Origin of the sequence: Aureimonas frigidaquae, from assembly GCF_001463905.1 — a bacterium.
Classification (GTDB): domain Bacteria; phylum Pseudomonadota; class Alphaproteobacteria; order Rhizobiales; family Rhizobiaceae; genus Aureimonas; species Aureimonas frigidaquae.
The window spans coordinates 55,956-256,739 of the sequence record NZ_BBWR01000016.1 but is presented as its reverse complement, the minus strand read 5'-3'; the positions used below and the strand labels follow the sequence as shown (position 1 = coordinate 256,739).

General features: G+C 64.4%; 190 protein-coding genes, 3 tRNA genes, 1 other RNA gene and 3 pseudogenes (1 of these 197 cut by a window edge). 87 read left to right on the top strand and 110 right to left on the bottom strand.

Annotation, left to right across the window (positions count from 1 at the left end):
* A pseudogene (locus AUL30_RS16085) lies at positions 1 to 194 on the bottom strand (outer membrane protein); the annotation flags it as partial.
* 281 nt (positions 195 to 475) lie between these two features.
* Positions 476 to 781, bottom strand: a pseudogene (locus AUL30_RS16080) (DUF6476 family protein); the annotation flags it as partial.
* A 138-nt stretch (positions 782 to 919) separates the two neighbouring features.
* On the opposite strand from AUL30_RS16080, the gene AUL30_RS16075 reads away from it, so the two are divergent.
* Both AUL30_RS16075 and rpoH read left to right on the top strand, forming a co-directional pair.
* On the top strand, positions 920 to 1,867 hold the full coding sequence (locus tag AUL30_RS16075) for an RluA family pseudouridine synthase (protein ID WP_062228929.1): 948 nt from the start codon (positions 920 to 922) through the stop codon (positions 1,865 to 1,867).
* A gap of 246 nt (positions 1,868 to 2,113) precedes the next feature.
* Positions 2,114 to 3,031, top strand: a complete 918-nt coding sequence (rpoH, locus tag AUL30_RS16070; RefSeq protein ID WP_062228894.1) for an RNA polymerase sigma factor RpoH — start codon at positions 2,114 to 2,116, stop codon at positions 3,029 to 3,031.
* A 93-nt stretch (positions 3,032 to 3,124) separates the two neighbouring features.
* Here rpoH and AUL30_RS16065 read toward each other — a convergent pair whose 3' ends face one another.
* The 19 genes from AUL30_RS16065 to ruvC all read right to left on the bottom strand — a co-directional run bounded on the left by AUL30_RS16065 (position 3,125) and on the right by ruvC (position 24,673).
* On the bottom strand, positions 3,125 to 4,108 hold the full coding sequence (locus tag AUL30_RS16065) for a hypothetical protein (RefSeq protein WP_062228893.1): 984 nt from the start codon (positions 4,106 to 4,108) through the stop codon (positions 3,125 to 3,127).
* A gap of 238 nt (positions 4,109 to 4,346) precedes the next feature.
* The gene (locus AUL30_RS16060) at positions 4,347 to 5,918 is read right to left on the bottom strand and encodes a hypothetical protein (RefSeq protein WP_062228892.1); all 1,572 of its coding nucleotides are present in this window, start codon (positions 5,916 to 5,918) and stop codon (positions 4,347 to 4,349) included.
* A 45-nt stretch (positions 5,919 to 5,963) separates the two neighbouring features.
* Positions 5,964 to 7,256 carry an adenylosuccinate synthase gene (locus tag AUL30_RS16055; protein ID WP_062228891.1) on the bottom strand — a complete coding sequence of 431 codons (1,293 nt, stop codon included), beginning with the start codon at positions 7,254 to 7,256 and terminating at the stop codon, positions 5,964 to 5,966.
* Between the two features lie 220 nt (positions 7,257 to 7,476).
* Positions 7,477 to 9,066: a phosphoglycerate dehydrogenase gene (serA, locus tag AUL30_RS16050; protein WP_062228890.1), complete on the bottom strand. Its 1,590-nt coding sequence runs from the start codon at positions 9,064 to 9,066 to the stop codon at positions 7,477 to 7,479.
* 115 nt (positions 9,067 to 9,181) lie between these two features.
* Complete coding sequence (locus tag AUL30_RS16045; RefSeq protein WP_062228889.1) at positions 9,182 to 10,357, bottom strand: phosphoserine transaminase; 1,176 nt, start codon at positions 10,355 to 10,357, stop codon at positions 9,182 to 9,184.
* A gap of 116 nt (positions 10,358 to 10,473) precedes the next feature.
* On the bottom strand, positions 10,474 to 11,220 hold the full coding sequence (locus tag AUL30_RS16040; RefSeq protein ID WP_062228888.1) for an outer membrane protein: 747 nt from the start codon (positions 11,218 to 11,220) through the stop codon (positions 10,474 to 10,476).
* A gap of 71 nt (positions 11,221 to 11,291) precedes the next feature.
* Positions 11,292 to 12,644 carry a phosphoglucosamine mutase gene (glmM, locus tag AUL30_RS16035; protein WP_062228928.1) on the bottom strand — a complete coding sequence of 451 codons (1,353 nt, stop codon included), beginning with the start codon at positions 12,642 to 12,644 and terminating at the stop codon, positions 11,292 to 11,294.
* A 234-nt stretch (positions 12,645 to 12,878) separates the two neighbouring features.
* The gene (gene ftsH / locus AUL30_RS16030) at positions 12,879 to 14,804 is read right to left on the bottom strand and encodes an ATP-dependent zinc metalloprotease FtsH (RefSeq protein WP_062228887.1); all 1,926 of its coding nucleotides are present in this window, start codon (positions 14,802 to 14,804) and stop codon (positions 12,879 to 12,881) included.
* Between the two features lie 88 nt (positions 14,805 to 14,892).
* Positions 14,893 to 16,200 carry a tRNA lysidine(34) synthetase TilS gene (gene tilS, locus AUL30_RS16025; protein WP_062228886.1) on the bottom strand — a complete coding sequence of 436 codons (1,308 nt, stop codon included), beginning with the start codon at positions 16,198 to 16,200 and terminating at the stop codon, positions 14,893 to 14,895.
* A 41-nt stretch (positions 16,201 to 16,241) separates the two neighbouring features.
* Positions 16,242 to 17,192: a tol-pal system protein YbgF gene (gene ybgF, locus AUL30_RS16020; RefSeq protein WP_062228885.1), complete on the bottom strand. Its 951-nt coding sequence runs from the start codon at positions 17,190 to 17,192 to the stop codon at positions 16,242 to 16,244.
* A gap of 214 nt (positions 17,193 to 17,406) precedes the next feature.
* On the bottom strand, positions 17,407 to 17,937 hold the full coding sequence (gene pal, locus AUL30_RS16015; RefSeq protein ID WP_062228884.1) for a peptidoglycan-associated lipoprotein Pal: 531 nt from the start codon (positions 17,935 to 17,937) through the stop codon (positions 17,407 to 17,409).
* Positions 17,938 to 18,061: 124 nt separating this feature from the next.
* On the bottom strand, positions 18,062 to 19,351 hold the full coding sequence (gene tolB / locus AUL30_RS16010; RefSeq protein WP_244490869.1) for a Tol-Pal system beta propeller repeat protein TolB: 1,290 nt from the start codon (positions 19,349 to 19,351) through the stop codon (positions 18,062 to 18,064).
* A gap of 146 nt (positions 19,352 to 19,497) precedes the next feature.
* Entirely contained in the window at positions 19,498 to 20,529 is a 1,032-nt protein-coding gene (locus tag AUL30_RS16005; protein ID WP_062228882.1) for a cell envelope integrity protein TolA, read from the bottom strand.
* 10 nt (positions 20,530 to 20,539) lie between these two features.
* On the bottom strand, positions 20,540 to 20,989 hold the full coding sequence (gene tolR / locus AUL30_RS16000) for a protein TolR (protein WP_062228881.1): 450 nt from the start codon (positions 20,987 to 20,989) through the stop codon (positions 20,540 to 20,542).
* A 25-nt stretch (positions 20,990 to 21,014) separates the two neighbouring features.
* Positions 21,015 to 21,731: a protein TolQ gene (tolQ, locus tag AUL30_RS15995; protein ID WP_062228880.1), complete on the bottom strand. Its 717-nt coding sequence runs from the start codon at positions 21,729 to 21,731 to the stop codon at positions 21,015 to 21,017.
* Positions 21,732 to 21,971: 240 nt separating this feature from the next.
* Complete coding sequence (ybgC, locus tag AUL30_RS15990; RefSeq protein WP_083507990.1) at positions 21,972 to 22,487, bottom strand: tol-pal system-associated acyl-CoA thioesterase; 516 nt, start codon at positions 22,485 to 22,487, stop codon at positions 21,972 to 21,974.
* Entirely contained in the window at positions 22,484 to 23,527 is a 1,044-nt protein-coding gene (gene ruvB, locus AUL30_RS15985) for a Holliday junction branch migration DNA helicase RuvB (protein WP_062228879.1), read from the bottom strand. Before ruvB ends, ybgC begins: the two co-directional genes overlap by 4 nt.
* Positions 23,524 to 24,144: a Holliday junction branch migration protein RuvA gene (gene ruvA, locus AUL30_RS15980; protein WP_062228878.1), complete on the bottom strand. Its 621-nt coding sequence runs from the start codon at positions 24,142 to 24,144 to the stop codon at positions 23,524 to 23,526. Before ruvA ends, ruvB begins: the two co-directional genes overlap by 4 nt.
* 13 nt (positions 24,145 to 24,157) lie before the next feature.
* Entirely contained in the window at positions 24,158 to 24,673 is a 516-nt protein-coding gene (gene ruvC, locus AUL30_RS15975) for a crossover junction endodeoxyribonuclease RuvC (RefSeq protein WP_062228877.1), read from the bottom strand.
* Between the two features lie 142 nt (positions 24,674 to 24,815).
* Between ruvC and AUL30_RS15970 the strand changes: the two genes are divergently transcribed.
* A complete protein-coding gene (locus tag AUL30_RS15970) occupies positions 24,816 to 25,919 on the top strand; it encodes a serine hydrolase domain-containing protein (protein ID WP_062228876.1) in 1,104 nt (367 codons plus the stop codon).
* Positions 25,920 to 25,942: 23 nt separating this feature from the next.
* Here the strand turns inward: AUL30_RS15970 and AUL30_RS15965 are convergent, their stop codons facing one another.
* On the bottom strand, positions 25,943 to 26,692 hold the full coding sequence (locus AUL30_RS15965) for a YebC/PmpR family DNA-binding transcriptional regulator (RefSeq protein WP_062228875.1): 750 nt from the start codon (positions 26,690 to 26,692) through the stop codon (positions 25,943 to 25,945).
* 114 nt (positions 26,693 to 26,806) lie between these two features.
* Positions 26,807 to 27,628, bottom strand: coding sequence for a TIGR00282 family metallophosphoesterase (locus tag AUL30_RS15960; protein ID WP_062228874.1), 822 nt, complete (start codon positions 27,626 to 27,628; stop codon positions 26,807 to 26,809).
* Positions 27,629 to 27,714: 86 nt separating this feature from the next.
* Here AUL30_RS15960 and AUL30_RS15955 point away from each other — a divergent pair, with 86 nt between their 5' ends.
* A complete protein-coding gene (locus AUL30_RS15955) occupies positions 27,715 to 28,311 on the top strand; it encodes a CAP domain-containing protein (protein WP_062228873.1) in 597 nt (198 codons plus the stop codon).
* Here the strand turns inward: AUL30_RS15955 and AUL30_RS15950 are convergent.
* The 4 genes from AUL30_RS15950 to AUL30_RS15935 form a co-directional block, all read right to left on the bottom strand.
* Positions 28,283 to 28,885, bottom strand: coding sequence for a 5-formyltetrahydrofolate cyclo-ligase (locus tag AUL30_RS15950; protein WP_062228872.1), 603 nt, complete (start codon positions 28,883 to 28,885; stop codon positions 28,283 to 28,285). The genes AUL30_RS15955 and AUL30_RS15950 overlap by 29 nt on opposite strands.
* 52 nt (positions 28,886 to 28,937) lie before the next feature.
* A non-coding RNA gene (ssrS, locus tag AUL30_RS15945) (6S RNA) lies at positions 28,938 to 29,095 on the bottom strand.
* A gap of 60 nt (positions 29,096 to 29,155) precedes the next feature.
* On the bottom strand, positions 29,156 to 29,515 hold the full coding sequence (locus AUL30_RS15940; RefSeq protein ID WP_062228871.1) for a cell division protein ZapA: 360 nt from the start codon (positions 29,513 to 29,515) through the stop codon (positions 29,156 to 29,158).
* Between the two features lie 36 nt (positions 29,516 to 29,551).
* Entirely contained in the window at positions 29,552 to 29,830 is a 279-nt protein-coding gene (locus AUL30_RS15935; RefSeq protein ID WP_062228870.1) for a DUF4164 family protein, read from the bottom strand.
* A 373-nt stretch (positions 29,831 to 30,203) separates the two neighbouring features.
* Here AUL30_RS15935 and gap point away from each other — a divergent pair, with 373 nt between their 5' ends.
* The 4 genes from gap (at position 30,204) to AUL30_RS15915 (ending at position 33,962) form a co-directional block, all read left to right on the top strand.
* Positions 30,204 to 31,220 (top strand): type I glyceraldehyde-3-phosphate dehydrogenase, encoded by a 1,017-nt coding sequence (gene gap / locus AUL30_RS15930; protein ID WP_062228869.1) that lies wholly within the window; start codon positions 30,204 to 30,206, stop codon positions 31,218 to 31,220.
* A 23-nt stretch (positions 31,221 to 31,243) separates the two neighbouring features.
* Positions 31,244 to 31,813 carry a putative glycolipid-binding domain-containing protein gene (locus AUL30_RS15925; RefSeq protein ID WP_062228868.1) on the top strand — a complete coding sequence of 190 codons (570 nt, stop codon included), beginning with the start codon at positions 31,244 to 31,246 and terminating at the stop codon, positions 31,811 to 31,813.
* Positions 31,814 to 31,842: 29 nt separating this feature from the next.
* Positions 31,843 to 33,036, top strand: a complete 1,194-nt coding sequence (locus AUL30_RS15920; RefSeq protein ID WP_062228867.1) for a phosphoglycerate kinase — start codon at positions 31,843 to 31,845, stop codon at positions 33,034 to 33,036.
* A 146-nt stretch (positions 33,037 to 33,182) separates the two neighbouring features.
* Positions 33,183 to 33,962 carry an SGNH/GDSL hydrolase family protein gene (locus AUL30_RS15915; protein ID WP_244490864.1) on the top strand — a complete coding sequence of 260 codons (780 nt, stop codon included), beginning with the start codon at positions 33,183 to 33,185 and terminating at the stop codon, positions 33,960 to 33,962.
* Here the strand turns inward: AUL30_RS15915 and AUL30_RS15910 are convergent.
* Complete coding sequence (locus AUL30_RS15910; RefSeq protein ID WP_062228926.1) at positions 33,941 to 34,951, bottom strand: ligase-associated DNA damage response exonuclease; 1,011 nt, start codon at positions 34,949 to 34,951, stop codon at positions 33,941 to 33,943. The genes AUL30_RS15915 and AUL30_RS15910 overlap by 22 nt on opposite strands.
* Before the next feature lie 106 nt (positions 34,952 to 35,057).
* On the opposite strand from AUL30_RS15910, the gene AUL30_RS15905 reads away from it, so the two are divergent.
* The 4 genes from AUL30_RS15905 to pdeM all read left to right on the top strand — a co-directional run bounded on the left by AUL30_RS15905 (position 35,058) and on the right by pdeM (position 40,092).
* Complete coding sequence (locus tag AUL30_RS15905; RefSeq protein ID WP_062228866.1) at positions 35,058 to 35,966, top strand: class I SAM-dependent DNA methyltransferase; 909 nt, start codon at positions 35,058 to 35,060, stop codon at positions 35,964 to 35,966.
* A gap of 73 nt (positions 35,967 to 36,039) precedes the next feature.
* Positions 36,040 to 36,714: a YitT family protein gene (locus AUL30_RS15900; protein ID WP_062228865.1), complete on the top strand. Its 675-nt coding sequence runs from the start codon at positions 36,040 to 36,042 to the stop codon at positions 36,712 to 36,714.
* A 46-nt stretch (positions 36,715 to 36,760) separates the two neighbouring features.
* Positions 36,761 to 39,283 (top strand): ligase-associated DNA damage response DEXH box helicase, encoded by a 2,523-nt coding sequence (locus AUL30_RS15895; protein WP_062228864.1) that lies wholly within the window; start codon positions 36,761 to 36,763, stop codon positions 39,281 to 39,283.
* Positions 39,284 to 39,381: 98 nt separating this feature from the next.
* Positions 39,382 to 40,092, top strand: a complete 711-nt coding sequence (gene pdeM / locus AUL30_RS15890) for a ligase-associated DNA damage response endonuclease PdeM (protein WP_062228925.1) — start codon at positions 39,382 to 39,384, stop codon at positions 40,090 to 40,092.
* Positions 40,093 to 40,096: 4 nt separating this feature from the next.
* Here the strand turns inward: pdeM and AUL30_RS15885 are convergent, their stop codons facing one another.
* The 3 genes from AUL30_RS15885 to AUL30_RS15875 form a co-directional block, all read right to left on the bottom strand.
* Positions 40,097 to 40,891 (bottom strand): TIGR02186 family protein, encoded by a 795-nt coding sequence (locus AUL30_RS15885; RefSeq protein ID WP_083507988.1) that lies wholly within the window; start codon positions 40,889 to 40,891, stop codon positions 40,097 to 40,099.
* Positions 40,888 to 41,817 (bottom strand): sulfite exporter TauE/SafE family protein, encoded by a 930-nt coding sequence (locus tag AUL30_RS15880; protein ID WP_062228862.1) that lies wholly within the window; start codon positions 41,815 to 41,817, stop codon positions 40,888 to 40,890. The genes AUL30_RS15885 and AUL30_RS15880 overlap by 4 nt, the downstream gene beginning before the upstream one ends.
* A gap of 184 nt (positions 41,818 to 42,001) precedes the next feature.
* The gene (locus AUL30_RS15875) at positions 42,002 to 44,518 is read right to left on the bottom strand and encodes a tetratricopeptide repeat protein (protein WP_062228861.1); all 2,517 of its coding nucleotides are present in this window, start codon (positions 44,516 to 44,518) and stop codon (positions 42,002 to 42,004) included.
* A gap of 183 nt (positions 44,519 to 44,701) precedes the next feature.
* On the opposite strand from AUL30_RS15875, the gene AUL30_RS15870 reads away from it, so the two are divergent.
* Genes AUL30_RS15870 through AUL30_RS15860 form a run of 3 tightly spaced genes read left to right on the top strand, consistent with a single transcriptional unit; the run spans position 44,702 to position 49,908 of the window.
* Positions 44,702 to 46,483, top strand: coding sequence for an acyl-CoA dehydrogenase (locus tag AUL30_RS15870; RefSeq protein ID WP_062228860.1), 1,782 nt, complete (start codon positions 44,702 to 44,704; stop codon positions 46,481 to 46,483).
* Between the two features lie 14 nt (positions 46,484 to 46,497).
* On the top strand, positions 46,498 to 47,706 hold the full coding sequence (locus tag AUL30_RS15865; protein ID WP_062228924.1) for an acetyl-CoA C-acetyltransferase: 1,209 nt from the start codon (positions 46,498 to 46,500) through the stop codon (positions 47,704 to 47,706).
* A 15-nt stretch (positions 47,707 to 47,721) separates the two neighbouring features.
* Positions 47,722 to 49,908: an FAD-dependent oxidoreductase gene (locus AUL30_RS15860; RefSeq protein WP_062228923.1), complete on the top strand. Its 2,187-nt coding sequence runs from the start codon at positions 47,722 to 47,724 to the stop codon at positions 49,906 to 49,908.
* A gap of 15 nt (positions 49,909 to 49,923) precedes the next feature.
* Here the strand turns inward: AUL30_RS15860 and AUL30_RS15855 are convergent, their stop codons facing one another.
* Complete coding sequence (locus AUL30_RS15855; protein WP_244490863.1) at positions 49,924 to 50,946, bottom strand: YihY/virulence factor BrkB family protein; 1,023 nt, start codon at positions 50,944 to 50,946, stop codon at positions 49,924 to 49,926.
* A gap of 245 nt (positions 50,947 to 51,191) precedes the next feature.
* Here AUL30_RS15855 and AUL30_RS15850 point away from each other — a divergent pair, with 245 nt between their 5' ends.
* Both AUL30_RS15850 and AUL30_RS15845 read left to right on the top strand, forming a co-directional pair.
* Entirely contained in the window at positions 51,192 to 51,809 is a 618-nt protein-coding gene (locus AUL30_RS15850) for a helix-turn-helix domain-containing protein (protein ID WP_062228859.1), read from the top strand.
* Between the two features lie 69 nt (positions 51,810 to 51,878).
* Positions 51,879 to 52,577, top strand: coding sequence for a thermonuclease family protein (locus AUL30_RS15845; RefSeq protein ID WP_062228858.1), 699 nt, complete (start codon positions 51,879 to 51,881; stop codon positions 52,575 to 52,577).
* Between the two features lie 7 nt (positions 52,578 to 52,584).
* Here the strand turns inward: AUL30_RS15845 and AUL30_RS15840 are convergent, their stop codons facing one another.
* The 5 genes from AUL30_RS15840 to AUL30_RS20215 form a co-directional block, all read right to left on the bottom strand.
* On the bottom strand, positions 52,585 to 54,243 hold the full coding sequence (locus AUL30_RS15840) for a lysine--tRNA ligase (protein WP_062228857.1): 1,659 nt from the start codon (positions 54,241 to 54,243) through the stop codon (positions 52,585 to 52,587).
* Between the two features lie 137 nt (positions 54,244 to 54,380).
* Positions 54,381 to 55,253 (bottom strand): transporter substrate-binding domain-containing protein, encoded by an 873-nt coding sequence (locus AUL30_RS15835; RefSeq protein ID WP_062228856.1) that lies wholly within the window; start codon positions 55,251 to 55,253, stop codon positions 54,381 to 54,383.
* Positions 55,250 to 55,510, bottom strand: coding sequence for a DUF2188 domain-containing protein (locus AUL30_RS15830; protein ID WP_062228855.1), 261 nt, complete (start codon positions 55,508 to 55,510; stop codon positions 55,250 to 55,252). The genes AUL30_RS15835 and AUL30_RS15830 overlap by 4 nt, the downstream gene beginning before the upstream one ends.
* Before the next feature lie 50 nt (positions 55,511 to 55,560).
* On the bottom strand, positions 55,561 to 56,268 hold the full coding sequence (locus tag AUL30_RS15825; protein ID WP_062228854.1) for a L,D-transpeptidase: 708 nt from the start codon (positions 56,266 to 56,268) through the stop codon (positions 55,561 to 55,563).
* Between the two features lie 168 nt (positions 56,269 to 56,436).
* On the bottom strand, positions 56,437 to 56,562 hold the full coding sequence (locus AUL30_RS20215) for a hypothetical protein (protein WP_280137398.1): 126 nt from the start codon (positions 56,560 to 56,562) through the stop codon (positions 56,437 to 56,439).
* A 125-nt stretch (positions 56,563 to 56,687) separates the two neighbouring features.
* Here AUL30_RS20215 and AUL30_RS15820 point away from each other — a divergent pair, with 125 nt between their 5' ends.
* From AUL30_RS15820 to AUL30_RS15815, 3 genes are all read left to right on the top strand, one after another.
* Positions 56,688 to 57,659 carry a DMT family transporter gene (locus tag AUL30_RS15820; protein ID WP_083507986.1) on the top strand — a complete coding sequence of 324 codons (972 nt, stop codon included), beginning with the start codon at positions 56,688 to 56,690 and terminating at the stop codon, positions 57,657 to 57,659.
* Positions 57,660 to 57,831: 172 nt separating this feature from the next.
* Positions 57,832 to 57,984 (top strand): hypothetical protein, encoded by a 153-nt coding sequence (locus tag AUL30_RS19840; protein WP_157070228.1) that lies wholly within the window; start codon positions 57,832 to 57,834, stop codon positions 57,982 to 57,984.
* A gap of 197 nt (positions 57,985 to 58,181) precedes the next feature.
* Complete coding sequence (locus AUL30_RS15815; protein WP_157070227.1) at positions 58,182 to 58,481, top strand: hypothetical protein; 300 nt, start codon at positions 58,182 to 58,184, stop codon at positions 58,479 to 58,481.
* Between the two features lie 60 nt (positions 58,482 to 58,541).
* Here the strand turns inward: AUL30_RS15815 and AUL30_RS15810 are convergent, their stop codons facing one another.
* Positions 58,542 to 58,892 (bottom strand): ArsC family reductase, encoded by a 351-nt coding sequence (locus AUL30_RS15810; RefSeq protein ID WP_062228851.1) that lies wholly within the window; start codon positions 58,890 to 58,892, stop codon positions 58,542 to 58,544.
* A gap of 63 nt (positions 58,893 to 58,955) precedes the next feature.
* On the opposite strand from AUL30_RS15810, the gene AUL30_RS15805 reads away from it, so the two are divergent.
* From AUL30_RS15805 to AUL30_RS15770, 8 genes are all read left to right on the top strand, one after another.
* Positions 58,956 to 59,801 (top strand): DUF72 domain-containing protein, encoded by an 846-nt coding sequence (locus tag AUL30_RS15805; RefSeq protein WP_062228850.1) that lies wholly within the window; start codon positions 58,956 to 58,958, stop codon positions 59,799 to 59,801.
* The gene (locus tag AUL30_RS15800) at positions 59,798 to 60,313 is read left to right on the top strand and encodes a YbaK/EbsC family protein (protein WP_062228849.1); all 516 of its coding nucleotides are present in this window, start codon (positions 59,798 to 59,800) and stop codon (positions 60,311 to 60,313) included. The genes AUL30_RS15805 and AUL30_RS15800 overlap by 4 nt, the downstream gene beginning before the upstream one ends.
* Before the next feature lie 76 nt (positions 60,314 to 60,389).
* Positions 60,390 to 60,671 (top strand): acyl carrier protein, encoded by a 282-nt coding sequence (locus AUL30_RS15795; RefSeq protein ID WP_062228848.1) that lies wholly within the window; start codon positions 60,390 to 60,392, stop codon positions 60,669 to 60,671.
* Between the two features lie 8 nt (positions 60,672 to 60,679).
* Positions 60,680 to 61,870, top strand: coding sequence for a beta-ketoacyl-ACP synthase (locus AUL30_RS15790; RefSeq protein ID WP_062228847.1), 1,191 nt, complete (start codon positions 60,680 to 60,682; stop codon positions 61,868 to 61,870).
* Between the two features lie 5 nt (positions 61,871 to 61,875).
* A complete protein-coding gene (locus AUL30_RS15785) occupies positions 61,876 to 63,162 on the top strand; it encodes a beta-ketoacyl-ACP synthase (RefSeq protein ID WP_062228846.1) in 1,287 nt (428 codons plus the stop codon).
* 29 nt (positions 63,163 to 63,191) lie between these two features.
* Positions 63,192 to 64,238 carry a zinc-binding dehydrogenase gene (locus AUL30_RS15780; protein ID WP_062228845.1) on the top strand — a complete coding sequence of 349 codons (1,047 nt, stop codon included), beginning with the start codon at positions 63,192 to 63,194 and terminating at the stop codon, positions 64,236 to 64,238.
* Positions 64,235 to 65,155: a lipid A biosynthesis lauroyl acyltransferase gene (locus tag AUL30_RS15775; RefSeq protein WP_062228844.1), complete on the top strand. Its 921-nt coding sequence runs from the start codon at positions 64,235 to 64,237 to the stop codon at positions 65,153 to 65,155. The genes AUL30_RS15780 and AUL30_RS15775 overlap by 4 nt, the downstream gene beginning before the upstream one ends.
* A 131-nt stretch (positions 65,156 to 65,286) precedes the next feature.
* Entirely contained in the window at positions 65,287 to 65,697 is a 411-nt protein-coding gene (locus tag AUL30_RS15770) for a response regulator (RefSeq protein ID WP_062228843.1), read from the top strand.
* A 128-nt stretch (positions 65,698 to 65,825) separates the two neighbouring features.
* On the opposite strand, the gene AUL30_RS19975 is transcribed toward AUL30_RS15770, so the two are convergent.
* The gene (locus tag AUL30_RS19975) at positions 65,826 to 65,975 is read right to left on the bottom strand and encodes an entericidin domain-containing protein (protein WP_192843079.1); all 150 of its coding nucleotides are present in this window, start codon (positions 65,973 to 65,975) and stop codon (positions 65,826 to 65,828) included.
* A 229-nt stretch (positions 65,976 to 66,204) separates the two neighbouring features.
* Here AUL30_RS19975 and AUL30_RS15765 point away from each other — a divergent pair, with 229 nt between their 5' ends.
* Positions 66,205 to 67,182: a lysylphosphatidylglycerol synthase transmembrane domain-containing protein gene (locus AUL30_RS15765; RefSeq protein ID WP_062228842.1), complete on the top strand. Its 978-nt coding sequence runs from the start codon at positions 66,205 to 66,207 to the stop codon at positions 67,180 to 67,182.
* A 13-nt stretch (positions 67,183 to 67,195) separates the two neighbouring features.
* Here the strand turns inward: AUL30_RS15765 and AUL30_RS15760 are convergent, their stop codons facing one another.
* On the bottom strand, positions 67,196 to 68,044 hold the full coding sequence (locus tag AUL30_RS15760) for a DUF1194 domain-containing protein (RefSeq protein ID WP_062228841.1): 849 nt from the start codon (positions 68,042 to 68,044) through the stop codon (positions 67,196 to 67,198).
* Positions 68,045 to 68,130: 86 nt separating this feature from the next.
* Positions 68,131 to 69,567, bottom strand: coding sequence for an NAD-dependent succinate-semialdehyde dehydrogenase (locus AUL30_RS15755; RefSeq protein WP_062228922.1), 1,437 nt, complete (start codon positions 69,565 to 69,567; stop codon positions 68,131 to 68,133).
* Positions 69,568 to 69,788: 221 nt separating this feature from the next.
* Between AUL30_RS15755 and AUL30_RS15750 the strand changes: the two genes are divergently transcribed.
* The 5 genes from AUL30_RS15750 (at position 69,789) to AUL30_RS15735 (ending at position 74,719) form a co-directional block, all read left to right on the top strand.
* Positions 69,789 to 69,864, top strand: a tRNA-Lys gene (locus AUL30_RS15750).
* A 637-nt stretch (positions 69,865 to 70,501) separates the two neighbouring features.
* Positions 70,502 to 71,335: an ABC transporter permease gene (locus AUL30_RS15745; RefSeq protein ID WP_244490862.1), complete on the top strand. Its 834-nt coding sequence runs from the start codon at positions 70,502 to 70,504 to the stop codon at positions 71,333 to 71,335.
* A 1-nt stretch (position 71,336) separates the two neighbouring features.
* On the top strand, positions 71,337 to 72,110 hold the full coding sequence (locus AUL30_RS15740; RefSeq protein WP_062228839.1) for an ABC transporter ATP-binding protein: 774 nt from the start codon (positions 71,337 to 71,339) through the stop codon (positions 72,108 to 72,110).
* Between the two features lie 810 nt (positions 72,111 to 72,920).
* Entirely contained in the window at positions 72,921 to 73,811 is an 891-nt protein-coding gene (locus AUL30_RS19530) for a glycosyltransferase family protein (RefSeq protein WP_083507985.1), read from the top strand.
* Positions 73,808 to 74,719 (top strand): rhamnan synthesis F family protein, encoded by a 912-nt coding sequence (locus AUL30_RS15735; RefSeq protein WP_192843078.1) that lies wholly within the window; start codon positions 73,808 to 73,810, stop codon positions 74,717 to 74,719. The genes AUL30_RS19530 and AUL30_RS15735 overlap by 4 nt, the downstream gene beginning before the upstream one ends.
* A 3-nt stretch (positions 74,720 to 74,722) precedes the next feature.
* On the opposite strand, the gene AUL30_RS15730 is transcribed toward AUL30_RS15735, so the two are convergent.
* Positions 74,723 to 75,844 carry a glycosyltransferase family 4 protein gene (locus AUL30_RS15730; protein WP_062228837.1) on the bottom strand — a complete coding sequence of 374 codons (1,122 nt, stop codon included), beginning with the start codon at positions 75,842 to 75,844 and terminating at the stop codon, positions 74,723 to 74,725.
* A 631-nt stretch (positions 75,845 to 76,475) separates the two neighbouring features.
* Here AUL30_RS15730 and AUL30_RS19525 point away from each other — a divergent pair.
* The 6 genes from AUL30_RS19525 (at position 76,476) to AUL30_RS15695 (ending at position 85,077) form a co-directional block, all read left to right on the top strand.
* Complete coding sequence (locus AUL30_RS19525; RefSeq protein WP_083507983.1) at positions 76,476 to 79,463, top strand: glycosyltransferase; 2,988 nt, start codon at positions 76,476 to 76,478, stop codon at positions 79,461 to 79,463.
* A gap of 259 nt (positions 79,464 to 79,722) precedes the next feature.
* Positions 79,723 to 80,841 (top strand): DegT/DnrJ/EryC1/StrS family aminotransferase, encoded by a 1,119-nt coding sequence (locus AUL30_RS19520; protein ID WP_083507982.1) that lies wholly within the window; start codon positions 79,723 to 79,725, stop codon positions 80,839 to 80,841.
* Positions 80,829 to 81,842 (top strand): glycosyltransferase family 2 protein, encoded by a 1,014-nt coding sequence (locus AUL30_RS15710; protein ID WP_062228834.1) that lies wholly within the window; start codon positions 80,829 to 80,831, stop codon positions 81,840 to 81,842. Before AUL30_RS19520 ends, AUL30_RS15710 begins: the two co-directional genes overlap by 13 nt.
* 2 nt (positions 81,843 to 81,844) lie before the next feature.
* Positions 81,845 to 82,822 (top strand): WxcM-like domain-containing protein, encoded by a 978-nt coding sequence (locus AUL30_RS20210; protein ID WP_157070226.1) that lies wholly within the window; start codon positions 81,845 to 81,847, stop codon positions 82,820 to 82,822.
* Positions 82,823 to 82,828: 6 nt separating this feature from the next.
* Positions 82,829 to 83,212: a GtrA family protein gene (locus AUL30_RS20320; RefSeq protein ID WP_062228833.1), complete on the top strand. Its 384-nt coding sequence runs from the start codon at positions 82,829 to 82,831 to the stop codon at positions 83,210 to 83,212.
* An 11-nt stretch (positions 83,213 to 83,223) separates the two neighbouring features.
* Positions 83,224 to 85,077 carry a hypothetical protein gene (locus AUL30_RS15695; protein ID WP_157070225.1) on the top strand — a complete coding sequence of 618 codons (1,854 nt, stop codon included), beginning with the start codon at positions 83,224 to 83,226 and terminating at the stop codon, positions 85,075 to 85,077.
* Between the two features lie 167 nt (positions 85,078 to 85,244).
* On the opposite strand, the gene AUL30_RS15690 is transcribed toward AUL30_RS15695, so the two are convergent.
* From AUL30_RS15690 to AUL30_RS15670, 5 genes are all read right to left on the bottom strand, one after another.
* A complete protein-coding gene (locus AUL30_RS15690) occupies positions 85,245 to 86,066 on the bottom strand; it encodes a ChaN family lipoprotein (protein ID WP_062228831.1) in 822 nt (273 codons plus the stop codon).
* The gene (locus AUL30_RS15685) at positions 86,063 to 86,800 is read right to left on the bottom strand and encodes a hypothetical protein (RefSeq protein WP_062228830.1); all 738 of its coding nucleotides are present in this window, start codon (positions 86,798 to 86,800) and stop codon (positions 86,063 to 86,065) included. The genes AUL30_RS15690 and AUL30_RS15685 overlap by 4 nt, the downstream gene beginning before the upstream one ends.
* A 17-nt stretch (positions 86,801 to 86,817) precedes the next feature.
* Positions 86,818 to 88,509 carry an ABC transporter ATP-binding protein/permease gene (locus tag AUL30_RS15680; RefSeq protein ID WP_062228829.1) on the bottom strand — a complete coding sequence of 564 codons (1,692 nt, stop codon included), beginning with the start codon at positions 88,507 to 88,509 and terminating at the stop codon, positions 86,818 to 86,820.
* A gap of 4 nt (positions 88,510 to 88,513) precedes the next feature.
* Complete coding sequence (locus tag AUL30_RS15675) at positions 88,514 to 90,817, bottom strand: TonB-dependent hemoglobin/transferrin/lactoferrin family receptor (RefSeq protein WP_083507981.1); 2,304 nt, start codon at positions 90,815 to 90,817, stop codon at positions 88,514 to 88,516.
* Between the two features lie 170 nt (positions 90,818 to 90,987).
* Positions 90,988 to 91,764 carry an IclR family transcriptional regulator gene (locus AUL30_RS15670; RefSeq protein ID WP_062228827.1) on the bottom strand — a complete coding sequence of 259 codons (777 nt, stop codon included), beginning with the start codon at positions 91,762 to 91,764 and terminating at the stop codon, positions 90,988 to 90,990.
* Positions 91,765 to 92,031: 267 nt separating this feature from the next.
* On the opposite strand from AUL30_RS15670, the gene AUL30_RS15665 reads away from it, so the two are divergent.
* The 5 genes from AUL30_RS15665 to AUL30_RS15645 all read left to right on the top strand — a co-directional run bounded on the left by AUL30_RS15665 (position 92,032) and on the right by AUL30_RS15645 (position 96,345).
* Entirely contained in the window at positions 92,032 to 93,264 is a 1,233-nt protein-coding gene (locus AUL30_RS15665; protein WP_244490861.1) for an aspartate aminotransferase family protein, read from the top strand.
* A 108-nt stretch (positions 93,265 to 93,372) separates the two neighbouring features.
* Positions 93,373 to 94,215, top strand: coding sequence for a transporter substrate-binding domain-containing protein (locus tag AUL30_RS15660; protein WP_062228825.1), 843 nt, complete (start codon positions 93,373 to 93,375; stop codon positions 94,213 to 94,215).
* 20 nt (positions 94,216 to 94,235) lie between these two features.
* Positions 94,236 to 94,895 (top strand): amino acid ABC transporter permease, encoded by a 660-nt coding sequence (locus AUL30_RS15655; RefSeq protein WP_062228824.1) that lies wholly within the window; start codon positions 94,236 to 94,238, stop codon positions 94,893 to 94,895.
* 14 nt (positions 94,896 to 94,909) lie between these two features.
* The gene (locus tag AUL30_RS15650; RefSeq protein WP_062228919.1) at positions 94,910 to 95,566 is read left to right on the top strand and encodes an amino acid ABC transporter permease; all 657 of its coding nucleotides are present in this window, start codon (positions 94,910 to 94,912) and stop codon (positions 95,564 to 95,566) included.
* A complete protein-coding gene (locus AUL30_RS15645) occupies positions 95,563 to 96,345 on the top strand; it encodes an amino acid ABC transporter ATP-binding protein (protein ID WP_062228823.1) in 783 nt (260 codons plus the stop codon). The genes AUL30_RS15650 and AUL30_RS15645 overlap by 4 nt, the downstream gene beginning before the upstream one ends.
* A 1,114-nt stretch (positions 96,346 to 97,459) precedes the next feature.
* On the opposite strand, the gene AUL30_RS15640 is transcribed toward AUL30_RS15645, so the two are convergent.
* Complete coding sequence (locus AUL30_RS15640) at positions 97,460 to 98,908, bottom strand: APC family permease (protein WP_062228822.1); 1,449 nt, start codon at positions 98,906 to 98,908, stop codon at positions 97,460 to 97,462.
* A gap of 206 nt (positions 98,909 to 99,114) precedes the next feature.
* Here AUL30_RS15640 and AUL30_RS15635 point away from each other — a divergent pair, with 206 nt between their 5' ends.
* From AUL30_RS15635 to AUL30_RS15620, 4 genes are all read left to right on the top strand, one after another.
* Positions 99,115 to 100,158 carry a zinc-dependent alcohol dehydrogenase family protein gene (locus AUL30_RS15635; RefSeq protein WP_062228821.1) on the top strand — a complete coding sequence of 348 codons (1,044 nt, stop codon included), beginning with the start codon at positions 99,115 to 99,117 and terminating at the stop codon, positions 100,156 to 100,158.
* A 78-nt stretch (positions 100,159 to 100,236) separates the two neighbouring features.
* A complete protein-coding gene (locus AUL30_RS15630; RefSeq protein WP_062228820.1) occupies positions 100,237 to 100,458 on the top strand; it encodes a DUF3072 domain-containing protein in 222 nt (73 codons plus the stop codon).
* A 295-nt stretch (positions 100,459 to 100,753) separates the two neighbouring features.
* Entirely contained in the window at positions 100,754 to 101,188 is a 435-nt protein-coding gene (gene rnk / locus AUL30_RS15625; RefSeq protein ID WP_062228819.1) for a nucleoside diphosphate kinase regulator, read from the top strand.
* A 108-nt stretch (positions 101,189 to 101,296) separates the two neighbouring features.
* The gene (locus tag AUL30_RS15620; protein ID WP_062228818.1) at positions 101,297 to 102,505 is read left to right on the top strand and encodes a GAF domain-containing sensor histidine kinase; all 1,209 of its coding nucleotides are present in this window, start codon (positions 101,297 to 101,299) and stop codon (positions 102,503 to 102,505) included.
* Positions 102,506 to 102,674: 169 nt separating this feature from the next.
* Here AUL30_RS15620 and ilvC read toward each other — a convergent pair whose 3' ends face one another.
* The 8 genes from ilvC to miaA all read right to left on the bottom strand — a co-directional run bounded on the left by ilvC (position 102,675) and on the right by miaA (position 110,639).
* The gene (gene ilvC / locus AUL30_RS15615) at positions 102,675 to 103,694 is read right to left on the bottom strand and encodes a ketol-acid reductoisomerase (RefSeq protein ID WP_062228817.1); all 1,020 of its coding nucleotides are present in this window, start codon (positions 103,692 to 103,694) and stop codon (positions 102,675 to 102,677) included.
* A gap of 33 nt (positions 103,695 to 103,727) precedes the next feature.
* On the bottom strand, positions 103,728 to 104,360 hold the full coding sequence (locus AUL30_RS15610; protein ID WP_244490860.1) for a TetR/AcrR family transcriptional regulator C-terminal domain-containing protein: 633 nt from the start codon (positions 104,358 to 104,360) through the stop codon (positions 103,728 to 103,730).
* Positions 104,361 to 104,476: 116 nt separating this feature from the next.
* Positions 104,477 to 105,226: a pyridoxine 5'-phosphate synthase gene (locus AUL30_RS15605; protein ID WP_157070224.1), complete on the bottom strand. Its 750-nt coding sequence runs from the start codon at positions 105,224 to 105,226 to the stop codon at positions 104,477 to 104,479.
* A gap of 19 nt (positions 105,227 to 105,245) precedes the next feature.
* Positions 105,246 to 106,373 (bottom strand): ATP-dependent DNA helicase, encoded by a 1,128-nt coding sequence (locus AUL30_RS15600; protein WP_062228815.1) that lies wholly within the window; start codon positions 106,371 to 106,373, stop codon positions 105,246 to 105,248.
* 45 nt (positions 106,374 to 106,418) lie between these two features.
* Positions 106,419 to 107,012, bottom strand: a complete 594-nt coding sequence (locus AUL30_RS15595; protein WP_062228814.1) for a LysE family translocator — start codon at positions 107,010 to 107,012, stop codon at positions 106,419 to 106,421.
* 24 nt (positions 107,013 to 107,036) lie between these two features.
* Positions 107,037 to 107,621 carry an acetolactate synthase small subunit gene (gene ilvN, locus AUL30_RS15590; RefSeq protein WP_062228813.1) on the bottom strand — a complete coding sequence of 195 codons (585 nt, stop codon included), beginning with the start codon at positions 107,619 to 107,621 and terminating at the stop codon, positions 107,037 to 107,039.
* A gap of 56 nt (positions 107,622 to 107,677) precedes the next feature.
* The gene (locus AUL30_RS15585; protein WP_062228917.1) at positions 107,678 to 109,435 is read right to left on the bottom strand and encodes an acetolactate synthase 3 large subunit; all 1,758 of its coding nucleotides are present in this window, start codon (positions 109,433 to 109,435) and stop codon (positions 107,678 to 107,680) included.
* Between the two features lie 286 nt (positions 109,436 to 109,721).
* Complete coding sequence (miaA, locus tag AUL30_RS15580) at positions 109,722 to 110,639, bottom strand: tRNA (adenosine(37)-N6)-dimethylallyltransferase MiaA (protein ID WP_306302738.1); 918 nt, start codon at positions 110,637 to 110,639, stop codon at positions 109,722 to 109,724.
* Between miaA and serB the strand changes: the two genes are divergently transcribed.
* The 3 genes from serB to recQ are packed head-to-tail and all read left to right on the top strand — an operon-like array spanning position 110,626 to position 113,910.
* The gene (serB, locus tag AUL30_RS15575) at positions 110,626 to 111,507 is read left to right on the top strand and encodes a phosphoserine phosphatase SerB (protein WP_062228812.1); all 882 of its coding nucleotides are present in this window, start codon (positions 110,626 to 110,628) and stop codon (positions 111,505 to 111,507) included. The genes miaA and serB overlap by 14 nt on opposite strands.
* The gene (locus AUL30_RS15570) at positions 111,507 to 112,070 is read left to right on the top strand and encodes a GNAT family N-acetyltransferase (RefSeq protein WP_083507980.1); all 564 of its coding nucleotides are present in this window, start codon (positions 111,507 to 111,509) and stop codon (positions 112,068 to 112,070) included. Before serB ends, AUL30_RS15570 begins: the two co-directional genes overlap by 1 nt.
* A complete protein-coding gene (gene recQ / locus AUL30_RS15565; protein ID WP_062228811.1) occupies positions 112,063 to 113,910 on the top strand; it encodes a DNA helicase RecQ in 1,848 nt (615 codons plus the stop codon). Before AUL30_RS15570 ends, recQ begins: the two co-directional genes overlap by 8 nt.
* A gap of 12 nt (positions 113,911 to 113,922) precedes the next feature.
* Here recQ and AUL30_RS15560 read toward each other — a convergent pair whose 3' ends face one another.
* The 5 genes from AUL30_RS15560 to AUL30_RS15540 form a co-directional block, all read right to left on the bottom strand.
* A complete protein-coding gene (locus AUL30_RS15560) occupies positions 113,923 to 115,521 on the bottom strand; it encodes a Do family serine endopeptidase (RefSeq protein WP_062228810.1) in 1,599 nt (532 codons plus the stop codon).
* Between the two features lie 147 nt (positions 115,522 to 115,668).
* Positions 115,669 to 116,640: a protease modulator HflC gene (hflC, locus tag AUL30_RS15555; RefSeq protein WP_062228809.1), complete on the bottom strand. Its 972-nt coding sequence runs from the start codon at positions 116,638 to 116,640 to the stop codon at positions 115,669 to 115,671.
* Positions 116,637 to 117,890 (bottom strand): FtsH protease activity modulator HflK, encoded by a 1,254-nt coding sequence (gene hflK, locus AUL30_RS15550; RefSeq protein WP_062228808.1) that lies wholly within the window; start codon positions 117,888 to 117,890, stop codon positions 116,637 to 116,639. Before hflK ends, hflC begins: the two co-directional genes overlap by 4 nt.
* A 152-nt stretch (positions 117,891 to 118,042) precedes the next feature.
* Positions 118,043 to 118,567, bottom strand: a complete 525-nt coding sequence (locus AUL30_RS15545; protein ID WP_062228807.1) for a dihydrofolate reductase — start codon at positions 118,565 to 118,567, stop codon at positions 118,043 to 118,045.
* Positions 118,568 to 118,681: 114 nt separating this feature from the next.
* Positions 118,682 to 118,756, bottom strand: a tRNA-Gln gene (locus AUL30_RS15540).
* A 139-nt stretch (positions 118,757 to 118,895) separates the two neighbouring features.
* Between AUL30_RS15540 and AUL30_RS15535 the strand changes: the two genes are divergently transcribed.
* Positions 118,896 to 118,972, top strand: a tRNA-Pro gene (locus tag AUL30_RS15535).
* 59 nt (positions 118,973 to 119,031) lie between these two features.
* On the opposite strand, the gene AUL30_RS15530 is transcribed toward AUL30_RS15535, so the two are convergent.
* Entirely contained in the window at positions 119,032 to 120,138 is a 1,107-nt protein-coding gene (locus tag AUL30_RS15530; RefSeq protein ID WP_062228806.1) for a site-specific integrase, read from the bottom strand.
* A 231-nt stretch (positions 120,139 to 120,369) separates the two neighbouring features.
* Between AUL30_RS15530 and AUL30_RS19510 the strand changes: the two genes are divergently transcribed.
* Positions 120,370 to 120,648 carry a helix-turn-helix domain-containing protein gene (locus tag AUL30_RS19510; RefSeq protein ID WP_244490859.1) on the top strand — a complete coding sequence of 93 codons (279 nt, stop codon included), beginning with the start codon at positions 120,370 to 120,372 and terminating at the stop codon, positions 120,646 to 120,648.
* A 1-nt stretch (position 120,649) separates the two neighbouring features.
* On the opposite strand, the gene AUL30_RS15525 is transcribed toward AUL30_RS19510, so the two are convergent.
* Positions 120,650 to 120,997 carry a hypothetical protein gene (locus AUL30_RS15525; RefSeq protein ID WP_062228805.1) on the bottom strand — a complete coding sequence of 116 codons (348 nt, stop codon included), beginning with the start codon at positions 120,995 to 120,997 and terminating at the stop codon, positions 120,650 to 120,652.
* Between the two features lie 842 nt (positions 120,998 to 121,839).
* Between AUL30_RS15525 and AUL30_RS15520 the strand changes: the two genes are divergently transcribed.
* Positions 121,840 to 122,781 carry a tyrosine-type recombinase/integrase gene (locus AUL30_RS15520; RefSeq protein WP_306302739.1) on the top strand — a complete coding sequence of 314 codons (942 nt, stop codon included), beginning with the start codon at positions 121,840 to 121,842 and terminating at the stop codon, positions 122,779 to 122,781.
* Here AUL30_RS15520 and AUL30_RS15515 read toward each other — a convergent pair.
* Both AUL30_RS15515 and AUL30_RS15510 read right to left on the bottom strand, forming a co-directional pair.
* The gene (locus AUL30_RS15515) at positions 122,762 to 123,049 is read right to left on the bottom strand and encodes a hypothetical protein (RefSeq protein ID WP_062228804.1); all 288 of its coding nucleotides are present in this window, start codon (positions 123,047 to 123,049) and stop codon (positions 122,762 to 122,764) included. The two genes, AUL30_RS15520 and AUL30_RS15515, sit on opposite strands and share 20 nt — an antisense overlap.
* Positions 123,050 to 123,497: 448 nt before the next feature.
* On the bottom strand, positions 123,498 to 124,358 hold the full coding sequence (locus tag AUL30_RS15510; protein ID WP_157070223.1) for a hypothetical protein: 861 nt from the start codon (positions 124,356 to 124,358) through the stop codon (positions 123,498 to 123,500).
* 797 nt (positions 124,359 to 125,155) lie between these two features.
* Here AUL30_RS15510 and AUL30_RS15505 point away from each other — a divergent pair.
* On the top strand, positions 125,156 to 127,021 hold the full coding sequence (locus tag AUL30_RS15505) for a hypothetical protein (protein WP_157070222.1): 1,866 nt from the start codon (positions 125,156 to 125,158) through the stop codon (positions 127,019 to 127,021).
* A 289-nt stretch (positions 127,022 to 127,310) separates the two neighbouring features.
* On the opposite strand, the gene AUL30_RS19830 is transcribed toward AUL30_RS15505, so the two are convergent.
* Positions 127,311 to 127,532 (bottom strand): hypothetical protein, encoded by a 222-nt coding sequence (locus AUL30_RS19830; RefSeq protein WP_157070221.1) that lies wholly within the window; start codon positions 127,530 to 127,532, stop codon positions 127,311 to 127,313.
* A gap of 49 nt (positions 127,533 to 127,581) precedes the next feature.
* Here AUL30_RS19830 and AUL30_RS19825 point away from each other — a divergent pair, with 49 nt between their 5' ends.
* From AUL30_RS19825 to AUL30_RS20315, 3 genes and pseudogenes are all read left to right on the top strand, one after another.
* Complete coding sequence (locus tag AUL30_RS19825; protein WP_157070220.1) at positions 127,582 to 127,800, top strand: hypothetical protein; 219 nt, start codon at positions 127,582 to 127,584, stop codon at positions 127,798 to 127,800.
* Between the two features lie 80 nt (positions 127,801 to 127,880).
* Positions 127,881 to 128,198: a response regulator gene (locus tag AUL30_RS15500; protein WP_157070219.1), complete on the top strand. Its 318-nt coding sequence runs from the start codon at positions 127,881 to 127,883 to the stop codon at positions 128,196 to 128,198.
* A 265-nt stretch (positions 128,199 to 128,463) separates the two neighbouring features.
* A pseudogene (locus AUL30_RS20315) lies at positions 128,464 to 128,746 on the top strand (integrase core domain-containing protein); the annotation flags it as partial.
* A 92-nt stretch (positions 128,747 to 128,838) separates the two neighbouring features.
* Here AUL30_RS20315 and AUL30_RS15495 read toward each other — a convergent pair.
* Positions 128,839 to 129,018, bottom strand: a complete 180-nt coding sequence (locus tag AUL30_RS15495; protein WP_062228801.1) for a hypothetical protein — start codon at positions 129,016 to 129,018, stop codon at positions 128,839 to 128,841.
* 1,465 nt (positions 129,019 to 130,483) lie between these two features.
* Here AUL30_RS15495 and AUL30_RS19820 point away from each other — a divergent pair.
* From AUL30_RS19820 to AUL30_RS15485, 3 genes are all read left to right on the top strand, one after another.
* Entirely contained in the window at positions 130,484 to 130,942 is a 459-nt protein-coding gene (locus tag AUL30_RS19820; protein WP_157070218.1) for a hypothetical protein, read from the top strand.
* 599 nt (positions 130,943 to 131,541) lie between these two features.
* Positions 131,542 to 131,874: a hypothetical protein gene (locus AUL30_RS19815; protein ID WP_157070217.1), complete on the top strand. Its 333-nt coding sequence runs from the start codon at positions 131,542 to 131,544 to the stop codon at positions 131,872 to 131,874.
* 206 nt (positions 131,875 to 132,080) lie between these two features.
* Positions 132,081 to 132,995: a hypothetical protein gene (locus AUL30_RS15485; protein WP_062228800.1), complete on the top strand. Its 915-nt coding sequence runs from the start codon at positions 132,081 to 132,083 to the stop codon at positions 132,993 to 132,995.
* Positions 132,996 to 133,061: 66 nt separating this feature from the next.
* Here AUL30_RS15485 and AUL30_RS15480 read toward each other — a convergent pair whose 3' ends face one another.
* The 15 genes from AUL30_RS15480 to AUL30_RS15410 form a co-directional block, all read right to left on the bottom strand.
* Positions 133,062 to 133,616 (bottom strand): hypothetical protein, encoded by a 555-nt coding sequence (locus AUL30_RS15480; protein WP_062228799.1) that lies wholly within the window; start codon positions 133,614 to 133,616, stop codon positions 133,062 to 133,064.
* Positions 133,613 to 133,855 (bottom strand): hypothetical protein, encoded by a 243-nt coding sequence (locus AUL30_RS15475; protein WP_062228798.1) that lies wholly within the window; start codon positions 133,853 to 133,855, stop codon positions 133,613 to 133,615. The genes AUL30_RS15480 and AUL30_RS15475 overlap by 4 nt, the downstream gene beginning before the upstream one ends.
* A gap of 24 nt (positions 133,856 to 133,879) precedes the next feature.
* The gene (locus tag AUL30_RS15470) at positions 133,880 to 134,071 is read right to left on the bottom strand and encodes a hypothetical protein (protein WP_062228797.1); all 192 of its coding nucleotides are present in this window, start codon (positions 134,069 to 134,071) and stop codon (positions 133,880 to 133,882) included.
* A gap of 1 nt (position 134,072) precedes the next feature.
* Entirely contained in the window at positions 134,073 to 135,188 is a 1,116-nt protein-coding gene (locus tag AUL30_RS15465; RefSeq protein WP_192843076.1) for an N-acetylmuramidase domain-containing protein, read from the bottom strand.
* Positions 135,189 to 135,824: 636 nt separating this feature from the next.
* Positions 135,825 to 136,592, bottom strand: a complete 768-nt coding sequence (locus tag AUL30_RS19810) for a hypothetical protein (protein ID WP_157070216.1) — start codon at positions 136,590 to 136,592, stop codon at positions 135,825 to 135,827.
* 4 nt (positions 136,593 to 136,596) lie between these two features.
* Positions 136,597 to 138,591 carry a sialate O-acetylesterase family protein gene (locus AUL30_RS15455; RefSeq protein ID WP_157070215.1) on the bottom strand — a complete coding sequence of 665 codons (1,995 nt, stop codon included), beginning with the start codon at positions 138,589 to 138,591 and terminating at the stop codon, positions 136,597 to 136,599.
* A 25-nt stretch (positions 138,592 to 138,616) separates the two neighbouring features.
* The gene (locus AUL30_RS15450) at positions 138,617 to 139,051 is read right to left on the bottom strand and encodes a hypothetical protein (RefSeq protein ID WP_062228793.1); all 435 of its coding nucleotides are present in this window, start codon (positions 139,049 to 139,051) and stop codon (positions 138,617 to 138,619) included.
* Complete coding sequence (locus tag AUL30_RS15445) at positions 139,051 to 140,763, bottom strand: phage tail protein (RefSeq protein WP_062228792.1); 1,713 nt, start codon at positions 140,761 to 140,763, stop codon at positions 139,051 to 139,053. The genes AUL30_RS15450 and AUL30_RS15445 overlap by 1 nt, the downstream gene beginning before the upstream one ends.
* Positions 140,764 to 140,780: 17 nt before the next feature.
* Positions 140,781 to 141,206 (bottom strand): DUF6950 family protein, encoded by a 426-nt coding sequence (locus AUL30_RS15440; protein WP_062228791.1) that lies wholly within the window; start codon positions 141,204 to 141,206, stop codon positions 140,781 to 140,783.
* Positions 141,191 to 141,757 carry a hypothetical protein gene (locus AUL30_RS15435; RefSeq protein ID WP_062228790.1) on the bottom strand — a complete coding sequence of 189 codons (567 nt, stop codon included), beginning with the start codon at positions 141,755 to 141,757 and terminating at the stop codon, positions 141,191 to 141,193. The genes AUL30_RS15440 and AUL30_RS15435 overlap by 16 nt, the downstream gene beginning before the upstream one ends.
* A complete protein-coding gene (locus AUL30_RS15430) occupies positions 141,757 to 142,425 on the bottom strand; it encodes a hypothetical protein (protein WP_157070213.1) in 669 nt (222 codons plus the stop codon). Before AUL30_RS15430 ends, AUL30_RS15435 begins: the two co-directional genes overlap by 1 nt.
* On the bottom strand, positions 142,425 to 144,878 hold the full coding sequence (locus AUL30_RS15425) for a phage tail length tape measure family protein (RefSeq protein ID WP_062228788.1): 2,454 nt from the start codon (positions 144,876 to 144,878) through the stop codon (positions 142,425 to 142,427). Before AUL30_RS15425 ends, AUL30_RS15430 begins: the two co-directional genes overlap by 1 nt.
* Positions 144,879 to 145,029: 151 nt before the next feature.
* Positions 145,030 to 146,019: an HNH endonuclease gene (locus tag AUL30_RS20010; RefSeq protein ID WP_062228787.1), complete on the bottom strand. Its 990-nt coding sequence runs from the start codon at positions 146,017 to 146,019 to the stop codon at positions 145,030 to 145,032.
* Between the two features lie 220 nt (positions 146,020 to 146,239).
* A complete protein-coding gene (locus AUL30_RS15415; RefSeq protein ID WP_157070212.1) occupies positions 146,240 to 146,815 on the bottom strand; it encodes a hypothetical protein in 576 nt (191 codons plus the stop codon).
* A 1,314-nt stretch (positions 146,816 to 148,129) separates the two neighbouring features.
* Positions 148,130 to 148,309, bottom strand: a complete 180-nt coding sequence (locus AUL30_RS15410) for a hypothetical protein (RefSeq protein ID WP_062228785.1) — start codon at positions 148,307 to 148,309, stop codon at positions 148,130 to 148,132.
* Between the two features lie 467 nt (positions 148,310 to 148,776).
* On the opposite strand from AUL30_RS15410, the gene AUL30_RS19490 reads away from it, so the two are divergent.
* The gene (locus AUL30_RS19490) at positions 148,777 to 149,034 is read left to right on the top strand and encodes a helix-turn-helix domain-containing protein (RefSeq protein ID WP_083507975.1); all 258 of its coding nucleotides are present in this window, start codon (positions 148,777 to 148,779) and stop codon (positions 149,032 to 149,034) included.
* 54 nt (positions 149,035 to 149,088) lie between these two features.
* Here AUL30_RS19490 and AUL30_RS19485 read toward each other — a convergent pair whose 3' ends face one another.
* From AUL30_RS19485 to AUL30_RS20310, 8 genes are all read right to left on the bottom strand, one after another.
* Entirely contained in the window at positions 149,089 to 150,015 is a 927-nt protein-coding gene (locus AUL30_RS19485; RefSeq protein WP_407638285.1) for a DNA cytosine methyltransferase, read from the bottom strand.
* On the bottom strand, positions 149,984 to 150,535 hold the full coding sequence (locus AUL30_RS19800) for a Com family DNA-binding transcriptional regulator (RefSeq protein WP_062228782.1): 552 nt from the start codon (positions 150,533 to 150,535) through the stop codon (positions 149,984 to 149,986). The genes AUL30_RS19485 and AUL30_RS19800 overlap by 32 nt, the downstream gene beginning before the upstream one ends.
* 2 nt (positions 150,536 to 150,537) lie before the next feature.
* Positions 150,538 to 150,795, bottom strand: a complete 258-nt coding sequence (locus tag AUL30_RS15390) for a hypothetical protein (RefSeq protein ID WP_062228781.1) — start codon at positions 150,793 to 150,795, stop codon at positions 150,538 to 150,540.
* Positions 150,796 to 150,817: 22 nt separating this feature from the next.
* The gene (locus AUL30_RS15385) at positions 150,818 to 151,366 is read right to left on the bottom strand and encodes an AAA family ATPase (protein ID WP_062228780.1); all 549 of its coding nucleotides are present in this window, start codon (positions 151,364 to 151,366) and stop codon (positions 150,818 to 150,820) included.
* Positions 151,367 to 151,392: 26 nt separating this feature from the next.
* Positions 151,393 to 153,501, bottom strand: coding sequence for a Mu transposase C-terminal domain-containing protein (locus tag AUL30_RS15380; RefSeq protein ID WP_062228779.1), 2,109 nt, complete (start codon positions 153,499 to 153,501; stop codon positions 151,393 to 151,395).
* Positions 153,501 to 153,992 (bottom strand): hypothetical protein, encoded by a 492-nt coding sequence (locus tag AUL30_RS15375; RefSeq protein ID WP_062228778.1) that lies wholly within the window; start codon positions 153,990 to 153,992, stop codon positions 153,501 to 153,503. Before AUL30_RS15375 ends, AUL30_RS15380 begins: the two co-directional genes overlap by 1 nt.
* A 3-nt stretch (positions 153,993 to 153,995) precedes the next feature.
* Positions 153,996 to 154,247, bottom strand: coding sequence for a helix-turn-helix domain-containing protein (locus tag AUL30_RS19970; protein WP_062228777.1), 252 nt, complete (start codon positions 154,245 to 154,247; stop codon positions 153,996 to 153,998).
* 109 nt (positions 154,248 to 154,356) lie between these two features.
* Positions 154,357 to 154,722 (bottom strand): helix-turn-helix domain-containing protein, encoded by a 366-nt coding sequence (locus AUL30_RS20310; protein ID WP_083507970.1) that lies wholly within the window; start codon positions 154,720 to 154,722, stop codon positions 154,357 to 154,359.
* Positions 154,723 to 154,966: 244 nt separating this feature from the next.
* Here AUL30_RS20310 and AUL30_RS15365 point away from each other — a divergent pair, with 244 nt between their 5' ends.
* Both AUL30_RS15365 and AUL30_RS15360 read left to right on the top strand, forming a co-directional pair.
* Positions 154,967 to 155,482 carry a helix-turn-helix domain-containing protein gene (locus AUL30_RS15365; RefSeq protein ID WP_062228776.1) on the top strand — a complete coding sequence of 172 codons (516 nt, stop codon included), beginning with the start codon at positions 154,967 to 154,969 and terminating at the stop codon, positions 155,480 to 155,482.
* A gap of 521 nt (positions 155,483 to 156,003) precedes the next feature.
* On the top strand, positions 156,004 to 156,642 hold the full coding sequence (locus AUL30_RS15360; protein ID WP_062228775.1) for a gp16 family protein: 639 nt from the start codon (positions 156,004 to 156,006) through the stop codon (positions 156,640 to 156,642).
* A 5-nt stretch (positions 156,643 to 156,647) separates the two neighbouring features.
* Here AUL30_RS15360 and AUL30_RS15355 read toward each other — a convergent pair whose 3' ends face one another.
* On the bottom strand, positions 156,648 to 156,989 hold the full coding sequence (locus AUL30_RS15355) for a hypothetical protein (protein WP_157070211.1): 342 nt from the start codon (positions 156,987 to 156,989) through the stop codon (positions 156,648 to 156,650).
* A 118-nt stretch (positions 156,990 to 157,107) separates the two neighbouring features.
* Here AUL30_RS15355 and AUL30_RS15350 point away from each other — a divergent pair, with 118 nt between their 5' ends.
* The 10 genes from AUL30_RS15350 (at position 157,108) to AUL30_RS15310 (ending at position 166,314) form a co-directional block, all read left to right on the top strand.
* On the top strand, positions 157,108 to 157,485 hold the full coding sequence (locus AUL30_RS15350; protein ID WP_062228773.1) for a hypothetical protein: 378 nt from the start codon (positions 157,108 to 157,110) through the stop codon (positions 157,483 to 157,485).
* A gap of 349 nt (positions 157,486 to 157,834) precedes the next feature.
* On the top strand, positions 157,835 to 158,011 hold the full coding sequence (locus AUL30_RS19795; protein ID WP_157070210.1) for a hypothetical protein: 177 nt from the start codon (positions 157,835 to 157,837) through the stop codon (positions 158,009 to 158,011).
* 371 nt (positions 158,012 to 158,382) lie between these two features.
* On the top strand, positions 158,383 to 158,940 hold the full coding sequence (msuE, locus tag AUL30_RS15345) for an FMN reductase (RefSeq protein WP_062228772.1): 558 nt from the start codon (positions 158,383 to 158,385) through the stop codon (positions 158,938 to 158,940).
* A gap of 34 nt (positions 158,941 to 158,974) precedes the next feature.
* Positions 158,975 to 159,841, top strand: coding sequence for a MetQ/NlpA family ABC transporter substrate-binding protein (locus AUL30_RS15340; protein ID WP_062228771.1), 867 nt, complete (start codon positions 158,975 to 158,977; stop codon positions 159,839 to 159,841).
* Between the two features lie 5 nt (positions 159,842 to 159,846).
* Positions 159,847 to 160,656, top strand: a complete 810-nt coding sequence (locus tag AUL30_RS15335) for a MetQ/NlpA family ABC transporter substrate-binding protein (RefSeq protein WP_062228770.1) — start codon at positions 159,847 to 159,849, stop codon at positions 160,654 to 160,656.
* A 10-nt stretch (positions 160,657 to 160,666) separates the two neighbouring features.
* Complete coding sequence (locus tag AUL30_RS15330; RefSeq protein ID WP_062228769.1) at positions 160,667 to 161,827, top strand: methionine ABC transporter ATP-binding protein; 1,161 nt, start codon at positions 160,667 to 160,669, stop codon at positions 161,825 to 161,827.
* On the top strand, positions 161,808 to 162,461 hold the full coding sequence (locus AUL30_RS15325) for a methionine ABC transporter permease (protein WP_062228768.1): 654 nt from the start codon (positions 161,808 to 161,810) through the stop codon (positions 162,459 to 162,461). The genes AUL30_RS15330 and AUL30_RS15325 overlap by 20 nt, the downstream gene beginning before the upstream one ends.
* Before the next feature lie 12 nt (positions 162,462 to 162,473).
* On the top strand, positions 162,474 to 163,691 hold the full coding sequence (locus AUL30_RS15320) for an SfnB family sulfur acquisition oxidoreductase (protein WP_062228767.1): 1,218 nt from the start codon (positions 162,474 to 162,476) through the stop codon (positions 163,689 to 163,691).
* A 4-nt stretch (positions 163,692 to 163,695) separates the two neighbouring features.
* Positions 163,696 to 164,937 carry an SfnB family sulfur acquisition oxidoreductase gene (locus AUL30_RS15315; RefSeq protein WP_062228766.1) on the top strand — a complete coding sequence of 414 codons (1,242 nt, stop codon included), beginning with the start codon at positions 163,696 to 163,698 and terminating at the stop codon, positions 164,935 to 164,937.
* Positions 164,938 to 164,946: 9 nt separating this feature from the next.
* Complete coding sequence (locus AUL30_RS15310) at positions 164,947 to 166,314, top strand: LLM class flavin-dependent oxidoreductase (RefSeq protein ID WP_062228913.1); 1,368 nt, start codon at positions 164,947 to 164,949, stop codon at positions 166,312 to 166,314.
* A gap of 219 nt (positions 166,315 to 166,533) precedes the next feature.
* On the opposite strand, the gene mazF is transcribed toward AUL30_RS15310, so the two are convergent.
* The 4 genes from mazF to AUL30_RS15290 form a co-directional block, all read right to left on the bottom strand.
* Entirely contained in the window at positions 166,534 to 166,866 is a 333-nt protein-coding gene (mazF, locus tag AUL30_RS15305; protein ID WP_062228765.1) for an endoribonuclease MazF, read from the bottom strand.
* Positions 166,866 to 167,102 carry an AbrB/MazE/SpoVT family DNA-binding domain-containing protein gene (locus tag AUL30_RS15300; RefSeq protein ID WP_244490857.1) on the bottom strand — a complete coding sequence of 79 codons (237 nt, stop codon included), beginning with the start codon at positions 167,100 to 167,102 and terminating at the stop codon, positions 166,866 to 166,868. Before AUL30_RS15300 ends, mazF begins: the two co-directional genes overlap by 1 nt.
* Before the next feature lie 164 nt (positions 167,103 to 167,266).
* Positions 167,267 to 168,442 carry an FMNH2-dependent alkanesulfonate monooxygenase gene (ssuD, locus tag AUL30_RS15295; RefSeq protein ID WP_062228763.1) on the bottom strand — a complete coding sequence of 392 codons (1,176 nt, stop codon included), beginning with the start codon at positions 168,440 to 168,442 and terminating at the stop codon, positions 167,267 to 167,269.
* Between the two features lie 125 nt (positions 168,443 to 168,567).
* Complete coding sequence (locus tag AUL30_RS15290; RefSeq protein WP_157070209.1) at positions 168,568 to 169,371, bottom strand: IclR family transcriptional regulator; 804 nt, start codon at positions 169,369 to 169,371, stop codon at positions 168,568 to 168,570.
* 133 nt (positions 169,372 to 169,504) lie between these two features.
* Here AUL30_RS15290 and AUL30_RS15285 point away from each other — a divergent pair, with 133 nt between their 5' ends.
* The 8 genes from AUL30_RS15285 (at position 169,505) to AUL30_RS15250 (ending at position 180,445) form a co-directional block, all read left to right on the top strand.
* Positions 169,505 to 170,590 carry a succinylglutamate desuccinylase/aspartoacylase family protein gene (locus AUL30_RS15285; RefSeq protein ID WP_244490856.1) on the top strand — a complete coding sequence of 362 codons (1,086 nt, stop codon included), beginning with the start codon at positions 169,505 to 169,507 and terminating at the stop codon, positions 170,588 to 170,590.
* The gene (locus tag AUL30_RS15280; RefSeq protein ID WP_062228761.1) at positions 170,587 to 171,573 is read left to right on the top strand and encodes a threonine ammonia-lyase; all 987 of its coding nucleotides are present in this window, start codon (positions 170,587 to 170,589) and stop codon (positions 171,571 to 171,573) included. Before AUL30_RS15285 ends, AUL30_RS15280 begins: the two co-directional genes overlap by 4 nt.
* Positions 171,574 to 171,648: 75 nt before the next feature.
* Complete coding sequence (locus AUL30_RS15275) at positions 171,649 to 172,668, top strand: sugar ABC transporter substrate-binding protein (RefSeq protein WP_062228760.1); 1,020 nt, start codon at positions 171,649 to 171,651, stop codon at positions 172,666 to 172,668.
* A 112-nt stretch (positions 172,669 to 172,780) separates the two neighbouring features.
* Positions 172,781 to 175,333 (top strand): ATP-binding cassette domain-containing protein, encoded by a 2,553-nt coding sequence (locus AUL30_RS15270; protein ID WP_083507966.1) that lies wholly within the window; start codon positions 172,781 to 172,783, stop codon positions 175,331 to 175,333.
* A 5-nt stretch (positions 175,334 to 175,338) separates the two neighbouring features.
* Positions 175,339 to 176,313, top strand: coding sequence for an ABC transporter permease (locus AUL30_RS15265; protein ID WP_062228759.1), 975 nt, complete (start codon positions 175,339 to 175,341; stop codon positions 176,311 to 176,313).
* Positions 176,310 to 177,107 (top strand): creatininase family protein, encoded by a 798-nt coding sequence (locus AUL30_RS15260; RefSeq protein WP_062228758.1) that lies wholly within the window; start codon positions 176,310 to 176,312, stop codon positions 177,105 to 177,107. The genes AUL30_RS15265 and AUL30_RS15260 overlap by 4 nt, the downstream gene beginning before the upstream one ends.
* On the top strand, positions 177,104 to 178,633 hold the full coding sequence (locus AUL30_RS15255) for an aldehyde dehydrogenase family protein (RefSeq protein ID WP_062228757.1): 1,530 nt from the start codon (positions 177,104 to 177,106) through the stop codon (positions 178,631 to 178,633). The genes AUL30_RS15260 and AUL30_RS15255 overlap by 4 nt, the downstream gene beginning before the upstream one ends.
* Before the next feature lie 96 nt (positions 178,634 to 178,729).
* On the top strand, positions 178,730 to 180,445 hold the full coding sequence (locus AUL30_RS15250) for a GMC family oxidoreductase (protein WP_062228756.1): 1,716 nt from the start codon (positions 178,730 to 178,732) through the stop codon (positions 180,443 to 180,445).
* A gap of 9 nt (positions 180,446 to 180,454) precedes the next feature.
* Here the strand turns inward: AUL30_RS15250 and AUL30_RS15245 are convergent, their stop codons facing one another.
* From AUL30_RS15245 to AUL30_RS15190, 12 genes are all read right to left on the bottom strand, one after another.
* Positions 180,455 to 181,555, bottom strand: coding sequence for a LacI family DNA-binding transcriptional regulator (locus AUL30_RS15245; protein WP_062228755.1), 1,101 nt, complete (start codon positions 181,553 to 181,555; stop codon positions 180,455 to 180,457).
* Entirely contained in the window at positions 181,524 to 182,552 is a 1,029-nt protein-coding gene (locus AUL30_RS15240; protein WP_062228911.1) for a M99 family carboxypeptidase catalytic domain-containing protein, read from the bottom strand. The genes AUL30_RS15245 and AUL30_RS15240 overlap by 32 nt, the downstream gene beginning before the upstream one ends.
* Positions 182,553 to 182,648: 96 nt before the next feature.
* A complete protein-coding gene (locus AUL30_RS15235) occupies positions 182,649 to 183,440 on the bottom strand; it encodes a transporter substrate-binding domain-containing protein (protein ID WP_062228754.1) in 792 nt (263 codons plus the stop codon).
* Between the two features lie 27 nt (positions 183,441 to 183,467).
* A complete protein-coding gene (locus tag AUL30_RS15230; protein WP_062228753.1) occupies positions 183,468 to 184,199 on the bottom strand; it encodes an amino acid ABC transporter ATP-binding protein in 732 nt (243 codons plus the stop codon).
* Positions 184,186 to 184,836: an amino acid ABC transporter permease gene (locus AUL30_RS15225; RefSeq protein ID WP_062228752.1), complete on the bottom strand. Its 651-nt coding sequence runs from the start codon at positions 184,834 to 184,836 to the stop codon at positions 184,186 to 184,188. The genes AUL30_RS15230 and AUL30_RS15225 overlap by 14 nt, the downstream gene beginning before the upstream one ends.
* A gap of 14 nt (positions 184,837 to 184,850) precedes the next feature.
* Positions 184,851 to 185,522, bottom strand: coding sequence for an amino acid ABC transporter permease (locus AUL30_RS15220; protein WP_244490855.1), 672 nt, complete (start codon positions 185,520 to 185,522; stop codon positions 184,851 to 184,853).
* 2 nt (positions 185,523 to 185,524) lie between these two features.
* Positions 185,525 to 186,802 (bottom strand): alanine racemase, encoded by a 1,278-nt coding sequence (locus tag AUL30_RS15215; RefSeq protein ID WP_062228751.1) that lies wholly within the window; start codon positions 186,800 to 186,802, stop codon positions 185,525 to 185,527.
* Between the two features lie 180 nt (positions 186,803 to 186,982).
* Positions 186,983 to 188,509, bottom strand: a complete 1,527-nt coding sequence (locus tag AUL30_RS15210; RefSeq protein WP_062228750.1) for a putative N-acetylmannosamine-6-phosphate 2-epimerase — start codon at positions 188,507 to 188,509, stop codon at positions 186,983 to 186,985.
* A 97-nt stretch (positions 188,510 to 188,606) separates the two neighbouring features.
* A complete protein-coding gene (locus AUL30_RS15205; protein WP_062228749.1) occupies positions 188,607 to 189,983 on the bottom strand; it encodes a diguanylate cyclase domain-containing protein in 1,377 nt (458 codons plus the stop codon).
* Between the two features lie 121 nt (positions 189,984 to 190,104).
* Complete coding sequence (locus AUL30_RS15200; protein ID WP_062228748.1) at positions 190,105 to 191,358, bottom strand: DUF5996 family protein; 1,254 nt, start codon at positions 191,356 to 191,358, stop codon at positions 190,105 to 190,107.
* A 69-nt stretch (positions 191,359 to 191,427) separates the two neighbouring features.
* On the bottom strand, positions 191,428 to 192,363 hold the full coding sequence (locus tag AUL30_RS15195) for a pirin family protein (RefSeq protein WP_062228747.1): 936 nt from the start codon (positions 192,361 to 192,363) through the stop codon (positions 191,428 to 191,430).
* Positions 192,364 to 192,474: 111 nt separating this feature from the next.
* Positions 192,475 to 193,248, bottom strand: a complete 774-nt coding sequence (locus AUL30_RS15190) for an SDR family NAD(P)-dependent oxidoreductase (RefSeq protein WP_062228746.1) — start codon at positions 193,246 to 193,248, stop codon at positions 192,475 to 192,477.
* A gap of 94 nt (positions 193,249 to 193,342) precedes the next feature.
* Between AUL30_RS15190 and AUL30_RS15185 the strand changes: the two genes are divergently transcribed.
* A complete protein-coding gene (locus tag AUL30_RS15185; protein WP_062228909.1) occupies positions 193,343 to 194,236 on the top strand; it encodes an AraC family transcriptional regulator in 894 nt (297 codons plus the stop codon).
* 11 nt (positions 194,237 to 194,247) lie between these two features.
* On the opposite strand, the gene hxlB is transcribed toward AUL30_RS15185, so the two are convergent.
* The 3 genes from hxlB to AUL30_RS15170 form a co-directional block, all read right to left on the bottom strand.
* Positions 194,248 to 194,799, bottom strand: coding sequence for a 6-phospho-3-hexuloisomerase (gene hxlB / locus AUL30_RS15180; protein WP_062228745.1), 552 nt, complete (start codon positions 194,797 to 194,799; stop codon positions 194,248 to 194,250).
* A gap of 20 nt (positions 194,800 to 194,819) precedes the next feature.
* A complete protein-coding gene (gene rhaI, locus AUL30_RS15175; RefSeq protein WP_062228908.1) occupies positions 194,820 to 196,115 on the bottom strand; it encodes an L-rhamnose catabolism isomerase in 1,296 nt (431 codons plus the stop codon).
* A gap of 89 nt (positions 196,116 to 196,204) precedes the next feature.
* Positions 196,205 to 198,286 (bottom strand): bifunctional rhamnulose-1-phosphate aldolase/short-chain dehydrogenase, encoded by a 2,082-nt coding sequence (locus AUL30_RS15170; RefSeq protein WP_062228744.1) that lies wholly within the window; start codon positions 198,284 to 198,286, stop codon positions 196,205 to 196,207.
* A 181-nt stretch (positions 198,287 to 198,467) separates the two neighbouring features.
* Between AUL30_RS15170 and AUL30_RS15165 the strand changes: the two genes are divergently transcribed.
* The 3 genes in view from AUL30_RS15165 to AUL30_RS15155 are tightly spaced (each overlapping or abutting the next) and all read left to right on the top strand, a layout consistent with a single transcriptional unit that may run on beyond the window.
* Positions 198,468 to 199,256 carry a DeoR/GlpR family DNA-binding transcription regulator gene (locus tag AUL30_RS15165; RefSeq protein WP_062228743.1) on the top strand — a complete coding sequence of 263 codons (789 nt, stop codon included), beginning with the start codon at positions 198,468 to 198,470 and terminating at the stop codon, positions 199,254 to 199,256.
* A complete protein-coding gene (locus tag AUL30_RS15160) occupies positions 199,253 to 200,716 on the top strand; it encodes an FGGY-family carbohydrate kinase (protein WP_062228742.1) in 1,464 nt (487 codons plus the stop codon). Before AUL30_RS15165 ends, AUL30_RS15160 begins: the two co-directional genes overlap by 4 nt.
* On the top strand, positions 200,706 to 200,784 hold the start of the coding sequence (locus AUL30_RS15155; RefSeq protein ID WP_062228741.1) for a sugar ABC transporter ATP-binding protein. The gene runs 1,430 nt beyond the window's last position; the window shows 79 of its 1,509 coding nt (coding positions 1-79); the start codon lies at positions 200,706 to 200,708; its stop codon lies off the right edge, out of view. Before AUL30_RS15160 ends, AUL30_RS15155 begins: the two co-directional genes overlap by 11 nt.

Here is a 200,784-nt window from a genome sequence, read left to right as displayed (position 1 = left end):
TCCGTCGAGAAGAGACCCGAGTCACGATTGAAGGCGACGCCAGCCTGGCCACCGACATAGAAGCCGGTCCAGGTGAAGGCCGGCTCGAAAGCGACGACCGGCGCCGGTGCAACCGGCTCCTCATAGATGACGTCCGCAGCAACGGCCGGCGTTACGAAAGCGGCCGAAGCCAGGAGAAGAGCAATACGGTTCATTTCTGAAACCCCTCAGTTTGCCGACCGGAGATCGTTTCTGGCCGGCCATTCCATTCACGCTTCAGTTGCGTGGTGAGGGATATGGTTGCCCGATTGGGCCGAACAATGGCCGCTTTCACGGATTGGATGCCACTGTTACCTTTCGGTCACAGGCACCAGGATGAGCCGTCAAGGCGTTGAAAATACTGGCTTCGCGCAAGGTTCCGCCGCTTTGATGCTCAGCCGGTCCGGCTGCGGCCGGCGCGACGCCTGTCTAGAAGTCGTCACAATCTCTGGGCGTGTCAGCGGCGCTGGAGCGGATAGGTGTTGACCAGCGTGCCCGACGCACGATCGAAGACCAGAAGCGATTCTCCCTCGGGCACGAAAATCCGCATCAGGATCGAGTCTCCGCTCAAGCTCGTCTCGGCGATCTCCGCCCCCGCCGGCAATTGCAGGGGGATGGCGGCGCCTTGCGCGGGTGCCGAGGAATCGGAGGTACGGTAGACAACCGCCACAAGCACGGCCATAACCCCGATGAACATGATGCCGATGGAAACGCCCAGAAGCCGAACCATCTTGCGGCGCAACCGCTCCGTTGCCGGATCGATCGTATCGGCCATCTCCCTGTCAGCATCCGTCATTGTCGAGCGTCGCGCCTTTTCCTGATGATGAACCACCGGCCCACAGGTACAGAAGAAGACGCGGCGGAGGCAAGCAGCTTCCGGGTCGATACGGCATGCGACGGCATGCGCCTCGATCAGTTCCTGACCCGCGCCCTGAACGGCGCATTGTCGCGCAGCCGCATCCAGTCCATCATCGCCGAAGGCGGCGCCGCGCTGGACGGCGGCCCGGCGTTGATCCAGCCCCGGCGCAGGATGACGGCGGGCGAAACCGTCCACCTGTCCATGCCCGAGCTGGTCGATGCCGACCCCCTGCCCGAGCCGATCGCGCTGACGATTCTGTATGAGGACGATGCGCTGATCGTCATCGACAAGCCGGCCGGAATGGTGGTTCACCCTGCTGCGGGCAACTGGGGCGGAACCCTGGTCAACGCGCTCCTTCACCATTGCGGCGACAGTCTTTCCGGCATTGGCGGCGTGCGCCGGCCGGGCATCGTCCACAGACTGGACAAGGACACGTCGGGCGTCATGGTCGTCGCCAAGACGGATGCGGCGCATCACGGCCTGGCCGAGCAGTTCGCCGCGCATGGGCGCGATGGCCGGCTCGACCGCGCCTATACGGCCCTTGCCTGGGGCGTTCCGCTGCGCCGCGAAGGCTGCGTCGATGCTGCCTTGGGCCGCTCCGGGACGGATCGGCTCAAACGCGCCGTCGTGCCGGCCGGCCGGCCGGACGCGCGCGCGGCCATCACCCACTACCGGGTCGATGCCGTGCTTGCCGAAGGGCTCGTCACACAGATCGATTGCCGCCTGGAAACCGGGCGCACGCACCAGATCCGCGTCCATCTGGCCCATATCGGCCATCCCCTGCTGGGGGACGATCTCTACGGCGCCGGCTTTCGCAGCAAGGCGGCGCGGCTCCCCGCGCCGGCCGGCGACCGGCTTGCAGCCCTTGGCCGCCAGGCGCTGCACGCGCGCCTGCTCGGCTTTCGCCACCCCATCTCCGGTGCCGCAATGCTGTTTGAATCTCCCCTGCCTGCCGATATGGCGGAACTTCTGGAAGCCCTGTCGCATTAGGATGGCAAGGTGCGGCTCTGCCGCATGCTGGGCCTGCCCGGGCGGCGAGAGAACCTTTCGCCGATTTAATGTTTTGCGTCCGTGCAAACGCCTTGAACAATCCCCATATGAAGTTTGGGCCGCCCCGGCCATGGGGTTCGTTCCGTCTGCCTGTCCGCGATCGGACCGCTCGGAACGCAATCATCCCGGAAGGCGGGCGGCAGCGCGGTTGGCCATGTTGGCGGCCGCCGGATCGGAGGGTTATCGATGGCAAGTGCCAATCTACCCAGCATTGCATCCGGAGAGGGTGGTCTCACCCGCTATCTGGAAGAGATTCGCAGGTTCCCTATGCTGGAGCCGCAGGAAGAATACATGCTGGCCAAGGCCTATGTGGAACATGGTGACCGCAAGGCCGCGCATAAGCTGGTCACCAGCCATTTGCGCCTCGTCGCCAAGATCGCCATGGGATATCGTGGTTATGGCCTGCCGATCGGCGAGGTCATTTCCGAGGGCAATGTTGGCCTGATGCAGGCGGTCAAGCGCTTCGACGCCGACCGTGGCTTCCGCCTGGCAACCTATGCCATGTGGTGGATAAAGGCATCGATCCAGGAATACATCCTGCGCTCCTGGAGCCTGGTCAAAATGGGCACGACCGCGAACCAGAAGCGGCTGTTCTTCAACCTGCGCAAGATGAAAAGCCGGATCCAGGCCCTGGACGAAGGCGATCTGAAGCCCGACCAGGTCAACCAGATCGCGACCCAGCTTGGCGTGAGCGAAGAAGAGGTCGTGTCGATGAACCGCCGCCTGTCCGGCGATGCATCGCTGAACGCACCGATCCGCGCGACGGAGGGTGAGTCGGGCGAGTGGCAGGACTGGCTGGTGGACCAGAGCGAAAGCCAGGAAGAAATCCTGGTCCGCGAGGACGAGCTCGATCAGCGCCGCGCCATGCTGGAAGATGCCATGGACGTCCTGAACGACCGTGAGAAGCGAATTTTCCAGGCACGGCGCCTGTCGGAGGAGCCGTTGACGCTGGAAGCCCTGTCGGACGAGTTCGACATCAGCCGGGAACGTGTCCGGCAGATCGAGGTGCGGGCCTTCGAAAAGGTCCAGAAGGCCGTGCGAGACAGCGCAGAGGCTGCCCAACGCGCTCTTCGCGTGACGGATCGGAGCCACGTCCCGGCCTGAGTGCCGAATTTCTCAAGTATGAAAAAGCCCGGCGTCGGTGACGCCGGGCTTTTTCGTTTACCGGCACAGGCAGCTGTGCTGGCAGGCGCCGCTCTACGACGGCGCCGCCTCAGGTGCCTTACACGACCAGGACGCTGACGCCGGTCTGGACGTATCCCGGTATCCATTGGAGGCTTCGTCGCGGTAGTCTACCTGATCGTCCGGATCGACGAGCTTGGCGACGATCACGCCACTGTAACCCTTCACGAAACTCGCCGAGAAAGAACCATCCCGCAGAACCAGGACGTTCTCGACGAGTGGGGTTCCATCTACCTTGTAGAACGACACTTTTAGGATCCGATCCACGATGATCGGTCCCGCGACCACGGTACCGCGGATGGTCACCATTTCCGTCGCAGGAACAACGCCCCCGCCGCCGCCGCCACCACCACCACCACCGGCGAAAGCGGCCGCGCCGCCGCCCGCCGCGGCAATCCCCAGCAAGGCCAAAGGCAGCTTGCTACTCATGGTCGATGCGCTGCTGGCGACTTCGGCAACGTTATGGGCGATCGGGCTGGAGCCGAACCAATGTGAAAAACTATCGGTCAGTGCCAGAACCGTGTCGGGGTCGCCGAAGCTGTAGACCAGCCCCCCGCCGTGCGTATAAGCCTGCTGAACGGGCGTCGTCGCATTGATGACAACACGACCACCCGCACTATTGGGCAGTTCGATGCCACACATGTCATCGGCGCAAACGGCATAGAATTTCTGGAATGTGATGCGCGTCTTGCCATCGAGCTGAAGAATGAGATCGCTGTCGGCCGCAGTCGAGGTGCGCAGGACGGCAGCCTGACTGACCTCTTCCACGACCTCATGTCCATCGACCATACGCCGCCGCAGGATGCGGTACCGCCGCCCTGCGATGGGCTCCATCCGGGCGGACGATCCGTTGCCTATATCATAAGCGTTCAAGCCGTCGGACAGGATATAATTTGCATCCGGCACTGGCCGATGATGCTGGGAAGGCTGCCCGACCTTGGCACCGGCGCCGCTCCGCGCGAGGCCAAGACCACTGGTGATTTTCTTGAAATCGAACATCGCAACCTTCAATATACTAAAGAAATACCTCCTATATAGTATCTCACAGGCGCACTCTCCGGTACATGTACCGGAAATTGAAATAATTTCGGCTATATTATCCTGAGTTGTCTTATGATGTCGCAGTTTACGCTGTATTGCGTCGACTAATGCGAAAACACCCCCATCGCACGGATGGAGGTGTCGATCGTGTCAAACCGTTTGCGATGGCGGCCGGGGTGCGTCGAGGGCTGGCTGTTCAGTCCCGGCCTTGCCAGGCGGTGATCGCCTCGCGGAAGACAGTCGCGCCTTCCGAACCTTTGGCAATGGACAGGAGTGCACGCTGCCCTGTCTCGTAAGCGATCGGAATATCGACCCACTGTTCATTGGCCAGAAGGCCGAGATTGTCGTCGACGGCCTGTTGCAGATCGTTCAGGGCAATCCAGAAGAAGCCGTCCGAGATTTTGCCGGCAACGCCGATCAGTGGCCGGCCGCGGTCCTGCTCGGTCGGCTTAAGCGCCAGGCGCTGCACGCTGGCGATCTCTCCGCCCGCAAAGTCCTGCGGTACGGTGAACATCATCTCGATGACATGGCTTGCCGGCAGAGTGGCGTCACCGTTACGCCGGATCGTCATCGTCATCGTCAGGTTGCGATCCGGAATCTGGACGACGCCGCGAATGGCGGGTTCCGGCGGTTGCCGCTCGGCGGGGGCCTCCTGGACGAGGCTCCACTGGACCTGCCCGGAATGCTGCGATCCCGGCGTGTTGTTGAACCGCTCCTCGTAGAACACAGCCACCTCGGCGCCCTCAGGCACGGGGGCTGCAGTGGCAGCGGATGCAGCCGGCGGGTTCGCAGTCTGCGGCGGAGCCGCCGCCGTAGCCGGCGCGACATCCGTACCTTCATCGAACACGTTGGCGCTCGACGTTCCCGGCCCCGGGTCCGACTCGGTCCCATCCGGCAGAAGCCGCTGCGTGTACTGGCGCTCGCCCGGATCCTGCGACGGCGCAGAATCCGCTCCTGGCGTGGCAGTTGCAGGAGACTCCGGCGTTGTTGCACCGTCCTGGCCTGTCGTAGCCTGCCCGGCATCGCCGGAGGCGGCAGGCTCGGCGGGGGGCGCATCCACCGTCGCCGCAACATCCGGCGTTTCACCGGCGTCTGTCCCTTCCGGCGCCTGCGCCGCAGGCTCCTGCGCTTCCTGCTCCTGCGTCGATCCGCCGAAGAAGCGGGAAACATCCACGCCTGCGACATAGGCAGCACCGGCAGCACCGGCGATGACGAGCACGGCGACACCTGCCAGAAGCGGCACGCGCGAACGCGTCTTGGCGGCCGGACGGCGGGCGCTCGGATAGCGCGGCGCGCCCATGTCGGGCGCTGGAATGGCGGTCTCGCCGCGGCCGGCATCGATGCCGGACTCGTCGTCGGCGGGGTCGTGCCGGGGTGCGGCAGGGCCGACTTCCCCGACATCGCCGGGCCGCGAACCGGCGGAATAGGAATCACGCGGCTCAGGAGCGCTCGCGGCACCAAGGGTCGCGGCCGGGCCCATGGGCGCAGCCGGCGTCATCGGCTCGGCATGGTGGGCGGGGCCGTCGACGCCGCCGTCCTGGCTGCCGGCAGCATCCAGGTCCTCGTAATGCCGCTCCGTCCGGACGATCGCATCCTCGAGCGCGGCCAGACGCGCAGCGGCGACATCATCGGCCAGAGGCGGGCTGGCCATCGAAATCTGTCGTTCGATGGCCGCGCGGGCCTTTTCATAGACCTTGGCGCGCAATTGCGGGCTTGCACCAGGCAGACCGTCGATCGTCTTTCGGAGAACGGCGCTCAGATCCGCCATGGCTATGGATTACTCTCGACTGCTTCGGTACAATGGGGCTGGAACTTAGTCCTGAAACGGATCGCGAACAAGTATCGTGTCGTCACGCTCCGGAGATGTGGAGAGAAGTGCAACCGGCGCCCCGACGAGTTCCTCGATCTCGCGCACGTATTTGACCGCCTGTGCGGGCAGATCGCTCCAGGAGCGCGCACCTGCGGTTGTATCTTTCCACCCTTCGACCGTGCGATAAATGGGTTTCACACGGCGCTGGGCCGCCAGGCTGGCCGGAAAATAATCGATTTCTTCGCCATCGAGCTCGTAACCGACGCCGATCTTGATCTCGTCCAGCCCGTCGAGAACGTCGAGCTTGGTCAGCGCAAGGCCGTGAATGCCGTTGATGGCGACGGCCTGACGCACCAGGACCGCGTCGAACCAGCCGCAGCGCCGCTTGCGCCCCGTTACCGTGCCGAACTCATGTCCCTTCTCACCGAGGAACTGGCCGATCTCGTTGTCCTGTTCGGTCGGGAAGGGCCCCTCCCCCACGCGGGTCGTATAGGCCTTGGTGATGCCGAGCACGAAGCCCGCGGCTGACGGGCCCAGGCCGGAACCGGCCGCGGCCTGGCCAGCCACCGTGTTGGAGGATGTCACAAAGGGGTAGGTCCCGTGATCGATGTCGAGCAGCGTTCCCTGCGCGCCTTCGAAGAGGATCCGGTCGCCCGCCTTGCGACGTTCGTCGAGAAGCCGCCAGACGCGGTCCATGTAGGGCGTGATCTCAGCTGCCACGCTGGTCAGCTCCTCCAGGAGCGCACCAGCATCGATCTCGGCCTCTCCAAGGCCACGCCGCAGCGGGTTGTGATGGGCGAGCAGGCGCTCGATCCGTTCCGGCAGCGCGTCCGGCTCCGCCAGGTCCATGACGCGGATGGCGCGGCGGCCGACCTTGTCCTCGTAGGCCGGGCCGATGCCCCGCTTGGTCGTACCGATCTTCGTGCCGCCTGCGGCATTCTCGCGGATGGCATCGAGTTCGCGGTGAAGCGACAGGATCAGTGCGGCGTTGTCGGCAATGCGCAGGCTTTGGGGAGAGATGGAAAGCCCCTGGCCTTCCAGCCGGCGGCGCTCGGCCACAAAGGCGTGCGGGTCGAAGACGACACCGTTGCCGATGACCGAGAGCTTACCCTTGCGGGCCACGCCGGATGGCAGCAGCGAAAGCTTGTAGCTGGTGCCGTCCACCACCAGAGTATGTCCGGCATTGTGCCCGCCCTGGAACCGCACGACCACGTCGGCCCGCTCGGAGAGCCAGTCGACGATCTTGCCCTTCCCTTCGTCTCCCCACTGGGATCCGACGACAACACAATTACCCATGCATTCTCCTGCGGGCGACCTCGGCCCTTGATCTTGGTATGGGAGCGGCCCCGTGACCCGTGGGCGCGCTGTTGGGCATGCGCGTCGCGCCAGCCCCACAAACGCGCGGGACTATAGAGAATGCCCGCCGCGTATGCGAGCACTCAATTCCGTGGACGCCCGCACATGACAAAGGGCGCCGCCGGCGCCCTTCGTGATGCCGATGGTTTTGGCAGATGCCTCAGACGTCGAAGGACAGGAGCTTCGCCTGGCCGATCGCGTTCAACTGGCGCACCTCGTTCAGGAAGGCCTCGTCCAGCGGCGCATCGAGATACAGGAGCGCGATCGCGCTGCCGCCCTCATGATCGCGGCCCAGATGGAAATTGGCGATGTTGATTCCATTGCGGCCGAAGGTCATGCCGAGCTCACCGATGACGCCGGGAATGTCCCGATTGGCGGTGTAGAGCATGTGACGGCCGACTTCGGCTTCCATGCTGATGCCCTTGATCATGATGAAGCGCGGCTTGCCGTCGGAGAAGCAGGTCCCCGCAACCGAGCGGCTCTGCTTATCGGTCTTGACCGTCAGCTGCACATAGCCGTCGAAGACGCCCGACTTGTCGCGGCGCACTTCGGAAACCGCGATCCCGCGCTCCTTGGCCATCAAGGGCGCGGAAACCATGTTAACGGTCTGCATCTGCGGCTTCAGGAGCCCCGCCAGGGCGGCGGATGTCAGAGCGCGCGTGTTCATGCCGGCGGGGGCGCCGTCGAACAGGATCTCGACCTCCAGGATGGGCTCGTCCGTCAGCTGCCCCGCGAAGCTTCCGAGGATCTCGGCAAGCTTGACATAGGGCGTCAGGATCGGAGCTTCCTCGGCGGTGATGGAAGGCATGTTCAGCGCGTTGGACACCGCCCCCTTGGTCAGGTAGTCGGCCATCTGCTCGGCGACCTGCAAGGCGACATTCTCCTGCGCCTCGGTCGTCGATGCGCCGAGATGCGGCGTGCACACGACGTTGTCCAGCCCGAAGAGCGGGCTGTCCGTCGCCGGCTCGACCTCGAAGACATCGATGCCCGCGCCAGCCACCTTACCCGAGCGGATCGCGTCCGCCAGATCCTGCTCGACGATCAGCCCGCCGCGCGCGCAATTGATGATGCGCACGCCGTCCTTCATGCTGGCGATGGACGCCGCGTCGATGATGTTGCGGGTCTTGTCGGTCAGCGGCGTGTGCAAGGTGATGAAGTCCGCGCGGCGGAACAGCTCCTCGAGCTCGACCTTCTCGATGCCCATATTCGCCGCCCGCTCCGCCGACAGGAAGGGATCGAAGGCGATGACGCGCATCTTCAGCCCCACGCCGCGCGCGGCGACGATGGCGCCGATATTGCCGCAACCGATGATGCCGAGCGTCTTGCCGGTGATCTCCACACCCATGAAGCGGTTCTTTTCCCACTTGCCGGCCTGGGTCGAGGCATCGGCGGCAGGGAGCTGGCGTGCCACGGCGAACATCATCGCCACGGCATGCTCCGCCGTGGTGATCGAGTTGCCGAAGGGCGTGTTCATCACGATGATGCCCTTGCGGCTCGCAGCCGGTATGTCGACATTGTCGACACCGATACCGGCACGCCCGATGACCTTGAGCTTGCCGGCCGCCTCGATCACCTTTTCCGTCACCTTGGTGGCGGAACGGATGGCAAGGCCGTCATACTGGCCGATCACCTCGAGGAGCTTTTCCTTGTCCTTGCCGAGGTCCGGCAGATAGTCGACCTCGACCCCGCGGTCCTTGAAAATCTGGACGGCTGTCTTGGACAGTTTGTCGGATACGAGTACGCGAGCCATGGCTATAACCTGACGTTGTGGTGACGGCCCGGGCCGCCCCTGAAAATGAAGATCGGATCATAAAGATAGCGGATGACGGGGCAGCCTTGCCGCCCCGCGCCGTTGCCGGCTGCCCTCAGGCGGCCGTTGCCAGCGTCGTCCGTTGTGCCTCATAGGCATAGGCGAGCCACGGCATGAGTGCCGCGATATCGGCGGTTTCGACCGTAGCACCGGCCCAGATGCGCAGCCCCGGAGGTGCATCGCGATAGGCGCCGATGTCGAGTGCGACGCCTTCCTTCTCCAGAAGCGCGGCGACGCCCTTGGCGAAAGCATCCTGCTGCTCTTTCGGCAGGGCCACGATTTCCGGCGCCGTGAAGGTCAGGCAGACCGATGTGTTCGATCGGATCGCCGCATCCTGCGCCAGAAAGTCGATCCAGTCGTTTGCCGCCACGAAGGCCTCGATCTCCGCCAGATTGGCGTTGGCGCGGGCCTTCAGCCCTTCCAGCCCGCCGATCGACTTGGCCCAGCCCAGCGCGTCGAGGTAATCCTCAACGCAGAGCATGGAGGGCGTGTTGATCGTCTCGCCCTTGAAGATGCCTTCGCTGAGCTTTCCGCCAGAGGTCATGCGGAACAGCTTTGGCAGCGGCCAGGCCGGCTTATAGGTCAGCAGCCGTTCGACGGCACGCGGGCTCAGGATGATGACGCCGTGCGCCGCCTCGCCGCCCAGCACCTTCTGCCAGGAGAAGGTGACGACGTCGAGCTTGTCATAGGGCAGATCCTGGGCGAAGGCCGCCGAGGTTGCGTCGCAGATGGTCAGCCCGGCGCGGTCGGCCGGTATCGCATCGCCATTGGGAACGCGAACGCCGGATGTCGTTCCATTCCAGGTGAAGACGACATCATGATCGAAATCGACATCGGCAAAATCGACGATCGATCCGTAGGGCGCTTCGAGCACGCGGGCATCGGCGAGCTTGAGCTGCTTGACCACATCGGTCACCCAGCCGGCGCCGAAGCTTTCCCAGGCTAGCATGTCCACGGGCCGCGCGCCCAGGAGGGACCACATGGCCATCTCGACGGCACCCGTATCGGATGCCGGGACGATGCCGATGCGATAGTCGGCGGGCACGCCAAGCACGGCGCGCGTATCGTCGATAGCTTGTAGAAGCTTCGCCTTGCCGAGCTTGGCGCGGTGCGAGCGGCCCAAAGCCGCATCAGACAGCGCATCCAGCGTCCAACCGGGACGCTTGGCGCAGGGGCCAGACGAGAAACGGGGATTGGCCGGGCGTGCGGCCGGTTTGGCGATCGGAGCCATAAAGCTACCCTCTCAGATAGAAGCGCCTCGTTGGGGAGGCGTGTCCCACTGACGGTGCTAAGCCCCCCGCCCGACACAGTCAAGCGGCGAAAGGTGCATCCTTCACACTTTTTGTCTTAGTCGAACCGCAGCCGCAATCCGAGCGTGACCATGTGGCGCTCCGACCCATCGTCCTTCAGCGCAAGGCTGCTGCCATCGGGCAGGCTTGCCGTCAGGAGATCGCCATCGTCCGAATAGGTGTAACGGTAGCCGAGATCGACGAGAACACGCTCCGTGATCCCATAGGCCGCCCCGGCCATGAGCGACCAGTTGGTCCGCCAGCCATCTCCGCCGGACACCGGCAGACGTTCGACGCAGCCCCCAGTGCCGCACAGGCCGGCAGCCGGTGCCTCGTAGCTGACATGGCCAAGGCCGATGCCGGCGCCGACATAGGGGGTCACGCCCATGATGGTGCCGAGATCGGCATAGAGGTTGAAGTCGAGATCGACCGTCTCGCGGCGTGCGAGCGCTTCGAGGCTGCAGCCCGCACCGCACAGGGCGGCGGCGTCCGCGCCGCCATTCACGTCGTCACTGCCGTAACGCGCCGTCACGTCGGCGCGCCAGATATCGGTGAATTTGTATCCGATGCCGACGCCTCCCATGAGCGCCGTGCCATTGTCCAGGAAGCCGGTCAGGCTGGTGCCGCCCACGAAGCCGCCCAGCCGGTCCGCATCGTCGGCAAGCGTATGGGCGGCATCGATCCGACCGTACCAACCCGTATCGGCCCCGATGCTTGCGCCGATGTCGGGCGCGGCGGAAAGGTCGCTGGCATGCGCCCCGCCCACGCAGACGAGTATGGCGAGAACTGGCAGGCTGCGCTTCATGTCCGGGCTTCACTCCGCTTCTGTTCGGAGATCAACCTATCGAGGCAGCCCTGCCCCAAGCTGAACCGCGCTCAGGCGGCCTGCTGCTCGCTCTTCAGAACGCCGACGATATCGTCCACGACGTCGTTGACGAGGCGCTCGTCGTCCCCTTCCGCCATGACCCGGATCAAGGGCTCGGTGCCCGAGGGGCGGATGACGATGCGCCCGGCGGCACCCAGGCGCGCGCGTCCGCTGTCGATCGCCTCCCGCACGTCGGTGCGCTCCAGCGGCCGGCCGCCGCCCACGCGGACATTCTTCAAGACCTGCGGCACCGGCTCGAAGCGGCGCGCCGCTTCCGAGACCGGCTGTCCCTTGCGGGCCACGACGGCCAGCAACTGCAATGCGGAGATCAGCCCGTCCCCGGTCGTGCCGAAATCCGACAGGACGATGTGACCGGATTGCTCGCCGCCGACATTGTAGCCATGCTGGCGCATATGCTCCACGACATAGCGATCGCCGACCTTGGTGCGGGCAAGCTCGATCCCGCGATCGCCAAAGAAGCGCTCGAGCCCGAGATTGGACATGATCGTGGCCACGACGCCGCCGGCAGCCAACCGCCCCTCCTCGGCCCAGGCTTCGCCGATGACGGCCATGAGCTGGTCGCCATCCACGATGGCGCCGTTTTCGTCCACGATCAGGACGCGGTCCGCATCGCCATCCAGCGCAATGCCGATATCGGCCCGCACCTCCCGCACCTTCGCCGACAGGGCGACAGGGTTGGTAGAGCCGCAATTCAGGTTGATGTTCACGCCGTTCGGCTCATCGCCGATGGCGACGACTTCGGCGCCGAGCTCCCACAGGACGGCGGGCGCCACGCGGTATGCGGCGCCGTTCGCGCAGTCGATGGCGACGCGGATGCCATCCAGCGTGAAGTCACGCGGGAGCGTGCGCTTGGCAAATTCGATGTAGCGGTCATGGACGCCATCGATACGCTTGGCACGGCCGAGTTGCCCCGCACCCGCCAGCCGGCGGCTCAGATCCTCGTCGATCAAGGATTCGATCGTCGCTTCCAGTTCGTCGGACAGCTTGTAGCCGTCCGGCCCGAAGAGCTTGATGCCGTTATCTTCGAACGGATTGTGCGAGGCGGAGATCATGACGCCGATGTCGCAGCGCAGCGAGCGGGTCAGCATGGCGACGGCCGGCGTCGGCATCGGCCCGACCAGGAAGACATCCACCCCGGCGGCAGTGAACCCTGCCACCATGGCGTTCTCGATCATGTAGCCCGACAGGCGCGTATCCTTGCCGATGACGACGCGATGGCGGTGGCTGCCCCGATGAAAGGCAAGGCCCGCCGCCATGGCGACCTTCATGGCGATTTCCGCCGTCATCGGATGCTGGTTGGCGCGGCCGCGAATGCCGTCTGTGCCGAAATAGGATTTCTTCATGTCTCGCTGCCCATCGACCGTTTCGCGCATCTATCGCCAAGCAGAATGACACCGAAAGTAAAAAAGAATGTCACCGGATAACATGCCGGCGGCATGCTCCCGCCACGCCCTTCGAGAAAGCACCATACAACCCTTGGGACGCGAGGGTAGCCCGGCTGCACATTGGAGGGACCCGTAAAACGAAGAAAGGGCGCCCAAGAGCGCCCTTCATCATCATTCCCAGTCGCCGTCCAATCAGGTCGTCGGCTGTGGTTCCAGACCGTCTTCCTTGCCGCTCGGCTTGGCCGGGCCGGCCTTGGGTACGGCTGATCCGCGCGAGGGGGGCGTATCGTCGCCCATGTCGCGGGCCAGCGGCTTGCCGGCCAGAAGGTCACGCACTTCGTCGCCCGACAGGGTCTCGTATTCGAGCAGCCCGTTCGCCAGCTTGTGCAGATCCTCGATATGCTCCCGCAGGATTGCGCGGGCGCGGTTCTCGGCCACCTCGATGATGCCGCGAACCTCCGAATCGATCAGCCGCGCCGTGTCCTCGGACATGTTCTGCTGCTGCGAGACAGAGTGGCCTAAGAAAACTTCCTCCTGGTTCTGTCGGTAGCGCAGCCGGCCGAGCTTGTCGCTCATGCCGTATTCCATCACCATGGCGCGCGCCATGTTGGTGGCCTGCTGGATATCGTTGGACGCGCCGGTCGTGACGTTGTCGAGCCCGTAGATGATCTCCTCGGCGGCACGGCCACCGAAGATCATGGACAGCCTGGCTTCCATCTCGTTCTTGCGCATGCCGTAGCGGTCACGCTCGGGAAGGTTCATCGTGACGCCCAGCGCCCGGCCACGCGGAATAATGGTCACCTTGTGCAAGGGGTCGTTGCCCGGCTCGTAGATGCCAACCAGGGCATGCCCGGCCTCGTGATAGGCGGTCAGGCGCTTCTCGTCCTCGGTCATGGCCATGGATCGGCGCTCGGCGCCCATCATCACCTTGTCCTTGGCATCCTCGAATTCGAGCATGGTGACAAGGCGCTTGGAGCGACGCGCCGCCATGAGCGCAGCCTCGTTGACGAGGTTGGACAGGTCGGCGCCGGAGAAACCGGGTGTGCCGCGCGCAATGGTCTTCAGATCGACGTTCGGCGCCAGCGGCACATTGCGCACGTGCACCTTCAGGATCTTCTCGCGGCCACCGACATCCGGATTGGGCACCATGACCTGGCGGTCGAAGCGGCCCGGACGCAGCAGTGCAGGGTCCAGCACGTCCGGTCGGTTGGTCGCGGCGATGAGGATGATGCCCTCATTGGCTTCGAAGCCATCCATCTCGACCAGGAGCTGGTTCAGCGTCTGCTCGCGCTCGTCGTTGCCGCCGCCAAGGCCCGCACCACGGTGCCGCCCAACGGCGTCGATTTCGTCGATGAAGATGATGCAGGGCGCGTTCTTCTTGGCCTGCTCGAACATGTCACGCACGCGCGAAGCACCCACGCCGACAAACATCTCGACGAAGTCGGAACCGGAAATGGTGAAGAAAGGGACGTTCGCCTCGCCCGCCACGGACCGGGCGAGAAGCGTCTTGCCGGTGCCCGGAGGGCCCACGAGGAGCACGCCGCGGGGGATCTTGCCGCCGAGGCGCTGGAACTTCTGCGGCTCGCGCAGGAACTCCACGATCTCTTCCAGATCCTGCTTGGCCTCGTCCACGCCGGCCACGTCCGCGAACGTCACGCGGCCATGCGCTTCGGTCAGGAGCTTGGCCTTGGACTTGCCGAAGCCCATGGCCTTGCCGCCTGCCCCACCCTGCATCTGCCGCATGAGGAAGATCCACACGCCGAGGATGAGGAGGATCGGCCCGAAGGACAGGAGCATCGACCAGATCGGGTTGGTGTTGTCGGCCGGCGGGCTGGCGCTGATCTGCACGCCTGCCGTTTCCAGCCGGCTGACCAGTTCGGGATCGCTCGGCGCATAGGTCTGGAACGGATTGGAGTTGTCCGTGTAGGTGCCGGTGATGCGCGGACCCTGGATGGTGACCGAACGGACACGGTTGCCCTGAACGTCCGTAAGGAACTGGGAATAGGGTATCTCGCGCGAAGCCGCGGTCTGCGATCCGTTCGAAAAGAGCTGGAACAGCGCGATCAGCAGCAGCGCGATGATCGCCCACAGGGCGAAATTCCTGAAATTCTGGTTCATTACCCGTCCTGGATTAGCGCCGCGGCCCTGCACGATCGTACCGGACCGGAAGCGACGGCCTGTCCGTCCTCGTCAAAATAGTGATCCGTCATTTGCTTGCCAACAGGCAAGGGCGCAATTCGGGCAAATTGGACGTAGGCACTTGAATTTTCGGTGTTCGCTCGGCGCAATGCCGGCCCAGCGGGTCGCCCGGAAGGTCCGCCGTCAGCCGCCAGCCGACGGTCTCCCTAACGTCCAGCTCGGACTTGGAAGCCTGGCGCAAGGCCGGATGCGCGGCGGCGATATCGCCGTCCGCACCCACCAGCACGGGCAGGGTGCGGCTGATCGCATTGCCGCGCCCCGTGGCCCCGAAGGCCGCCAGCCTGCCCGGCCCGACGGCCCGGACGATGAACCGCCGGTCGAACCAGACGCTGCCCTCCCCCATGGGCTCAAGCGAAAACTGCCCCGTTCGGCCATATTCGCGGTGGATCAACAAGGTGCTGCCGTTGCGGACGAGCCGGGCGCCGGACAGCGTCGCAGCGGATGCACCCCGGAAGATCGGAAGCGCCCGCACGGCCCGCGCAGCCGGCGGGACGGCCGATCCCGAGGCGGCGGTGACAGCCCGCGCCATCAGGGCCGCCCCGATGGCGTCCGCCTGGAGCGCCAGCGCATCGGCATCGATCTGCACGATCCCGTCCTCCAATATGTCGAGGGCGCCCCGCAGGGTCAGATCGGCGATGACCTTGCTCAGTTGCGCATCATGCTCTGCGCGCAGGGTCTGCGCTGCGCCGATGGCGCACAGAAGCTCCGCACGATTGTACAAGCCCTTGTTCAGAGCGAATCGCGCCCGCACCCGCGCATAGTCGGGGTTGCGGTTGGTCGGATCCTCCAGCCAGCCTTGGCCCTTGGCGGTCAGGGTCGCGCGCAAGCGCTCGGACGGCAGGTTGAGGAAGGGGCGGGCCAGCGCGATGCCGGGGCGAAGCGCACGCACCGGCCGCATGCCCGCCAGGAGAAGCCCGTGCCCGCCCCGGGCGGCAGCCAGAAGATGCGTCTCGATCTGGTCGTCGCGGTGATGGGCCGTGAGGATGGCAGCGGCGCCGAGGCGCGCTGCTTCCTGCGCCAAAAGACGATAGCGCGCATCCCGCGCGGCAGCGGCGAGATTGCCCCGGATCTGCGAAGGGCGCCAGCGCAGGGTTCGATGTTCAAGCCCGTGGCGGGCGCTTAAGGCAGCCACCCATTGCGCTTCCGCAGCGGCCTCCGGGCGCAATCCGTGATCGACTGTGGCGACGCTGAAGGCAATGTCCGGCAGGATCTCGCGGGCCTGCGATGCAAGGCAGAGGAGCGCAGTGGAATCAGCGCCCCCGGATACGGCCAGAAGCACGGTGGGCGCGGTCCGCAGCGGCAGGACGGCCCTCAACAGTTCAGCCGCCTCGGCGGCAGGAACCGGGTCGTCGCGCGTCAGCTGCAGCGGGACGTTCTTTCTTCGGCCTGCAGCTTGCGGCGCACATTGTCGCTCATGCTCGGATAGCGCTTCTCGACTTCCGAGTAGGTTGCACAGGCGGTGTCGCGGTTGTCGAGCGCCGCCAGGGACATGCCGAGCTTCAGGAGCATTTCGGGCCCCTTGCTGCTGTTGGCGTGCTGCTTCTGCGCCGTTAGGAAGACTTCGGCGGCATCGCGGTACTTTTTCTGGGCAAACAGGCTTTCGCCCAGCCAGTATTGCGCATCCGCGGCGTTTTCGGCGTTCGGATAGGTTTGGGTGTATTGGCGGAATGTTTCCTCCGCCATGACGTATTCCCCGGCCAGAAGGTAGTTGTAACCAAGGCCATACAGGTCGGACTCGTTGCGCGGCTGCACCGCAGCCACCGTATCGGAGCGCGTCGCCGAGGATGCAGAGCCGAAGGCCCCGCCATCGATGGCGGAGTTGAGGATCGAGCCGATCTCGTCGCCGCCGGACGAGGCGACCGTGTTTCCGCCACCGGTGCCGGTGGCAAAATCGGAATCGCCGCTGCCGCCGCTGGCGGCGGCCGGAGCCTGCGCCGTCGCCGTCGGTGCGGGCGTGGCCGGCGCAAGGCTGCCGCTGCGCTGGCCGGTCTGGCCGCCGCCGCCGCGGCCGCCTTCCAGGTCCTGGAAGCGGAGTTCGTTGTCTTCCTGCGCATTGCGCAGCTGCTCCTGCAGTTGGAGCACCATGAAGGACATTTCCTCCACCTTGCCCGTTAGCCGGCGGATTTCCTCTTCCAGCTGCGAAATGCGCACGGTGGTGTCGCCGCCGGCCTGCGCCAAGACGACAGGGGCCTGGTTGCGCTGTCCGCCGAACAGGTCGATGGCGGAAGCAGGCTGCGCCATGGCAACGCCGGCGCACAGCGCAACCAGCGTCAGGCGAAGGCTGCGGGAGCCGAAACGAAAGGTCATTCTCATTCCCCTGAAGGATTCAAAGCATCCCGGCCAGCCCCATCGGAGCCAGCCCGGCCGACATCGGTTTTACGCTTCCTTTACTCTGTGGAGAATGCCAGTTCGGCCAAATTTTGACAGTTTGGCGCAAGCCTCGGCAGAAACGACGAACGGCCCCGAAGGGCCGTTCACATTGACGCCAGACTGTTGCAGCCGCGCCATGCGCGGCCGCGGCTCAGCTTCCCGCGCCGCTGAGCACGGTGACGGCGCGGCGGTTCTGCGACCAGCAGGAAATGTCGTCGCAAACGGCCACCGGCCGCTCCTTGCCGTAGGAGATGGTGCGCATGCGGGCCGAGGATACGCCCTGGGAGGCGAGGTAGTCGCGCGCGGCGGCGGCGCGGCGGGCGCCCAGCGCCAGGTTGTATTCACGCGTGCCGCGCTCGTCGGCATGGCCTTCCACGACGATCTGGTAGTTCGGGTACTGGTTCAGCCACTGGGCCTGACGGGCCAGGGTCTGCTGCGCGTCGGCGCGGATCGAGGTCGAATCCGTATCGAAGAAGATCCGGTCTCCGACATTGACGGTGAAGTCCTGCTGCGTGCCCGGCGCCGCGCTGCCCGCAGCGCCGTAGCCGCCTGCGCCGCCGAGGCCCAACCCGCCGGCATTGTCCGGCAGGCCCTGGTTCTTCTTGGCGCAGCCGGCAAGGGCGAGCGCGGCGACAAGCGCCAAAGCAATACGGCTATGTGTGCCTAGAGCGATGCGGCGCATTGGCCGACTCCTTCGAATTTGATCGATCACGGTGAGTTTGCGTTTACCGTGGTCTGGGTTAACGCGAGGTCAACGCGCTGGCGCCGGGCCCACCTTTTTGGGCCTGTACCGGCGCCCTGCGTGACTATTCCAGAGAGGGCGACCAGGCCGGGTCCGAACCGTAGTTCGGCGTGGCGACCCGCTGCTCGTTGCGGCCGGTCAGGTCGATCGAATAGAGCGCCGGCCCGCCGCTTCCACGATCGTCGCGGAAGAACATGAGCACGCGTCCGTTCGGGGCCCAGGTCGGGCCTTCATTGTGGAAGCCCGAGGTCAGGATGCGTTCGCCCGAACCGTCGGGGCGCATCACGCCGATCTGGAACTGGCCGCCGGACTGTTTGGTGAAGGCGATCAGATCGCCGCGCGGGGACCAGACCGGGGTGGAATAGGACCCCTGCCCGAAGGAGATGCGCGTCTGGCCGCTGCCATCGGCGCCCATGACGTAGATCTGCGGCCGCCCGCCACGATCGCTCTCGAAGACCACCTTCGAGCCGTCCGGCGAATAGGAGGGCGAGGTGTCGATGGCGTTGGTGGAGGTCAGGCGCGTCGTCGCGCGGGAGCGCAGGTCCAGCGAATAGATGTTGGACGAGCCATCCTGCTGCAGGCTCATGATGACCCGCTGGCCATCGGGCGAAAAGCGCGGCGCGAAGGTCATGCCGGGGAAGTTCCCGACGATCTCGCGCTGGCCGGTCTCGAGCTGCAGCAGATAGACGCGCGGATCACCCTGCCCGAAGGACATATAGGTGATTTCCTGCCGGTTGGGCGAGAAGCGCGGCGTCAGGACGAGGTCGTTCCCCTGCGAGAGGTAGCGCACATTGGCGCCGTCCTGGTCCATGATCGCCAGGCGCTTGCGGCGCTGATCCTTGGGCCCGGTCTCGTCGACGAAGACGACGCGGGTGTCGAAGTAGCCCTTCTCGCCCGTCAGGCGCTCATAGATCAGGTCCGAGATGATATGCGCGATCCGCCGCCAATTGTCGGGATTGGCATAGAATTGCTGCCCGTCGAGCTGCTGGCCGGCATAGATATCCCAGAGCCGGAACTCGACCCGCAGCCGCCCGTCCGCCTCCGGCGTGACGCGGCCCGCCACCAGCGCCTGCGCGTTCAGGACGGTCCAGTCCTGGAAGCGCGGCGTCACGTCCGGTCCGATATCACGCTGGATGAAGGCCGCCGGCGCAATGGGCGCGAACAGGCCAGAGCGCTTCAGATCCGCCGTCACGACGTCGGTGATCTGCTGGCCGAGCTGGTTGGACGACTGGAAGGCCGGGATCGCGATGGGCAGGGGCTGGATATTGCCCTGCGTGATGTCGATCTCGACCTGCGCCCTTGCGGGCGCGGTTGCGCCAAGGCCGCACAGGACCAGGGCCAGTCCGGCCAGCATGGGCTTGAGAATGGATGTCATGGTTCGGGACCCCTTTGGTTCCGGGACGAATTCCTGTCGATCGCCCTTCCGGGCGGGGTGGCGGCCGACCCCGGCAGTCCTGGATCGATCGGCGTGTCTTGCGTAGCGCATCATCCGGTCTGCCCTCAGAACATCTGGCTGGGATCGAAGTTGATCTGGACCTGGCGCCAGCTATCGTACTTGTCGCTCGGCAGCGAATAGGGCGCGCAGCGGCGCACGGCGCGCACGGCGGCCTCCCCGGCCACGCGTTCGGCCGTCGAGCTGCCGCCACCATTGACGATCTGCGGCACGCCGATCAGCGCGCCCGACGGGTCGAGCTGCATCTGGATCGAGACGCGCAGCGTACCGGCGTCCGAAATGCCCGCCGGCGGCGACCAGCAGCGCTGCACCTGCGCACGCAGCGCATCCAGCTCGCTCTGGCTCAGCTTGGCGCCGGTGGTGCGCTGCCCGCCGAGCGAAGCCGCCTGTTCCGAACGGCGTGCGCCGCCACCGGCCGACTGCTCGCGATTGAGAAGGGCCGCGATCTCGTCGGCATCGAACTCGCGTTCGGTCTGGTCCTGCGCCGGGCGCTCCTGCGGCGTGCGCTCGGCGGTGCGGGTCGGCTGCGGCCGCGGCGTCTCGACCGGCTGCGGCGGTTGCGGCCGGACCTGCGGCGTCGGCACGTTCTGCGGAAGCTGCGGCTCGGGCTCGGGCGCCGGCTCCACGGCCGCCTGTTCGGTCGGCTGCGGCTCGGGCTCGGGCTCGGGCTCAGGCACCGGCACGGGCTCGGGCGTGGCTTCTTCCGGCGGCGCTTCCTGCGGTTGCGGTTCCGGTTCGGGTTCGGCGGCCGGCGGCGGCGCATCGGCCGTCGCGGTCTGGACCGTTTCGCGCGGGGCCTCCTGCGGCCGTGGCGGGGTGTCGAGGTCGACCTCGTTCTCGCCCACATTTTCAGCCGGCATGGGTGTGCGCTCGGGCGCCTGGGTGGGCGTGGGGGCCGGCGTCTCGGTCATCGGCGCCTCGTCGTCGCCGGCGACGACTTCGCTGTATTCCTCGATCGGCACGACGGAAACCGGCAGCGCCTCGCCCTGGGTCAGGTCCAGGGGCGCGGGCTGGAAGTGCCACAGGCCCCAGGTCAGGACCAGGGCATGAAGGACCGCTGATGTGGCGAATGGCTTCATCGCGGGCGGATCAGCTCTGGGCGTCCTGGGCCGTCACCAGCCCGATATTGGTGTAGCCGGCGGCGGAGATCCGCGCCATGACGCGCATGACGGTCCCATAATCCGCGGACTGGTCGGCGCGCACGAAGATCCGCTCCTCGTAACCGGTCTGGGAGATGGCGCGCAGCTGCTCGACGATGGCGTCGGGCTGAACCTCGGACTCCTGGATATAGACCTTGCCGTCCGCCTGTACGGAGATGGTGATGGGCTGGGTGTCGGCGTTCAGCGCCTTGGCCTGCGTCTTGGGCAGGTCGAGCGGAACGCCCACCGTCATGAGCGGCGCGGACACCATGAAGATGATCAACAGGACCAGCATGACGTCCACCATGGGCGTCATGTTGATCTCGCTCATCGGCTGACGCTTGGAACGGGAGCGCCGTCCGCCCCGTCCACCTGTCGAAAGTCCGCCGGACATGCCCATGTCGATCGTCCCCGTTTCTGGTGGCTCAGCGCGCCGTCATGCGTTCGTCGATCTGCCGCGACAGGATCGCGGAGAACTCGTCGGCAAAGGCTTCGAGCCGGCCACCGAGCTTGCCGGCATCGGCGGACAGTTTGTTGTAGGCGATCACGGCTGGGATGGCGGCCACCAGGCCGATGGCGGTGGCAAGCAGCGCCTCGGCGATGCCGGGCGCCACGACAGCGAGGCTCGTCTGCTCCGATGCCGCGATGGCCTGGAACGAGGTCATGATGCCGACGACGGTGCCGAACAGGCCGACGAAGGGCGCCGCCGAGCCGACCGTCGCCAGGAAGCCGAGCCGGGATTCCAGCCCCTCCACTTCCCGCGCGATCGTGACATCCATCGCCTTCTCGATACGGGCCTGCAGCCCGATCGGCGAACGGGCCCCCTTTTCGAAACTCTTCTTCCATTCGCGCATGGCCGCCACGAAGAGCGAGCCCATGCCCGTCGTACGGCGGTCGGCCAGGGTCTGGTACAGATCCTCCAGCGACTGGCCGGACCAGAAGGTGCTCTCGAAACTGTTGAGCTGACGGCGGAAGGCGGCGTAGCGGGTCGCCTTGTCGAAGATGATCGCCCACGACCAGACCGAGGCCACCAGAAGGCCCAGCATGACCATCTTGACGATGAAGCCCGCCTGCCAGAACAGGTCCAACAGGCCGACGCCATGAGCCTGTGCGGCAAGGCTCGTCTGGGCGACTTCGTTCATGTGCTTTGACCCTCGAATGGCCACGACGCCGTCTCGCGCCGTGGCTTTGGCTTTCCCGTGAATGCGTGGAGCGGCGGATGACGGAGCCGCCGCACGAACGGGCCGCCACTCCTCCTGGCGCCCTTTCACCCGCAGAATCAGGTAAAAGAATGGCGCATTCGGCCGACGAACCCGGTGCTCACCATGCGCTGTTAAGGTTAACGCCGCGTTACAGGGGCAGTAAGCAACCCGTTGTTGCAATTAGGAGTCGGCATCAGCACCCAGCCGTTGTGCAACGGCAGCCGGCATCCGGCGTGGCCTGCCGTCCGGCGCGATCACCGCCACCTTGACACGGGCTTTGACCAAACATTGATCGCCGCAGGCGATTGTCTGTTCCAGAACCACCCGCGCCCCGCCAAGCAGCGCCGTGCGCGTCTCGACCGTCAGGATATCGTCAATCCGCGCCGGGCGCAGGAAGTCGATCTCCATGTGCCGGACGGCGAAGGCCATGGGGTCGCCGAACCGGCCATCCATCAGTTCGCGGTGGCCGATGCCATGCCAGCGCAGGTAATCGGTACGGCCGCGCTCCAGGAAATGCAGGTAGCGGGCGTGATAGACCACGCCCGAAAAATCCGTATCCTCGAAATAGACCCGGACCTCGAGCCGGTGGCCGCCGGGTACGAGCCTGCCGGCATGCGCTGGCCCATCGCGCTCCGCGCAAGATGCTGGCCCATCGCGCTCCGCGCAAAATGCTGGCCCACCGCGCTCCGCGCTCATTGGTCGTCAGCCTCGTCGAAAAGGGTCGCCTGCGCGCCCTGCCAACCGGCCGGCGGCGCCAGGCCCAGATGGCGGAAGGCGTGTGCCGTCAGGACGCGTCCGCGCGGTGTGCGCTGGATGAAGCCCTGCTGCAAAAGATAGGGCTCCACGATATCCTCGATGGCGTCGCGCGGCTCCGACAGTGCCGCCGCGATCGTGTCGATGCCGACAGGGCCTCCCCCGAAGTTGAAGGCGATAAGCTCCAGGTAGCGTCGGTCCAGGGGGTCGAGCCCCAATCCGTCGACTTCCAGCCGGGTCAGGGCTTCGTCCGCCACGCGGCGGTCCACGGTCTGCGCTCCGGCCATGGTGGCGAAGTCGCGCACGCGGCGCAGGAGCCGGCCGGCGATGCGCGGCGTGCCGCGCGCGCGGCGGGCGATCTCACGGGCGCCGTCGTCCGCCATGGGCAGCGCCATCAGCCGCGCGCCGCGCCGCACGATGTGTTCCAGCTCCTCGACCGTATAGAAGTTCAGCCGCACCGGAATGCCGAAACGGTCGCGCAGCGGCGTCGTCAGAAGCCCGATCCGCGTCGTCGCCGCAACCAGCGTGAAGCGGGACAGATCGATCTTCACCGAGCGGGCGGCGGGCCCCTCGCCGATAATGAGGTCGAGCTGGAAATCCTCCATGGCCGGGTACAGGATTTCCTCCACCGCCGGGCTCAGCCGGTGGATTTCGTCGATGAACAGAACATCCCGCTCTTCAAGATTCGTCAGGAGCGCGGCCAGATCCCCCGCCTTGGCGATGACAGGGCCGCTGGTCGAGCGGAAATTCACGCCGAGCTCCCGCGCCATGATCTGCGCCAGCGTCGTCTTGCCGAGCCCCGGCGGCCCGACAAAGAGGACATGGTCCAGGGCCTCGCCGCGCGTCTTGGCGGCTTCGATGAAGATTTTCAGATTGGCGCGGGCAGCGGCCTGTCCGACGAAATCCTCCAGCCGCTGCGGCCGCAGCGTGTTGTCGTCCTCGCCCCGCTTGTCGGCGCTGACCAGATCGCGCGCGTCGCTCATCGGCTCAGCGCCTTCAGGCCCAAGCGGATCAGCTGCGTGGACGCGGCATCCTCACCGGCCTCCTTCACGGCCGCGGCAATGGCATTGGCGGCCTGGTCCCGCGCATAGCCGAGATTGACCAGCGCCGAGACCGCATCGGCCACGGCGCCACGTGCCACGCCCTCGCCCAGATCCCGCTTGAGCGCGAAAGCCTCCACGTCGCCGGCCGTGGCGAAGGCCGGCGCTTTGTCCTTCAGTTCGGCCACGATGCGCGCCGCCACCCGTGGCCCGACGCCGGGCGCGCGTGCGACCATGGCCTTGTCCTGCAGGGCGATCGCATTGGCGAGGTCCCCCGGGGCCAGCGTTCCGACAACCGCCATGGCGACCTTCGAGCCGACACCCTGCACCGTCTGCAGAAGGCGGAACCAGCCGCGCTCGGCCTCGCTCGCAAAACCATAGAGGCGGATCATGTCCTCGCGCACGACGGTTTCGATGAAGAGCGTCACCGCCTCGCCGGCGGCGGGCAGGCCCGCCAGCGTGCGCGCGCCGCAAAAGGCGACATAGCCGACGCCGTGCACGTCGACGATGACATGATCGTCGCCCACGCCGTCGACGCTGCCTTTCAACTTTCCGATCACGTCGCTTGTCCCGTCACTGTGCGAAAGCCAGCCGCGCCGCGGCCGACTGGCGATGATGCGTATGGCATACGGCAATGGCCAGCGCATCTGCCGCATCGTCGCTGTCGAAGCTGGCGCGCGGCATGAGCACCTTCACCATCATGTGGATCTGTGTCTTTTCGCCATGGCCGACGCCGATCACCGCCTTCTTGACGGCATTGGGCGCATATTCCGCCACGGGCAGTCCAGCCAGCGCCGGCACCAGCATGGCGATGCCGCGCGCCTGGCCGAGCTTGAGCGTCGCCGTGGCGTCCTTGTTCACGAAGGTATGTTCGACGGCCGCTTCGTCGGGCCGATACTCGTGAATGATGGCGGCCAGCCCGTCATGCAACTGCCGGAGCCGGGAGGCGAGGTCCAGCCGGCTATCGGAGGCAACCGTGCCGGAACCCACGAAACGAAGGCTGTTGCCGAGCGTTTCGACGACGCCCCAGCCCGTCCGGCGCAGACCGGGATCGATGCCGATGATGCGAATGACGCTCTCCCGCAACAAACCACTCCACCTCTCTTTTACGCCATGACACTCGATTCGTTAACGCAGAGGAGTGAACAAAAGCGAAACATGCGCGGAGCACGTCGCAGAAAGGGCACAGTGGCGGCCTAGCCAAATCAGCATTGCAATTGGAGGCACGACCATGGTCCGATCCCGGTTCGGAACTCTCCTATGCCTGTGCCTGTCGGCTCTTATGATCGCGCCCGCCGCCCTCGCGCAGGATGCGGTTCCGTCCGATGTGCGCGAAACGCCGCCTGCGCCGTCCGGGGCCGTCGCGCTGGGAGCGCTCGGGCCTGCCTTCTCGGCCATGGCACCGCTCCGCACGGTGATGATCGCGCAGGGCGGTGATACGGTGCTGGAGGCGGGATTCCGTGGCTACCGCACCGACCGCGCCGCCAACATCAAGTCGGCCTCCAAGTCGGTCATCTCCGCCCTCGTCGGCATCGCCATATCGAAGGGCATTCTGGGGGGCGCCGACCAGCGGATCGAAACCATCCTGGGCGCGTCCTTCCCGGCAGATCCCGATCCGCGCCTGTCGCAGGTTACCATCGGCCATCTTCTGTCCATGCAGGCCGGGCTGGAGCGCACCTCCGGGGCCAATTACGGCGGCTGGATCGCCAGCCGCGACTGGGTGCGCGATGCGCTCGCCCGTCCCTTCGTGGATGCACCCGGCGGTGCGATGCTCTACTCCACCGGCTCCACGCATCTTCTGTCCGCCATCCTGACCAAGGCCAGCGGCAAGCCCACCCGCCAGCTCGCGCGGGAATGGCTGGCGCCGGCCGGGGCGGTCGTGTCCGGCTGGGAGCGGGACCCGCAAGGCATCGATCTTGGCGGCAACCAGACCGCCATGACGCCCCGCGCCCTCCTGGCCTTTGGGGAGCTCTACCGGCGCGATGGCCTGTCGGCCGATGGCACGCGCGTCATTGCGGCGGACTGGATCGCGGCAAGCTGGACCCCGCGCACACGCTCGCGCTTCACGGGGGAAGCTTACGGCTATGGCTGGTTCCTGTCGCGCTTTGCCGGGCACGATGGCGCCTATGGCTGGGGCTATGGCGGCCAGATGATCTACGTGATCCCGAGCCTGGAGCTCACCGTCGCCATCACCTCGGACGACAGCCTGCCCTCCGGCCGCAGCGGCTATGTGGGCGATCTGCACCGGCTGATCGCCGAACAGGTCGTCCCGGCGGCACAGGCGGCGCTTGCCGCCCGTGCACGGAATGAAGCCGTGCCCGCCTCCGATGGTTAGGCGGCTCGGGAAGCGTCTTGCGGTCAGGCGGCCGACAGGCGCGCCATGACCTCGTCGTCCACCTCGAAATTGGCATAGACGTTCTGCACGTCGTCATCATCATCCAGATTGGCGATCAGCCGCAGCACGGACTGGGCCTTTTCCTCGTCGACCGGCGCGCCGGTCTGCGGCCGCCAGATGGCCTTGACGCTTTCCGCCTCGCCCAGCGTCTTCTCCAGTGCGGCGGCCACCTCTCCGATATCCTCGAAGGCGGTGATGATGCGGTGCCCGTCCTCGTCGGACTGCACGTCGTCGGCGCCGGCCTCGATCGCCGCCTCCATCACCGTATCGGCATCGCCCGCCTTGGCCGGGTAGAGAATTTCGCCCACGCGGTCGAACATGAAGCCGACGGAGCCCGTTTCGCCGAGCGCGCCACCGGACTTGGTGAAGTAGGAGCGGACATTGGCCGCCGTGCGGTTGCGGTTGTCGGTCAGCGCCTCGACGATCACGGCGACACCCCCGGGGCCGTAGCCTTCGTAGCGGACGGTCTCGTAATTATCGCCCTCGCCGCCTGCGGCCTTCTTGATGGCGCGCTCGATATTGTCCTTGGGCATGGATTGCGCCTTGGCGTTGTTGATCGCCAGGCGCAGACGGGGGTTCATGTCCGGGTCCGGCAGGCCGGCCTTGGCGGCCACGGTGATCTCACGCGCAAGCTTGGAGAACATCTTGGAGCGGACGGCATCCTGCCGCCCCTTGCGATGCATGATGTTCTTGAATTGTGAATGGCCGGCCATCGGGCACCTGTTCTGTTGTCCTGCGCGGCGCAGCGGTGCTGCGCGGCGCTTTACGCAATCGGTTATGGTTCGCAGGTATAAAAAATTGCACAGGCCGCGTAAAGTTGGCCCCGCCTACCAGAAATCCGGCGTGCTTTCCTGCAGCCGCGCGCCCAGCCGCACGGGGGCGACCTTTTCGGCCAGGCCCGTCCGCTCGCTGATCTCCACCGCCAGCCCGCACAGGGTGGCAGGCCCGGACGCGGCCTCGAAGCGGCCGCGCGGCACCTTCGTCAGGAACCGGTTCAGCGGCTCCTCCTTGTCCATGCCGAGGGAGGAATCATAATCGCCGCACATTCCGGCATCGCTCTGATAGGCCGTGCCATGCGCCAGGATCTGCACGTCGGCCGTCGGGACATGGGTGTGCGTTCCCACCACAACGCTGACCCGCCCGTCGAGGAAATGGCCCATGGCCTGCTTCTCGCTCGTGGCCTCGGCGTGGAAATCGATGATGACCGCATCGGCCTGCTCGCGCAGCGGGCTCGATTCCACGATGTCGGCCGCGCAGCGGAAGGGATCGTCCAGATCCGGCGACATGAAGGCCCGGCCCATGATGTTGGCCACCAGCACACGCGCCCCGTTGCGCGCCACGAACAGCCCGACGCCGCGCCCCGGCGTGCCGCGCGGATAGTTGGCCGGCCGCAGGAAGGCATCGTGCCGTTCGGCGAAGCTCAAGGCCTCGCGCTGGTCCCAGACGTGGTTGCCCGTCGTCATCACGTCGGCGCCCGCCTCGAGCGTCGCCTCCAATATGTCTTCGGTGACGCCGAAGCCACCGGCCGCATTCTCGCCATTGACGACGACGAAATCGAGCTTCCAATCCGCGATCAGGCCGGGAAGACGCTCCAGGACGATTGTCCTTCCGCTGCGCCCGACCATATCGCCCAGAAAGAGAAACCGCATCTTTCCTGCCTCCTCGCCCCGGGACCGTCAGGCCGTCGTGGCGCATCCGTCATTTCACACCTTTCCCGTCAGATAGAGAGATTGCCATGGATGGAACAGAGCGAACCCGCCGAACCGACGGGTCATCCCCAAGCCGCCGCGCCTTCCTGGCCGGAACCGCCGCCATCGGCGCCACAGCGCTTCTTGCCGGTTGCACCAGCGTGGCGCCATCGGGCCCGACCGTCCCGCTGCCGCTCGATGATTCGGCGGCGCTGCGCAGCGTCAATGCCTTTCGGGCACGCAACGGTTTGCCGCCGCTGCGGATCGACGGGCGGCTGATGCAGGCGGCCCGGGTCCAGGCGGCCGCCATGGCTGCCTCCGACAGGCTGGATCATGCCGCGGGTGGCCGGCTGACCGGGCGCGTGACGGATGCCGGCTATGCCTGGTCCACGACCGCCGAGAATATCGGGCGCGGCTATGCGACCTTCGAAGCGGCCATGCAGGGCTGGATCGGCTCGCCAGGCCACCGGCGCAATCTGTTGAACCCCAATATTACGGAAATCGGCTTTGCCGGTGCCCGCTCCGCAACGGGCGGGCGCAATTACTGGGCGCAGGTCTTCGCCGCGCCGCGGGCTGCCTCCGGCCAGGGAACGGTGTTTCGCGGCCGGGTCCTGGCTACCGGCGGTATATTGCGCTTTCCGTAACGATCATGTCGAGCGGCCGGTCGTGCGGCTCCATGGGCACGGCGTCGACGCGCTGCGCCTCGAAGGCCATTCCGATGGTGACGAGCCGATGGCGGCCGGACAGGCGGGCGATGGCGCGGTCGTAGAAGCCGCGCCCGTAGCCGCAGCGCCCGCCCTTGGCGTCGAACGCCGCCAGCGGCACGATGAGAATCTGTGGGTGCAGTTCCGGCGCCTCCGGCCCCGGCGCGACGGTGCCGAAGCCCTGTGCTTCCAGGGCACCCTCACCGGCCGGCAGCGCCCGGAACAGGAGTTCACCCCCCACGATCGCCGGAACGGCGATCTTTGCGCCCCGCGCCCGCAATCTCGCCATCGCCTGCCCTGGATCGGCCTCCGAGCGGATCGGGAGGTAGCCGCCGACCGTGTCGAAGGCGGCACCGCGCCCGACCTGCAGCGGCAGTTCTGCAATCGCGGCTGCGATGGTAAAAGACGCCTCGGCCCGCCAGTGCGGCGGCAGCGCGTCGCGGCGCGCCAGTGCCTGCCGGCGTATGAGCGCCTTGGCTTCTGCGAGTGCGGGGGATGGGTCGGAACGGGTCATCGCGGGGGTTGTCTGTGCGGAACGCTCTGTCGCCGCGCGACGGGATGAGGAGTGGCAAGCCACCTCGGCCGATGAGAAAGTCGATCCCGGGAACCTACAGAGTAGGTGGGCACCGTATACTCCGGTCCACGGACCAGAACAGGGACAGCTCCCTTCGGAATGACTAAGGCCCCGAGGAAATGTTATCCCTGTCGGACCGCGCAGCCTGCCGCCATCAGATATAGTCCTCGGCTGCGGTGAGCGCCAGTGGGTCGGCCGGGTGAATTTCGCTCACGGGCGCTCGGCAAAGCGTTCCAGCTTCAGCGCCACCTTCTCGATTGCCTCCGAAACGCCGTTCATCGTCTCGATCAGCACTTCGCGTCCATTGCGGACCTGGTCCTGGCCGCCCTGCAGCTCGGCCACCTTGCGCTCCAGCGCGCCGACACGCTGGCGCGTCTCGCTGAGTTCGTCCATCGTCATGATGGCCGCCATCACCGTCAGGCGCTGGTCGCCGATCTCTCCGAAGCTCTGCCGCAGCGTGGCCACCCGTTCGTCCAGGTCCGCGCCCAGCGCGAGCAAATGTTCTTCTTCGCCCTCGGCGCAGGCCATGCGATAGGCCTTACCGTCGATTGTGACCACGATCTGCGGCATGTTCGTCCCCCGACTGCCTGTTGCGCAATGCCGCTATCAGCCCCGGCGCTGTTCCATCACCTGGCGGATCGCCTCCATGGCGGCGACGAGACGGCGGGAAACCTCGCGGTTCGCCTCTTCCAGACGTCCAGCCTTCAGCATGCAGGCATCGAGCTCCCCCGCCAGCCGCCCCCGATCGGCGGTCATGCGCTGAATTTCCTCGTCCACGGTCACGGAGGCGCTTTTGTCGGACAGCCGGTCGCTGACCTGTTCCAGCCGCTCGAGGGCGCGCTGGAGCCTGGCCGAGGCGCCCGCGAGCGTTTTCTGTTCCTCCATGCGCGTCAACGACCCTCAATCATGCCCGCCATGCGGCGGGTTCCGTAATGCCTGGCGGAAGTCCGATCCGCAGATTTGTAGAGCACGGCGGCGGACTTGAGAAGCGCACCGGCGTATTGGCCCCGCCACCCCCGTGGGCCGGGCCGCCCTAGCGGCGGCAAAGGGCAAGGATAAGGCGGCCTTCGCTCCTGCAAGCTCCGAATCGGTTGAATATGCCGCGCCGCGAAAAATTTCCGCCGTCACCTGCAAAATGGCCGCGATTTCGGTTCCCTCCCGGCCCAACGATGCTCTAAGAAGCAACGGCCCACGGGCGGTCCGAACGCGCCCGAAGAGCTATCGATGGGTTTTGGGCAGGTTCCAAGGAGGACAGCAAATGGCAATTCGCGTCGCCATCAACGGATTTGGCCGCATCGGCCGCAATGTGCTTCGGGCGATCGTCGAATCGGGCCGGACGGATATCGAAGTCGTCGGCATCAACGATCTCGGCCCCGTGGAAACCAATGCACACCTGATCCGCTTCGATTCCGTTCATGGCCGTTTCCCCGGCACGGTGACGGTCGACGGCAATACGATCGACGTCGGAACCGGCCCCATCCGCGTGACCGCCGAGCGTGATCCCCGGAACCTTCCCTGGAAGGAACTCGGCATCGACGTGGCGATGGAATGCACCGGCATCTTCACCGATCCCGAGAAGGCCTCCGCCCATCTGGAGGCCGGGGCCGCCAAGGTGCTCATCTCCGGGCCGCTGTCGGGCAAGACCGGTGCTGAAAAGACCATCGTCTACGGCGTCAATCACCACACGCTGACGGCGGGCGACACGATCGTCTCGAACGCTTCCTGCACGACCAACTGCCTGGCGCCCGTCGCCAAGGTCCTGAACGATGCCATCGGCATCGACAAGGGCTTCATGACGACGATCCATTCCTATACCGGCGACCAGCCGACGCTCGACACCATGCACAAGGATCTCTACCGCGCCCGCGCGGCGGCCTTGTCCATGATCCCCACCTCGACTGGCGCGGCCAAGGCCGTCTCACTCGTCCTGCCCGAGCTGAAGGGCCGTCTGGACGGCGTCGCCATCCGCGTGCCGACGCCGAACGTCTCGGTCGTGGATTTCAAGTTCCTGGCCAAGCGCACCACCACGGTGGAAGAGGTCCAGGCCGCCATCCGCGCCGCCGCGGACGGCCCGCTCAAGGGCATTCTGGGCTACACCGACCAGCCCAATGTCAGCCACGACTTCAACCACGATCCGCATTCCTCGGTCTTCCACATGGACCAGACCAAGGTGATGGACGGCACGCTGGTGCGCATCCTGTCCTGGTACGACAATGAGTGGGGCTTCTCCAACCGCATGTCCGATACGGCGATCGCCCTCGCCAAGGCGGCCTGACGGTTCGGGCGGGAGCCGGCGCAATGTTTCAGCCCATCCGCGCGCGGGACATGCGCTGGCGCTCCATCGACGGGGACGGGCTGGAACATGCCAGCCTTCGCCCCCGTCCCGATGGCGGGGTCGACCTCAGCGGCGTCGTCATCGGCGCACGGGGTGGCCGACCCTATGGCGTGTCCTACGCCATTGCCTGCGATGCAGGCTGGCGGGTGCGCCACCTGCGTTTGACCGTGACGGACGGCCGTGCCCTTGCGCTCACGTCGGACGGGCACGGACACTGGGCCGATGCCGCGGGTTCCCCGCTGCCTGGCCTGTCGGGATGTGTCGATGTCGATCTGGCCGGCACGCCCCTGACGAACAGCCTGCCGATCCGGCGGCTGAACCTCGTGCCCGACCACGGCACGGCGGATCTGACCATGGTCTACATTCCCTTCGACAGTTTCGAGCCGGTGGTCGACGGTCAGCGCTATACCAGCCTGGTGGCCGGCAAGCTCTACCGCTACCAGGCCGCCGATCGCAGCTTCACGGCCGATCTGCCGGTCGATCCGGACGGGATCGTCCTCGACTACCCAACCCTCTTCAAACGGCTCGTCTGACCGGGCCGCCTCTTCCTTCGGAGGATCGAATGACGCTTTTCAAGACGCTTGACGATGTCGACCCCGCTGGCAAGCGCGTTTTGGTGCGCGTGGACCTGAACGTCCCCATGCAGGATGGCGCGATCAGCGATACGACCCGCATCGACCGCGTCCTGCCGACCATCCGGGAACTGTGCGACAAGGGCGCCAAGGTCATCCTGCTGGCCCATTTCGGGCGGCCGAAGGGCAAGGTCGATCCCTCCCAGTCGCTGGAACCGGTCGCCGCGGCCCTTGCGCAGAAGCTCGGCCGGCCTGTCGGATTTGCCGATGACTGCGTCGGCCCGGTGCCGGAAGGGATCGTCGCCAACATGACGGATGGCGATGTCCTCCTTCTGGAAAACACCCGCTTCCATGCGGAAGAGGAAAAGAACGACGACGGCTTTGCCGCCCGTCTCGCCAGCCTGGGCGATCTTTACGTCAACGATGCCTTCTCGGCCGCCCACCGGGCGCATGCATCGACGGAAGGCATCACCCACCACCTCCCCTCCTATGCCGGCCGTGCCATGCAGGCCGAACTCGAAGCCCTGGAAAAGGGCCTGGGCGATCCGTCCCGGCCGGTCGTCGCCATCGTGGGCGGCGCCAAGGTCTCGACCAAGATCGACCTTCTCTCCAACCTGGCCGGCAAGGTGAACTGCCTCGTCATCGGTGGCGGCATGGCCAACACCTTCCTGGCGGCGCTGGGCAAGGATGTCGGCAAATCGCTCTGCGAGCACGACCTGGCCGACACGGCCCTGTCCATCCTGAAATCGGCCGAAAGCTCCGGCTGCGTCATCCTGCTTCCGGTCGATGCGGTCGTGGCGCGCGAGTTCAAGGCCGATGCCGCGAACGAGGTCGTCTCCGTGGACCGCGTCCCGAGCGACGCTATGATCCTGGACCTCGGGCCGGCCAGCATCGGCCAGGTCAAGGAATGGATCTCCAAGGCCCGCACCCTCGTGTGGAACGGCCCGCTCGGCGCCTTCGAGCTCCGGCCCTTCGACGCGGCCACCGTCGCGGCCGCAAAGCATGCGGCGGCGCGCACGCGCGGCGCGCATCTCGTCTCGGTGGCCGGCGGCGGCGATACGGTGTCGGCACTCAACCATGCCGGCGTGGTGGACGAGTTCACCTATGTCTCCACGGCCGGCGGCGCCTTCCTGGAATGGATGGAAGGCAAGCCCCTGCCGGGCGTCGAGGCGCTGAAGGCCTGACGGCCTTTTGACCGAACTGGACTGATCGCGCCACACGAAGCGCGCTATACTGACGACAGCCCGGATGCGCGGCGCCCCCCGATGCGGGGCGGCAAGGCGCAGGCCGGGCTGTCCTGTTCAAACACCGTTTCGCAGGAGTCCAAGGCTTGGCGAAGGCGCTTCTGTCCTGGCTGATGTTTCCGATCTATGTCTGGCAGGGCATCGGCCTGCGCCGGCGTATCGAGCGCATGCGCCCGCCCGAAGGGCCGTCGAGCGGGTGCTTCGGGCGCGATGAAGCGCCGGCCGGCATCCGGCTCCTGGTCGTAGGCGATTCCTCGGCTGCCGGGGTCGGTGTCGAGCGCATGGATGACAGCCTAGCCGTGCGGCTGGCCGAGCGGCTGCACGCCGTGACGGGGCTGACCGTCGCCTGGCGGGCCGTCGGGGCCAACGGCGCCGTGTCGTCGGAACTGCGCGACCACGTCGTGCCCAACATCGCGCGGGAGGCCTATACCCATATCCTTCTGTCGGTCGGCACCAACGATGTGAAGAACTTCCACAGCCTGCGCCGTTTCAAGAAGGGCTTCGGCGGGCTCATCTATGCGCTGCGTGCGCGCTGGCCGGATGCGCGCATCGTCTGGTCGCCGCCCGTCGATATGCGCCGCGTGCCTGCGCTGCCGCGCGGCATCGGAGCGGTCCTCGAAATGCGGGCGCAGATGGTGCGCAGGCTCGGCACGCGCCTGTGCCTGGAGCGCGGGGCCATCCCCTCCACCACCCTGCCGCGGGTCGAGCCCGCCGGCTTCTCCCGCGATGGCTTCCACGCCTCGGCGGAGGGCGCCGCCTATTGCGCGGGCCATCTCCTGTCCTACGTCATGGGCGATCATCCGCCCCTGCAGCTCGCCTCCGGCCACGGCGCCGGAAGCGCGGTTCATTCTCCCTCGTCCTCATAGCCCACCAGATGCAGCGGGCGGGCGCGGATGCCTTCCAGCTCACACCATCGCACGAGCGCTTCCTCGCGCCCGTGGGTCACCCAGACCTCTTCGGGCCCGATCTCCCGGATCGTCTGCGTCAGCTCGTCCCAGTCGCAATGATCGGAAATGATCAGCGGCAGTTCGACGCCACGCTGGCGGGCACGCTGGCGCACCTGCATCCAGCCGCTGGCAAAGCAGGCCAGCGGATCGGGGAAGCGCCGCGCCCAGCGATCCGCAAAGGCCGAAGGCGGGCCCACCACGATGGCTCCGGCAAAGTTGCGGCTGGCGCCCCGCTCCAGCGTCGCCGGCTCCAGGCGCCCGAGCGCGATCCCCTCCTCCTCGTAGAAGCCGCACAGCCGCGTCAGCGCGCCATGGATGAAGATCGGCGCGTCATAGCCCTCATCCCGGATCATCCTGATGACGCGCTGCGCCTTGCCCAGCGCATAGGCCCCCACCACATGGGCCCGCTCCGGAAATTGCTCCAGCGAGGCGAGCAGCTTGGCGATCTCGTGGCGGCCGGGCGGATGGCGAAAGACCGGCAGGCCAAAGGTCGCCTCGGTGATGAAGACGTCGCAGGGGACGGGCTCGAAAGGCTCGGCCGTGGCATCGCGCGTACGCTTGTAATCGCCCGAGGCGACGATCCGCCGTCCGCCGACCTCGACCGCGATCTGCGCGGAGCCGAGCACATGGCCGGCCGGGTGGAAGCTGACCGTCGCATCGCCGATCCGGCGGGGGGTGCCGAACTCCACCGGATCGCGTGTGCCGGTAAAATCCTGCCCGTAGCGAAGCGCCATGATGTCGAGCGTGCGGCGGGTCGCCATGACGGCCCCGTGGCCGGGGCGGGCATGGTCGGCATGGCCATGGGTCACGAGCGCCCGCGGCACGGGAACGACGGGGTCGATGAAGAAGTCCCCGGCCGGGCAGTAGAGCCCCTCGCGGACAGGACGCAGTATCTCGTCGAAGCGCATATTCACGGTTGCTGTCATCCTATCCACGCGCGGGATTTGGTCCTTGCGGCGGTCGACCCTTCCGGGCATATGCGCATCTGCAACTCTTTTCGAAAAACCAAAGACCGTGCTCGACCAACGTCATCGCTCCGGCGATCCGCGTGCGGATCGCCGTGCCGAATATGCAGAACATTATGCCCGTTCGGGCGATGTAAAGGCCGCGGTCGAATTGATCGGGCAGGCGCTGGAACTCGCGCCCGACTGGACACTCGGCCGGCTGCGGCAGGCGGAGTATCTCGATGCCGCGGGTGACAGGCAGTCTGCGGCCGCCGCCTATGCGGCGATCGTCGACGCGGACCCGGCCGATGTCTATGGCGCGGGGCTCAAGCTTGCCGCCATGGGCTATGGGCCCGTGCCCGACGCGCCGCCGCCCGCCTTCGTGGCAAGCCTCTTCGATCAGTATGCCGAGCGCTTCGAGGCCTCGTTGGTGCACAAGCTGCACTACAGCGTGCCGGACACCTTGTCCGACATGCTCGGCCTGAAAGACGGCCCGCCGCTGGGCGCTGCGCTGGATCTGGGCTGCGGGACCGGCCTGATGGGCGAGCGGCTGCGGCCTTATGCCTTGCGCCTCGACGGCATCGATCTCTCGGACGGCATGCTCGCCAGGGCGCGCAGCAAGCGCCTGTATGACGGCCTCTACCAAGCCGATATCGTCGCGCCACCAGATGCGGTCCTGCAGCGTCGCTACGACCTCGTGACGGCAGCGGACGTCCTGATCTATCTGGGCGATCTGACCCCCGCCTTCGGCACGGCCCGTGCTCTCCTGGCAGAGGGCGGGCGTTTCGCCTTTTCGGTGGAAACCGACGAAGCCGCCCCGGCCTACCGCCTGCGCCCCAATCTGCGCTACGCCCATGCAACGGCGCATGTCGTCGACCGGCTGCGTGCATGCGGCTTTGGTTCTGTCCGCCAGCAGGCGACGATCCTGCGACAGGACGCTGGAGAGGATGTCGCGGGGATGCTGTTTATCTGCGACTGATGGTGAAACCACCTTGTATCCCGCCCGGTCCTTCCGTACCATTTCGCAGTTGCGAAACGGATGGTTCGGCAGGATGTCAGGCTGGAACGAACCCCTCGATGCCTCGGTCGATGCGGCGCGGCGCGCACACCGCTTCGGCAACTGGAGCGCCACGGCCACGCGTCACACCGTCTGGGAAGATGCCTGCGGCATCGTTGCGGGCGTCGCGCTCACCGCGCTCGGCCTGACCATGCTGGGCCATCTCGGCTTCCTGACCGGCGGAACGGCCGGCCTGACCTTTCTGGTCCACTACGCCACCGGCTGGAATTACGGCCTCGTCTTCTTCATCCTCAACCTGCCCTTCTATGCGCTGGCCGTCGGGCGGATGGGCCGCGCTTTCACGGTCAAGACCATGGTCGGCGTGGCGCTCCTGTCCCTTTTGATGGGTGTCCTGCCCGCGCATTTGCGGTTCGGCCATATCGACCCGCTGCTGGGCGCGGCGCTGGGCGGGCTTCTGGTGGGCTTCGGCCTGCTCGCTCTGTTCCGGCACCGCGCCAGCGCCGGCGGCGTCGGCATCCTGGCCGTCTATCTGCAGGATCGTTTCGGCTGGCGCACGGGCGTCACGCAGATGGTGATTGACCTGTTCGTCCTGGTGGCCTCCTTCGCCGTCGTCTCCCCCCGCGCGATCGCCTTCTCGGTCATCGGCGCCGTGGTGCTGAACGCCTTCCTGGCCATCAACCATCGGACCGATCGCTACCGTGCAAGTTGAGGCTGAGCGCCTTGGCCCCGGCGTAGCCGCTGCCTATCTAAACGGCGTGACCGAAATCCTCCCCCCGCCTGTTGCGGACGACCTCCTCCCCGACGTGTTCCGCGCCTGGTTCGCCGGCAAGGGCTGGTCGCCGCGCCGGCACCAGCTGGAGCTTTTGCAACGCGTACAGGCTGGGCGCTCCGTGCTTTTGATCGCCCCCACGGGCGCCGGCAAGACGCTGGCCGGCTTCCTGCCCGCCTTGACCGATCTCGCCCGGCGCGGCCGGCGCAAGCCGGGCACCCGGCCTCCCGGCATTCACACGCTCTATATTTCGCCGCTCAAGGCCCTGGCCACCGATATCCAGCGCAACCTCGCCACTCCGGTGGACGAGATCGGCCTGCCGATCACCATGGAAACCCGCACGGGCGATACCAGCCAGCACCGCCGCCAGAAGCAGAAGCTGCGCCCGCCGGACATTCTCCTGACGACGCCCGAGCAGCTGGCGCTCCTGATCGCCTCGAAGGACGCGGACGCCTTTTTCGCGGACTTGAAATACGTCATCTTCGACGAGCTTCACGCCCTCGTCACGTCGAAACGCGGCCATCTCCTGGCGCTCGGTCTGGCGCGGCTGCGCCACCTGCGGCCCAAGCTCCAGACGATCGGCCTGTCGGCCACCGTCTCCGAGCCGCTCGACCTGCAGGAATGGCTCGTGCCGCAGCGCGCCGATGCCGATCCGGCAGCGGACCTCGTCACCGTGGCCGGCGGCGCCCGGCCGGAGATCACCATCCTGTCGTCGCGCGAGCGGATCCCCTGGCAGGGTCACCGCGCGCGCTACGCCATCCCCGACATATACGATGCCATCAAGGCGCATCGCACCACGCTGCTCTTCGTCAACACGCGCAGCCAGGCCGAGCTTCTCTTTCAGGATCTGTGGCGGATCAACGAGGAAACCCTGCCCATCGCCCTGCACCACGGCTCGCTCGACATGCAGCAGCGCCGCCGCGTGGAACAGGCCATGGCCGCCAACGCCCTGCGCGCCGTGGTGGCAACCTCCACGCTCGACCTCGGCATTGACTGGGGGGATGTCGATCTCGTCATCCATGTCGGCGCGCCGAAGGGGGCCAGCCGGCTGGCGCAGCGGATCGGGCGCTCCAACCACCGGATGGACGAGCCCTCCCGCGCCATCCTCGTTCCCGCCAACCGCTTCGAGGTCATGGAGTGCCAGGCCGCGCTGGATGCCAACTATCTGGGGGATCAGGATACGCCGCCACTGCGCTCCGGCGCGCTGGACGTGCTGGCGCAGCACGTGCTCGGCATGGCCGTGGCAGGGCCCTTCACCGCCGACGATCTCTATGCCGAAGTCTGCACCGCCGCGCCCTACGCCGCGCTCCCGCGGGAAACCTTCGAGCGCGTCCTCAATTTCGTGGCGACCGGCGGTTACGCGCTGCAGGTCTATGAGCGCTACGCCAAGATCCGGCTGACGGAGGACGGCACCTGGCGGATCACCCATCCGCGCGTCGCGCAGGATTACCGCCTCAATGCCGGCACCATTATCGATGCGCAGAATCTGAAGGTCCGGTTGATCCGGCGGCGCACGCGCTCGGCCATTGCCCGCGGCGGGCCGGTGCTCGGCCAGATCGAAGAGAATTTCCTGGAAACCCTCTCGGCCGGCGACAGCTTCCTCTTTGCCGGCATGGTGCTGCGCTTCGAAGGCATCCACGAGATGGAATGTCTCGTCACCAAGGCGCCGGAGGGGGAGGAAGCCAAGATCCCCTATTATGGTGGCAGCAAGTTCCCCCTAACCACCTTCCTGGCGGCGCGCGTGCGCGAAATGCTGGCCGATCCCGCCCGCTGGTCCAGCCTGCCCGAACAGGTATCGAGCTGGCTGCAGATCCAGGACCGCAAATCCCTGATCCCCGGGCCGGACGATCTCCTGATCGAGACCTTTCCCAACGGCAAGCGGTACTTCCTCGTGGCCTATCCCTTCGAAGGCCGCCTGGCGCACCAGACGCTGGGCATGCTCCTGACCCGCCGGCTGGAGCGCGCACGCGCCAAGCCGCTCGGCTTCGTGGCCACCGACTATTCCCTGTCCATCTGGGGCGCGGCGGATATGGGCCAGATGATCGCTGAAGGCCGCCTGCGCCTGTCGGACCTGTTCGACGAGGATATGCTGGGCGACGATCTGGAAAGCTGGATGGCCGATTCCTGGCTGTTGAAACGCACCTTCCGTCAATGCGCGGAAATCGGCGGCCTGATCCACCGCCGGCAGACCGGCGCCGAAAAGACGGGGCGTCAGGTCACCGTGTCGGCCGATCTCATCTACGACGTCCTGCGGGAGCACGAGCCGGACCACATCCTCCTCCAGGCCACGTGGGAGGATGCGGCGACGGGCCTTCTCGACGTGCGGCGCGTGTCGGACCTTCTGGCGCGGATCAAGCACCATATCGTCCACCGCGATCTGGAACAGATCAGCCCGCTCGCCGTGCCCATCATGCTGGAAATCGGCCGCGAGCGGATCGAAGGCGAAGGGCGCGACGATGTCCTGCGCGAGGCCATGGAAGAAGACCTCATCGCCCGGGCCCTGGGCTGACCTGCCGCAGGCCGCCGCCCTCGCACCCTGTTTGCACTATGGTAAACCTTGGCTCGCGCGAATCAGTGCGCGCAGGCAGGCAGGAACGATCGATGACGATGTTGCAGCGGCGCATGCGGCAGGCTGAATGCGCCGGCGTCGAGACACAGGTGAACGGCGAGGCGCTGGTCTGCGATCCGTCCGGCGCGCTTTATGCGCCGGACCATCGGCTCCTCGTCGTATCGGACCTGCATCTGGAGAAGGGCGCCGCCTTCGCGCGCCGGGGCATGATGCTCCCGCCCTATGATACGGCCGCGACCCTTTCGCTCCTGGAAATCGTGATCGCCCGCTACGATCCGCGAACGGTCGTCTCGCTCGGGGACAGTTTCCACGACAGGATCGGCGCCGCCTTCATGCCCGCCGGCCCGCGCGAGCAGCTCGCCGGACTGATGTCTGGCCGGACATGGATCTGGATTGCCGGCAATCACGATCCCGAACCGCCGGCCATGCTCGGCGGCCATGCCACGCCGGAACACGAGATCGGCCACCTGCATTTCCGTCACGAGCCGGGGCCGCGCTGCCGGCCGGGTGAGGTCGCGGGCCATCTGCACCCTGTCGCCAAGGTCGCGGGCCGTGGGCGCAGCGTCCGGGCACCTTGTTTTGCAACCGACGGTCAGCGGCTCATCATGCCCTCCTTCGGTGTCACGACGGGCGGCATGAACGTTCTGGGACAGGCCTTTTCCGGGCTCTTCGCCGCCGAGCGCGCACGCGCCTACGTGGTCGGCCTGACGGGAATCTTCCCGCTCTCCTTCGCCATGCTGTGCCGCTAGCGCCTCAGTCCCGCCGGAACAGCACGCGGCCGAACCAGCCCGTCGCCACGGCCAGGAGAACGGCCATCAGGCCGTAGAGCGCACCGTTGCTGGCGGCAAAGACGGATATGTCGTTCTCGATCCCCGTCTTGCGCACCCACAATTCCTCGGACCGCTCCCGCAGGAACTGGCCTTCCTTGAACAGATAGGCGCGCACCGTGTGCCGCCCCACCGGCAGGTCGGACGACAGGACGAGGCTCGCCCGGAACAGGGTCTGGCTGACGAATTCGATCGTGCCGAAGGATTCCATGTACAGGTTGCTCTGCGTCTTCAGCCGCAGCATGGCCTGCGCATAATCATCGGCCTCGGCCTGCGTGTTGTCGGTGGAGCGCTGGGCGCGCAGCACTTCGTTGCGGGCGCCGATGTTGAGCTGCCGCAGCACGGAAGCCGGGGCGATGTCGCGCAAGGGGCGGCTGGCCGCCAGCGCATAGGACAGGGGCAGCGCGTCGAACTGTTCCGAACCGCGGTTGATCCAGATGCCGAAGACGCGGTCGCGCTGACGCACGACGACATTGCGCCGCGGCCCTTCCAGAACGACGACGATGTCGTAGCGCCCCTGCCGCAGCACCCGCAGATCGGCATTGTCGAGCGCACCGAAGACGACCAGCCGCGAGCCGCCGAAATTCGTGCCCACCGTGATCTCGTTGGTCGACAGGCCGATCTCGAACCCCTCGACAGGAACCTGCGCCACCGCCGCGCCGCCGCAGGCGATCCAGAGCAGGAGCGCGGCGAGCCACGCCCTCAGGCTCTCCACCCTCATGGCTGCGCACCGCTGGGCAGGCTGATGGAATAGAGCTCGTCCGGCGTGAGCACGAGGCCCACCAAAAGGCGCACCGCCACCGCAAGGACAAGGAGCGCCAGCAGCGCACGAAGCTGGTCGCCGCGCAGCTTGCGGCCGGCCTCCACGCCGAATTGCGCCCCGACGACACCGCCGATCATCAGCAGCAGGCCGAGCAATATGTCGATCGTCTGGTTGGTGGCCGCCTGCAGGACTGTCGTAACCGCCGCGGTGAACATGATCTGCACCAGCGACGTTCCGACCACCACGGCCGTCGGCACGCGCAGAAGGTAGATCATGGCCGGCACCATAATGAAGCCGCCGCCCACGCCCATGACCGAGGCGAGCACACCGATGAAGAAGCCGAGCCCCAGCACCGGAATGACCGAGACGTAGAGCTTGGAGCGCTTGAAGCGCATCTTGAAGGGCAGCTTTTGCACCCAGTTGTGGTGGCTGGAATGGCGCACCTCTCCCGAGCCGCCCTTGTGGACGCGGCGCATCGCCTGCACTGCCTCCACCAGCATCAGCCCGCCCACCGTGCCGAGCATGACGACATAGAGGAGCGATACGGCCAGATCGAGCTGGCCGAGCCGGCGCAGGATCGTAAAGAGCCAGACGCCCACGACGGAGCCGAGGGCGCCCCCCAGAAGCAGCATCAGGCCGAGCTTCAGGTCCACCGTGCCGCGCCGGTAATGGGCGAGCGCGCCCGAAAAGGACGAGGCGATGACCTGGTTGGCCCCGGTCGCCACGGCAATGGCCGGCGGAATGTTGTAGAAGATCAGGAGCGGCGTGATGAGGAAGCCGCCGCCCACGCCGAACAGCCCGGACAAAAAGCCCACGGCGGCGCCCATGCCGATCAAAATGAAGGCATTGACGGATATCTCGGCTATGGGCAGGTAAAGGTTCAAGACCGGCCCCGCATCTTCCTCTGGTGGGTCCGCGGCCAGCGTCCGTGTCCCACAGTTACCCATCGCTGCATGGCGGTGGAGCTGCCGGCGTGCAAGCCTCGTGGTGGCAGGCCCCGCCGTATCTGTCATTCCTGTCGCAGATTTGCGACAAGCCCGCCGGGCGTGCCGCGCTTCTGCGCTTGGTTCAGACCCGCCCGCCCGTGTAGCGTTCCTCGTTTGCCGCCCGCGTCGGCGGCAGCGGCCGCCATGCGGCGACATCCGCGTCGATGGCCGCACGCGCGGCTTCGTTCAGCTCCGTGGCGACACTGTCGCGGTTGCGCAAGGCCGACGCATCGCCCGAGCGGGCCGCGATGGAGAACCATTTGTAGGCTGCCGCAGGATCGCGCGGGACCCCGGCCCCACGCGCATGCAGAATGGCGAGATTGAACTGGCTGTCGGCCATGCCGCGCTCCGCCGCCGCCGCAAACCAGTGCGCCGCGCCTGCGCGGTCAGCCGCGCCGGCCAGGCCGGAAATATCGATCACCGCCAGATTGTGCATGGCCCGGACGTTTCCGCCCCGCGCCGCGACGAGGTACCAGGCCCGTGCCGTCGCCATGTCCTTGGCCACCACGGCGCCGCGCTCATACAGGCTTCCCAGCCGGTACTGCGCCGGCGCGTAACCACGCCGTGCCGCCTGGCCGAGCCAGGCGAGCCCGGCCTCCACCTCTGCCGCATCGATGAGCGTCACGCCGATGGCCGCCATGGCGGCGGCATCGCCCACCATGACGCGGGGGCCAAGATCGCCGATCCGTGGGGGCAGGTCCGGCAGCGGGCCGACCGCCTGCGCCGGCAGGCGGTCCAGCGCTACGGCGATGATATCGCCCGTCGCCTCCGGCAGGGCGCCGGCCATCCGCGCTGCCACGGATGCCGTCATTTCCATCGACACGTCGGGATCGCCATTGGCGGCCAGGCGCGGCCCGGTGGCGTCGGCGCCGTTGCTGGCGATCTCACCGGTCTGCCTGTCGCCCCCCGGCTCGAGCTCGAGCTGTGTGAACGGCAGCGCCATGAGCGCCATCATGATGGCGCCGGCGGCCATGAACATAGGCTTGCGGAAGCGCGTGCGCGCGGATGCGTCCCCGCCCTGCGCGCGGCCTGCACCCCGTTGCAGGGCATCGGCCTCCTCGGCCGCGGCCACGGCGGCGCGGCGGGCCGCGGCGATGAAATCCGCCCGGGTGGAGGGTTCGAGCCCCGCCGCCCGTTCATGGCGGCGGACGCGGTCCAGGATGCTGCCGAAATCCGGCACGTCGCGTCCGTAGCGCGTCTGCTCAGCCGGCTCGGCATGGGCCTGTGCCGGCGCACTCTCCTCCGCCTCCGGCAGGTGGCGGCCGTTCAGGTGCCGGTCGAGCGCGGCGCGCAGCCCCTCCGGCGCATCACCGGCGCCCGCCTCAGGCTGCCAGGCGCCGAAATCGGCGTCGAAGACGACGCCGCCGAAACCGTCCGAGGCGTGGATCCGCGCCTCGGCCTCAAGCTGCGACAGGCGTTCCACCACGCTCTTCAGAATGGCGCCCAGCCGTTCCTCGGTCTCGGCAAGCCGGCCGTCGCCGCTCTGCCACAAGGCCTCCAGGCGGTCGAGTTCCTGCGCGAAGGCGGTGACATGGCGGCGGTAGCGCTCGTCTTCCGCCTGTTCCAGCCGCTGCATGAAGCGGTCGAGGCGCTCTTCCAGCACCGCTTCCGGAAAGGCGCTGCGGTCGATGCGGCCGGCCAGGTCGTCGGCGCGGCGCTCCTGCGCATCGGACAGGCCGTCCAGCGCCAGGAGTATGCCGGCCAGGCGCTCTTCCAGCCAGGCCGGCACGGCCGGGGCTGCGCTGCGATCGAGCGCCAGAATGGCCCCGGAAATTTCGTCCAGCCGCTCTTCGATGCCCGCAAGGTCCGGGGCGGCGGCATTGCCTGTGCCCAGTCCGGCAAGCCGTGCTTCCAGCCGATCCAGCCCGAGCGCCGATGGCAGGCCGGAGACGATCTGTTCGACCCTGTCCAGCCGCTCGACCAGACGGGCGACGCCATCGTCGAACTGTTCGCTCGCCACCAGCGTCGCGCTCGACTGCGCCAGGCGGTCCAGCCGGTCGGTGACCGCACCCATGTGGCGGGTCAGATCGTCCTGTGTGGCGAGCCCTGCCGTTACGGCCTTCAGGCGGCGCGTATCCTCGCGCAGGGCCTCGAGGGCTTGCACATCCCCCTCGCGGCTCTCCAGAATGGCCAGCCTGGACAGGATATCGGCAAGTCCGTCGGCGATCAGCTCGGAATTGTCACGGGTGGCGAGCGTAGCCTCGAGCGTGGCGAAGGCATGCCCCATCGCCATCTGGCCGGCTCGCTGCCCCGCGGCCATGTCCTGGCGCAGATCGTGCCGGAACTGGGAAAGCTCCTTCACGACGGTACCGACGATGTCATGGCTGAAACCTTCCATGTCGCTCTTCGCCCGCATGGACGCGGCCTGCTGTGTGCTTCGATCGACGATGCGGCGCAGCCGTTCGGAGGGAGTCTGCGGCGGCGTCGCAGGCTTTGCCGGCATGTCGGGCTGCGCAGCCTCGGGCTTGCCGCCACGGCCGTCGGACAGGCGCGCCAGGCGGCGCTCCAGCTCCTCCAGCGTGTGCGTCAGCGCCGCCATACTGGCGGGGGATGTCTCCCCGCCCCGGCCGGTCACCTTCGCCTTGTCGGCTACGCCCATCTCGGTCCCCTCGAACGCATCCCCGCGGGGGATCCGGCGTCATTGCACATCCGCCTCTGCATCTTCCCGTGGAATGGTTAATCGCCCGCTAATGCCGGACGTTCCGGCGGGCGAATAGGACAGGACTTTACAGCCGACCCATATTACGTTTACGAAAACGTCAATCGAGGAGGAGCTCGGCGCATGACTGTCTACATCCCGCCTGTCGCCGACACGCAGTTTGCGCTGGAGGCTGTCGCCGGTCTCTACCGGTATAGTGGCCATACCGGCTTCGAGGATGCGACGCCCGACATGGTGGCCGCGATCCTGACGGAGGCCGGGCGCTTCGCCGCCGATGTCTTCCACCCGTTGAACGCCATCGGCGATCGTACCGGCTGCACCCGGCATGGTGATGGCAGCGTGACGACACCGCCCGGCTTCCGGGAAGCCTATGCCCGCTTCTGTTCGGCGGGCTGGGGCGGCCTGTCGGCCGATCCGCAGTTCGGCGGCCAGGGTCTGCCCCATGTCCTGGCGGTGGCGGCCAACGAATACATGTCCTCCGCCAACATGGCCCTTGCCATGTATCCGGGCCTGACGGCCGGGGCCATCGCCGCCATCGAGACGCATGGCACCCCGCAGCAGAAGGCCAACTACCTCGCGCCCATGATCGCCGGAACTTGGACCGGCACCATGAATCTGACGGAGCCGCACTGCGGCACCGATCTCGGCCTGTTGCGCTGCCGCGCAACCCCGCACGCCGACGGCTCCCATGCCATTTCCGGGCAGAAGATCTTCATCTCCGCCGGAGAGCACGACCTGTCCGACAACATCCTCCACCTGGTGCTGGCGCGGATCGACGGGGCACCGGCGGGCGTGCGGGGCATATCGCTCTTCATCGTGCCCAAGCTCTATGCCGACGGCACGCGCAACGCACTGTCCTGTGGCGCCATCGAAGAGAAGATGGGCATTCACGGCAACGCGACCTGCGTGATGAACTATGACGGGGCCACCGGCTGGCTCCTGGGCGAAGCGCATCGCGGCCTGGCGGCCATGTTCACCATGATGAACGAGGCACGGCTCGGCGTCGGCGTACAGGGCCTCGCCGTGTCCGAGATCGCCTATCAGAACGCGGTCGCCTATGCGCGGGAGCGGCTGCAGGGCCGCAGCCTGCCGTCGCCGGCCTTCCCCGACCGCCCCGCCGATCCCATCATCGTGCATCCCGACATCCGCCGCATGCTCATGACCATGCGGGCGATCAACGAAGCCGGGCGCGCGCTCGTCCTCCATACGGCCCTCTCGGCCGACCTCGCCCGCCATGCGAAGGATGCGCAGGAGCGGGCAGAAGCGCTCGACCATCTCGGGCTGATGACGCCGGTCATCAAGGGCGTGCTGACCGATCTCGGCTTCGACAATGCCGTCATGGCGCAGCAGGTCCTAGGCGGTCATGGCTACATCGCCGAATGGGGCATGGAGCAATTCGTGCGCGATGCGCGGATCGCCCAGATCTACGAAGGCGCCAACGGCATCCAGGCGCTGGATCTGGTCGGTCGCAAACTCGGCCTTGATGGCGGGCGCGCCGTGTCCCGCTACTTCGCCAGCGTCGCGGCCTTCTGCGATGAACTGGCGGGCGACCCTGCCCTGTCAGCCATCGGCAAGGGGCTGGCGCGTGGCTTCCAGGATCTGCGTCAGGCCACCGCCTGGCTCGCCGCCAAGGGGGCGGAGGATCCGAACCATGGCGCGGCCGGCGCGAGCGACTACATGCATCTTTTCGGCCTGGTCGCGCTGGGCATGTCGTCGGCGCGCATGGCCGTGGCCGCGCAGGCCCGCCTTGCCGCGGGCGCGCCGCAGGACGCGGCCTTTCTGCAGGCCAAGCTTGCAACGGCCCGTTTCTTCATGGAACGGCTGATGCCGGAAACCGCCATGCGGCTCGGGCGCATCACCGCCGGGGCCGGCAGCATCATGGCGCTCGACGCCGACGCATTCTGATGGGAGGCACGAAGATGGCCGACGCATTCATCTACGATCATGTCCGCACCCCGCGCGGACGCGGCAAGAAGGACGGTGCTTTGCACGAAGTGCCGGCCGTCCGGCTGGGCGCCCGGGTGCTGGAGGCGCTGCGTGACAGGAATGCCCTCGATACGGCCCGGATCGACGACATCATCTTCGGCTGCGTCGACCCGGTCGGGGAAGCGGGCGCCGTCATCCCCAAGGCTTCCGCCTTCGAAGCGGGGTTCGACAACCGCGCACCCGGCATGCAGATCTCGCGCTTCTGCGCGTCGGGCCTCGACGCCGTCAATCTGGCGGCGGCCAAGGTCGCGCAAGGGGCGGACGAGCTCGTCGTGGCCGGCGGGGTGGAAAGCATGTCGCGCGTCGGCATGGGCATGTCGGGCGGCGCCTGGTTCATGGATCCCTCGGTCGGCATCCCGTCCTACTTCATGCCGCAGGGCGTGTCCGCCGATCTCATCGCCACCAAATACGGCTTCACCCGGGACGATGTGGACGCCTATGCCGTGGAAAGCCAGCGTCGCGCGCATCGGGCCTGGACGGAAGGCCGTTTTCAACGCTCGGTCGTTCCCGTGCGGGACCAGAACGGTCTCGTCATCCTGGACCGGGACGAACACATGCGGCCGGGAACCGACATGCAGGCGCTGGGGAGCCTGAACCCGTCCTTTGCGCCCGTCGCGGCCATGGGCGGCTACGATGCCGTCGCCATCCAGGCGCATCCGGAGATCGAAAGCATCGATCACGTCCACCATGCCGGCAATTCCTCCGGCATCGTCGACGGCGCGGCCGCCGTCCTTGTCGGCTCCCGGCAGGCCGGCACATCCATGGGCCTGGCCCCGCGGGCGCGCATCCGCGCCTTCGCCAATATCGGATCGGACCCGGCCCTGATGCTGACGGGCCCGGTGGATGTGACCCACAAGCTCCTGGAGCGGGCGGGCATGTCGCTCGCCGATATCGACCTGTTCGAGCTGAACGAAGCCTTCGCCGCCGTCGTCCTGCGCTACCTCCAGGCCTTCGACATCGACCCCGAGCGCATGAACCCGAATGGCGGCGCCATCGCCATGGGCCATCCGCTGGGCGCGACGGGCGCCATGATCCTGGGGACGGCCCTGGACGAACTGGAGCGGCAGGGCAAACAGACCGCCCTCGTCACCCTCTGCATCGGTGCCGGAATGGGCACGGCCACGATCATCGAACGCGTCTGACGGGAGTTCATGAATATGGATCTGCGCAATTTCGACCTGACGACCGATGCCGATGGTATAGCCACCCTGACCTGGGACATGCCCGACCGATCCATGAACGTCTTCACCGAAGCGGTGATGGACGAGATCGAAACCGTGCTCGACGCCGTAACCGCCAATGCAACGATCAAGGGCGTCGTCTTCACCTCGGGCAAGGCGGGCAGCTTCACGGGCGGCGCGGACCTCAAGATGCTCGGCCGTATGCTGGAAGCGCATGATGCGCTCAAGCGCGACGACCCGGAGGCGGCGGCGCAGGCCCTGTTCGAACAATGCGGTCGAATGGGCGCCTTGTGGCGGCGGATCGAGACCTGCGGCAAACCCTTCGTGGCGGCGATCAACGGAACCTGTATGGGCGGCGGTTTCGAACTGGCCCTCGCCTGCCATGGCCGGATCGCCACGCCCAATGCGGTGATGGGCCTGCCGGAGGTGAAGGTCGGCATCTTCCCCGGGGCCGGCGGCACCCAGCGCATCGCCCGCATGCTGGACACGCAATCCGCCCTGCAAATGCTTCTGAAGGGCGAAACGATGCGCGCGGACAAGGCGCTGTCGCGCAAGCTCATCGATGCCTGTGTCGAGCCCGCCGCGCTCCTGGATGCTGCCAAGGCGATGATCGCGGCGGGCCTGCCGGCCATCAAGCCGTGGGACGAAAAGGGTTACAAACTGCCCTCGGGCCCCGTCTATTCCGCAGCCGGCGCGCAGCTCTGGCCGGCCGTATCCTCGCTCTATCGCAAGGAAACCTTCGACAACTATCCTGGTGCCCGCGCCATCGTGAAATGCGTCTATGAGGGGCTGCTCCTGCCGATCGATCAGGCGCTTCGGGTCGAGCAGCGTTACTTCGCCTCCGTCCTGCGCACCACGCAGGCCGCCATGATGATCCGCTCCCTCTTCGTCTCCATGCAGGAACTTTCGAAGGGCGCCAAACGGCCGCGCTCCGTCGCGGAGGCAACGCCGCGTCGCGTCGCCGTCATCGGTGCGGGCTTCATGGGCGCCGGCATCGCCCATGTCGCCGCCGCGGCCGGAATGGAAGTCGTGCTGATAGACCGGGACATGCCCGCCGCGCAGAAGGGCAAGGACCATTCCGCCACCCTCCTGGCCGCGCAGGTCGAAAAAGGTCGCATGGCGCGCGACAAGGCCGACGCGCAGCTCGCCCGTATCACCCCTGCCGACGACATGGCGGCGCTCGCCGCCGCCGATCTGGTGATCGAAGCGGTCTTCGAAGACCGGGGCGTCAAGGCGGATGTCATTTCCCGCGCCGCCGCCGCCATGAAGCCGGATGCGATCTTCGCGTCCAACACCTCGACCCTGCCCATCACGGGCCTTGCGGAGAGCTTTCCCGACGCGGCCCGCTTCGTTGGCATCCACTTCTTCTCCCCCGTGGACAAGATGATGCTGGTCGAGGTGATCCGGGGCGCGCAAACGGGCGAAACGGCGGTCGCGACCGCGCTGGATTTTGTGCGCGCCATTCGCAAGACCCCGATCGTCGTCAACGATACGCGCGGCTTCTTTGCCAATCGCTGCGTCCTGGCCTACATGTCCGAAGCCTACGACATGCTGATCGAGGGCATTCCCGCACCCATGATCGAGAATGCCGCACGCATGGCCGGCATGCCGGTCGGCCCCCTCGCCCTCAATGACGAGGTCGCGATCGATCTATCGGCCCGCATCCTGAAGGCGGCGATGGCCGATCTCGGGCCAGGCGCGGTCGACCAGGGCCATTACGCGCTCGTCAGCGCACTGGTGGCGGACGGTCGGCTCGGCCGCAAGGCCGGCAAGGGCTTCTACGACTACCCGGCCAAGCCGGCGCGCAAACATCTGTGGCCGGGGCTGAAGGCGATGTTCCAGCAGAAGGACCCCGACACGATCGACGTGACCGAGCTGCAGCAGCGTTTCCTGGCCATAATGGCGCTGGAAGCGGCCCGCACCATGGCGGAAGGTGTCGTCACCGACCCGCGTGAGGCCGATGTCGGCTCCATACTGGGTTTCGGCTATGCGCCCTACACGGGCGGGGCGATCTCCTACATCGACGGGATGGGGGTCGATCGCTTCGTCGCGCTGTGCGAGCGTCTTGCCGCCAGCCACGGGCCCCGCTTTGCGCCCACCCCCCAGTTGCGGGATATGGCGGCCGCCGGCGAAACCTTCTACGCGCGCTTTGCGCCCGCCTGACGGGCGGGCGTCGCGTCACCGCTGCTTGCTGCGGAACCAGCCGAAGAGGCCCGGTTTTTCCACGGGGGGCGGCCTGTCGCCGCCGGCGCGGGCGCCGATCGTATCGGCGACGCGCGCACCCCGCAGGCCGAGCGGCGTATCGCCGCTCACCGTCGTGTCCACCGCCGTCTGATGCTCCATCTCGGCGTTGATCTCCGCTCCCAGGATGAAGATGACGGACGAGATCCACACCCACATCATGAAGCCGATGATCGCGCTGAGAGAGCCGTACATCGCGCCGTAATTAGCGAAGTTGGTCAGGTACCAGGAAAAGCCGAGCGTCGCGGCCATCCAGACCGATGCGGTGACGGCGGCCCCGAACAGGACCCACGCCCATCGCGCCCGGGCGCGGCTTGGCCCGTAGCGGTAGATCAGGCCGATCGACATAACCACCAGCCCGAAGATGATCGGCCAGCGGCCGATGAAGACCAGATCGTCGGTCAGGCTCGACGCGCCGATCAGCCCCATGATCACGGGAACGAGGCCGATGCCGATGAAAAGGACGCTGATGATGAAGATCGCCCCGAGCGTGAAGCACAGCGCAACGAGATTGAGCTTGATGAAGCTGCGCTCTTCCTGCTCTCCATAGGCGACGTTCATGGCTTCGAAGAGCGTCTTGATGCCGTTATTGGCGCTCCACAGGGCAAAGAGCAAGCTCGTCACGAATCCGACCGAGAGCGATGACCGGTTCTGGCTGACGAGATATTCGAGCTGGGCATTGACCAGTTCGAGCCCGGCTTGCGGCAGGAAACGCGCCAGAAATACGATATGGCCGGCAATCGTCGCCGGATCGGCCATCAGCCCGTAAAAGTACACGAACACGGCGAGCGCCGGGAACAGGGCGAGCAACAGGTAGAAGGTCGCCCCGGCGGCGATGAGCATGATCCGGTCTTCGAAGAAGGACACCCACAGCCGCGCCGCAATGTCCTTCCACCCTTTGAAGGGAATGCCGAACGGGCCCGTCGCGCTGCGGCCCCGCCCGGGCTCGCTTGCGCGCATCTTCGTTTCCTCGGTCGTATGCGGCGCAAAACGCAAGCTCTTCACAACCATCCTATGGCCCCCTCGCCGGGAACCATCCGGCCGCCGCACCCGTTCCCCGCTGCATCATCGCGCCCCAACAACCGGGTCGCAACCCAAATGCCGTTTTTGGAACAAAGTTCCGCACCGCTTTGCATGTGCCTCATAAGTTGCGTATTGCAATTACTAGATGAGATTTGGTGCCGTATACGGGAGTCGTCCGGCGCATGTTGTCAAACGAGGACTGGTGGCTGGCGCTCGATCGTCTCGCCCATGCACATGGGCTGACGGCGTCGGCCCTGGCGCGGCAGGCGGGGCTTGACGCGACCTCGTTCAACCGGTCGAAGCGGCGTGCGCCGGATGGTCGGCCGCGCTGGCCATCGACGGAATCGATCTCCAAGGTTCTCGCCGCCACCGGCACCTCGATCGAGGATTTCATCGCCGGTGCCGGTCGGCCCCAGCGGCTGGAACTGCCGCTGCACAGTCTCGACGATATCCGCCAGCAGAGCAGGCTTGACACGGCGGGTGCTGCACGCGCCGATCAGACCGTATCCATTCCGGGAGCCGGCGATACTCCGGGCGCCTTCGCGCTCAAAGTGGAGGCAGGGTCCGTTCTCGCCCCGGCCTATGGCCCCGGCACCACACTCCTGCTCGTTCCCGTCAGCGACCCCAAGCCGCCCCGACGGGTCCTCGTCCTTCTGTCATCGGGCGATCTTCTGGCCGGCACGCTTGCCCGCGCCCTGCCGGGCCGGGTCGAAATCAAGCCATTCGGCAGCGACGCGCCTTTGCGCTTCACCCGAAATGCCATCCGCAGCATGGCGGCGATAGAATGGGCGAGCCAATAGGCTTCGGGCTTTCCAAAGGCGCATGCGGCAATATCTTACCCCCCGGGGAATGACAGCCGGGACGCGCCAATGAAGATCGTCATGCGGAACCTGAAGATCGCAGGCGCGCTTCTGGCCGCCATGCTCCTGGTTCTCCTGATCGTGCCCGATCCCGCCACCTTTCCGTCCTGGCCGCAGGAGCGCACGCAGCGCGCCCGGATCGTGGCGGAAGCGCCGCCCGCACCGCCGCAGTCCGATCCCGGCGGGTCAGGCCTGGCCCGTCGCGTGGTGGAGCCCTCCCCCGCGCCGACACCTGTTCCGGTGTCGCCTGCGCCCTCCGGCGGATCGCAAGCGGTGCAGAGCCCGCCCGCAGGCCCGGCGCAAGACACCGCGGCAGACAATGACGGCCGGACCTTCCTGCGCCCGGTGGCTGCCACGGCGACGAGCTTCGAGGCCGAGGGCATGACCGTCCGCCTGCGCGGATTGCAGCCGATCGGCGCGCAGGCGCGCTGCGCAAGCGGGGGCGCAACCGTGCCCTGCGGCGCGCAGGCGCGGACGGCCCTGCGCGGATGGCTGCGCGGACGCAGCATCCGGTGCGACGTTCCGCCGGAAAGTTCCGCCGGCCAGACGCTCGACGCGCGCTGCACCCTGGGCGGCGAGGATGTCGCCGCATGGCTGGTGCGTCAGGGCTGGGCCAAGCCGCAGCCGGGAAGCCCCTACCAGGCGGAGGCGGAAGCCGCGCAGCGTGCGCAACGCGGCCTCTGGCGCCTGGGCGAGGCTACCGACTGAACGGTCGTCAGGCGATTGTGCCATCCAGCGCAGCCGCGATCAGCGCCCGCGTCTCGGCAATGCCGTAGAGCGCCACGAAGGACCCGAAGCGCGGGCCGCGCTCCTGCCCCAGAAGGATTTGGTACAGCGCCTGGAACCACTCGACAGAGACGCCCGGGCCACCATCGGGCCCAGTCTTGCGCGGATCCTGATACCGGGCCAGGGGCCGGGCGACATCCAGGACAGCATCCTGGATGTCAGCGGCATCGGCGCCGGCCGGCAGTTCGGCAAGCCGTTTGTCGAGCGCCTTCAAAGCCTCACGTTCCTCGGGGTCCGGCGCCCGGAACGTCTTGGCCGGGCGGACGAAATCCTCAAAATAGGCGAGCGCATAGCCGACCAGTTCGTCCAGCTCCGGCGCCGTCTGCGGCGTCACGCCCGGCGCATAGCGGGAGATGAAGCCCCACAGCGTCTGCTTGTCGCCGGCATTCGATGCGGAGACGAGGTTGAGGAGCATGGCGAAGGGAACGTCGATCCCCTTGCCCGGCACATCGCCCTTGTGGATATGCCAGACCGGGTTCTGCAGCTGCTGCTTCAGATCCTGCCGGCCATAGGCGTCGACGAAGGCGTAGTAATCGTCCACGGCCTTGGGAATGACGTCGAAATGCAGCTTCTTGGCAGCACGCGGCTTGTTGAACATGTAGAAGGACAAGCTGCGCGGCGAGGCATAGGTGAGCCACTGGTCGATGGTCAGGCCGTTGCCCTTGGACTTGGAGATCTTGCCGCCGTTCTCGTCCAGGAAGAGTTCGTAGTTGAACCCGTCGGGCGGGGTCTCGCCCAGCGCCGCGCAGATCCTTGAGGACAGGGTGACGCTGTCGATCAGGTCCTTGCCGGCCATCTCGTAATCGACCTTCAGGGCCGCCCAGCGCAGCGCCCAGTCCGCCTTCCACTGGCACTTGACCGCGCCGCCCGTCACGCTCGTTTCCACGCGCTCGCCCGTATCGGGATCGATATAGGCCACCATCCCGCGTGCCACGTCGCGCTCCACCATGGGCACCTGCAGAACGTTGCCGGTCCGCGGGCTGATGGGCAGGAAGGGCGAATAGGTGGCGCGCCGGTCGGGCCCGAGGGTGGGCAGGATGATCTCCATCACCGCGTCATAGGCGGCGAGCATGCGCAGGAGCATCGCGTCGAAGCGGCCGGACGTATAGTAATCGGTGGCGGAGGCGAACTCGTATTCGAAGCCGAAGCGGTCCAGAAATGCCCGTAAACGGGCATTGTTGGCTGCGGCGAAGGACGGATAGGCGTCGGTGAACGGGTCGGGCACCCGGCTGAGTGGCTTGCCGATGTAGCCGGCCAGAACCTCGCGGTTGGGCACGTTGTCCGGCACCTTGCGCAAGCCGTCCATATCGTCCGAAAAGCAGATCAGGCGCGTGGGCACCTTGCCTTCCGTCAGCACCTCGAAGGCGTGGCGCACCATGGAGGTGCGGGCGACTTCCCCGAAGGTGCCGATATGCGGCAGGCCGGATGGCCCGTAGCCCGTCTCGAACAGGATCTCGCCCTTGAAGCCGGGTGCCTGCGTCCGCGCCAGCAGTTTTCGCGCTTCCTCAAAGGGCCAGGCGTTGGACGCCAACCCCGCATCGCGAAGTTCGTGAACTGCCGTTTGGGTCGCATGCCGCTCGTCGGCCATATCCTGCTCTTTCCTGGGTGTTTGCGTAACGCCGGCCTGCGGCCGGGCAAGCGCACCATGGGGGCCAGGCCCAGCCGGTGCCGCGCGCCCCGTCCTCTAGTGTATTTTGCCGGATCGTGAAAGCGCGAAGGCTTGCGTCAGAAGGCGCTGACGGGGAAGAAGCGCAGCATGATTTCGGAAAAGCGGCCATCGGCGACCACGCGGCGCAGCGCCTCGTCGAAGCGCGCCGCCAGCGCGGCGTTCTGCGGCAGCACCGCAAAGGCCAGCCCCTCGCCCAGATAGCGGTCCGACAGATAGGGGCCACCGGCAAAGGCGCAGCAGCCCTGCGCCGCTTCGCTCGCCAGCCAGAAGGACAGGCCGACGCCATCGCCGAAGACCGCCTCCACGCCGTCGGCGCGCAATGCCGCAAGGGCGGCGTCGCGGTCCGGGAAGGCCACGGCCTGACCCTGCGGGAAGAAGGCCTTGAACATCGCCTCATGCGCCGTGCCGGCCACGACGCCCACGCGCCGTCCGTCAAGGCCGGACGGCAGCGCCTGCGCAAAGCCCGCATCCTTCAGCGTGACGAAGCGCGCCGGGAAGTGAAGATAGGTCCGCGTGAAGGCCAGCTTGCCGCGTTGCTCGGCATCGATGGCAAGGCCGGCGATGATCGCATCGCCCTCCCCCGCCATGAGTGCCGGCACGAGCGCGTCGAAGGGGCGCGCCTCCACCTGGCAGATCTCGCTCAGCTCCATCGTGTCGCACACAGCGCGCGCCAGTTCGACGTTGAAGCCGGTCACCAGCCCACGCTGGTCCAGAAAGCTGAAGGGCGGAAAGTCGACGCTGGTCAGGAAGCGGATACGCGCCGGGCCGGGAGGGCCCGACACGGCGTTGCTGCTGCGCTGCTTCTGATCGATGAAGTTGGGCGTCGTGACGTCGCTGCCAACGGGCTCCTGCGCATGAGCGATGCCGCCGATGCACAGGAACGCCGCAAGCAGGCAGGCGAGGATGGACGCCCGAGGCATGGTGCTCATTGTCCGGACGGAACGTCCGTGTCGTCCACATCGGCATGCGGGCGGTCGTCTCCGCGCGCCACTTCCCGGTGCCATTTTCCGTCGGCCGTCTGGAAGACGATGCCTTCCGTTTCCCCGCCCAGCTCCTGGCGGGCGGCAGCGTCACGGGCGGCGGCGAGCGCGTCGTCGTGGGTCGCAAACGTCTCGGAATAGACGTCGTCGACCTTGTAGGCCCAACCACCGTCGTGCTCGACGATCCTGTAATGTATCTCGCTCACCGCGCTTCTCCTCTCGCGTTCAAGGCGCGCCGGCCAATCGCCGGCCCTCCTCAAACCGCGGCGGGGGCCGGCATGTTCCCGGAGCGGTCGGCCGAGCCGACGGGCAGGACGATGACACGGGCACCGGTCGGCACCCGGCCATAAAGGTCCATGATATCCTGATTGAAGAGCCGGATACAGCCGCTCGACACAGAGCGTCCGATGCTCCACGCCTCGTTCGTGCCGTGGATGCGGTACAGCGTGTCGACCCCGTTGCGATAGAGATACAGAGCCCGTGCGCCGAGGGGGTTTTCCGGGCCGCCCGGCACGCCGCCGGCGAAGGGGCCGTTGCGCTCCGGATCCAGGCGGATCATGTTCGGCGTCGGTGTCCAGCGCGGCCACTGGGCCTTGCGCTGGATCGTGGCATCGCCCTGGAAGCCGAAGCCCGCGCGGCCGACACCGCAGCCGTAGCGTACGGCCTGCCCGCCTTCCAGAACGTAGTAGACGAAGCGCCGCTCCGGATCGACAACCACCGTGCCCGGCCCCTCCGGGCCCTGATAGTCGATCACCCGGCGCCAATATTGCGGGTCGACGACCGTCAGATCGATGGCCGGCACGGCATGCTCGCCATCCTGCATGGCGGCATACATGGCAAGATACTGCGCCGGGATGGCCGGTCGTGCCGGCTGCACGGGAGCCTGTTGCGCGCCCGTGACGCAGCCGGTCAGGACGAGCGGCGCGCCGATCAGGAAACCACGGCGGCTGAGATGATGAGACATTCTAACCCTTGGATTTATTTGGCAATCTCGAATCTGGAGCGCCGCGGTTGACAAGGCAACGTGCCGCTTTCAAGGCGGAATGCAGGTTGCACACACCCCGTTGCACGCAAGCAACAGTTTTGCCCAGAAGGCATTGACGATTGGGTCTCTAACGACTTGGGACCGCGATCACATCTGCGTCAGGAACAGCCAGACGTAATAGATCAGCGCGGAAATCATCAGGAGGCAGGCCACGCCGAAGATCCAGAACCCCGCAAAAGCGAAGATGCGTCCGTGCCTGTCACGCCTGTTCATGCCACCTCCAGAACGATGCAGGAGTGGAACAGGGCTCCGTCGCCTCCGGTTCCGGGGAAAGGGACGGTGCCAGAGCCGAACCGATCTGATATCGCGGTAGGCCGTTCAGACCCCGGGTTCCGATCATGCCGCATACAGACTCCCCCGCACCACTCGCACCACATGGCCGCGCTGCCTTCGGCATCGTGCTCATGCTCGTCGGCGTCTTCATGTTCGCGTCCAACGACGCGCTCGGCAAGTTCCTGATCGCCACCTACTCGATCGGCCAGATCCTTCTGATCCGCAGTTTCGCCGCGCTGGCGATCCTGTCGCCCTTCATATGGCGTGAACGGCGTTCCGTGCTGAAGCCCGCGCGCCGGCATATCCACATCATGCGGGCGGTCTGCTCCACGGCCGAGGTGGCGCTCTTCTACGGTGCGCTCTTCTATCTGCCGCTCGCCGACGTGATGACATTCTACTTGGCCGGCCCCATCTACGTGACGGCCCTTTCCGCGCTGATCCTGAAGGAACAGGTCGGCTGGCGGCGCTGGTCGGCGGTCCTCGTCGGCTTTCTCGGTGTTCTCATCGCCCTCGGACCGACCTTCAACCAGGCCTCCCTCGGCGCGATCATCGCCGTCGCCGGCAGTTTCACCTACGCGCTTCTGATGATCTCGACACGTTTCCTGTCCCATGAAAGCGGCACGACGCTCATCACCTGGCAGACGGTCGCAGCGCTCATCTTCGGCCTCGTCACGGCGCCGTTCGACTGGACACCGGTCGATCTGCCGGGGTTTGCGGCGCTGGCTCTTCTGGGCGTGATCGCCATGCTGGCGCATGTCTGCGTGAACCAGTCGCTCCGCGTCGCGGAAGCGTCGGTCGTCGTCCCCTACCAGTACACGCTGATCGTCTGGGCCATCGTCTACGGCGTCCTCTTCTTCGGTGACGAGCCGCGTCTGTCGCTTCTGGCCGGCGCGGCGCTGATCGTCGGATCGGGGCTGTTCATCTTCCTGCGCGAGCAGCGCAAGGGGCGCGCAACCGCATCCATCGCACCGGAACTCGCCACCGTCATCGAGGAGCCGCAGCGCCACGAAACCGCCCCGGATCGGCCGCAATCGTAAAGGCTGCGAACGTCCACCCCTCACCGTGTCAATGCCCTGCAAAGCCGGGTGTTCCGGGTCCGTTCACGTGAGTCGCAATTGCAACGCCCTCATCCGAATTGAGGCAGGCCTATGGCAAAATTATCCACAGGCTCTACCCTGGTTATCCACATGCGAATCGGGGGATTCTCACATGCCGCTTACCGTCATCCTGGCCGATTATCTTGCCGGCATCATCTCGGCGCGCGAGGCGCTGAAGCGGTCCAAGATGCAGGCCATCGAAGATCTCGTGCGCGCGGTCCATACGGAGCCTCCGCGGCGGCAATTGCCCGAAACGCGCGTCTGACCGAACCAGCACCGGATCGGATCTTCCCCCTGACCGGTCAAGCGCCGGCGCCGCCACGGCTGCCGCGATCCATCATCAAATCGTCATTGAATGATCACGCCGAGCGCCCTTTGCCGCCACACGAAGCCGTGAGCCTCGTGTGCGTCGCAGTGCCGGACGGGTGCTGCGGCATGAAAACGCGAAACGGAGCTATGCCAGTGAAGCGTCTCATTCTTGCCGGGGCCCTCGGGGCCGCCATCACCCTTCCCGCACTCGCACAGGACGCGGCAACCGCGCCGCAGGCTGCCACACCGACATGCGCGCAGGCCCTGCCGCAGATCGACGACCTCGTCGGACAGGCCGAATCCAGCGGCCTGCAGACGGCGGATGCCAAGACCCATGTCGGCGAAGCTCAGGCAGCGCAAAGCCGAAACGACGAGGAAGGCTGCATCCGCGCGCTCGTCCTGGCCCAGAATACGATCCTGGATCAGGTGCGCGACCAGCAGCCCCCGTCCTGATCACGCGCCCAGACCCCATCATCGTCCGATGATGAACGGGCCCGCCGGTTGCGGGCCCGTTCAGCCGAACAGGGCCGCATAGCGCTCTGGGGAAAAACCGGGGACGGGAACGCCGTCAGCCTTCGTCAGGATGGGTCGCTTGATCATCGCGGGCTGCGCCTGCATGAGCGCAAGAGCGCGCCCGGCGTCGATATCCGTCCTGTCCGCCTCCGGCAGTTTGCGGAACGTCGTCCCGGCACGGTTCAGAACGGTTTCCCAGCCGAGTCGGGCCACCCACTGCCCCAACGCTTCGGCCGGGACCCCGTCCACCCTGTAATCATGGAAGCGATAGGCGACGCCATGGTCGTCGAGCCAGGCCCTGGCCTTCTTCATCGTGTCGCAGTTCTTGATTCCGTAAAGGGTAACGGTCACTGTCTCACTCCATAATCGCGGCCGGCCTGCCCGGGCCTGCCGTCCCGTACCGGTGAAACGTCAATGCCAAATCCCGTCAAGTCCAGCCAACCCATCCATGTCGGCGTCGGCGGCTGGACCTACGCCCCTTGGCGGGGCCCATTCTACGACAAGGGCGTCAAGCATGCGGACGAACTCGCCTTCATGAGCCGCCGCCTGGGCGTGGTGGAGGTGAACGGCACCTTCTATCGCAGCCAGACGCCCGCCACCTTTCGCAAATGGCATGACGAGACGCCCGACCACTTCCTTTTCGCGCTGAAGGCTCCGCGCTTTACGACAAACCGCAAGAACCTCGCCGAAGCGGGGGACTCGATCGACCGCTTCGTCGCCAGCGGCATCGCGGAGCTGGGCGACAAGCTCGGCCCGATCAACTGGCAACTTGCCCCCACCAAGCGCTTCCAGCCCGAAGAATTCGAGTCATTCCTGTCGCTCCTGCCCGACAAGGCCGGCGGCATCGGCCTGAAGCATGCCGTAGAGGCGCGGCACGAAAGCTTTCTCGATGACGCGGTCGCGCAGATCGCCCGCCGCCATGGCGTCGCCATCGTGCTCGCGGCCGATTCAGACTATCCGCGGATCGATGTCGCAACGGCGCCCTTCGCCTATCTGCGCATCATGGGCACTACTGAGTCAGAGGCCGACGGCTACGCCCCATCCGCCATGGATGGCTGGGCAAGCGCTGCGCGCGACATGGCCGCCGGACACAAGAACGCCAGCATCGCATCCGCCGCCTCCGGCCCGCGCGAGGTCTTCCTCTTCGTCATATCGGGCTTCAAGGAGCGCAATCCACAGGCCGCGCTCGGCATTGCCGGCAGGCTCGATTCATCGTCACGGCCCGGCCGGCATCCGAAGAAAGGGACAGAAAGGCCATGAGTCTGGAGACAGCCCGCGCGTTCCTGGCACGGCACGCGCCGGATATTAAGATCATCGAACTCAGCGTCAGCACCGCCACGGTGGCCGAGGCCGCGGCCGGGCACGGGGTGGAGCCCGGTCAGATCGCCAAGACGCTGTCCTTGCGCGTGGGTGAGGACGTCATTCTCGTGGTGGCGGCGGGCGATGCGCGGCTCGACAACCGCAAGATCAAGGAGCGGTTCGGCGCAAAGCCGCGCATGCTCGATGCACAAGAGGTCGAGGCACGGATCGGCCATCCGGTCGGTGGCGTCTGCCCGTTCGGCGTGCCGGACGACGTGGCGCTCTATTGCGATGTCAGCCTGAAGGCCTATCCGATGGTGGTCCCCGCCGCCGGCTCACGCAACAGTGCGGTCCACATCGCGCCGGAACGCCTGGCCGCGATCTGCGGCGCGGAATGGATCGATATCTGCAAGACGACCGAGCCGGCGCAAGCCCCGGCCACAAATCCGCACCAGCGGGCCTATATTGCCTGAGGCGGGATTTTAACCTTTCACGGCGACTTGAAAGGTTTTAGAGCACGCCAAACGATAGCTATCAGGAGACGAACCCTTGTCCAATACGTTCGACCGGGTTGCCGACATCATCGCCGATACGAGCGAGATCGACCGCGCAACGATAACCCCCGAAAGCCACACGATCGACGATCTCGGCATCGACTCGCTCGACTTCCTGGACGTGGTCTTCGCCATCGACAAGGAATTCGGGATCAAAATCCCGCTCGAGAAGTGGACGCAGCAGGTCAATGACGGCGAAGTGGACACGGAAGAGTATTTCGTCATGAAGAACCTCTGCGCGAAGATCGACGAATTGCGCGCCGCAAAGGCGGCCTGACCGTCACCATGGCCACGCACCCCGTCGTCGTCACCGGCATTGGCCTCGTCTCCTCCCTCGGAGAGGGCGTGGATGCCCATCTGCAGCGCCTGACCGCAGCGGCGGGGTACCAGCCTGTCATCGATGACACGCGCTTCGCACCTGCCCTCGTCCATCCGCTCGCGGCCATCGACTGGTCGCGTCAGATCGAGCGCAAGGGCGATCTGCGCCAGATGGAAACGTGGCAGCGGCTCGGGACCTATGCGGCTGGGCTCGCGCTCGACGATGCCGACATACCCAAGGACGAGGCCTTCCGCGCAAACCTCGACATGATCGTGGCGGCCGGCGGCGGCGAGCGGGACGAAACCGTGGACGCGCTGATCATGGCACGCGCCCGTGGCATGGCCGACCCGCGCGAGCAGATCAACGAACTCCTGATGAGCGAGTTGCGGCCGACCCTCTTCCTAGCGCAGCTTTCCAACCTTCTGGCCGGCAATATCTCGATCGTCCACAAGGTGACGCGCTCGTCCCGCACCTTCATGGGAGAGGAAAGCGCCGGCATTTCCGCCGTCCAGGTCGCGGCGGCGCGCATTGCCAGCGGTCAGAGCCGGATCTGCCTGGTCGGCGGCGCCTTCTCGGCCGAGCGTAAGGATATCCTCGTCAACTACGCGCTGGGCGGCTATCTGCAGCCCGATCCCTGGCGGCCCGTCTTTTCGCGCGGGGCGGAGGGCGGCTTTGCACCCGGTTCCATGGGCGCCTTCCTGATCCTGGAATCGCTGGAATCGGCCCAGGAGCGCAATGTGCCCGCCTATGCGCGCCTGCGTTTCGTGGCCGGCGACCGCGGCCAGCGGGACCCGCAGGCATTGGCGGCGCGCCTGGAACGGCTGATCATCGACAGCGGCGCCGACGGGCGGGATCTTCTCGTCCTGTCCGGCGCGACCGGTCTTGCCCCGGCCACCACCGTCGAGCGGGACGTCATCGGCGCCCGCTTTCCACAGGCTGCCCTGCGCGCCTATGGCGATGCCATCGGCCACGGCATGGAAGCACAGTTCAGCGCGGGCCTTGCTCTGGCGGCGGCCTCCCTGTCGCGCGGCGTGGTGCCAGTATCGGCCAGCGGTGGCGAGGAGCCCGTGGTGGACTTCACCCCGCGCAGCGCCCTGGTGACGACCGTCGGCCATGTGCGCGGCGAGGGCGTCGGCCTTCTCGAATCGATAGGATGACAGCCATGAGCGATAAGGACACGGATGCGCTCGGCCGCCCCATCGTGGCCATCACGGGAATGGGCGTCGTCACGTCTCTCGGGCGCGGCGTCGCTGAAAACTGGGCCGCACTGACCGCCGGCCGTTCGGGCATTCACCGCATCACCCGCTTCCCGACCGGCAACCTGCGCACGACCATTGCCGGCACCGTGGATTTCATGGATGTCGAACCCTGGAGCGGGATCGACCTGTCCTACGCGCTGGCCGAGGCTGCCGGCACGGAGGCGATCGAAGGCGCCGGGCTGACGCCGGGCCGCTTCGACGCCCCGCTTTTCCTGGCCGCGCCGCCGATCGAACTCGAATGGTCGCAGCGGCTCTATCTGGACAGCCTGCCCGATGAGGTCCTGGAAGAAGCCGGTTACGACCGGCTCATGCGGATCGCCGCGCATCGACGCGAGCCGTCCATCTACGATCTCACCCTGTTCGGCGGCATTTCGGAACGCCTCGCCGACAGGCTCGGGACACGCGGCCTGCCAGTCACCCTGTCCACGGCCTGCGCCTCGGGCGCCACGGCGATCCAGCTCGGCATCGAAGCCATCCGGCGGGGCGAGACGGAGCGTGCCTTGACCATCGGCACCGATGGATCGGTCGGCGCCGAAGCACTCGTCCGCTTTTCGCTCCTGTCGGCGCTCAGCACGGCGAACGACGCGCCGGAAAAGGCGTCGCGGCCCTTCTCGAAGGATCGGGGCGGCTTCGTCATGGCCGAGGGTGCCGGCGCGCTGGTCCTGGAATCCCTGTCCTCGGCCCGCGCGCGCGGGGCAGAGGTGCTCGGCGTCATGCTGGGCCATGGCGAGTCCGCGGACGATTTCCACCGCACGCGCTCCAAGCCCGACGCCTCCCCCATCGTCGCGACCATCCAGCGCGCCCTGGCCGATGCGGGCCTGACGCCGGAGGGGATCGATTATATCAACGCCCATGGCACCTCCACGCCGGAAAACGACCGTATGGAATATACGGGCATGTCCAAGGTCTTCGGCGACGCTCTCAACGCCACGCCCATTTCGTCGAACAAATCGATGATCGGCCACACGCTCACGGCAGCCGGCGCCATCGAGGCGGTCTTCTCTCTTCTTACGCTGCGCGAAGGGGTGTTGCCGCCGACGATCAACTACGACACGCCGGACCCTGCCATTCCGCTCGACGTCGTTCCCAATACGGCGCGGACGGCATCCGTCACCACGGCGCTGTCGAACTCCTTCGGCTTCGGCGGCCAGAATGCCAGCCTCGTCATCGGGCGGGAACCGCGCGCCTGACGCCCTCATCTTTCTGGGAAAACCTGCCCATGCATGCTTTGCAACTCGTCGCGGATCGCGAACTGAAGCGCGTCGAGATCGCGCCGCCGCCGCCCCCCGGCCCGGGTGAGGTCACGGTGGCCGTTCGCGTGGTGGCGCTCAACCATATCGACGTCTGGGGATGGCGCGGCATGGCCTTCGCCAAGCGCAAGCTGCCGCTCACCATCGGGGCCGAGGCGTCGGGTGTCGTGGCACGGCTGGGCGAAGGCACGTCCGGCCTCGTGCCGGGGCAGCTCGTCTCGATCTACGGTGCGCGCACCTGTGGCCTGTGCCGCCCCTGCCGCGAAGGCCGGGACAATCTCTGCGAGCATGTGTCGGGCGTTCACGGCTTCCACCTGGATGGCTTCGCACAGCAGTTCATCAACCTGCCGGCCCGCCTTCTGGTGCCCGCGCCGATCGGCTGCGACGAAGTCGGCGCGGCCCTGGCACCGGTCACCTTCGGAACGGTCGAGCACATGCTCTTCGACAATGCCCGCCTGTCGCCGGGTGAAACCATCCTCGTCCATGCGGGCGGTTCGGGCATCGGCACCGCGGCCATCCAGCTCGCCAAACGCCATGGTGCCACTGTCATCACCACTGTCGGCTCCGACGACAAGATCGACAAGGCGCGGGCGCTCGGGGCCGACCATGTCATCAATTATCGCCAGGACCGCTTCGAAGGCGTCGTGCGCAAGCTCACGCGCAAGCGCGGCGTGGACGTCGTCTTCGAGCATGTGGGCGCCGATACGTGGGCGGGCTCGATGCTGTGCATGAAGCGCGGCGGCCGGCTGGTCACCTGCGGCTCGACATCGGGCGTTTCGACGCAGATGAACCTGATGCAGCTCTTCCAGCAGCAATTGAAGCTGTTCGGTTCCTTCGGCTGCCGCATGAGCAACATGGCCGACGCCATGCGCAAGATGGCGGAAGGCCTCGTCCAGCCCGTGGTGGACACCGAGGTCCAGCTCAACGACATCGCCCCCGCTCTGGCGCGCATGGAAGGGCGTCAGGTCTTCGGCAAGATCATCCTGCGGATGCCGGAGGAGAGCCTTCCGCAATGAGCGCGACGCTCCGACGGCTCGGTGCGCGCCTTCGCCTTGCGCGGGATTTCGTGCTGGCGCAACTCGTCTTCGGCCTGCTCGCCCTTCTCAAACGGCTTCCGGCACGGCGCGCCCTGGACTTTGCCGATTGGCTCGCCCGCACTGTCGGCCCGCTGACGCCCCGCCATCGCGTGGCGGTCGATAATCTGCGCCACGCCTATCCCGGCATGAGCGCCGCGGAAATACAAAGGATCGCGCGGGCCAATTGGGGCCAGATGGGCCGCGTGGCGGCTGAATACGTCTTCCTCGATCAGATCTTCGACTATGTGCCCTACCGCCCGGAGGGCGAAGGCAATATCGATGTGGACGGGATCGCCCTGTTCGAGGATCTGCGCGCGCGCCAGGGTCCCTTCATTTTCTTCACGGCGCATATCGGCTGCTTCGAGCTTCTGCCGGTCTGCGCGGCAGCCTTCGATCTGGAGGTAACGGCCCTTTTCCGGCAGCCGAACAACCCATTCATCGCCCGCCGCGTTCTCGATGCGCGCCGCACGGATGGCGGCCATCTCGTCCCGTCCAAGGCGGGCGCGGCCCGCAATCTGGCCGCGCGGCTGGAGGAAGGCCGGGCCGTCGGCATGCTTGTCGACCAGAAGTTCCGCAAGGGCGAGCCGACCCTCTTCTTCGGCCGTCCCTGCCGGACCAACCCCCTCGTGCCGAAGCTTGCCCGCCAATATGGCGCCGAAGTCTATCCGGTGCGCTGCATAAGGCTGCCAAACGGACGCTACCGGCTCGAACTGGAGCCGAGGCTGGATCTGCCCCGCACCGTAGACGGGGATATCGACATCACCGCCAGCGCGCAGGTCCTGAACGATATCGTCGAGCGTTGGGTACGTGAGACGCCCGAGCAGTGGATGTGGTTTCACCGCCGCTGGCAGGTCTGAGCCGCGTTAAGACTTCATAGACCAGAAATGGAAACAATTCGTCGCACCGGCAACCGTCCGGCGAAAATGCCGTTGTGCTTGTGCGAAGGCGGTCCGGCAATGGCGCCGAATCGGAACAGGAGCCTGGTGCGATGCGTATCCTGATACTGGAAGACGACGCCCTGATCGCCATGGACATCGAAGATATCGTCGCGACCAACACGGGTGCGGAGATCGTCGTTGCGAACACCGTCGAGCGCGCCATGACGTTGCTGCGCTCGGGTGTCGATTTTGCACTTCTGGATCTGCATCTTGGCCATGGGGGGCAGACATCCCTGCCTGTCGCCGGGCAACTCGTGACCCGCGGCATCCCCTTCTGTTTCGTGACGGCCAGTCTGGCGGACATACCGGCCGCCTTCGAGCAGGTGCCGGCCGTCATGAAGCCGTTCCGACCGCTCGAAATCGAACGCGCACTACCCTCCGGCCAGCGCCGCAATACGCTGCCCCGGTACGCAAGACCTGAAACCGGGGCGCGGGCTTTTGCCCCGCGTCATCAGGCATAAGGGCAATTCATTACCGTTCGACTAATCAGTGGCTTGCAGCACGACGAAGCGCCGCCCGGTCAACGGACGGCGCTTATCGTTCTGATGGTCGGCATGATGGGCCGCCCCTCTGGGACGGCCCGATCCCGTTAGCGGGATGCGACGTCGTTGACGGCGCCTTCGGTCGCCGAGACCGTGTTGCCGACATCCCGGCCGACGCCGCGGACGGTGTTGGCACAGGCGGACAGGGCCATGACGGCGGCCAGGCTGAAAGCGATTGCGGCAGTGCGGCGGTGCATCCCGATACTCCAGTTAGGACAATCCCTGCGACATAAATGTGCCCTGTGGCAAGTTGTTCCATGCTCGGCGAATTATTCCTCAGAAATCGCCATGGAACCGCCGCCTACGCGGTCAAATCTGTGCGCGCGGCCTTCACGCCAGGGATTGTGGAGTCTATGGAGTGAATGCATCCGCCCGGCGGGGCCGCAAGCTCCTCCCATCGGCCGTGCCGGGCAGCAGGGAGTGGGCATGAGGCTGAAGGAATATATCTGGCCGGTCATCGGCCTTGGTGCGGTTCTGTTTTCCGGCTGGCTTCTCTACCACGAGGTGCGCGGTCTTTCGCTGGACGACATTCTGACGAGCTTCCAGGCCATCTCGGGCGTTCAATGGGCGCTCGCCTCTGGCGCAGCGATCGCCGCCTACGGCCTTCTGGCCCTGTATGACCAGCTCGCCCTGCGCCATCTGAACAAGAACATCTCCTTCCCCTTCGTCCTTGCCACCTCCTTCACAACCTACGCTCTGTCACACAATATCGGTGCCTCGGTCTTCTCGGGGGCGGTGGTGCGGTATCGCGCCTATACGTCGAAGGGACTGTCGGTTTCCAACGTCGCGCTGCTGATCGCCTTCTGCTCCTTCACCTTCGCGCTGGGCGTGGTCATCGTCACCGCCGTCTCGCTGCTTCTCTACCCGGAAGCCATACGCGGCTACTACGATGTCGGCACGACGCTGCCGCGCGTCGTGGCGGGGATCATGTTGGGCCTCGTCGCCCTTTATGTGATCGGAAGCATTGCCGGTTTCCGGCCCTTGCGCATCCGCTCCTTCGAGCTGCGCTATCCGGCGCGCGACGTGGTCCTGCGGCAGCTCATCATCGCGCCGTCGGAAATCGTCGCAGCGGCCGCCATCATCTATTTCGCGCTGCCGCCCGAGCACCATCCCGGCTTCATGATGGTCGTGGCGATTTTCGTGATCTCCTTCTCGCTGGCCCTCCTGTCGCATGCGCCGGGTGGGCTGGGCGTGCTGGAGGTCGCCTTCCTGGCCGGGTTGAAGGGCATGGCGGAAACGGACGTACTGGCAGCGCTGCTCGCCTTCCGCATCCTCTACCTTCTGATCCCCTTCGCGATCGCCATCGTCATTGTCCTCGGTTTCGAACAGCGCTCCATGTGGAAGCGTCGCCGCGCCCCTGCGCAGACCGTTCCGCAGCCCCTGCCCCCCAAGCCTGAGGCCTGAGCGCGGCAGCCCGCTAGTTCGGGACGTCCCAGCCGCGCTGCCGCTCCTGCCACATGCGCTCGCCGATCAGGCAATCCGCAGGCGTGTCGGCCGCGGCGGGAAGCACCGTGGCTTCGTCCGGCCCGGGTGGTGCTGCCGGCCATGTCCCGGCCAGTTCCATCATGAGCTTGCGCTGCACGGCCATCGGGAACTGGCTCCACTCTGCCACGGGAAGCACGAAAGACCCCGGCCCGCCGGTGACGCACTGCGCGTAGTAGCGGTCGAGATCCGGGATCGTCCCCCAGGACTGCCAGCTTCCGCCATCCGTCATCAAGGGCAGCCCGTTGATGACCAGGCCCTGCGCAACCGCATCATCCCGGGCCTGCGAAACGGGGCGACCCTGATTGTTCGGCCCGTCGCCCGAAACGTCGATGACCTGCCGCAGGCCGCGGTAGCCATTAGCGTCGAACAGCGTCGCGGAATAGTCGATGGCGGCGGAAATGGACGTCCGGCGCGCGCGCATCGGCTCTTCGGCACCGAGGCGATAGGCGAAGGCATCGGCCGCCGCACGCGTGTCGATGAGCGTCCAGGGAATGACGATGGCCTGGGTCCCGTCCCCGGCCCACTCCACATAGGTGACGGCGACACGGCCGAGCGCACCGTTCCGGATCGCGGCCTGGACCTCGGGGCTGCGGAACGCGGCGCTGTATCCCTCGCGCTGGATGCGCTGCTCGGCCAGATCCATGGACCATGATACATCCACCGCCAGCACCAGTTCGACATCCACCTCTAGATCGTCGGCCCGGGCAGGCGTCTGGGCAGGGGCACCGGCGAGCGTCAGCCCCAGACTAATTGCCGAAAGAAGGGCGTGTGCGCTCCGCATCGGGCAGCGTCCCGCCAATCCGGCGCGGGTTCAACTCACGAGCCCGTGATGGATGGCGGCGGGCCTGTCCACCCGCCGCCACTTTGTCAGTACAGGGCGTTGTGCGTCACGAACTTGGTAACGAGGTAGGCGTCCATCGATTCCGACCCGCCTTCCGAGCCGTATCCCGAATCCTTCACGCCGCCGAAGGGCGTTTCCGGCAGGGCCAAGCCCAGATGGTTGATCGTGAGCATACCGGCTTCGACCGCGTCCGACAGGGTTTCCACATTGCGCGCGGAGCGCGTGAAGGCATAGGAGGCGAGCCCGAAGGGCAGGCGGTTCGCTTCCAGCACCACCTCGTCGATCGCCCGGAAGGGCATCATCAGCGCCACCGGTCCGAACGGCTCCTCGTTCATGATGCGCATGGACGGGGTGACGTCCTTCACGACCGACGGCCTGTAGAAGGAACCCGAATTGCCGATCCGCTCGCCGCCCAGTGCCAGTTCGGCCCCGTCGCGCACCGCGTCGGCGATCAGCCCGTCCACCGCCTGCAGGCGCTTCTCGTTGACGAGCGGTCCCATGCCGACACCCTCGTCCAGCCCGTTCCCGACCTTGATCCGGCCGGCCTGTTCCACGAAGCTTTTCACGAAGCGATCATAGATCCCCTCCTGAACCAGGAAGCGCGTCGGCGACACGCAGACCTGCCCCGCATTGCGGAACTTGGAGCCGACCAGCGTCGCGGCGGCGCCATCCACATCGACATCGTCGAACACCATGACGGGCGCGTGGCCGCCGAGCTCCATCGTGGCCCGCTTCATGTGCTGTCCGGCGAGCGCCGCCAGATGCTTGCCCACCGGAACCGATCCCGTGAAGGAAACCTTGCGGATGACGGGGTGCGGCACAAGATGGCCGGAAATCTCGGCCGGATCGCCATAGACCAGTTGCACGACACCCTCGGGCAGGCCGGCATCCACGATGGCGCGGATCAATGCGGCCGGGCTGGCGGGCGTTTCCTCCGTCGCCTTGACGATGATGCTGCAGCCGGCCGCAAGCGCCGGGGCGACCTTCTTGACGACCTGGCTGACCGGAAAGTTCCAGGGCGTGAAGGCGGCCACCGGCCCGACCGGCTCGCGCGTCACCGCCTGGCGCACGCCATCGGCGCGCGGCGGGATCAGGCGCCCATAGATGCGCCGCGCCTCCTCGGCCGACCACTCCAGCACGTCGGCACAGGACAGCGTCTCCACCCGCGCCTCGGCCAAGGGCTTGCCCTGCTCCATCGTCAGCGTGCGGGCGATGTCGTCGGCACGCTCCCGCACGATCTCCGCGGCCCGGCGCAACAGGCGCGCACGTTCCACCACGGGCGTGCGACGCCAGGTCGCAAAGCCGGCCTGGGCGCTGTCGAGCGCACGATCGAGGTCGTCCACCGTCGCGCGGGAAACGGTGCCGATCTGTTCCCCGGTGGCCGGGTTCTGAACCTCGATCACCTGCTGCTGCGACCCGTCGACCCAGGAACCGGCAATCAGAAGCTGCGTATGCGAAACCATTTCAGATAACTCCTGCTCGGCCGCGAAGCCCGCCATCCTGGCGCAGTTGCGGCGTTGCACAATATAGGCCCTCCGCCCACGCCCTCACACCCCTGCCCCGTCCCGGCGCCCTGTCCGGAAGTTTTTGACGAAAAGCCAAGAGAATCTCTGGACAAGCCCAATGCCACCCACTAGAAACCCGCTCGTGGACGCGGCCAGTGTCCACGGCGCCAAACGCGCTCGGGTGATTAGCTCAGTTGGTAGAGCAGCTGACTCTTAATCAGCGGGTCGTAGGTTCGATCCCTACATCACCCACCAATTTCCTGAATAATATCGGTACCTTAAGCGCCTACTGCGAATTCTGTGCGAGGGCGTGCGAGGCGTGCGAGGTTTTGCCTCGCACGCCGATGATTTCTCATCGCCCGGGATGTTCCGGGTTGTTCATCATTTCAAACCGCTGCGCCAGGACGGCAACGCAACGGCCCAGATAAATGATGGCAGACGCCAATCGTCGCTTCGGCTTTTGTAGCAGAAGAAGCGAGTACTCCCCGCTCGGACGGCCGGCTCCGCGCCGTTTGGTGACCGCGCAGCACGTAAGCTCGGCAGCGTCATCATTAAACGCCGAAAGCCAATGCGAAGTGCTCCAACGCAGGGCGCGCGGCAGGCTCAGCGGCAAACCGTTGAATCATACGGTTCTGAATGCCGCTTTTGGTGCTTGACGAGAGACCGTCTGCCGAGTTGCAACCTTTCAATTGCCGACCGTAAGCGTTTCAGATTGCACCCAAAGCACGTCACAGCGACAGGGGAAAATTGGCGCCCGGTATCGCCGTGCCCCAGCCAAATGAGCGATACAGCACCACGCTTGTTTCAATCGTCGGCCTGACGTATTCCCTCTGTCCATTGATCTGATCGGGCCGTCGCTAACCGGCTGATACAGTTGAACCGGAGACGATCCTTGACGCAAGCCGCGCTTCTAGAGACCGACAGCAACCGATATTGGCCCTCGATGCTGCGCAAGGGCATTAGCGATATCGCGCAAGGCCTACGCCGCCACGAGTTATGGGCGTTCCTGGGCTGGCGGGAAGTCCGCAAGCAGTATCAACGATCGGTTCTAGGGCCATTCTGGCTGACGCTGAATATGGGCATCCTGGTCACCGCACTCGGTTGGTTTTACTCACATATTTTTGCGCAGAACATAACCGAGTTTCTTCCGTATCTCGCGCTTGGATTTATCATCTGGGCATTGATTTCAGGCATGATCAACGACTCTTGTACTGTATTCACGTCTGCCGCGAATTCAGTTCGACAAGCGCATCTTCCATTCAGCATCTATGCCTACCAGCTTGCTTGGCGCCACTTGGTGGTTTTCGGTCATAACATTTTTATTTATGTTGGCGTGGCAATCTTCTTTCGTATTTGGCCGGGCGCAACGGCGCTTCTTGCCATTCCTGGCATTGCCTTGATACTGACAGCGGGCTTCTTTTTGGCTTTGGTACTTGGTCCGATGGCAGCGCGATTTCGCGATATTCCGCCAATAACCGCAAGCTTTACTCAGATTCTCTTCTTCCTCACTCCAATTATCTGGACACCGCAGAGCTTGCCAGAGCGCGCTTACTTCGTAATGGCGAATCCGTTCTACCACTTCCTTGCTATCGTCAGAGAGCCACTTCTGGGGCGCATGCCAACGGCTCTGAATTGGAGCGTAAGTCTGGGCGTAACCGTCGGCCTTGCCGCGGTAGCAATTGTTTTCTTCAGCCGCCTACGCGCGCGCATCCCTTACTGGGCTTAAAATGACCTCCATCTTCCTCGACAACGTGTCAATCGACATTCCAATCTTCAATGCTGGAAGCCGGTCACTCAAAAACAACATCCTCTCGATGGCCACGGGTGGCCAGATTCGGGCCCAAGGAGGGGCCCGCGTTTCGGTCAGAGCAGTAGAAAGCCTCTCGCTTGACCTGAAGGAAGGCGCACGGCTTGCACTGATCGGACATAACGGGGCTGGCAAGACGACGCTTCTGCGCGCCATGGCAGGGATATTTGAACCGACGGCCGGCCGCATTCGTGTTACCGGAAGAGTTGCGCCGGTGTTCGACATCGGTTTCGGCATGGACCCGGACGCAACTGGCTGGGACAACATCCTGCTGCGCGGCGTCCTCCTCGGCCTCAATCTCAAAGAAATCCGTTCTCGTCAGGACGAGATTGCTGCGGCATCGGAGCTTGGTGAATTTCTGGACATGCCGCTTCGTACCTATTCGGCCGGCATGGCTACGCGTCTTGCCTTTGCCGTCTCGACATCGGTGCGGGCGGATATCCTTCTCATAGATGAAGGGGTAGGCGCTGGCGATGCAGCGTTCATCCAGAAAGCGAAGCAGCGGTTGAATGCCTTCATTGCTGAAGCAGGCATTCTTGTTCTCGCGTCCCATTCCGATGAACTGTTGCGCGAGTGGTGCAACACAGGGCTATGGATGGAACACGGCAAGGTCAGGGCTTACGGCGCGTTCGAAGACGTGCTGGAAGCGTATCATAAGGCAATTTTAGGAAGGGATGCCGCTGCCATTCAATAGGGGTTATGGCGTCGCCGACACAAGTGACCATGAAAGCGCAAAGCTTCCGATAAGGTCGTCTCAGTCTCGCTGCCGCGTCAGCCCGTGCGAAACAGGCTGCGATCGTTGGGAACGGGCTCTGTATGCCTGAATAGGGTCGTTTTACTTGGCGATCGGCGTATCCGCGCATCGGGGATATAGCATGCATGCGCCACCGCGGAACATATCCTCGATCAGGCGCCGGCGTTCAGAATTTCGTGGAGTCCATTCCGCATCGGCTTGTATGAAGTAATGCGGCACTTAATGGAGCCAGGGCTAGAACACGGAAGCGGTACTCGAGGCTGTCCGTCTCGGGGGAGCTCCCTCGCCTGTGCTGGCTTGACGCCGAACGATATGAGGTGGCCGTTTTTTGGCCAGATAACCGCGCCGGTTCGATTGGAGATATGCCAGCGGCGCCATGCTCGAACCAGGCAATCACTTGGCTATGCCATTATGACAGGACAGCCTCCGAGCTTGCGTGCACGTTCAGATTTCCCCAAACGGTGAAGTGCAGATCATCTATAAGCGAGGGATCGTTGTCGTCGGGTCGATGGGTCCAGTGTTTGCTTCTTCAAATGCCGCGGCACGGGGTTCGCTCATGCACGCGGCAAAATTCGTGCGAGCTTCAGAGCTGTGACACGGTCGGAAGGTCTACGGTACCGAAGGGACAATTATCTCAATAGATACATTGATGCCGATCAGGTCGCACAATTGCCTCGTGAACTCGGCAGCAGCGACTCAGGCAAGTATCGGCAGCGAATGGCGAAAGGCGGGGCGTGAACGCTCTCTGATATGACGACGAAGCTTCCCCACGTAGCGGCGGCCATCACCGTTTACCGCCCAGACATGATACTGTTGGAGGCGCTCATTAAGACGGCAGCATCCAGCGTCGGAAGGGTCTATCTGTTCATTGACGGCCCGACCGGAGACGCGATCAACGCTGCTGATGACGCGATGCTCAGGGCGGGTCCGGCAGGCTGTATTCATCAGTCAAAGCGCAATCTTGGTATTGCAGCGGGGCTGAATACGCTGTGCGAAGCGGCAATCCGTGATGGATTTGAGCGCATCATTATGTTCGACCAGGACAGTGAAGCCGTTCCAGATCTCATCTGTCGTCTTGACGCGACGCTTTCGCGCCTCGTAGCCGAAGGGACGCGCCCTGCCGCAGTCGGTGCGCGGCCGATTGCGGCGGAGGGGAGCGGTACGAAGGCACCGCGCTATCACGCGCGGGCAGCGGCTTCCGGCAACGCGGTTCCCGTTGATTTCGTCATCATTTCCGGTTGCCTGCTGAATCTCAATTATTGGTCGCAGATCGGCGCGTTTGACGAAGTGTTGCGGATGGACGCGGTAGACGTTGAATGGGGCTTTCGCGCTTGGTCACACAATTGTTCTGTTTGGGTCGAAGAGGTCTCCCTACTGTCTCACCGCGTCGGAACCGGAACTATTCGTCTTGGTCCGGTCGCTTTCCCACGACAGAGCGTTGATCGGATGGCGAATTATGTGCGCAGTCAAGCGCTGCTGCTTCGACAACGCCATGTTCCAATACGGTGGAAACTGCGTTCAATGATTTACGTGCCTCTCCAAATTGGCGTCTTCGTCTTGAGCGCGTCGCCAGCACTCGCGACGGCACGCAAACTAATTTCAGCTGGTCGCGACGGCTGGATCGCAGGAGGTAGATCGTGAGCTCAGTCGTTGTTTTCGTCCACGTCCACTATGCTGAAGTCTGGCCTGGCATCCGCCAGAGGCTCGAAGACACGATGGCGGTTCCGTTTCGCCTCGTAGTGACAACAACATTCGCCAATCCTGTGTTGGAAGAGCCGACGACATCACACCTGACTGGTATGCAGGTGCATCAGGTCGAGAACCGTGGTCGTGACGTGCTACCCTTCCTCAAAGCTTTGTCAGCGGCGGGGCCGTTCGAGATTGGCCTGAAACTGCACGGCAAGCGGTCCGTTCACCGCCTGGATGGGGACGCTTGGCGTGATGCGTTGCTCGATTCCCTCCTCCCCGGACGGGACAAAGTGGCCGAAATCGTAACTCGGATGCATGAGGACCCGCGCATCGCTTTGATTGCTCCGGAGAACGCGCTATGCGCAATCAACAAACACATTGCGGGCAATACCCGGGCAATGAAGGCAGTTGCGAAGAAATTGTCTTTGGACCTTGGCCAGGTGACGGAACGAACACCGTACTTTTCTGCGGGTACGATGTTCTGGTTTCGGCGGGAAGCAATCCTTCCAGCAGCAGTGGATAATATCGATCCACTCTTTGCAGCTGAGAATCGTCAGACAGACGGCACTGCCGCGCATGCTCTTGAACGACTGTTTACCGTTATTGCTGAGGAAGGTGGCAAGGTGACCTTGCCTGTTGATGCCCTGAGTGAAACGTCGGTAGCTTCGAGCTTGGATCAGCTACGGTCTGCCGCTCGCAGCCGGGTCGATCGCGACCAGACATACGTTCTGGTTCCGAACCGCGTGGTTGCCTTCGCGTTGCGGCATGCAGGCTTTGTCGTGCCTCTGTATCTCGGACTTCCGGTCCCGCTACGCCGCCTGATCAAAAGCAGCATCCGCGTGTTTGTGCGCGATCGCTAACGGTCAGCGGCCGTACATCTGAGAGACCTTGGCAATGACGGCCGCTTCGGTGAAACCGTCTTCGACACGAGCCCGAGCCGATCGCCCAAAGCGGGCAACCTTCGCGGGATCTGCGGCGAGGCTTAAGATTGCCTTGGTAAGTGCGCCAGCATCGCCAGCGGGTACGACGACACCATCGATCCCATCCCGGACAAACGAACGGCACCCCGGAACGTCTGTCGTTAGGATAGCGCGTCCACATGCGGCCGCTTCCAGCAGCGTCCGTGGCAAGCCCTCCCCCCCGCGAGAGGGCAGGCAAGCAACATGATGCTCGGCCCAAACCTCGCGCGCGTCCGCCGTGAACCCTCGCCAGGTGATGCCTTCGCGCATTGACCAGTCCTGCAGCGTTTTCGTTGAAATCGCTTTTGGGTTGGACGGATCAGGTGCGCCGAACAATGAAAGCTCGACGGCAACGCCTTTCGAGCGAACTGAAGTTACCGCATCGACGGCAAGATCAATACCTTTTGACCAAAGCATACGCGAAACAACAGCTATTTTTAGCGGAGGACAAGGCAGATTAGCAAGCGGGCGATAATGTTCGGGATCTACGCCCGCGCCGCCGACGATTGTCACCGCAGCGTCTCCAGGCTCGAAGTCAAAGCTGCGTGGATCATCCTCGTTCTCGAAAAGGAACTGCGTCCTCTTGCTTTGAAGCAGCCGGCGGACGATGAGAACGACAAGACGCGCCAAAATCCTTCCAGCCGTATCAGTACGCGCTGTCAGGAAGCCTCCGCCAGTAACGGCAAAGACCCGATCCTCGATACCCGCCAGCATTGCCGCTGCGCCGCCCACGAGAATCGAACGAAGCGCGATGAGATGCACACGCTCAACCTCCTCCTGCTTCAGCACCCTCGCCAGACGCCTCACGGCAGAAAGAATGTTCAGCGGGTTCAGACTACGTCGGTCCGCCTCCAGCGGCACGACACGCGCTCCAGCAGCCTCGATCAATGCCGCATGATCGCGAACTCGGGTGACAACGATCGGCTCGAAGCCGGAATCGCGAGCGGCTCGCAGCATCGGCAAAAAGTGCGAGGCAAAGAACCAGTCCTCGGTGACGATATAGGCAAGCTTATGCGAGCGGCTCATTGTGCCCCGAGATGACGGCAGGATTGTCGTATCGGCTCTTCACCTATTTTCGAACTGCTGTCCACCTGCCGCAACAGGTGACGCCAGCTTCCTTGCGAGACTAAGCCCATGCCTACGCGAACGATCGCTTGCGAGATAGTAGGCTATCGGCGCAACTCGGCTCAATAATGCTCCAACTCCGAAAAGGAGCGTGTATCGCACCAGGTGGGAAAATGATGCGTACCGACATGCGTGACCGAACTGCTCGTTCACCCGAACCAGCTTGTTTGCACCTTCGGTTTGCCGTAATCCGATGGAATATGCACGTAAGGACCGGCGCAGTCCGCAGTGTCGATGAAACGCCTTAGGGTTGCCGAATTCACAGCGAGAAAGGCTGCAGTTTACTATTAGACGGCGGCCGTTGGCACTCGGCATATCGCGAAAATGGATGGCAACATCACTCGAGGCTATAACTGCGAGACTGGATGCCAGCGCAATGCTGTATAGTCGTGCCTGCCTCAGCGCAAGATGCGGCATGCACGCCATGCAAGTTCAAGAATGAGACTGCTTTCCCCACCACCATAAGCGCAATCGTCAACACAATGCTAACAAAGTGCACTTGAATTCTATATCTAAGAGCGCGTGAGGTTTTATGGCGACCTGTTATTCGGGCGTGATTTCTGCCAAACTGCCAACTGGCGGTGAAATCGACTGGGAGCCGGAGCGGCTGGTATTTCCTGGCCCTTGGGCAGGCCATATCCCATTTGCGTTCTGGCTAGTGAAGGCCGCCGAACCGAGACTCATTGTCGAACTTGGCACGCACACAGGCAATTCCTATTTCGCTTTTTGTCAGGCAGTAGACAGATTAGGACTATCAACAGAGACCTTCGCGATTGATACATGGCAGGGTGACGAGCATTCAGGACATTATAGCAACGACATATATTCTGAGGTTTTTGATTACAATAAGATCCGATACTCAACCTTTTCTAGACTGCTTCGTACGACGTTCGACGATGCGCGCGCGCAGTTTGAATCACGTAAGATCGATATTCTGCATATCGACGGCATGCATACATACAAAGCAGTTCGCCATGACTTCGAGACATGGCGTGATGCCATGTCCGATCGAGGGATTATCATTTTCCATGACACCAATGTTCGAGAGCGCGACTTTGGCGTTTGGGAACTGTGGATAGAACTTTCTCGCGAACACCCCTCCTTTGAATTTCTGCATTCCAATGGGCTTGGTGTTCTGGGCGTTGGTCATAATCTGCCATACGGCATAGCTCGTCTCATCGAGGCAGGAACCGATCCAGACGCGACAGAGCATATTCGTTGCCTTTTTGCTGGCAAAGGCAAGTCTCTAACGTTACGGACGGACATCCTGGCGCTAAATCAGACATTATCGACGTTGAAAAGCGAGCTTAATAAGATTGAAGCATCTCATGCCCGCCTCTTAATTGAGTTGGAGGCAGGTCAGGCAGAGTTGAGCCGAAGGAGCGATCGGGACTCTCTTTTCTCGGACCGTGCTGCGATCGCCGCTGAACTTGAGGACCTACGCAACCAGTATCAGGCTGCGTGCGCAGAGCGCGAAACGCTGCGCGCGGATCGAGATCGCCTTCATCTTGCCTATGATAGGGTTGTCACCTCTACGAGCTGGAAGGCGTCCGCACCGCTCCGTCGGGCAATACAGGAAATCTCGCCGCAAAGACGGAAGATACTGCGGCGGATCGCTCGGGCGGGCTGGTGGACCGTCACCCCTTGGAGAATGCGCAACCGCCTGCGCGCTATGCGGGCTGCTGGCCTCCCGCAAGGTGCTGGGCTGCTGGAAATGCTCACACACGCTGAGCAAGATTTACAGCCACGTAAAATCGATGACGGATACGCGGAATGGGTCCGCCTACATGACACGCTCGACGACCATGACCGCAATCTCATTAGGCAGCACATCCAAGCGTTGACGTTTTGTCCAACGATTTCGATCGTCGTTCCGGTCTACAATACGCCGGAGACAGCACTCACGGAGATGATCGCTTCGGTGCGCAACCAGCTCTATCCTTATTGGGAGCTGTGCATTGCCGATGATGCGTCGCCGTCGCCACATGTGGCTCGCCTGCTTCAGAAGGCGGCTCAGGAGGACGATAGGATCAAGCTCGTGCGCCGGGAGAGCAACGGGCACATTGCAGCCGCAAGCAACAGCGCTTTGAAGCTGGCAACCGGGGAGTTTGTCGCCTTACTTGACCATGACGACATCCTTGCTGAACATGCCCTCTACGAAATCGTTGCGGACCTTAACGTTCACCCCAACACCGATATTTTATATTCCGACGAAGATAAGATTGACGAAGCAGGAAACCGCTACGATCCTTACTTCAAGCCAGATTTCAACATCGAACTTTTGCTTGGTCAGAATTTTGTTAGCCATCTCGGAGTCTATCGCCGTTCGTTATTGGAGCGTATCGAGGGCTTCGTACCTGGAACGGAAGGAAGCCAAGACTACGATCTCGTCCTGCGCGCGGTTACCGCTGCTGGCGTCGAGAGAGTCCGCCATATCCCGTCGGTTCTCTACCACTGGCGCCAGGAGAAAACCGGTCATTCATTTTCGCAGAAGAATATCGAGCACTGTGTTCGAATTGGCAGGGAGTCTGTCCAGCGTCTCTTGGACAGTGCGGAATTTGGCAAAGGTACGGCAGTTGCCGTACCGTCACTTTGGCAATTCAACCGCGTCGTATGGCAGCTTCCAGAACATCGCCCGCTTGTAAGCGTAATCATTCCGACACGTGACCGGTCCGAACTCGTGCGCAATTGTGTTGAAGGGCTGCTGCGGAAAACGTCTTACTCCCCCATAGAGATTATTATTGTAGACAATGAGAGCAGAGAAAGGGAAACCCAGCAACTTTTCGAAACCCTCTCACTCGATAATCGAATTTCAGTTTTACAAGTTGCCGGCTCATTCAACTACTCGAAACTGAACAATCATGCGGCCTCTCTGGCGAGAGGCGATATTTTGCTGCTCCTTAATAACGATATCGAAATGATCGAAAGTGACTGGCTCAATGAGCTAGTTGCGCAAATTTCGCGCCCCGGCGTCGGCGTTGTCGGTGCGAAACTTCTTTACGGCGATAGCCGTATTCAGCATGCCGGTGTGCGTTTAGGAGCGGGGCATTCATCCTTCGGCCTGGGGATAGCAGGTCATACAGGACAGTTCCACTCGAGGAATGATCCTGGTTATTTCGGTCAACTCCTTCTCGCAAGGGAAGTCAGTGCTGTAACTGGAGCTTGTCTTGCTATCCGGCGCGACGTGTATCAGAGCGTTGGCGGCCTCAATGAGGACGATCTCGCGGTCGCATTCAACGACGTCGACCTGTGCCTGCGCGTACGTGAAAAAGGCTATCGCATTGTATGGACCCCCTTCGCGGAGCTGTTCCATTTGGAATCTGCGTCGCGCGGTAGCGACGCGACCCCCGAAAAGGCAGCACGCTTCGAACGGGAATGTCTTTATATGATCGAGCGCTGGGGCGAAAAGCTTCCAGCAGACCCGTTCTTCTCACCATCATTCGACTTAGCATCCTCTGAACTGCAACTGGCCTTCCCTCCGCGTCGCGCGCACCCTTGGGATATTCCGCGCTCCCTGTAGCATCTGGAGCAATTTTGTACGCTTCCATGAAAGTGTCGACAGAGAGGCTTGTCATCGGCAGCTCCAGCCATAAAGCATGTTAAACGCAATGGAGTGCACTGGGCTGTCGGCTTTCGCCATAGCCTCGAAGCGTGATAATCCTGCAAATGCATTCGATGCCATTTCCTTTCTCCGCCGGTGCAAATCTTCCCGTAAGAGTGGAAGATGGCAGCCATTCGACAGGTCGGCAGGACCGAACGATTGTAACAACGGTTAGATTATGCCAATTCCATTGAATGATCTCAAACGCACTTACAGCTCAAACGCTGCGGCGTTCGAGGAAGCTGTGCTCGCTACCATGCGATCCGGTTGGTGGCTGAATGGCGGAAGAGCGCATGATTTTTGTAACGCCTTTGCGTCGTATGTTGGCGTGAAGCACTGCGTTGGCGTCGCAAATGGCACTGATGCGCTCGAGATCGCCATGCGGGCTCTTGTCGCTACGCGGTGTGCAGGGCGGGGTGAGGCTATCACAGTACCAAATGCCGGCGGCTATTCCGCGATAGCGATGCACCAACTGCATTTGACGCCTGTGTACGCAGACATCGATCCAACGTCGCAACTCGCCTCGCAGACGTCTATTCTATCGGCTCTGACGCCACAGACGGCTTTCGTAGTGATTACCCATTTGTATGGTAATGTTTTCGATGTTCCCTCGCTGCGCAAGGAGATGGACGCGCTCGGTTTCCCACATGTCGCGATTATGGAAGACTGTTCACAGGCACATGGCGCCAAACTAGGCGACCGAATGGTCGGGAGTTTCGGTGACGTAGCGACCTTCAGCTTCTACCCAACCAAGAATCTTGGCGCGTTTGGAGATGCAGGTGCAATCGTGACACGTGACGATGCCCTGGCTGAGGACTGCGAAGCGCTGCGCCAGTACGGATGGCGTAGCAAATACGAGATTGCGCGTCCAAATGGACGCAACTCGCGCCTCGATGAAATCCAAGCCGCGATCCTTTCCGTCCAGCTTCCGCATCTCGATCATGCCAATCAACGACGTGTTGCAATCCTGGATCGCTACGAGGCTGCGGTGCCAAGCTCCATTCGGATTGCCCGAGGCCCTAAAGGCAGCGTCGCTCATCTCGCAGTGCTTCTCTGCGATGATCGCGACGGATTGCGCGATCATTTAAACCAAATTGGCGTCGCAACTGATATTCACTATCCAATCCTCGACTGCGACCAGGCAGGGTGGCGCGACCATCTTATGAAGGAGGCCCCCGGTGGTTTGGCGAACGCGCGTAACAGCGTCATCCGTCTCCTGACTGTCCCATGCTTTCCCACCATGAGAGAAGAAGAGATTGATGCAGTTTGCCAAGGGCTCGCATCATGGAAAGCGTAAGGGTCGATAAAGCGGAACGCGAAACCGAGATCGGTGAAATCACCTGTTCCCTCATCATTCCGGTATATCGCAACGAAGAGAACATCGAAGATCTCCTCGCGGTGCTCGCGGCGATGAACGAGGAGATCGAGAATTTTGAGGTTGTTTTCGTTGTTGATGGGTCGCCAGATGAATCCGGCGCACTTCTTGCGCAGGCTTATTCCCAACTCCCCTTCCATGCCACAATCGCATACCACAGCCGGAACTTCGGCTCTTTCACAGCAATCCGCACGGGTCTGGAGCTTGCGCGTGGCAAGTATATTGCTGTGATGGCTGCGGACCTTCAGGAGCCGCCTGAGCTTATCACAAACTTTTTCGCCGTACTCGAAGCAAATGAAGCAGATATCGTTTTCGGCGAGCGAACCGGGCGTCACGATCATCCGGTGCGCGACTGGTTTTCCGATATGTTCTGGGCGACATATCGAAGGATGGTAATCAGGGACGTACCGAAGGGCGGCGTCGATATATTTGCCTGCAATCGAATGGCGGTCGATGCGGTCTTGCAGATTGAGGAGCCGAACAGCTCCCTTATTGCACAACTGTTCTGGGTCGGATTCCGCCGCAAATTTATTCCATATGAGCGGCAAGAGCGCTTGAAGGGAAAGAGCGCATGGAATTTTTCAAGGCGCATGCGCTACATGATGGACAGTATTTTTTCGTTTTCTGATTTGCCTATATTGTTGGTTTTGTGGTTTGGCGTGATCGGATGTCTCCTCAGCTTACTTTTTGGAATGTTCATTCTTTTATCGCGCCTTTTGGGTTTTATTACCGAGCCTGGTTATGCGAGCCTGATGCTCTTTATCGCCTTTACTTCGTCTGCTACGTTAGCAGTACAGGGAGTCATGGGATCGTACCTGTGGCGAACATTTGAAAATACGAAACGCCGGCCTTTGCGTATCGTCAGCCGAGTGATCTCGTCCGGCCCAGCACAATTAGTCATTCCCGCTGACACTCGGAGATAACATTGAACGAGTTCACCGTGACACCGCCCTATTTTCACCCGCAAAGTCTCTGCGAAAGCAAACAGATCGGTGAAGGCACGCGAGTCTGGGCCTTTGCACATATCCTGCCTGGCGCAAAGATCGGACGCGACTGCAATATTTGCGACGGCGTCTTTGTTGAGAACGACGTAATAGTCGGCGACGGTGTCACCGTGAAATGCGGCGTTCAACTTTGGGATGGACTACGCATTGGCGAGAATGTTTTCATTGGCCCAAACGCGACGTTTACCAATGATCGCTTCCCACGATCGCGCGCGTATCCTGAGAGTTTCTTATCGACGATTGTCGAAGAGCATGCCTCGATCGGCGCAAACGCGACCATACTTCCTGGCGTCCGCATCGGACGCGGTGCGATGATCGGGGCTGGAGCTGTCGTCACACGCGACGTTCCCCCCTTCGCTACGGTTGTCGGCAACCCAGCGTTCATCATAGGGTATCAAGACAATGTCGCTCCCGGCTTGCACCGACCCGAGATGGCCGATAGCGCCATTCTCGGCAATGCCATTGGCAGCCGGGTGAATCTTGGCGTCGGGGGCAGTTGGCTTGAGCGCCTTCCTAATTTCACCGACATGCGTGGGAGTCTAACACCCCTGGAAGAAGGAAAAGGTCTGCCATTCGAACCTAAGCGGACCTTTCTTGTTTATGGCGTTCCCAGCCATCACGTGCGTGGCGAACACGCCCACCATAAATGCGCTCAATTCCTCGTTGCAGCGCACGGCGGTGTATCCGTCGTAGTGGATGACGGTTCACTGCGCCGGGAAACACGGCTGGCCGACCCCTCAGTTGGGCTTTACTTGCCACCTATGGTCTGGGGTATTCAGTACAAATTCGACGCTGACAGCGTCCTTTTCGTCGCCGCATCGCATCCCTACGAGGCTGAAGACTATATGCGCGACTATGCGACGTTTCTTGACCTCGCCCGTTCGGTTGGCCGGAGCTAATCCGTGATGTCACCATTTCGCGGGTCGCGCTACTCAGCGGACGCTATCCGCTTTTTAATCGCCGGCTTAGTCAATACCGGCTTTACGTTTCTGCTCTACCAGGCGCTTCTGTTCATAACGCAGCCGACACTCGCATATGCCTGCGCGTGGCTCGCTGGAATCGCTTTCGTGGCCATTCTGTATCCGAATCGTGTGTTTGTTGAGGGGCGTACAAGCCTGCCTGATAGGCTCATCCTTGCACTGGTCTACGCTTCAGTTTTCATAGTTGGGCTCGGTGCCCTTTACTTGGTCCAGAGCGCAGGCATCGGCGCGCGCACAGCGATTCTGGGCGTCCTTATCTTCACGACCGGTCTCAACTTTTTCCTGTCCCGTACGGTGCTACGTCGGTGAGCGGATTGCATATGTCACAAACAAATTGGCGTACAGTCTTAACCCGAGCGACCGATGAACGCAATCTATCCATAATCTATCAAGCAATACCGTGGCTCGTGCTTGTTGCGATGGCCTTGTCGTGGATCCATCACAGTATCGACCTACCATTTATCGATGATTGGCGTAGCCTGGCAGATGGAACCGCCGGCTCGTTCGCGTTGGCGGACCTATTCCGACCTGCAAATGATACGATATACGCAACGGGTAAGTTTCTCGATGCGCTTTCTGTTCATTTACTAGGTGGCAACGGCGTTGTCGAGCAATTGCTCTCTCTCCTGGCTTGCCTAGGAGGACTGCTGCTCCTACAGCACAAACTCTTATTCTCCAGCTTCCGGAAGACGGGTGCGTGCCTTGGATATCTTGCGTGCATCTTCATGCTGCAGCCCAACACCTATTGGGGTCTCCAGAACCTAGCCTACCATCAGGCGCTACCATTGATAGCGCTGTTAGCCAGCATCACCGTGATTGTCTGTACAAGCCTTTCCAATCTATCGCTTATAGTGCTTGTGGCCTTGTTCAGCATCTTGGGAGGGTTCGCCTACATTTCAGGCGCCATTGTCGCACTGACATCAGCGCTCGTTCTTGCTGCGCTGTCGATATGCTTTGACGTGCTGGATGCGAGACGCCTGCGTGCGGGGGCGATTGGATTTGCTATCGGCGCGCTTATCACTCTGCCTGCCCAACTTTGGGTTATCCTTATAGTTCAGAAAGGGCACACCCACAGTGCCGACATTCCGTGGACGATGCCTTGGCAGCTTGAATTTTGGGTCTTCTTAACTGGCCTTGTCGGACGATCTATTGCCGCGCAGACATTAACGCCCATAGCCGCGATCGGCATGAGCCTTCTGCTGGCAGGAGCGATAGGCGCTTTGGTGATTGCCAGCCTGCGTGAGGTCATGCGCGGGAGCCGGTTACTTGAGCATCAGAAGCGCGCGGTTATCTTCCTGACACTGGTTTTCGGCATAGGGGCATACGCGTTGCTTGTGACAGCAAGCCGAGCCTCGCACGGTGCCAGCAGCGATGCGCCACTCTACGATTGGTTCATGAGAAGCGGCAGCCGCTTCCACTTTTTTTGGCTTACAATTCTTGTCCCCTGGATCGTAGCGGCTGCCATAGAATGGGTTCGCAAGCTATCAAGCTCAACTGGCATCGGCGTGCTGTCGGCGATTGGCCTGGTAGGCTACTCGGCAATGATTGGAACTTTCTCGCACGGCCCATACTATGAAGCGTGGGCCCAGCATCGACGCGCGGATATAGATTGCCTACAGGAAAATCTTATCATCGGTGCACCGCTCGTTTGCGGTCAGATCTGGCGGACTGATTTTACTAAGGCCGTCGATACCGCACGTGCGCTGGACATATCGTTCACGCGTCACCTGCTTTTCCCCGATGAAATGACGCTCGAAGCGCCCGAGGCATGGAAAGCGATACTCCCGGTCACGTTCGAGATCGAACAAAGTTTTGGTTTTCAGACAGAACCGTCGCGCCTTACCGGGCTGTTGGTTGCTGATCGCCCTGATTCACAGATCCTTCTCCGCGCTCAAGGCGATGATGTGGACCGTCTACGTGAGTGTCATGTTCTACGCGTAACCGGCGTAGTCGAAGGTCAAAATGATGATCTTATACAACTTTTCACAACAGATTCCGCTGATGCCGCGTACAGCGAGGGAAAGAGCGTATTCAAGCCATATAAAGGATCAACGCGTTATCCTTTCGCTTTGAATATTCGGAGCAGCGACGGTTTTATGCCGGTGATGCGACTGGATATTGGGAACAAGATTGGGCGCTACATGCTCAGTGATGTCGTCTTTAAATGTCGTTGAGTGAGCCGCGATAACGGATCATCCGACGCGTCGAACGGTCTGACATTGTGGACGTTCCGCATTCGCTTTGGTGACTGTCAGCTAGCATGCCGGACCGTTGCCGCATCCTCCTCATCAGTGATTGTCGTTCACCGCCGCATCAGCGACGAATGGAGGGAGACCGCTCATCAATCTCCAAGCCGACACAAAAGGTCGGCGATGGGTTGCGTCATGTCCGGCCCGTATGAAGCCGCGCGCGTCGGCAGCAGGATCGAACTTCCAATTCCCAGATCGTCGAGCTGGAACGGCGTTCCGTAGCCAAATTCCAGATGTCCGCGCCCGATAATACCGACGACGCGGTGGTCGGGGAACGCATCCAGTGTCTCCGCAATGCGGCAGGCAAAGGCGCGATCCCACGTCTGCTGCGCGCGCACGAACCGATCGAACTGCGGCGCGTCAGGCGTGGCGGCCCCATCGGGCCTCGTCGATTGGCCGGTAATGGCATGCAGATAGCGCCGATAGGCAGGGCTGGCGGGCCAGGCCGGGCTGATGCCTTCACGCTCCACATCCCCGATGGCGTCCCAGCCGAGCTTGCCCACATTGGTGACGAGCGGCCGTTCACAGTTCAAGGCGCGCATGGGCACGCGCATCTGTCGGCAGAAATGGAACAGGGGCCAGTACAGCTCTGCGGCAAAGCCCCAGACCTTTCCCCAGCCGACGCGATTTAGAAAGTCTTCCGCAGACAATTGCCCGTCCACGAAAGCGTCCAGGATCGGCTGCACGCGCCGCGGAAACATCTCGAAACCCATGGCGAGGGGCTGGCCCATGGCCAGGAGCCCCGCCGCCGTATGGAGCTGCCATCGATGGACCGCGGCGTCGTCATGCGTTTCACCCAGGAGTATGACCCTGTTGCGAACGGCGCTGCGCAACGCCGCCGCGTGCGGCACGACGGCCAGGGACGACGTGTCGATCCAGCCGCCGGCCGGATGGTCGATCCCGCCTGCGCTCACCAGGCTTCCCCCTGCAGGAGGGGCAGTTGCGACGCAGCGTCCACTGCAACGATGAAGAGGCCGATCGGCAGACCGTGACTGTCCAGCGCGGCCAGTCGTCCGGCGTCATTCTCCCGGCCCCATCGGGCGACGGCGCCGCCGCGCAAATGGAGGTGGAAGGTCTCCGTCATCACGTTGGAAAAGCCCATGGCGCGGCTTACCGTGCCGACCTTGCCGCGCCAGCGCTGCCGGAAGCCTCTTGCCTCCAGGATGAGTTCCACCGTCTCTTCCGACTGGCGTAGCGCGTCCAGCAAGAGGAAGCCCGGATCGTCGTCGTCCAGCGCAGCCTGCGCGGGGCGCGGTGCCGGGGCGAGCGGATCGGCGGGCCTTCCCGGCACGTCGCCAAAGGCCCGGTCGAACGCCTCCCGGCCGTCCAGCATGACGAAGCTCAAGACCGGCTCCCCGTCGGCGCCCTCGAGCGCCAGACGCGGCATCGCGCGGTCCCCCATCATGGCCGTAAAGTCCGCCGAGATGGTCCGGACGCTGGAAAGGTCGAGCTCTCCCGCATGGGCGGCCCCTTCCAGCCTGGCGCATCCATCGGCAAACACGACCTGTTCCACCGGGCCGATCCGCTCATGCGTCACGCCCTTATGCTTGCCGATCGCCATGAGGCGGCCGAGCGTGGGCAACAGGGGCAGGATCGCCTCCGGCGCACTGTCCAGCCGGCGTCGATCCGTTTGTGCGTGCAGTTCCATGGTGTTTCCTTTGCGTGTCATGCGGTCAGCGGCATCGCCGGAACGGCGCGCTGATCCAGGTCGATACGGCGCAGGCCGCCAAAGCCCGGCGGTTCGCGGTGGGCGATCATGATGAATGTCGTGTCCGGCAGTTCCTGGCGCAGGCGCTGCAGCAGCTTGCCTTCGGCCGCGGCGTCGAGCGCACTGGTCGCCTCGTCCAGTATGGCAAAGGCCGGCTTGTGCAGGAGCAGCCGCGCCATGGCGAGCCGCTGTGTCTCGCCTCCCGACAGGCAATCCACCGGCTTCAGATCGGCCCCCTCATCCATGCCGACGAGCCCCAGCGCCCGCATGATCGCCCCCTGCCCGAACCGGTCCGGCGGGCTGGGATAGGCCGCCGCCTCGATGAGGGAACCGGACGGCATGTAGGGGCGCTGCGGCAGCACCATGATACAGCCGGCAGGCCGCATGACCCGGCCGTCCCCATGCGGCCAGAAGCCGGAGATCGCTTTCAGGAGCGTCGTCTTGCCAAGGCCCGACCGACCACGGATCCAGGCATGATCGCCATGACGGAGGGTCAGGGCCGGCACGGTCAGGAGCGCGGTGCCGCTCGGGCTGCGCAGGCTGAGATCGATGAGTTCCAGCCGATCCGCCGCATCGGCCAGCGCAATCGGCTTAGGGGTGTCGTGGAAGCCTTTGGCAGCCTGCAGGAAGCTGTCGAGGCGCGTCGCGGTTGCGGCGAGCTCCGCCAGATCCCGGTAGGAGAAGATGAACCAGGACAGCGTCGTGACCACATTGGAAAAAGCCATCGCAAGCTGCATCAACCCGCCGAAATCGACGGCCCCGGCGAGGTAGCCGGGCATCGCCACAAAGAGCGGGATGCGCAGCACGCTGTGCTGGAACGGGTAGGTGAAGGATTGCAGGATCATTTCCCGACGGACGAGGTGGCGCCAGTTCTGCGCCACATCTTCGAAGCGCGCTGCGAAGCGCCGACGGTCGGCGGCCTCGCCATCGGACAGGGCGACAGCGTCGAAATGGCCGCGCCAGCGCGCAAGGGCAAAGCGAAAGCTCGCTTCACGGTGTTGCTGCTCGGCAAGGACGGGCTTCAGGCGCCGGCCGAGGGCGTGCGTCAACACGCTGCTCATCGCGGCATAGAGGAAGGCCGCCCAGACCATGTAGCGGGGAATGTCCAGGTTCAGCCCGAGCGGCGCAAGGGAGAGTGCAAAATCGGACAGAGCCCATAGGAGCGCCACATAGGAGAACAGCCCGACCACCCCCTGGATGAGATCGAGCACTTCGCCGAGCAGCCCTGCGACGAAGAACCGGCAATCGTCGGCAATGCGCTGGTCCGGATTGTCGATCGCGGAGCCTTGCCCATTGGCCAGATGCCAATAGGCCTTGTCCCGCGTCCAGGCATCCAGCGCATGGTCGGTGAGCACCCGCCGCCAGCGCAGCTCCAGGTGCTTGCGCATATATTCGGACACGATATGCCGGGCGGAGTTCAGCCCGACGATCACGGCGAAAACGCCGATCTGCCGCAGGATCTGCGGCCCGTCGACCGATTGGACGGCCGAGTAGAAGGCGCCGGTCCACTGGACCAGCCGGACGGTCGCATAGACCGCCCCGAGCTTCAGGCAGACCACCGCCAGGAAGATGGCGATGCCGATCCGCCCCGCCGGCGTGGAGACGCAGATGCGGACGAGCCGCTCGAATTGACGGAACAGATCGTGCATCGGATCAGAACTTCACCGTCGCGCCGATCTTGAAGACGCGGCCCGGGCCCGTCTGAAGCTCGAGCGGGTTGACGTTCGCGACAGCGGCCGATGCCGGCGTCAGATTGTAGTTCTGGAGCGTGTTCGGGAAGTAGCGCTTGTCGAGGATATTCTCGATGCCGAGCGTCAACTCGAAGTTCTCACGCGGGGTCCATTTGGCATAGGTGTCGAACAGGGCGTAGCTGGACGGAAGGAACAGCGCGTCGTCGCTTGCGTTCGTCTTGCCGGCTGCGAAGGTTCCGAACAGTTCGAGCTGCAGGTCGTATTGCGTGATCTGATGCGTGACGCCGACGATCGCCGTGATCGGCACCGCGCCGTCGAAGTAGGTCTTGGTCGCGTCCGCGGCGACGCGCTGGTTGCCGCGGCTCCAGCTCAGGCTGCCATGCAACTTGGTATAGTCGGCAACCTCAACCTCCCCGGCCAGTTCGACGCCATAGAGGTTCACGTCCTCGACATTGTCGAACGTATAGGCCGTAACGACATTGCCACTCGGATCCGTAATCGTGGTCGGCTGGAAGCTTCGGATGAAGTTCTTGTATTGGGAGTAGAAGACCCCGGCGCTGAAATAGGCCCGGCCGTACCGGCCCCGTATGCCGGCTTCGTAAGCATCGACCGATTCGGGCTTGAGCGAGGGGTTGGGAACGATCGCCGATCCCGTGAAAAGGTCCGTGCTCGACTGGAACAGTTGCTGGGACGTCGGCATCTTGAACCCCTGCCCGAAGGAGGCATAGGCGGAGTAGGTCTCGTCGAAACGGTAGATCGCCCCGAGCGAGGTCAGAAGCTCCGTATGGGACTGTTTCTCCGGCTCGAAGCCCGGCAGGCCGGGATAGGTGTCGTCGCCCGTCGGGTCGATCCCGTAATAGGCCAGCCGCACCCCGGGCGTCAGGGTCAGGCGACCGTCGATGAGGTCCACATCGTCCTGCAGGTAGACGTCCGCGCGGTCGGTGGTGACGCGTGGGAAACTGAAGCCCTGGTTCTCGGCGACCGTCGTTCCACCGGTCAGCGAATTGAAGGTCGTGTTGATGCCTTCGTAGTCACCCTTCGTGTGGCCGCCGTCGAAACCGTAGGTCAGCGTATGTTGACTCCCGGACAGGCCGAAGGAGGATTGCAGCTGGATGTCGGCTTCCAGGAAATCCTCGCTGTAATCGCGATACTGGTTCACCGTCAGCGTCCGGTTTGAATAGCGCCGCGTCTGGTTGCTGTCGGTCACCCGGCTCTGCGGCGCGTAGGAGACGGACCACGTCACATTGTCGAGCCAGGATTCGCCAACGATCCACTCGTGCTGGAGCGCGATGCGCTTGCGGCTCATCTCCAGATCGCGGGGGTAGGCCTCGCTCACATAGGCCGTCCGGGTCGCGATCCCGGTCGGGGAGGCCGACATGTCGTAGAGCTGGTCGACCTGCGTGTTCCGCTCGAACCACTCACCGGTCAGCTTGATCGTGTGCTCGCCGTTCGGCGTCCAGACCAGCTTGGCAAGGCCGTTATCGACCCCCGTATCGGCGGGGAACAGGCGGTCGCAGCCGATCGTCAGGCGCGAACATCCCCAGATGCCGCCATCGGCGCGCGCATTCGACAGGCGCGCTTCGTGCCCATCGCGCCGCCCATAGCTCAGGAGGATCGAAACATCGCCGAAATCGTAGGCGCCCGTGGCCTGTTCGCGGAAGGATCGGTCGAAACTGTCATACCCGCCCTTCAATTCGATCGCCCAGGGCTTGTCGGCCCCGATCAACAGATCGGACGGATCGCGCGTCTGGAACATGACCGCACCGCCCAGCGCATCGGAACCCCACAGGACCGAGTTCGGCCCCCGCACGATCTCGACGCGCTTGAAATTCGACATGTCGAAGAAGTCGCGGCTGCCGTCGGTGATCTGCTCCTGCACCCGGGAGCCGTCCACCGTCATGAGCACGCGGTTGCCGCTCATGCCCCGGATGGTAAAGCCGGACAACTGGCCCCACGGGTTGGTGATGGAGGTCGTGCGGCCGACGCTGACGCCCGGCTCGTAGCGGACCAGGTCCTGAATATCGCGCACATTGCGCTCGTCCATCTGCGCACGGTCGATCACCGACACCGTCTGCGGTACGTCCAGCAACCGCTTTTCCGTACGTGTGGACAGAACAAGCACCTCATCCAGCTGAACATCCGCGCCGCTGTCCTGCGCGCGCGCCGTCTGCGCTGCCGTCAAGGGGAGGAGGCATGCGCCAGCCATGAGAATGCGCGCAAAGGCGCGCCCCGGCGCACGCGGCGCCGGCTCCAAACCGTGGGTCATCGTTGAAAACTGCCCTGACAAACTCGAACGGGCGAGTGATCGTAAACTTGATGATTCGAGTCAAGTTTTAACGTGTCTAAATTGTGTCATTTTTGCGGAGGTTGTCGAACGCGACCCGGCTGGAGCCGACGTGACGGGCTGTGCTCCTGCTCTTATGTCTATCGCGGAGCTTAAGCCGGCACCGTATCGTAGAGGCCGGCAGAAATATCGCGCGCGGCAGCTTGCAGGCGGTCGATGATGCGCTCCCGTACAGTCCCCGTGACCCGCCGTTCGGGAGCCGACAGGCTGATGGCGGCCAGGGGGTAGCCCGCCTCATGACGGATCGGCGTGCCCACGCACATGATACCGTCTTCGTTTTCGCCGGCGTCGATCGCGATGCCGGAGGTCTCCACCGCGCGGAGCTGGCGCATGACGGCCTCATACTGCGTCATGGTGCGGAATGTCCGTTGCGGCAGGGTTTGCGAGATCAGGCGCCCTCGTTCCGGTTCCGGCAGGCTGGCGAGGATCGCCTTTCCGAGCGCGGTCGAGTGGAGCGGATCGCGGCGGCCGACCCGCGCCTGCATCCGCACGCCGCGCGTCGGCTCCAGAATGGCGATATAGACGATCTCGTTGCCGGACAGGACGCCGAGATTGACCGTCTCGTTGAACTCCCGGTTCATGTCCTCCAGGATCGGCAGCGCCCGATCCCGCAGCCGCTGGATGCCGTTATCGGCATTGGCGAGCATACGGAACCGGGTGCCAACGCTGTATCGGTCCGCCGCGGCGTCATAGGACAGGAAGCCGGCGGCGCTCAGCGTCCGCAGGTAGCGGAAGGTGCTTGTCTTCGGCAGGTCGAGTTCCGTCGAGATCACGGTGAGCGAGACGGGGTGGCCCTTCTGCGCAACCGCATCCAGAACCTTCAGGGCCTTCAGGACCGGTCCCACGATGTAACCGCTGTCGGCCGCCATGCTCACAGGACTTTCTCGCAGAGAACCCAGAAGTCGTTCAGAAGCTTAGACATTTTCCGCCCCGTGAAACAAGCCGCGCTTTACCCCAGCCGCGCCTTGTGGCCAGCTTTGACCAACAGCGAATGCGGGGGTCCCATCGTGCAATCCGAACAACGTCACAGTCAAGCCAGCCCGAATCGGGGTCGCCTCCTGACATTCCAGAAATCTGCCGAGCAAACCCAACACAGCGCACAGTGGATGTCCGGCGGCGTCAACAGCAATTTCCGAATGAACATTGCCCCAACGCCTCTCGTCTTCGATCGCGGGGAAGGCGCGTATCTTTACGATATCGATGGCAACAGGCTTATCGACTATTACCTCGGCATGGGGCCGATGATCCTGGGGCATAGCCCGGACGCGGTGACGCATGCGGTTGCCCGTCAGATGCAGTTGGGCATCCTCTTCGGCGGACAGTCCATGATTGAGGCGCAGGCGGCACGGCTCGTATGTGAACGTGTGCCCTGCGCGGAGCGCCTGCGCTTCGCATCCTCCGGGACAGAGGCGGACCAGGCGGCGTTGCGGCTGGCCCGCGCCGCGACGGGCCGGCGTACGATCATCAAGTTCGAGGGCCATTACCACGGCTGGCTCGACAATGTCCTGTGGTCCACCGCACCGGCCCTCGATGCGGCCGGCCCCGCCGATGCGCCGCATGCGGTGGCGGGCAGCCGCGGCCAGTTGCCGGAGGGCGCGACCGCACTGGAAATTCTGCCCTGGAACGACCTTGAGCGCCTTGTCGCCCGCCTCTCCGCCGGCGATGTGGCCGGCGTCATCATGGAAGCGGCCATGTGCAATGCGGGTGCAGTGCATCCGGCGCCGGGATACCTCGAAGGCGTCCGCGACGCTTGTACCCGCTTCGGCACGATCCTGATCTTCGACGAGGTCATCACCGGCTTCCGCCTCGCCCCGGGCGGCGCGCAGGAGCGCTTCGGCGTGATGCCGGACCTTGCCACCTTCGGCAAGGCCATTGCCAACGGCTTTCCGGTGGCGGCGGTGGCCGGCCGTGCCGATCTTCTGGATCTCTTCTCGACCGGCGGCGTCGTTCATGGCGGGACCTACAATGCCCAACCGCTCGCCATGGCAGCCACCGTCGCCAGCCTGACGGCGCTGACGCCGGATGTCTATGCCGGCATGGAGCGGGACGGCGAGCGCCTGATGTCGGGGATCGATGACAGGCTACGCTCGGCCGGGGTGAAGGCCGTCGTCACGGGCTTCCCGCAGATCTTCCATGTGGCCTTCGGCATCGACGAACCGGCGGTGAACTATCGCGGCCTCGCCAGGATGGACCGGGTGGCTTACCGTCACTTCACCGCTGCGCTCCTGGAACGCGGCGTGCGTGCGCTCGAGCGCGGCGCCTGGTTCATGTCGAGCTGCCACGATGCGACCGTGATCGATACGACTCTCGATGCCGTCGAGGACGCACTGACCAGCCTCAAGGCGCAGGGCATTCTGCCAAGCGCCTGAACGCCTTTTTCCGCCAGGCGGAACACGGCTCCCTTGCTTTGCCCTGCAGCGCGATGGAGCCTCATGACCGCGATGCAAGATCATCCTGCCTTCCAGAGGGGAATTCGCATGCATGAGCGCGCACTGACCACAGCCATTGGAATCGCCTCCCTGGCCCTGTCCCTGGGCATGACCGGGACGGCCTCGGCCGACAAGCTTCAGGATGTCCTGTCGCGCGGCACGCTCATCGTCGGCACCGGGAGCACCAACCCGCCCTGGCACTTTCGGGACGAGAATGGCGAACTCGTCGGCTTCGATATCGAGATGGCCAAGATCATTGCCGAAGGCCTGTTCGGCGATGCGACAAAGATCGAATTCGTCAACCAGGCTTCCGATGCCCGCATCCCCAACATCGTCACCGACAAGGTGGATATTTCCTGCCAGTTCGTCACCATCACGGCGGCGCGCGCACAGCAGGTTGCCTTCACCATCCCCTATTACCGGGAAGGCGTCAGCCTGATGATGGTGGCCGGCGGACGCTACGCGGATTACGAGGCCCTGAAGGCCGCGGGATCGGACGTCACGGTTTCGGTGCTGCAGAACGTTTTCGCCGAGGATATGGTGCATGCCGCTCTGCCGGAAGCGACCGTCGATCAGTTCGAAAGCGTGGATCTGATGTATCAGGCGCTGAACTCGGGACGCGCCGATGCTGCCGCCACCGACTCCTCTTCCCTGCGCTATTACATGACGCAGAACGAAGGCCGTTACGTGGATTCCGGCTATAGCTGGAACCCCCAATCCTATGGCTGCATCGTCAAGCAGGGAGAGGCGAACTGGCTCAACTTCGTCAATGTCGCCTTACGTGAATCCATGACGGGCACGACCTTCCCCGTCTACAAGGCGGCCTTCGAGAAGTGGTTCGGTGAGACCCCGTCCGAGCCGGCGATCGGCTTCCCCGCGGAACTCCGGTGATCTGACCCGGCGGCGGTCCCTTGGATTACACGCTGCAGTTCGGCTTCATCTGGGCGCGCTTCGATGACCTCCTGTCCGGGCTCTGGGTGGGCCTGGCCATGTCGGTGGCCGCCCTTGCCATCGGAACGGCGCTCGGCCTCCTGTCGGCCTTCGCCAGCCTCTCGCGCATACGCCTGTTGCGCTGGATCAGCGGGACCTACGTCCTGTTGATCCGCAACACGCCGCTTCTGGTCCTGGTGCTGCTCGTCTATTTCGCGCTGCCCCAGGCCGGCATACGCCTCGGCAAGTTCGAAAGCTTCATCGGCTCGCTGGCCGCCTATGCCGGCGCCTATCTGACGGAAGTCTTCCGAGGCGGCCTCCTGTCGGTGCCCAAGGGCGTGGTGGAAGCCGGCCGCGCCATCGGCCTGACGCGGCTGCAGACGAACATCTACGTCGTGGCGCCTGTCATGCTGCGCAATGCGCTGCCCTCGCTCGGCAACACCTTCATCGGCATCTTCAAGGACAGTTCCATCGCCGCGGCCATCGCCATCCCCGAACTGACCTTCGAGGCTCGCAAGCTGAACGTCGATACGTTCAGGGTCATCGAAACCTGGTCGGCGGCGAGCGGACTGTACATCCTGGCATGCCTGGTGATCGCCACGGCGCTCCGGCTGCTCGAACGGAGGTTTCCGAAGTTTTGACCGGCTGGCTCACCATGGACATCTTCCTGCGGGAATTGTGGCTTGCGCGCTGGCCGCTCCTCGAAGGATTCCGGATGACCCTCTGGATTTCCTTCGCGTCCATCGTCCTCGGCACGGCGATCGGCAGCCTCGTCGGCATCGCCCTCGTCTACGCACCGCGCATCCTCCGGCTGCCCTTCTGGATCTATGTGGACATCGTCCGGGGCACGCCGCTTCTGGTGCTGATCCTCTCTGCCTTCTACATCCCGACCGTCCTTGGAGTGGCGCTCAGCACGACGCAGGCCGGCATCCTGGCCCTCGGCCTGTTCGCCGGAGGGCATATTGGCGAGCTGACACGCGGCGCGCTCCAGGCCATTCCACCCGGCCAGGCCGAGGCTGGGCGCAGCATCGGGCTGACCTTTCCCAAGCTGATGGCCTATGTCATCCTGCCCCAGGCCGTCCGCCTTGCGCTCCCACCCTGGATCAACACCGCCGTCGAGCTCATCAAGGGGTCGAGCCTGTTGTCGATCATCGGCGTTGGCGAACTTCTCCTGAAAACGCAGGAGGTGATCGGACGCAACTTCCTGACGATCGAGTTCTACCTGTTCGCGGGCGCGGTCTATCTGATCGTCAACATCGCCCTGGACCGGCTCGGCAAGCATATGGAAAAACGTGTGGGAGCCGGCCGATGAGCCAAACCGCCACAGATCAGCCTCTCCTGCGCATACGGGGACTGACCAAAAACTTCGGCACGGTCGATGTCCTAAAAGGGATCGATCTCGACATCCGGTCGGGCGAGGTCGTCTCCATCATCGGATCGAGCGGTTCGGGCAAGACGACCCTGTTGCGCTGCGTCAACCTGTTGGAGGAATTCCAGGGCGGCGAGATCGTCCTGGACGGCGAAAGCATCGGCTATGCGTCACGCAACGGCAGCCGGCGCCGCCTCGGGGACCGCGACCTGTCGCGGCAACGCTCCATGACGGGGATGGTGTTCCAGAGCTTCAATCTGTTTCCCCACCTGTCGGCCATCGGCAACGTCATGCTTGGCCTTTTGAAGGTACGCAAGCTCCCGCGCGACCAGGCCCGGCAGATCGCCCAATCCTGGCTGGACCGCGTCGGTCTCGGCGGCCGGCTCGATCACTATCCGAGCCAGCTGTCCGGCGGGCAGCAGCAGCGCGTGGCCATTGCCCGCGCGCTGGCCATGGATCCCAAGCTCCTGCTTCTGGACGAGGTCACCTCCGCGCTCGATCCCGAGCTCGTCGGCGAGGTTCTGAACACGGTCAAGAGCATCGCGCAGGACGGCACGACGCTGCTAATCGTGACGCACGAAATGCGCTTTGCGCGCGACGTGTCCGACCGGATCGTCTTCATGGAGCGCGGGCTCGTGGCGGAGGATGGCCCTCCGTCCCTGATCTTCGACGGCCGGCGCAGCCAGCGCCTTAACGACTTCCTCGGCACCGCCCGCGCCTGAGGGCGCTGCCTGTGCCGTATCGCTCCCGCCGTGTGCTGTGATCCACGCTGCCAGCAGGCCTGCTGGCCGCTCCGAAAAAGATGGGTTGATCCAACTTTGGTTCGGGCCTACCTTGTTGGAGAGGGACCGGGTGCTGCAAACACCCGGTCCCTTTTCGACTACTGCGCTAAGAAGATGACCCGGAGTTTGGCCCGCCAGCCACTCCGGGTTTTCCTTACGGTAATCGTGATCGTCAACGGTATCACCATTGCGGTCACTCCTATCCGAGGGCAAGCCTGTTGCCACAGCTGCGGTGGCTCATCCTCCGCAGTTAGCGCCGGGCTGGCTCGACGCTTGCTGCTTCGCCCTCGAAGCTCATCTATAGGATTGCCTGGTTAACGGGTTCTTTGAATTGCCGCAGCGTCCGGTCCGTATGGGCAACCGTACGCAGGCTCACGCAAAGAGCTATGGACATGTTTGCCCGGGCCATTGGAATAGTGGCGCTCCAGGTCGGGCCGCTTCATTCTGGACCCTCTAAATACATGTGGTCGCTTCCACCTCTGTCCGTTTCCCACCGGATGGATAGCCCATCCGCTTTTGCTTGCTGCAAGAACGGTGTCAGGCACTCGTCTCGAAGGCCTGCGCCTTGGTCTCAGTCATGTTGATCTCCTCGCGAACGGTGTCTATCTTGCAGTGAGAAGTGGACGCCAGGTGCTAGCACCCGACCCCGTTTCGCTAGCTGATCTAGAATACCCGGGGCCCGCCAGCCGCCCCGACACGAGATGGGTTGATCCGACATAGGTTCGGGCCTACCTTATAGGAGTGGTCCCAGGTGCGCTAACACCTGGGACCCTTTCGATCAGAGGCTAAGAAGTAATACCCGGAGTTCGGCGCGCCAGCCGCTCCGGGTTTTCTTTACCCTAATCGTGATCGTCACTGGCAAAAGCCACATGAGTCTCACTCCTTTCGAGGGCAAGCCTGTTGCCACAGCTGCGGCGGCTCATCCTCCGCAGTTAGCGCCGGGCTGGCTCGACGCTTGCTGCTTCGCCCTCCAAACTCATCTATAGGACCTCCTGGTTAACGGGTTCTTGGGGTCGCCCTGGCGTCCGGTCCATATGGGCAACCGCGCGCAGGCTCACGCAGAGGGCAGAGCCGGCGCCGGCTCGACCGCGAGCACAGCGCGGTTGAACCTGAGGATCCAGACGAAATAGAACCCGCCCAGCGCCAGCAGCCCGGCGACGATCAGGACGGGAACGAAGGCTGCCGGCGGCGTGACCAGCACGAAGAGCGCGATGGCGAGCCACAGGAGCGCCGCCACGGCAACAGGCAGTTCCGCGCGGCCGAGGTCGAAGGCGCCGGCCTGGCGGTCCAGCTTGTGGCGCACGGCAAGGTACAGGATGACGGTCACCCCGTAGCTGAGCACTGGCAGGATGGTGGATGCCGTGATGAGCTGGAGCAAGGCCTCCCCCGGCAGCGACAGCATCAGGAGAATGCCGCCGACAAGGATCAGAACCGTTGCGGGGATGGGCGTGTGCGTGCGCGGATGCACGCGCGCCATGATGCGCGAGGCCGGAAAGCGCCCGTCCCGCGCCATGGCGAAGACGAGCCGCGCCGCCGTTGCCATGACCACCATTCCGCAGGCGAAGAAGGCGAATGTCACCGCCAGCATCAGGCATGCTTCCATGGTCGGGCCGAGCCGGTCCCGCAGGATGTCCGCCACCGGTGATGCGCTTGCCGAGATGGTGCCGATGTCGGGTATGGCGACGGTCAGCGCAATCAGGAACACCATGCCGAGAAGGCCTGCCGCAATGACCGATCCGACGATGGCGCGCGGCACGGTGCGGAACGGATCGCGCGCTTCCTCTGCCAGGTTGGCCGAGGCGTCGAACCCGACCAGTGTCGACAGCCCCATCAGCATGGCCAGCATCAATCCGCCGCCGACGCTGAAATAGGTCATGTCCGACGCCGCGACGCCCCGTGACACGAGATGATCGAAGCCTCCCGCCCCGGACAGGAACACAGCGGCCGACAGAAGCAGCACGAGAAGGAGAACGATGACGACCTCGATCCCCACCGCCGCCGCATTGATCATCGCCACGAGCCGCGTCGAGAAGATGGTCAGCCCCGCCTGCACCACGAGGATGGCGAGCGTCAGCATCCGGCCCATACTCTCGTCCGCCGACATCTTTAGAAGGGGCATCAAGGCCTGCGTGGCGAGCGCGTTATCCACCGCGACGACGGCAATGCCGAGATACAGGAAGCTGAGAAGCCCGAACCACCAGCCGATGGCCGGACTGGCCAGCCGTGACGCCCATTGGTAGGACGATCCAGTCAACGGAATCCTTGCCGCGAACTGCGCGATGACCAGCGCCACGAGGGTCTGGCCGACGGCGACGATCGCCCAGAGCCAGATGCCGACCGGCCCGGCGGTGCGCAGGACGTCGTCATAGGTGCCGAAAATGCCGACCGCGACAGAGATGAAGGCGAAGGATACCGCGAAGACCTGGAACTGGCCCAGGCTGCGCTTCAGTTGGGGCTCGTAGCCGCCCCCTTCGCCTGCGGGCCTGCGCGCCTGTCCATTCATACGACACCTCGATCCGATGCCGTACCGACCCTGTCGTCGACGGTCCTGACAGGCGTAACCTGTCTTTGGAATGCCGACAAGCGGTTGCGACGCCCCGGACAATGGGACGCACCCCACCAGGGTGCCGGTACGTTCGCAACGCGCCTCTTGCGCCCTTTCAGGCAGCAGGATAGGCCGGCAGGCAAAGGCCTTTGCGGGGAGACGATATGAAAGCCGTCCTGTATACCGAGTTCAATCGGCGGCCCGAGCTCGTCACCCTGCCCGATCCGACCCCCGCGCCGCATGGCGTCGTCATCAAGGTCGAAGCCACCGGCGTCTGCCGCAGCGACTGGCATGGCTGGGTCGGACACGATGGGGATATACGGCTGCCGCATGTGCCCGGGCATGAGCTTGCGGGCGTGATTGCGGCAGTCGGCCGCGACGTCACACGATGGAAGGGCGGAGAGCGCGTCACCGTGCCCTTCGTCGGCGGCTGCGGATCCTGCCCGGAATGCCACGCCGGCCACCAGCAGGTGTGCCACAACCAGTTCCAGCCCGGCTTCACCCATTGGGGGTCCTTTGCCCAATATGTCGCCATCGACCAGGCCGACCTGAACCTCGTGGCCCTGCCCGAGACGGTTGACTATGCCACGGCGGCAAGTCTTGGATGCCGCTTCGTCACCTCCTTCCGGGCGGTGGTGGATCAGGGCAGGGTCGCGGGTGGTCAGTGGGTGGCCGTACACGGCTGCGGTGGCGTCGGCCTGTCGGCCATCATGATCGCCGATGCCCTTGGCGCCAATGTCGTGGCGGTGGACATCGCCGAGGACAAGCTGGCGCTGGCGCGTCAGCTTGGCGCAGCGGTCACGATCGATGCCAGCGTAACGCCGGATGTTCCTGCGGCGGTCCGCGATGCGACGGGCGGAGGAGTCCATGTTTCGCTGGACGCGCTCGGCCATCCGCAGACATGCCTGAACTCGATCCTGAACCTGCGCCGCCGCGGCCGGCACGTACAGGTCGGCCTGATGCTGGGGGATCATAGCCGACCCCCTGTCCCCATGGATCGCATCATCGCCCACGAGCTGGAAATCCTCGGCAGCCATGGCATGCAGGCTCATCGTTACGATGTGATGATGCCGATGATCCTGTCCGGCAAGCTGAAGCCTGAGCGCCTGGTCGGACGGCGCATCGATCTGGCGGAATCGATCGATGCGCTCATGGCCATGGACCGGTTCCAGGGAACGGGCACGACCGTAGTCACACGCTTCGACTGACGCACTTTCCGCCCCGCCCGGAACCCGAACGTGGCCGGAACGTTTCGGGAACAGTCAACATCTGGATGGAACCGGGCCATGAGTGAAAAGGGACAGGAAGCAGGCGCTTCCAACACGGAAAAAGACCCAGATACCTGGACGACGGGCGACGAGCCGATGACCGGCGCGCAATCGTCCTACCTGTCGACCCTGTGTCAGGAAACCGGACACAGCTTCGACGAGAGCCTGACCAAGGCCGACGCGTCCAAGCTGATCGATGAATTGCAGGCCGAAAGCGGCCGGTTGAAGAAGAACGGCTAGAACCTCCGTCTCTTTCCCTTGGACATCGCCTGCCGACCGGAGGCTCCCGCAACGGGAGCCTCTTGACCTTGGCACCGCCAACCACCATCCTTGGTGGATGAGCCACCGCCTTGATCACCGCAAAGCGCTAACGCCCCGGGTCACCCCGGCCGCGCCGCACTAACCCGCAAGGCAGGCTGCCGCGCTTCGCTTTGCGGGAGTGCCTCGTCTCTACAACATGACTGGCGCATCCCCGCCCGAACCTTGAAGGTCCGGGCGGCTTTCCCGCGCCGTATTGCCTGCAAGGAGCCAGAACATGGCCGATACGACATTGAAGAGCCGCAAGCCGCGCATCGCGGTCCTGGAGAAGGACTTCGAAAGCCTGACGCTCCTGGCCAACCAGATGCTCGACCGGATGCCCGACGTCGCGGAAGACCTCCTGGCGGAGCTTGACCGCGCGCGCATCGTGGATCAGCGCAACCTGAAGTCCGACACGGTCGCCATGGGCCGGCAGGTGACCTTTCGCCGCGACGCCGAGCCGGAGCGGACGATCCAGCTCGTCTACCCGGCGGAGGCCGACATCAATGCCGGGCGCATCTCGATCCTGACGCCGGTCGGGACGGCGCTTCTGGGGCTGAAGGAAGGCCAGTCGATCACCTGGAATGCGCGCGACGGCCGCCAGCACATCTTCACCGTTCTGGCTGTATCGACCCCTGCACCCCAGGCCGTCGAACCGGACGCGGTCGCCTGACGCGAGCAGCATCCTATTTTAGACGCGGCAGGCTCGTAAGGCCCGCAGCTTGACCGGTTTTGTATCCGTTCCCGAATGGGCCGGAGCAGTGTATGCGAGGCGGAACGGATGGCTGACACGATCGACGTCTCCCCGGAATGGGTTGGGGATATTCCGGCGCTGCCCGCCATCCTGGACGCCGCCTGCGAAGCCACTGGAATGGGCTTTGCGGCCATTGCCCGCGTGACGCCGGACCGCTGGGTCGCCTGCGCGGTGCGGGACGATAGCGGCTTCGGACTGGCGGCCGGCGGCGAACTGCCCATCCGCACCACCCTGTGCGACGAGATCCGCAACCACCGCCAGCCGGTCGTCATCCCGGATGTCGCCTGCGATCCGGTCTATGCGGACCATCACGTGCCGCAGATCTACAAGCTGCGCAGCTACATTTCCGTGCCGATCGTTCTGGAGAATGGGCAGTTCTTCGGCACGCTCTGTGCCATCGATGCCGACCCGCGCCCCGTGGGCGACAAGCGGACATTGCGGCTCTTCACGCTTCTGGCCGAACTGATCGGGCTGAACATCGACGCGCGCCTGCGGCTGGCGGCCACCACCGAGCATCTGGAGGCGGAACGCAGGGTCGCCACGCTGCGCGATCAGTTCATCGGTATTCTCGGTCACGATCTGCGCAACCCGCTGGCGTCGATCAATTCCGGCGTACGCCTTCTGTCCCGTGGGCAGCTCGACGCGCGCGGGCGCGAGGTGCTGGTGCTGATTCAGGGCAGCATCCAGCGGATGACCGGCCTCATCGACAATGTGGTGGACTATGCCCGCACCGCCCTTGGCGACGGCATCGGGCCGCTGCAGACCGAGCCGGTGGATGCCGCATCGCTCATCATGCAGATCGTTGCCGAACTGCAGGCCACCCATCCCGGCCGCTCCATCACCATCGGGATCGAGGCCGCCGGCCAGATCATGGCGGACAGGATCCGGCTCGGCCAGGTCTTCTCCAATCTCCTCGACAATGCGCTTCTGCACGGCGAAGCCGGCGGGCCGGTGGAGGCTTTCCTGCGCACCGTGCCGAACGAGCCTGCCACGGATGGCCACGGCACAAGCCTCGTTCTGGAGGTGCGCAACCGTGCGCCGCGGCTGGACGATGCCCTCGTGGAGCGGCTGTTCAAACCCTTTGCGCGCGCGCAGAGCGAGGGACGCAAGGGTCTCGGCCTTGGCCTGTCCATCGCCTCCGAGATCGCCCAGGCCCATGGCGGGACCTTGTCGCTCCATCAGGGCGATGATGGCTGGATCACCTTCCGGCTGGTCCTGCCGGGCCAGCCGGCCTGACACGAAGACTTCGCCCATTCTTCACATTTGTTAATTTCCGGGCCGCGTCCATGGCTTAAGGAGGGGTCGCCGCCGGCCGGTGGCAGGCGGCAAAAGGGCCGCGCCCGACGCCATGGGAGGCTCCGGGCGCGGCCCTCATTCGTTCAGGCGCTGGTTTTGAGCGCCGATCCTAGTTGCGGGTCTTGTCGACCAGCGCGTTGGACTTGATCCAGGGCATCATGCCGCGCAGCTTGGCGCCGACTTCCTCGATCTGATGGCTGTCGTTCACCCGCCGGATGCCCTTGAAGCGGGCGCCGCCCGAACGGTATTCCTGCATCCACTCCGAGGTGAAGCGGCCGCTCTGGATGTCCTTCAGGACGCGCTTCATCTCGGCCTTGGTCTCTTCGGTGATGATCCGCGGGCCGGTCACATACTCGCCCCACTCCGCCGTGTTGGAGATGGAGTAGTTCATGTTGGCGATGCCGCCCTCGTAGATCAGATCGACGATGAGCTTCACCTCGTGGAGGCACTCGAAATAGGCCATTTCCGGCGCGTAGCCGGCTTCCACCAGGGTTTCGAAGCCAGCGCGGATCAGCTCGACCAGACCGCCGCACAGGACGACCTGCTCACCGAACAGGTCGGTCTCGCACTCTTCTTTGAAGTTGGTCTCGATGATGCCCGAGCGGCCGCCGCCGACGCCGCAGGCATAGGACAAGGCCAGGTCGAGCGCATTGCCGGACGCGTTCTGATGCACCGCCACCAGGCAGGGCACGCCGCCGCCGCGCTGATACTCGCCGCGCACCGTATGACCCGGGCCCTTCGGCGCGATCATCACGACATCGACCGAGGCCTTCGGCTCGATCAGGCCGAAATGCACGTTGAGGCCGTGGGCGAAGGCAATGGCCGCGCCATCGCGGATATGCGGGGCAATCTCGTTGCGGTAGATGTCCGCCTGCAGCTCGTCCGGCGTCGCCATCATGAGAAGGTCGGCCCAGGCAGCCGCCTCGGCGACGGTCATGACCTTGAAGCCGTCGGCCTCCGCCTTCTTGGCGGTTGGGGAATCCGGCCGCAGCGCAACGGCCAGTTCCTTGGCGCCGCTGTCCTTCAGGTTCAGCGCATGGGCACGGCCCTGGCTGCCGTAGCCGACAATGGCCACCTTGCGGGACTTGATCAGGTTCACGTCGGCATCGCGATCGTAATAAACGCGCATGGTCTTTCCTCCAGTTCAGGTTGTGTCCGGGCCCTAAGGCCGGATCTTGGGAGTTCCGTAGAGTGTCAGGAAGTGCCGGACGGCAAGCTCCGCGTCCCGGGCGAGCGAAGCTTCGTCCGGCGCAAGCGTTTCGCCCAGCAGCAGGCGGATCTGCCGGTCGCGCACGACCAGTCCGAAAAAGGCAGCGAAGGCTTCGTCGACGCGTTCGAAGGCCAGGAGGCCCTGCGCCCTGCCCTCCTCCAGAAGCCGGGTGACGCGCCGGCGCACGGTGGCCGGCCCGTTCTCCAGCATGATGGCGTCGAGCCCGTGCTTGCGTGTGCCCGCCTGCCCGACGGCCAGGCGGTTCAACGCCACGGAGGTCTCCCCGTGGATGACCTCGAGCCAGTCATGGGCGACGAGTTCGAGCCGCTGCACCAGCGAGGCGGCGTCCGTCCGCTCGTCCCCGATGGGCAGCCCGCCCACCTTGGAAGCCTGCCGCTGCACCATAGCCGCAAGCAGGCCGTCACGGCCGCCGAACCATTTGTAGAGCGTTTCCTTGGAACAGGACGCTTCCCGCGCGACCTCCGTCATGGTGGGGGCCCGTCCGGCCGAAACGAGCAGCGCCAAAGCCGCGTCGAGCAGCTCGGCCTGTCGGTCCGTCCATTCCGGGTCTGTCGCTTCCACCACGATGTGCCGCGTCCTTGCCGATGCGAGGTCCAACGCCGTAACGTCGGTTACGGCTCGGCAATTACATGAGTTGGTGGAAGGCTGCAAGCCCGATCGGATCGGGCCCTGATGCGGCGTCAGGCCTCCGAGCCACTCAATGCGCCAAGGAACCTGCGCACCGCGCCCGCCATGCCGTGTTCCAGCGCATCCGCCGTCAAAGCGTGGCCGATCGACACCTCGGCCAGGAACGGCAATTCGGCGATGAGCGGCGGCAGGTTCGGCACGGTCAGGTCGTGGCCGGCATTAACGCCGAGCCCCAATGCCTGCGCGCGGCGCCCGGCAAGGCTGAGGCGAGAAAGTTCGGCATCCCGCGCATCGGGGTCGGAATGCGTGGCGCCATAGGGGCCGGTATAGAGCTCGATGCGATCGGCGCCGAGTTGCGGAACGATCTCGTATCCGGCCGGATCGGGATCGGCAAAAAGCGAAACGCGCATTCCTTCCGCCTTCAGCCGGCCGACCACGGGGGCCAGAAGCTCGGCCGCCGTCTCAAAAGCCCAGCCATGGTCGGATGTCGGTTGCGCCGGATCGTCCGGAACCAGGGTCACCTGGTCGGGCCGGATCCGGCAGACGAGGTCGAGGAAGGCTTCCGACGGATAGCCTTCGATATTGTACTCGGCCTTCGGGAAGGACCGGGAGATCAGCGTGCTGAGCTGCGGCACGTCGGTCAGGCGGATATGCCGCTGGTCGGGCCGCGGATGGACGGTGATGCCGCTCGCCCCCGCCTCCAGCGCGATGCGCGCCAGCGACTCAAGGTCCGGCCAGGGAAGGTCGCGCCGGTTGCGCAACATGGCAATCGCATTGACGTTGACCGACAGCGTGGTCATGATGCTTCGTCTCCCTGGATGTTCAGCGCACCACGGTCAGCCGCTCGGCGGCGCGGGTGATAGCGGTATAGAGCCAGCGCTCCCGCGTGTCACGAAAAGCGAAGCTTTCGTCGAACAGCATGACGTCGTTCCATTGCGAGCCCTGCGCCTTGTGCACGGTGAGCGCATAGCCATAATCGAAATCGTCGTAGCGCTTCTTCGTCTGCCACGGGATCTCGGTGTCCGGCTCCTCGAAGACGGCTTTGAGCAGTTTGATCTTGGCGACGCCCCGGTCCATATCGTCGTCCTCCGGCTTGACCAGCAGGCTGACGCCCGGCTTCACCGTCTCGCGGGATGATGTCATGACCTGCCAGAGCGAGCCGTTCAGGAGCCCCTTGGCCGGGTCGTTGCGCAGGCAGACGAGCTTGTCGCCGGAAATCGGCGTCGGCCCTTCGAACCCCTTCAGCTCCCGCAGCCGGGCATTGTACAGGCGCCGCGTCCGATTGGTGCCCACCAGGACCTGGTCCGCCGCAAGCACGGCGTCCCGGTCGACATCCCGGCGGGAGATGACCCGGGCGGCCCCATACTCGCCGAGGGCGATCTCCTTGCCCTCCCGCACCTGCAGGGCCAGGTCGATGATGGGATTGTCGCGCGCCTGGCGGTGGATTTCCGTCAGAAGGTAGTCCGGCTCGGCCTCGGTGAAATAACCCCCGCCCGACACGGGCGGAAGCTGCCCTGGATCGCCCAGCACCAGGACGGGCGTACCGAAGCTTAAAAGATCGCGCCCCAGCGCCTCGTCCACCATGGAACATTCGTCCACGATGATCAGCTTGGCCTTGGCGACGGGGCTCTGACGGTTGAGCGTGAAGGCCGGCGACACACGCGCCGTGCCCGTCCCTTCATCCTCGACGGTTTCCTCGCCGCGCGGGCGGTAGATGAGCGAATGGATGGTGCGGGCGTTGCGCGCACCCTTGGATCGCAGAACCTGCGCCGCCTTGCCGGTGAAGGCGGCGAACTGGACCTGACCGTCCATGCCCTCGGCAAAGTAGCGCGCCAGGGTCGTCTTGCCGGTGCCGGCATAGCCGAACAGCCGGAAGACCGGCTTGTCCTGCGATTTGAGCCACTGGGCGACGCGGCCGAGCGCCTCATCCTGCTGCGGAGAAAGCTTCATGAATGATCGCCTCGCAGAAAACCGCTGTCACCGCAAGCGAACCGTTCAGCCGAGCATCGGCCATAGCGTCGCCACGAGAAGCAGCCCCATGGCGATGTTGAAGCCGCGCAACCGCGACGGCACCGAGAGGAAGCCGCGCAGGGCAATGCCGAAGGCGGCCCAGACGGAAATGCTCGGCATGCTGACGAGCGTGAAGACGATCGTCACCAGGGCGATGGACGCCCAAGGCTGCGCCAGGTCGACATAGGCGGCCATGCCGACGAGCCCCATGGCCCAGGCCTTGGGATTGACCCACTGAAAGGCGGCCGCCTGCCAGAAGCCGAGCGGCTCGGCGGCCGCACCGCCGCCGCCGATTCCGCGGGCGGTGGCGATCTTCCAGGCAAGATAGATGAGATAGGCCGCACTGGCGAATTTCATGGCCAGAGCCAGCCCCGGATAGGCTTCGATGACAGTGCCGAGCCCTGCCCCGACGGCCAGGAGCAGGACGGCGAATCCAGCGGCGATTCCCAGCATGTGCGGAATGCTGCGCCGGAAGCCGAAATTGACCCCCGACGCCATGAGCATCAGATTGTTCGGCCCAGGCGTGATCGACGACACGAAGGAAAAGACGACCAACCCAGCCATGAGTTCCGCAGACATGTCGCCTTTGTCCCTTAAGGCCGCTCAGGCGGCCGGTATCATCGGATCGGCGCCGCGGCTCATGGCGGCCACGCCCGTGCGGCACACCTCGGTCAGGCCGAGCGGCGCCATGAGGGTGATGAACTTCTCGATCTTGGTGCTGCGACCGGTGATCTCGAAGACGAAATGGCCGGTGCTCGAATCGACCACCTTGGCCCGGAACACATCGGCCAGACGCAGCGCCTCCACACGGTCCTCGTCCTGGCCCGATACCTTCACCAGCGCCAGTTCCCGTTCGATCGGCCCGTCCTCTCCCTGCCCCGCCGCGGCGTGGGTCAGGTCCACCACCCGGTGCACGGGCACGATCCGGTCGAGCTGGCTCTTGATCTGCTCGACCACATGCGGTGCGCCCCGCGTCACGATGGTGATGCGCGAAAGGTGCCGTTGATGCTCGGCCTCCGACACGGTCAGGCTCTCGATATTATAGCCGCGCCCCGAAAAGAGGCCGATCACCCGGGCAAGGACCCCGGGCTCGTTGTCCACGATGATGGACAGGGTATGCGACTCGGCCTTCTCCTTTTCCTCGGTGATGAAATAGGCGGAGGCCGGCGGCTGTAGGGGGGTGTTCATACGATGTTCGACTCGGATCCAGCAGGAATGGGCAGGGTTGCGGCAGGCGCCGGTCGTCAGACCAGCGCCTTGCCCTTCGCGTCGATGGCGTTGGCGACGGCTTCGTCGGTCGCCTCGTCCGGCAGCAGCATTTCGTTATGTGCGCGGCCCGACGGGATCATGGGGAAGCAGTTCGCCAGATTGGCGACACAGCAGTCGAAGATGACCGGGCGCCGGACATCGATCATTTCCTGGATCGCGCCGTCCAGATCGCCCGCCTTCTCGACCCGCAGGCCGACCCCGCCGAAGGCCTCCGCCAGCTTGACGAAATCGGGCAGCGCCTCGGAGTAGGAATGGGACAGCCGGTTGCCGTGCAGGAGCTGCTGCCACTGCCGGACCATGCCCATATACTGGTTGTTCAGGATGAAGATCTTGATCGGCGCGTCATACTGAACGGCGGCCGACATCTCCTGCATCGTCATCTGGACCGAAGCATCGCCCGCAATGTCGATGACGAGGGCGTCCGGATGGGCGATCTGGACGCCGAGCGCGGCGGGCAGGCCATAGCCCATCGTGCCGAGGCCACCCGACGTCATCCAGCGGTTCGGCTCCTCGAACCCGTAGAACTGCGCCGCCCACATCTGGTGCTGGCCGACCTCGGTCGTGATGTAGGTGTCACGGTCGCGCGTCATCTCGTACAGCCGCTTGACCGCATGCTGCGGCATGATGATGTCGCCATCCTGCTTGAAGGCCAGGCAGTTGCGCGCCTTCCAGCGGGCGATCTTGCCTTTCCATTCGGCCAGTGCGGCGGCGTTCACCTCCAGCTTGAGATCGTCCCAGGCTTCCAGCATGGCCGCGAGGACATGGCCGACATCACCGACGATCGGCAGGTCGACGCGCACGTTCTTATTGATGGAGGACGGGTCGATATCGACATGGATGCGCCGCGAATGCGGGGAGAAGGCGTCCAGCCGCCCGGTGATCCGGTCGTCGAAGCGCGCCCCCAGGCAGATCATGACGTCGCATTCATGCATGGCGAGATTGGCTTCATATGTACCATGCATGCCCAGCATGCCCAGCCAGTTCTCGCCCGATGCCGGATAGGCGCCGAGCCCCATCAGCGTGGAGGTGATGGGGATGCCCGTGCGGGCCACGAATGCGCGCAGCAGGCGGCTCGCCTCCGGCCCCGAATTGATGACGCCGCCACCCGTGTAGAAGACGGGCCGCCGCGCAGAGGCGATCAGTTCCACCGCGGCGCGGATACGCTGGCGGTCGGCATCGACCTTGGGCCGGTAGCGTTCCGCCGCGCGGCTCGCCTGCGGCGGGATGTAGGTCCCGGTGGCGAACTGGACGTCCTTGGGAATATCCACGACGACGGGCCCCGGCCGCCCGGACGTGGCGACATGGAACGCCTCGTGCAGGACCTCCGCCAGTTCCTCGACGCTGCGGACCAGCCAGTTGTGTTTGGTGCAGGGGCGCGTGATGCCGACCGTGTCGCATTCCTGGAAGGCGTCCGAACCGATCAGGCTGGTCGGGACCTGCCCGCTGATGCAGACGAGCGGGATTGAATCCATCAAGGCGTCCTGAAGCGGCGTGACGGCGTTGGTCGCCCCGGGCCCGGAGGTGACCAGCATCACACCGACCTTGCCGGTCGACCGGGCATAGCCTTCGGCCGCGTGGCCGGCGCCCTGCTCGTGCCGGACCAGGATATGCTGGACGTCTTCCTGCTGGAACAGCGCGTCATAGATGGGCAGGACGGCACCGCCGGGATAGCCGAAGAGATGTTCGACGCCATGGTCCTTCATGGCCTGCACCACCATTTCGGCGCCGGTCATCCTGCGGATCTCGGGGTTGGTCGTCATGTCGTCCATGGTCTTGTTTCCTGCTCCGGCGTCCTGCATGGCCTCATGCACCGCGCCGCGTTTCCTGTTTGTCGTTGTCGATGGGTCCGGACATTTGGGCAATAAAAAAGGCCCTTCGAGGGGCCTGTCTTTCGCGCACACGTGGCATCAGCCGGACGGTTTTCTAAACCGTCTCGCGTGTGCGCCTGCCTACGAGAATGAGCGAGTATGTCTTCATGGCGTGGGACGATACTGCCAAGCGGCCCGTGCGTCAACGCCATTATGGCTGCGATATGCGCGTCCATTCCGGACCGAACTGGTTCCGGAACCATGTCTCCTGCCGCTTTGCATATTGGTGCGTGCGCGTGATGGCCCGTTGCACGGCCACGTCGCGGCTGATCTCGCCCGCCTGCCAGGCGATCAGCTCGCGCAGGCCGATGGCAAGGGCGGCCGAGTGATCGAGCGCGCCCGGCCGCCGCGCGAAGGCCGCGGCCTCCTCTTCCGCGCCCTCGGCCATCATCTGATGGAAGCGCGCGGCGATGCGCTCGCGCAGGACCCCGCGTTCCGGGGTCAGCACGATCCGCGCCATCGGGCCGGACAGGAGCGGCCGCCCGCGGCCGGCCTGGAGCTGCGCCAGGGGCAGCCCCGTCGCCTCGATGAGCTCGAGCGCGCGCAGGACGCGCTGGCTGTCGCTCGGCCGGATGCGGCCGGCGGCCGCTGGGTCCAGTTGCGCCAGCCTTGCGTGGAGCGCCGGCGTCCCCTCAGCCTCGTGGCGCGCGCGCAGCGCCTGCCGCAGCTCTGGCGGCACGGGCGGCATATCGTCCAGCCCTCGCGTCAGGGCCCGGAAGTAGAGCCCCGTTCCGCCGACGATGACGGGGCGGCGTCCGGCCGCGCGGATCTCACCCAGAACCGGCTCCAGCGCGCGGATCCAATCGCCTGTGGAAAAGGCTTGGGCCGGGTCCGCAAAGCCGTAGAGGCGATGCGGCAGACCCTCCATCTCGGCCTGCGAAGGGCGTGCCGACAGGATGCGCAAGCCGTCATAGACCTGCATGGAATCGGCGTTGACGATGGTGCCGCCGTGCTGGCGCGCAAGGGTGAGCGCCAGCCTTGACTTGCCGCTCGCGGTAGGCCCGGCTATCAGGATCGCGCCTTCATCGTCCATCCGGATCGGATCGTCACCGCCCATGTATGTCGTCACCTTCCTGTCCGCCCGAAACGATCCGCGTGTCGACCGCGCTCTCGCCGAGGAAGCCCTGTCCATCATCGGCGAGGCGGAGCTGTTCTGGCTGGAGAGCGATACAGCCTGTGACCTCGTAACGGAAGCCGAGCCCACGCCCGCCACACGCCACGCCCTCTCCCGCCTTGCCTTGTCGGCGGCGGTGGACTGCGTCGTGCAGCCCGTGGCCGGGCGTCGCAAATCCATCCTCCTGGCCGACATGGATTCCACCATGATCGAGCAGGAATGCATCGACGAACTCGCCGCGGAAATCGGCATCAAGGATGCCGTCTCGGCCATCACCGCACGGGCGATGAATGGCGAGATCGCCTTCGAGCCCGCCTTGCGTGAGCGTGTTGCGCTCCTGCGGGATCTGCCGCTGGCCCGCGTGGCGGACGTCCTTACCAACCATATCACCATGGCGCCCGGCGGGCAGACGCTGGTCCGCACCATGCGCGCCCACGGCGCCTATACCGCGCTCGTATCCGGCGGCTTCACCATCTTCACGCAGGCCGTGGCCGAGCGGCTCGGCTTCGACGAAAACCGCGCAAACATTCTCGGTGTTGCGGGGGACAGGCTGGATGGCACGGTCGCCGAGCCGATCCTGGGCGCAGAGGCCAAGCTGACCGCGCTCAACGCCATCGCCGCCGCGCGCGGCGTTACGGCAGACGGCGTGCTCGCCGTCGGCGACGGGGCCAACGACCTGCCGATGATCCTGGCGGCCGGCACGGGCGTCGCGCTCCATGCCAAGCCCGCCGTGGCGGCGCAGGCACCGGTGCGCATCGACCACGGTGATCTGACGGCGCTCCTCTTCCTGCAGGGCTATCGCGCCGAGGACTTCACCCTTTGATGGACGGGCTCACCGCCGACAGGCTCCGCCTCCGGCGCTGGCGGGCCGAGGATGGCGCCGTCTTCCACCGGCTGAACAGCGATCCCGACGTCATGCATCATTTCGGCTTCCGGCGCACGCGCGCCGAGTCGGATGCCATGCGGGAGGACCTGAATCGGCGGCTCGATGCCGAAGGCATGAGCTTCCTGGCCGTCGAGCGCCTGTTGGACGCTCGCGTCCTGGGCATGGTGGGGCTGATCCGCACGCACGCGCCCTCGCCCCTCGCCCCGGAGGTGGAGATCGGCTGGCGCCTCCTGCCGGAAGCCTGGGGCCAGGGCTATGCCACGGAAGCCGCGCGGCGCTGCCTGCGCTACGGCCTCGACGAGCTTGGCCTGACCCGGATCGTCTCCTGGTGCGTGGTGGACAACCTCGCGTCGGAAGCCGTGATGCGCCGGATCGGCATGGTGCAGGCCGGCTTCCTGGACAATCCGTCCGTCGATGCCGCCCGCCATCCCCATCTGGTGCGCCACAAATATTACGTGCTGGAGGCAGGCTCGCCCGAAGCCCTCCGGCAGGATGGATAGGACGGTGGCAGGTTTGGCGGAACGGCACGATGGCGCGGCGCTCCGCGTCCTGAAGAGCGTCTATGGCTACGAAGCCTTTCGCGGCCCCCAGGCGGCGATCGTGGATCATGTCATCGATGGGCACAATGCCTTCGTCCTGATGCCGACCGGCGGTGGCAAATCGCTCTGCTATCAGATCCCCTGCCTGGTGCGGCCGGGGCTCGGCCTGGTCGTCTCGCCGCTGATCGCGCTGATGGCCGATCAGGTGGCGGCCCTGCGCCAGGCCGGCGTGCGTGCGGCGGCCCTGAACTCCGACCTGCAGGACGACGAACGCCGTGCTCTCTGGCGGTCGATCTTCGAGGGCACGCTGGATATCCTCTACGTGGCGCCGGAAACCCTTCTGCGCAGCGGCGTCATCGACAGGCTCGCAGAGGTGCCCCTGTCGGTCATCGCCATCGACGAGGCCCATTGCCTGTCGCAATGGGGCCACGACTTCCGCCCCTCCTACCGGCAGCTCGACGTGCTCGTCGACCGTTTCCCGACCACGCCGCGCATGGCGCTGACCGCGACCGCGGACGAGCCGACGCGCGCCGAAATTCTCAGCCATCTGCAGATCGGCACCGACGATGCCTTCGTCGCCGGCTTCGACCGCCCGAACATCGCCTATGCCATCGCCGAGAAAGACAATGCCCGCGCGCAGCTCAAGCGCTTCATCGACCGGCATGCCGGGCAGAGCGGCATCGTCTATTGCCTGTCCAAGCGCCGCACCGAGGAGATTGCCGCCTGGCTGGTGACGGAAGGCTACGACGCCCTGCCCTATCACGGCGGCATGGACAAGCCTGCGCGAGAGGCGAACCAGGCGCGCTTCCAGCATGGCGAGGCCGTGATCATGGTGGCGACCATCGCCTTCGGCATGGGCATCGACAAGCCGGATGTGCGCTTCGTCGCGCATTTCGACCTGCCGAGCAGCATCGAGGCCTATTACCAGGAAACCGGCCGTGCCGGCCGCGACGGGCTGCCCTCGCAGACCCTCATGCTCTACGGGATCGAGGACATCGCCCTTCGCACCCGCTTCATCGAGGAGTCGGACGCGCCGGACCTGCGCAAGCGGATGGAACGCCACAAGCTCGATGCCCTGCTGGGCCTGGCGGAAACCGCGTCATGCCGGCGCCAGGTGCTCCTGTCCTATTTCGGCGATGCCTGCGCCCCGTGCGGCAATTGCGATACCTGCGCTGCGCCGCCGCAGCTCTTCGATGGCTCCATCGCCGCGCTGAAAGCCTTGTCCTGCATCCATCGGACGGGCGAGCGCTTCGGACAGGCCTATATCGTGGATGTCCTGACGGGCGCCCAGGATGAGCGCATCACCCGCTTCGGCCACGACCAGATCTCGACCTACGGCATCGGCACGGAACACGACAACCGGACCTGGCGCGCCATCCTGCGGCAGTTGATCGCCCTGCGGCTCGTGACGGTGGACCTGTCGGGCCATGGCGGATTGTCCATTTCGGCGGAGGGCCGTCAGTTCCTGCGCGAGCGGCCGCAGTTGCAGTTGCGCGCGCCGGCCCCCAAAGCAGCCGGCCGGCGCCGCGCTGGCGATTCCCGGTCCGGCCCGGCGCCGGTGCCGCAGGCGGACCAGGCCCTGTTCGATGCGCTTCGCGCCAAACGTATGGAGCTGGCCAAGGCGCAGGGCGTGCCGCCCTATGTCATCTTCCACGATCGGACACTCGCGGAGCTGGCGGCCGCCCGGCCGAAAACGGCGCGGGCCATGGCATCGATCCCCGGCATCGGCGAAACCAAGCTGGAACGGTACGGCCCGGCCTTCCTGGAAATCCTGATCGCCCAAGGCCGCCCGAACGACTGAGCGGCCACGCGGTCAATCGAGCGGCACCACCACGAAGCGCAGATCGCCCTCGGGCGAGGCGACGAGCAGCAGCGCGTTGCGCCGGCCATCCGCCCGCAGCTTGGCCAGCTTGCGCCGGAAATCGGCCGCATCGGCAACCGTCTCCTGGCCGATCTCGGCAATGACGAGGCCCGGCTCGATCCCCTTCTCGTCGGCGGGAGATCCGTCCTCAACCTCGGTCACGACCACGCCTGTCAGATCCTCCGCCAGGCCGAACTCGTCCCGCCGCGTCTGTGAGAGATCGGCGATCTGCATTCCGAGGGCCGGCGCCGCGGCCGCATCCTCGGCGCCCGCGTCCGCGTCCTCGTCCTCTGCCGCGTCGTCACCGGCCTCGTCGGCCATCATCTCTTCGCCATCCTCGAGCCGCCCGAGCGTCACCTCGACGCTCCGTTCCTGAACGGGCGTCTCCATATCCGCCTTGCGCAGGAGCTTCAGAACCACGGCCCGACCCACTTCGGTCTCGGCCACCATGCGCGGCAGATCGCGGGAGGTCAGGACCGGCCGGCCATCGAATTCGGTGATGACGTCGCCGACTTCGATCTCGCCCGTATCGGAGGGGCCGTTCGGAACGACCCCCATGACGATGGCGCCCTGGCTGTTCGGCAGGCCGAGCCCCTCGGCGATCTCGTCGGTCACCTCCTGCAGGCGGATGCCGAGCCAGCCGCGCCGCGTCTCTCCGAACTCGCGCAGCTGGTCGATAACGTTTTCGGCCAGGAGCGAGGGGATGGAGAAGCCGATTCCGATCGAGCCGCCGGTCGGCGATATGATCGCCGTGTTGATGCCGATGACGCGGCCATACATGTCGAAGAGCGGCCCGCCGCTGTTGCCGCGATTGATGGCGGCGTCCGTCTGGATGAAATTGTCGTAAGGGCCGGCATTGATGTTGCGCCCGCGCGCCGAAACGATGCCGACCGTCACCGAACCGCCCAGCCCGAACGGGTTGCCGATCGCCATCACCCAGTCGCCGATGCGCACGGCCTCGCTATCCCCGAAGGACACGGCCGCCAGGGGCGCGGGTGCCTCGACCTTCAGAACCGCGATATCGGTCTTGGTGTCGGTGCCGATCACCGTCGCCTTCAGGGACTCCCCATCGGCGAAGTTGATGGTGATCTCGTCGGCATCGGCGATGACGTGGTTGTTGGTCACGACGATTCCGGAAGGGTCGATCACGAAGCCCGAGCCGAGCGATTGCACGCGCTGCGATCCGGTCGCCTCGTCCCCCTTCAGGAGATCGTCGAAGAATTCCTGGAATGGTGAGCCTTCCGGGGCCGTGAGCGGCGGCACGCCGCCACCCGTCGTCACGCGCTGCGATGTCGAGATATTGACGACGGCGTCGAGCAACCCTTCGGCAAGATCGGCCACGGAGGCCGGCCCCTGCATGCGGGGCTGGCTCGCCTGCGGCGGGGCGGCGGGGCTCGCGGGATCGCGCGTTTCGGCGGGCGGCCGCTGCGGGGCGATCTGCTGCCCCTCCGCCGGCGGCGGAATCACCCCCTGCGCGACCGCCGGCACGGCGATGCCACCGGCGAGCGCGGCGGCAAGGGCGATGATGCCGGTTCGGCGGGGGACATGCATGGCGGGCCCTTTCAAGCGCGTGCGTACGGCAAGGCGCCGCCGCCGCAGGCAAACGGATAAAAGCGACTGAATCAAGGGCGCCGGCCGGCGCTTAGGTGCAAAAGGAAGGAAGGGCGGACCTTTCGGCCCGCCCTTCCAGAGACGTCATCAATTTGCGGTGGCTTCGGCCGCCGATGGCGTGACCGCCCCCGGTTGCGCCGGCGGCAGCGTCGGCGCAGGGGTGGCCGGGCCATCGCCCGCCGCGCCGTCCGATCCGAAGAAGCGGAAGAAGTCCGAGTCCGGCGTCAGCACCATGGTCGTCCCCGTTCCCTCCAGCGCCGTGCGGTAGGCCTGCATGGACCGGTAGAATTCGAAGAACTGAGGGTTGCGGCTAAACACGGAGGCAAAGGTCGCGTTGCGCTCGGCCTCGCCCTCGCCCTGCAGGACGGCGGCGTCACGCCGGGCGCCCGCCAGGGTTTCGGATGCCTCGCGGTCGGCATTGGCCCGCAGCGTGCGCGCCCGCACCTGCCCCTCGGCGCGCAGACGCTCGGCCTCGGCCAGACGCTCGGCGGCCATGCGCTCATAGGTGCGCTCGGAAATTTCCGGCGTCAGGTCGGTCCGGCCTATGCGCACATCCACCAGGTCGATGCCCAGCCGCTGTGCTTCCGGGCGCACCTGGTCGCGCACTTCGACCATCATCGACGCGCGCTCGTCCGACAGGGCGGCATCGAAGCTGCGGCGGCCATAAGTGGCGCGGATCGCGGAATCGAAGCGGGTCAGCAGCAGGCGCTCGGCCTCGTCCAGCTGGCCGCCACGGACGCCGCGGCGGAACAGGGCCGGATCCTCGATGCGGTAGACCATGAAGGCATCGACGTCATAGAAGGCGCCGCCGCGCACCTGCACGCGCAGATTGTTCAGATCCGACCGCAGCAGACGCTTCGGCAGAACCTGGACATTGTCGGCCTGGGCAAAGGCGAAGGGCAGCTTGAAGTAGAGGCCCGGCTGCGAAATGACCCGCTGGATTTCACCGAAGCGCAGCACAAGCGCCTGCTGGCGCTCCGATACGATGAAGGCCGAGTTCCAGATCAGGATGATCGCGGCGGCGACAACCCCGAGAATCGCATAGAAACGGTTGTTCATCGGGCATTCCCCTGCTGCGTACCGCTCGCCACGCTGGCCGGCGGGATCGAGCCGGCCGACGCGCTGTCGCGATTGCTGGTGATGGCGGCCGGAGCGTTTCCATTTCCATTGCCGTTTCCGCCAGCCGTCTCACGGGCGCGCCGATCGGTCAGGCGGTCGATTTCCGTCAGCGGCAGATAGGGCACCACCCCGTTGCCGTTGCCGTTCTCGTTCATGATGATCTTGTTGGAATCCCGCAGGACGGCTTCCATCGTCTCCAGGTAGAGGCGGCGGCGCGTGATGTCGGGCGCGGTCTCGTAGGCTTCCAGGATGGATGCGAAACGCTGCGATTCACCGACGGCTTCCTGCACGACGCGGTTCTTGTAGGCGAGCGCGTCCTCGGTGATCTGCGCTGCCTCACCGCGAGCCCGGCCGAGCTGCTGGTTGCGGTAGATATTGGCCTCGTCCACGAAGCGGTCCTGATCCTGCGTGGCGCGCTGGACCTCTTCGAAGGCGCTGGCCACCTGGGTGGGTGGCGCCGTTTCCTCGATCGAGACGGCATTGATGGTGATGCCGGCGCCATAATTGTTCAGCGTCTGCTGGATGATGGCGCGGACCATCTCGGCAATGGCGGCGCGGTCGTCGCGGAACAGATCGTCCACCGGATTGCGGCCCACGACCTCGCGCATCGCGCTTTCGGAAACCTGCCGCAGCATGCCCGGAGCGTCATCGACATTGAAGAGGTATTCCTGCGGATTCGACACGAAGGACAGGACGGAGAACTTCACATCGACGATGTTCTGGTCCCCGGACAGCATCAGGCCGGATGTGTCATTGCCCCCCGAGCCGCCGATCTGCAGGCGATTCTCCACCGCCGGCACGGTCTCGAACTTCTCGATGGGCCAGAGCGTAAAGTGCAGCCCGGGCGGGGAAAGCTCCTCGCGTGGCTGGCCGAGGAGGATCTTGACGCCGTTCTCGCCGGGCTCGACCACGTGGACGGCATTCACTGCCCAGACGACACCCAGCACGATCGCAACGACACCGCCGAAGAGCAGCCCACTGCCCTTGGCGCCGCCGGAACCGCCGCCGCCGCCACCCGGCATGGCACGCCGCAGGCGGTCCTGGCCACGACGCAGGATCTCCTCCAGATCGGGCGAGCCGCCACCGCCGCCGCCGCCGGGACGCGGCTGCTGCGGCCCTTGTCCCCACGGGCCGCCATTGTTACCGCCGCCTTTCCAGCCGCCACCGCCGGTCTGATTGCTCCAGGGCATGGATGTCCTTTCACGAGAGAAGCCGCGCCCCGGGCAAATCCCGTGCGCGACCTGACGTTTCAGTCCTTATAAGAATTGACCTTCGGCCATTCAATGTTGGGACGCCGTTTTGCAAATGCACAAAATTGCGAACGGTGGGGCGTGCCGGGCTGTCAGATCACCGCGCGCCGGCGTTTCAAGCTCAGGTAGCGCGCCTTCGCCGTGTCGCCCGGGCTCACGGGCATCTCCGCCTCGCGGATCGTCTCCCATTCCGTCGGGTCGAGTTCGGGAAAAAACGCATCGCCCTCCGGCGCGCAGTCGACGATGGTAAGCTCGATCCGGTCCGCCATGGGCAGGAACTGCCGGAAGATCGCCTCGCCCCCCACGACGGAGATCGCCTCCACCCCGCGCCGCCCCGCACTCGCCCGCGCCAAGGTCAAGGCGCCTTCCAGGCTGGACGCATGCAACGCCCCCGGCATCACGCGCGCCGGATCCTGCGACAGAACCACGGAGTCCCGCCCGTCCAGCACCTGGCCGATGGCGTCGAGCGTGCGCCGGCCCATGATCATGGGCTTCCCCATCGTCAACGCCCGATAGCGCTTCAAATCCGCTGGCAGCGTCCAGGGCAGACCCCCATTGGCCCCAATCACGCGGTTCCGGGCCATGGCAGCGATGATGATGATGCTTTGCGAGGACATGATTTCAGCATGACCGGTTTGACCCTGCGTTGAAAGGGGGCCGGTCATTTTGATGGGGATCGCAGTCGACTAAAGCAACAGCGGCGTGCGTGTCTACGAAAAAGCCATGTGCACTGGCTGGGGCGCCTGGATTCGAACCAGGGAATGGCGGTACCAAAAACCGCTGCCTTACCGCTTGGCTACGCCCCAACAGCCGCCTGCGCAGCGGCCGGTCTATAGACCGTTGTCCAGCCCTTTGCAACGCTGTGGCATGCTGCTTCAGACCGACAAATAATCGCAACAATCCGCTTGCGCCGACTCAGCGCCAAAGCTATACAGCCGGCGGCTTCGGAGTGTAGCGCAGCCTGGTAGCGCACCTCGTTCGGGACGAGGGGGTCGCAGGTTCAAATCCTGCCACTCCGACCAATCTTCTCAGTAGTTTACTGGGGCCCTCCCGATTATACGGCAACGATAACGGCAACGACTCACAGTCGGCCGGCCTTGCCGCGTGTGAATGCATCTCCAACCGCTGATTGATGGTCAGGGTGGTGGTGCCCGTAGGTTTGCTCGAGCGTCTCGCGCGTCATCCCTAGATAGCCAGACGCCTGCCACATATCGACACCGGACTGCATGAGCCAGGTTGCTGCCGTGTGGCGGAGTGTATGCCTCACCACGCCAACCCCTTCCTCCCCAAGTACGTCGCGGACTAAGTTCCGATAGGCCCGTTTGGGATCGGCCGGCCGACCTTGATACTCAACAACATATCGGGCGCCATTCCTATGCCACCGCCGCATGTGAGACAGCAGGCGCATGGGTATCCGTATGGGCGGAGCCTTCTTATTAGCTGCCACCCGTTCATCTGGGGCCGCTCGATAGAAGACGCCGGCCTTAAGGTCGACGTATGGCCGATTAGCCTCTGGCACGAACGACGCCTGCCAGACGCGAGCAGATCGGCTTCCGGTGTAGGTGGCGGCAAGCAGAAAGCGCGCAACGTGCAGGGTGGCCCTTTTCTTCGTCGGGGATCCCCGCTGCACTTCGCGCTTGCGGTAGGCAGCCCATATCAAGCGTGCCAACGTGTCCCGCTCCAAGTGGGCAACGCGCCCCTTCGGTTTCGGTGGCAATGAAACGGTGACGGCCTGTCGCGTCACGTTGTCAGCGATTGCCATCCGGCAAGCGGCCCTGAGATCCTCGAGCTCGCGTCGCGCCATGCTCTGCGAGGTCCTGGATGCGACATAAGCCTTGCACGTCGCAGTGGTAATGTCATCGAGCGTCTTGTCGCCCCAGAAGGCAAGCAGTGCCTCTGCACGTGCTGCGAGCTCTGTCGGCCGGCGCGCCGCGTCTGCCTTGACTGACAGATAGTGAGCGATCACCTCGGCAACCTGGACCTCCCTAGCGGCCCTCCCCGTCTGCTTTGGAGCGACGATGAACTGACGCGCTATGTGCTCGGAGAGCGCTTCCTGAGCGCTTTGCACATTAGCAGCGCTGCATCCCGTGCCGTACTGCTTGCCGCCGTCGAGAATGATCCAGACCGCGTCTCGGTCTTTGCCAGCAGGTCTGAGCCAGAGGCGTGCTGGTTTTCGGGCACGAGGCATTTTGCTTTCATCTCCTCGATTGCAGAAAGGGTGGTGAAGTCCTTTCCCGCGATCCTCATTAAGGTAAGTCGCCCTCGCCGTGCCTCTCGACGCAGGCCGGCCGCGGTAATGCCCCCGAGCGGGAAGGCTATCGAAATGATGTCCGTCAGGCGGACAGGGGTGTTGTCATTTGCAGCCTGCATCACCTCTCCTAGTGACTGGTCGCATAAGGTCTGATATCATTCATTTTGTGTGAATGGTCCATTGGAGTCAATCATTTTGTCTGATTTGGGTCTAATTGCTGCACAGGTCCGCGCCGCTCGCGCCCTGCTTGGCTGGTCGCAGTCGGATCTTGCAAAGAACGTGAAGGTAAGCAGATCAGCAATAGCGGACTTAGAGGGCGCAAGACGCCGGCCTCATGAGGCAACAATGTTTGTAATATTCAGCGAGTTGTCAGCTGCAGGTGTGAATTTCACAGGCACTGGTGTTGAATTCAGGCAGTATCCGCTCCCAAAATCACGGGTGTCTTGAGCTAAATGCCGAGGTAAGCACGTTGAAAGTCCGATCTGCGTGCATTACTGTTTTCCTCGACAAAACCAGCGAGGCTCGCGAGCAGCCTGTGAAGCGCCATCGCCTCGTGCGGGTTGAGCCTGTCCTCCGCCAACGCTACGATTGTCGCCGCGGCGCCGAGCTGCATTAGCGCTCCTGCCCCGCATGATGCCCGATGCCAGGATACCTCTTCACGGATGGCATCCATCCGCCCTTGGTGCGCGGCCATTGCGTACTCGTCCCACGCTTCATCAGCCTGGTGATGAGCAAGCGTCACCTTATGGAACTGCCGCGCGAGCTGACCTGCGACGTGCTGCTTTTTGCTAACCATGTTTCGCTCCCACCGTTGTAACTCTGATTCGTTTTTGATACCTTGTACTTAATCGCACCGGTGAGTGAGTGCGTCAACCTTTTATTAGTACATGGTGCTCAAATGCTGCCGGTTCAGTGTAAAATGGCTAGGGTCGCGACAGGGCTCGGGGTGCGGGAGCTGGCAGCCGCTGCGATGGTGGCACCGGCTACCGTCTCTCGCTTTGAGGCTGGTGAGGAGCTGAAGCCTCGGACCGTAGCGGCGATCAAGGCAGCCCTCGAGACAGCCGGCGTCCTTTTCATCGACCAGAACGGACATGGACCAGGCGTTCGCTTACGTGACCGAGCCGCTTGACCTCACCCGACGATCAGCTCAGTTTTGGATGCCGGACCACCAAACCGGCAGCCGCACACTACGCATGGGGAGTTTGATGAAGGCGAGGTGCACCTATGGACCCGCTAGACAGAGCGGTCGCGGCGCAAGACGACAGAGTGAGCAACGATCCCCCTCGCCTGCTCTCGCGCAAAGACGCTGCAGCTTACTGTGGCAGCAGTGTTGCGACGTTCTCGGGGTGGGTAGCGGCAGGACATATGCCTCGGCCCTTGTTCGGCTCGAGGCGCTGGGACCGCAGAGCAATTGACGCAGCGATCGATCGGGCGTCCGGCTTTGAGAACAAGCCAACGTCAAATGCAATTACAGCGCCTGCGAATAAGGCTAGCACACCTCGAAGCCTGAAGGGCATCGCCCGAACCTGGAAGACACTCTCGGATGGATCGCGGCGCCGGTATATCTACGCCTGGCGCGGCGGTCCTCTCTTGCGTGATGAGGACGGCGAGCCTCTACAGGATGGCGACCCTCGCTTGGTGAAGGCCTATGCCGACGCCCTCGCCTCTCGCAAGATCGTCCAGGCGGACACGCTCGACACGCTCATCGACGAGTTCATGCGGTCGTCTGAGTACACGACCAAAAGCGACAAGTCGCGCAAGGGCTACGACCTCTATATCCGCCGGCTGCGCGCGCATAAGATGGGGACCGGCCTCATGGTGCAGATGCCGTTGCAGGCCGTACAGCATCCGACCGCACGCGGCGTGTTCAAAGCTTGGCGCGACACGATGGCCGACAAACCCCGCACTGCTGACTACGCTTGGGTGACGCTCGCGCGCATTCTGTCAGTGGCGAAAGACAACGGCCGGATCTCGGTGAACGTCTGCGAGCGCGGCGGGCGCCTCTACACGGCAGATAGAGCCGAGAAGATTTGGACTGCCGACGACATTCAGGCGATCATGCAGCACGCTAGCGAGCCGCTGCGCATGGCCTTCCTAATGGCTCTGTGGACGGGGCAGCGCGAGGGCGACCTTCTGCGCGTGCCGTGGTCCGCCTACGACGGCAGTCGCATCCGCATCCGCCAGGGCAAGACCGGCGCGCGTGTCAGCGTTCCAGTTGGGCAGCCTCTCAAGGTTGCGCTGGACGCGGCCGCGCAATCGAAGAAGACGACGACGATCCTCGCGAACACGCGCGGACGCTCGTGGACCGAGGACGGCTTCCGCGCGAGCTGGGGAAAGGCGTGCCGCTCCGCCGGCATTGAGGGACTGACCTTCCACGACATCCGCGGCACGGCCGTTACGCGGCTCGCGCTCGCCGGCTGCAGCACGTCGGAAATCGCGGCCATCACGGGGCACGCTCTGAAGGACGTCGAGCACATCCTGGATGCGCACTATCTGGGCGGTCGCGTCGAGCTCGCAGAGCAGGCAATGGCCAAGCTCGAGCTGCACGTTACAACGGACCCTACCGCTTGTCCCCCTTGAACTCCGGCATGAACGCTCTTTCAGGGTTCTCATATATCTGCTGCACTAGGTTCGCGATGCCGGAGCAACGGAAGCAAGGCTCGGTGCAGCGCTGACGGCTCATGCAAACCGCGGCAGCGATCGTGTCTGCCTTCGGGTTCGTAGAGAACGCTTTGAGTGCCGCTGCAACGAGGCGTGCAGTCTCCGGCGTCAGCACGACCTGCTTCCCAGCGCGTGCGACTCCTTCGATCTGTTCGGCCAAGTGCGGCAATGACCTGTAGCGGCTCATGCCCTTCTTATGAGGCGAGTCGCAAACGAGAACAATACGGGAACAAGTCGCAATGTGGGACCTTGGATGCCTATATGACTGGAGCGGTTATGCTGCTACTGGGAACGCGCTATTAGGCTTCCGAGATTTCAGCAAATTGAGGCTCTTCGCGCATTGCCCGATGGTGGCGGATCTTATGCCGCGAGGCGTTCGAGGGTAGCAAAATAAGCGGGTCTTGGTCTAAAGGCCGGCGCCACTAGGAAGGGCACCGTAGCGTCCGCCGAGCGGGTGTCCGAGGAAGTTTTTGTCACTTTAGTAAGGACGAATTGGGCGCCGTTGCACATGCGTTAGGATGGCTGATGTCGACCTTATTATGGCCGTTCGTAGTGCTTCCGTTGCCGCCCGAAACCAACCTCTCGAGCAGGCGATGAACATGCAACACGCGGCGGGACGGAACGGGTGACAGCGGTCATTCGGCCAAGCGATTACTAAAAAGCTGTCGTTCTGTGTCGCCTAGCTTGATTGGTGTTAGCGAGTATTCACAGTCGAAACCCTGATCATCGCTGTAGTAACCTGTGTATATCCATATCGAAGGGAAAGGGCAGCCCTCCAAAAAGGCTTGCAGATACTTAACTGCATTGAAGATGTCGCCCGGTTCGCTATGGGTCGTTAGATTGTCGAGAACCAGTATCGTTCTCTCTTTGCCACGATGCCGCTTTGCAGCTTTTTTCTGAATTGCCGTCTTGATTTCTAGTTCGAGATCGATGTGCGGATTAAAGGGAGGTCGAAGAAACAATTGCGGCACGCGGTCCTCATCCCCCAATGTGAAAAGCCTCTGTTTATCAGACTTTGTTTTTATGCTCTCCACGATTTCGGCAGGGATAGTGCCCGGAAAGTGCTTCTCGACCTTTAGCACCTCGTATCCCCGCAGCTCCTTCTGATGGAGCAAGATCACGCAATCGTTTTCAGCTCGCATGAGTTGGAGCAACTTCTTCTCTGCTATTCGACAAATTTCGAGATGGAACGTGGTGCCGTCATGCATGACATACGTGAAATCCCACGGACAATCTCTGCCAACAACATAAAATTGTGGAGGCTCAATCTGGTCTCGATAGTGAATTTCTGCGTATTGCCTCGAGAAATGAAAAGCGACGATGTCTTCCCTATGACGATCATCAAGAACGTTCATTCTTACGACTTCACGAAAGCCGCCATGCTCATCAATGAAGGTATGCCGCGTGAAGTTTTGCTTCCCTTCGAGGTCCAGCTTCGGCGCATACGTGCTTTCGCGCTCTTGCAGCAATTGTGAACTAAACGCGCTTCCAGCCATCGCAGCACCTTGAGGTCAGACCAACGCGAAATCCAGACTTCGGTCTTGAACGCGCGATGAACAGTTAGGGCATAGCCGCCGAAATCTCGGCAGTGACGTCGCAGACGCTCGGCGCACTCCAAACGTCATCCCGCAGCATAAACTTGTTGCTGTTCGTGTGAGCAATATGCATGGATGGTTCGATCACGCAACGATGGCGCATGGCCTGTCTCTCGCATCCTGTTACCAAAACCTGCCAGTCTCCTTTCCACCCCAACACTGCCGACGGGTTAGTGAACCCTTCTTCGCCAATCAGTGCCTTGGGGCATCGCTGACAGGGTCCCTCACGAGCGTGACACTTGGAAGCTCGGCAACCTTATGAGAGTGACCGCGCCGCCTTCATCAACCGATAGATCCACGCTCCGCATTGTAATGGCGAGGTAAAACACGGACGGGTCTCGGAAGAGGACGGCAGACCGGTAACCGCGTTGCGTTCTGCATGGCTTCACCAATTGCTACATGAACGGCCACAACCAAACGAGCCAATCATCGATATCAGCTTCGGCTTTCCCAAGCTGCCCTTCCCAACAGCCCCAATACGGCCCGACAAATGATATCGACCAAGGATATCAAGTGGGTCAGCAAATGGACGCTCCGACGGAGGTAGCTGACACCAAACCAACGCTTGACGAGCAGTCCCTAGGCTGCGCCAATCATCGCAGTCGATCATAATGACTTAGGGCCCGGTGTACGGCCGCAGGGTCCGTGATCCAACATGGTGCATTTGCTGACATCTCGATAAATCATCGGAGGCGTTGGTGACCAAGGCTCGGTTCGATCACCCGTTTGCAGTCGCAGTGCGCGAGCAGCTAAGAGTTCGCGGCCATTTCGCATCAAAAGTCGCCGCAGAGATGGCTAAGGACGGCCATCCCGGCCCGCGCGCTGACACGATCTACCGTTGGTTGGCTGGTCGAACCCTACCCTCTTCTGCCAAGTCAGTGGACTTCACTCTTAGGGTTGAACAACACTTCGGTCTTGCGCGCTATGAACTGACGGACCTCCTTCCACGCGACGTTCGGTTGTACGCTCGGAACCGGGCGGAGATGTCCTACCGGGAAGTTCATACCCTCGCCTGGCATCTTCCCGACGACTTCGATCGACGGCCGAGGAAAGATCGCACTCAGATCCTGGAATGGGTCAGGTCGACTGTCTTCCACCAGCAGACTGAGTATCGTCGGTATGTTGGCGAGATGCGGGATAAGCCCTTCAGCCTGCGGTTCGAGAACATACCGCTGAACTACCGGCCGACTACCGATCCGCAGAAGAGCCGGCGGTCGCCTCTCGTACGAGATGCGCCCCAGGCCCTTCAGCAGGAAATGCAAAGCCTATTAGCGTTCCGCACCAGTGCGTTCGCTCCCGTTGGCTTGGAGCGGCTGGGCCGCTGGAAGAGCGCAACCGCTGCTCATCATGCAGGTAACTTCAGTAGGTTCTTCGGGGCGCTATCTGCTGACCCGGCCTCTCCCGCAAGCGGCGCAGGTCTACCGCTTGAGGCAATGACGTTCGCCCTCTGTCTGTCGCCTGAATTATGCGACTGGTATTTGAACTGGCGTGAGCGGCGCCGCGGCTTTTACGGCACCAACGAGTTTTCACTGCTGATAGCCATCAATGGCCTGCTGCAACCAAGAACCGGCTGGCTCTATCAGAGCCCAGGACTGGCGAAGGCACTTCGGCCAATCGACGGCTTCATTACACCGGACCAAATCGCTGATATCGCGTCCGACTGGCATGGTGCCTGCCTTCGAATGTTGGGCCATGTCCGAGGACGAACCCACGACATCAAGCGGGTCATGCGCGGACACCGTGATCCTGCGGAGCCAATACTCCCTGTCCTGGCAGCGCCGAAGCCTGCGGACGTGTATCGCCGCATCGAAGACGAGATCCTTAAGTGGAAACCGTCAGAGCGAACCGACCCGCTGGGCGCCGCGGAGGCGACACGCGATTATCTCCTGGTCCACATCGCGCTTAAAACGGGCCTGCGCCAGCGCAACCTTCGAGAGCTTCGGCTGGCTCGTCCAGGGCAGCTGGGAACGAAGGAAAGCGACCTCGAGAAGATGCAGGCCGGCGAGATCCGCAAGCGCGCGGATACAGGCGCGTGGGAATTGTACGTACCGCTTTCAGCCTTCAAGAACGCTCATTCACGATTTTTCGGCGGGAAGCCCCTGTTGGTAGAGCTGGGCAACTCAGGACGCTTTGCAGAGCGGATGGATCTTTGGGTAAAGCGGCATCGCGCCCGACTGATCGGTCCTGCCAAAGATCCGAGTACGATGTTTGTGAGGAAGGGTCGCCGACAGGACGACGATGTCACTATGTCGATCGCTTCGATGACCCACCACTGGTATCGCATCACCCGCAAATACGGGATCTACAACCCCTACACCAAGCGCGGCGCCGTTCAGGGTCTGCTGCCGCATGGCCCACACAATGTCCGTGATGTGCGGGCGACACATGTCCTAAAGGCGACTGGCTCGTACGAGATCGCCAGCTACGCAATTCACGACACAGCGGCGACCATCGAAAAGCACTACGGCCGCTTCCTGCCAGGGGAGAAGGCTCGCAAAGCCTCGGACATCGTGGACATGATATGGTCTGATGACAAACATGTGCCCCGGAGATCCCCTCGATGAAGATCCATCCCCCGACGCCATTCCGACCTGATCGAGCCCGAGAGTGCGCGCGCATTATTCAGGAAGCAGTTGGTGAGCTTGAGCGCGAGGCGCTCGAGGCAGGATGGACGCCAGCCGAGCTGTCCGAGGCGTTCACCCGATATGCACAGGGTGCGCAGCTTCGAGCGCTACCGCGGACCGAGTATGCTTCGGTTGCCGATCAAATTGTTCGGCAGATAGCCAAGCCGAAGCGTGATGAGAGCTAGATCCGCTCGTAAGATATGGTGTGGGACCCTTGAGGAAACTTGAACTACTCAGCCTCCCGAGCTTCCATCACTTCGTTCATATACCGGTTCGGGTTTTCGGTTTCTTCCCAAGCCTCTTCCACCTCGTGCAACACGTGGCCGCCCTTAGAGATTGAAACCTTGAAACCAACAATCGCCACACCGACCTCCGTTGCCGTCAACGGAATTGCGGCAGGAGTGGGCTGTTTCAATAGGCTGCGGCGGGTGGCGAAATTTCCAACGGCCATGATAGGGCATGCGTCTGCTGGTCTTAAGCAGATCGCTCAAGGATATCGAATGTCGAACAGGCTTTCAGACGGCGTCGCCTATGCTCGGAAAATTGCAGATGGGCTGGAGGCCGGACTGCGCGGCCGCCACGATCCACTTTCAGCAGAGGAGATGGTGGAACTGCATCACGCCATCGCCAACCTCGCAGCTGGATTGGCTGGTTTGGAGCGGCGGCTTAAGCGCGATCTCGACGGCCAAGAACCCGAAGGGCGTGCGCCTAACAATTGAAGATGCCCATCTTCGCTCCTCAGCGGATCGAAAGCTGGAGACGAGCCGTTTGCCACAAGATCCCTTGAAGGTGGCAGGATATGCTCGAAGACGACTCCCCTTACGCCTTGGTAGCGGACGACGACGCCTTCATTGCCATGGACGCCTGCCAGATCCTCGAGGATGCAGGGTTCAGGACCTTCCAGGCTGCCAATGTTGATGCAGCACTAGCGGTCCTAAAGGAGAATGCCAAAAGCATCCAGCTCCTGTTCTCCGACGTCCAGATGCCGCCGAGTGAGCGTGACGGCTTCGAACTGGCCAGACTGACCGCGGAGAGTTGGCCGCACATCTGCATTATCGTCACTTCCGGCGTAGAAAAGCCCGGGCCCGGCGTGATGCCCGAGGGAGCACGGTTTTAGAAGCCGTTCTCCGCCGATGTCGTCTGTAACCATCTGCAGGAGATACTCCCGGATGGAAAGATACCCCAACTCCTGATGCGAAGGATGGCAGGCCGGCTATAGCGACGCGATCGTTACCAGCGGAAAATTAAGCTACGGGTATCATTGCCCGGTAAGTTGATTACAAAGTAGCAATTATAGCACTACAGGGGGAGTGGGTACGGCAGGGAGTTCACCTCATACGCCATCGCGCCGCCAGGTAGAAGGATCACCCGCCGAATAACAATACATTGTCCCGGGAAAGCCGATGCCGAACGGTTATGTGGGAGATCTTCACCGGCCGGACGCGGGACGAGCTCTTGAATGAGAGCCTATTCGTCGCCCTTGACCATGCCCGCAGCGCCGTCGCCGAATGGAGTCATGACTTCAGCTCCGCGCGACCGCATTCCTCACTTGGATAGCAGGCCCCGACGGCCTTCGCCGGAACACTTGCCGCAACCGGCTCCAAAATTCCGCTAGATAAAGGCTTGCGTCGCTACTGGTTGGTCAAATCGCGCCCTACGGCGTAACATAAATCGGTAAGACTCCTATTGCCGCTGAATGACGGCTGGGCAGGTCACCCTGTCTCGCGCCAGTACGACATTACTGCCAGCCCGTTAGCTTATGTCTTGGATGAATACGGGTTGCCCTGCTGGGTCTCTGTCGAGATCAGCGCCATAGCCCGCCAGCTAGCCTCGGCATCAATGTGTTTCTTTTTTACATTTGCAAGGTTGGTCTGCATCGATGCAGCCCGGCACTCTTCTGCGCGATCTAGGTAGAATTGGGTCATGTTGTATTTCATGACGCGCTCTCCAAGGGACCTATCGGCCAACGGACCGAGTTCATGGCATCTTCAAGATCCATGCGGGTTCGTCGCGCCCGCTTTTCGGCCGCTGCAGCGATAATCGAGCGCATTTCGAAACTTTTCAGCCCAGGAAAAAGCTCAGGTACAATAGTAAGATTGTTCAAGCCATACATGGTGGTGACGCTAGTCATGGCAGAGCCTCAAGAGTAGGTGTGGACGTAAGAAATATAGTCATCGCGCTTTAGCATCAGAAATCCTTTTCCTCCATCCAGACGTGAACGGCGGCGTCCCCGTCACGTTTAGAAGGCTCCGAGCGATCTTTGACAATCGAAGCGAGCTGCAGCTCATTGTGGAGCGTCGTAAGATCGCATCGCGTTAGGAGAGGCCAGCGGCGCTGAGCTCCCGCCGCATACGCTATTTTCCGCGCAACAGTTTTGTCGCTTTCGTCACCCATATATCCAAACATAAGGGTGAGCTCCATCGGGTGGGAGAGCCAGCGGCAAAGACAGTTGGATACCCAAATTTCGAAATCTTCAACACCCTGGTGGCATATGTACTCTTAATCCAAGCATTAGCTAGGGGCACTAGACAATTATTACGAAGCTGTCCCGCGAACGGCTGCCCCACAACGGCCTGTCCAGAACTGTCTCCGGACAATCTATCCGATTATATGTTAGGTTTAATATCCTGTCAGCGAATACATTTGATTAGGTGTTGAACCCAATCGATTATCCCAAGCGTACGTGGGGTTACCTAGCGCTGGACAACATTCGACGCCATTACGGATCTGCCTCAAATTCTCTCGCAGGATATGACGCAGGTGCCGACCGTGGCCTTGCCTACCCCGGCTCCCCACTTTTCCATAGCTTGTTTAGATACGGCTTAGGATTATGGTCATCTGGCCAATACGCTGGTCTCTCACGAACGATCTTAGTGTCCTGCATGATGGTTACCCGGTACCAAGCAATCGCCATTTAACGCCGCCCGCAGTTGAACACGTAGATGCGTCCAATTAGATCGCCTTCAACCGGGAGCCAGCCTACCTATCGATGTATGTTAACTTCATCGACAATTAAATTGGCCAAACCGACAAATCGATTGCATAATATTTCGTCAAAATGATTGGCCAGTTTGAATTTCAAACAGCCGCCATTGTTTTTGTTTTTTTCGGAGCTACATATTTTAATGAATAGATCATTTAGAATCCTTGCGCAAATCCCGGGAGATTTTTTATGGCTTACATGTCCAAGTACCCTTCGGTGACTGTTCATCCTTCAAGTGCCGCCACGGATCATACGGAACCTAAAGGCATCTACGATGCGTTCATGCGCCGATCCAACAGCGACCGGTCAACGAAACTGTCAGTTAGAAAGTTCAGCAAACGCGATCGCGCGGGCACCGAACCCACATACCCATTTGCACGCATAATAGACTGAGGATAGGTTTTTGCGGGAGGCCTTTCATGGACTATGACGCACCTGCCGAGCTTACATGGCGGGGTGGCAGGTCTCGCAATCCAAAAGCGCGAAGGCGAAAATCGTTCGAGCATTTATGGCAAGCAGTATGCTTTGTCATCAGCGACAAATCTGAACGTCGCGGCGTTTGCAAAATTGTTTCGAGCTTTAGCCAATATGAAGGCGAAGAAATTGAGGAGCTATATGCACGACGAGATTTTCCGGTTCGGCAGAGACAAACGCTTACGCCCGCAACATTTTTGGACCGGTTATTCGGAGCTCGAACGCCGAAGTATCGTCTGCTAGGCGACACAAGTTACACATGGACTATTATTCGCATCACCACCGGGATGCCTGTCGAAATCAACGGTGTTGAGATGGCACGCATGAGCGTAAAACAGGCTGAGGAAATGCTCCGTATCCTAAACGGCCCCGGGGAAGCAGACATGCTTGCACTTGGGCCGTAATTTAGAAGGTTCTCGGTGCATACCGATGGTTGGCATTTAAGCGGGCTGCATAATCGGCAACTGATTTCCACATTTCTTATCAGCACCGGTTGTGAATTGATTTGCAAGCACCACATCCAATCTAGGCGTTGATGATTGTTCGAACATGAATGTGGCTCGAACTAGCCTCCGGCACTTCCGCCTAACGGAGTTACTCCCATGTTTGGCTACCAAGGTGGTGAAGCGACTGAGACAGTCGTTCGCAAGCGGGGATACATGGTCGACGCCATGAGACGTTGGCCATTCCTAACACGATATGATGTAACCACCATTCACAACGAACAGCAGCTTGCAACCATGGTTCGAGATCGTTCAGGTCGATCTAAAGCTGACGCTGACCGCGAGATCCGGGATTGGATGGCCGGCAAGACGTTCTAGCCACTAGCTACTCAAAATTACGGACAATAACGCCCTATCAGCTTACATGACACTTCGGCGACGGAGAGCACGTATTTGCACATGTCCTCGATCTCATTTGAGGCTGTAAGCGCAGGGTCATTAGATACCCCTAGTCCCGTATCCTCCTACATCTGACACCACCAAGCCGAAAGGAATATGCAATGCCGGCAAATCACGGGTCGTCTAAGTACGACGGAGCCCCTACGGAAAGTGACGCTCGCATATTCGATGAAGCGCTTAATGATGGACCAGTTCATCGAGCGACCAGCCCTAGCAAGGAAAGCGAACAATCCGAAAATAGAGATGTGCGCGACGAATTTGCTGGCCTTCCGAACGACTTTGTAGATGCGGGAAAGTTCGTTGGAGAAGTCGCTCCTTTATCGAAACCGATTTCCGCAAAATCGGTAAGCGAGACATTCGGTATCGATGAAAGTGAACTTTATAAAAGCGATGAAAATGAGGACCTGACTCGGGCCGTCGCGGATCTGGATTAAAGTGATTTTAGGCTAGGCTACTCGCGGGATTGGGAAAGCCATTCACAGAACGAAGTCTGAGCGGGGCATGTAGCTTGGAATATAAGAACACACGCAAGACCCAGACAGCGTTGTCGACAGTCAACTGTTTTTCATGCAACAATCAGATTCTGGGTACCCCTCCCCGGCCGCCCAATGTTGTTTGATAACAGTGTGTTAGAGGTAAAATGGCTAAAACTCCGGCCACCCCCGCTCAGCTACCACTAGACCTCGATATTCAAGTCGAAAGAGACGTCGACGGTATCGAAATGGGCGTCCTCGACAACGGCATGACGTACCTAACGCAGCGCGGCCTTGCTGCAATTACTGGTGCTGCTCGATCAACCATTCAGGAGATCTCGAAAGAATGGGAGGATAACTGGGGAACTGACATCCTGCCCCGCGGGAGAGCCAGATATTTCCAGGATTATCTACAGGAGCAAGGATTCGATAATCACACGTTGTATCTCGAGATAACTCGAAACGGGTCCCCATATTACGCTTACCCTGACGTTGTCTGTATGGCGATGATAGAGTTTTTCGCGTTTGAGGCTCAGAGAACCAACGACACAGCACTCACCAATTTCCGAAGGCTGGCACAACTCGGCCTAAACAAATTCATATACAAAGCGCTTAACTATGCACCGCTCGATCCATGGCAATATTTCAATGATCGGGTGACCATACTTCAGGACTCCGCACCCGATGGGTATTTTATCGTCTTTAAAGAGACGACGGGAATGATTGTTGATTTGATCAGAACCGGATTGCCGGTCGATAACCGAACGATACCGGATCAAAGCGTGGGTCAACATTGGGCGAGACATTGGTCCGATGGCGGGGCGGGGCTCGGCCATAACGAGCGCATTCCTTTCGCACACAATTTTCCTGCATACTATCCACAAGCGAAGAGTAACCCTCAGCAAGCTTGGGCGTACCCAGATAGTGCTCTTCCGGAGTTCAGGCGGTGGTTCCGGCACGTCTATCTTCCGACGAAATACCCTTCGTACATTTTGTCGAAGCACAACGTGTTGAAGGGTGGAAAAGCTGAAGCTCTTAAGTTGGCGGAGATGTACGACCCACGGAAGGTTACAAAGCGGTAGCCCCACAGGTGACCGCCTTGACTAACTTTATCTCTCACCTTCGGCATATGCTGTCGTATCAAAAATCTAAAACGAAGCGAGCCGCAACTCCGATGCGTGCAGGGCGGAGAAGCGCCGCACGACCGGCGGTCCCTCGATGACCTTGCCCTGCTTCTTGCGCCAGGCGTAAGCCTCGTTCGGGAGGATCTTGAACTGCCGCTCGCGCAGGTTCTGCTCGAGGGGAAAGAAGCGCTGCCACGGGTTGCACTGATAGCGGATCGTGCCGCGATACAAAGCGTCGCCTGGCGCTGCGGCAAGCGGGATCGGAACGCGGATCGTGAACTGCGACGGCCCCTCCTCCACAATGCGCTCCTGCGGTGAGATCGGCCACTCGACCTGCATCTCGTCGATGACATACCGGAATGCTGTGATCTGGCAGTCTGCAGTCCAGGTAAGGCTGTAGCGGATCTCAAGGAAGCCACCCTGCTCCACCTCCGCGCTGATGACTTCGCTGACCTGATCGGCCGCGGGCTTTCGATCAACGATGCCCCAGTACATCCATGGGAAAAAGCCGAGCACCACGATGGTGGCGACGATGTTCGGCCACGCCCGGCTAGGCAGCCTCCTTTTCAAGATCTTCATCCGAGATGACTCCTAAGGATCTCTCGCAGCGCATACAGGCCGGCGGCAATTGCCGAGAGCCACATCGCCGCCTTCTTCAGCGTCTCCACGACGAGCTGCCATGCCTGCTTGTGCTTCACCATGCGGGACAGCTCGGCCTCGATGGCGAGCAATCGGCGGTGCCGCTCCATGTCCTCTTCCGTGAGGTACTGGACAAAGCCGGGTGGCATCCTCGGCGGCGTCTTGGCTTCTTCGGTCACGCCTCGCGCCTTTCATGCCTTGCGTTAGACTTCCCTGTTCCGAGGGGCGTAGTAGACGACGCCGAAACCGATCAGCGCATTGAAGATGCCGAGGCCAAGCCAGGCGCCCCAAGGCATCTGTACGCCGTCCGGTACGGTTGCGTAGATCGTCGTGCCCGTGGCTGCGACGGTAGCCGCGGTGCCGGCTACAGCCTTCGCGATCTTTCCAAGGTCCATGTCAGTTCTCCAGTGTTTCGAGTTCGTCGGCCAGGCGACGAAGGTCTGCGATGATGTCGTGGTGGGTGCGGGCCTGCGGCGCGGGCTCGAGCGGACGGGTTTGAGGCTCCGAACCGGGGTTAGGTGGCGCTGGAGTGGGTTCAGCGCCGGGGGAAGCCGCCTCACGCTCGGGCCACTGCTCACCATGGCCGGGGTCTACATCCTTGCTGGCAAGTGCAGCCGCGAGCGCCGCCTTCGTTGCGGGTCCGGCAATGCCATCGGCTGACAGAGACAGGGCCACCTGCGCCGCACGAACAGCCTCAACGGTTTTGGGTCCATAGCGCCCGTCTACCGGGCCGGGATCGAAGCCAAGCGCCAAGAGGTCAGACTGTAGCGAGCGCACGGCTTCGCCTTTCGAGCCGGAACGCAGCACGGCTGATGTGGCAAGCGGCATGTCTTTGTCTCCGGAATGCTTGAGGAAAGCCGTCCTGAGGCGGGTGTGGTAGCCGTGCGAGGCATACGCACTGCCGTTCCACCGCTTCGCGAACGCATGCTCTCCGGGTAGGCCAGCCTCCCCGAACTGGCGCATTGCGCGATCGAGTCGCCATGCTTTGATGAGCGTGCACATAGCTTCAAGCTGCTGGCGCTCGCCCTGCATGAATGCCTCGACCATCGGGACGGGCGCGGGAAAGCCGCTGTCGCAATGATTGGCGCCGAGGATCTGAGGAAGGCCCCATGAACACGACTTCAGAGCAGCGTCCCGGTCGATTGCAACTGCTGCCGCCAACCGTGCATACTGAGCCGACGATCCTGCCGGGTAGGGCTTTGTGCCCCATGCTCGGTAGGCGAGCCCCTCCTTCACCGCGCGGTCGCGCTTGGCGCCGGCTCCGAGCTCGACATAGAAGCGATGCGGCTCGTAAAGGATGATGGGACGCCGCTGCGCGTCAAACCCCGATCCTCTCGCCTCGATCTCTATCACGGCGAGCAGTGCGGCCGTTGGCACATTGATGAGGCGTGCTGCATTACCGACATCGCCCTGTTCCAGGCGACGCCCTGTTCCTACGAAGTTCATGCTGGCCTCCGGGCAAAAGAAAGCCCGCGCGAGGCGGGCAAATACGAACACGCTATCGATGGCCACAGATTGACCTGTGCGCTGCATTGATGTTCAGTTGGTTGCCCTTACAACGAGCATCTTCACTATGACGGATCAGAAGCCGTACGATCTGCAGGACCTGATAAGTTTAAGGTCCGATCTATACTCGTATCACAACCATAAAGAGAGCTCGGCCTATATTGCTATAGGCGCGAGCTTAGCCTTTGTTGCCTATATGACGGAGAATGGGAAGGACCCTGAATTCATTACGAAGCTTTGTTCTATAATGACCCTCTGCGTCTCTTATCTCTTCGTTAGGTGGCAACTTCACCAAAAACGCAAAGCCGCTGTCGAAATGTGGGTACTGAGGGATGCAATCTACATGATCGGTGTTGGGAAGGCGCCACCACTACGCCGTATGTCTTCGATTAAACCCTCTGAAACGCCAATGTCAAATATACTCGTGCCCTGGCTTGACCCCTTAGGGCACTATGACCTTCATAATGTAGATTCATACCCCCTATATACATCGCTCTTGCGGCAGCGCGAAAAGCCTGGACTTCTGCGGAAGGAGATCATGTTAGGGACGACAATCCCCTCCTTTCTCGCGTTACTCTTGCCTGTGTATCTGGTTCTGTATTGGGGTCTATGCTGACGCGATTTCGATCTCAAATTCGCGCATCAAACGTTGAACCGTGCGCGCAATAAGCTAAGCGCCTCAGCCATGAACGGGCTTTCATTTGGCAGGTGCATAGCGCGATCAAACACGAGAACTGCGCCGATCTTGCCGACGTAACCCAGCGTTGGCCCCACGCCCCCACCGCCTCCGATGTTCCACGACATCTCGGGCGACACAGTCGGCCGCTCAGTATGAGTGACCAGCCCGACCGGGGTTGGGCTATTCAAATACAAAGCGCTTTGTTGCGTATTATACTCGTAAGACGCGCCATAGATTGAGACGTCGCCGACTGATGGCAGCCCACTGCTAACAGTGTTACCGAGCGCGGAAGACAGCGGGAAATAGCCCAATACGGAGCCCCCTCCACCATACCGGAGAGAGGACATGAACCCTCCGGAATGCGTCGTGGACATCAGATTTCGCGTGCCGCTTGCTGCCGGACGCGTCGCAACAATGATCCAGGTGAACGACCGGGAAACAGAACCTGGAGCGATGCGGACATCCCCATCGGGTGCCGAGAAGTTTAGTACGGGGTGGCCGTTAAAGGCGGCATCCGTAGCCAAGCGGCTGACGCTTGGCCGGTAAGACGTGACGCGTGCACCGCTCATTCTGTCGCGGCCACTCCCCAGGGCGTCGAGCTTACCCGGATCGACATAGTGGATAAGCCCCGGCAGACGCGCGACCCTGGTTTCGAATTCGCTCATCTGGATCAGAGGAGCCCCTGGAATGACGATGCCGGATGTTCCCGGGATGACTGCAATGCGTCCCATGTCTTTAACCTTCTGCGGTGATGCTGATTTCTTGGTGACACGCCCAGTTGAATAGGGGCATACCGGCGGCACTGACATCCGATGAGCTGTCACGGATACATGATCGCGCCCCTGAGGATGGCCCGCCGTCTTGCCCGGGAATGCCTGTCCTAGCGATGCCAATAGCTTGATCCGCGCCCGTAGGAACCGCCGACAGGGTGACGGTGATCTGCTGAGGAGCCGTTTTGACAACAGATGTGACTGAGACGGCATTCCCGCCTGACTGGATGAATTCGACGCCAAAGTTTCCGGGGTCGGAGACACTGACGGGATCTATCACGACCTCCCCATCCGGCGTCGAGAAGGTCAGAACGACCGAACTGCCAGAGCGGACAGCAGACGTAACATACGTGGGCTTCCACGGCATGCCTCCGAGATGGCGGCGCAACGCTCGGCCGTGATAAGCGCCAAGCCACGCAGACGACGGCGCTGTAAGGTGGATGCCATCGGCCGAAGTGGGCAGCATGTATTTTGGGCCCACACAGATGATGCGATTTTCGTTCGCCAGGCCGGCGCGCAACTGGGCAAGCGGGACATCCGACCGCCTCGGTTGCGCGCCGTACTTGGTCCAATTGGAGAGCTGATCGACTGCGAGTACGACCTCCCTGCTGTCCCCAGTGTAGATCGCCACGTCCGTGCTAACATCCGCCTGCAGCTCTTCGATGTAAGATTGATAGACCTGTGCGCTATCGGAGAGGTTGTTCTCGCCGTGAATGAAAGACATTGCCGGAACGTCGTAAGAATGGCCGTTCAAACCGGCAATGATCCTTGCTCGACGAACGGCGCGAAGGATGTTCTCGTAGGGGCCCGTACCACTACGCAGGCCGCTGTAACTGGTGCCGCCACGGCCATGAGCAGAGAGCAGAATACCCTGCGCAGGAGGAAGTCCGACCGCGACCTCCAGACCGATCTGGCTCGCTGGTGTCTCGGCATTCACCTCCCTCGCATCGACGAGAGAGAGTAGATTTGCGCTGTCGGTCGGACTATTGGCGTCAGCGCCCCCCCGCGTTCGAGGCCCCACATTGAAGGTGACTACCCTACCTGCGGCAACCGGCAACACTGTTTGTACCGGAGTAGAGAAAGACCCATCAGACAGGCTCTGCCCGTACAGGAGAAAATGAGATACGCCTGTCCGCTCAGCCGACAGCGATGTCCTGGCGGAAACGTCCTCACCCTTTGCTGTGACGATGTTGTCCGCATCCTCGAAGAAGAGGATAGAGCTGCCCTCAACGCGAGGACCGAAGGCATCTGCCTCGCCGAATGTGATGGGTACGATCGAGCCGCGTGCTACAGCATAAACTCGCGAGTTACCTGAGACGAAACGCGCGAAGACGTCCATATCGATAGGTGACCCAGCAGACACCATACGTCCGTCATGGTCGATGCCGAAAACGAGCGACCCCGAGCCCGTGACGATCGCGTACAACAAGTCGTCAGTGAGGGCAGGAGCGCCGGGGGCATCGAGCATGATGGCTCGAAAAACATTGTCGTAATCTACGCCGGCAACGACATTCTTCCCGTCGCTGGTGTAGACGTCTTTCCAGCCACCGACATCGGTAAGCATCCCAACCGATGCGCGCTGCGGCAATACCGATGCAGTAAGCTGGAGGTTCTTCGCGTCCAATGCTGGCAACGTAGCCGTACTCTTGCGGACCAACGCCGTGCCGACTTTGACGTAGAAGCCGTTATTGGCTCCGTCCGCCATCACGTTCACGCCGCCATTTGCGGGAATAGACGACAAGGCCGCGTTGGCCTGGGCGAGTGTGTCGTAGTTTCCCACGGTGCCAGCAGCGGAGGCAGCAGCGTTTGCAGCATCCTGAGACGCAAGACGGTCTGCCTCGGCAGACGCAGCGCTAGCAAGCGACTGATCGCGAGCCTGCCGCGCTTCCGGCGTAATGTCACCGGTCGGGCCACGTGCGGGTAAAGCGATATCGGCCCCGCGTACAGAGGTGTAAGGCATTCTGAACTCCGGCTTCAGGAGAATGTCAGGAAAGGCGAGCGGGGCTCACGAGCAGGCGACCGCGATACAGCTCGCGGCGCAGGACGCCTCGGTAGGGCGCATTGAGGTAGGTTTCGGTCAGGATGCAGAAGTGATCCCACTCCCCGACCGGGATGGCTCCGGCACCGGATAGGATGCTTTCACGCGAGGCCCGAATGCTGGCCAGGCCTTGCGCAGGATCATCGATGACGATCGTGCCGCTCGTGGTCGAAAGCCGGCGGATGAGAACCGAATGATCGAACACTGGGCGCACGAAGATATCGATGGTGCATCCGGTCAGATCCTTCGGCTCGCTGCCCTCCAGGATGCGGGGCAGTGGGTCCATCCAGTCCTCCCCCAGCGAGATTGCGCAGTTGGCGATGGTGTATGGAGGCTGCACCACCACGTGGCGGAATTTGACGCTATCGCCGCAGCAGGACATCAGGCGTCCTCCTCCTCAGGTTCCAGGATGGTAATGAATCGCTGCGCTGACCAAGGCCCCACAGCCTGCGGCCCCGCGATGGTCTGGCCGCGCACGGCATAGGTGCTGCCTACGGCGACCGGTGCGCCCGTAGCGCGATCACGGGTCGAGGCAGTCGTCATCGACATCCAGCCGTTAGGGGTGTTGGCGTTCCGGTACTGGAAGTTGTAAGCGCGGTTGAGCGCCTGGGATGGCGTCCACGTTGCAACGATGCTCGGGGTATCGGTCTGCGCCAGGATGAAGTCAGGCGGCGTCAGGTCGTAGGATGGCGAGGTGTCGGGCGGTATGACAGTCGAACTGCCCTCCTCGTCCGGCGACCAAGAGTAGGACGCCTGCGAGGCCGAGCGCAGCTTCAGGCTGACGGTGGTAATGTCGGGCGACATTTCCACGCCCTCGACCCAGAATGGCGCGTCGATCGACAGCTCGGGCCAGCGAAGACGGATGATCCGCTCGCCAATGCAGTTGAGGCCGGCGAGGTTCGTAACGATCTCGGCCGTCCAGTCGGCATTGTCCCGCGCCATACGGATCTTCGCCAACCGGCGTGCCTGGCTTTGCGATGGCACCTGAAACAGGTTGATGTTCTGCGAGATCACCTGCCCGGACTGCGCGATGTCGAGCGGGTCTTCCCAAGGCGTCGCCTCGTTCTCGACGTGGCCAAGGGACGGCTCGCGATACTGGATCACCAGCTCGTTGTAACGGTCCATCGCGCCGGGCGGCGAGAAGTCCGCGGTGATGATGTGTCCGAGGTCGGCGTCGATGACGACAGTCGGCTCTTCCCACCTGCCGCCGCGGATCGAAACCTGCCCGTTCGGCGACATATAGAGGCTTGCGTCGCAGGCCTCCAACAGGCGCTGCAGGACGTCCTTACGAGGCTCTGTCAGGTCAACCGTCGTGGCGATGCGATAACGCCGCTGGCCGTTGACCATGTCGTCACAGAGCCACGCGTAGTCGATGAAGCTCTGCAAATTGATGCGCGAAAGCGGCCGATCGTATCCGTCCGGGTGAGTCAGGTAGTCGAGGACCGCAAGCGCGGCATTGTCCGACCAATAGGTCGTACCGTTTCGGGGGTCATAGACTTGGACGCCGCGAAGCGTTGCGGACAGGGAAGGCTCGCCATTCGGATAGGCGCTCTGGAAGTATTCGATGGCGGGCGCGATGAACTGGCCGACGATGTATGCCGTTCCCTGCAGTCGATGATCTGCTGTCCAGGCGTCAGGGAAATTGAACCTCAGCAGCCCTGATGGCCCTTGGTCCGCGGCCCCGGTGGACTGGTTGATGTAGGCGTAGAACTCGCCGCTTCCGCCCACAGTAGGGGAGCCGGAAACCACAGCGCCATCGCCACGGATACCGACAGCGACATCGTTCATGAAGACGTGCTCGATGGCGTCCACCGGACGTGTCGATAGCATGACAAGCTTGTAGAGCGCGCCGTTGCGGCTTTCATAGAATGCCAAGGGACCGCTGACTTTGACGCGGCCGTAGTGCCAGAAGCGCGAGGGCACGGCCTGCTTTACCTCGACCTGGCCGTCGCTTGGCTTCGGCTGATCCGGACGGAACAGGAGCGAGGCGATGTATGAGAGTCCGAGGGACAGCGCGAGGTTGCCGACCGCCGTACCGATGGCGCCAAGGCCGGCGAAGAAGCCGGAAACGGCAGTGACTGCTTGGCCGCCCAAAGCGACTGCGCCCGTTATTAGTGCTCCAACTGGGGGCATCCGAGGCTCCAGGCTTTGATTATGGGTGCCCGCGTGAAGCGGAGCCTGTCGTGGCCTATGAAGGCGATGAACTTGCCGGTGACGATGCCGCCCGTTACGCCGGACGGCAGGCTAACAAGCGCGATGTCGCCGGCCTGCGGATGCTGCGTCCCCCGGATGCCGAGCGGCGCCAGTAGCGCGTCTATCATGGCCTCGCGACCGCCATGCCCGACGATGACCTTCTCGGCCTCTGCCTCGTCGCAGTATGAGCCGCGCAGATGCGCAGCAGGATCGATGCCGCGGCACTCCTCGACCCAGTCGGCAAGCCAAAGCAGGCAGTCGCGATGCCCCCACGAAAAAGGCCGCTCTGCAGCGGCCTTGAGGAATGCACCCAGCTTGTCTTGGTCGCCTAGTAGGTCGGCCATGCCACCACCTTGTTCTTCAGCGTCGGGATGAACTCGCAGCCGCGGTCGCCAGGGTAGCGCGCCTTCTGGTCGCGATCCGACCAATAGCTGTAGGAGGCGAGATTGCGGGCGGTCCAAATTGTCTCAGCCGTCAGCGAGATCGTCCGCTCGCTCGGGCCGGAGGCGGAATATCCGATGGTGTCCATGATCATTGAGCGGATGACGAACTTGCCATCGAGGGGCTGGTGCGTCGTGTTGTCGAAGAACTGGCCGTAGACCGTCACGTCCCGGCCGCGCACCGCGTCCGAATTGTTGACCTGAGTCACTAGCTGCGGCTCGACGCCTGACAGCGTGAAGGTGATCTTGTCAGCCGAATCGTTCTCGCCAAACGGGATGGCGCTGATGCTGCCCATCTGACCAGCACCATGCCACTCGACGCCGTCGACGACGAGGACGCCGGAACCGGACCACGTCCGCAGGCGATAGCCGGGAAAGTCGAAGTCTACGAGGGCGGCGAGCGTGACCTCCCTGCCCTGCGCAGCGGCAGCCTGGACCGCATTGAAGATCGCCATCAGAACGCCTCGAGAAGCTGCAGCGTGACAAAGCCCCATCGCCCATATTGGAGTTCGATGTCGCCCTGCGAGTCATCGACAAAGCGCATCTCGCAGCTCGGCGTCATGAAGTCGACAACCTGGCCCGCGGCGACTGGATCGCGAAGCGGGGGCTCGATGCGGTAGATGCCGTTGCTGATGTACTCGGTCAGGATGTGCAATCGTCCCGGCGATGGGGAAAAGTACTGCCCTGGCTCAGCGGGCACACCCGATTGCGATATCTGAACCGTTGTGGCCCGCCGTGCCGCTGGCGATGCGAAAAACGCTGATATGTGGCTTTGCGCAGGGATCGCCGGGTCAGCGTAGATCGTTCCGTCCAGCCTCTCGCGCCGTGTGTTCTCCGGCGACAGCAGCCGTCCGAATGCATCGACCGGCCAGTTCTTGATGAGGTCGAAGGCGGGCACAAGCGTGCGCCCTGCCCGACCATTCATCGCAGCGACAAAGGCACGCAGTGCAAGTATCTCGCGGTTGTTGCGGACGGGGCAGTCCGCAAGCGTTGCGACCCAGCGGCTGACGCCGGAGGAGACAATTTGCTCCTGACCGTTCGTCGAGGCGCCGCCGGATCGCGATACGTTCTCCAAACGAAGGCTGATATTTGCTGGGGAAAGGTTGGCGGGGAATGCTACCATCAGCCCTTCCTCAGTTGCTGGTCACGCTGCATGGTCGGGAAGGCCCGCGATGCTGCCTGCTGGCCTTGCGCCACCCGCCCCTGCGCCACGCGGTCGCTGATGCGTTCGACAGTGACGTTGAAGTACGGGGACGGAGCGACGTTGACGGAGAACTGCCCACCGCTTTGCCGTTCCTGGCCAGGCTTGGTGATGCTCACCTGCTCGTTGGGGCTGGCCTTGAAGGCGACGAGCTGGCTGTCGATGCCGCCGGCACCGCCCACCTGGAAAGAGCCGCCGTCCTTAAAGCCGAGCAAATTCTTAAAGAATCCGCCAACCGCGCCGAGCGGACCCGCTCCTCCACTCTTTTCGCCCCCGGAACCGCCATCCCCAAAGAGCATTTGGAAGGCCTTATCCATCCACATATCCGCGAGACGACCGAGGATATCCGACAGCACCTCGCCAAAAGACTTGGCGCCTTCGATCATGGACTTGAAGCCAGACGACAGGGAGGTCGCCATGGTCTGCCCGACGCTGGCGAAGTCATTCGTCTTCTGCTTCGCATTCTCGGTCGCGCGATCGAACTCGTCCTGCGCCTGCGCTACCGCGCGGTTGTAGGTATCCTGGTCGATCGCCCCTGCGGAGAGCAGTTCATTAAGCCGGGCAATCTGCGCCTGGTAGCGTTCCAGTGGCGTCCGGGTCTGCTCGAAGATGCGCGCAGCTTCCTGCGCTTCCTTCGACAGGCCGTTTCTGCCAGCCCCGCCCTTCTTGCCCTTGCCGCCCTTGCCACCAGATCCGCCGCCGCCGAGGGCTTCATCGGCAGCGTCGCCGAGCGCCCGAACCGAAGACGTGGTCTGATCGATCGCGCCGCGCGCCTCGCCGATGGCGTTTGCCCGGTCCCGCAATCCGGCTAGGGCGTCGCCTGCTGCTCCGAGGTAGTCGGTGGTGAGAGCGTCGTGGCTCGCGGCCGTCATGTCCGAGGCGAACTGCGAGGCAGCGCCCGCGAAGGGGTTCTTGACCGCCCCCGCGAAGCTCACGTCCGCAATGACCGGGATCTCGACGCCGGGGATGGAATTAAGGCCACCGATCAGCCCGTTGACGAGGTTCTTGGCCGAATTGACCATGCCCTCTAGGGCACCAAGAACACCCTGCACCACGGCCATGACGACTTCGCCAATGGCGGCAGGCAACTTGGTCCAGACGACACGGATCTGATTCACGGCTGCGACGAACAGGCCGATGATCAGGTTAAGGGCTGTCTTAGCCCCGTCCGCTATGATGCCGAACGCTGTGATCGCAACGCCGACAGTCCCCTCTCCGAACGTCTCGCGGATGCTATCCGCAACGGCCGAGAGGTAGCCGGTGATCGTGGAGACGGCAGAGCCAATCGAGCTCGATACGATCTCCCAGGCCGCTCGGATATAATCCCCGAGGGTCGCGATCTCATCAGCAACGACGTTGATCTCGTCGCGGAAGAACCACAAAGCGGAAACCGCGGATGTGATGGCGACTGCGAGGGCGCCGAGCGGGTTCAGCATAATTGCAGCGCGCAGGGCGGTGAATGCGGCAACAAGGTTGGTGCCGACAGCCACCACCAGCGAGCGAACGCTGGCGAGGATCGCTGGACCGAATGCCACGGCCATGGTCGTCCCGGCAATGCCGGCCACGCGGATAATATTTGTCAGGTTGTTGGTCAGCAGGTTGAGGGCCGCTGCTGCGACATCCAGTCCCGCAGCCATTAGGCCGCCGGCACCTGCCCCACTTGCGATCGCCTCGAAGAACCCGTCCAGCGCTTTTTGCGCCAGTGCCGTGCTCTTTGTCAGCCCACCAAAGCCAGCTTCGGCAGCGCCTTTTACCTGGCCCTCGAGCTCGTCCATAAGGACGCCGGCGGCTTCCGCACTCTTGCCCGCTTTCGCGAGCTCGATCGCCATCTTCCGACCTTCGGCCGAAAACGTGATGCCGCGGGCGGACAGCATCGCGAGGCCCTTCTCAGGGTTTTCCAGCGCTCGCGCGAGGCCGTCGAGATTCTGCCGAAGATCACCGCCCCATGCGGCTGCCATATCATCGGCAAGTTCGATAGCCCGAAAGAAGACCTCTTCACCAAACCCGTAAGAAGCGAGGTTGGCGGCAACGTCCATGACCTCTTGCCCGGCGCGCCCAGTGCGCATTTCGAGCTCGTCCGCCCAAGCGGCAATTTCTTTGGCCGATGTGTTGGCCGAGTTGCCGGTATTGGCGAGAACCTGGTCGACCTTGCGAGCCGACGACTCCATACGCTCGAGACGCTGCACGGCTGCGGTCACGCCGACGCCAAAAGCTGCCGTGATGCCCGCGAGCCCTGCGGCAATGGTCTTGGCAAAGCCGGACATGCCGCCCTCGACCTTCTTCAGGCCGTCTTCCCACGCCGCGGTATCGAGGCCAAGGTCAACGCGGAGAGCGGGTGTGGCGTCCAGTGGGTTGGCTCCATTCCGCCATTCCATTCAGGGTCCTGCCAACCGTGGCCTTCTCTCCAAACGAGCGGGTAGGCATAGCCATCACCATCTACAATCCCAAGAATAACCGTTCCATCCTTTGGCGCTGTGTCGATCGCTTGCCATTCCATGGTCAGACCTCGCTTGTCATCACAGTTGCTTACTGGACTATAGGCCACCCATCCACCCCGATCGTCGGCCGGCGGTCACAATAGCCAAGGTCAGCGCGCGTCTTCACGTCGTGGCACTCATTGCACAGGCACTGCACGTTGCTGTCGTCGTCGGTGCCGCCGTTCGCCAGCGCTACATTGTGGTCGGGTACCTCAATCTCGCCCTTTTGAATGTTGCCTGCCAGAACCTGCCACATCTCCGTGCCCCCCTTCTTTGGTGGCGCCTTCGTTTGGCCAAGGAAGATGTTGCCGACCACGGGGCTGCCCGCTGGCAGAGCTGGGCGGCTGGGCTTGGCATAAATGCCGACGCCGGCATTGACGCAAGCCTCAGGTAGGTCGACCTCGCCATCGACGCCCATCTCGCGAAGGTAGGCTCGCGCCTCGGCCTTGGTCATTGGTATGCCTTTCCGCTTTTCCTTGGCCGCTGGTTTGAAGGCGATGTCGGGCGCTCCGACATACGCAGCCACATGGCAGTTCGGGATTGTCTGCGGCGCGCTTCCCTTCTCGCGCGTTGCGCGCTCACGGTGCCCGAGCAACGCGTTCTTGCCGTCGAAGACCAAGTCGCCGATACGCTGACGAGCAACGTCTCCGAGCTGATCGCGCTCTAGAACTCGTTTCACCGGCCACGCGTGGAGCTCCTGCTTGCCGCCACCTCCAAGCCGACGCGGCTCCCGCTTCCAGACGAGCTCGACATTCTTCATCACGCGCTCGATGGCCTCTATTGATGGCGTAATCTCGCAAGCGCGCTCCACCGACATGCCAGCGGGCACCTTGTTGTCATTCGCGGTTCCTGTGTTCCAATTGGTCTGCATGCCGGATGGCGTCTCGTCGCGATCGATGTAAGCCCTGATGACGTTCGGCGTGCTGCGAGCGCTCGGCCGCGCGCCCGAAACCTTCCTTGGCAGCAAGTGAGAACCATGGTCTGCATGATTACCCGCCCGGATCTCGGCAAGCTCGGAGAATGACTTCAGTTTCATCATGCGGATCTCCTGTCGTACCGGTTGAGCGCCTCGCGCCCCTTTGCCGAAGCAACTTGTGAGTAGGTACCATTCGGCTGGCGCCGCCACTCGAGCATCCCGCGCGACTTCAGGATGATCTCCATGCGATCTGCGACACGCTGGTAATGATGATGGCCTGTTCCCGTTCGTAGGGTTGCCGCTTGCCCTGCAGTGAGCCGGAGGTCGGCCGCGTTCCAACCTGTCATGCGGCTTCCTCACGCAGGCTGCTATTCGCCACGAGGTCACCAGGAATGAGGCGCCACTCAACGCTGTCGTCGGGCATTAAGCGATATGACACGCGAGATCCGACCACGTTCTCGTCGCCCCCGCATACTGCCGCGAGGCCTGCGGCCCAATCGCTCGACAACTGCATGGCACTCTCTCCGAAATCGAAGATCCCGTTGATGCGAGCTGAGCCATCGACGTTTGCGTCCACAGAAACGATACGTACCTGGCTCCATGGAAGCGGCCCGGCCCTCATGAACCGACGTGGCGCATCGCCTACGGACATCAAAAGCGATTTTCCGATAAGGAACGCCGGGTCTCCATCAAGGTCGTAAGCATCGTTCAGGCTCTCAAAATCATCGCTGTCAAATCCGCAGCGGAGCGTGAAGCGGCGCCCCTTCCCGCTGACGAGGTGAGCAAGTAGGCCGTCTAGCTCGTCCGGTTGGCTTTTCGGTGCCGTGAACTCCGCATGCACGACCCGCCACTTCGAAAAGCCTTCGGGCTGCGACCAAACAGTATTGGAAACAACTGGCGCCCCGGTCGCGCCCTCCAAAGGGCGCGACCCGATAGGGGCGCCTTTGTAACCCCCTTTAGGGGGGATTTGGCCCCCTGCTTGGGGGACACCCGAGACACCTGCTAGGGGTCCCCCAATCGCTTCCTGCCGACCCCCCTCAATAGGGGACTCGGGGGACTGCCCCTGAGGGGGCCCCACTGGCCGCTCTCGACAATCTAAAATGGGTCTGCCGCTATTGGATTTGCGCACCCATGCGCTACCGCGGAAGTGCCAATTTACGCCCCACCGGGCAGCGTCAATTGCGGTGGCTTCACGAGCGATGAATACGCGTCCGCTGGCGAGCATTGCCGCTTTATACCTTGCTGCCATCTTCACCGTCGTACCTGCACCATTGGCGAGGTATGACTGGCTGCATTCAGCGAACATGGAAGTGTTGTCCCATGCCCGAGCAATTACGCTGATGAGCCGTTTGGGGAGGTCGGGTAGTGTGGGGTCCTGCTGCAGATCCTCGCGGAACGCGAGTTTCTCCGCGACGCTCACTCGATACCAACTCGCTGGGGTGATAGACGACTGACTTCGATGACAAGTGGACATGACACTTCGTTCTCCCTGGCCTGGAAGTTTCTGCTCGGATCAAGAGCTGCTGACGAGGATTTACTAACTTCGCTTGAGTGAGCGCCATGCGACACTCACTAGTAACTAATTGTAAGCCTCCCCCCATGGCAGGGAGGTCCGCGAAAATTTTTGAACATACTTCGCTGATCGAACTCCGCAGAATCATGCGCGCGCAGGATCTACGTATGCAACCAGTAAATGGAGAGCGTTCCGGCGACGGATACATTGGACCTAAGGCTGGACTGCCCACGGCAACGATTGGCAACGATACGACGGAACAAACCACGTTTTTTCGACGCAAACGCTACCGATAAGCCGATGGATTCACTGTATTCCGAAGAAGAAAGGGTCGTTCGGGACGAGGGGGTCGCAGGTTCAAATCCTGCCACTCCGACCAACAAATCCAGGCACTTAGCATTTCATAGTCGGACGATGCGCCCGGAAACCACTCAAATCGACAATCTGACGCACAAGCGAATCCCCATAGACCGGCGTTATCTCTGCCTGGGACAAATGGAGAACACGCTCATGCGCTACCCACCCATTCACGCGAGCCGGTTTCGTGTAGCGCGGCATTTGATTTGGCACCTTGCGGCGCTTGATTTGGCACCGCTCTCGGCCTGTAGCTAACTGCCGTTTTACGGTGTCTCGCCCGCAGTCGTAGACGGGTTTCGTCAACGACGGTTTGGGTAGGCGCTCAGATCGCTCCAGTGCGATCTGAAAGACCGAAAACGAGCGTCAATTTTCTTCGTCCTGGCCGCTACGAATCTGCGCAGCCAGTTCGCGACCCACGATCATCAGCGCGGCGTCGAGAAGGGGCAGTAACTGTACGAGTGCGGCTGTCTCGGCCGTCTTGCGCGCCACGATCAAAATGTCAGCCAGGGCCCCGACCGCATCCTCTTGCATCAACTTCATCATTCGCTCCTTTGGCTGTCGGAACGAACCTGTCGGGTGCGGCGCTGCGGCGACAGGTAACTAAGGTGGCAGTCGAAGACCTCCGACCGTGCCAATGGTTGCGATTTGCCGCCTCGGTGCGTCAAACGTCACCGGCGGCCGACACATCTCCACACGCGTGATTTTGGTTCCGTCATGCGCAGCGAGGGACTGAAAAGCCCGCCAACAGCAGCTGTCGGCGGGCTAAAGATTTTCCACGGATTTCGTGGTTTTCCTATTGCTATACCACGAATTTCGTGGGATAACACTTTCACCGAAGCAATGGTGCTTCGGCGGATCGAAAGGGAAGACCATGAGCAAACGGCTCACCCTTCATATCCGGATAGGCAAGTGGCGAGTGACCCTCACCATTAGCCGGTAACTCCGGAGGCCGAGGGCGCTCACATCGCTCTCGGCCGAAGGAACTATAGGATCGAGCAACGGCGGATGCAATGATGACGGAAGCACCGAACAGCCTACGGATTTGGCGGACTGAAGCAGGCCTCACGCAATCGGTCATGGCTCAGCAGATGGGTATCAAGCTGCGGACATACGAAGATCTAGAAGGTGGACGGTCTCCTCTACGGGCGGTTCATCTGGCCGCTGCGCGGTTCGCATTGATCGAACTTCTTGCCATTGGCGATCTGAAGCGGTCGGCACTTCCCGACGATCTGCTGTCCCTTGTCGATGCAGCCGCCGCGCAGACTTGAGCCTATCGACGATGTCAAAGAGCGCGCTCGACCGACGTGACGGCCGAGCGCATGTCACCGCGCGGTCAGATCGCGCTCATGGGCAGTTCGCAGAGTGCGCCACGCATACGCCGCAGCCAAGCTGACCACGCCGTTACCGGCTGCCTCGGATCGGTCCACCCGATCGGCCATCCCATGATCAGGTCCGAAAAGTTCGGGTTGAAGGTCAGGGCGGACGGCGAGCAATTCGGCCCAGGCCGGATAATCATCTGGAGCGGGTGCGAAAAGTCGAACGACATTCGCCGTGTCGGGCGTGCATTGCAGGATGCCATGAGGATCCACACCAGCGTCCAGAGGCGCGCTGCCTGCCCCAGGGCGAGCTGCGTGCCGACCTGCGTCGGATCGTGCTTCAACCGCATGCCGCCGCGCTGCAGCTGTAGAATGGCCCGGTTGCAGTAGAGCGACTTGGTCGGCGTGGGCCAGAATGAAGAGCCTTCGCCGGAAATGGCTGGCGCCGACCTCTCGCGCGCTAAACAGGCCCGCCTTGACGCGATAGCCCATGCCCGCCAGGTCTGCGAACACGTCGGCGGCTCCCATGGACAGGTGCCCCTCGACATTCTCGAAGAAACACCATTCGGGTCCGATCTCGCCGACGATCCGCTTGATATGCGGCCAGAGGTGACGGGGGTCGCTTGCCCCCGCGCGACGCCCGGCGAAGCTGAAAGGCTGGCAGGGGTAGCCGCCAGAGACGACAGAAACCTTTCCACGCCAAGGGCGGCCGTCGAAGGTCGTGACATCATCCCAGATAGGCGCGTTATCCAGGGCCTGGTCAGCCATCCGGGCCACGAGGACGGCCGCAGGGAGTGCTTCCCGCTCGACGTAACAGACAGTCTCATATCCGGGTTCAGCGATATGGAGGCCGAGCTCCAATCCGCCAACGCCGGCGCAGAGGGCGAGACCGGCGAGCCGGTCAACGGGTCGAGGTGGGGTATGTAGAGCCACACGTTTCGTGTCCTGATCCGGCGCTCGGTGCGCTCGGTTGCTGGCTCGCATGGCCTGCGGTCGGCTCGCTCGGCCGGAATCGGGTCGTGGTTTTGCAGCGCCGGCACCGGATCTCGATACCGGTCGGCCAGCCTTCGCATTTGAACAACAGGGCGGAACACGTTCCGCATCGCACATCCTGCACTATCCTTCGCCTTTGCCCTTTGCCATAGCCGCGATCTTGCGTGAAGGCGGGCCCGTTCATGGGCACCAGGTCCATCGCCGCCGAACACCAGTTCAACCGCGCCGCCTGCGCATCGTGCGCGGCCAGCATCCAGAACCCGTCCAGCCTGGCCCAGATGCCGGCAGCCTTCAGGTCTGCGACAAGCACAGAGATTAGCTGCCTGCGCGCGGCGGCCGGCGCCATCGTCATGCGCGCCAGCAGCGTATCGACCTCCGGGTCATAGCCGCCGCCAGCCGGCTGCCGAAGGCGCTTCGCAGGCCGCCCGATGCTGAAGGATGGCTGACCGAACACCAGCATCGTCAACCCTTTTTCGTAATGGCGAGCGATGCCGAACCCATCGCTGCACGGGCATAGACGCTTTCCGTCGTCAGGCCCGCGACCGCGAAGCTATCGTTGTCCGCAGTCAGCAAATGCCCGTCGGCCTGGGTCGGCTCTGCGGCGGCAATACGGACATAGACATCCGCGCCGCCGATCCGTTGCAGCAGGCATTCCGTGGAGCCCGTTGCAACCGCCGTCCATGCCGGCCCAAGGGACTGCGTCGTGGTGACGATCGCCATGCCATCACTCTCCTATCTGCGGCTACAGGGCGCGAAGATGCGCCGCGTCACGCAGGTCGCACGGTACCGCGCCCACCCAATCCAGAATGCGGCCGTCGAAGCGCTCCCATCGCTTGAGCTTTTGCGGAAGCCGTTCCTCCCCGATCAGCAGGATCGCGGCCGACGACGAATTGTAGATATCTGCAACAAGGTGAACCATCGACCGGTCCACCACATGGTCCATTTCGTCGATGATCAGCGGCCGGCCCGACTTGACGAGCTGCTCGGCGATCTGGTCGACCATCTCCGGCACCGTCCGGCCGGGTTCGATCCCCATCGATCGCAGGATGGCCAAGGCGAAATGGCGCCGGGTCCAGGCGGATTTCACCTCGATATAGTAGGCACGATGCTTGACGGCCGCGTGGCTCGCGGCCGAACTCTTGCCATAGCCGGACGGGCCATACAGCACGACCATTCCCGGCAGGTGGATGGGGCGTTCCATGGCCCGCGTCAGCGCGCTGACCGCCATGGCGACATTGCGTAAGGGCGCCGTCGTCGCGTCGACATTGACGAGGGACAGATCGTGCATCATTGCTTGCATGTTCCTTGTTGCAGGGTTCACAGGGCCGTCTGGACGCGCGCGACGCTCCAGGCGGCCATTTCGTTTTCGGCGCGGTATTCGGCCGTCGCCGGGTAGGCGCGGTGCCAGCGCTCAAGCTTCTGGTCGACGATCCGACCGGCGGCGATCAGCCCATCCACGTGCAGCCACGTCTCGTAGCGTTCCCGGCCCATGGCGGGGCCTTGCGGTATGTCGATCTCGTGGGTCGCCTCATGCGTCACGGCCTGCTGCGCGACGAATTCGCGCTCAAGCTCGGCATGGAGGTCGATGACGTTGCTCGGCATCTGCCGGTCCAGGTCGATCAGCGCCGGCCCGCGCTCCGCGCGGATCAGTTCGATCTGGCGTTCGCGCAGGTCGATGCGGCGCTTCTCGCGCTGGTCGCGGGCGTATTCGATGCGCGATTGCGGTTGTTCGTCCACGACATTGCCGTCACGCTCGGCGATGCAGATGAGCCGTTCGTCGTCCAGCCGACGCACCCACACCTTGGTCCCGTCGTGCACGTCGTAACCGACCCGCACGCGCTCCCCGCCATAGGGCTCCAGCGCTTGAGCGAAGTACCGCCCCCATGGCAGGCTGATCTCGCCACGCTGGACGGTCCGCACCAGCTGCGGGCGGAACAGGTCTTGCGTCAGCTCGGCCGGCAGCAACGCCGGCTCCCACCCATTCGCGCGCTCGCCCGCCATCGCCTCGGCCGGCGTCATATGCCGCAGGCGTCCCGTCGCGCCGTCGCGGATCTTCGACAGGCTGCGGTGCGGACGGTCGTTGTAGGCCGCGACCGTGGCGCCGCACCATCTCAGGAACTCTACCCATGGCATCAGGAGGCGGGAGGCGCCTGTCCTGCGGATATCGGCGTCGGTCAGCTTGACGATCTTGCGGCGCGCCTCGTTGTCCATGTCGCGTCCGCTGTAGCTGATCAGGGTGCGCGCCTCGCGCTTCCACAGCGTCGCCTGCAACCGTTCGATCTTGCCGCGTGCCTGCGCCCGTCCCGCGATCGAGTTGGTGGGCGTTGCCCCGATCCGGCCGATGAGGCCGGTCAATTCGGATGTCATCTCGGCCGCCGTGAAGCCGGCGCCGTTGTCGGTGTAGAACAGCGCGAATTGCCCGAAGTCTTCGACCGTCTTGCGCACCGCGTCCATGACGACCTGTGTCGACTCGGCAAGGCCCGCCGACCAGCCGAGGACGAAGCGCGTGCGCACGTCCACGACCGCGCAAACCTCCGGCCGGAAGGGCTTCCCATGCACCGGATGCGCGACGTCGGCCTTGAATGTGTGGCCGTCCGCCGTCACCACGTCCATCGGCATCAAACGGTCCGTTGAACGCCGCTTGAACGTCTTGAACGCCAGCAAGCCATTCGGCCCATGGCGGCCGCGCTCGCGGTCGACCACGCCCATCGTCTTGAGGAACCGACGCGCCTGGTCGTAGCTCGGCGCCGTCACATCGGCCGGCAACCGCGCCGGCAGATCTTCCATGACCGCCATCAGCGACCGTTTGGTCGCTGTCCGCCAGAGCGCCAGGAGCTCCGGCGCCCAGGCCGGCACGGCATCGGCGCGGGCCCGAACCTCGGCGGGCGCGAGCGCGGTGATGCCGCGCGCCGCATCGGCACGCCAGCGGAACAGGGTCCGCATCGTGATCGTCCGCGCGCCGTTCTCGCCGGCGCGCGCATTGGCCACCGGGATCAGGGCTTGCAGCTCGGGGCGGAGCGCGCCGGCATCGGCAAGCCGAATGAGCTCGCGCATCGCGCCCTTCACGCCCGCCAGCGCGGCCATGCGCTCCAGCTCGATCAGGATGGCGGCGCGCGCATCCATGCAACGGCGCTGCCAGTCGGCCATCCCGGCCGCCGTCCGGGCAACAGCCGCCAATGGCGTGGCAGTCGGCGTCGCGCAGGGTGTCGGCGCCGGCGTCGCCGATGCGGCGAGCCGTCCGGCCAGGGCTTCGCGGGCGGCGGGCGGCAGCGAGGCCACCGCATATTCCCTGCCGCCGCCCGATTTCTCGCGCGTCCGCCAGGCCCACCCCTCCCGCATGGCCATCTTGGCGATGCCCGCATGCGATGTCGGAAGCCCCGGCAGGCGATGGGTCGCCAGTTGCATGGCCGTCAGATGCGTCGCCATCACTCCACATCACCCTTGCGCTGACGGTCAGCCCATTCCCGCGCCCGGGCGGGAAGGGTCTTCAAGAGCAGTTCCTTGCGCCCCTTGAGCCGCTTCTCCTCCAATTCGACCATCGCCAGCTCGGCCAGGGCTGCGGCCTCGCTCGGCACCGCGCGGTGGTCGCAGGCCGTCACCAGCGTGTGCAGCAATCGGTAATCGCCGGCGATCCGGCAGATGGCGGGCAGCCGCCAGGCCGGCAATTGCCAGTCCCCGGCGCTGGCGCTGCAGCGATCCAGCACGGCCTTGGTGAACTCGCGCCCATCGTCACGCGGCTGCAGGCGGTTGATCTGCGCCACGACGGCGTAGCGGTCGAGCCCGTGGCGCGTCTTCGCAATGGCCAGCGTTTCGCCTAGGGCCTCACGGATCGCGGCGTCGAGGCTGGACAGAGGCGCCGGCGGTGCCTGGTCGAACAGGCTCGGCTGGTCGGATGCGCAGGTGGGGCGGCGGGCCATCGATCAGCCCTCCGAAGGCGACCGTTCGGTCGCAAATGCGCGGCTGGTGATTTCCACGCCCACGACCGCCGCCCACTGGAAAAGGCCCTGCGCGGTCGGCTCGCGCTGGCCGCTCTCCCACCGCTGGAAAGTGCGCAGCGCAATGCCCATCCGCTCGGCCACGACCTGCTGCGACATGCGGCAGTCGCGCCGTGCGCGCAGCAGCGCGCCGGTCAGCGACATGTACCGTCCCTGCCATGTCACGGCCGCGCTCATAGCCCGGCCTCGATGTCGCGGGCCAGCTGCTCCTCGAACTCGGCGATCCAGTCGCAATTGTCGTTCGCGGCCCTGCGCCGGAACATGGAAACGAGGCGGGCCAGCATGTTCATGCTGCACCCGGAATCGAACGATGACAGTCGAACGCGGCCCGTGCGAGCCTGTTGGTGTTGGCGGATGTTTTCGCCGAAACCTTGCGCGTTCCATTCCGCAGGTAGCGGGTGGGCCAGATTGTATGAGGAGACACGCCAAGCAGCTCGGCAATCGCGGCCTCGCCGCCGACATGGGATCGGGTCAGGGCCGATCGGCATGCCGCAAAGTGCAAGCCGCCCGATCGCGCCAGCCCCTCAAGAGTCCAACGCACGCCATCCCCATCCCTTGTCATGCGAACGGCTGATTTGATTTCCTCGGGGTCCCAATCGCCGGATGGCAACCGGGTCACAGTCCAGGTGCCGTTTGGGTTTCGTACCGCCATAGTGTACCTTTTGCCCTCAGGCGGCCCGGCCAGGGGCCGCCTTTTATTGGAGGTTTATTTGCATGTTCACGGTCATGAACAAGCGCAAAGTATCATATGTCGGACTGAACTCAACCGGAAAATTTGGGTATAATCCTACACGCCGCACTGCGCCGGCGATAAATCGATCATTATCAAATGTATTCAAATACTTAATACGAAAGGCTGGAAATTGGTGCCCAGTATCATCCTGGGGGCCTGTAGGATGAAACAGTTCGCTGACCGACTGAAGGCGGCCATGAAGCGGAAGGGCCTGACCCTAGATAGTCTATCGGATAATACCGATATCTCGCGTTCAGCCCTGGCGCGTTGGACGTCGGGCAAGGCTGATCCGCCGATCAGCAACACCGCCAAGGTCGCTGACGTGCTAGGCGTAAGCACCGACTGGCTGATCTACGGACGCGGTTCACCGGACACGAAAGCCTCCGCGTCGCACAGCGTCACATCGCCAAAGGAAGATGATGGGGAACCAATGCTGCGCCGACGGACAGATGTCCTCAGCGTTGATCTGCTTCAGGAACTATCGCGAACCATTCAGCGGGTTTACGCCGAGGAAAACGCGCGGATCACGAGCGACCAACTCGTGTTGCTCGTCGCCGAGAATTACAATCGCCTGATCACCTTCTCCGCCCGGCCGGACGTTCAACGATCGATGATCCCGATCATCGCCGAAGAACTTCGCTCCGATCTCCAGCGACCTGACATCAAACACCGGGCCTGAAGCTGGTACGCAAAGCCCCTGCCGAGGCTGTAGTTCCTGCATGAAATACAACCAGCGCCCGCCGATGGATATCAACAGCCGCGACCGTAACCGCCGATAGCATCCAGGACCCGCACAGCAATACGCCCGACCGCAATGGGCCGGGCGCTCAAAACCTTGATCACATGGTGCCAAATCAAGCACAAATTCCGATCACCAGCGCTCAATATCGGCTCCAACCTGCTCACCGCAATTTCAGCTTCCCCGAGCGACTGACCCCCCGCAAACCCCTACAACGCCGGGCTTCCAGCCCAACCGGTGCCAAACCTCCCCAGTGCCAATCCGATCACCTCCCCACATTCGCATCGACAAAGAGCTGAACTGGAAAGAAGAGCTGCCGGAACGGCCGACCACGATACCTGCGGATCTAAAGGCGCATCAGGCGCGGCTGCGGATGTAATTTGGCGTGTCTGGGCATCGGTAGCCCTCACGCATGGCATCAGCGCAGCCGCGGCGCCGGCACAAATTGCGGAGCAGCCTGAATGACGGCGCTCGCTCAGATTCACGTGGGAAAGAAGGCGCTCGGCCTCGATGACGATACCTACCGCGCCGTGCTCTTGCGTGTCACGGGGAAGGCGTCGGCGAAAGACATGTTGCCCGATGAACGGCGCCTGGTCCTGACGGAATTCTACCGCCTCGGCTTCAAACCACTCGACAAGCCGCGCAGGATTGCTGGCAAACGGGCCTTGGAGGGGCCGTTTGCCGCCAAACTGCAGGCTCTGTGGTTGGCGGCCTGGAACCTCGGTCTGGTCCGGGACCGCCGTGACGCCGCGTTGTTGGCGTTTGTCCAGCGCATGACCGGTATCGAGCGAACCGAATGGCTTCGGGAACCGAACGCTGCGCGTCGGGTCATCGAGGGCCTGAAGGCCTGGTTGGAGCGCGACGGCGGTGTGGACTGGTCCGTGACGTCGCAGCAGCCTGGCTGGGCTGCACGCTACGGCTACAGGATTGCCTGGGCGCAATGGCGGAAGCTGGAGCCGAAGGGCACAGCGGTACGCTTTTGGTCCGAGATTGCGATCATCATCGGCCGTCCGTTGTTCAGCGGCAAGCCGACCGATGCAGAATGGATCGCGGTCATGAACCAGCTCGGCGAGCGCATCCGCTCAGGATACGCCCGATGATCGGATCAACGCGAGATCTTGCGCAGTTCCGCAGCGCGTGCGGCGGCTTCCGCTTGCGGAACGAGGACGTATCCACGCTCGGCCATGCAACCGGCCATGATCTCGCCGAAGCTGTCGCGACGATCATTCAGGACCTGCTGTGCCTGGATCGCCGGAATGAGGCCGCTGGAGTAGACCGGGGTCTGGCCGGCAACCGATTGGTTCACGCGGCCGGAGCAAATGGTCCGGTCCTGCTCTCCTTGCAGCCGCAGCTTCGGATCGGACTGCATGGACCGACCATCCGTTCGCACCCACAGCATCCCCTGCATCGGGTCCGTGCTCTGGCAGCCGGACAGCGTGACGATCATGAGGATCCCCGACAGGACGATTCGTTTGTGCATGAGGCGACTCCCGGCAGTTGCATGGCCCATATCGGTATGAACCATCCTCAACGTCCACTAGCAACCAGCGGTCGGGATTGCGATCATGGTTAAGCCGCCGGCCCACCTTCTCCCCTATGTCGATGTCCTCGGACCGGATCTGGCGATGGATTTTCTGCTCGCCTTTGGCGGGTCGCCTGTGTACCTCGCGCTCCGACCGCAGGCCGGCTCGGCCGTTGCATCGCTGATCGGGATCGACAAGACAGCAGCGCTCGCTGAACGGCTTGGCGGCGGTGGCAATTACGTCGTCCCGGTCGGCAAGAAGTGGGTCGCGAACGTCCTGCACAGGCGCGGTTTGTCGGTCTATGCCGTAGCGCGCCAGCTCCACATGAGCCATGTTGCCGCGAGAAAGCTCATCATCCGGGATACACATCAGCTCGACATGTTTCCAGCCGAAGACACCAACTCCGCTAAGGACCTATAGCGGCGAACAAATCAGACAGACGCGGCATCGTCTCCCGCTGAGTATCAGGACTGGGCCGACATACTCAGCGGGCGACCTGACCTTCAACCCGAACTTTTCGGTTTGGATCATGGGCTGGCCGATCGGGTGGACCGATCCGAGGCGGCCGGTAACGGGGTGGTCAGCCTGGCTGCGGCGTATGCGTGGCGAACTCTCAAGGCTGCCCATCTCAAGCAGTTGACGGTTCGCTAACCACAACGCCGTCTCTCAACCGACGACAGGTCGGGAACCGGTCGACGCCGACCAGTGCAACCTGTTGAGAGGGGTCGATACACGAGAGGCTTGCTCCGTGAAGACAACGGAGCAAGTCATGAGGCGACAGAACGTAGACCCCCTCAGGATGCTGGCGGATATCCTCCTCGTGGCGCGGCACAAGGCGGCCGAAGAGGAGGCTCAGGAGGTTCTGCCTGCCATAGACCTGGCATTGAGGATCGTCGGGAACGCGATGGCGGACGAACCGAAGAGCGACAGAATGGCGCGTCATTAAGGAGAGACGGGTTCGGTAGTCCGTGAGGTGCAATCAATGCACCTTCAAGTGCGGGACTGTTGGCAGACTGGTCTTGCGCGTGCTGCAGACTCATTTTGCGCGCTACACGTGTCAGCGGTGTGACATACCGAGCGTTTGGGGTCGCTGTATCGTCGCGTCGAATACGCATGCAGCCGGCCTCCCCCTATCCCGGCCCCGTCACCACGCGACTCCATTCCAATCCAGTCCATAAAATCGATAGATTATTTCTTCTGTCGTGGTGTCCGTTCGTCCTAGCTTGGTGATCGATCCGGTGCTGCAGGCCCTGCGTCCGGTTCGACCGAAGAGTTTGTCGAAGCCGGCTCTGGCTTCGGCCCGAAAGTGGGGACGACATGACGAAGCTCCGGCTGGCTGCACTCGCAGGCTCCTACAACCGCCCTTCGCGGACCGTATCGCTCGTGCAGGAAATCGCGAAGCGGGCGCAGCAGCGTTACGGGTTCTCGACCGAGCTGTTCGATCTGGAACAGATCGGCCCGTCCCTGAATGTCGCGCAGGGGCCGGGCGATCTCGATGCCAATGCACGGCGCATCCTTCAATCGCTGGTCGAAGCTGATCTGATCGTCATCGGATCGCCGACCTACAAGGGCTCCTATCCGGGGCTTTTCAAGCACTTCATCGACCTGATCGATCCGAACGCCCTGCGTGGCAAACCGATTCTCCTCAGCGCCACGGGCGGGGGCGAGCGGCATGCGCTGATGGTCGAGCACCAGCTTCGCCCGCTCTTCGGCTTCTTTATGGCGTCGACCTTGCCCACCGCGGTCTACGCCTCCAACGCCGAACTCACCGATTACCGGGTTTCGTCCGAAGGACTCTCCGCCCGGATCGACGAGGCCGTGGCGGATATCTCCATTTTTTTCCCAAGCCTTTCGACGGCCCTGGCCGCCGAGTGACATCAAGCCTGCCGACACGACAGGAGCTGCCGCGATGAACCCGCCCGGACGCACACGCCTCAAGGCCGTGCAGGCCCTCATGCTGGCCGCGGTGCTGATTGGCCCGGCCGGCGCGCTCGCCGACGAACTCGTCATCGGGGTTACACCCGGGGCCCTTGCCGACTCCATCGAAGTCGCAGCCCGTGCGGCGCGCCAGGACGGGCTCGATGTCCGCGTGGTCGAGTTCAGCGACTGGACCACGCCCAACCTTGCCCTCGCCTCCGGCGATCTCGATCTGAACTACTTCCAGCACAAGGCCTTTCTCGACAATGCCGTGGCCGAAACCGGCTACGATCTCGTCAGCGTCGGGATCGGCATCCTGCCCAATATCGGCCTCTACTCGTCGCGCTATCAGAGCTTCGACGCCCTGCCAGACGGGGCGCGGGTCGGCATTGCCAGCGACCCGGTGAACCAGGGCCGTGGGCTGCTGCTGCTTCAGCAGGCCGGCTTGATCACGCTGACGGACGGCGTGGCGTCGCACGGAACACTGGACGACGTCGTGGAGAACCCACGGGAGCTCGACTTCGTCGAGATCGAGGGGCCGCAACTCGTCCGCGCGCTGGACGACGTCGATCTCGCCCAAGGGTACCCGGCGCATTACGTCAATGCCGGCAAGCCGGATATTGCGGGTTCGGCGCTCCTCTATTCGGGCGTCGAGGATACGGACTTCGCCATCCGCTTCGTCTCCCGCAAGGACAATGCGCAAGACCCCGATATCGGCCGCTTCATCGACATCTACCAGAACGACCCGGCCGTCAGGGCCGAGATCCACCGCGCCTATGCCGGCAACGATGCGCTCTACTCCCTGCCCTGGGAGCACCGCGAGGCCGCCACCCAGCCCGCCGACCAAACCGGAAAGTGACCTCCATGACGAAGCTTCTGACCCGCAAGCTCCTGGCGGCGGCGCTCCTGTCCCTCATCATCGCACCGGCCATGGCGCAGGATCTGCGGATCGGCGTGGTGCCCGGCGCCTATGGCGACAGTGTCGCCAAGGCCGCGGAAATCGCCAAGGCGGAGAACCTGAACGTCGAGGTGATCGAGTTCACGGACTGGACGACGCCGAATGTCGCGCTGCAGGCCGGCGATATCGATGTGAACTACTTCCAGCACGTGCCCTTCCTGAACAACGCCATCAAGGAGCGGGGCTACGACTTCGGCGTGGCCGGGGTGGGTGCGCTCTCCAATATCGGCCTTTATTCGCTCAAGCATAAGAGCTTCGACGAGCTCCCTCAGGGCGGTACGGTCGCCATCCCCAATGATCCGGTGAACCAGGGGCGTGGCCTCCTCCTTCTGGAACGGGCCGGCCTGATCACGCTGAAGGAGGGCGTCGGCTTCCTCGGCACGCTGGACGATATCGTCGACAATCCGAAGGCGCTCAGCTTCACCGAAGTCGAAGGGCCGCAGCTCGTGCGCGTGACGCCCGATGTCGATCTGGCCCTCGGCTATCCGCATTTCATCGTGGCATCCGGCACCTTCGACCCGTCGGCCGGCCTGATCTATTCGGGCATCGAGGATCGCAACTTCGCCATCCGCTTCGTCACCAAGTCGCAGGATGTCGACCGCGCCGACATCAAACGCTTCATCGAAATCTACCAGACCTCGCCGGAGGTCGCGTCGGTGATCGACACCGCCTTCGCGAAGGACCCCAAGCTCTACCTCCTCGCCTGGAAGAATTAGGAGGCCGCCGGTGACCTTCCTGTCCGCACCGTCCCTTAGACGCGGCATCGCCTTCGAAGCGCAGGGGCGGCCGGCCCCGTCCCGTGCTGCTTCAGGGGCCAGCGCCGAGGCCGCGGCACAAAACGGGGCCGTCCGCGGCGGCTCCGTCCGCTTCGAGCGGATCGATAAGGTGTACCGCTCGAAATCCGGAGATGTCAGCGCGCTCGCCGGGATCGACGTGGAGGTGAAGCCCGGGTCGATCTTCGGGATCATCGGCCGCAGCGGCGCCGGCAAGTCCAGCCTGATCCGTCTGGTCAACCGGCTGGAAGCGCCGACCGGGGGCCGCGTCCTCGTCAACGGTGTCGATATCGCCACCCTCGACACGCCGGGGCTCGTCGGCCTTCGGCGGCGGATCGGCATGATCTTCCAGCACTTCAACCTCCTGTCCGCCAAGACCGTCTGGGACAATATCGCCCTGCCGCTCGTCGTGGCCGGCACACCCCGCGCCGAGATCGGGCCGCGTGTGGAGCGTGTGCTCGAACTCGTCGGCCTTTCCGACAAACGGGACGTCTATCCCGCGCGTCTGTCGGGCGGCCAGAAGCAACGCGTCGGCATTGCGCGCGCCCTCGTCTGCGATCCGGACATTCTCTTGTGCGACGAGGCAACGTCCGCTTTGGACCCGGAGACGACGCTGTCGATCCTGGCGCTGCTCAAGGATATCAACCGCCGGCTCGGCCTCACCATCATCCTCATCACCCACGAGATGAGCGTCATCCGCGAGATCTGCGATACCGTCCTCGTGCTCGAACAGGGCCGGATCGTCGAGACCGGGCCGGTATGGCGCATTTTCGGCGATCCGCAGGCAGAAGCGACACGCGCCTTGCTGCAGCCCTTGGTGCGCGATCTGCCGGACGACATTGCCCTGCGGCTCAAGACCACCAGGAGCGGTCCGACGGACCATGCCGTGCTTTCCCTCCACTATACGGGCGAAGGCGGTGAGCCGGACCTCGCCGCCATCGCAGCGGCGCTCAATGCTCCGCTGACACTTCTTCACGCCGCGATCGATCGCGTGCAGGGGCGCTCGCATGGGCGCCTGCTCGTCAAGATCGCCGGCCGCGAACCTTCCCCCGAAACACTCGCTGCGCTGGCGCAGGACGCAAAGGTCATCGGCTATGTCCGCGATCATGCTTGAACGACTGTGGAACGCCTTCCTGGACACCAGCCTGATGGTCGGCGTCTCGGCATCTCTGGCGGCCCTGTTCGGAATTCCGCTTGCGGTCCTTCTGGTCGCGACGGCACCTGGCGGGATCCGCGAGGCGCCCCGCCTCAACGCCGTGGTCGGCGCGCTGGTCAACGGCTTCCGCGCCACGCCCTTCATCGTGCTGCTCGTCGCGCTGATCCCGCTCACACGGCTTCTGGCCGGCACGACGATCGGCGTCTGGGCCGCCATCGTTCCCCTGACGATCAGCGCAACGCCGTTCCTGGCCCGGATTGCCGAGGTGAGCATCCGCGAGGTTGATCGCGGACTGGTCGAGGCGGCACAGGCCATGGGCTGCCGCCGCTGGCATATCGTGCGCCACGTCCTCTTGCCGGAAGCGCTGCCCGGCATCGTCGGCGGCCTGACCATCACCGTCGTCACCATGATCGGCGCCTCCGCCATGGCAGGCGCAGTGGGTGCCGGCGGCCTCGGCGACATGGCGATCCGCTACGGCTACCAGCGTTTCGATACGGTGGTCATGATCGCTGTCATCGTGGTCCTCATCGCCATGGTCATGACCGTGCAATTTGCAGGCGACCGGACCGTCCGCGCACTGCGCGCTCGATAAAGGAGGGGCATCATGGCTCCCATCACCCGCCTTCCTGCGCCACCCCGGGCCCCGCAGCGCATCGACACCCACGCGCAGGCGATCGACGCGGCCCGCGCGCTGGCTGCGCATTACCGCCCCGGGGCGGTCGCGCGCGATCGCGAACGCCGCCTTCCCTTCGACGAGATCGAGCGCCACACGGCCTCCGGCCTCGGCACCCTGACGGTGCCGCGCAGCCATGGCGGGCCCGACCTGCCGCTGACGACGGTGGTGGAGGTCTTCGAAATCATCTCCGCGGCCGATGCCTCGCTCGGCCAGATCCCGCAGAACCAGTTCGGCGTCATCGCCCTCCTGCGGGATTTCGGCTCGCAGGATCAGCAAGCCCGCTTCTTTGCCGATATTCTGGCGGGCCACCGGATCGGCAATGCCGGCCCGGAAAAGGGCAAACGGGCGCTGACGCACAATGAAACGCGCCTGCACCGCAAGGACGGCAAACTCGTTCTCGTCGGGGAGCGCTTCTATTCGACCGGCGCCGCCTTCGCCCACTGGATCCCGACCCGCGCGGCCGATACCGAAGGGCGGCCCGTACAAGTGTGGGTGCGCCGTGACGCGCCAGGCGTGCGGGTGGAGGATGACTGGCTCTCCTTCGGCCAGCGCACGACATCCAGCGGGACGGTCGTCTTCGACCATGTCATCGTGGAACAGGCCAACATCCTGCCCGTATGGCGGTTCGCCGAGACGCCGGGGCTGACCGGGCCGACATCGCAGCTCGTCCAGGCCGCCATCGATTCCGGCATTGCAGCGATGGCCCTGGACGATGCGGCCAGCTTCGTCCGGGACAAGGCCCGCCCCTGGATGGATTCGGGTGTCGAGCGCGCCGTCGACGATCCGACCATCATCCATGCCTACGGAGCGTTGCAGGCCGACTTTCATGCCGCACAGGCCGTGTTGTACGAAGCGGCAGAAACCATCGACCGCATCGCCCGCGACCCCGTGACGGCCGAAAGCAGCGCGGCGGCATCCGTCGCCGTTGCCGAGGCGAAGATCCTGACCACGGACATCGCTCTGGCCGCGTCCGAGATGCTCTTCGACCTGGCCGGCTCATCCGCGACACGCGCCGCCCACGGGTTGGACATGCATTGGCGCAATGCGCGCGTCCACACGCTGCACGATCCCGTGCGCTGGAAATACCATCTCGTCGGGAATTACGCCTTGAACGGCGTCCTGCCGGCCCGCCACCAGTGGAATTGAGCCCATGTCGCTTGCCGTCAACGACAACGCATTGACGCCCGCCGCCCCGGCACCGCGTCGAGTGGCCACGGTCATCGGGACCGAGGCACAGGCCCTGGCAACCGCCGAGCGCCTGGCACAGGAATTCGCCGCGGATTCGGCGGAGCGCGACAGGCACCGCAACCTTCCCTGGCATGAACTGGACCGGCTGTCGGAGGAAGGGCTCCTCGGCATCACCGTGCCCCGCGCCTATGGCGGTGCGGACGTCTCGCCGGCCGTGCTGGCCCGTGTGATCGCCACCCTGTCGCGGGGCGACGGCTCCATCGGGCAGATTCCCCAGAACCATTTCTACGCGCTGGAAGTCCTGCGTGTCGGCGGCACCAAGGAACAGAAGAAAGCCCTCTACGCGCTGGCGCTGAGCGGCCATCGGTTCGGGAACGCGCTGGCAGAGATCGGGCGGCGCGATTTCCGCCGAACCACGCGGCTGGAGCGTGATGGCGATGGCTATACCGTGTCCGGGCGCAAGTTCTACTGCACCGGCGCCATCTATGCACACGTCATTCCCACCCTTGCCGTGGCGCAGGAAGATGGAACGGAAGTCTCCTATCTGGTCTTCGTGCCGCGTTCGGCGCCCGGCATCTCGATCGACGACGATTGGGACGGGTTCGGGCAGCGGGTGACCGGCAGCGGCACGGTCACCTTCGACAGGGTGGCGGTGGACGCCGCCGCAATCGTGCCGTTCCAGGCTTCATTCGACAGGCCGACGACGATCGGCCCCTTCGCGCAGCTCCTCCATGCGGCCATCGATCTCGGCATCGGCGAGGCAGCCTACCGCGAGACGATCCGCTTCGTGCGGGAGCGGGCGCGGCCGTGGATCGATGCCAATGTGGAGACGGCAGCGCAGGACCCGCTGACGATCCACCATCTGGGGGAAGTCCATGTGGGCTTGCGGGCCGCGCAGGCGCTGCTGGCCCGGGCCGGCAGGATCGTCGCAGCGGCGCAGGCCGCGCCGGACGAAGACAGCGTCGCGGCCGCCTCCATTGCTGTCGCGGAAGCACGCATCCATTCGACAAAAGCGGGACTGGCCGCAGCCAACCGCCTGCTGGAACTGTCCGGCACCTCCGCGACCATGGAGGCGGACAATCTCGACCGCTATTGGCGCAACGTCCGCACCCACACCTTGCACGATCCCGTGCGGTGGAAATACCAGGCGGTCGGCCAGTACTATTTCAACCAGCGCCGCCCCCCGCGGCACGGCGCGATCTGAAGGTGTATGATGCCGGACGGCAAAGAGATCCTGTTGAATGCCTTCGCGATGAACTGCGTCGGCCACATCAACCACGGCTTGTGGACGCATCCGCGCGACCGCTCCGTGGACTATCACAGCCTCCAGCATTGGACGCAACTCGCGCAGACACTCGAGCGCGGGCTCTTCGACGGGCTGTTCCTGGCCGATATCGTCGGGGCCTATGATGTCTATGGCGGCAATGTCGATCTGACCTTGCGGGAATCCATCCAGCTTCCCGTCAACGATCCGCTGCTCCTGGTGCCGGCCATGGCGGCCGTCACGCGGCACCTGGGCTTCGGCGTCACGGTCAACATTAATGTCGAGCATCCCTATACCTTCGCCCGCCGCATCTCGACGCTCGATCATCTGACGCAAGGGCGAGTCGGCTGGAACATCGTGACGGGGTATCTGGACAGCGCGGCCCGTGCCGTCGGTCAGGATGGGCAAGCCGAGCACGACCTGCGCTACGACCGGGCCGACGAATACCTGTCCTTGGCGCGCAGCCTGTGGGAAGACAGTTGGGACGACGATGCCGTGCGCGCCGATCGCGCCGCCCGCATCTATGCCGACCCAGCCAAGGTCCGCCCGATCCGGCACCAGGGCCGCTTCTACCGATCCGAAGGCTACCACCTGTCCGCCCCCTCGCCGCAGCGCACGCCCGTTATCTTCCAGGCCGGCTCGTCGGGCCGGGGCCTGCGTTTCGCGGCGGCAAATGCGGAATGCGTCTTCATCTCCGCCTCGGACAAGGCACGGGCACGCGCCCTGTCACGCCAGTTGCGGGCCGCCGTCGTGGAGGCCGGGCGCGCGCCACAGGATGTGAAGATCTTCGTCGGCATCACCGTCACGGCCGATGCGACAGAGGCCGCCGCCCGGGAGCGCCATGCCGAGTATCTGGCCTATGCCAGCGCAGATGCGGGGCTCGCCCATTTTTCGGCCAGCACGGGGATCGACTTCTCCCGCTTCGACCTGGACGAGCCCATCGCCTATGGCCCGTCCAATGCGATCCAATCGGCCACGAGCCTTGCCCGGGAGAAGCAATGGACGCGCCGCCAGCTCCTGGGCGAACTCGCTCTTGGCGGCCGCTACGCCACGATCGTCGGCGATGGCGGACAGGTTGCGGAGGAACTGGCCTCCTGGATCGACGAGGGGGAAATCGACGGCTTCAACCTTGCGCGCACCGTTGTGCCGGAGAGCTTCGAAACCTTCGTCGATCATGTCGTGCCGGAACTGCAGTCTCGCGGCCGCTACAAGGCCGACTATACGCCCGGCACCTTGCGCCACAAATTGTTCGGCAAGGGGGACGGGTCTCGAACCAGCTCGGCTCAGGCGCACGTCCGCGAAGCGGTCGGCGCATGAGCGGGGCCGGCCGTCCCGTTTCAGGAGGCGCTGGCCTGTTGCGCCTGCGGGCGATGCGAGCCGGCGATGGTTTCGCCGAAGCTGTAGGCCTCCTCCAGATGCGGGTCGTCACGCGCCACTCGCTCGCGGCACTGGCGCAACTGGTCCTCTACCGAGGCGTCACACTGGTCCTCAGACGAATAGCGGGCGTGATGGGCAATGCGAAGGATGGCGGTCCGCCTAGATTTGCAGCAATGCCTTGAGTTTGGCGCGAACCTCGGCCAGCACTGCGGCAGTGACCTCGCCTTTGCGTCTGGCTTTGCGAGCGCGCCAATCAAGGTTCTTGATCTGATCGGCAAGAATGGCGCTTGGCGGATTCTGGCTGATGACGACTTCGAAGGGATAAGCTTTGAGTTTCGTCGTCAGCGGGCAGCACAACATCATGCCCCGCATCCCGTTGTAGCGGGCGGGCGACAGCACTAGAGCGGGGCGATGGCCTGCCTGCTCGTGCCCGGCCTGCGGATCGAAGTTCACCCACACGATGTCGCCGCTGTCAGGCACCCACGCGGCCATCACCAGACTTCCTTGCCGACCGGAGCGCCGAAATCTACCTCGTCATGGAAGGTGTCGGGCGTCATCCCGGCCAACAGCGTGTCAAGATCATAGGAAAGGTTCTGGACGGGTTCGATGACAACCCGGCCATCTTCCTCGCGCACCTCCACCGCCTGATCGACATGCAGGTTGGCGGCGGTCATCACCGAATGTGGAATCCGAACCGACGCGCTATTGCCCCATTTCTTGATGTTCACTCGCACAGCTGCGTCTCCTGTATCTATGGTGTCGATACATTAGTACGTCTTGCAGTGGTGTCAACAGTGTTGATACAGCATCCGACCCTGGCACGTCATGGCGTTCGCGCTCGGCCATCAGTTCCGCGACACGGTCGGCGCCTGAGCCGGGCTGGACGTCCCGTTCAGGAGGCGCTGGCCTGTTGCGCCTGCGGGCGATGCGAGCCGGCGATGGTTTCGCCGAAGGGCCCCGTATTGATGCTGGCATCCCGCCCTGGAAGGGGGTGGTCCAGCGGCAGGCGCGGCAGGACCTGTTCGCCGAAGCTGTAGGCTTCCTCCAGATGCGGGTAGCCCGACAGGATGAAGGTATCGATGCCGAGCTGCCGATAGCCATCGATCCGCTCGGCAACCGTATCGGGGTCTCCCACCAGGGCCGTTCCGGCACCGCCCCGGACCAGGCCGACCCCCGCCCAGAGATTGGGGCTGATCTCCAACCGAGACCGGTCGCCCCCGTGCAGCGCGCTCATCCGGCGCTGACCGACGGAGTCCATCCGCCCGAAGATTTCCTGTGCCGAGGCGATGGTGGCATCGTCGAGCCGGCTGATCAAAGCCTCCGCCGCGCGCCAGGCCGCTTCGTTGGTTTCACGCACGATGACATGCAGCCGAATGCCGAAGGACACCTCTCTTCCGGCCTTGGCCGCTGCCGCCCGCACCACGTCGAGCTTGCGCGCCACGTCTTCCGGCGGTTCGCCCCAGGTCAGGTACTTGTCGACCGTTCGCGACGCGACGTCGATCCCCGCGTCCGACGATCCGCCGAAGTAAATCGGAGGGTGCGGGGTCTGGTGCGGCGGAAACAGCAACCGGCCATCGGAGATGCGGAAGTGCTTGCCCGTGTGCTCGACCGTTTCCCCCGCCAGGACGGACTTGTAGATGTGGATGAACTCTTCGGTGACCTCGTAGCGCTCGCCATGCGACTGGAAGATTCCGTCCCCCCCGTTCTCGACGGGATCGCCACCGGTCACCACGTTGATCAGGAGCCGACCCTTCGAAAAGCGATCGAGCGTCGCCGTCATGCGGGCGGCGAGCGTGGGCGACTGGAGGCCCGGCCGGACCGCGACCAGGAAACGAAGCCGCTCGGTCAGCGGCACGAGCGCCGATGCCGTGACCCAGGAATCCTCGCAGGACCGGCCGGTCGGCAACAGGACCCCGTAATAGCCGAGCTGGTCGGCAGCGCGGGCGATCTGCGAGAGATAGGGCAGATCGACCGCCCGCCCCCCTTCGCTCGTGCCGAGGTAGCGGCTGTCGCCATGGGTCGGCAGGAACCAGAGAACCTTGATGCGTTCGGGTATAGTGGCGGGCATGGGCAAATCCTGAGGCCAGTGTTCAGGCGCTGAGACTAGCCGCCGCCCCGCGATCCCCGCGAGGCATGGATTACCCTATCAAACCATAAAATTAATAGACCATTCCAATCGAGGTGCTCCGCGTCCTATGAGCCCCGACGCTCCTCCGTCAGCAGCGGCGAAAGCTTGGCGGATATGATCATGCAGGATTGCTGCAGAGCCATGGCCGTCTGCACGTGGCGGCTCTCCCGATTGTGGCGGTTCACATAGGAAATGATGACGGCCGCGATGGCCGAACCGTTCATGCCGATGATCGGGCAGCATATGTCCGTGATGCCGACGAAGTCCCGGCTCTCTCGCAGCTCGTAGCCGCGGTCGCGGATTGCGTCGAGTTGCCGGCCGAGCAGCGCCCGATCGATCGGCGCGCGGGCCTGAGCCTCGCATTCATCCACGATAAGCGCTGCACGCGTGGGCGGGGAAAAGGCCAGCATGACTTGGCCGGAGGTCGAATCGGTCGCCAGCCGCCCGTAACCGAGATTGAGCGTGAAGGACATATCCTCACCGCCGGGAACGGCGGCCGTAACGACGGTTCGCCCATGATGGATGACGACGAGGTGGGGCGACTGACCGGTCGCCAGCGCAAGCGCCGCGAGTTCGGGCATGGCCGCGCTCATCAGATCCTGCTGGGCGGGCGTATGGAGCCCGAGCCGGAAGAGCTTGTCACTCAGGGAATAGGCGTCGCTCGCCGGGTCCCGCTCGATGTAGCCCCGCTCCTGCAGTGCGACGAGCATGCGGAAAATCTCCCCCTTCGAGCGGCCGAGCCCGTCGGCGATCTCCTTCATGGTGAGCGCTTCGGCCGCCGTCGCCAGGAGTTCCAGGACCTCCAGTCCCTTCGTCAAAGCGGGCGCGGAATAGGAAGGACGCGCCCCTGCCGATGCTGTGTCACTCATTCGGTACCCCGTGTTTCGCCGCACCATAGGACGCCGCTGTCCCCCACTTCAATTGTTTCATATCGGAACTTGACATCAAATATGAAACTGCGAAAGTGTCGTCATGTCGGTTTGATGACGAGCGGGTGATCTGATGAACATGGCCCTGGTAGAGCGTCTCCGGTCTGAGCGCAGGGTTGTGGAACGCCGCCGCAACAGCGTGTTCACGACGATCGACCTGGACCGTGACGGCAAGCAGATCGGCTTCTTCAACGTGCCCCAGTCGCCGCATGACGACGCCTGGGGCACGGTGCAGGTCCCGCTGGCGGTCGTGCGCAACGGCAACGGCCCGACCATCCTGATCGAGGCGGGAAACCACGGCGACGAGTATGAAGGTCCCATCGCCCTGGGCGAGCTCCTGCGGGAGATCGACCCCGCCGATGTCAGCGGGCGCATCATCGCCATCCCGGCGATCAACGTGCGGGCGGTGGAAGCCGGCACGCGGACCTCTCCCGTGGACGGGCTGAACTTCAATCGCAGCTTCCCGGGCGATTTCAACGGTACGCTGACGAGCCAGATCGCCGCCTATGTGCATGACTGCCTGTTCCCGATCTCGGACTATTTCCTGGACTTACATTCCGGCGGCTCGTCCCTGATGATCCTGCCGAGCGCCATCATCGAACCCTCCCCCACGCCGCATGGCCACAAGCGCAACATCGCCGCGACGCTCGCCTTCGGCGCTCCCACCGTCGTCATGGTGGACAATCTGGGAGAGACGCGCACCTCCACCGCCTCAGCCAATCTTCAGGGGCTCATCGTCATCGGGAGTGAAATGGGCGGCGGCGGCCTCGTCGGGCCGGAAGCGCTGGCCATCTGCCGCCGCGGCATCCGCAACGTGCTCAAACATGCCGGCATCCTGAAGGGGCCGCTCGACGTCCAGCCCGGCGCCAATGGCCGCGTCCTGAAAGTGCCGGGCAGCGAAGGCTACATCATGTCCGACGAAGACGGCGTGTTCGAGCCGATCAGCCTGCTCGGCGCCGCCGTCCGCAAGGGCGACATTGCCGGCCGCATCCACTTTCTGCGCACGCCGCAGCGCGAGCCGCTCGTGCTGACGCATCCGATCGACGGGGTCGTCTTCGCCAAGCGCCAGCCGGGCCGCGTGCGGCCGGGCAACTGCTGCTTCGTCCTGGCGACCGAGTATCCGGAAGCCCTGGCGGCCGCGCTCGAGGCCGGGGAATGAGCCTTGCCGACATCACGGCCGCGGCGCAGCGCATCCGCCCCATGGTCCGGCGCACGCCGGTGCTCGCCATGGAGCAATCGCCGCGCGCCGGCCTGTCGAACCCGCTCCACCTGAAGCTCGAATGCCTACAGGTCAGCGGCTCCTTCAAGATCCGCGGCGCGGCCAACCGGGTGGCGACGCTCGGGCCGGACCGGATCGCCGCCGGGCTGGTCGCGGCATCGGGCGGCAATCATGGCATGGCCACCGCATACATGGCGGCGCAGCATGGCGTGGCGGCGACCATCTTCCTGCCTGCCAATGCCAGCCCCATCAAGGCGCAGAAGCTGCGGCTCCTGGGCGCGACCGTGCGCCATGTCGGCACCGTCTGGGACGAGGCGCACGAAGCAGCGCAAAGCTTTGCGCAGAGCGCGGGCGCCTTCTACATGCACCCCTTCGCCGACCCGGCCATCGTGGCCGGCCAGGGGACGGTCGCGGTGGAGATGCTGGAGCAGATCCCCGATGCCGATCTCTTCATCGTCGCCATAGGCGGCGGTGGGCTCATCGCCGGCATGTCGCAGTTCATCCGCTCGGTCCGCCCGCAAGCGCGGATCGTGGGCGTGGAGCCGGTCGGCTCCCCCACCCTACACGCATCCTTCGCGGCAGGAGAGGTCGTTCGCCTTCCGCAGGTGACGACGCGCGTCGCCACCATGGCGTGCGGGCGCACGGCCGAAAGCATCTATGAGACGGCCCGCCGCCATGTCGATGAGATCGTCCTGATAGAGGATGACGACATGCAGCGCGCCGCCGAACTCCTGTGGCTGGATTTCGGCATCGCGGCCGATCTCAGCGGGGCCGCCTCGCTCGCTGCACTGATGGCGGGCGCGGTGCGGCCGGAGCCGGGAGCCTGCGTGGCCGGGCTCGTCTGCGGCGCCGGGATCGACGGCCTGAGCGAACAGTCATCCACCTCCCTGCCGGCGGATGCGCCGGCGGGAGCGGCCAGATAAATCCAAGAAGAGGCGGAAAACGCACGGACTGCCCCGCATTCGACGAACCCTTCAAAACAACATGTGAGGTTACGCATGCGCAGACTTATCGAGACGTCCGTCCTCCTCGCCGCGCTGTCGCTGGCGCTGCCGGCCTCCGCCCAGGAGAAGGTCCTCGGCCTTGCCGCCATCGACCTGCAGAACTCCTTCTTCGTCCGCATGAAGGAGGCGGGCGACGTCGCCGCCTCCGATTATGGCGTACGGTCGACATGGCAGAGCGCCGAAGGCAGCCTGGAAAAGCAGGTCGCCATCATCGAGAACTTCATCAACCAGGGCGTCAGCGCGATCCTCATCGATCCGCTTGACAAGAACGCCGTCATCCCCGTCATCCAGAAAGCCACCGCCGCAGGCATTCCGGTCATCACCATGGGCAACAAGGTGGATGCGGGCGAGAACTACTCCACGCTCTACCCCGATTACGAGAATATGGGCATGGTCGCCCGGGCCGTCGGCATCACCCTCGGCGGCGAGGGCCAGGTGGCGCTTTTGGTCGGATCGCGCGGGAACTTCGTGTCCGACACCCGGGAGAAGGGTTTCATTGACACGATGGCCAAGGAGTTCCCCAATATTGAGGTTGTCGGCATCCAGCCGACCGATTGGGATGCGGCCAAGGCCACCAACGCCGCGCAGACCTGGCTGACCACCTATCCCGAACTCGACGCCATCGCCTGCATCTCGGACAGCCTGTGCCTTGCGGCGGACTCCGTGGCCAACGCGCTCGGATCCAATCTGATCTATGGCGGCTACGACGGCGATGCCGAGATGAAGGAGCTGATCGACAGCGGCAAGATGGTCATGGACGTGCTGACGGGCGCCTATCGCGTCGGCTACTGGAACATCGCCGTCGCATCCCGCCTCGCCAATGGTGAGGAACTGCCGAAAGACCTCTACATGCCGACCTACTTCGTCACCTCCGACGAAACGGCGGAAAAGCTCAAGGCCGCCGGCATGAGCTTCGACTACATCGACACGGCGCGCCAGGCGCAGGAGTCGCAGAACTACACCGAGCAGCTCGGGCCGAAACTGCCCGCCTCGGCCATGACCGTGGCGCAATAGCCGGTCGCGGGGTCGGCGCGGACACCCCCGCCGGCCCCTTCGCATTCCAGACCGTCGCCGGTTGCTGCGCGCATGCGCGCGGTCGAGCCTGCATGTTCGATGGAGATGCCACATGTTCAAGGACCGGATCAAAGTCCTCGTCGCGCATAACGAGCCCGTGCTCGTGGTCGTGCTCTGCCTGGCGGTCGTTGTCTTCGGCTGGATCGATCCGCGCTTTCTGTCCAGCGGCAACTTCGTCAGCATCCTGCAGCAGAGCGCCGTCATCGCCATCGTCGCCTATGCCATGACGGCCGTCATCATCGCCCGGGGGATCGATATTTCGGTCGGCAGTACCCTCGCCTTTTCCGGCGTCGCCGCCGGGCTGGTCTTCACCGCCACTGGCTCGGCTGTCCTGACCATGGGCGCCGCCATCCTGGCCGGCGCAGCCATCGGCCTCCTGAACGGCATTCTGATCGGGGCGGCGGGCATCTCCCCCTTCATCGCCACCCTGGCCACCATGGCCTTCGCCCGCGGCCTGTCCCTCAGCCTGTCGGGTGCCTCGAGCCTTCCCATCGACAATGCAGCGGTGCTCTATGCCGGCAGCGCCATGGTCGGACCGCTTCCCGTCTCGGTGGTCATCGCGGTTCTTTTGCTGGTGGCCTGGTGGTTCGTCCTGAAGCGCACCGTCTATGGCCGCTGGGTCTACGCGGTCGGCGGCAATGCCGATGCTGCCCGCGCCTCGCTCGTGCCCGTCGGCCGGGTCCGCGTGTCGGTCTATCTGATCGCAGGCGCGACGGCCGGGCTCGGCGCCATCCTGACCATCGGCCGGCTCGGCTCGGCCCAGCCGCTGGCCGGCACCGGGCTCGAATTCACCGCCATCACCGCAGCCATCATCGGCGGAACCAAACTGTCGGGCGGCCGTGGCTCCGTCTGGGGCACGGCCATCGGCGCGCTGCTCCTCGGCGTCATCAATACGGGCCTGTCCTTCCTGCAGGTGCCGCAAATCATCATCTATTACGTGACCGGCGCGCTGATCATCATCGCCGTGCTGGCCAGCCGCATGGACAGCCTGTCGCATCTTCTGCGCCGCAGGGCCGGCACACCGCGCCCCGATGTGTCCGTGGCCCCGGCACCGCCCGCGCCGAGCGGCGCGCGGTCCATCACGCTGGAGGGGATCGGCAAGTCCTTCCCGGGCGTGCGGGCCCTGGACGGTGTGTCCTTCTCGGTCGCGGCGGGAGAGGTCGTCGCCCTGGCGGGAGAGAACGGGGCCGGCAAATCCACCCTTGTCAAGTGCATTGCCGGGTTCCACCGGCCGGATGCGGGGCAATTGCTGCTCGACGGCCGGCCGGTCCATTTCGATTCCCCGGACGATGCGGAGGGGATCAGCGTCATCCACCAGCATTTCAGCCTGGCGCCGGACCTGACGGTCGCCGAAAACATGTTCGTCGGGCGCGAGCCGCGCAACGCCTTCGGCCTTCTGTCGCGGCGGACCATGCGCCGGCGTGCGCGCGATATCATGGCCGAACTCGGCCTCGACATCGATGTGGATGCAGAGGTTCGCAGCCTGACGATCGGCCGCCAGCAGATGGTGGAGATCGCCCGTGCGGTCCTGGCCGATGCCTGGTTCATGGTGATGGACGAGCCCACCAGCGCCCTGTCCAACCGCGAGCGCGACCAGCTCTATGCCCTCAACGCCAAGCTGCGCGCACGCGGCGCGGGCATTCTCTACATCTCCCACAAGATGGAAGAGATCTTCAATCAGTGCGACCGCGTCGTGGTCCTGCGGGATGGTCGCTTCATCGGTGAGCGCCGCATCGCGGACACGTCGGAGGCGGAGATCGTCTCCATGATGGTCGGCCGCGAGGTCGGGGATATCTTCCCCCATCTCGAAGCACCGCTCGGGCAAACAGCGCTGGAGATCGCAAACATCTCCGACGGCAAGCTCCTCAAATCGGCATCCCTGACCCTTCGCTGCGGCGAAATCGTCGCCCTGGCCGGGCTGATGGGCAGTGGCCGTTCGGAAGTCCTGCGGCTGATCGCCGGGCTGGAAACGCCCAAGGGCGGCACCCTCGATGTCTTCGGGGAGCGCCGCGCGGGCGACGGGCTGCGCGCCGCCAACCGCTCCGGCATCGTCTACATTCCGGAAGACCGGCACCTGGAAGGCTTCGTCGGCACGATGTCGATCCGCGACAACCTTTCGCTTGCCTGGATCCGCGGCAACAGCCGCTTCGGCATCCTGCCGGGGCGCCGGATCGGTGCCCTGGCGCGTGATCTCGTCTCCTCGCTCGGCGTGCGCCCGGCCCAACCCGACAAGCTGACGCTGGAACTGTCGGGCGGCAATCAGCAGAAGGTGGTCATCGGCAAGTGGCTTGCCACCCGTCCACGGATCATCCTCCTGGACGAGCCGACGCGCGGGGTCGATGTCGGCGCCAAGTCCGATCTCCACCGCCTGATCGCCGGCCTGAAGCAGGAAGGCGCGGCCATCCTCATGGTCTCGTCCGAACTGCCGGAGGTGCTCGGCGTCGCCGACCGCATCGTCGTCATGTGCGAAGGGCGCTCGGTGGGCGAGCTGGCCCGCGGCGCGAGCGAGGAAGACGTCATGACCCTCGCCTTCGGCGACCGCCGCCCGCGCGCCGCACCGGCCGAGCCGGCCCCCATCTTCGACCTGCGAACGGCAGAAGGGTGAAACACATGGTTCCGACCCGCAATCTCGCCCTGCGGCGCCTTCTCGACTTCTCGCCGCTCATCCTCCTCGTCGTGCTGGGCGTCGTCTTCGCCATCGTCGATCCACGGGTCGTCTCGGGCCCCAGCATCATCAACATCGTCGCCCAGGCGACACCGATCGCCGTCCTGGCCCTCGGCGCACTCATCGTGCTTCTGACGGGGGGCATCGATCTTTCGGCCGGGGTCGGGGTCGCCTTCTGCGCGGTGCTGATCGCCAGCCTGGTCGATGGCGGCTCCGGCCTGCCGCTGGCCCTTGCCGCGGGGGCCTGCGCCATGCTGGCGGTCGGCCTCGTCAACGGTGTCCTCATCGCCATCTTCCGCATCCCGCCCTTCGTCACCACGCTGGCGGCCATGGTGGTCCTGCAGGGCGCGACGCTCGCCGTCGCCTCCAAGGGCGTTCTCATGCTGAGCGATCCGACATTGCGCTTCATCGGCATCGAACGCAGCCTCGGCATCCCGAACGTCGTCTTCCTGACGGTGCTGATCGTCGGCGGAGCGGCGGTCCTGATGCGCCTGACGCGCTTCGGCCTTCGGACCTATGCCCTTGGCTCGGACCCGGCCGCGGCGGAACTCTCCGGCATTCCGATCCAGCGCCATACCATCCTCGTCTATGTGGCGTCCGGTCTCTTCGTCTTTTTGACCGCCGTCGTGATGATCGCCCGCGTGCCGGTCGTGACGCCCAATATCGGCGGCACCTCCCTGCTCCTGGACGCCATTGCCGCAACCGTCATCGGCGGTACCAGCGTCTTCGGTGGCCGGGGCACCGTCGCTGGGACGGTCGTCGGCGCGCTCACCGTCAGCCTTCTCACCACCGCCTTGCGGGTCTTCGGCACCGATCCGTCGAGTATCGAGCTCTACAAGGGCGCCATCATCATCGCCGCTCTCCTGGCCGATACGGGCATGACCCTCGCCAAGGCCCGGCTGACGGAGGCCAGCCGATGAGCGCCGGTACCATCGTCACCCCTGAACTGTTTTCCGCCATGACCTCGCCGGAGGCGGCCGAACTGGCGTCCGCAAGCGCGCTGCGGCCGGTCGCGGTCCTGCCGACTGGGGCAGTGGAGCAGCATGGCCCGCACCTGCCGCTCGCCCTCGACATATGGCTTGCCAGCGCCGTGGCCAGGGCCGCCGCGCAAGGGCAGGATGGCATCCGCGTCTGCGAGCCGCTGCCCTATGGGTCCTCCCAGCACCACCGCGCCTTTGCGGGGACGATGAGCCTCAGCCCCCGGACCTTCATCGCCGTCCTTTGCGAGCTTGCCGCCAATCTGTGGCAGGACGGCTATCTGCCGGTGGTCCTGAACGGCCATGGCGGCAACCGGGCCGCCATCCAGGTGGCCATCACGACGCTCGGGGCGGACGGCGTCGTCATGGCCGGCTTCTCTTACTTCGACCTGATCGCCGATGTCGCGGCCCGCGTCCTGCCCGATCATGCCGGTGGCACCGGCCACGCTTGCGCTCTGGAAACGGCTCTGATGATGCATGTCCTGCCGCAGACAGTCCGCCATGACCGGATCCCCGAAGGGACGACGCCGCCCTCCTGGCCGGACCCGCACCTCTATTCGGGGGCCGCCGTCTCCGTCTGGCGCCCGTTCGAGACGATCCGTCCGAACGGGGTGATCGGCACCCCTTCCGATGCCACACCCGCCGCCGGGGCCGCGCTCTTCGAGGCCGCCGTCACCCGAAGCCGCGACACGCTCCTGACGCTTCAGTCCCATTACGGCCAGAGGAGGCCATCATGACCGTTCAATTCCAGTCCTTCCGCGAGGGCCCGCACCTGCGCGGCATGCCGATCGTCGACCAGCCGCCGGGCGATCTGCGGCTTGGCGTCAACCGCATCGGCGCGGCATGGCGTCCCGGCACGTCCGGCCGCTTCCTGCAGATCGACAGCCCGTCGACGGGCGAGACCCTCGGCCACATCGCCCTGTCGACACGGGCCGATGTCGGCGATGCCGTGGCGGCCGCCCATGCGGCACGCGAGAAGATCGCCCGCATGGGCGTCTTCGAGCGGGCGCAACTGTGCATGCGGATCGCCGATGCGATTGAGGCCAAAGGCGAGGAACTGGCGCGCCTGGTGTGCCTGGAACAGGGCAAGCCCTTCCACAGCGAGGCCAAGGGCGAGGTGGCGGGCGCGGCGCTCGGCTTCCGCAACGCGGCCGAGCAGATGAAGTGGCTGGAGACGGCCTATTTCCCGGTGGCCGATGCCGGCAAGCGCGCCTTCAGCTTCCTGCAACCCAAGGGCGTCCTGGCCATCATCACGCCCTGGAACTTCCCCCTGGCGCTGCCGTGCCTCTACTATCTCGGCCCCGCTCTGGCGACCGGCAACACCGTCGTCTGGGTGCCGGCGCCGAGCACCTCGCTGATCGCCGTCGCGCTGATGGAATGCCTGATCGATGCCGGCCTGCCCGATGGGGTGATCAACCTTGTCCTCGGCGACGGCGCCGAAGTGGGCGACGAGGCCGTCATACACCCCGGCACCCATGCCGTGGGCTTTACCGGCAGCTCGGCAACGGGGGCGGCCATCGCCCGGCGCGGCGCAGGCAAGCCCCTGCTCCTGGAAATGGGCGGCAACGGCCCAACCATCGTCTTGTCCGATGCCGATGTCGACCGCGCGGCCGCCCTGGTCGGCGCCGGCTGCTTTGCCAATGCCGGGCAGATCTGCACCGCCACGGAGCGCATCCTCGTCCACCGTTCCGTGCATGACCGCTTCGTGGACGGGCTCGTGCGCGTGGCAGAGGCGGTGCGCATGGGCGATCCGTTCGACCCGGCCACGACCATGGGCCCGGTCAACAACGCCATGGCGCTCGACAAGATGATGGAGCACATGGAGGACGCCGTGGCCCGCAAGGCGCAGGTCGTGCGCGGCGGCGGCATCGCGCCCGGCATGGCGACCAATCTCTATATCGAGCCGACCATCGTCACCGGCCTCACCCGCGAAAGCCTCCTAAACAAGGAGGAGACCTTCGGCCCGGTCGCGCCCGTCCTGGCCTTCGACACGGATGCGGAGGCACTGGAGCTGGCCGCGTCGAGCCCCTACGGCCTCAGTGCGGCGGTCTTCACCCAGTCGATCGACCAGGCCTTCTACTTCACCGAGCGGTTGCGGGTCGGCATCGTCAACGTGAACGAAAAGAGCTGCTACTGGGAGCCGCATATCCCGGCGGGCGGCGCGGCCGGCAGCAATAGCGGCCTCGGCCGCACCGGCGGTCGCCACACGCTGATGGAAATGTGCGACCTGAAGACCATGACCATCACGCTCGCAAGTCGCTGACCGCCTCAAGGTTCAGCGCGCAGCAAAGCTCGAGCGGACCGGCCGCACGGCCGGTCCCACCACCCACATCATCCCCTCTTCCATCGGGTGCATGCCATGAGCGTCGATAGCTCCTCAAATGTGGATTTCCTGATCATTGGCGGCGGCTCGGCGGGCTGCGTCCTGGCCGCTCGCCTGTCCGAAGACCCCGCTTTGCGGGTAGTCCTCCTGGAAGCGGGCTTCGATGCGGCACGGCCGGAAGATTATCCGGAACTGGCAAGCCCCTATCCCGGCATCGCCTATTCCAACCCGCGCTACACCTGGGCCGGCCTGAATGCGCGCCTGCCACATTCCGGGTCCAACCGGCCGGACGTCAAGCGGACGCGCTACGAACAGGCCAAGCTCCTGGGCGGCGGTTCGGCCATCAACGGCATCGGCGCCAATCGCGGTTCGCCGGACGATTATGACGAATGGGAGCGGATGGGCGTGCCCGACTGGTCCTGGGATACCTGCCTTCCCTACTTCCGCAAGCTCGAACGCGATCTCGATTTCGACAATGAGCTGCACGGCCGGGACGGACCCTTCCCCATCCGTCGGCGCGGCGATGTCCTGTGGACGCCGTTCACCCGCACCATGCTGAAAATCTGCGAAGAGCGCGCAATTCCCTTCCTGCCCGATCAGAACGGTGTGTGGGAGGACGGCATCTTCGAGATGACCGTCAACATGGACGAAAAGGCACGGCGCGTGAGCACCGCCTGGGCCTATCTGACGCCGCAGGTGCGTCAGCGACCCAATCTGGAAATCCGCACCGAGACGACCGTGTCCCGCATCCTGATATCGGATGGCCGCGCCACCGGCGTGGAGATCGCACGGCCGGGTGGCGCGGAACGGCTGCACGCCGCCAACATCGTCCTGTCGGCGGGAGCGCTGGCGACGCCGCCGCTCCTGATGCGCTCGGGCGTGGGCCCAGGCCACCACCTGGCCGATTGCGGGATCGCGGTCGTCATGGATCTGCCGGGGGTCGGCCAGAACCTCATGGAGCATCCGTCCTCCGGCCTCGTCCCGTGGCTCAGGAAGCCGGCCCGGCAGCGTGGCCCGCTCGATTACCATATCCCGATCGGCTACCGCTTCTCCTCGGGCCTCGACGGGTGCCCTTCGGGCGACATGCACATGAACTTCGTCACACGCGCGGCCTGGCACCCGATCGGCGGGCAGCTCGGCTCGCTCTTCTTCTGGGTCAACAAATCCTATTCGCGTGGGCAGCTCCTGCTCGATCCGGCCGCACCGGAGGGGCCGCCGCGCATCGACTTCCGGATGCTGTCGGACCGGCGCGACCTGGTGCGGCTCGCCGATGCCTTCGAGCGCGCCGTGGGGCTGATCACCGATCCCGCTTTGTCGGACATCGTCGGGGCGATCCACGCCGGCGGCATGTCCGAAATGGGCAAGCGCTTTTCCCGGCAGACGCGCCTGGGTGCAATCATCACCGGCGCGACGGCCCTGGGCCTCGACGCCATGGGCGGCGGGTTGCGGGACAGAGCCTTCCCGATGATGCTGTCCAACTGGGACGATCCGCGGCGGCTGGCGAGCGACCGGGAGGCTTTGGAAAGCTACATCGCCGAAACGGTGGGCGGCGTCTGGCATCCGTCCGGGACGTGCCGGATGGGCGGCGTTCGCGACCGGATGGCGGTGACCGATCACCGGGGCGGGGTGCGGGGCATTGCCGGGCTTCACATCTGCGATGCGTCCATCATGCCGACCATCCCCTGCGCCAACACCAATCTGCCGACGATCATGATCGCCGAAAAGATCTCCGACGCGCTGAAGCGCGCCTGAGGGTTCTGCTCAGCTCGAGCCGCGCTCGATCAGCGTGACGGGAAAGAGCATGCTGCGCTGCGGCGGCTCCTTGCCGCCCAGGCGCAGGACCAGCGCCTCGCCTGCGGCGCGCCCGATGCCGGCGCTGTCCACCGATACGGTGGTGATCCCCGGCGGCACCTCCGCCAGGACATCGCTGTCGCCGAAGCCGACGATCGCCAGATCGTCGGGCACGCGCAGGCCACGCTCGCGCGCGGCCAGCATCGCCCCGAAGGCGATGAGGTCGTTGGCGCAGAAGAGCGCCCTGATGTCGGGGTGGCGATCCAGAATGTCGTTCAGCGCCACGCGCCCGTCCGCGATGGAGTGGACATTGGCAACCGTCACGCAGCCTTGCACCCGCAGGCCGGCTTGCCCGCAGAAGGTCTCGAAGGCCTGGCGACGGATGGTGCCGCGCCCGCTGTTCCGGCCGATAAAGCCGACATCGGCGTAGCCGCGCTCGGCCATGTGCCGCACGACGAGGGCGACGCCATCCGTGTTGGAAAAGCCGACCAGCATGTCGATCGGGTCGGCGGCATAGGCCCAGCTTTCGACGATGGGGATGTCGAGCTGCCGCAGGAAGTTCCGGTTGGCCTCCAGCTCCATCACGCCGGTAATGAAGGCTGCTGCCGGGCGCATGTCCATGACGGCCGGGATCAACAGGCTCTCGCGCGCATAGGAATAGGAGGTGCGCCCCATGACGACCTGGTAGCCTGCAGCCTCCAGCACCTTGCTGCAGGCTTCCGCAGCCATCGTATATTGCTGGCTGGCAATGCTGGACAGGAACAGGGCGACAAGGTTCGACCGGCCGCTTTTCAGCGCGCGCGCATGCGGATTGGACGCGTAGCCCGTGCGCGCCACCGCATCCAGAATGCGCGCCCGGCGCGCATCCGACACCATGTCCGGATTGCGTAAGGCGCGCGACACGGTGATCGGCGACACGTCGGCCAGGCGCGCCACCTCCTCGATCCGGACCTTGCGTCCCGACGCCCCATCACCGGGCGTCGTGCCATCCGCGCTCGCAACGCGCTGGACGGGGTCCGTCGTCGCCCCTGTCAGCGGTTCATGGCTTGCGTTCGTCAGGCTCTGCTTCATACGGCTCCGCCACCTGGACCAGGCAATCCCCCGCCTGCGACATCGCATGGAGGCGCTGCGACAGGACGACTCCGGAAACGCCGAAGGTCAACTCCTGTTCGGCCTCGTCTGGCCGGTTGAAATCATGGTACCACCCGGCCACCTGTCCTTTTAGCACGTGGTCCCCGGGCAGCCGGGCGGGCTCGAACCAGCCGGGCCGCGTGGCATAGATGGCCTGCGCATGGCTGGTCAACTGCAGAAGCTCGGTCTGCGCCCGCCGGACCGTGCGCGCCAGCACGGGGGCGTCTGTCGCACCCGTGGCAAGGAGCAGATTGTCGATGGCCGAACGCGTCAGCACCATGCTGTCGGGCGTCACCGTCCCGCCGCCGCCGAACTCCCCGCTGAGGCCGATGGCCCCGGCCCGCGCGGCCGCCGCCAGCGATGTGGGGGCGGCCGCACCGTTCTGCGCGACGAAGCCGTAGGGCATGCCCATGGCCAGCATCAGCTCCAGCATACGCGCGAAATGCTCCGCCCCGCCCTGACGCTCGATGAGGGATGTCGGCAGATGCGCCATGCTCGTGCCCCCGGAATGCAGGTCCAGGACGATGTCGTGGGCCGGCATCAGCGTATGCTCAAGAAAGTGCGCCAGCCGCTCGGTCGGCGTGCCGCTGTCGAGCCCCGGGAAGGCGCGGTTGAGATTGCCGCCATCCAGCGGCGAGCGGCGCCGCCCCGCCAGGACCGCCGGGGCGTTCAGCATGGGCAGGATGGTGATCTCTCCCCGGATGGCAGAGACGTCCAGCCTGCGGGCAAGCTGGAAAAGGGCCATGTTGCCCTCGTACTCGTCGCCGTGATTGCCCGCCATCAGAAGCAGGCGCGGCCCCGTGCCCCGGCGCAGCCGCACGATCGGGATCTTGACCTGATAGTAGGGCGAGCGGTCCACCGACCAGGGAATGCTCAGGCAGGATTGCTGACGGCCTTCCAAGCGAAGGTCGATATCGTTGAAGATGCCGGTGTGCACGCTGTCGTCCTTGGGAGAAGCCTGGCGCCTCGCGCTGGCCATGGATGGTCCGCCTGGGAGGAAATGGCGCCGGGGCAAAGCCCGGCGCCGGGCGCCCTAGAGCGCGGGGAGTGTACCCTGCGGCTCCTTGAACCACTTTTCCTGCAGGTCGGGCAGGCGTCCGTTCAGCTTGTTGGCAAAGACGAAGGTGTTCACCCATTGCAGGAGATTGTGCTCTCCCATCGGCACGCCGACATGGGCGGGCGATTGGCGGATGGTGAACTTCAGGCTGATATCGGCATCCGGATGATCGTTCTGGGCATTGACGACGATTGCGCTGTTTTCGGCGAACATTTCGGCCTGCCCGGCCAGATAGGCCGCGATGGTGGACGGCACGTCCTCGAAGCGCGACAGATTGGCGCCCTTGGCGTTATCGGTCAGCCACAGGTCCAGCGTCGTCCCGCGGGCGACGGCGATCTGCCGACCCTCGAGGCCGGAGACATCCTCCATCGGCTCGATGCTCGCCGGTCCGTAGACGCCGAGCTGCACCGCCGCATAGGGCTGCGAGAACATGACCTGCTGCGCCCGCTCGGACGTGGCGCCGATGGCGCTGACGATCAGGTCCACCTGGTCCGCGAGCAAGCTGGGAATGCGGTTCGTGCCGGTCAGTTGCACCAGCTCCAGATCGACCCCGAGCTCCTGCGCCAGAAGGCCGGCCACCTCGACATCGAGCCCGGTCGGCGTGCCCGAGGCATCGTTGAAGCCCCAGGGCGGAACGTCGAGCAGGACGCCGACCCGCACGGTGCCGGTGTTCAGGATATCCTGCAGCTTGTCGGCCCGGGCCGCCACGGGCGACGACAGGATGGCGACACTGGCTGCCGTGGCAAGGAATGCTGTCATAACGCGCATGGATCATGCCTTTCGGTTGGGTTCAAATCAGTGGCGGGAGGAGCCGATGAAGGCCTTCAACTCGGCTGTGCGGGGGTTGGCGAAGATCTGGTCGGGCGGGCCCTCTTCCCAGATCTCGCCCTGGTGCATGAAGACGACCTTGCTCGCGACATTGCGGGCAAAACCCATCTCATGCGTCACGAGGATCATGGTCATTCCCTGCCGGGCCATGTCCTCCATGACCTTCAGCACCTCCCCCACCAGTTCGGGGTCGAGGGCCGACGTCACTTCGTCGAAGAGCATCAGGTGGGGCGCCATGGCCAGGCACCGCGCGATGGCGACACGCTGCTGCTGCCCGCCCGACAATTGCTCAGGATAGGCGTCGATCTTGTCTTCCAGGCCGACCTTGCGCAGGCAGTCCAGGGCAAGGGCGCGCGCCGCGCCACGGCCGACGCGTCCCGTCAGGGTCGGCGCCAGGGTCACGTTGCGCTCCACCTTCAGGTGCGGGAACAGGTTGAAGGCCTGGAAGACGATGCCGACCCGCTGGCGCATCTCCTTCAGCCCCTTCATCGAGCCGGAGACGGCCTGCCCCTCCACGACGATCTGGCCGCCATCCACGTCCTCCAGCGCGTTGATGCAGCGCAGGAGCGTGGACTTGCCCGAGCCGGAACGCCCGATCAGGGTGACGATCTCGCCCTGCTCCACGGTCAGGTTGATGTTCTTGAGCACTTCGAGCTTGCCGAAGGACTTTCGGACGTTGCGGATTTCAACGAGCGCCATTGAGGCGGGCCTCCAGGTTGCGCGACAGCATCGTCAGCGGAAAGCAGATGGCGAAGTAGATCGCCGCCACGACGGAATAGACGAGCAGCGGCTGAAAGGTCGCCGCGCTGACGAGTTGTCCGGCCCGCGTCAGCTCGATGAAGCCGACGACCGCCGCGAGTGACGTGCCCTTGATGAGCTGGACGAGGAAGCCGACCGTCGCCGGCAGCGCCACCTTCATCGCCTGCGGTGCGATGACGTGGCGGAACTGCTGCCAGCGGCTGATGCCGAGCGAGGCGGCGGCCTCCCACTGTGTCTGCTTCACCGCCTCGATCCCGCCGCGCCAGATCTCTCCCAGGAAGACCGCGGTATAGATGGTGAAGGCAATGGTGACGGCCACGAGCGCCGGGATCTGTATGCCGAGAAAGACCGGCAGTCCGAAATAGAAGAACATCAGGAGCGCCAGCAGCGGCACGCCCTGCACGATCTGCAGGAACAGGGCCGTCGCCCAGCGCGGAAGGGCCGCGCGCGCCGTGCGCAAAAGCGCGAAGATGAGCGCCAGCGGACTGCCGAAGGCCAGGGAAAGAATGACCAGGAGCACCGTGTATTGAAGCGCGGTCGCAAGGGCCAGAAGATCGATCGACGAGAAGCTGCGCATGGGTCGCGTCTCCCTCAGCGGCGCGTGGGCCAGCGGAAGGCGATCCTTCCGAGGGCGGCGAAGAACAGGCGGAAGACCGACACGGTGATGACGTAGATCGCGGCGACCACGGCATAGACCTCGAAGCTGCGGAACGTCCGGCTGTCGATCACGCCGGCCGTGTGGAACAGCTCCTCGGTGGAAATCTGCGAGGCGATCGACGTGCCGAGCAGGAGCAGCACGAACTGGCTGGTCAGGGAGGGATAGATGTTGCGCAGCGCCGGCGCCACGACGATGTGCAGGAAGACCTGCACCCGGCTGAGGCCGAGGCAGTGTCCGGCCTCCACCTGGGCTTTCGGCACGGAATCGAGCCCGGAACGGATGATCTCCGCCGCATAGGCCCCGAAATAGAGGCTGAGCGCGATAGACGCGGCCTCGAAGGGCGGCAGCCGGATGCCGATGCCCGGAAACACGAAGAAGACGATGAAGATCTGGATGATCGGCGGCGTGTTGCGGATGATCTCGATATAGCCACGGATCAGATAGCGGACGGGTGCCGGGGCGCGCCGCAATGCCAGCGCGCAGGCAAGCCCGATCAGGAGCCCGAACAGGGCCGAGACCGCCGTGAGCTTCAGGGTCGTGATGAGCCCCTCGATCAGCGCATCCTCGTAGCGCCACAGGGGCCGGAAGTTGAGATTTCCCATCATCGTCACCCGAAGAATGTGGGCAGGACGGACGTCACCGCGCCGGCGCCGTCCAGCTCGAAGATGTGCGACCAGCGGTCCAGCGCCGTGCAGGGATGCGACAGGCCGAAGGCCACGACATCGCCGACGCGCAGATCGCCCCCGGGCGCGAGCGTCACGAAAGCGTGCTGGTCGTTCAGCCGCGTGACGCGCATTTCTGCCGGCAGGGGCAGCGACTGCCCCGCCCGGTACACGCCGACCGGGACCGGCAGCCCCTGGTCGAAGGAAATATCGCGCATGCCCATGCCGCAGATTGCAAGCTCCCGCTCGGGCCGTGACAGGACCTCTGCAAAGACCCGCAGCGTCGGCGTGAAGCTGTCGGACGCCGAGGCAGCCGCGCCAAAACCCTGCCGCGCGTCCAGCGCCGCCAGGGCGCGCGCGTAGATTCCATGGTCATGGAAAAAGATCGCGCCGCTGCGCAGCAGGAGCGTCGCCCCTCCGTCTGCTGCGCAGACCGGCCCCAGCAGCGCGACGACGCGGTCGAAATAGGCTGACCCGCCGGCGCTGAGGACGAGCCGCCCCTCGGGAACACGGGCCCGGACCTCTCGGAACACGTCGCCGGCCAATACCAGCAGAGCATCCACACGGCGGCACGACTCCGCCGCATCGCCGGTGGCCGCCGCGCCCTCGTAGGTGGCGACGCCGGAAAGCTTCAGCCCCGCTGCGGCCTCCACGGCCTCCATGACGGCGCGTGCATCCTCGAGCGTGCGGGCCCCGGCCCGCCCGATCCCGACCTCGACGAGGCAGTCCAGCGGGCGGCCTGCCGCATCGGCCGCACAAGCGGCAGCGCGTACCGCCGCCGGACTGTCGACGAAGAGCGTCAGCGCGCAGTTCGGATGGCGTGCCAGCAATCCCCCGAGCCGGGTGCCGGCCGCCTCCCCGCCGATCTGATTGGCCAGGAGCAGCTTGTCGAAGCCGGCATTCATCATGACGGCCGCCTGCCGGCCGTCCGCCACCGTCAGCCCGTCGGCCCCGGCTGTGATGAGCCGCGCGGCAAGGTCCGGCGACATCGGCGTCTTTGCATGCGGCGCGATCCGGACGCCCGCCCTGGCGGCGTAGTCCATCATCGCCGCGATGTTGCCCCTAAAGGCATCGCCGTCCAGCGTCAGTACCGGCAGGGCTGTTTCCCCGAAAGCGGGGCGCAGCTGCAAGGCGCCGAAAGCCTCAACGGACATGTCGTCCAGATTTAGCGGAAACCCGCGAATGCAGGCGCTCAGCAGCGTTTGCGAATGTGGCTTCGTCATGCGGCATCCCGCTTTTCGGCACGGCTGGAGAGGCGGTCGCACGGCCCGTCACGGAGCTCGATCGACCGCGCGCCCAGATGACGGCGTTGAATTTTGACAACGTTATCATTTTTGGACCGGCTGGCAATGGTCGTCCTGGAAAAATCGACAGGCGGCCGTTCTACCCCTGTTTACGAAGGGTCAGCGAAGGGCTGTGCGACGGGCGTGGTCAGCCATGCCGATCAGTCCGGCATCGGCGCCCAGCGCGGCGGTTCGAAGGGACGGCCGCAGCCGTTCGGGTACCGCCTCAAGGGCGGCGTCGATCCGCTCCCGGAACAGCGGCAGAAGGCCGATGCCGCCGCCGAGCACGATATGCTGCGGGTCGAGGATCAGTTGCAGATCGACGAGCGCCCCCGCTAGGTGACGGGCCGTTTCCTCGACGATCTGCGTCGCCCAGGCCTCGCCAGCCTGCGCGGCCGCAAAGACGCTCCGGCTGTCGCCGCCCCGGCCGGCAGCCAGGGCCGCACCCGCCACCGCGAAGCCGGAGGCCCGCTCTTCCAGGCGCGGGCCTGTCCCAAGGCCGCGCCACTGCCCCAGGCTTCCCGCAAGGCCGCGCGCCCCCTGCAACAGGCGCCCCCCGAGGACGACCCCGCCACCCACGCCGGACGATGCCGTCACGAAGGCCATGTCGCAGCCGCGACCGGCGCCCCAGGCATATTCGCCCCATGCGGCCGCCTGCGCGTCGTTCAGCGCGGCGACGGGGCAGCCGAGCCGCGCTTCCAGCTCGGCGCGCAGCGGGGTACCCGCGGGAATGTCGAGCGTTCCGGTGTTCAGCGCCGACCACATGTCGCCTTCGAACAGGCCCGTGGCGGCGATCCCCGCCTGCGCGTAGCGTCCGTGCCAATCCCCGGCCAGCGCCGCGACGCGGTCGAACCATTGCGGCGTTCCGATTCTGGGCAAGGTGGGCACTTCCCGGCGCTCCAGGACGGCACCCCCTCGAACGAGGGCGGCAGCGGTCTTCGTGCCGCCGATATCGAAGGCCAGAACCGGCCGCTCCTGCGTGCCGGCCCGTGCGATGGCCGCTGCGAACCAATGCGTCACATGTTCAAGCCGCGTGAGGGCGGAGCCGACGCAGACCGCGCTGGCGCCCGCCTCGATGGCGCGGACGGCGGCGTCGACGCTGTTGTAGCGCCCCTCTGCCACGACGAAGCCACCCAGGCGCCGGCACTGCGCAACCAGTGCAAGGTCCGGCTCCTGAGGAACCGGCCCGCCCGTATAGCCGGACAGCGTCGTACCCAATATGTCGAAGCCGAGGGCCTTTGCCTCCTGCGCCTCCGCTTGCGTGGACAGGTCCGCCATCGCGTACCGTCCGCATCTGCGAATTTCCGCCAGGAGCTCGGGCACAGACACGGGGCGCTCCCGCTGCGTCGCATCAACGGCAATGATCTGCGCACCGGCGGCGGCCAGGTCCCGGACATCCTGCAGGAAGGGCGTGATGCGGATGGGAAAGGCGTCGAGGTCCCGCTTGACGATGCCGACGACGGGCAGATCGCAGGCGGCGGTGACGGCCGCGACATTGGCGACACCCTCGATCCGCAGCCCGCGCGCGCCCCCCGCTTGCGCCGCCAGCGCCATGGCCACGATGGTCGATGTCGTGTCCATGGGCCCATCCGGCACCGGCTGACACGAGGCGATGAGGCCGCCGTCCAGGGAACTGAGACTCACCATTGCCCACACTCCAGCATCCACTCAGGACACCATGGGTAGATGCTGAGAGCGGGCACGGGCAAGGGCCCCGCGGCGTCGACAGCAGGGCTTGCAACCGCTACGCCGAAACCTGCCCGTGCTCCTCGGCAAGATCGATGTGGAAGCGCACCGTGCCCTTCAGCGTGCGCTTACCGGCGTACAAAGCCTGGTCGGCAAGGCGGAGGAGCTCCAGAATGTCGGTGTTGCGGCCGGAGGCGATGGCCACGCCGACGGTCGCGCCGATGCGCGTCTCCAGCCCCGCCACCGCAATCGTGCTGCTAAGGCAAGCGATGATGCTTTCGCCGACGGCGCGGATGTCAACGGGATGCGTCATGTCCGGCAGGACGACGGCGAACTCGTCACCCCCCAGCCGGTAAGCTCGAGCGGCTTTGGGAATCGTATTTTCCAGGCGGCCGGCGGCGACGCGCAGGACCGCATCGCCGATATCGTGGCCATGCGTATCGTTGACCGCCTTGAACCCGTCCAGATCGATGTAGAGCAGCGCGAAACCCTGGCCGAGGCGGACCCAGCCGTCCCGGTTCTCCAGGTGATCGAGCAGCGCCGAACGGTTCCACAGCCCCGTCATCAGATCATGCGATGCGCGGCGCTCGCTGATTTCCAGCGCCTTGGCCGAGCGGGACGCCGAACGAAGGGTCAGTGCCGTCAGCCCCCCGAAGACCGCCATGGCCAGGAGGATCAGCGGCAGGAGATCGCGCAGCATCTGCGCGCCCGGAGTTGCGCCGTCCCAGGCAAGATGCAGCCTCTCCTCCCCGTCGAAGGTCCGGACCGCGATGGAAGCGGGGTTGGCATCCTCAGCCGGTACGATGCCGAGGTTCGGCAACTGGTAGATATTGGACAGTTTCGCCAGAAGCGGCTTGTCCAGAAGATCTGCGAAGACGAGCAGATGGCGGCGGCCCGGGTCGGCTTCCTCCTGGCCGGAGAATGGCCGCAAGGGAGACATGGCCACGAGCGCCGGCTGCCCGTCGACGAGCAGCAGCCCGGTCTGCGTCGCATTCGGCCCGCTGCGCCGCCGCGCCTGCATCATGGCATCGAAGCCACCGACAAACGTCACGTCGACCGGGCCTTCCGAACCCTCCGCCACGCTCACGCTGTAGATGAAGCGACCATCCGGATCGATGACGAAGGCATAGTCGATATCATGGGTCTGATTCAGCAACTGGCCAATATTGGCCTGTGCCCAGATGGGGTCGAAGCGCCGGGACAGATTGTTGAAGGCATCGTCCCAGTAGGAATAATCCTCCGCAACGTCACTCAGGTCGTTGAGACGAACGTTGACCATGCCCCGCGCCAGCGACCGCTGTGCGGCGATCGCGTCCTGCGTCTGCCGCTGCGCCAGGCCGAAGGTCATGACAATCACCGCGACGATCATTGTCGTGACGATGGCGCCGAGTGCCAGGAGCCAACGCCGCCGGAAATGAGACCGTCCTTCCGCCATGCTCTTTCCCGCGCAACACGATAGCCATCTATATAAACCAGAACGTGTCTTTTTCAGCAGCCTGAACCTCTCACCTTTTGCCGCAGGCTCCGTACCGGCAGGGCTGCAGCGGCCTTAATCGTCAGGCGGTGCGCAGAACGTCCTGCCACTCTGGATGGCGGTCGAACTGGGCTTTGGCAAAGGGACAGAGGGGGATGAGCTCGATGCCCTCCCGTCGCGCATCCTCGACCGCACGCCGCACGAGCCGTTCGCCGACCTTGCGGCCACGCAGTGCCGACGGAACGCCCGTATGATCGATGATGATGAGCCGCTCGCCGGCTCGGCTGTAGGTCATCTCCGCCTCGTGGCCATCGACCTGCAGGACGTACCGCCCCTTGGCCGGTCCGTCCTGGCGCTCGACCGTCCCCTCGGCCATGTCGGCCGCGTCGGGGCCCCGCCCGGCATCGGCCGGCCGCACGACACCTGGCCGCCCCGGTCCGCATTCGAGAAGGTCCCGGTCCCATCCGGCGCCATCGGCCGCCGCCTCATAGGTCGAAACCAGGAACGCCATCAGCGCCGCGTCCGGATCCTGCGCTGATCGGACGGCATCGTAGGGCAGGACGAATTCGGACAGCCCCTCATGCCAGAAGGCGGCCTCGGGCGCCGTCGGCGCGTGCCGGAAGCTGCGCGGCTCAGGGTAGGCATAGGCGTAGAAGGCCGGGTAATCGATCCCGCCGCCGCCCGGCCAGAAGCCGGCGGACGAAACCTCCCGATCATAGGCTTCGCGCGCGACGGCATCGGGCAGCGCCGGGATTCCCGCCGGATGCAGCGGCGCGCGCCGACCGGAAAACCGCGTCACCGCAAGGTCCAGCGCGCCCCAGAACAGGTGGACCGGGCTGGCCTTGCCCAGGAAGGACGTGCGGAACGTCTTGAAGACGCGGTCGATGGCGTTCAGCGCCGCATGAAAGCGCTGCACGGCATCAGCATCATAGGGACGCTCGCGATGATCATCGGCGAAGGGCACCGGGAACGGCACTTCGTTCGGCACCCCGTCGAACTGCGCCGTGCTGCCGAGTTGGGTCACAAGGTCGCGGAAGCGCGCATGGAAGGTGGCGACGGTCATCGGCTCCAAGGCGAAGGCGGATGTTTCCCCCCGGCCATTGGTGCCGATCACGCGGTGCTCCAGCATATCGAACAGGATTTCGATGCCGGGCCCGTCGGGAATGGGTGATGAGGCCAGACCGCGCGGCGTGACATAAAAGGTCGCGTTCCATGAATGATTGAGCCAGGGCGTATGGGCCAGCCGGTACTTGCCGGCCACCTGCAGGTAGAGATGGAGGGCCGAGCAGGTATCGCGCCACTGAAGATAGTCGAGTACGGGCCATTGTGCGGTCATGTGGGTCTCCTGTCCTGGCGCGTGTGCGATCGTGTCGGTCGTCGTCTCCGGCGGGCCGTGCGGGGCCTGTCAGCCCGGCAGCGGGATATGCTCGTCCCGGTCCGCAGGGGGCAGGTCGAAAAGGCCCGTCCCCCACGCCTCGGCGCGCCATTGCGCCTTGGCCTCCTCGATACGCTCGCGGGAGGAAGCGACGAAGTTCCACCATATGAAGCGCGGGCCATTCAGTGTCGCGCCGCCCAGGATCATCAGCCGTGCGCCCTCCTCGCCCGCCGCGACGGTGATTTTGTCGCCCGGTCGGAACACCATCATCTGCGGGGCGGCATAGTCCTGCCCGGCGATCGAGATCGACCCTTCGACGATGTAGATGGCCCGGTCCTCGTGATCGTCCGGCAGGGGCAGTCGCCGCCCGGCCTCCAGCGCCACATCGGCGTAGAAAGCGTCAGAATGCATTGTCGCGGGGGCGACCGCGCCGTAGGCATGGCCGAGGATCAGCCGGAGCCGAAGGCCGGCATCCTCGATGACCGGCAGCGCATCGCGGTCATGGTGCTCGAACTCGGGCGCCATGTCCTCGTGCGTTTCTGGCAGCGCGACCCAGGTCTGGATTCCAAACAGGCTGCTCGGACCGCTGCGCGCCTGCGCGGAGGTGCGCTCCGAATGGGTCACGCCGCGCCCGGCGGTCATCCAGTTCAAGGCGCCGGGCCGAATGATCTGGTCGGCACCGGTGCTGTCGCGGTGGTGGAAATCGCCCCGGAACAGATAGGTCACCGTCCCAAGCCCGATATGGGGATGCGGCCGGACATCGATGCCCTGGCCGGTCAGGAGTTCGGCCGGACCGGCCTGATCGAAGAAGATGAAAGGCCCGACCATCTGCCGCCTAGGCGCCGGCAGCGCACGGCGCACCTCGAAGCCACCAATATCGCGCGAGCGCGGCACGATGAGCGTTTCGATTGCGTCCATGCCGACCGCATCCGGGCATCCCGGGTCCAGTGCGGGGTTCCAACTCATGGGCATGCTCCGTTTCCTGACGGACGTTCATGCCAGGATACGCAATGTCCGGTTGCAGGTATAGCGCAAGCGGGCCGGTGGAACCGGCCCTCTTGCGCCAGCCTCCCCGAATTACGCCACGCCATCCCGGCGCGCCTGCGCCAGGGCGACGGCGTCGGCGCCGGCAGGCAGGATCATGGGGCAGTCCGGATCGGTCGCGGCGCGCAGCACGGCCTGCGCCACATCCTCTTCCGTCGTCACCGCCCCGCTTGTGGCATGGGCGCGCATCTGCGCAAGGCTCGTTTCGACAAAGGCCTCGTAGGCTTGTGGAAAGCCGCCATGCGCCGCGATCTGCGCCCGCGCGCTGTCGCCGAAGCGGGTCGTCGGCGCGGCACCGGGCACGACGACACGGGCCCGTATCCCGAAAGCTTCCAACTCCAGTGCCGCTGATGCGGTCAGCGCATTCATGGCCGCCTTGCTGGCGCTGTAGACCGACAGGAGCGCGAATGGCTTCAGCGTGGTGCTGGAACTCACATTGACGATCACCCCGGACCCGCGTTCGCGCATGCCCGGCAGAACGGCCTGCATCATGGCGATGGCGGCGACGAGATTGGTCTCGAGAATCGTCCTCACCATGTCGAGGGGTGTTGCCTCCAGCGCGTTCAGCCAGCCGATCCCGGCATTGTTGACCAGCACATCGATGGGTCCGGCGGCAGCGATCGCGCTTTCGATGCTGGCAGCGTCGGTCACGTCGAGCGGCAGGACGCGCAGATGGGGGTGGGCAGCAAGCGTATTTGCCGCCGGATCGCGCATCGTCGCGATCACGGACCAACCCTGCGCCAGGAAATGCAGTGCCGTCTGGCGGCCGAAGCCCGTGGAACAGCCGGTGATGAGTACGGTTTTCATGAAAACTATCTCCTGTTGGTGCCAGGGCGAGATAGGCCGCCCGGGCCGGACGTGCTACGCGTGATCGTCCGATAAATATTTGTCATCGTCCGACGTGTCCGATCCGCTCACCCAGATTCTCGCGCTCATGCGTCCGAGCGCGTCCTTTTCCAAGCTCGTCACCGGCACCGGCCGCTGGGCTGTCCGCCCGCCGGCGCATGGGCCTTTCTATGCCGCGCTGCTGCAAGGCAGTGTCCTGCTGTCGATCGATGGGGAGCGGCCCGAACGCCTGGATGCGGGGGATTTCGTGCTTCTACCGGACGGCGCGGCCTTCGCCGTCACGAGCATCGAGCCCCCGGCGCCCGGCCGTGACGATACGCCGGCGGAGGTGGCGCCCGGCATCTTCCATCTTGGCCCACCCAGCGCGCCCGACACACGCATGCTGGTCGGCTACTGCCATTTCGGATCGGCCGACAGCGCGCTACTCCTTTCGCTTCTGGCAGGTACGGTCATCGTGCGCGGGGAGCGGCGCCTGACCCAGCTTGTCGAACTGCTCAGCGAGGAAGCGGGCGCCGTCCGGCCGGGGCGGGATGTCGTGCTGACCCGCCTTCTCGAAGTCCTGCTTCTGGAAGCTTTCCGCGCCCAGAAAGGTCCCGCGCCTGCGCCGGGCCTCTTGCGCGGCCTTGCCGATCCAAGGCTCGCCGTGGCGCTGCGGCTGATCCACGCCCACCCAGCCGATGCCTGGACGGTGGCGCTGCTGGCGCGGCAGGCGGGCCTGTCGCGCTCCAGCTTCTTCGAGCGTTTCCGGCGCGAGGTCGGGACCGCGCCGATGGACTATCTTCTGTCCTGGCGCATGGCCCTGGCGCGCGACATGCTGCTGGACGGTGGCGTCAGCGTGGGCGATGCCGCCCGGCAGGTCGGCTACAGTTCGTCCAGCACCTTCAGCACCGCGTTTGCGCGGGCCATCGGCATGTCGCCGAAAGCCTATGCGCGCGCCGCCCGGGCCTGAGGCGGCGGCGGCTATTCCATATTCGTATGATTGGCCCGCATCGCCTCGGCCGAGATGGCGAGGCTGTCCTTCAGCTTCAGCACCATGACCTCGAAGAGCACGAAGAGCGCGCCCTCGAAGAGCGAGCCCATGGGAAGCACGGACACGCCCTCCCCCTGGTCGTCGGCCATGGTCTGCGCCGGGATGGTCACCACCAGATCGGCCATCTGCGGGACCCTGCCGGACGGCTGCGCCGTCACGACGAGGATCTGTGCGCCCGCTGCCTTCGCAACGCCGATCAGCGCGATCGAGGTCGAGATTTCCCCCGGCCCGCAGACGACCAGGAAGACATCGCCCTGGCCGAGCGCCGGTGTCGTCATGTCGCCGACGACGGAGACCGAGCGTCCCAGATGGAAGAGCCGCATGGCAAAGCCCTTCAGCTGCAAGCCTTCCCGGCCGCCGGCATAGACGCAGATATGGCGCGCCTGCCCAAGCATGCGGCAGGCGGCATCCACCTGCGCATCGTCGATCTGGCCCACGGCGCTCGAAAGCTCCTGGACGGCCTGTGTGTAGAGATTGTTCATGGGGGCTCCCTCAGCTGCGACTAAACGATACCGCCCCCGCCGCCGCGCGACGGTGGGCGGGTGGCGGAGACGGCGGCGCGGTAGCCGCTCTCCCGGTAGGCCGCGATGGGATCGATAGCGCCGCCCGCGTCCAGCCGGGCCCTCGCCAGGATCGGCTCCACATCTGTGCGGAAGGCGGCCCGCAGCGTTTCCGACGCCATCAGCGCGTCGTTGGCATCCTGCAATTCTTCGAGCGCCGCGCGATCGACCAGCAGCGCCTGCGCATAGGCGCGGCGGATCTCGCTTGCCGAACGGATGAGGCTTTCGATCGGGTCGGTGACATTGTGCGACTGGTCGATCATGTAGGAGGGCGTCAGCCGGTCCAGCCTGTCGCCGGCGCCCACGAGCTCGTTGAAGACGAGGAACAGCCGGAAGGGGTCGATCGTCCCGGCATCGAGATCGTCGTCGCCATATTTGGAATCGTTGAAGTGGAAGCCGCCGAGCTTGCCGGCATGGATCAGCCGCGAGACGATCTGTTCGATGTTCGCATTGGGTGCATGGTGACCCAGATCCACCAGGCACCTGGCCTGTGGCCCGAGTTCCATGGCGGCCATCAGGCTGGTGCCCCAATCCTGCACGACCGTTGCGTAGAAGGCCGGCTCATAGAGCTTGTGTTCGCAATACAGGAACCAGTCCGCCGGCAGGCCCGCAACGATAACCTTCATGGACGCGATATAGCGCTCGAAGGCGCGGCCAAGATCGCTCTGCCCGGGAAAGTTGGCGCCATCGGCGATCCAGACCGTCAGCGCCCTGGAGCCGATGGCACGCCCGATCTCCACCGTCTCCAGGTTATGCGCCACGGCCTGTGCCCGCACGGCGGGGTCGCTATGGGACAGGGAGCCGTATTTGTAGGAGAGCGGGTGCGCCGGATCGTCCGGATGGTCCTGGAAGGTGTTGGAGTTCATCGCGTCGAAGGACAGGCCGGTCTCTTCCGCCTTTTCGATCAGGAGGCGCGGCTCCGCCTTGTCCCATGGAATATGCAACGACACGGCCGGCGTGGCCCGGCCGAGCGCCTGGATGACCGCGCAATCGTCGAGCTTCTCGAAAATGGTGCGCGGCTCCCCGCCACCGGGGAAGCGGGCGAAGCGCGTGCCGCCGGTGCCCACGCCCCAGGAGGGGACGGCAATGGTAAAGGCCGCGACGGCCCGTGTGACCGCGTCGATGGCAATGCCCCGGCGCGCCAGGCGCTCGCCCAGCGCGTCATAATCGGTATCGAGTGCGGCCCGCCGCGCTTCGTTCGATCGCGCGATCACCTCGGCCTCGATGCGAGACGCCATGCTCATGCCCTCCCAGGCCTGCCCGCGCCCGGCATGGCCGGGCCGTTCTGCCACGTAGCTGCGCCCGGCAGGGCCGGGCTGCACTTTGTTTATCGCGTGAACGAAATCTGGTTTCCGGCGTCCACGTTGATGATGTTGCCGGTGGACTTGGCGGCATAATCGCTCACCAGGAAGTAGACCGCCTCCGCAATATCCTCCGGGTAGACCGAGCGCTTCAGGAGCGAGCGCATGCGGTAATGCTCCTCCAGCTCGTCCTCGCCGATCCGCGAGGATGCCGCCCGCTGCTCCCGCCATTCGCCGCTCCAGATCTTGGAGCCACGCAAAACGGCATCTGGGTTGACCGTGTTGACCCGAATTCCCGCATCCGCGCCTTCCAGCGCCAGGCACCGGGCCAGATGGATCTCGGCCGCCTTGGCCGTGCAATAGGCCGATGCGCCGGGCGATGCGGCAAGCCCGTTCTTGGATGCGATGAACACCACCGCGCCCCCCAGCGCCTGGCGTCGGAACAGGCGGAACGCCTCGCGGGAGACCAGGAAGTAGCCCGTTGCCAGAATGTCGATATTGCGGTTCCAGACGGCGAGCGTCGTGTCCTCGACCCGCGCCGCGGAGGCGATCCCGGCATTGGAGACGAGGATGTCGAGCCCGCCATAGGCTTGCGCCGTTGCGCGGAACGCATCGGCCACGGCTTCTTCCGAGGTAACATCGCAGGTCAGCCCGCGCACCTGATCGGCCCCGAAGCGCGCGGCAAGCTCCGCAGTCGCGGCCTCCACGGCCTGTGCGTCGATATCGGCCAGCACCACGCAGGCGCCTTCGCCCGCCAGGCGCTCGGCAGAGGCGCGGCCGATGCCCCCGGCCCCACCGGTGATAAAGGCGATCCGCCCCGCCAGGGATTTGGGCTTTGGCATGCGCTGCAGCTTGGCTTCTTCCAGAAGCCAGTACTCGATGTCGAAGGCCTCCTGCTCCGGCAGGCCGCGATAGGTATCGACGCCGGATGCCCCCCGCATGACGTTGATGGCGTTGACGTAGAATTCGCTGGCGATCCGCGCCGTCGCCTTGTCCTTGGCAAAGGCGATCAGCCCGACCCCCGGCACCAGGTAGATGACAGGGTTGGGATCGCGCATGGCGGGACTGTCGGCGTGCCGGCACCGCTCGTAATAGGCGGCGTAGTCCGCGCGGTAGGCCTCGATGGCCGCCGGCAGGCTCGCCGTCATGTCCCCGTCCGGCGAAAGGACCAGGGGGCGGATCTTGGTGCGCAGGAAGTGGTCGGGACAGGAGGTGCCGAGGGCGGCCAGCTCTTCCAGGCGCTCGGAGCCGACGAATTCCAGGACAGCGGCGCTATCGTCGAAATGGCCGACCTTGTGCTCGTGGGCGCCGATCTGCGCCCGGATCGCCGGCATGAGCTCGGCAGCGAGACTCGAGCGTTCCTGTGCCGGGCGGGCCGGCCGCTTTTCGCCGCCGAAGGCCGGTTTGCCGGCGAGCTGCGTCTCGAACCAGCCGATGGCGGTGTTGATGATGCGTAAGCTCGTCTCGTAGCATTCCTGCGCCGTGTCCCCCCAGGTGAAGAGGCCGTGGCTTTCCAGGACGACGCCCTTGGCCTGCGGGTTGCGGGCGGCGAAATCGGACAGGTCGAGGCCGAGCTGGAACCCCGGCCGGCGCCAGGGCAGCCAGCCGATCTCGTCCCCATAGACCGCCTGTGTCAGTTCCCGGCTGCGCGCTGTCGCCGCGATGGCGATCACCGCGTCCGGATGCATGTGATCGACATGCCTGTAGGGCAGGAAGGCATGGAGCGGCGTGTCGATGGAGGTGGCCCTCGGATTGAGCCGGAAGGTGCAGTGATTGTAGAGATCGACGATCTCGTCCTCGTGCGCCGGGCCGCGATAGAGCGCCCGCAACCGCTCCAGCTTGTCCTGATAGAGCGTGGCGAAGCCGTCGAGCTTCATCGTGCCGATATCGCCGCCGCTGCCCTTCACCCACAAGACGGTCACGCTCTCGCCGGTGAGCGGATCGCTTTCCTCCACCTTGGCGGAGGTGTTGCCACCGCCGAAATTGGTGATCCGCTTGTCGGAGCCGAGCAGGTTGGAGCGGTACAGGAGCCGCTCGGGCTCGCTCATCCCCGCAGCGCGCGCTTCGTCCCAGAGGCTCTGCAGCCGGTTTGCACGCGTATCGGACATGAGGTCCTCCCCTGACGTCGGTGTCGAATGGCGGGCGGAGAATTCCCCTCCTCCTGCGCAGTGTCAACAGAAAACAAGCACGTCCAATCATATTGCACTGCAATAACGATCGAAGTTGCTCAAGGATGATTGACATTGCCCCGTCTTCGGTGAAGCTTGCTGTCCGGGGAGAGGAGGACGGATGCACGAGAGCGAGCGCCATCGCGTGATCCTGAGCGCCATTGAGGGGCGTTCGGTCGCGACCGTGCAGGACTTCGTGGGCCTGACCGGTGCCTCCGAGGCGACGATCCGCCGCGACGTCGCCGCGCTCCATGCGCAAAAGAAGCTCCGGCGTGTCCGGGGCGGCGCCGAGACGCTCCGGGCGCCTGCACCGGGCGCCGTGATCGGCGAAAGCCTGGCAGAGAAACAGTCCCGCAACGCGGCGGAAAAGCTTGCCATCGGACGCCTTGCCGCGAGCCTGTGCGAGGAAGGCGACGCGCTGATCCTGAATGGCGGCACGACCACCTTCGCGATGGTGCATTTCCTGACCATCGCCCGGCTGACCATCTTCACCAATTCCTTCCCCATCGCGCAGCACCTCCTGCAGCATTCCACCGCCAGCGTTCACCTGCCGGCCGGCATGGTCTACCGCGACCAGGGCCTTGTCCTGTCTCCGTTCGAGGCGGACGGGATCGCGCATTTCCGCGCGCGGCGCATGTTCATGGGCGCGCAGGCCATCTCGTCCCTGGGCTTTGCCGAATCCGACACCCTGATCATCCAGTCGGAGCAGCGGCTGATGCGCCAGGCGGACGAGCTCATCGTCCTGGCCGATGCCAGCAAGTTCGAGGCGCGGTCCAGCTACCTCATCGCACCGCTGGAGCGGGCCCACATCATCGTCACCGACGATCGGATCGACGATCGCTCGGCCGCCATGATCGAGGCTGCGGGGCCACGGCTTCTCGTCGCGCAGACCACGGGAGCCGCGCGATGACCGGCCAGCGCGCACCCCGCAACGTCGCCGTGATCGATGTCGGAAAGACCAACGCCAAGGTGGTCCTGTACGATCTCGAAACGCAGGAAGAGCGCGGCGTCGCGGCGAGCGCCAACACGGTGCGCCCTGGCCCGCTTTATCCGCATATGGATACGGATGCCATCTTCCACTTCATCATCGAGGCGCTGGGCGCCCTGTCGCGCGAGCATGGCCTCGATGCCATTTCCATCAGTGCGCACGGAGCCTGTGCGGCCCTGGTGGATGGCGATGGCATGCTGGCCCTGCCGGTGCTCGATTACGAGCACCCCCTGACGGGAGCAGACGACTATGAGGCCGTGCGTCCGGCCTTCGCGCAGACCTTGTCGCCGGCCATGGAGAACGGGCTGAATGTCGGCCGGCAGCTCTTCTGGCAGCAGCAACGCTTTCCGGAAGGCTTTGCCCGCGCCCGTCATCTCCTGTTCCATCCGCAATATTGGGCTTTCCGCCTGACGGGCGTCGCCGCGAGCGAGGTAACCTCGCTCGGGTGCCATACCGATCTCTGGGCGCCGCGCCAGGGCGGCGTCTCCACCCTCGTCGATGCCATGGGCTGGCGCCATCTCCTGCCGCCGATCCGCAGCGCCTTCGAAAGCCTCGGCCCGCTCCTGCCCGAGCTTGCGGCGCGCATCGGCCTGCCGGGCCGGACCATTCCCGTCGCCTGCGGCATCCACGATTCCAACGCCTCGCTGCTGCCGCATCTCCTGGCGCGCGCCGCGCCTTTCACGCTTCTGTCGACAGGAACCTGGGTCGTCGCCTTCGCCATTGGCGGGCAGAAGGTGGAGCTCGATCCCGCGCGCAACACGCTGGCCCATGTGAATGCCTTCGGCGCACCGGTCCCGGCGGTGTCCTTCATGGGCGGGCGCGAGTTCGACCGGCTGACGGGCGGCCAGTCGGTCGCACCATCGGATGCGGATTTGGAGGCTGTCCTGGCCGGCAGCGTCATGGCCCTGCCGCCGGTCGTCCCCGGCACCGGCCCCTTCGCAAAGGCGCAGGGTGGCTGGCAGGGCGATCCGGCCGGCCTGTCCCCGGCGGAGCGCAGCGCGGCAGCAAGCCTCTATCTGGCGCTGATGGCGCAGACGAGCATCGCGCTGATCGGCGCGGCAGGGCCGATCGTGGTGGAGGGCCCGCTGTCGCGCAACCCCTTGTTCCTGCGCGCGCTGGCGCAACTCACCGGCGTCGCGGTCCTGGCCGACCATGACGGGACGGGCACCTGCGCGGGCGCCGCATGCCTGGTGCAGGGCATCGAGGCCGCCCGCGCCGGGGCAAGGCTGCCCGCGGCCATACCCGCACCCGCCGCCCCGATCCCGGGGCTCGACGCCTATGCAAAGGCCTGGCGGGCCGAACATGCGCGTGTAGCGGAGGGCGCAGCTGCTTGTGTCATGCCCGCGTCCCGGCCGATCGGAGGAGGTCGCCATGCAGAGTAACACAACGCCCATCATTGCCCTACGCGGGGTGGAAAAGTCCTTCGGCCCGGTCGAGGTGCTGAAGGGCG

What these genes read in the sequence shown, in the direction of transcription:
- AUL30_RS16075 (WP_062228929.1), top strand. Translation starts at nt 920, where the DNA reads ATGCGCCTCGATCAGTTCCTGACCCGCGCCCTGAACGGCGCATTGTCG.
- rpoH (WP_062228894.1), top strand. Translation starts at nt 2,114, where the DNA reads ATGGCAAGTGCCAATCTACCCAGCATTGCATCCGGAGAGGGTGGTCTC.
- AUL30_RS16065 (WP_062228893.1), bottom strand. Translation starts at nt 4,108, where the DNA reads ATGTTCGATTTCAAGAAAATCACCAGTGGTCTTGGCCTCGCGCGGAGC.
- AUL30_RS16060 (WP_062228892.1), bottom strand. Translation starts at nt 5,918, where the DNA reads ATGGCGGATCTGAGCGCCGTTCTCCGAAAGACGATCGACGGTCTGCCT.
- AUL30_RS16055 (WP_062228891.1), bottom strand. Translation starts at nt 7,256, where the DNA reads ATGGGTAATTGTGTTGTCGTCGGATCCCAGTGGGGAGACGAAGGGAAG.
- serA (WP_062228890.1), bottom strand. Translation starts at nt 9,066, where the DNA reads ATGGCTCGCGTACTCGTATCCGACAAACTGTCCAAGACAGCCGTCCAG.
- AUL30_RS16045 (WP_062228889.1), bottom strand. Translation starts at nt 10,357, where the DNA reads ATGGCTCCGATCGCCAAACCGGCCGCACGCCCGGCCAATCCCCGTTTC.
- AUL30_RS16040 (WP_062228888.1), bottom strand. Translation starts at nt 11,220, where the DNA reads ATGAAGCGCAGCCTGCCAGTTCTCGCCATACTCGTCTGCGTGGGCGGG.
- glmM (WP_062228928.1), bottom strand. Translation starts at nt 12,644, where the DNA reads ATGAAGAAATCCTATTTCGGCACAGACGGCATTCGCGGCCGCGCCAAC.
- ftsH (WP_062228887.1), bottom strand. Translation starts at nt 14,804, where the DNA reads ATGAACCAGAATTTCAGGAATTTCGCCCTGTGGGCGATCATCGCGCTG.
- ybgF (WP_062228885.1), bottom strand. Translation starts at nt 17,192, where the DNA reads ATGACCTTTCGTTTCGGCTCCCGCAGCCTTCGCCTGACGCTGGTTGCG.
- pal (WP_062228884.1), bottom strand. Translation starts at nt 17,937, where the DNA reads ATGCGCCGCATCGCTCTAGGCACACATAGCCGTATTGCTTTGGCGCTT.
- tolB (WP_244490869.1), bottom strand. Translation starts at nt 19,351, where the DNA reads ATGCTGGCCGGACTGGCCCTGGTCCTGTGCGGCCTTGGCGCAACCGCG.
- AUL30_RS16005 (WP_062228882.1), bottom strand. Translation starts at nt 20,529, where the DNA reads ATGAAGCCATTCGCCACATCAGCGGTCCTTCATGCCCTGGTCCTGACC.
- tolR (WP_062228881.1), bottom strand. Translation starts at nt 20,989, where the DNA reads ATGGGCATGTCCGGCGGACTTTCGACAGGTGGACGGGGCGGACGGCGC.
- tolQ (WP_062228880.1), bottom strand. Translation starts at nt 21,731, where the DNA reads ATGAACGAAGTCGCCCAGACGAGCCTTGCCGCACAGGCTCATGGCGTC.
- ybgC (WP_083507990.1), bottom strand. Translation starts at nt 22,487, where the DNA reads ATGAGCGCGGAGCGCGGTGGGCCAGCATTTTGCGCGGAGCGCGATGGG.
- ruvB (WP_062228879.1), bottom strand. Translation starts at nt 23,527, where the DNA reads ATGAGCGACGCGCGCGATCTGGTCAGCGCCGACAAGCGGGGCGAGGAC.
- AUL30_RS15970 (WP_062228876.1), top strand. Translation starts at nt 24,816, where the DNA reads ATGGTCCGATCCCGGTTCGGAACTCTCCTATGCCTGTGCCTGTCGGCT.
- AUL30_RS15965 (WP_062228875.1), bottom strand. Translation starts at nt 26,692, where the DNA reads ATGGCCGGCCATTCACAATTCAAGAACATCATGCATCGCAAGGGGCGG.
- AUL30_RS15960 (WP_062228874.1), bottom strand. Translation starts at nt 27,628, where the DNA reads ATGCGGTTTCTCTTTCTGGGCGATATGGTCGGGCGCAGCGGAAGGACA.
- AUL30_RS15955 (WP_062228873.1), top strand. Translation starts at nt 27,715, where the DNA reads ATGGATGGAACAGAGCGAACCCGCCGAACCGACGGGTCATCCCCAAGC.
- AUL30_RS15950 (WP_062228872.1), bottom strand. Translation starts at nt 28,885, where the DNA reads ATGACCCGTTCCGACCCATCCCCCGCACTCGCAGAAGCCAAGGCGCTC.
- AUL30_RS15940 (WP_062228871.1), bottom strand. Translation starts at nt 29,515, where the DNA reads ATGCCGCAGATCGTGGTCACAATCGACGGTAAGGCCTATCGCATGGCC.
- AUL30_RS15935 (WP_062228870.1), bottom strand. Translation starts at nt 29,830, where the DNA reads ATGGAGGAACAGAAAACGCTCGCGGGCGCCTCGGCCAGGCTCCAGCGC.
- gap (WP_062228869.1), top strand. Translation starts at nt 30,204, where the DNA reads ATGGCAATTCGCGTCGCCATCAACGGATTTGGCCGCATCGGCCGCAAT.
- AUL30_RS15925 (WP_062228868.1), top strand. Translation starts at nt 31,244, where the DNA reads ATGTTTCAGCCCATCCGCGCGCGGGACATGCGCTGGCGCTCCATCGAC.
- AUL30_RS15920 (WP_062228867.1), top strand. Translation starts at nt 31,843, where the DNA reads ATGACGCTTTTCAAGACGCTTGACGATGTCGACCCCGCTGGCAAGCGC.
- AUL30_RS15910 (WP_062228926.1), bottom strand. Translation starts at nt 34,951, where the DNA reads ATGCGCTTCGACGAGATACTGCGTCCTGTCCGCGAGGGGCTCTACTGC.
- AUL30_RS15900 (WP_062228865.1), top strand. Translation starts at nt 36,040, where the DNA reads ATGTCAGGCTGGAACGAACCCCTCGATGCCTCGGTCGATGCGGCGCGG.
- pdeM (WP_062228925.1), top strand. Translation starts at nt 39,382, where the DNA reads ATGTTGCAGCGGCGCATGCGGCAGGCTGAATGCGCCGGCGTCGAGACA.
- AUL30_RS15885 (WP_083507988.1), bottom strand. Translation starts at nt 40,891, where the DNA reads ATGAGGGTGGAGAGCCTGAGGGCGTGGCTCGCCGCGCTCCTGCTCTGG.
- AUL30_RS15875 (WP_062228861.1), bottom strand. Translation starts at nt 44,518, where the DNA reads ATGGGCGTAGCCGACAAGGCGAAGGTGACCGGCCGGGGCGGGGAGACA.
- AUL30_RS15870 (WP_062228860.1), top strand. Translation starts at nt 44,702, where the DNA reads ATGACTGTCTACATCCCGCCTGTCGCCGACACGCAGTTTGCGCTGGAG.
- AUL30_RS15865 (WP_062228924.1), top strand. Translation starts at nt 46,498, where the DNA reads ATGGCCGACGCATTCATCTACGATCATGTCCGCACCCCGCGCGGACGC.
- AUL30_RS15860 (WP_062228923.1), top strand. Translation starts at nt 47,722, where the DNA reads ATGGATCTGCGCAATTTCGACCTGACGACCGATGCCGATGGTATAGCC.
- AUL30_RS15855 (WP_244490863.1), bottom strand. Translation starts at nt 50,946, where the DNA reads ATGCGCGCAAGCGAGCCCGGGCGGGGCCGCAGCGCGACGGGCCCGTTC.
- AUL30_RS15850 (WP_062228859.1), top strand. Translation starts at nt 51,192, where the DNA reads ATGTTGTCAAACGAGGACTGGTGGCTGGCGCTCGATCGTCTCGCCCAT.
- AUL30_RS15845 (WP_062228858.1), top strand. Translation starts at nt 51,879, where the DNA reads ATGAAGATCGTCATGCGGAACCTGAAGATCGCAGGCGCGCTTCTGGCC.
- AUL30_RS15840 (WP_062228857.1), bottom strand. Translation starts at nt 54,243, where the DNA reads ATGGCCGACGAGCGGCATGCGACCCAAACGGCAGTTCACGAACTTCGC.
- AUL30_RS15835 (WP_062228856.1), bottom strand. Translation starts at nt 55,253, where the DNA reads ATGAGCACCATGCCTCGGGCGTCCATCCTCGCCTGCCTGCTTGCGGCG.
- AUL30_RS15825 (WP_062228854.1), bottom strand. Translation starts at nt 56,268, where the DNA reads ATGTCTCATCATCTCAGCCGCCGTGGTTTCCTGATCGGCGCGCCGCTC.
- AUL30_RS20215 (WP_280137398.1), bottom strand. Translation starts at nt 56,562, where the DNA reads ATGAACAGGCGTGACAGGCACGGACGCATCTTCGCTTTTGCGGGGTTC.
- AUL30_RS15820 (WP_083507986.1), top strand. Translation starts at nt 56,688, where the DNA reads ATGCCGCATACAGACTCCCCCGCACCACTCGCACCACATGGCCGCGCT.
- AUL30_RS19840 (WP_157070228.1), top strand. Translation starts at nt 57,832, where the DNA reads ATGCCGCTTACCGTCATCCTGGCCGATTATCTTGCCGGCATCATCTCG.
- AUL30_RS15805 (WP_062228850.1), top strand. Translation starts at nt 58,956, where the DNA reads ATGCCAAATCCCGTCAAGTCCAGCCAACCCATCCATGTCGGCGTCGGC.
- AUL30_RS15800 (WP_062228849.1), top strand. Translation starts at nt 59,798, where the DNA reads ATGAGTCTGGAGACAGCCCGCGCGTTCCTGGCACGGCACGCGCCGGAT.
- AUL30_RS15790 (WP_062228847.1), top strand. Translation starts at nt 60,680, where the DNA reads ATGGCCACGCACCCCGTCGTCGTCACCGGCATTGGCCTCGTCTCCTCC.
- AUL30_RS15785 (WP_062228846.1), top strand. Translation starts at nt 61,876, where the DNA reads ATGAGCGATAAGGACACGGATGCGCTCGGCCGCCCCATCGTGGCCATC.
- AUL30_RS15780 (WP_062228845.1), top strand. Translation starts at nt 63,192, where the DNA reads ATGCATGCTTTGCAACTCGTCGCGGATCGCGAACTGAAGCGCGTCGAG.
- AUL30_RS15775 (WP_062228844.1), top strand. Translation starts at nt 64,235, where the DNA reads ATGAGCGCGACGCTCCGACGGCTCGGTGCGCGCCTTCGCCTTGCGCGG.
- AUL30_RS15770 (WP_062228843.1), top strand. Translation starts at nt 65,287, where the DNA reads ATGCGTATCCTGATACTGGAAGACGACGCCCTGATCGCCATGGACATC.
- AUL30_RS19975 (WP_192843079.1), bottom strand. Translation starts at nt 65,975, where the DNA reads ATGCACCGCCGCACTGCCGCAATCGCTTTCAGCCTGGCCGCCGTCATG.
- AUL30_RS15765 (WP_062228842.1), top strand. Translation starts at nt 66,205, where the DNA reads ATGAGGCTGAAGGAATATATCTGGCCGGTCATCGGCCTTGGTGCGGTT.
- AUL30_RS15760 (WP_062228841.1), bottom strand. Translation starts at nt 68,044, where the DNA reads ATGCGGAGCGCACACGCCCTTCTTTCGGCAATTAGTCTGGGGCTGACG.
- AUL30_RS15755 (WP_062228922.1), bottom strand. Translation starts at nt 69,567, where the DNA reads ATGGTTTCGCATACGCAGCTTCTGATTGCCGGTTCCTGGGTCGACGGG.
- AUL30_RS15740 (WP_062228839.1), top strand. Translation starts at nt 71,337, where the DNA reads ATGACCTCCATCTTCCTCGACAACGTGTCAATCGACATTCCAATCTTC.
- AUL30_RS19530 (WP_083507985.1), top strand. Translation starts at nt 72,921, where the DNA reads ATGACGACGAAGCTTCCCCACGTAGCGGCGGCCATCACCGTTTACCGC.
- AUL30_RS15730 (WP_062228837.1), bottom strand. Translation starts at nt 75,844, where the DNA reads ATGAGCCGCTCGCATAAGCTTGCCTATATCGTCACCGAGGACTGGTTC.
- AUL30_RS19525 (WP_083507983.1), top strand. Translation starts at nt 76,476, where the DNA reads ATGGCGACCTGTTATTCGGGCGTGATTTCTGCCAAACTGCCAACTGGC.
- AUL30_RS19520 (WP_083507982.1), top strand. Translation starts at nt 79,723, where the DNA reads ATGCCAATTCCATTGAATGATCTCAAACGCACTTACAGCTCAAACGCT.
- AUL30_RS15710 (WP_062228834.1), top strand. Translation starts at nt 80,829, where the DNA reads ATGGAAAGCGTAAGGGTCGATAAAGCGGAACGCGAAACCGAGATCGGT.
- AUL30_RS20320 (WP_062228833.1), top strand. Translation starts at nt 82,829, where the DNA reads ATGTCACCATTTCGCGGGTCGCGCTACTCAGCGGACGCTATCCGCTTT.
- AUL30_RS15695 (WP_157070225.1), top strand. Translation starts at nt 83,224, where the DNA reads ATGTCACAAACAAATTGGCGTACAGTCTTAACCCGAGCGACCGATGAA.
- AUL30_RS15685 (WP_062228830.1), bottom strand. Translation starts at nt 86,800, where the DNA reads ATGGAACTGCACGCACAAACGGATCGACGCCGGCTGGACAGTGCGCCG.
- AUL30_RS15680 (WP_062228829.1), bottom strand. Translation starts at nt 88,509, where the DNA reads ATGCACGATCTGTTCCGTCAATTCGAGCGGCTCGTCCGCATCTGCGTC.
- AUL30_RS15675 (WP_083507981.1), bottom strand. Translation starts at nt 90,817, where the DNA reads ATGACCCACGGTTTGGAGCCGGCGCCGCGTGCGCCGGGGCGCGCCTTT.
- AUL30_RS15670 (WP_062228827.1), bottom strand. Translation starts at nt 91,764, where the DNA reads ATGGCGGCCGACAGCGGTTACATCGTGGGACCGGTCCTGAAGGCCCTG.
- AUL30_RS15665 (WP_244490861.1), top strand. Translation starts at nt 92,032, where the DNA reads ATGAACATTGCCCCAACGCCTCTCGTCTTCGATCGCGGGGAAGGCGCG.
- AUL30_RS15660 (WP_062228825.1), top strand. Translation starts at nt 93,373, where the DNA reads ATGCATGAGCGCGCACTGACCACAGCCATTGGAATCGCCTCCCTGGCC.
- AUL30_RS15650 (WP_062228919.1), top strand. Translation starts at nt 94,910, where the DNA reads ATGGACATCTTCCTGCGGGAATTGTGGCTTGCGCGCTGGCCGCTCCTC.
- AUL30_RS15645 (WP_062228823.1), top strand. Translation starts at nt 95,563, where the DNA reads ATGAGCCAAACCGCCACAGATCAGCCTCTCCTGCGCATACGGGGACTG.
- AUL30_RS15640 (WP_062228822.1), bottom strand. Translation starts at nt 98,908, where the DNA reads ATGAATGGACAGGCGCGCAGGCCCGCAGGCGAAGGGGGCGGCTACGAG.
- AUL30_RS15635 (WP_062228821.1), top strand. Translation starts at nt 99,115, where the DNA reads ATGAAAGCCGTCCTGTATACCGAGTTCAATCGGCGGCCCGAGCTCGTC.
- AUL30_RS15630 (WP_062228820.1), top strand. Translation starts at nt 100,237, where the DNA reads ATGAGTGAAAAGGGACAGGAAGCAGGCGCTTCCAACACGGAAAAAGAC.
- rnk (WP_062228819.1), top strand. Translation starts at nt 100,754, where the DNA reads ATGGCCGATACGACATTGAAGAGCCGCAAGCCGCGCATCGCGGTCCTG.
- AUL30_RS15620 (WP_062228818.1), top strand. Translation starts at nt 101,297, where the DNA reads ATGGCTGACACGATCGACGTCTCCCCGGAATGGGTTGGGGATATTCCG.
- ilvC (WP_062228817.1), bottom strand. Translation starts at nt 103,694, where the DNA reads ATGCGCGTTTATTACGATCGCGATGCCGACGTGAACCTGATCAAGTCC.
- AUL30_RS15600 (WP_062228815.1), bottom strand. Translation starts at nt 106,373, where the DNA reads ATGAAGCTTTCTCCGCAGCAGGATGAGGCGCTCGGCCGCGTCGCCCAG.
- AUL30_RS15595 (WP_062228814.1), bottom strand. Translation starts at nt 107,012, where the DNA reads ATGTCTGCGGAACTCATGGCTGGGTTGGTCGTCTTTTCCTTCGTGTCG.
- ilvN (WP_062228813.1), bottom strand. Translation starts at nt 107,621, where the DNA reads ATGAACACCCCCCTACAGCCGCCGGCCTCCGCCTATTTCATCACCGAG.
- AUL30_RS15585 (WP_062228917.1), bottom strand. Translation starts at nt 109,435, where the DNA reads ATGACCGGCGCCGAAATGGTGGTGCAGGCCATGAAGGACCATGGCGTC.
- serB (WP_062228812.1), top strand. Translation starts at nt 110,626, where the DNA reads ATGTATGTCGTCACCTTCCTGTCCGCCCGAAACGATCCGCGTGTCGAC.
- AUL30_RS15570 (WP_083507980.1), top strand. Translation starts at nt 111,507, where the DNA reads ATGGACGGGCTCACCGCCGACAGGCTCCGCCTCCGGCGCTGGCGGGCC.
- recQ (WP_062228811.1), top strand. Translation starts at nt 112,063, where the DNA reads ATGGATAGGACGGTGGCAGGTTTGGCGGAACGGCACGATGGCGCGGCG.
- AUL30_RS15560 (WP_062228810.1), bottom strand. Translation starts at nt 115,521, where the DNA reads ATGCATGTCCCCCGCCGAACCGGCATCATCGCCCTTGCCGCCGCGCTC.
- hflC (WP_062228809.1), bottom strand. Translation starts at nt 116,640, where the DNA reads ATGAACAACCGTTTCTATGCGATTCTCGGGGTTGTCGCCGCCGCGATC.
- hflK (WP_062228808.1), bottom strand. Translation starts at nt 117,890, where the DNA reads ATGCCCTGGAGCAATCAGACCGGCGGTGGCGGCTGGAAAGGCGGCGGT.
- AUL30_RS15545 (WP_062228807.1), bottom strand. Translation starts at nt 118,567, where the DNA reads ATGTCCTCGCAAAGCATCATCATCATCGCTGCCATGGCCCGGAACCGC.
- AUL30_RS15530 (WP_062228806.1), bottom strand. Translation starts at nt 120,138, where the DNA reads ATGCCTCGTGCCCGAAAACCAGCACGCCTCTGGCTCAGACCTGCTGGC.
- AUL30_RS15525 (WP_062228805.1), bottom strand. Translation starts at nt 120,997, where the DNA reads ATGGTTAGCAAAAAGCAGCACGTCGCAGGTCAGCTCGCGCGGCAGTTC.
- AUL30_RS15515 (WP_062228804.1), bottom strand. Translation starts at nt 123,049, where the DNA reads ATGAGCCGCTACAGGTCATTGCCGCACTTGGCCGAACAGATCGAAGGA.
- AUL30_RS15510 (WP_157070223.1), bottom strand. Translation starts at nt 124,358, where the DNA reads ATGGCTGGAAGCGCGTTTAGTTCACAATTGCTGCAAGAGCGCGAAAGC.
- AUL30_RS19830 (WP_157070221.1), bottom strand. Translation starts at nt 127,532, where the DNA reads ATGGCCGTTGGAAATTTCGCCACCCGCCGCAGCCTATTGAAACAGCCC.
- AUL30_RS19825 (WP_157070220.1), top strand. Translation starts at nt 127,582, where the DNA reads ATGTCGAACAGGCTTTCAGACGGCGTCGCCTATGCTCGGAAAATTGCA.
- AUL30_RS15500 (WP_157070219.1), top strand. Translation starts at nt 127,881, where the DNA reads ATGCTCGAAGACGACTCCCCTTACGCCTTGGTAGCGGACGACGACGCC.
- AUL30_RS15495 (WP_062228801.1), bottom strand. Translation starts at nt 129,018, where the DNA reads ATGAAATACAACATGACCCAATTCTACCTAGATCGCGCAGAAGAGTGC.
- AUL30_RS19820 (WP_157070218.1), top strand. Translation starts at nt 130,484, where the DNA reads ATGGACTATGACGCACCTGCCGAGCTTACATGGCGGGGTGGCAGGTCT.
- AUL30_RS19815 (WP_157070217.1), top strand. Translation starts at nt 131,542, where the DNA reads ATGCCGGCAAATCACGGGTCGTCTAAGTACGACGGAGCCCCTACGGAA.
- AUL30_RS15485 (WP_062228800.1), top strand. Translation starts at nt 132,081, where the DNA reads ATGGCTAAAACTCCGGCCACCCCCGCTCAGCTACCACTAGACCTCGAT.
- AUL30_RS15480 (WP_062228799.1), bottom strand. Translation starts at nt 133,616, where the DNA reads ATGAAGATCTTGAAAAGGAGGCTGCCTAGCCGGGCGTGGCCGAACATC.
- AUL30_RS15470 (WP_062228797.1), bottom strand. Translation starts at nt 134,071, where the DNA reads ATGGACCTTGGAAAGATCGCGAAGGCTGTAGCCGGCACCGCGGCTACC.
- AUL30_RS19810 (WP_157070216.1), bottom strand. Translation starts at nt 136,592, where the DNA reads ATGGGACGCATTGCAGTCATCCCGGGAACATCCGGCATCGTCATTCCA.
- AUL30_RS15455 (WP_157070215.1), bottom strand. Translation starts at nt 138,591, where the DNA reads ATGCCTTACACCTCTGTACGCGGGGCCGATATCGCTTTACCCGCACGT.
- AUL30_RS15450 (WP_062228793.1), bottom strand. Translation starts at nt 139,051, where the DNA reads ATGTCCTGCTGCGGCGATAGCGTCAAATTCCGCCACGTGGTGGTGCAG.
- AUL30_RS15440 (WP_062228791.1), bottom strand. Translation starts at nt 141,206, where the DNA reads ATGGCCGACCTACTAGGCGACCAAGACAAGCTGGGTGCATTCCTCAAG.
- AUL30_RS15435 (WP_062228790.1), bottom strand. Translation starts at nt 141,757, where the DNA reads ATGGCGATCTTCAATGCGGTCCAGGCTGCCGCTGCGCAGGGCAGGGAG.
- AUL30_RS15430 (WP_157070213.1), bottom strand. Translation starts at nt 142,425, where the DNA reads ATGGTAGCATTCCCCGCCAACCTTTCCCCAGCAAATATCAGCCTTCGT.
- AUL30_RS15425 (WP_062228788.1), bottom strand. Translation starts at nt 144,878, where the DNA reads ATGGAATGGCGGAATGGAGCCAACCCACTGGACGCCACACCCGCTCTC.
- AUL30_RS20010 (WP_062228787.1), bottom strand. Translation starts at nt 146,019, where the DNA reads ATGATGAAACTGAAGTCATTCTCCGAGCTTGCCGAGATCCGGGCGGGT.
- AUL30_RS15410 (WP_062228785.1), bottom strand. Translation starts at nt 148,309, where the DNA reads ATGATGAAGTTGATGCAAGAGGATGCGGTCGGGGCCCTGGCTGACATT.
- AUL30_RS19490 (WP_083507975.1), top strand. Translation starts at nt 148,777, where the DNA reads ATGATGACGGAAGCACCGAACAGCCTACGGATTTGGCGGACTGAAGCA.
- AUL30_RS19800 (WP_062228782.1), bottom strand. Translation starts at nt 150,535, where the DNA reads ATGCTGGTGTTCGGTCAGCCATCCTTCAGCATCGGGCGGCCTGCGAAG.
- AUL30_RS15390 (WP_062228781.1), bottom strand. Translation starts at nt 150,795, where the DNA reads ATGGCGATCGTCACCACGACGCAGTCCCTTGGGCCGGCATGGACGGCG.
- AUL30_RS15385 (WP_062228780.1), bottom strand. Translation starts at nt 151,366, where the DNA reads ATGATGCACGATCTGTCCCTCGTCAATGTCGACGCGACGACGGCGCCC.
- AUL30_RS15380 (WP_062228779.1), bottom strand. Translation starts at nt 153,501, where the DNA reads ATGGCGACGCATCTGACGGCCATGCAACTGGCGACCCATCGCCTGCCG.
- AUL30_RS15375 (WP_062228778.1), bottom strand. Translation starts at nt 153,992, where the DNA reads ATGGCCCGCCGCCCCACCTGCGCATCCGACCAGCCGAGCCTGTTCGAC.
- AUL30_RS19970 (WP_062228777.1), bottom strand. Translation starts at nt 154,247, where the DNA reads ATGAGCGCGGCCGTGACATGGCAGGGACGGTACATGTCGCTGACCGGC.
- AUL30_RS20310 (WP_083507970.1), bottom strand. Translation starts at nt 154,722, where the DNA reads ATGGCGGTACGAAACCCAAACGGCACCTGGACTGTGACCCGGTTGCCA.
- AUL30_RS15365 (WP_062228776.1), top strand. Translation starts at nt 154,967, where the DNA reads ATGAAACAGTTCGCTGACCGACTGAAGGCGGCCATGAAGCGGAAGGGC.
- AUL30_RS15360 (WP_062228775.1), top strand. Translation starts at nt 156,004, where the DNA reads ATGACGGCGCTCGCTCAGATTCACGTGGGAAAGAAGGCGCTCGGCCTC.
- AUL30_RS15355 (WP_157070211.1), bottom strand. Translation starts at nt 156,989, where the DNA reads ATGATCGTCACGCTGTCCGGCTGCCAGAGCACGGACCCGATGCAGGGG.
- AUL30_RS15350 (WP_062228773.1), top strand. Translation starts at nt 157,108, where the DNA reads ATGGTTAAGCCGCCGGCCCACCTTCTCCCCTATGTCGATGTCCTCGGA.
- AUL30_RS19795 (WP_157070210.1), top strand. Translation starts at nt 157,835, where the DNA reads ATGAGGCGACAGAACGTAGACCCCCTCAGGATGCTGGCGGATATCCTC.
- msuE (WP_062228772.1), top strand. Translation starts at nt 158,383, where the DNA reads ATGACGAAGCTCCGGCTGGCTGCACTCGCAGGCTCCTACAACCGCCCT.
- AUL30_RS15340 (WP_062228771.1), top strand. Translation starts at nt 158,975, where the DNA reads ATGAACCCGCCCGGACGCACACGCCTCAAGGCCGTGCAGGCCCTCATG.
- AUL30_RS15335 (WP_062228770.1), top strand. Translation starts at nt 159,847, where the DNA reads ATGACGAAGCTTCTGACCCGCAAGCTCCTGGCGGCGGCGCTCCTGTCC.
- AUL30_RS15325 (WP_062228768.1), top strand. Translation starts at nt 161,808, where the DNA reads ATGTCCGCGATCATGCTTGAACGACTGTGGAACGCCTTCCTGGACACC.
- AUL30_RS15320 (WP_062228767.1), top strand. Translation starts at nt 162,474, where the DNA reads ATGGCTCCCATCACCCGCCTTCCTGCGCCACCCCGGGCCCCGCAGCGC.
- AUL30_RS15315 (WP_062228766.1), top strand. Translation starts at nt 163,696, where the DNA reads ATGTCGCTTGCCGTCAACGACAACGCATTGACGCCCGCCGCCCCGGCA.
- AUL30_RS15310 (WP_062228913.1), top strand. Translation starts at nt 164,947, where the DNA reads ATGCCGGACGGCAAAGAGATCCTGTTGAATGCCTTCGCGATGAACTGC.
- mazF (WP_062228765.1), bottom strand. Translation starts at nt 166,866, where the DNA reads ATGGCCGCGTGGGTGCCTGACAGCGGCGACATCGTGTGGGTGAACTTC.
- ssuD (WP_062228763.1), bottom strand. Translation starts at nt 168,442, where the DNA reads ATGCCCGCCACTATACCCGAACGCATCAAGGTTCTCTGGTTCCTGCCG.
- AUL30_RS15290 (WP_157070209.1), bottom strand. Translation starts at nt 169,371, where the DNA reads ATGAGTGACACAGCATCGGCAGGGGCGCGTCCTTCCTATTCCGCGCCC.
- AUL30_RS15285 (WP_244490856.1), top strand. Translation starts at nt 169,505, where the DNA reads ATGAACATGGCCCTGGTAGAGCGTCTCCGGTCTGAGCGCAGGGTTGTG.
- AUL30_RS15280 (WP_062228761.1), top strand. Translation starts at nt 170,587, where the DNA reads ATGAGCCTTGCCGACATCACGGCCGCGGCGCAGCGCATCCGCCCCATG.
- AUL30_RS15275 (WP_062228760.1), top strand. Translation starts at nt 171,649, where the DNA reads ATGCGCAGACTTATCGAGACGTCCGTCCTCCTCGCCGCGCTGTCGCTG.
- AUL30_RS15270 (WP_083507966.1), top strand. Translation starts at nt 172,781, where the DNA reads ATGTTCAAGGACCGGATCAAAGTCCTCGTCGCGCATAACGAGCCCGTG.
- AUL30_RS15265 (WP_062228759.1), top strand. Translation starts at nt 175,339, where the DNA reads ATGGTTCCGACCCGCAATCTCGCCCTGCGGCGCCTTCTCGACTTCTCG.
- AUL30_RS15260 (WP_062228758.1), top strand. Translation starts at nt 176,310, where the DNA reads ATGAGCGCCGGTACCATCGTCACCCCTGAACTGTTTTCCGCCATGACC.
- AUL30_RS15255 (WP_062228757.1), top strand. Translation starts at nt 177,104, where the DNA reads ATGACCGTTCAATTCCAGTCCTTCCGCGAGGGCCCGCACCTGCGCGGC.
- AUL30_RS15250 (WP_062228756.1), top strand. Translation starts at nt 178,730, where the DNA reads ATGAGCGTCGATAGCTCCTCAAATGTGGATTTCCTGATCATTGGCGGC.
- AUL30_RS15245 (WP_062228755.1), bottom strand. Translation starts at nt 181,555, where the DNA reads ATGAAGCAGAGCCTGACGAACGCAAGCCATGAACCGCTGACAGGGGCG.
- AUL30_RS15235 (WP_062228754.1), bottom strand. Translation starts at nt 183,440, where the DNA reads ATGCGCGTTATGACAGCATTCCTTGCCACGGCAGCCAGTGTCGCCATC.
- AUL30_RS15230 (WP_062228753.1), bottom strand. Translation starts at nt 184,199, where the DNA reads ATGGCGCTCGTTGAAATCCGCAACGTCCGAAAGTCCTTCGGCAAGCTC.
- AUL30_RS15225 (WP_062228752.1), bottom strand. Translation starts at nt 184,836, where the DNA reads ATGCGCAGCTTCTCGTCGATCGATCTTCTGGCCCTTGCGACCGCGCTT.
- AUL30_RS15220 (WP_244490855.1), bottom strand. Translation starts at nt 185,522, where the DNA reads ATGATGGGAAATCTCAACTTCCGGCCCCTGTGGCGCTACGAGGATGCG.
- AUL30_RS15215 (WP_062228751.1), bottom strand. Translation starts at nt 186,802, where the DNA reads ATGACGAAGCCACATTCGCAAACGCTGCTGAGCGCCTGCATTCGCGGG.
- AUL30_RS15210 (WP_062228750.1), bottom strand. Translation starts at nt 188,509, where the DNA reads ATGGTGAGTCTCAGTTCCCTGGACGGCGGCCTCATCGCCTCGTGTCAG.
- AUL30_RS15205 (WP_062228749.1), bottom strand. Translation starts at nt 189,983, where the DNA reads ATGGCGGAAGGACGGTCTCATTTCCGGCGGCGTTGGCTCCTGGCACTC.
- AUL30_RS15200 (WP_062228748.1), bottom strand. Translation starts at nt 191,358, where the DNA reads ATGACCGCACAATGGCCCGTACTCGACTATCTTCAGTGGCGCGATACC.
- AUL30_RS15195 (WP_062228747.1), bottom strand. Translation starts at nt 192,363, where the DNA reads ATGAGTTGGAACCCCGCACTGGACCCGGGATGCCCGGATGCGGTCGGC.
- AUL30_RS15190 (WP_062228746.1), bottom strand. Translation starts at nt 193,248, where the DNA reads ATGAAAACCGTACTCATCACCGGCTGTTCCACGGGCTTCGGCCGCCAG.
- hxlB (WP_062228745.1), bottom strand. Translation starts at nt 194,799, where the DNA reads ATGAACAATCTCTACACACAGGCCGTCCAGGAGCTTTCGAGCGCCGTG.
- rhaI (WP_062228908.1), bottom strand. Translation starts at nt 196,115, where the DNA reads ATGGCGTCTCGCATCGAGGCCGAGGTGATCGCGCGATCGAACGAAGCG.
- AUL30_RS15170 (WP_062228744.1), bottom strand. Translation starts at nt 198,286, where the DNA reads ATGTCCGATACGCGTGCAAACCGGCTGCAGAGCCTCTGGGACGAAGCG.
- AUL30_RS15165 (WP_062228743.1), top strand. Translation starts at nt 198,468, where the DNA reads ATGCACGAGAGCGAGCGCCATCGCGTGATCCTGAGCGCCATTGAGGGG.
- AUL30_RS15160 (WP_062228742.1), top strand. Translation starts at nt 199,253, where the DNA reads ATGACCGGCCAGCGCGCACCCCGCAACGTCGCCGTGATCGATGTCGGA.